Below are 228,267 nucleotides of genomic sequence, written 5' to 3'. Positions count from 1 at the left end.
TCCTTGACGTAAGCATCGAACTCGCCCATGCCCCGCTGACCAGTGATGAACTTGAGTGCGTTCTGCTTGACGTGGTCCTTGAGCGGGGTAAGTGCCAGCGTCGCTTGTTCGCGGTCCACATCATTGAACGGAACCGGCGGCGCAACGGGCCGGGGAGTCTTGGCCTTCATGGCGTCCTGGAAGGCGAGTTCTTCGTCATTGAACGTCGAATGCAGCAGTTCCGTAGGCCCGCCGTAGGCGAAGTTACCGCCGGAGAAGCCGTAGTCCACCCGCAGGTCCTTGGTCCCGGCGGGGTTGAGGCCCTGGAAGTTGATGTCGGCTGCCAGCTTCCGCTTGCCACCTTCCTTGGTGAAGGTGGTGCCCTCCACGCCCCACTTGCTGAACTCCTGCCCGGCATCGCTGTAGAACAACCAGTCGATGTACTGGATCAGCCCAACAAACGACTCCTTGTCCTTCACGGACGAATTCAGCATGATGCCGTTCTCCAGGCGTGTTCCGCCAATGATGTCCCCCTCCGGTCCCCCCGGAACCGTGATCTTCCCAATCTCGAAGTCGCCCTTGCCCAGAGACTGTTCCATGGACGTGCGGTAGGTGATGACGTTCTGCGAATTGGCGCTGATGACGAACGACTTTCCGGAGACGAACTTCTGAATGGCGGCGTCGTCGGTCTGCGTAAAGCTCTCCGGATCCATCAGACCTTCAGACACCAGCGAGTTGAAGTACGCGACCAGGTCTTTGAACTTCTCCGATCCGGCGGCGAAGCCGAATTCCTTCTTGTCCTGGTCGAACAGGAGCCCGTCAACCAGTCCCCATCCCGCGACCGTTCCAAAGGTCGGTGCTGCGAAATTCAGGACGCTGTCACCCTTGAAACGGTCGGAGAACGGGATGACGTCCGGGTAGGCCTTCTTGAGTGAACGGAGTACCTCGCGGAACTCATCCCAGGTCTTGGGCTCGGACAGGCCTTCCTTTTTCAGGATGTCCTTGCGGAAACACAGCGAGTAGTCAGGCCACAGCTCCTCGTGCAGGCCGGGAAGCACGTAGTACTTGCCATCCTCCTGGGTAAGGGCCTCGATTTCCGGTTCGAGCTTCCACTTCTTGACCTTGTCCTGGAAGTGCGGCATCAGGTCCACGTAATCACTGACGGGCAGCACGGCACCGGCGGACACGAAGGCCGATTCCTGCCCGGGGTAGGTCTTGGCGATGATTTCCGGCGCGCTGCCGGAGCTGATGAGGAGGCTGCGCTTCTGTTCGTAATCGCTGTTGGGAACGATGGTGGGTTCAAGAGTGACGTTGTTGTCCTTGGCCATCTTGGTGAAGAGCAGCCAGTCCTTCTTGTAGGGGTAGGTCGGCTGGTCCGAGAACAGGAACGTGAACGTCAAAGGCTGCGTCGCCTTGAACGTGTCTCCGACGCCGAAGCTGTCCATGGCGCCCGTCCGGTTCTTCGAGGTATCCACTTTTTCCGTGGTGTCCGCATCGCATGCGGTCATGACCAGGCCGATCGTGACCACGGACGCCAGGCCCAGGAAGTCCCTCCTGCGGAACTCTCGTTTGGTGATCATTGGGTGTCCTTTCATAAGGGTTATTCCTTGACGGAGCCGAGCATCACGCCCGAGAAGAAGTACTTCTGGACGAAGGGATAGACACAAAGGATGGGGATGACGGTCAGCACGATCGTGACCGACTGGATGTTGGCCGCGATCTGGCCAACGTTCTCTGCCGTGCCGCCTGCCGATCCGGCCGTGGTGACCCCGGCAATCATGTTGCGGAGGTAGATGGTGACCGGGAACAGGTCCGGGTTGTCCAGGTAAAGGAACGCCTGGAACCACGAGTTCCAGTTGGCCACCGCATAGAAGAGGACCATGGTGGCAACAATCGCCTTGCTCAGCGGAAGGACCACCCGGAACAGGATCCCGTACTGGGTCAAGCCATCAATGGAAGCCGCCTCTTCCAGTTCGCGCGGCATGTTCTCGAAGAAGGACTTCATGATGAGCAGGTTGAAGACGCTGATGGCATTCGGCAGCACGACGGCCCACAGGGTGTCCCTCATTCCCAAGGAACTGATGAGCACATAGTTGGGAATGAGGCCGCCGTTGAAGAACATGGTGAACACCGCCAGCCCGATGAACAGGCTTCGGCCCTTCAAGTCCTTCTTGGCGATCGCATAGGCAAATGAGGTGGTCAGGACCATGGAGATGGCGGTGGCCACCACGGTGTACAGGACGGTGTTGCCGTAGTTGGTCCAGAAGGCGGAGTCCGCCAGGATCAGCTTGTAGGTCTCGGTGTTGAAGCCCAGGGGGAACAGGTTGACCTGCCCGGCATTGATGAAGCCTTCACTCGAGAAGGACTGGGCAATGATGTTCAGGAAGGGATAGACGGTCAGAAAGACCACCAGCAGCAGGAACACCAGGTTGAAAGCCCGGAACACCCGCATGCCGGTGGACACTTTCATGTCCGAAAGGAGCACGCCGCGTTCGGCTCGTGAAGTTTTGCTCACCAGAGGCTCGTTCCTGCGACGCGCTTGGAGATCGCGTTCGCTGAGAGGATCAGCGTGAGGCCGATGACGGATTCGAACATCCCGATCGCAGCCGCGTAGCTGAAGTTGCTGGATTCCAGGCCCACCCGGTACAGGTAGGTGGAGATGACGTCGGAGGTCGCGTAGTTCAGGGGGTTGTAGATCAGGAGGATCTTTTCGAAACCCACCGCCATGAACGTGCCGATGTTGAGGATCAGCAGGGTAATGATCGTCGGGCGAATCGCCGGCAAGGTGACGTGCCAGGTCTGTTGCCACCGGTTGGCGCCATCGATTCTGGCGGCCTCGTACAAGGACTCATCCACCCGGGTCAGGGCGGCCAGGTACAGAATGGCGCCCCATCCCATGGTCTGCCACACCTCGGAACTGATGTACATGGGCCTGAACCAGGTGGGGTCCTGCGTGAAGTTCACGGTGTTGCCGAACAACGCCTCCGAAATCTGGTTGACGGTTCCCGTCAATGAGAAGTTCTGGAGGATCATGCCGGCGATGATCACCACGGACATGAAATGCGGCAGGTACGCCACGGTCTGGACGAACTTCTTGAACTTCTGCGAGCGCAGCTCGTTGAGCATCAGGGCAAAGATGATCGGCATCGGGAAGCAGAACACCAATGTAAGGACGCCCAGGATGATGGTGTTCTGGAACGCCTGCCAGAAGCTGGGATCGTTGATGAAGAGGGTGATGTATTTGAAGCCCACCCACTTCTCGCCGAAGATGTTGCCGCCGGGCTGGAACTGGCGGAATGCGATCACGTTCCCGGCCATTGGCAGGTACCGGAAAACCAGGAAGTAGGCCAGTGGTAGCGCTAACAGTGTGTACAAACGCCAATCGCGTTTGAACGCCAGCTTCCAGCTTCCGGGTTTGTCACGCCGCTTCTGCTGAGGCTTGTCCTCTACGGCCCCGGAAGGAGGAGCGTCCATTCTCAGTGCCATGCTCCCACTCCTTCCGCCAGCACCAGGACGCCGTTGGCTTCCAGCTCAACCGGGCCCTTAACCGCGCGTCCGCTGAGGAGGTCCGTACCGCCGTCGAGCACGTCCACCCGGGCCGGCGCGTCATTGTGGTTGAGCACCATAAGGAAGCTGCGGCGGGTGCCCTCAGCGTTGATAGCGTCACGACGGCGGGCCTGGACTCCGGCGGGGGCGTCCAGTACCGGTTCCACACCTGAGGCCTGGAGTTCCTCATCGAGCAACTGCCGGAGCAGGTCGTCGTCCACGCGTGCTGACAGATACAGGGCAGTCCCCCGGCCAAAGGAGTTGCGCGTGACGGCCGGAGACCCCGCGAGCCGGCCCGAGGCGTAGCTGGCCACGACGTCCGCCGTTACGGCATGCAAGTGCTCGGTCCAGTAGCCTGCGGATGAGGTGCTGCCGTCGGCCGTCACGAGCTTTACGCGTTCATCCTCGCCTGCAAGGGGATGCATCTCCTCGCTCCATGCACCCAGGACGTTCCGTAGCGCGCCGGGATAGCCACCCAGGCGGATCGTGTTGTTTTCGTCCACGATGCCGGACAGGTAGGAGACCACCAGCCGGCCACCGCCCGTGACGTAGTCCTCGAACCCAGCGGCCGCCTCATCGGTGAGGAGGTACGACGCCGGCATGATGACCAGGCTGTACTGGGACAGGTCGCTGGTGGCGTTGACGAAATCAACGGTCACGTTTGATTCGAAGAGCGGACGGTAGAAGCGAAGGACTTCGGTGGTGTAGTTCAAATCGGAGCGGGGTGAGTTCCCCAATTCAAGGGCCCACCAGCAGTCCCAATCGAAGACGATTGCCACCCTTGCCGCGGACCGGGTGCCCGTTAGGCCGGCCAGTGACTTCAGTTCCTGGCCCAGTTGGCACACCTCGCGGAAGATCCGGGTGTTGGGACCGGCGTGGTTGACCATGGCCGAGTGGTAACGTTCCGTGCCGCCCCGGGCCTGGCGCCACTGGAAGAAGAGGATCGAATCAGCGCCCTGGGCTATGGCCTGATAGGAGCCCAGCCGCATTTTTCCGGGAAGCTTGGATACGTTGATGGACCACTGGCTCACCGCGCCCGTAGCCTGTTCCATGACCAACCACGGCTGGCCGTGGCGCAGTGAACGCATGAGGTCGAAGTTGAGCGCGGCTGCGATATGTGCGTCGTCTTCGCGGGGATCGGGGTAGATGTCCAGCGCGGCGGCGTCTTCTTCCGCTGCCCATGCCCAGTAGTCATTGGTTTTGTAGAACCGCATGAAGTTGGTGACGATCGGCAGGTCCGGGCTGTGCTTGCGGAGGATGTCGCGTTCAGCCTTGAAGTGTTCCAGCATGCTGTCCGAGGTGAAGCGGTGGAAGTCCAGGCGCCGCGAGGGATTGGACCATGTTCGCGGCTGGGCGGGCACCCGGACCTGTTCCCAAGCGGTGTAGAGCTGCCCCCACACCGCGGTGCTCCAGGCCTGGTTGAGCTCGTCCAAGGACTCGTATTTGCGCTGCAGCCATTCACGGAACGCTTTCTCCGCCCAGGGGCCGTAGGACGCCGGACCGTATTCATTGCCGACATGCCACATCCGGAGCGCAGGGTGGCCGGAATAGCGCTCGCCCATCTTGTCCGCCAAGGCCAGGGACTTCTCGCGGTAAACGGGGTGGGAGACATCAAAGTGCTGGCGTGACCCGAAACCGAAGATACTGCCGTCCGCGCGTTCGGGCATGATGTCGGGGTGCTGTTCAACGAGCCAGGCGGGCGGGACGGCGTCCGGGGTGGCGAGGTCCACGCCGATTCCGTGCTCATGCATCAGGTCCATGACCTCGTCGAGCCATTCGAAATCGAACACGCCGTGGCTGGTCTCCAACCGGCTCCATGAAAAGACCGCCAGGGTCACGAGGTTTACGCCGGCTTCCTGCATGAGCCTGGCATCCTCCTGCCAGACGTCTCGGGGCCATTGTTCGGGGTTGTAGTCGCCGCCGTAGGCAATGCCGCCGAGGCGTTCGTGCAGGCGTTTCAAGCGCTCTTCCGCGCCCTGTAATTCCGCTGGGTGGATGGTCATCTTTGTCCTTCGCTCGGCCTTCGTCGCCCCAAAAGCTTCAGTGCGACGCGCATCACAGGGAGAAACTATCGTAAAGTTTTGGCAATAACAACAGTTCAGTATCCGAAACTTGCGAGTAACTTAGCGGCCCTTAATCGGCGCTGGCGTAGGACTTTCCGGCGATGGGTTGGCGTTGGGGCCGGGATGAATCGCAAAATTCCCACAGAATGTGGCTGTTTGTTTCTACGAAATTTCAGAAACTTTCCGGTTGCCGGGCCGTACTCGCGAGTTCGCGGGAAGCCTTCGAATGGGCCCGGAAAGGAACAGCGACCTCGGCGCATTCCCGCGATCGTGCGGAGAAGCTCAGGATAATCCATTGACACGTGACTAAATGGTCACCTATTCTGAACCCATGGACGCCGTGTTTAAAGCACTGGCAGACCCCACCCGGAGGGAACTGCTCGATGAGCTGTTCCGCGAGGACGGGCAGACCCTCAGTGCCCTCGGAGCCCGGTTCGAGATGACCCGTTTCGGCATCGCAAAGCACCTCAAACTGCTGGAAGATGCAGGCCTGGTGGTCACCCGCCGTCGGGGGCGTGAAAAGCTGCACTTCCTGAACCCGGTCCCCATCCGGCTCATCCACGATCGCTGGGTGAGCAAATATGCAGAACCATGGGCCGCTGCCCTCAGCGACCTGAAATCCAGATTGGAAAGTCCCATGGAAAAGATCTTCGAAATCTACATCAAGACCACGCCGGAGCGGCTCTGGGAAGCCATCACCACCAGTGAGATCCGGAGCAAGTACCAGTTCGGGAACACCTTCACCTCGGACTGGACGCAGGGTGGGCGCTTTGAGATGCGCAATCCCAAGGCCGACGCACCGCTCGGGGAAGGCGAAAACATCGAAGTCGATCCCCCGCGTCGGCTGGTCCAGACCATGCGCGCGTTGTGGGGCGAGGACGTCAAGGCCGAGGGAACCTCGCGGATCACGTGGGAGATTGAACCCGTGGGCGATTCGTGCCACCTCACCGTGACGCACGACCAGCTGCGCGAGGGCGCCAACGACCAACTCTACGGCGGCTGGCCCATGATCCTCTCCGGCCTGAAGACGTGGCTGGAGACCGGCGAAACGCTCACCACGCCGGGCTCGCTCATGTACGCCTAGGGGAACCCAACTAGTACGAAAGTAGTGGTGGGTTAGGCTGCGGTGACCGGGGTGATGGTGACGTTGTAGCCGAGGTTGTTGAGTTGTTTGATGGCGTTGTTCTTGGCTCTGGTTGGGTTGATCCTGTTGAAGTGGTCGGCGCCGGGGTCGGTGTAGCACTCGCCGTTGCGGAGCATGTGCCAGGCCGCTGTGAGGATGGAGTGTTCGATGGCGACGAGGGCTTTGTTGGTTCCGGAGCGGGCGGTGATGCGGCGGTATCTCGCGGCGAGGTAGGTGTTTTTGGATCGGGTCGCGGACATGGCCGCGGTGCCGAGTGCTGCTTTGAGGTATTTGTTGCCGGGCATGATGTGGCTGGATTTGATCCTGCCGGCGGATTCGTTGGCGCTGGGGCAGACCCCGGCCCAGGACGCGAGCCGGCCCGGGGTTTCGAACACGCTCATGTCCGCTCCGGTTTCGGCGATGATCACTTCGGCGACTCGTTGGGATACTCCGGGGATGGTGGCCAGGGCTTCCCTGGCCTCACGAAAGGGTTCCATCGCCTCCTCAATGCGTGCGGTGAGGGTATCGATGGTGCGGGTGTGGGCGTCGATCTGGTCCAGGTGCAGTCGTGCCATGAATGCGTGGTGGGGTTTGAACCTGCCGGTGAGGGCGTCGACCAGTGCCGGGATTTTCGAGCGCAGCATTCCACGGGCCATCCCGGCCAGCACCTCGGGGTTCCGTTCGCCGTTGATGAGGGCTTCGAGCATGTCCCGGGAAGAGACCCCGGTCAGGTCTGAAACCACGGAAGAGAGTTTGATCCCGGAGCTTTCCAGGAACTTCTCCAGCCTTTGGATTTCCCGGGCCCGGTCGCGGGTGGCGATGGCGCGGGCCCGGGTGAGGTCCCGCAGTTCGCGGATGGGTTCGGGCGGCACGAATGATGCCCGCAGCAGCCCGTGCGCGGCCAGTTGGGCCAGCCACGCGGCGTCGGAGACATCGGTTTTGCGTCCCGGGATGTTCCGGGCGGCTTTGGCGTTGACCAGCATCACCGGCAGGGTTTCTTCGAACAGGTAGAAGAACGGTTTCCAGTAATCGCTGGTCGCTTCCATCACCACAACAGTGACGTGTTCGCGTTCGAGGAACTCCCGAAGTTCCAGGATCGCGTGCGTGGTCGCGCCCCAGGTTGTGACCTTTGAGGTGTAGGTCCCTGCCCGTTCTCCGGGGACCCGCACGCAGACCTTCGCGTCGCGTTTGGAAATATCCATTCCCGCGGCCCGTTCATGAACAATGTCCATTCCAGCTTCCCTTCAATACATCCAGTTACCGGCGTCGTCTCGGGGAGGACAGGGAGAATATTCAGGAATCTAGTACCCGTGCTTGAAAGCAACAATCCACGGTTCCCGTGGAAGTCCTCCACGCCACGCTGGGTCACGGACTCAAGGCACCAAGTTGGGCCAGCGTTCACCGAGACGAACAATCCCATGATCAACCCGTATGGGCAGAGCCCACCAGAGCCCAGGCGAGCCAACCGCATACTTTCCCGGATCACGGCGCGCCGAAGGCACTCACACGCTGGGTCGCACTTGTGCGCGTTTTCAGCGCTCAAAACGCGCACAAGTGCGACCCAGTTGGGAGGGGACGCGCCTGGGTTAGGCGGCGGGGGCTGGCGTCTGGGCGTCACTAAGCCAGGCGGCCTTCATGGTTCCCAGGAGATGCGGGGCGAACTCCTCCCCGATCGAGAGCACTACCCGGCACCGTGCGCCGCGCTGATCGGGGAAGCCCACATATTGCCCGCGGAGATCGCACACAGTCTGGCCACGGCCCGGGCCATGGGTGGTGTCCACGGCCACCCGGACCTTGGGCGCCACGGCCAGCTCTACTCCCCTGACGGCGATGGCCGCGGCGAGGGGATCGTGCATTGCGGAACAGGCCCGGCCGAAGATGTCCACGTAGAAACCGAAGTAGTAGCCCAGCATCCCGCCAAGAGCCTGCGAAACAGGGTGATCGAAGGCCAGGAGTTCCTGGCGGTGGCTCTCCTCCAGGACGTTGGTCATGGTGACATCCAGGGGCACCAGGGTCACATCCCAGTCGGCAGCCAGAACCTCCGCCGCGGCTTCGGGATCGTTGGCGATGTTGGCTTCGGCCACGGGCGTGATGTTTCCGGGGGCCAACGCCGCCCCACCCATGATGGTCAGCTCGGCCACGAGTTCGGGCAGCTTGGGTTCGAGCCGGAGAGCCTCGGCGATGTTGGTCAGCGGGCCGATGGCCACGACGCGCAGCTCACCGGGATGCTCATGCGCCAGCTTCACCAGGAGTTCCGCGGCCGTACCCGGCACCGGCTCACGGTCCGACGGTTCCAACTCCACTCCTCCAATGCCGTTGTCTCCATGCACATGCGGGGCTCCACCGTGGAACGTGCCAACCTGCGGATCGTGGGCGCCCACGGCCACGGGAATATCCGGACGCCCGGCAAGCTTCAGCAAATCCAGCGTATTCCGGGCACCTCCGGCGGCGCTGACATTGCCGCTGACGGTCCCGATGCCCACCAGCTCCGCCAGCGGCGACGCCAGGAGATAGGCGAGGGCCAGGGCATCGTCGATACCTGTGTCGCAGTCGAGGAAGAAGGGTGCGGGCTGGTTCATGGTTTTCTCATTTCGGGTCTTTCGGAACAGGGTTGGTCAGTGGCCCCCGGCGGCGGGGTCCGGCGTCGTGCGTTAGATCTTTTCGCCCTTAGGCGCTGCTATGAACAGGCTCACGATGAACGCGAGAACGGTGATGCCCACGGAAATCCAGAGGGCCGTGGAGTACCCGGCTGCGGTGCCCAGGCCGGCGAACGGCGCAACGACCACGACGCCGAGACTCGCCCCGATGCCGAAGCTCGCTCCGTTGATGCCCGGCAGGGCGGCCGGTGCTTCCTTGGGCGACAGCAGGACGGAGAGGCCGTTGATCGCGGTCAGGAAGAAGCCGTTGTAGAAAATGCCCAACGCGGCGATCGCGATCAGGACAGCCACCTGGTTGTTGGCGAACATGGCCGCGACGATCGCACAGACAAGGCTGGCTGCAGAGCCGACGCGGACGGTTTTGATCCATCCACGGCGGTCGGCGATCCAGCCGGCAAGCGGAGCCGCGAAGACGCCGATCAGGGCAGCGGGCGTCAGGAACAAGAGTGCCGCCACCGATGCGGACAGGCCGAAACCACTGTTCTTGTCCTGGCTCAGCAGCACCACGGTGAAGTTGATGATAGCGAAGATGCCGGCCAGGGTCAGCACGGTGGTGGCGATCACCGGCCACACCTGGCGGGAACGGAGGTGGTGGACGGCAACCAGTGGAGTCTGGCGCTTCTTCTCGATCAGCCAGAAGGCGGTGAAGGACGCGATGCTGCCGGCGAGGAGGGCGAGTGCCGCCGGTGACGTCCAGCCTGCGGAGGAACCGGTGGACACGAAGTACGTGATGAAGACGAGGAACACCGAGAGCGAACCGGCGCCCCACCAGTCCATAGTGCCGGCGGCTGCAGCGAACCGTCCCTTGGGGACTACTTTGATGACGCAGACGACGGCGATCGCGGCCAGTACCAGCACGGCGACAAAGATCGACTGGAAGCCCATGGTTTCAGCCATGAGGCCACCGAAGTAGCCATCCACTCCGCCGACGCCGCCGTTGATGGCTGCGATGATGCCGATGGACGTGCCGAAAAGCCGTGCAGGCAGATGCTCGTTGAGGACGATGTAGGACAGCGCGAAGATGGCGCTCGAGACGCCCTGCAGGAAGCGTCCGGTGACCAGCAGGGGAAGGTTCGGGGCGAAGATGCACAGCACCGTACCTGCGCCCATGATGGCCAGGACCAGCAGGAGCGCGGTGCGGCGGCCGATGAAGTCGCTCCACCTCCCGATCACCGGGCCGGAGATGGCACCTGCCAGGAAGAACATGGACTGGACCTGGGCCACGGCCTCGGGAGATTCGCCAAAGAACGTACCGATGTGCGGCAGGGCCGGGGTGATCATGCTGGCGTTGAGCTGGAATGCCAGAACGGCCAGGACCAGGGTGGTGATCAGGAAGGCAGCGGCTCGGCCGTGGAAACGGCCTGCCTCGGCTGCCTCGAGCGCTGTCTCCTGCGGTTCCACCGCGGTGTTGGGGATGTTCACATCAAACTCCTTTGTCCGAGGGCGCCGGCAAGCGCCGCGAGATGTGAGTTGTTATACAAGCATGTATTACGAGCTTGTGCAACCTCTCCCATTTCTCCGGTACAGTGTCCCTAACCGATTCCTAGCGAGGCTCCCTTGACCGACAACGCCGTCCAGTTCCTGTCCCGCCCCATCGCAGCCCAGCAGGGCCAACCCCTGCGCGTGGCCGCCTACTCCCGCATCGCCGAGGCGATCAGGACCAAGCTCCTGCCGCCGGGTTCACTCCTGCCCACGGAAACCGAACTGGGCAACATGATGGACGTCAGCCGCACCGTCATTCGGGAAGCGCTGATGCTCCTGGAGGAAGACGGGCTCACGCGGGCACGACGCGGAGTTGGCAGGTTTGTGGCCGACTCGTTGCCCCGGATTGGAATCGAGCACATCCGTCCGTTTGACCAACTGCTGGGTGGCCAGGACTCGGATATCCAGGTCAAACGGGTGGCGGCCATCAAACAGCCGGCCTCGGAATTCGTGGCGCCCGGCCTCGGCGTCCAGCCCGATGACGACGTGTGGTTCTGGGAAAGCGTACTGATCCGCAACGGCGAGCCCGTGGCGCACCTGCAGGAGAACGTAGCGCAGGACATTCCTGAGGCCGGGGCCCTGACAGAGGCCGCCGAAGCTCCCGGGCTCCCCGCGCCGACACTGCTGGAGCTCCTGGCCGGCCTGACCGGGACCACCCTGGGCCCAGGCGAGTGCCAGATCAGCCTCAGCACCGCCGGTCCCAGCCGCGCCAAACTCCTGGACCTCCGGCCTTCCGATCCGGTCCTGGTCCTCACCCAGTACGTCCGACGGAACGGAGCCCCGTTCTACTTGGCCAAGTGCCTCGTGGCTGCCAGGGCCGGGCACCTCTCCGTCATCCAGTCCTCCTGAAGTTCATTTCCCAGATAGGCCTTCCCATGAGCTCTTCCCTGACTTCGCCTGCGCTGACCGTCGTTGGCAGCATCAACCTCGACATCACGGCGACCACCCACAGGCTCCCCTCCCCCGGCGAAACAGTGGGCGACGGCGTCCTTCGCCAACAGCCCGGCGGAAAGGGCGCCAACCAGGCCGTCGCCGCTGCCCGGCTCGCTGGTGCCTCGCGCATGGTCGGGGCCGTTGGCCAGGATGAAGCGGGCCGCACCCTGCTGCATGCCATGGCGCGTGCCGGCGTCGACGTTGCGGACGTAGCGCAGGTTGACGGCGCCACCGGCACCGCGCTGGTCTTGGTGGATTCCGACGGCGAAAACCAGATCGTCGTGTGCCCGGGCGCCAACGGGCAGGTTTCCGTGGACGACGTATCCTTCGCCGAGGACGAGGCAGTGCTGTGCCAACTCGAAGTCGACCAGGACGTGGTTCTGGAGACCGCCCGCCGCACCAGGGGCTTCTTCGCCCTGAATGCCGCACCGGCCGCACCTTTGCTGCCCGAACTCCTGGAACGCTGCGACCTGGTGATCGTCAACGAAACGGAATATGAGCTCATCCCCGAGCTGCGGAACGCCCCGCTGGTGGCTGTGACCTACGGCGGGGAAGGTTCGGCGATCTTCAAGAACGGCGAAAGGGTGGCGGAAGCTCCCGCCGTCACGGTAAGCGACATCGCCAACACCATCGGCGCCGGGGATGCCTTCTGCGCAGCTTTGGTTCTGGCGCTGCAATCCGGGCTGCCGCATGGCCATGCCCTGGCCGCCGCAAACGCGGTGGGTGCCGATGCCGTCCGCGATTCCTCTTCCCAGCCGGCACTGCAGCGGTTGGAGCACTACATCGAAGCGACCCGCCCGATGGCTGGCACCCTCATCCTTGAGCGTGTCAAGAATGGCGAAGTCATTGATGTGACCAACAACGGCGAGGTCGCCGCTACGCTCATTCCACCCTCTTCGTCGCCCTTTGAACGGCTTTTGCAAGCAGGAAGCGTTCGGCCAGCGGTAGATTCGCCAGTGGATTTCCGTCTCATACCGCGAGTCAAAATTGAGCTTGGGACAGCCGAGATACTCGCCGACCTGCGCGGTGATCGGTGATCGTTTATGCAGACACTTCGGCGATCTTGAAGTTGGTGGCTGACGAACGGGAGTCGCAAACCCTCGCCGATCACCTGACCCACATCAGCTCCTCCGGAGGGCATCTGGTCGCTTCGATGCTGCTCTATACGGAACTCCACTGTGCAGCCCGCCGCCGAAGCTTACCTTTCGACGTGGTCAACGACGTCCTATCAGCGATCAACTTGGTGGATGTAACCCGTGCTGACCTGATGTTCGCTTCAGCAATGCCCAGGCAGCTCCGCAGCGCTGACGGGATTCATCTGGCCACGGCCATCCGACTCCAAGTGGACAACTTGGTTGCTTACGATCAGGAACTGCTGCTTGCTGCCAAGGAGTCCGGACTTGCAGCGTCGTCCCCAGGGGCCTAGCCGATAATCCGGAAGTCGTCGAATTCCCCGGTCGCGTCCGAGATGTCGGCCGCAACGTCCTCCACTTGCCCGGGAGCGTTGGACGAATTGAGCCAGTCCAGCAGGCGGTCGACGTCCGCGTGCGGCCCTTCGGCCACCAACTCAACGGACCCGTCAAAACGGTTCCGAACCGTCCCGCTCAGAAGGAGTTCCTCGGCCTTCCGAGCCGTCCAGTAGCGGAAGCCCACGCCTTGGACGACTCCGGTGACGCGTGCGGTAAGCCTCACGTGCTCTGCACTCATGGACCCACCTTAACCAATCGTGCCCTTGTTCGCCGCTCCCCTCCTTCAGGGTAGGGATGGACGAACAAGGGCACGATTCGTGGGACGGGAAGCTAGGCCACCACGATGTCGCGCGTGGCGTGGTCGTACGTGAAGGTGACCGGACCGCCGTCGTGGTTCAACTCATGGTTGGCACCATCGCGTGTGCCGAACGCGCCATAGTTCTCATCCCAGGAACGGTTCAGCGCGATCTTGTAGGTGTAGAAGCCGGACGGTAGTTCCGCGGTCAGCGACCACAGCTGGACCAACGGGTTGAACTCCATCTGCGCCTCGTCATACTGCGGGGCCCAGTCCTCGGGGGCGCCGAGGATCTTGTTGAAGTCACCAGCGATGGCAACGGCCTCGGGCTGGGGAAGGGTCTCGACGGCGGTGGTCGCCGCTGCCTCGACCGGAGCCTTGCGGGTGGACTTCTTCGCGGCGGCGACCTTCGGAGCCGCAGCCTTCTTGGGAGCGGCAGCCTTTTTGGGTGCGGCGGCGCGCTTGGTCTTGGGCCTGGCCGGCGGCGCGGTCGGAACGGCGACATCGTCCGGAATGGGGGTCTCGGCGTCGAGCGCTTCCGCGAAGGCCGCAACGTCCGGGAAGGCGACCGTGGCACGCAGCCCATCCTCGGGAATGGTCCAGCCGGAACGGCCCTTGACCAGCCAACCGGCCTTGACCAGCTTGGCGGAGGCGGAGGTCAGGGTCTTGTGTCCCCGCGGGATGCCGCCACTGAGCAGTTCAGCCTCGTGGGCGTTGAACGGGACACGGGCAATCGCCTCGGCCAGTACCTCACCGGCGTTCAGCGTCGTTCCGGACCAGACACCTTCGGCGAGGATGTCCAATACGGCCTTCAAACGAAGGTTGGTGTTCTCGGCGGTGTTCGCGCCCATGCTTCTCCTTCAATGGGTGGATGCTCCCTAGAAGTTTGCCAATGATTTGTTAATTTGCGCGACTGTAATTGGTTAACAGCGTGTGTCGTGACCGAGTGTGACATCGGACGCGGCCGAAAGTGATGGGCGGGTCTCGCCTCCAGCGGCTCGACCCGCCCCAACGCTACTCAACCGGGACTGATGCCTTGACCCACTCCGTGACCTGGTCCAGCAGTTCAGCCTTCCGGGCATCGCTGGCGAACGATGACCGGATGGAGTTGGCGGCCAAAGTGGCCTGCTCCGGGACCGAGAACCCGTGCACCTTGACCAGTTGCTCAAAGTTGTCGTCAACATAACCGCCGAAGTACGCCGGATCGTCCGAGTTCACGCATACGTTGAGCCCAATTGCCAGCATGTCCGGCAAGGGGTGGTCGCTCAGCTTGTCCACGGCCCGCAGCCGGACATTGGAGAGCGGACACACGGTCAGGGGCACTTGTTCGGCTACCAGCCGCTGCACCACCTCGGTGTCTTCCATGCAGCGGATCCCGTGGTCGATCCGTTCCACATGCAGGACGTCCAGCGCCTCCGTGATGTACGTGGCAGGACCTTCCTCTCCGGCATGGGCAATTCTGTGGAGTCCGGCTTCGGTGGCGCGCTGGTACAGCCGCTCAAACTTCGACGGCGGGTTGCCCACCTCTGCGGAGTCCAGGCCGATACCCGCGATGGGGGCATGCATGGCAAGGAGTTGCTCCAGCACTTCCAGCGCCGACTCCTCGGATTCGTCCCGGAGGAACGCAGCGATCAGCAGCGTGGACACCCCGAAGTCCTCCTCGGAAGTAGCCAGGGCGTTGGCGATGCCGTTGACGCACGTCTCCAGCGGCACTCCCCGGTTCACGTGGGCCTGCGGGTCCATCATGATCTCCGCATGGCGCACTCCACCGGCCGCTGCGCGCTCCAGGTACGCCTTGGTCATGTCCGTGAAGTCCTGTTCCGTGCGCAGAACCGCCATGTTGGCGTAGTAGAGGTCCAGGAAGGACTGGAGGTCCGTGAATTCGTACTTTTCGCGCAGTTCGGGAAGATCTTCGTATGGCAGGTCGATGCCGTTGCGTTCAGCCAGGGAGAAGATCAGTTCCGGCTGAAGGGTCCCTTCAATGTGCAGGTGCAGTTCGGCAACCGGGGGCGCCGTCGTCGTCGTTTTCTCACCAATAGTTTCCACCCGACCACTGTAGGCCCGAACAACTGCATGTGTCCCGGGGCACCTAACTTGGTTATGCGCGGCCGCACCGCCAAACTGAAGGGATGCAGACTTTCCTCCCCTTCGCCGATTTCCGCGAGAGCGCCGCGGCGCTGGACACCGCGCGGCTCGGCAAACAGCGTGTTGAGGCCCTCCAGGTACTCCGCGCCCTGGTCATCCCCCACTACGGCTGGCAGCAACACCCCGCCGTCCGGATGTGGATGGGTCACGTCCCGGCACTGACCCTGTACGGCCTGGCGATGGCCGACGAGTGGATCCAGCGCGGACATCCGGACAACACCCGTTCAAATATCACCGAATTCGCTCCGCAGGCAGCCCACCCCGACTACGTTTCGCGGATCGCCATGCCGCCGTGGTTGGGCGACGAAGACCTGCACGCCAGCCACCGGTCCAAGCTGATCGGCAAGGATCCCCGGTTCTACGGCCCGCTGTTCCCCGGCACCGAAGAACGGCTGGACTACGTCTGGCCGGAACCGCGCCACACCTTCCACCCGGAGGATCCGGAAGACGAACGCCTCTGGATCCTGCGGGCTCCCGTCGAGGACCTCCGCCCGGAAGACCTGTCCACCGTCAGCCTGCCACCGCACGGCAAAGCCAAAGCCAAGGCAGATCCCGACGAGTATCAGTTCGTCTACGTGGAGGAAAAGTCACGCCGCAACCTCGGCGGACCGAAGAAGAGGGCCCCGCAGCCCCAGGCGAAGAAGCCAACCCGCAAGCGCCTCGCAGCAGAGGAAGCGTTCAGCACCCTGCCGGGCAAGACGGAGATCGCCGTTCCGTTCGAGGGCGGGAGAATCTTTGCACTGGGAAGGGTCGTGGGCCGTCCGATCACCGTTGACGGTCAGTTCGCGCGGAACTTCGAACTGACCGACGTAATTGACCGCGCAGCCTTCGACTACCCTGCCCTGCTGCAGGACCCCCGGGTCCTGTTCCCCGTCCCGGCACCATAACCCCGCCCGGCACCCGCCCGGCCTGCCCGGCACCCGCCCGGCCCGCCCGGCACCCGCCCTGCCCAGCCTCTGCCCGCCCTGCCCAACTAGGTCGCAGTTGTGCGCGTTTTGAGCACTCAAAACGCGCACAACTGCGACCTACTTGGGTGAGGGGTGGGAATCTGTGGGCCGGGGGCGGCGCTATTTGCCGAGGCCGGCGCGTCGGAGGGCTTCGGCCATGGCCGTGTCCGCCGGCGCGGGACTGCCTTGGCGGGGGCTACCGGTGCGCGGGTTGCCCTGGCCCTGCCGACGGTCGCCCTGCCTGTTATCACCCTGCTTGCGCTGGCCCTGCCCACGCTGGCCATTCCCGCGCTGGCCGCTGTCACGTTCGCCTGCGCTCCGTCCACCCGCACCACGCCCGGCGGTACCGGGTTCGTCGTCGAGCCTCAACGTCAACGAGATGCGCTTGCGCTCCGGATCGGCTTCGAGCACCTTGACCCTTACCACCTGGCCGGACTTCACGATCTCGCGTGGATCGGAGACGAACTTGTTGGACAGGGCAGAAACGTGGACGAGTCCGTCCTGGTGTACGCCGACATCCACAAAGGCACCGAACGCGGCAACGTTGGTCACCGTACCTTCCAGGATCATGCCGGGCACCAGGTCCGAGATCTTCTCGATCCCCTCGGAGAACGAGGCTGCCTTGAAAGCAGGACGGGGGTCACGGCCGGGCTTTTCGAGCTCGGACATGATGTCCTTGACCGTCGGCAAACCGAATGTTCCATCAACAAAAGCCTGCGGATCCAGGGACGTGGCTGGACCACCGCCGGCAGCAACCAGGATTTTCCGAGCGACCGAGTAGGCTTCCGGGTGAACGCTGGAGGCATCGAGCGGCTCTGCCCCGCCGGTGATCCGGAGGAATCCCGCGCACTGTTCAAACGCCTTGGCCCCCAGCCGGGGTACCTTCTTCAGGTCGCTGCGCTTGCCGAAGGGACCGTTCTCATTCCGGTAGGCCACGATGTTCTCGCTGAGCAGCGGACCAACACCTGCCACGCGGCTCAGGAGCGCCGGGGAGGCGGTGTTGACGTCCACGCCCACGGCATTCACGCAGTCTTCCACCACGGCATCCAGCGAACGGTCGAGCTTTGCCGCCGTGACATCGTGCTGGTACTGCCCCACGCCGATCGACTTGGGTTCGATCTTGACCAGTTCCGCCAAGGGATCCTGCAGGCGGCGCGCAATGGAAACCGCGCCGCGGAGCGAAACGTCCATGCCGGGAAGCTCGGAGGCAGCCAGTGCCGACGCGGAATACACGGATGCACCGGCCTCCGAGACCACCAGCTTCTGCACCCCTGGCATGCCTGCGGCATCGAGGGACTTGATGAGCTCCGTTGCCAGCTTGTCCGTTTCCCGCGAAGCTGTGCCGTTGCCGATAGCCACCAGTTCCACGCTGTGCTGCCTGGCCAAGCGTGCCAACGTGCCCAAAGCCTCGTCCCACTTCTTCGCGGGCGCGTGCGGATAGATGGTGTCCGTGGCAACCACCTTGCCCGTGCCGTCCACCACAGCCACCTTGACGCCGGTCCGGAGCCCGGGGTCGAGCCCCAGCGTGGCCCGGTTGCCGGCGGGCGCGGCCAACAGGACGTCCCGGAGGTTGGCAGCGAAGACGCGGACGGCCTCGTCCTCGGCGTCGGCGAAGAGACGACCGCGAAGGTCGGTGGTGAGCCGGTCCAGAATGCGTCCGCGCCACGCGAGCTGTGCCGTCTGTGTCAGCCACAGGTCAGCGGGGCGGCCCTGGTTGGCGACTCCAAGGCACCTGGCCACAGCGTTCTCGTACCTGGTGCGGGCGGCGGCCAGGGCGTCGTCGTCCGCGGGATCTGCCTCGGCGAGGTCCAACTCCAGGACACCGTCCTTTTCGCCGCGCAAGAGGGCAAGCACGCGGTGCGACGGCATTCCGGACGGGACCTGGGTGAAGTCGAAGTAGTCCTTGAACTTCTGGCCTTCGCTTTCCATCCCCTTCTTGACGCGGGACACCATGCGTCCCTGCTTCCACAGGCGTTCACGCAGGTCCTCAGCGAGGTCGGGATCCTGGGCCACGCGCTCCACCAGGATTGCCCGGGCGCCGGCGAGCGCTGCCGCAGAGTCCTCCACCGCGTGCTCTGCGTTGAGGTACTTGGCGGCTTCCGTCACGGGGTCCAACCGGGGGTTTGCCAGCAGCGCGTCGGCCAGCGGCTCCAGCCCGGCTTCGCGGGCTATCTGCGCTTTGGTGCGTCGCTTGGACTTGAAGGGCAGGTAAATGTCTTCCAGCCGCGCCTTGGTGTCTGCGCCCACGACGGCGGCACGCAGTTCCGGGGTCAGCTTGCCTTGGGCTTCGATCGCTTCGAGGACGCTCTTGCGGCGTTCTTCAAGCTCCCGCAGGTAGCGGAGCCGTTCTTCCAGGTCCCGCAGTTGGGTGTCATCCAGCGTCCCGGTGGCTTCCTTACGGTAGCGGGCGATGAACGGAACGGTGGATCCGGCGTCGAGCAGTTCCACGGCGGCCTTGACCTGCCAGGCTTTGACGCCAAGTTCCTTGGCGATCAGTTCGTAGATGGCAGCGTCTGTGTGGAGTAGTTCAGTCACCATGACAGTTTGCCTTACCCGGCTGACAGTTTTCAGGTCGGGGCAGCACAGGGCCTATCCGGAACGGGGTCTTGGTGCTGTAGTTGGAGCATGCAGGAACTGCTGATCATCCTCCAGGACGGGTTCGAGTCCGATGACGTGTCGGTGACCGTCAACGGCAAGGAAGCCGTGTCCCAGCGGAACGTTTCCACCAAGATGCTGCTGGGCATGGCCGATGAATTGACAGTGGAGCTGCCGGCCAAGGGCGCCACCGTGGGCGTGGAGGTCAGCAGCAGGAATCTCAGCGCCACCAGGAAGCTGGCGGGAAAACCCAAGAGCCTGATCGTCTCCATCGAGGAAGGCGGGCTGGTGTTGCGTGAAGGAACGGGCCGCGAGGCGTTCCTCTGACGGGGAGCGCTTCGCGGCGGCTGGATTCATGGGTTTGGGCCGGATGGTTGACTGCCCCAGGGCCTCAACGACGGCGGACGCCTCAGTGGTGCATGTGCTCCTTGGCGGAGATGTGCTCCACCATTTCGCCCACGCGCTGTTCCGAGTAGTTCCTGGCGATGTCGCCCTGGCTGATGATGCCTACCAGCTTGTGGTCGCTGATGACAGGAAGCCGGCGCACCTGGTGCTCCTCCATCATGGAGATGGCTTCGTCAACGTTGGCGTCCGCGTCGATCCAGTAGGGCTTGCCGGTAGCGAGTTCGCTGGCACGGACTTCGCGTGCATCCTTGCCCTCGGCCAGGCACTTGACCACGATGTCGCGGTCGGTGATGAAGCCGGTGAGCTTGCCGTCCATGCCGCAGATCGGGAGTGAACCGCAGTCCAGATCCCTCATCATGCGGGCGGCTTCCTGGAGAGTCCTGTCTTCCGGGATACATTGGGCATCCGTTGTCATGAATTCGCGTACGACACTCATGGGTCCTCCTTCATCGATTGGGATTCATCGACGCGGGGTCCTTCGGCTCCTGCGCCGATACATGCCAGCCTACGCTTGGCTGCTACCGCTGACCAGCGGCCGGAACATCCCGGAGGGGAGAAAATTCCGCAACCCCTCTGGATATATTCCATTCGCTGGAGTATCCTCATTTTCGGGTTACGCACGGCTTCTGGGCACTGGCCATCCTTGACTCGTAAGGGCTTCCACATTCGCACCCCCTGCCCGGAACCGGCATGCCGCCTGAGCGAACTCCCAGGCGAACGCACATGTGATTCCAGCGCGAGAAAGAACCCCCATGGACTCCCCCAACGTCCCCGGATCCCAATTCACACCTGTCCCCGACGGCCCCCTTCCCGTACCGCCGCTCCCGCCGGTCCCACCGGGCCCTGGCCCCTTTCCCCTTCCTGATCCTTCGCCCCTGCCGCCCGGTCCTGTTCCGTGGCCACCGGAAGACTGGTGGCGGTGCTGGCGGTCCACAGCAATCAGCGGCAGGTACGAAGGCCGCCAGGGAGGTGCTGCCCTGATCGGCAGTTCCCTGGATTTGCGCCTGGATATCGATCCACGAAGGAACCTGGAGGGCCCTGTCCTGAACAAAGTCAGCGGCGACTTCTACAGCACCCGGTTCGTCCGTGTGGGTGGACGGTTCCAGCTGGTGAAGACGTATGTGGAATCGTGGATCGTGGACAGGCCGACGGTCAGCATCACCAGGTGCAACGCCCACATCACCGGAACTGTCCGCTACTGGAAAGGAACCCATCCGGCCACCACTGTGAAGATCGTGGTGTCCTGGTCGCAAGGCGCGATCACCGGGGCTGTGGCAACCTTCACCAGCGGGGGCACAGCGGGCCAGCCATACGCCTGCGAATACCGCTCGGACTGCTTCCGCGATATCAATCTTGAGTTGGATTACTGCGCCTCGGTGGATTCCGAGCCCAAGGTCCCCGTGTACAACACGCACCTCCACAACAACAGGCCGGCCGACCTTTCCAACCGCACCATCACGATCGAGTCCGCCTACCGCGACGCCGGAGTGGCGGTCACGGTGGATCCCGTCCACACGGTGATTGATGACAGTGCTGCCGGCTTCTCGTCCTGGAGCGTCGGTGAACTGCACGACGCCATGGAAACCTCGTTCGGCAAGTTCACCTCCGGCTGGCCGGCGTGGAACATGTGGGGCATCCAGGCCGGCATCTTTGACAATGCCGGGGTGGGTGGCATCATGTTCGACGCCGCCGCCGGTTTCGGCGGTGCCGGCCGCGGACCGGACAGGCAGGGCTTCGCAGTGTTCCGCAACCATTCGTGGTTTACCAACCTGGTGACCACCCCCACCACCCAGGACCAGGCATGGGCAATGCGCCACTTCCTGTACACCTGGGTCCACGAGGCCGGCCACGCCTTCAACTACCTGCACGCCTGGGACAAGGCGCGGCCCGATTCCCTCTCCTGGATGAACTACGACTGGAAGTACGACCAGCGCAACGGCGCAGATACCTTCTGGGGCAACTTCAGGTTCCGCTTCGACGACGACGAGTTGCTCCACCTGCGCCACGGGGATCGGGCCGCCGTGATCATGGGCGGCGATCCCTGGGCGTCCGGCGGGCACCTGGAATCTCCGGCCGGGTCCATGACGGTCTCCGGTCCCGGCAGCGATGTGGAATTGATGCTGTCCTCCAAGCCCCATTTCGACTACATGGAGCCGGTGGCGATCGAATTCCGACTGAGGAACACCAGCGACGCTCCACTGCTGGTGGACGGGCGGCTTGATCCGCGTTTTGGAAATACCACCGTGTACGTGCAGAAGCCCAATGGCACCGTGGTGCTCCACGAATCCGTGGTGTGCTTCTACGGCCTTCCGGAACCGGTGACCCTGGCGCCGGCGGGTGGGGACAGCGACGGCAGCGACCGGTACAGCGAATTGGTCCAGCTGGCTTTTGGCGTTGAAGGATTCGCCTTCGACGAGCCGGGCCAGTACCTGGTCCGGGCCGTGTACTCCACTGACGGCATCGTCCAGGCGTCGAACACCTTGCCGCTGCGCGTTGGTTTCCCTGTCACCCGGGAAGAGGACCGCTTCGCTCCTGAGTTCTTCACCCGCGAGGTCGGTCTCACCCTCGCTTTCGAAGGGTCCATGTCCCCGTACCTCAGCAAGGGGCTGGACACCCTGACCGAGGCAGCCGAGCGTTTCGGCGGCGAGCCTTTGGGCGTCAAGGCCGCGACCGCCGTCGCGCAGTCCGTGGGAGACGACTTCTACCGCCGGAAGGAAGCAAAGCTGGTCAAGCACCACAGCGCCGACCCGGAACGGGCACTTGCCCTGACCGACCCGGGGCTTGCCAGCTACCGGGAAGGCGGAGGCGCGGCGAACAACCTCGCCTACCGGAACCTGGTGGAGCTGCGGACCGGATTGCATGTCATGGCGGACGATGCTGCTGCAGCGAAGTCCGAGGTGGAGAAACTGGCCAAGGACCTGGGCAGCCGGGGTGCCAACCCCGCCGTGGTGGCCCAGGTCAAAGAACTGATCCCTTCCACTCCGGCGGCCCGTTCCCGCCGGTCGGCTCCAGGGAAGCCTGCCAAATAGTCGTCGGATGACTCTTTGACATGTGGCTCCCAGCAGCCGGCGACGGCGGCACCCCGCCCTTGGTGCCGCCGTCGCACCCTTACTGCTGGTCTCCACGCGATGGCCGCTACTCGGCGATGTCCTCCGCCCACAGTTCGGGGCGTTCGCGCTGGAAGGTCCGCATCATGTCCACGCACCGGGGGTCGTTGAGGACCAGCACCTCAACGCCTCTGGAGCGCAGGAGGTCGAATTCGCCGGGGAAGGTCTCAGCCTCCCCCACCACGACGCGCGGGATCTTGAACTGGATAATGGTCCCGGTACACATGGCACAGGGAGCCAGCGTGGTGTAAAGGGTGGTGTCCCTGTAGCTCTTTTGACGCCCTGCTGCCCGCAGGGCTGACATCTCGCCGTGGGCGATCGGGTCGCCGTTCTGTACCCGCTCGTTGTGGCCGCTGGCGATAATTTCACCGCCGCGCGCCAAAGCGGCTCCGATCGGGATGCCGCCCTCCCTGAGGCTCTTCTGTGCTGCCTCAAAAGCTGCCTCGAAAGCTGCTTCGAAGGCGGGGTCCGTAGTGTGGGTTCCTTGCGTCATGGGGGCAGTCTAGAGGCACCGCACGCTAAAAACGTCGGTGGCCGCTGATAGCTTGGCTGCAAGGGTTTCAGCTTTGCTTGGATAAGGAGTAGGTCACCGTGTTCTTCCTCGATCCGGAAGCGGCGGACGCACCGCAGGACCTGGTCTATTCGGCCAGCGACCTCGTCATAGCTGCCACCTGCGAGTACCAGCTGCTGCGCACACTGGACGTGAAACTGGGACGCTCGCCAGCCCCGGATTTCGCCAAGGACGCCATGCTGGAACGCACCGCCAAGCTGGGCGATCTTCACGAACACCGTGTTTTGGACGACTTCATCGCCGAGTTCGGGCCTTGGGATGCGGCTACTGGAAAAGGCGTGTACGACGTCGAACCCGCCACCGCGATGGACCGCGCCAGCCTTTCGGCCAAGCACGCGGAATCCATCGACGCCCTGCGGTCCGGGGCGGACATCGTATTCCAGGCTGCGTTCTTCGACGGACAATTCCACGGACGCTCCGACTTCCTGGTCAGGAAACCGGGCGGCACATACGCTGTGTTCGACACCAAACTGGCCCGGCACGCCAAGGTCACTGCGTTGCTGCAGTTGGCAGCTTATGGCGATCAGCTCCTCAAGGCCAGGATCATGCCTGACCCGACCGTGACGTTGGTCCTGGGCAACCGGGTCCACTCGGACCACCCTTTGTTGGAGATCCTGCCTGTTTTCCGGGAACGCCGGGACCGGTTCCTCAGAATGACGGTAGAGCATGTTGCCGCATCCGGCCCGGTCCAGTGGGGAGATCCCCGCTATACCGCGTGCGGCCGCTGCGATTTCTGTGCCGAGCAGGTCCTGCTGCATCGAGACCTTCTGATGGTGGCGGGCATGCGCCTGAGCCGGAGGAAGAAGCTGATCGAGTCCGGCGTCACCACCATCGACCAACTGGCGGCCCTTCCCCAGGAGGGTGACCACACCCTCCTGCGGCTCCGCGAACAGGCCCAGCTCCAGACCGGCGCCGGGAACCCGGACGGAACGGTCAACTACACGGACAAAGCGGGTACGGCCAAGACCGTGAGCTACAAGATCCTGCCGGACAACACCCTGGGCAGGCTGCCCGATCCTGATCCGGGAGATATCTTCTTCGATTTTGAAGGCGACCCCCTCTGGCAGGACCCGGTGACCGGCAAATGGGGACTGGAGTACTTGTTCGGGGTCATCGAAAACCCCACCGAACCCGGGGCAATACCAGTGTTCCGGCCGTTCTGGGCGCACTCCCGGCCTGAAGAAGGGCAAGCCTTCGTCGACTTCCTGGACTACGTTGCCAAGCGCCGGGCGCAGTACCCTGGCATGCACATCTACCACTACGCCGCCTACGAGAAAACCGCCCTTCGGAACCTGTCACTGGCACATGTGGTGGGCGAGGCCGCCGTCGACGACCTCCTGCGCCAGGGCGTCCTGGTGGACCTGTATGACACCGTCCGGCACAGCCTCCGGGTGTCGGAGAACTCCTACAGCATCAAGAAACTCGAGCCCCTGTATATGGGCCGGCACTTGCGGTCCGGTGACGTGACCGACGCCGGCGCCTCCGTGGTTGCCTACGCCGACTACTGCACGGCACGGGACACCGGACAAGCGGAGCAGGCAGCAGCCATCCTGGAAAGCATCCGCGACTACAACGAGTACGACTGCCTGTCCACCCTGGAGCTAAGGAACTGGTTGCTGGCACGGGCTGCGGAGCGGGGCATTGTTCCCGGTGGGGCTGATGCCGCGTCGGAGGATTCCGGGCCCCCACCGGAGGAGGACAAGTACCAAGCCGCACCGGAGGAACAGGCGCTGTTCCACTACCTTGACGGGTTGCCGGAGGACCAGCGTGCTTCAACGGATGCGCGGGCCATTGCCATCGTGGCAGCAGGGGTTGGGTATCACCGCCGGGAGGACAAACAGTACTGGTGGGGCCATTTTGATCGCCTTGAGAAACCCACCTCGCAGTGGGAGGACGGGCGGGATTTGTTCATTGTGGACCACGCTGAGGTAGTGAAGGACTGGGCCAAGCCAAGCCCCCGCAAACAGCCGGCAAGGATCGTCAAGCTCGTTGGCCGTTCCGGGGACGGTGCCGGGCTGGAGCCGGGCAAGACCTACTTCCGCATGTACGGCCCTCCCCTGCCCGACTCCTTGGTAGCCAAGGAATCCGCAGCGCTCGGCAGGGCGGGGTGGAACAACACAGAGGTCCTCGACGTAGGCGACGCAGGGGACCTGGAGTCGGTCACCATCTGCGAGCCCCTCCGCAAAGACTCAGCAGAATTCAACCAGCTTCCCATGGCACTGACGCCGGACAGTCCCATACCCACCACCGGCCAAAAGGCCGCGTTGGCCGCTCTGGCCACCCGCCTGCGTAGCACCCTGCCGGAGTGGCCGGACCACCCTGCGCTGGATCTGGTCCGTAGGAAGCCACCCAGGCTGCGCACGCTAAGCGAGTTGCCGCCGGTACCATCCGGACCGGACGGCTACATCGAAGCGATCACGGCAGCCGTCAAGGATTTGGACAACTCCTACCTTGCCGTGCAGGGACCTCCGGGCAGCGGGAAGACCTACGTGGGGGCCCACGTTTTGGCCCGGCTGGTGGCTGACGGTTGGAAAGTGGGCGTCGTGGCGCAATCACACGCCGTGGTGGAACATATGCTCTGCGCTGCCGTGGAGAAAGCCGGCGTCGATCCGCAGAGGGTGGCCAAGGAAGTCAAACACCACGACCCCCTGCCGTGGACGCAATGCGCCAAGGCCGACGTTCAGGAAGCCCTCTCCAGGCCGGGCGGCGCACTGATCGGGGGAACTGCCTGGACCATGGTGGGAAATTCCGTTCCCGCAGGTTCGTTGGATCTGCTGGTCATCGACGAGGCTGGGCAATTCTCGCTCGCCAATACCATGGCCGTGAGCCGCGCCGCCAAGCGCCTCCTGCTGTTGGGCGATCCCCAGCAACTGCCTCAGGTTACCCAGGGAACACATCCCGAGCCGGTTGATGAATCCGCTTTGGGCTGGCTCTCGAACGGCTACAACACCCTGCCACCGGAGCTCGGCTACTTCCTGGCACTCTCGTGGCGGATGCATCCTGCGCTGTGCGATGCCGTGTCCGCCCTGTCCTACGATGGCCGGCTCGAGGCGGCACCGGCTGCGTCAAAGCGACACCTCGACGCTGCACAGCCCGGGGTTTCGTGCGTCTATGTACACCACACCGGCAACTCCACGTCATCCCCGGAAGAGGCCGCAGAGGTGGTGCGCCAGGTGCAAGCCCATGTGGGCCTCACGTGGCTGGATCCCTCCGAAGAGGAAGCCGCCCCACGCCCCCTCTCCGAGACTGACATTCTGGTGGTCGCGGCCTACAACGCCCAGGTACAACTCATCAAGCACCAGCTCCGTGCCGCCGGGCTCGGCGCAGTCCGGGTGGGAACGGTGGACAAATTCCAGGGCCAGGAGGCTCCGGTGGTCATCGCGTCCATGGCCGCTTCGGCGGCCGACGAAGTTCCGCGGGGCATGGAATTTCTTCTCTCCCGCAACCGGATCAACGTGGCGGTGTCGCGCGGGAAGTGGCGTGCCGTCGTCGTGCGTTCACCCGAACTGACCAACTACCTGCCCACACATCCCGAAGGCCTGGAGAACCTGGGCGGCTTCATCGCCCTCTGCCGGCGCGCCTAAGTACCCAAGTAGGTCGCACTTGTGCGCGTTATGAGCGCTGAAAACGCGCACAAGTGCGACCCAGTTGGGAGAACGGGGGGCTAGCTTGGGGAAACGCGAGGCCTAGCTGGGGAGGGCCAGGGCCTCGTCCAGCACGCGGCCGAAGTTCACGGGATCGTGCGCGAAGCGGCCCAGGAACAGCCCCGAAACCCCGTCCAGCTGAGGAAGGAGCCCAGGCTTGGCAGAGCCCCCATAGATGATGGGCAGCCCGGCCAGGTCCTGCGGGGCCAGCAGGCCACGCAGCCGCGACACCACGTCAGAGACGAACTGCGCCGAGGCAGGTTCCGCAGCACCGATGGCCCATACAGGTTCATAGGCAACAGCCAGTTTCCCGGCGAGGGACCAGTCGCCGGACACTGCCGATTCAATCTGCCCGAACACAAAGGCCGCGGCTTCAGCCGGAGGCACCCGTTCGGTCTCCCCGACGCACAGCAAGGGAGTGAGACCATGCTCGAGGGCGGCACGCACCTTGAGTGCGATCATCGCCTCGGACTCGCCGAACCAGCGCCGCCGCTCGGCATGCCCGATTTCAACAAGGCCCACCCCCAGCTCGGCCAGCATCGACGGGGAGACCTCGCCTGTCCAGGGCCCGTCCTCCCACCCGCAATTCTGCGCACCGAGCACCAGGGGCGTACCGGCCACCACGTCGGACGCGTCCGGCAGCACGGGGAAGGACGGGATGACAAACGGGACTACCCGTCCGGCCGCGAGGGCCGGACGGGCGTCCACTTCTTTCACCAGGTGTCGCAACCACGCCAGGGATTGCGCGTAGCCGAGGTACATCTTGGTGCTGACCCCTATGTACTGGGGCCCGCTTTTGAGGAATGTCACTTGCCCAGCAGCTCGTCGGCCTTGTTGCTGAACGCGCGCGTTCCAAACATCATCACTGCGGCGACGAACGGCAGGATACCCAGCGCGTAGACGCCCATGGTTCCTGTGTCTGAGGCCGTGACCTGGTTGACCGTGGTCCGGAGGATCGGAGCCACGAAACCGCCCAGGTTGCCCAGGGAGTTGATCAGGCCGATGCCCGCAGCGGCGGCAGTACCGGTGAGGAACGCCGTCGGGTAGGACCAGCAGATGGGGCCGGTGGACAGGAAGCTGCAGACGGCGAGGGTGATGAAGATGATGCCCACCGCCGGGAGGTGGTTGGCGCCGGCCCACGCGGAACCGAAGATGCAGATTCCGGTGGAGACGAAGAGTGCCGTGCCCCAGCGGCGGCGCCGCGCCACAGTGTTGGCGGCCTTGCCGATGAAGTAGCAGGCAAAGATCCCAAAGAACCACGGGATGGCGGCCAGGAGCCCGACGGCGAGCCCCACCTTTTGTCCCGTCAGCTGGGCGACCTGCTGCGGAAGGTAGAACGTGACACCGTACACCGCGACCTGCAGGCAGAAGTAGATCACGGTGAAGTACCAGACGCGGCCGTTCCGCATGGACGCCAAGACACCGCGCGGGCCTGATTCTTCCTTGACGGTGTCTTCCAGCGCCATGACGTCGGTCAGGGCTTTCTTCTCTTCCTTGCTGAGGAACTTGGCGTCCTGCGGGCTGTTGATGAGGAAGAAGTAGGCGGCGATACCGGCAACGACAGCCAGCATGCCTTCAACGAAGAACATGACCTGCCATCCGGCGACGCCGGGCACCTGGTCGCCGATGTTGATCAGCCATCCGGACAGCGGTGCCCCCATCATCTGGGAGAAAGGCTGTGCCAGGTAGAAGATGGCGAACATCTTGACGCGGACCTTGTTGGGGAACCAGGCAGCAAGGAACATGATGACGCCGGGGAACAGTCCGGCCTCGGTGACACCGAGCAGGAAACGCAGGATCACGAAGGACGTCTCACCCTGGACGAACGCGAAGCAGGCAGAAACAATGCCCCAGGTCACGGCGATGCGGGCAAGCCACACCTTGGCGCCGAACCTGGTGAGCAGCAGGTTGCTGGGAATCTCGAACAGGGCATACCCGATGAAGAAGATCCCGGCACCCAGGGCGTAGGCGCCCGCTGTGATGCCCCGGTCTACTTCCAGCGCGGCCTCCGCGAAGCCAACGTTGGTGCGGTCAAGGAAGGCCACGATGTACAGGATGACAAGCATGGGCATCAGCCGCAGCGATGCCTTGGAAATGGCCGATTTCAGGACCGGCGTTTCCAGCAACTCCTTGGTGGAATTGGTGGCAACAGACATTGAAACTCCTCTTTGAGTAACCACAGGGGTAGTCAGTTTGTGGTGAAGCTGCCGCGCCAGGGCAGCACAAAGCCAGGCAGGGCCTTTGGCAGGGGTGAATCAGCGCGGGAAGAAAATGAGCACGAGGCCCACGGCGCAGGCAAGGACGCCCACGGCAAGGTAGATCTTGCGTTCTCTTGTCCAGGTCCGCATGGTCTGCGCCTAGTGCATGTACAGGCCGCCATCCACATTCAGCGTCTGGCCGGAGATGTATCCGGCGTCCTCGCTGATGAGGAAGGCGATGGCTGCGGCGATGTCACGGGTGGAACCGACCCGGTTCACCACGAGGTCCTTGACGAGTTCGTCCTTGCGTTCCTCGCTCAAGGTTCCGCCCATGATGTCGGTATCGATCGGGCCGGGTGAGATCGCGTTGACGGTGATGTCGTACTCTCCCAGTTCCCGTGCCGTTGCGCGGGTCAGGCCGATGACGCCTGCCTTCGCCACTGAGTACGGGGTCTTGGAGAACGTGCCACCGCCGCGCTGCGCGGAGACGGAGGAGATGTTGACGATGCGGCCGATGCCGTTCTTGACCATGGATTCGGCTGCGCGCCGGGTAGCGAAGTGCACGCCGTTGAGGTTGATGCTGAGCACGCGGTCCCATTCGGCGGGTTCGAGTTCCAGGTAGCCGATGGGCGAGCTGACGCCGGCAACGTTGGCCAACGCCACGATCTGCGGCAGTTCGGCTTCCAGTTCGTCGATGGCGGCGCGGACCTCGGCTTCACTGGCCACGTTGGCCCCCACGCCGTGCGCCTGGACACCGTACTCGGCGGCGATTTCCTTGGCTGCAGCCTTGCACGTGGCGTCGTCAAGGTCGATGATGCCGATGTTCCAGCCCTGCGCGGCAAGGTAGTTGACGGTTGCGCGGCCGATGCCACGCTCCGAGACAGCTCCCGTAACGACAGCTGTCCGTGATGCGGGGAAAGTCATGCGTTTTCTCCTGTAAGTGTTAGTTGATCGGTGCCGGGCCAAGCTCTTCAATGAGCTTCTGCATGGCCACATACGCCTTGTTGCGGTAAGCGATAAGTTCCGGCGTGCGCTCGGCCGGAACGTTGAGGAATCCAGCGCCGGTCTTGGTGCCGAGCTTGCCGGCTTCCACCAGGTCGGACAGGATCTTCGGCGTCGCAAAGCGTTCCGGGAACCCGGTCTGCAGCGACTTGTAGCAGAAGTTGTAGACATCCAGGCCGGCCATGTCCGCGATGGCGAACGGACCAAAGAACGGCAGGCGGAAGCCGAACGTCGTACGGACCAGGGTGTCGACGTCGTCCGCTGTTGCGATCCCCTGCTCCACCAGCTGTGCCGCTTCGTGGAACAGCGCATACTGCAGGCGGTTGAGCACGAAACCGGTGACGTCCTTCACGACGGCGGTCTGCTTGCCGGCCGCGTGCACCAGGTCCCGCGATGCGGACACTGTTTCCACGGAGGTTCCGGCGTGCGGAATGATTTCGACGCCCGGGATGAACGGCGACGGATTGGAGAAGTGAACGCCCAGGAACCGTTCCGGACCCGTGACTGCCTCAGCCAGGGCGGCAATGGAGATCGTGGACGTATTGGAACCGATCAGCGCGTCCGGCTTGGCCGCAGCGCTGATCCTGGACAGGGTGGCGTGCTTGATCTCAAGCACCTCTGGAACGGCTTCCTCGATGAAGTCGGCGTCGGCAACGGCTTCTTCGATATCTTTGGCGGCCCACAGGTTCTGCTTCAGGATCTCGGTGGAGCCCGCCGGGAACAAACCGTCGGCAATGAACTGGTCGGACTCTTCCAACAAGCGGTCGTAGTTCTTCTGCGCTACTTCGGCGGACACGTCTGCCAGCGCCACGCGCGCGCCACCGAGCGCCAGCACCTGGGCGATGCCGCCGCCCATGTAGCCGGATCCTACGACGGCGATCTTCCGGGCTTGGTTTTCTGTTGACGTCATGGTCAGACTGCCTTCGTGTAGTCGGGTTCGTAGGAGCAGATCGCGTCTACCTTCGCGGCGGACGCAGAGTTCTGGTCGAAGCGGTGATCGAGCCATTCACCCACGAGCTTCTTGGCCAGTTCAAGGCCAATCACCCGCTGGCCGAGGGTAAGGACTTGGGCGTTGTTGCTCAGTACGGAGCGTTCCACAGAGTAGCTGTCGTGGGCTGTCACCGCACGGATGCCAGGGACCTTGTTGGCCGCGATGGCCACACCCAGGCCGGTACCGCAAATCAACAAGGCACGGTCGGCTTCTCCTTCGGCCACCTTGCGTGCGGCATCGACGGCGACGTGCGGGTAGGCGGTGGAGTCATTGGCGCCAACTCCCACGTCCGTCACGGAAGCTACGCGGGGATCGGCTTCAAGCAACGCTTTCAAGGCGTTCTTGTACTCGACGCCTGCCTCGTCATTGCCGACGACGATCCGCCAGCCTTCGGTTGTACTCATGCTTCTGCTCCGTTTCCGGCCGGTGCCGTGAAGGCGGCAGGGGCCAGTTGTGAATCGATGAATTGCGAGATACGTGCCGCGATCAGTCCAAAGGAAACCGCTCCGGGATCCGGGTGTCCGAGGCTCTTCTCCGCCAGTGGACGGGCGCGGCCCTTGAGGGGGCGCAGGTCCGCGGTTGCCGCGGCAGCGGACTCCGCCGCAGCGGCGGCCACTGCCAGGGCCCGGTCAACCGGGGCACCGCCGTCGAGCTCTGCCAGGAAGGTGTCGCGGAACGGCAGCAGGGCGTCCACCATGGTCTTGTCCCCGGTGTCAGCCTTGCCCAGTTCGGTGATGGCGTTGGCGAATGCGGATACGGCTGCCCGGGCGTCGGCTGCTGCGTAGGACTCCCGGTTGCCGAGCGCCTGCCCCGCAGCGATGACGGCCGAACCCCACAGCGCACCGGACGTTCCGCCGGCCCTTTCGCTCCAGGCTTCACCGGCTTCCAGAAGCACCCGCGCGACCGACGCACCGGATGCTGCCTGAGCGGCAGCGGCCGCAGCGTCCACGCCCCGGCGCATGCCGATGCCGTGGTCACCGTCGCCGGCGATCGCGTCCAGCTTGCCGAGTTCGTCCTCATGTTCGACGACGACGTCCCTCACCTGCGCGAGCACGGCCACCGCCTGCCGCCCGAGGTCAGCCGCGGCTTCGGTGGGCTGTTCGCTCTCGGAGGTTTCGGCGTCGTCCGCCACAGCAGCGGTGCGGGGCGCGCGAGGTGCCATGCTTCCCTTGCGGAAGGCGGGCGTGTCGGCGGGCGCGGACCAGTACTGCTCCAGTTCGTCATCCAGCCACAGCAGCGTCAGCGACAAACCGGACATGTCCAGGCTGGTGACCAGCTCGCCGCATTCAGGCTCAACCACCGTGAGGCCTGCTGCGGTGAGGAGCTTCTCGATTTTGCCGAACAGGAGGAAGAGTTCGTCGTACTTGACCGTACCCAGCCCGTTGACGATCGCAACCACACGGTCACCTGCGTCGTCCGGCTTGTCCGCGAGGAGCCTGGAGACCAGGAGATCAGCAAGCTCGGAAGCTGTGGGCATGGGGTGCTCTGAGATGCCGGGTTCGCCGTGGATCCCCAGGCCGAGCGACATCTGGCCCGTGGGAACGTGGAACAGCGGGTCCTTGGCGCCCGGCAACGTGCAGCCGTCAAAGGCCACACCGAGCGAGCGCGTGCGGTAGTTGGTCTTGATGGCCAAACGCTCGACGTCGTCGAGGTTCAGTCCCGCTTCTGCTGCGGCTCCGGCAATCTTGAACACGGTGAGGTCACCGGCGATCCCGCGGCGCTTCTCGATCTGGTCGAGGGGTGCGCTGGCGATGTCATCAGTAACAAGGACGGTACGGGTTTCGATTCCCTCGGCATTCAGCCGCAACTGCGCCTGGCCAAAGTGGAGGACGTCGCCGGCGTAGTTGCCGTAGCTCAGCAGCACTCCCCCGCCTGCATTGGAAGCCTTGGCCACGCGGTACACCTGGCCGGCTGCGGGAGAGGCGAACATGTTGCCACACGCCGAGCCTGCCGCGATACCAGGGCCCACCAAGCCGGCGAAGGCCGGATAGTGTCCCGAACCGCCGCCGATCACCAACGCGACCTGGCCTGCGGGGATTTCCGTCGAGCGGACCACGCCGCCGTCAACACGGGCAACGTAGCTGCGGTTGGCGGCCACGAAGCCGTCCAGTGCCTCATCGGCGAAGTCCGCCGGGTTGTCGAAGATCTGTGTCATGGCGGTCAGACTCCGGCGAACTCGGAGGTGGCGGGCTGCTGGCGTCCTTGGGCCACCTTGCTCTGGCCCAGCGCGTACCCGTCCTTCTTGGGGAGGATGTGGCGGCGCAGGTAGTCCTGGTTGCTGGCCGTGACGCTGAGACCGTCGCCGCCGTAGTGCTCTACGCAGAGGATGCCTTGGAAGCCCACGGAGAGAGCGAACTTGAACGCCTCGCGGTAGTTGATCAGGCCGCTCTCCATGGGGGACGGCATGGCGATGTAGCTGTCGCGGGCCACGTCTTCGTCGCGGATGTAGTTCTTCATGTGCCAGTAGTTGGAGTACGGCAGGGTCTTGTGGACCAGTTCACGCCAGTCCTCGATGGGCCGGTGCAAACGGATCAGGTTGCCGAGGTCCGGGTTGAGGCCCACATTGTCCAGGCCAATGTCCTGAACGAGCTGCACGGACGAGTCGCCGGTGCCCAGGAAGGTGTCCTCGTACATCTCCAGCGAAATCAGGATGCCGGCCTCGGCTGCGTGGCGGCCAAGTTCGCGGATGCGGGTGACGGCGTTGTTCCAGGCTTCCTTGTCTCCGACCGGATCCTTGTAGCCCTCAACGGTCCAGAACCACAGCTGCTTCTGCTGTTCCGGCGTGATGGCCTGGTGCAGGCCGAAAGAGACGACTTCGCAGCCAAGTTCCGCAGCGGCATCGATGGTGCGGTGGCTATAGGCAAGGTTGTCAGCCCAGTCCTGCTGGTGGATGACGCTGCGGCGGATCGCCGAGATGACGGGAACGCCGATGCCCACCTCTTTTGCCGTGTCCTTGAACTCTGCGAGGCGCTCCCTGCTGAGGTCGCCTGGGCGGACCCAGCTGTCGGTGAGGTCCGCGTTTGCGAAACCTGCGTCCTTGACTTCCTGGAGGACTGCGGCCCAAACGGAAGCATCGGCGTCGTTGACCTGCTGGCCCGAGGCATCCGTGCCCGGGAACTGCAGGAGGGCCGCGGTGATGGGCCAGTTTTCGGCGGTGTACGTCATGAGTAATCACTCCTTCGTGCAATCCTGTTTCCTATAGGATTTACGAATCAAGGCAAGCTGTCAACCCTTTGCTGGAAACTTCCTAGATCCTATATGTCTTACATATGCTTGTGAAGAGGGTCACGGCGTGGGGTCCTTTGCGGCGCATCTCCTACCGCCGATCGCACCTGTACCCACCTATGCGCCGGGCGCGAAAGGGTGCGCTACCGGTTCATACCCGGTGCGTATGGCGTAAAGGGCTGCGCAATCAATGCGCTCGAGCTTGTCAGTCCTGCGGCGCGTCCGCCATCGCGCGACCCCGGACTTGCTCCACGTGGTCAATCATCGCTTGGGCTGCTTTCTCGGGATCCCCGCCGATCATCGCATCAAGCACGGCCTGGTGTTCCGCGATGGCCTGCTCAGCGTCAGTGATCCCAACTCCCCCGAACAATCTGAAACGCTGGATCTGCCCGCCGAGCGTGTTGTACGCGGCAAGGAGGAACTGGTTGCTGGCCTGGGCAGCGATGAGTTGGTGGAACCGCTCGTCGGCTTCAAGGTAGCTGCGATACTCGGCAAAGGTCCCACCACGGGGAGCCGTCTTCAGGTCCTCGACCGCCTGCTTCAGCGCGTCCAGGCCCTCGGGCGTCATCCGTGAGCACGCCAGGCGCGCGTTGACCGGCTCGATCGAAAGCCGTGCTTCCATCAGCTCCGCGAAGTCTTCACGGGTGAACACCGGGGCTACGCGATATCCCTTGAGGGCCACCCGGCGGACCATGCCGGTGTGCTCAAGCCGGGCCAGTGCTTCCCGGACGGGCGTCGGTGAAACCTCGAGTTCCCGCGCCATGCCATCGATGCTGACGGCAGCTCCCGGCTCGAGCCTCCCGTCCATCAGCCACTCAAGAAGTGCCTCATAGACGTGGTCGGCAAGGACTTGGCGGCTCACGGGAAAGCCGGCACGGACGGAGCTCGGGGAAGCTTCAGGCATGCACAAATCCTATAGGAACGTGCACTTCCTGGGCCGGACCCCGCCCAAACTGCCCCCTCCCGGGCGTCACATTCCGCCCCTCCCCCAACTGGGTCGCAGCAGAGCGCGTTTTGGGCGCTCAAAACGCGCTCTGCTGCGACCTAGTTGGGTGCTCGGGGGTAACCTACGACGCCGGCACCTCAGGTGGGTGCCGGCGTCGTGCTTTCGCTGGGGTGCTTCGCGCCTAGTTGGCGTAGAAGGGGTAATCCGTATAGCCCTCGGCACCATCGGCGTAGAACGTCGCGGCGTTGGGCTCATTGAGCGGAAGCCCCTCGCGCCAGCGGCGGGCGAGATCAGGATTCGCGATAGCCGGCCGGCCCACAACTACGCCGTCGGCCAGGCCATCTGCCACCAGGGCGATGGCTTCCTCACGCGTGGTGATCTCGCTGAATCCCGTGTTCACCAGGAACGTGCCGTTGAAGCGCTCGCGGAGGTCCTGGACCAGGGAGCCCTTGGGTTCGTGGTGCAGGATGCTCAGGTAGGCCAGGTTGAGCGGCGCGATCGTGTCCACCAGGACTTCGTAGGTGGCGCGGACGTCTGCGGCGTCCACCTCGGCAATGCCCTGCACGTTGTGTTCGGGCGAGATACGGATACCCACGCGGTTGGAACCGAGCGCCTCAACCACGGCGTTCACGGTCTCGATGACAAAGCGGGCGCGGTTTTCCGGAGAACCGCCGTAGCTGTCAGTGCGGACATTCGAATTCGGCGCGAGGAACTCGTGCAGGAGGTAGCCGTTGGCGGAGTGCAGTTCCACGCCGTCGAAACCGGCCTCGATGGCGTTGCGGGAAGCGGTAACGATCTCCTGGATGACGGCCGGCAACTCATCGGTACGGAGTTCGCGAGGGACCGGGTAGGCCTGCTTGCCGTTCGGCGTGCGGACTTCACCTTCGATGGCGACGGCGCTAGGGCCAACAATCTCGTGACCACCTGTGATGTCTGCGTGGGAAACGCGGCCACCGTGCATGATTTGCGCGAAGATCCGGCCGCCTTCTGCGTGGACCGCGTCAGTGACCTTCTTCCAGCCGGCGATCTGCTCCTCCGTGACCAGGCCGGGCTGGCCCGGGTAGGACTGGCCAGCAGGAGTCGGGTACGTGCCTTCACTGACGATCAGTCCCAGCGATGCGCGCTGGCTGTAGTGCTCGGCGATGAGATCGTTAGGCACTCCATCCAGCCCTGCACGCAGGCGCGTCAACGGCGCCATGACCAGTCGGTTGGGGAGTTCGAGTTCACCGAGTGCCAGCGGAGAAAACAGCATGCGCAGTTCCTTTCAGAATGATCAGGTTCACCCTGAGCAACTGTGCAGCGTCTGCAACTATTCCGATTGAGGCGCAGATCACAACGGATCGGGGCTTTCGGGCCGCTCCGCCTCCCCAAGTATTTGCAGGCCTCTCTTGGCCCAGGCGATTTCCTGCTCGGCACGGGCGAGCTGCCCTTCATATGCGAAGACCTTGAAGCGGACCACCTGCTCCCGCTCCTCTTCGGCATATCGGCCAAGGCGACGGGCAAGAGTGGGATGGACGCGCCGCTCGAGGGCCTCGATCATGTGAAGCGTTTGGAGGCGCTGCTCCTCGTAATGGGCGATGTGGGCCCGCAACTGTTGGGCCGCTACGCCCGGGGGTGCCCACTCGAAGTAGGCAGCTTTGAGGCGTGCAGGATCCCGGTCACGGACGTAGGCCAGGGGCTGACTCTGCCACTCCCGCAGGGCGTCCTCGCCGTCCGGCGTGAGGGCATACTCGGTCTTGGTGGCTCCACGTGTCCCCCATGGCACGGACTGGCTGGAGAGGAGACCCTCGGCGAGCATCTTCCGCAACTCCGGATAGATCTGCGAATCGGGCGCATGCCAGACGTGGCCCACGGAGGAACTGAAGTGCTTGGCCACGTCATAGCCCGTCAGCGGGCCCGAGGACAGCAGCGCCAGCAAGGCCGAGCGAAGAGTCAAGGCGGGTCCTTTCAGGTCGGTATTGAACCCTCACCCAGCTTACTTCCAACAGACCTTTGCATATCACTATGAAGATAGCTAGTATGTGGTCTACCTCACCTACTAGCTATCTTCATAGTTAGTTTGGGTACTATCCGGCCCCCTCAACGATGAAGGACCGCTCCATGTCTGTCTCCGCTTCGAAGACCACAACCACAGCCAAGCTCCTGCCCTCCCCGCTCAACGCCTGGTACGTCGCCGGGTGGGACCACGAGATCACCGCCAAAGGGATCCTGGCCCGCACGGTTGCCGGTCGCCCCTTGGCCCTGTACCGCACCGGTGATGGCCGGGCCGTGGCACTGGCTGACTCCTGCTGGCACCGCCTCGCCCCGCTGTCCCAGGGAAAGCTGGTGGGCCGCGACGAGATCCAGTGCCCCTACCACGGCCTGCGCTACAACGCCGCCGGGCGCTGCACCTCCATGCCCGCGCAGGAAACCCTGAATCCATCGGCTACCGTTCCCTCCTTCCCCGTGGTTGAGCGCTACCGCTATGTGTGGGTGTGGCTCGGTGACCCTACAAAAGCGGACCCGGGCCTCGTACCCGACATGCACCAGCTGCAAAGCTCCGAATGGGCCGGAGACGGTGAGACCATCCATGCACCGTGCAACTACCAACTGGTTTTGGACAATCTCATGGACCTCACCCATGAGGAGTTCGTTCACAGCTCATCGATCGGGCAAGAGGAACTGTCCGAATCCGAGTTCGAGGTGACCCATGACGAGTCCTCAGTGACAGTCACCCGTTGGATGCGCAACATCGACGCGCCGCCGTTCTGGTTGAAGAACATGCGGGACAAGTTCCCGGACTTCGAGGGAAAGGTGGACCGGTGGCAGATCATCCACTACTACTTCCCCTCAACGATCTGCATCGATGTCGGTGTAGCGGAGGCGGGGAGCGGAGCGCCTGAGGGCGACCGCTCACGGGGAGTGAACGGCTACGTCATGAACACGATCACGCCGGAAACCGACCGTTCGTGCCACTACTTCTGGGCTTTCATGCGCAACTACCGGCTGGAGAGCCAGCTCATCACCACACAGCTGCGCAGCGGGGTGCACGGCGTCTTCGGAGAGGACGAGGCGATGCTCCTGGCCCAGCAGTCGGCGATCGATGCCAACCCGGACTACGAGTTCTACAACCTCAACATCGATATGGGCGGGATGTGGGTGCGCCGGCTCCTGGAGCGCGCGCTCGAAGCTGAGGGCCGACTCGCCGCACTGCCGGACGCCTGAGCAGGAGGAGTTCCACCGTGGCCGATTCCCACCAGATCATCTGGCAGCAGGCAACCATCGACTCAGTGTCCGACGTCGCCGAGAACATCCGTCGCATCGTCCTGCGCCCCGAACGCCCGTGCACTGTGCGCCCGGGCGAGCACGTGGATGTCCGCACAGACATTGCAGGCGAGCAGCATGTCCGTTCGTACTCCGTGGTGGATGCGGCCGAGGACGGCACGCATCTCGCCCTCAGCGTCTTCCAAACACCTGCTTCCCGGGGAGGCTCCGTGTTCATGCACTCGCTCCGGCCCGGGGACGTCCTGGAGGTTACCCAGCCGCTGCAGAACTTCCCGCTTCGGGTCGGGGCGCCCTCCTATGTCCTGCTCGCAGGCGGCATCGGCATCACCGCTATCGCCGGAATGGCCGCGCTGCTGCGCCGCCTGGGCGCTGACTATCGCCTCGTCTACGTGGCCCGCTCCCGGGAGTCGATGGCCTACCTCGACGACCTTGCCGCCCTCCACGGGGACCGCCTCGAGCCACATATCGACGCCGAGGGCACCTCCCTCGATGTCCGCGCCCTCGTGGGTTCAGTACCGGACGGCGCGGAACTCTACATGTGCGGTCCCATCCGGCTCATGGACGCCGTACGCCGCGGATGGACTGAACGCGAGCTCGACCCCACAAACCTGCGCTACGAGACCTTCGGCAACAGCGGCTGGTACGAGGCTGAACCATTCACTGTCCGCATCCCCCGGCTGGGGATAGCGACAATTGTCGGCCCGGACGAGTCCGTGCTGGATGCCCTCCAGCGCGAGGGCGTGGACATGATGTCCGACTGCCGCAAGGGCGAGTGTGGCCTGTGCCAGGTCAAGGTGCTTGAGCTCAGCGGGCGGATCGACCACCGGGACGTCTTCTACTCGGACCGGCAGAAGGAACCCAACACCAGGATGTGCTGCTGCGTCTCGCGTGCGGTCGCTGCAGAGGCTTCCGCCGCGCCGACGCCCCGCCCCGCCATCCTTACCATCGACGTCCCCTGAGAGGCATCAGCAGCATGGATATCCGACACCAAATCGACGCATCCAGGATGTCGTCGTACCAGTGGATCATCATCGCGGTGACCACCTTCCTCAACGCCCTCGACGGTTATGACGTCCTGGCCATGGCCTTCACAGCAACCTCCGTGACCAAGGAGTTCGGACTCTCCGGCGCCCAGCTCGGCTGGCTGCTCAGCACCGGTCTCATCGGCATGGCTGTAGGCTCCCTGGTCCTCGGACCGTTTGCGGACCGCTACGGACGGCGCAAGATCCTCATCGTGGCCTTGGCGATCAACGCCCTGGGCTTGTTCCTCTCCAGCACGGCGAATTCCGCTTTCGAGCTCGGCCTGTGGCGGGTCCTTACCGGCCTGGGCGTTGGGGGCATCCTCGCCTCGGCTACCGTAATCACGAGCGAGTACGCCAACACCCGCCGCCGCGGCATGGCCGTCAGCATCTTCACGGCCGGCTACGGTGTGGGCGCCACACTCGGCGGCATGGGCGCCACCAACCTGATCCCCGCCTTCGGGTGGCGCTCCGTGTTCCTCACCGGTGGCCTGCTGACCCTGCTGGCGATCGCCCTCACCGCGGCCCTCCTGCCCGAGTCGGTCGACTACCTCCGCACTCGGCGGCCGCAGAACGCCGTCGCGAAACTCCAGCACATTGCCCGCCGCCTGCGGCTCGAAGGCAGCGTCACCCTCGGTCCCGCTGCTGCGGGCAGTGGAAAACAGCAGGGCAGCGTGGCTACGCTGCTGAACTCCCGCTACCGCAAAGCCAGCATCCTGCTCTGGATCTCCTTCTTCGTGACCATGTTTGGCTTCTACTTCGCCAACTCCTGGACGCCCCGCCTGCTGGTGGAATCCGGGATGACCGAGCAACAGGGCATCATCGGCGGACTCATGCTCACCATGGGCGGTACCTTCGGCTCGCTGCTCTATGGCGCGCTCACTATCAAGTGGGACGAGCGGCGGACCCTGATGGCCTTTACGGTGCTCTGTGCGGTGACCCTGGTCCTCTTCATTACCACCACCGCTGTTCCCCTGCTGGCGTTCTCGTCAGGTGTGGTGGTGGGCATGCTCGTCAATGGCTGCATCGCCGGTCTCTACACGGTGGCTCCCATGGCCTACGAGCCCGGCGTCCGCACCACAGGGGTGGGGTGGGGCATCGGCGTCGGAAGGGCCGGTGCGATCCTCGCCCCTATTGCGGTCGGTGGCATGCTCGACAGCGGCTGGACCCCCACGCAGCTCTATATCGGCGTTGCGGTGGTAGTCCTCCTCGCGGCCGTCGCCCTGTTCCGGCTGCGCCCGTACGAAGAGGCCCAGGACCCCGTAACCGAGGACTCCGCTTCAGCAGCCAGCACCCGATAGAGGCAGGGCTGGGTGCTTTCCCGGGTCGAGAGGGCACCCAGCCTGAAGCCCTGTGCAGTCGGAGGGGAAGAGCCGCTGAGCTAGTTCTTCCCCAATTCCCGCATCGACTCATCGAAGCATTCGCACAGCGCCAGGACTGCAACGAGGTGCGCTTCCTCGGCGTGCGGCGGATCTGTGTTGATATTGATGGCTTCATTGACGGCCTGGGCCAGGTCGCGGGACTCCCTGCCGGTGAGAGCCCACACCTTGGCTCCCGCCGACTTCGCGGCCGAAGCGGCATCGCGGAGATCCTCCGTTATGCCTTTGGCAGCCAGGAGCACCACAATGTCACCGCGCCGGACCACGCCCGGGATCTGGCCACTGATGGTCTGCCCTTGGTCCTTGTTTGCGACGATGGCAACAAAGGAACCGTCAGATCCGCCTCCGTTGTGTGCGGCATCGTGGGCCGTGAGCTCGGAGGCAAAGCGCTGGGCTTCATGGGCTGAACCATCGCTGCCGGCGGCGAACACTTTGCCGCCGCGGAGCCTCGCCCTGGCCAACTCTTCACCCCACTCGGCAAGCCGTGACGATTCCCGCCGCAACGCCGCCACGGCCGGACCGATTTCGCCCAAGTGGCCGAGAACCACGTCCACAGCGTGCCGGTTACGCTTCGGATCCGCCGCACGCACCCCTTGGCCGGTCCGCCTCACCACGATGCTCATCTCCTGCCTCCGCTTCTTTCCACAAAAACTAAAGGTTTCTGCCGCCGTCCCGCCGCCCGTCACGGGCAGCACCGTCCCGAACGGAGTCATCACGCGTGGATCCCTCGCCCGCTGCGGTGCCGTTCGGGGAGGCGTCCCGCCCTGAGGCGTCCCGGTGCGTGCCGTCCCGGTGGGACCGGTCCCGCAGGAGGCGCTGACCGCCGTCGTGAACGCCGTCCCGGTCCTCCGACCGGCCACGGTCCCCGTTCGAGCGGTCGCGGTCAGAGCGGTCGTGGTCCGAGCGGTCGTGCTCAGAGCGGTCCCCCTCGGAGCGGCCGTCCCGCCCGGTGTTGACGTCGGGGTCGAGCTTGTCCGCGTGGCGCAGGTGCTCCTGGACGCGGCCGTGCGCTTCGTCGGCCTTTTCTGCGTGGCGGTCGGCCTCGCGGCGCAGCCGGTTGGCTTCGACCTCGGCCTGCACTGCGGCTGCCTCGGCCTGGGCCGACTGCGCCTTGGCCTGATGCGCGCCAACGGCTTCCTGCTCGGCCTTCTCACGCAGTTCTTCGGCGCGGTGTCGGTTGACTTCCGCCTTCTTGCGCCGGCCTACCAGCACGGCGATGATAATGGCGGCCACCACAACCACGGCCACAATGATGATGGTCACCAACAGTCCGGTATCCATGTGGATTACCTCCCTTGTGAACGGCTTTGTTGGGCGCCGTTGCCAGCCCAAGTCCGGTTCCCCGTCATGTACCCCATGTCCACTGCGCCCAAACGGTACGCCGGTTGCTCACGCCGGCAGTTCCATACGGAAGCCGCACCTGCATTCCAGGACCCGGGTCTTGAGATATACGTCCATCAGCGGATCATCGTTGTCCTCGGTGGTGATGGGTACGTAAACGCTCTTCGCGGACGACGCGGCAAACTGCATCGGCTCGCCGCAGTGGAAGTACTCCCCGCCAAATTGCAGGAGGCCGGAGATCGCACTCCGGCTGTTGAGGACTGCCGCCACTTCGTGGAACGTGGCGGTATGGGAGAAAGAAGCCTCGCACCGGGTGCACGTGTAGGAGACTGCAACCAGGAGTTCGCCCGTGTGGGGCTCGATGGATTCGATGGTTTCCAGGTCCAGGTTCTCACTTGAGCCACAGTTGGTGCACTTCAGTGGCTGCACGGCGGGACGTGATGTATTTTCCGGAACCGGTGGGTTCTGTATGGTCGACAACCTGCTCACTCCTCGGTCAACTTTGTCCGACAGATGCTCTGCTTGCCAACATCTTAACTAATAATCAGATTGCTTACTAGTTTTTGAACGGCACTCTCCAGAGCAGCGGCGCGGAAGCCGCCGTCGTCATTGGAGGGAGCCGGGCCTGACGCGTCAGCTGCCAGTGGCCTCAGGATGCTCCCGCGCCCGCTTCTCCTCCGGCGTCTCGCCGATGTCATCCGGGATGAACGCAGGGTCCACCTCCGTGGTGAAGTCACCTGTTCCTGGATCGCCTTCAGCCTGCCCGACGTCGGCAGGAACCTCTGTGGCGGACGTTCCGTCAGGTGTTTTGTCCGATCTGCGCGCTTGGTCACCCATAGCCCCAATCTAGGCCGGGAGACAGCGCGAGTCGAGGCTTCGCCGCCTTGTGCGCCGCCCCCGACTCTGCTTCGCTGGGAGGGTCTCCTGCAGCGCGGGACACCTCCAGCTATGGGCAGGGAGAACAATTGTGAAAGCAGTGACATGGCAAGGCCGGCGCTCGCTGAGCGTCACGGAAGTCCCGGATCCCACCATCCAGGAACCCACGGACGTGATCGTGCGGATCACGTCCACAGCTATCTGCGGTTCGGACCTGCACCTCTACGAAGTCCTCGGCCCTTACATGCACCAAGGCGACGTGATCGGACACGAGCCCATGGGCATTGTGGAAGAGGTGGGCCCGGAAGTCCACCGCCTCAAGAAGGGCGACCGCGTGGTGGTGCCCTTCAACATCTCCTGCGGCCACTGCTACATGTGCAACCAGGGACTGCAGTCGCAGTGCGAGACCACGCAGGTCAAGGAAAAAGGTTCGGGTGCTGCCCTCTTTGGCTACTCCGAGCTCTATGGTTCCGTTCCCGGCGGGCAGGCCCAGTACCTGCGCGTGCCCTTTGGCGACTATGGGCCGGTGAAGATCGATTCCGACCTTCCGGACGAACGGTACCTGTTCCTCTCCGACATCCTTCCCACCGCGTGGCAGGCCGTTGAGTACGCCAATGTGCCGGAGGGCGGCACCCTGGCCGTGCTGGGCCTGGGCCCAGTAGGCCAGTTCGCCGCAAGGATCGGCAAGCACAAGGGCTTCCGTGTCATCGGCGTGGATCCTGTCCCCGAACGCCGGGCCATGGCCGAACAGCACGGTGTCCAAACCATGGACTACAGTCCGGACGTGGCAGGCATGGTCAAGGAGGAGACACTGGGACGCGGCCCCGATGCCGTGGTCGATGCCGTGGGCATGGAAGCGCACGGCTCGCCCGTGGCTTCCTTCCTCCACCGGGCTGTTTCGCTGCTGCCGGACAAGCCGGCCCAAGTGGCCATGGAAACCATCAGCGTGGATCGGCTCGCGGCCCTCCATACAGCCGTGGACATGGTGCGGCGCGGAGGCACGGTCTCCCTCAGCGGCGTCTATGGTGGCCAAGCGGACCCCATGCCCATGCTCACGATGTTCGACAAGCAGATCCAGCTGCGCATGGGCCAATGCAATGTGCGCAGCTGGACTGACCAGTTGCTTCCGCTGGTGGAGGACGACGCCGATCCGCTGGGAGTCATGCACCTGGTCACCCACACCGGCGGTCTGGATGACGCTCCGGAGCTGTACGAGAAATTCCAGAAGAAGCAGGATGGTTGCATCAAGGTCGTCCTGAAACCCTGATCCTGCCGACAAACAGGTAAGCCCCCGGCCCCGGCCTGAACCGGACCGGCCGGGGGCTTCACTGTGCCTGGCTAGTTCTTTTGCGGAGGCAACACGAACGCGCCCGACTTGTCCGTGGATAAGGCGAGTGAGGAGATGAACCGCGGCTCGCCGTCGGGTCCGTCCTGACCCGAGCGGAGCATGTCCGGACGTTCGAACTCCAAACCAGTGACATGGCAGAGGAGCTTTTGGTCGCTGGGGTTGCCGTCGGAATCGAACATGGGCAGGTCAATACCGTCATCGGTGCGCCGCAGGTAGAAGCGGCCGCGGGTGGCGATCGCCAGGACCGGCGGGAGGATCAGGGCCAGAAGCACCGCGAAGATCGGAGAGTAGGGCTGGACGGACGCACCGAACGCTCCGAAGAAGACGGCGATGGAGACGCCAGCCGAGACCAGCATCGATACAAAGCCCACGGGGTTGACGGCGTGCAACATGCCGCGGCGGAATTCAGGCACCTTCGGCGAGATCTTCAAAAGGTACTTGTTGATGGCGATGTCGGAAGCCACGGTGACCACCCAGGCCATGGCGCAGTTGGCGTAGAAACCGAGGATCGTGTTCAGGAAGTGGAACATGTTCGCTTCCATAAGCACCAGGGCAATCACCAGGTTCACCACCACGAACACCATGCGGCCGGGGTAGGTCTTGGTGATGCGGGTGAACGAATTGGTCCATGCCAGGGAGCCGGAGTAGGCGTTGGTGACGTTGATCTTGATCTGCGAGATGACCACCAGCACCACGGCGAGGGTCATGGCCAGCCATGCTGGCATCATCTCCTGGTACACGCCCAGGAACTGGTGGACCGGCTCATTGGCGTGCACTGAAGCCGCCGGGTCAAGAGTGGCGATCAGGTAGATGGCAATGAACAGCCCGACGACCTGCTTGATCGCCCCGAACAGCACCCATCCCGGGCCGGCCAGGATCACTGCGCGCCACCACGCACCCTTGTTGGCTGCTGTCTTGGGAGGCATGAACCTGAGGTAGTCGATCTGTTCGGCAATTTGTGCCATGAGGGAAAGACAAACTCCTGCGGCCAGCATCACCGAGGCAAGGTTCGGCCCACCATTACCGGATGCACCGGTGTAGGCGAAGAAGGAGTCGATGCTTTCAGGGTGCGAGACCACCAGGTAGCCCACCGGGATGACCATGAGCAGCAGCCACAGCGGGGTCGTCCACACCTGCAGGGTGGCGAGGGTCTTCATCCCGTAGACAACCAACGGAATGATGATGACCGTGGACACCGCGTAACCCAGCCATTGCGGGACCCCAAGGCCGAGCTCCAGCCCCTGGGCCATGATGGAGCCTTCCAGCGCGAAAAAGATAAAGGTGAAGGTTGCAAAGATCACGTTGGTCACCACTGATCCGTAGTAACCGAAACCGGATCCACGCGTAATGAGATCGAGGTCGATGTTGTACCGCGCGGCGTAATAGGCGAGCGGGAAGCCGGTCACGAAGATGATGACCGCCGCCACAATGATGCCGAGGACGGCGTTGGCCGTGCCGTAAGCGATGCCGATGTTTGCGCCGATGGAAAAGTCGGCCAGGTAGGCGATGCCTCCCAGCGCACTTGTGGCCACCACCCCAGCGCTCCACTTGCGATAGGACCTGGGTGCAAACCGGAGGGTGTAGTCCTCCAGGCTCTCTTTGGCCGCGCTGATCGCATCGGCATTGGGTGTGGCTTGTCTTTGGCTTTGGGTCAGGACGTCGCTCATCCTTGCTCTCTTTCGCTCATGGGGGTTCTCAGGGGCACCGCTGGAACCCTGGTGCTGCCCACGACGCTAGTCACGCTGGTTGTCCGCACGGTCACGGCGGTGTTTCACAGGTGTAACTTCTGCATCAGCGGTCACGGGCTATGGCGGGTCACGGAAGCGCCCAAAAACGGCCGCGGCCCTTTGTGACTACTCTCCAAAATCAACTGTCACCGCCCCCGATAGCGTCATGTCCATGACCGCAGACACAGCTACTGACGCCCCTGCCCATGCCATTCTGGACCTCGCAAGGGAGCAGGTCCTGGGACGGGGCGAGGGCCTCACTGAACCCCAGCTTGTTGACATCCTCCGACTGCCCGACGAGGCCATCCCGGCAGCCCTGCAACTGGCCCATGACGTCCGGCTGAAGCACTGCGGCGAGGACGTCGAGGTGGAGGGGATCATCTCCATCAAGACCGGCGGGTGCTCCGAAGACTGCCATTTCTGCAGCCAGTCGGGGGTGTTCGATTCACCCGTCCGCGGCGTGTGGCTGGACATTCCGGAACTGGTCAAGGCAGCCAAGGAAACTGCCGCCACCGGAGCCACCGAGTTCTGCATTGTTGCAGCAGTCCGTGGCCCGGACATCAAGCTGATGAACCAGATCAAGTTCGCCATCGACCGCATCAGTGAGGAAGTGGACATCAACATCGCCTGCTCGCTGGGCATGCTGACCCAGCGCCAGGTGGACCAATTGGCCGCCTGGGGCGTCCATCGCTACAACCACAACCTGGAAACCGCCCGCAGCTACTTTCCGCAGGTAGTGACCACCCACAGCTACGAGGAACGGTTGGAGACGTGTGCCATGGTCAAGGCTGCCGGCATGGAGCTGTGCTGTGGTGCCTTGATCGGCATGGGCGAGACCTTGGAACAGCGCGCGGAACTCGCAGCGCAGCTGGCCGCCCTGGACCCCCACGAAGTCCCCCTCAACTTCCTCAATCCCCGTCCCGGAACACCTTTGGAGAACCAGGGCATCATGGACGGCAAGGACGCCCTTCGCGCGATCGCCGCTTTCCGCCTCGCCATGCCGCGCACCGTTCTTCGCTACGCGGGCGGCCGAGAACTGACGCTCGGCGACCTTGGGACCCGCGAAGGCCTGCTGGGCGGGATCAACGCCGTGATCGTGGGGAACTACCTCACCACGCTGGGCCGTCCGGCGACTGCCGACCTCAGTCTCCTGGTCGAGCTGAACATGCCCATCAAGGAGCTCCAGAAGTCACTGTGAGCAGCTACTGCAGCCACTGCGGCGGTGCGGTGGGAACCAAAGGCGAGGGCCCGACGTCGGACGCCCACCAGAGCTGCCAACAGCAGCTGTTGATGGAGCCGCCCAGGTTTTGCCCGCACTGTGGCCGGCGCATGAAAGTCCAGGTCACGCCCACGGGATGGACGGCGGAGTGTTCCCGCCACGGCGCCTCCGTCTCCCCTGGGTAGGCTTGTTGCATGGGCGAAAGCCGGGATCTCCTGACGCCGGAACAGCGCAGCCGGAACATGTCCCGGATCCGGGGCAAGAACACCAAACCCGAGTTGTTGGTGCGGAAGTTGCTGCACGCCAAAGGCTACAGGTACAGGCTCCACGGCCAGGCGGGCGGGTCCAAACTGCCGGGGCGGCCGGACCTGGTGTTTGCCGGGCGGCGCAAGGTCATCTTTGTTAACGGCTGCTTCTGGCATTTTCATGACTGCAGGGCAGGACTCCACGCGCCCGCCGCCAACGCGGAGTTCTGGGAGGCCAAACGCGCCCGAACCCGGGAACGCGATGCCCTGCAGCGCCGGCAACTCGACGCTGAGGGGTGGAGGGTGCTGACGGTCTGGGAATGCGAACTGAAAGACCGGGCGGGTTTGGAAAGGCGCCTGACAGGATTCCTGGACAGCGGCTTCGGTACAGCCCGCGACTACGGTGAGGACACTGAATCGGCGGACTGATGGGCCGGGCTGCCGTGGCCCTGCTCCCACAGTGCGAAGGCTGCTGTTCCTCCGATACCCAGCAAAACGGCCAGGCAAAAGACGATCACTGCCATCAGTGCGGCAGAGGGTCGGGCACCACCGTCCATGAGGTTTTCCGTTCCTTCAAACATGCCCGGACTCCCCCATTCCGCGATCATTCGGCTGACCAACCTAACTGTCAGGCCCTCCGATCAAGACTCCCGCGGGGTCCGCTCAAGATTGGATCAAGCTTTCGTTTTGGGGCAGTACGGCTATTCCGGGACACCTAATGTTGAATCGTGAATCCATTGTTCGGAGGCGGGAGGGGTTTGGTGTCTGACTATGACGAGTGCACAGACTCCCTGGTGGATCCCGCTGTCCTCCTTGGACTCCAGGCCGAACTTGGCGGGGACGCGTCCATCGTCACCACATTCGTCAAGAACTATGTGGAACTGCTTCCCTGGCGCGTAGCACGGCTTCATCAATCCTTGGTCAACCTGGACATGGAAGATGCCATGGACGCGGTCCTGAGCTTGAAGACTTCCAGCCATATGGTTGGGGCCGTCTGCATTGAACGGCTCGCCGCGGAGCTGGAAGTCAGCATGAAGCTGCTGCCGGGTGGTGACCATCTGATGCAGCTCAGCCCACAGCTGGAGGAGATCGACCGCTTCGTCTTCGGGACGATCTGCGAGCTCCGGCATCCCAACTAGGTCGCATTTGTGCGCGTTTTGACGGCTCAAAACGCGCACAAATGCGACCTAGTTGGGTGAGGTTAGTTGTTCTGGATCGCCGGGGCCAGGCGGTAACCGACGCCGCGGACGGTTTCCAGCCAGCGCGGGTTCTGGATGCTGTCGCCGAGCTTCTTGCGCAGGTTGCCCATGTGGACTTCAACGGCGCGTTCGTCGGCGTCGCTGACGTAACTTCCGACGTCGTAGGGCTCGTTGCGGAGGCGGCGCGCCAGGTCGGCCTTGGTGCGGACAATGCGACCGGTCTCCAACAGCGCCACCAGGAGGTCGAACTCCGTGCGGGTCAGCTTCACTTCGGTTCCGTTGAGGACCGCCGTGCGGGACCCTGCGGACACCGCCAGTCCGTTATGGACAAGTTCCGGGTCCGTGTCTGCCCCGGCGGGGCGGGATTCCGACGACGACGCGCGCGGCCTGCGCATCATGGCCTCCACCCGGGCACGCAGCTCGCGGGGACGGAAAGGCTTGGTGAGGTAATCGTCGCCACCGGCCTCGAGGCCCATGAGCGTATCCAGCTCCTCCGCACGCGCGGTCAGCATGATGATGTACGCGTCCGATGACTTCCGGATCTGCCGGGCGACTTCGAAACCGTCAATGTCGGGGAGTCCGAGGTCCAGGGTGATGACGTCAGGGTTCAGTTCACGGGCGGAGAGGACACCGGCGGATCCGGTGGAAGCGACATGGACGTCGAACCCGGCCTGGGAGAGGACCACGCGTACCAATTCGCGAATATCCTGGTCATCTTCGATGACCAGCCCCACACGTACTTCACTCATTGCTACCCCTCAGCCCCTTTGATAACCCTTCGAAGTATAACCATTATGGTTAGGCTGATCTCATGAACCGACTCGGTCCCCCGTCCCTGGTGGTTGTGCCATGACCCCTCCCGCCACCTGGGACCTTGGAGAGAAGAAGAAGCTGTTCTTCTTCCAACGCTCCTTCCACGAGCACACCTTGCGCATGCGCGTGGTCCTGAGCCAGCTTCCGCTGTCTGTTTGTGTCTGCATCTCCGCCATCCTGGTCTGGTTGTTCTTCCCGGCCACGCTGGAGAATCCGCTCTTCCTGGTGTTCCTGTTGAGCCAGGCTTTCCTGCTGGCACTGTGCATCGCGGTGCCGTGGCACCGGCTGCCGTTCCCCAGCTTCCTGGCCATCCCCATCCTGGACATGATCTCCATCGGTTTCGGACGGGAAGGCGGGCAGGAAGCCCTGACCGGCCTCAGCGTGCTGGTGGTCCTGCCCGTCATCTGGTTGTGCGCCTCGGGGCTCTTTCCCCGCACTGCCATGGCCCTGTCCTTTGTGGGACCACTGGGCATTGTGTGGGTTCCCTTGTTCATCAATGGCAGGCTCACGGAACAGGACCTGACCAAGCCCTTGCTGTTTCCCATCCTCATGCTGGGCATCGGCGTCTCCGTCAGTGTGCTGACCCTGAGCATGGTGCGGCAGCAGCGTGCCCTCGAACAGAAAGACGAGGCCTTGAAGGAGGCCCTCGAGGCCAGTACCAAGCAGGAGCGGCTGCTGAATACCGTCATGGAAGCGCTCCCGCTGGGCGTCGTCGCCGTGGACGGAGACGGCCATGACATCCTCATGAACCGCCGCCAGCGGCAGACCCACACCCTGGCCAGTCCTGAGGACAACGACGATCCCAACGAATCCCAACTCCTGGTCTTCGACACGGACAGGACCACCCCGCTGCCGCCGGACATCCGACCCGTACGGCGGGCGGTGCTGGGCGAACGTTTCACGGACCAGTTGGTGTGGCTCGGAACGGGACCGGAGCAACGGGCCTTCACCACCAGTGCCCGGCCCATGCTGGATGATGAAGGTAAGTTTGCCGGCTCCGTGGTGGTGTTCAGCGATGTCACGGACCTGGTCAATGCACTGGCCGCCAAGGACGATTTCGTGGCCAGTGTCTCCCACGAATTCCGGACTCCGCTGACCTCCATCCTGGGTTACGTGGAACTTATCCTGGACGACCCCACCGGACTCGATCCGAAATACCGCAAGCAGCTGGACATTGTGCGCAGGAATGCCGAACGCCTGCTCACGTTGGTATCCGATCTTCTGTCCGTCCGGTCCGGCCAGATCGTGGTGCAGCCGCACACCGTGGACGTGGCCGAACTGGTGCGCGGCAGTGTGAACTCTGCGGAGCCACGGGCTGCCAAGGCCGGAATCCGCCTGTCCGTGGATGCTCCCCCGGCCCTGCTCGCGCGGGTGGACTCCTCGCGGTTGTCGCAGGTCCTGGACAACCTGGTCTCCAACGCCATCAAGTACTCCCCCGACGGCGGCGACGTGGTGGTGGCGGCCTGGGAGGACGAGGACCACATCTACTGCCGCGTCTCGGACACCGGCATGGGCATGTCGGAGGACGAGCAGGCAGAAGCCTTCACCAAGTTCTTCCGTGCCGGAGCGGTGCGCAACAGCGCCATACCGGGAGTGGGCCTGGGCCTTCCCATCAGCAAGGCAATCGTGGAGGCGCACGGCGGTACCATCACCTTGGAAAGCGAGCCCGGGCAGGGCACCACGTTTACGGTGAAGGTCCCGGCCTGATCAGCGTTTGATGGTCGCCTTGCCGGCAGCTTCCCGACGGCGGCCGAACAGGAAGTAGCTCAGCGGACCAAAGAAGTTGATGAAGGATGCCAGGCGCCACAGCACCTTGTTACCCCTGATCTGCGAGTCCGGTGTCTTGGCGATGCTCCTTTGCGCGGCGCCCAGCAACGCCATGTTCAGCGCTCCGCTGCCCATGAGCATGACCCTTTGGCCTTTGCTCATATCGCGCCACGATTTCCTGCGGGCCATGATGCCTCCTTGGCGGTGGGTTACCTTTTCAGGCTAGTCCGACGCCGTTCGTCCCGCCACAGCTTGGCGCAGCACCTCTCCCCAGGACTGTTCCGCGAGGTCGGCCACTGCGGCCAGAATCCGGCCGGGCGGCAATGAGAGGTCCAGCGGATACTCCACGATGTCGATATCGGTATTGAGGATCCTCCGGAGCTTCACTTCCCCGGCACCGGCATAGACGAGCCAGGCCGTGGGGACGCGCAGGGCTGTGCAGTAGGCCAGCAGCTGGTAGTGGTCGGCGTTCAGCGAAGCGCCGATGTCTCCGGCTGCGGTGTATTTGGAGTCGTACACCACCACCGGGCGGCCGCCCAGGAAATGAACGGCATCCGGCCGAACGGTCAAACGGTCGGTGTCCCGCACGGCCTCATTCAGCAGGGCCCCGTACTGCAGCCGCATCTCTCCCGGGTACGCGCCCATGGCATGGCGCAGAGCCCTGCCCACGAATTCCTCGAAGACCTGGGCCATGTCCACCACGAACGAGGCCGTCTGCTGCGTACCCACCCCTGCTTCTGCGGAGCCGTTACGGAGGATCACCTCGGCCAGCCTCAGGGCGGCGTGGTAACGGAGGTTCATGCGCGTGGCCTGCCACGGCGGGAGCGGAGCGCCGGACGCCAGGCGGGTAACGGCGTCGAGCTTTCCCTTGAGCTGCCGCAAGCGGCTGAGGACGTCGGGACGGACGCCGGGCACCTTGCCCATGCGTTCGAGCGCGGCACGCAGAATGCGGTTTTCCGCAATGTCCTCGGTGAACTCGTCATAGGACACTTCCAGCGGGACCAGCATCCCCGGCCGGCGGGAGATCTGGTCGGAAATGCGGATACGCCCCTTGACCGTCCGGAGCGACTCATCCACTGTCAGGTAACCCTGAAGTACCCCACGGTTCAGTGCCCGCTCAGCCAATTGGGCCAGGGACTCCGCCAACGCGCTCCACAGATCGGGGTGCTCCACGGCTTCCACGGAGTGGTCGCCGAATCCTTGGTCTCCGGCGTAGCTCAGGAGGAACAGCAGCCGGCTCAGGCCCAAACGGTCCTTGGGCCGGACTTCCAACTGGACCGTCCCGGTGCGGACCGACCCCACCTTGCCCACCGGTTCAATTCTGTAGAGTCCCATTCCCAGCGGCGATGCCTTGGCCAGCCCGCTGGAGTTGATGAACGCAGCCGACTCCGGATCAAGCTTGTCCACTACCCCGCGAGAGAGCTCGTCCATCACCACGTGCCGCAGGCCAGTGGTCCGCCCCGGGCCGGATTTCGCGCTGGATGGCGCCCTGGTGGGCCTGGGCGGGATGGCCTTACCGGGCAGCAAGACGTCCCAACAACTGGTCGAGGCCGAACCGTTCCTCCAACTGGGCACGGTTCAACTGGCCGTGATAGTGCTCTTCGAGCAACGGCATGAGCTCGTACTTCCAGATCCTGCGGAGGCCCGTGGGGGTCTGGGCGGCGGTCTTCATGAAGTAGGACGGCCCGATCATGAGGTCGCGGTCCCAGTCGTCCATGGCGTCGTTCAGCGCATCCAGCAGGTCGGCATTGAGGGTGTCCAGTCCCCGCGCCTCCAGGAACCGGCGCAGTGAACCGCGCACGGGTTCTTCCTTGGGGTGCAGCTCGATGAAGGCAAACCGACGCCGGATGGCCGCGTCCATCATGGCGATGGACCGGTCGGCCGTGTTCATGGTGCCGATGATGTAGAGATTGTCCGGCAGGCTGAAGGGCTCGTTGGGGCTGTATTGCAGGTAGATCCGGTCGTCCCGGTATTCCAGCAGGAAGTACAGCTCACCGAAGACCTTGGCCAGGTTGGCGCGGTTCATCTCGTCGATGATGAGGAAGTACGGTTTGTGGGCGTTCTCAGGCTTGGCGGCTTCCTCCGCCAACCTGCGCAAAGGTCCGGCCACAAGTTTGAAGGAAACCTGGCCGTCGTCGGTCTTGTCCGGACGGTAGCCCTCAAAGAAGTCCTCGTAGGCGTACGACGGGTGGAACTGCACCAGCTTGACGCGTTCATCCGTACTGTCGCCGGCGAGCTCGGCGGCGAGGTGCTTGGCAAGGTAGGTTTTGCCCGTGCCGGGAGGGCCATAGAGGACCAGTTGGCGGTTGTCCTCCAGCAGCTCCGCGATCTCCTTCAACGGCTCCAGCTCCATGTGCAGGGATGCTGCGAACTCTTCCGTCAGCGGGCGGAAACCCTGCTGGACGACCTCGACGGCGACCGTGGGCGGGGCTTCGTCCTCGCCGTCGGTTTCGGCTTCTCCAGGGAGCAGTTCCTGGAGTGCCTGGATGACCCTGGTGACGTCCACGATGATGCCCGGCGTGGAAAGCTGGCGTTGCGCGTGGCGCGGCAGTTCGGTGATGGCGTAGCTGTCGTCGAACCAGCGGACCTTGCGGCGGATCCTGCGGCTGTCCTCGTCCGGTTCGCCCAGAACCACGCCCACGCGGACGCGGCCCGCGTGCTGGTACAGGGTGAGGTCACCGGGTTTCATGACGGTGAGGAAGGCAAACACCGCGGTTTTGGTGTCCTCGCGCTCAACGTAGCCCAGGTGCTTGTAGTCCTCGTCCACGGCGTGCTGGACCACTCCGGCGGTGACGCCGGCGGTGAGTGGGCGCAGGTGTTCGACATCCAGCGTCGCCTTCTCCTCCGCCACCCAGGAGGCCAGGAGGTCGGCGTTGTCATGATGGGTACGCAGCAACCAGGAGCGGCGGCCCGGGTCTCCCACCTTTCGCCACTGGCTGACCAACTGGCGTGAGTACCAATCGATCCGCTGGCCTGCCTGCTCATCCAGATGCAGCCTGATCCGGTGGATGTCCGCGGTGATGTCTTCTTCCGTGTCGCCCTTGGCGCCACCCACCAGAGAGGCGAAGGCGTCACGGATTTCGCGGCGTTCGACGTCGGCCACCACGGGTTCGAAATAGCTGGGCCAGACCAGGTACTCGATGCTGCGCCGGAGGGCGGGCTGGTCGTCCGGTGTGCCGGCAGCCAGTTCGTGGAACTTGTGCGGATCCGCGAGCGCCTGGTTGATGGCCTCAGTGCTCTGGCTGTCCAGGTGGGCGACGAACCGGCAGAGCCATTTCAGGTGGTCCCAGATAGTCCAGTTGAATTCGGCGGTGCGGTCCCGGATAACCCCGTGGTCCGTCATGCCCCCGTAGAGTTCCTCCGGCAGTTCGATGGCCGGTTCCACCCACGACGCTGCCTCGGCGACCCGGGCGCGTTTGACCCGCAGGGACTTGACCTCGTGGGCCAAGGGCAGCGACTGCAGATACAGGAGTTCAACGGCGAGCAGCTTGGCTTCCCGGGATGCGCCATCAAGGTTCTGCCGCAGGTTGGTCATCATGGGCGCCTTGGAGTCGGCAACGCCCCGCTCCAGCCGTTCCAGGAGTTCGCCGGCGGCATCTGCCGTCCAGGTGAGTGTCCTGCCGTCCAGCGCCGATGGCTTGCCGTGGAGTGCCGGATCGAGCACATACCAGGCAGCGTCCTCGATCTCCTTGGAGATTCCGGGAGCACGGTCAAGGGCTGTTTTCACGGAGGGGGTCACCATGCCAACTTACCTTGTTTGGTTTAACCAAGCATCTGGATATCCACACCCTAATGCATGCCGAATTGGTATTCCCTGGGGACGGGTTCACCGGGACAGACTTCCTGCCACAGGGCCGAGATCGCGTCCTCACCTTCGCGGAGGTCGGGAATTTCCACGCCTTGTCGAAGGATTGCTGCGGCGGCTGCCTGATCGCCGGTACGGGCCAGAGCGAGCGACTTAAGGAACGTCAAACGCCCGACGGCGGCGCCCTGCGTGGGTGCCGATTCTGCCAGTTCCAGCGTCATGGCCGGGTCGCCGTGACGGACGGCCAAGGTGGCCGCCTCGACCACCAGCGATGTGCTGGATGGGTCGTTCCGGACAGCCGTCCCGAGTTCAGCCAGGCCTTCCTGGTCCGCCCCCTCCGCCAGCAGCACCAAGCCGAGACCGCGATGGGCCAGGGCCCGGGTCTGCGGACGCACACCGTCGGCGGCCAGGACCAGCCGGTACCCTTCCTTGGCCCCCTCGAGGTCCTGCCGCGCGTGGCGCATGGTGGCCAGCTGGAAGCCTGCTTCCGGGCTTTCCTGAGCGCCAAGCAGTTCCTCCCAGTCCGCGCCGGCAACGAAGGAGGGTGCGCCGTCGAACGGTTGACCCTTCAGCAGCCCAAGCCAGGGCTCCTGTTCCGCAGTGACGCTTTCACTGACGAACGGCGTGCCGCTCTCGTCTATCCACCCCTTGCCGGCACGGCGCCGCCGGGCCCGTTCCACAACGCCCCACCCGCTGCCCGTCAAGATCATTTTGGACGGCGGGACATCGGCATTGTTGATTGCGGCGGGGAGAAGGGCCTCCAGTTGGTCGTGCGGCTGCAGTTCTTCGAGCCGCCGGCCGGTGTGCTCCACGGCTGCGTCCCAGTCCTGGCCGTGCGAAATGCCCGGGTCGAGGTGACCATTGCCGTAGGCCTCAACCCAGGACCAGACCGCGCCGGCAGGCATCACCAAGTGCTCGAACTGGGTCTGTGCCAGCCCGGCCTGGATCTCGGCATAGGGGCCGGCACCCGGGCTCAGCCACTCCTGCCACCGCTTGCCGCCCTGGCCTTGGCCCCACACAAAGAGCTTCTTCCCGCGCAACAGGCCGGTGGAGAGCATCGCCAGCCCGTCGCCGTCGTCATCCGCTGCCACCACCCAACGACGCTCGGCCGGATCGATATCGAAGAAGAAGTCCGCCGCGTGCGGGCTGTTCACCAGCCACGTGCCGTCGTAGCCTTCATGGGCGGTGGGCCGCACCCGGGTGATGTCCGTGGCGTAGTCGCTGCCGAACGCCTCGTCGGCGGGCGCGATCACGCGGGTCCTTGCCGTCTCCGGAATGGCGGCGTTGCTCCACCAGTACATGGGAATGTCCTGGTCATTGGGGTTCCGGATCCGGACCGCGGCGAACAACACCTCCGATTCCTCCGGCAGCCAGATGTCCACCTGGAACACCACTTCCCGGAGCCGTTCGAACTCCCACATGCGCAGGATGTGCTTGCCGTCCGGCGTATGGACGATCGCTGTGTGGAGCGGATCGCAGCTGGTTGGCGAGTGGCCACGCGTGCCAATGTTCCACTCCAGGCCGCCGGCGAACCATGCCTTGCGCAGGGCAATATTGGCAAGCTGCGGCGCCCCGTGAGTATGCAGCAGCTGCTTGCCGGTCGTCTTGTCGAACAGCTCCCAGATCCGGCCGCCCAGCGACGGCAGCACCGTGGCGCGCAGCTTGGCGTTTTCAAGCACGACGGCGGGCAGCTCCTTAGGTGCCGCCGCCCGGCTGTACCCGTCCTGCATGAGATACGGGTACACGTTGGGCACCAGTCCGTACCGGGCGGACGCCTGGAGTTCCTCGGGGACACCCTCGCCCACGGTGCAGGGCTGGTCCAGTTCGGAGGCCACCACGGGCAAGGGGTTCAGCGGGCCCACATCGGCCATGCTCAGCGTCAGGGTGGTCACTATGAGGTTGGATGGTGTTGCCACGTCAGTATCCAATCGTGAGGAGGAGCCCGCGGTTCGGCTCGATGGTCAGAGTTTGGCCGGGTTTGAAATGCGCGGCGGTTTGGAAGCCATGGATGGCCGGGGCTTCCAAACCGGCAGACGCAAGGTGGGCGAGACCGGCGTCGAACATCAACTGCACGTCCACAGTCTCCCCGGCCCAGGAGGCGAGCGCCACCACTGCCTTGTCCCCCTTGGCCCACGTGGTTGCGAGGATGTCCGGGTGGCTGGTTCTCACTGGAGCCCGGGGATCCCAGTGGCCGATCATGTCCAGGTGTTCCAGGCCGGTTCGTGCCCAAAATTCCCAGAGGGGGCGGTTATCCACCCGCGGAGCCCTGCCGGTCATGCCAAAGACCATGCCGCGCCAGGGGTTGCCGCCGCCCTCCAGCATCTCGCCCATGAGGCCGAACGGTATGCCGGAGAGCTCCACCAGCCAGTAGTCCGGGTCGCTGCGTTCGTAGTCGAAGTACTCCCCCAGCCAGAGCCGGTCCACATAGGGCAACTGCTCCATGTACAAGTTGGCCGACGATGCGTACCCGTCGCGGGCCGTGAACTGGTTCGCCGAATGCAAGTCGATCTCCGGACCTTCCACGCCGCGTTGACTGCAGGCCCTTTCCAGCACTTTCCGGACCCGCAGCATGGCGTGGCGGTCGTAGGCGATGTCGTCCAGGTAGATACCGTCGATTCCGTCTTCGCCTTCGGCGAGCTCAGCGAGGCTGCGCACATAGAAGTTCTCCAGCCGCGAGCCTCCCGTGGTGACCACGGCGATGTCCTCCACATTCGGCGCGAACCATGCCGAGACGTAGCGGCTTCCCGCATGTTCCTGCAGCCAGATGTGGCCCTTGCCCGGGCCGTCGCTGAAGACCTCGTGGTCCAGCTGGAGCATTGGCAACAGTTCGGGGCTGTGGAACGTGAGTTCACGGACGGTGTTGTAGATCTTGGCCTTGAGCCCGTGCTTGTGGCACGCGGCTATGTAGCTGCGCAGTCTGTCCTCATGCAGCAGAGGATCGTTGATGTAGGGAGCCGGTGCTGTGGCATGGTGGATGTTCACCACCGTGGCGCCCGCGGCCTTTATCAGCTCAGGGTCCGCCGGCTCATGGAAGTACCGCTTGGACAGGTGCTTGCCGGGTTCGATCGGCTTGAACGGAGTCAGGAGCAGGCGGAAGTCGAAGTCCAGGGGTTGCCCGGGGTACAGGGTGCGGGGACCGCTGGAGGCTTTCAATGTGACGGCCTCGTCTGCTGTTCGAAGCATCACTCCCCCGGTTCCCCAAGAGCGAGGTTCCAGCAACGGCTTCTCTCGGTAGAAATTCGTGTTCAGCGGGCGTTCGTAGTTCGAATCCCGCAGCGCCAATTGAACGCCCGCGTTGACGCCGCCCAACCACAGCGCATCCTGGTTCTTCGACGCCACGTCCCACGACCAGTCCAACTCCGTGGGTCGCCGGCCTCCGGGGACACCCAGACCCATGGCGAGCGGAACCGCAGCCTCATCGAACCCAAGGTGCAGCCCGACGTCGGGCACGTCCACCGTCTCCCACGGCGTGAGCCGAAGCGAGTACGAAACTGCCCCATCGGCGTCGAGCACGCCGGTCAAGTCCAGCGTCACCACCGCGTTTCCCTTGGCGTGGCCGGTCCACTGGCACCGCCACGCCACCCTCGCCGGGCCTTCCACCATGTACCTGATGGGGCCGTAGGTCCAGTCGGTGTTTTCCATCCGGAAACCCATGGGCTGGTTGAAAAGCCCGACGGCGGGACCGTCCGTTGCGGTCACAGCCGCGGCGAAGGTGGACGTCACCTGCTCCGGCAGGCCTGAGTCGGCCAACGTCACTGTCCGGCCGAGGATCCCGAGCGTCTTGCTTCCCTCATCGAGAGTGATGGCGGTGAACGGCGCCACAAGTTCAGCGTCCTGGGCGATGGTCGAGTCGAGCCACACGAGCCGCCGCAGCAAACGTGGATCGTTGCTTGCCTCAGATGGCTCTTTGACATCCAGCACCACGTTCACTCGTTGGATTGCGCCGCCGCCCGTTCGGACCGTGATATCCGCCGTGACCTTGGTCCCCGCTGCTTGGGCCGGAACCGGAAGCACCACGTAGAGAGCCTGCACCGTGCCCGCGCTGATGCTCAAGGACTTCCGCAGGGGCTTGCCCAAGCGATCCGTTCCTTCGGTGTTGATGCAATGGCCGTTGGTTACCTCAACCGTGATGTCGCTGAGGTCCTGCAGGGCGTACACACCGACTTGGACCACATAGTCCTCACCCGGCTCTGCTGTTCCGCGGAACCCGCCCGCAGGACCGTTGATGGCCCAATGCGCTGGCAACGTCTCCCGCAAGGAGGCGGGATTGAGCCGGTCCTCGGGAAACAGGAGGAATGTCTCGCCGGGGTGATCGGCATGAAGTCGGTCCAGTTCCGCCGACGTGGCAGTGAAGTTCATCGGCGCGAACGAGTCACGCTCGCTGGCCGCTTCATAGCGGAGAACCCGTGCTCCGGGCAGCTGTCCTTGCTTACTCGCCCACGGCGAGTCCACGACGGCGGCAGCCCACGCCGGTTCCGCAGCCGGCCGACGTGGGAGGTACTGCGCCTGCGGATAGTGGGCCTTGCCCACCATCGCGTAGGGCAAGTAGTAGACGAAGTAGTTTCCGGGCCCGTCGATGGCCTCGAAAATCAGGGCGCCGGACTCCTGTGTGGCCTCCTCAACGATGACGTTCGCGGTTCTCCCGCCGGATGCGACAGAGACGACGATGACTTCGACGCCGGCGGGGTCCAGGTCTTGCCGACGCCACGGAATGGTCACACGCCTGTTCCTGCCCAGGCCATCGTCCGGCACCTCCACAACGAAGCGATGGTTGCCGTAAAGGAGTTTGTCCCATGTTCCGATTCCACACTCGACGTCGGGGTGTCCTGTGGCGGCTTTTGTTTCCTGGGCCTGCACGCTTTCTGGCTCCTGTCCGGCGCGGCCGGATCGTGTGTTTTGGGTGGTTGTTCCGGAGTCGGCAGAACGGATAGTGGCCGGTGTGAGCGGCTCGGGCAGCGGCATCGCTGAGGCTCCTGAGGGTAGCTTTGGGGCGAATTCACCATGTTGGTGAATCCTTACATCATCCGGGGATTCTGCGGAGACTGTAAAGGGTATTGCGATGTGCGATGAGTGGGATTGGGGGGTTCCTAGATCCTCGACTCCAGGTTCACGGCATTCACCGCAGCCCTCGCTGCGCGAACGGTCTCACGGTCAGTCACCGTGTACGCCGTGGGGTCTTCGCCATCCTGGGTGCCGAGGGAAACCGTCTGATCGGCAAGTGTGGACACAGTCCTCTTGGCGGACAGATGAACAGCGGCGAGCCCGGCGGCGTGCATGTCCGGGATGTCAGAGAGCTTCAGTCCTCCCCCGGCCATGATCTCGATCTTCCCGGCTGAGCGCTCAACCAGCCGGGACAGCGTGGCCAGCCCTGCTCCGGCTGTTGCTTCGTGGCCGGAAGTCAGGACGCGAGTGAAACCGAGCTCCAGAAGTTGTTCGAGCGCCCGCATGGGGTCCTGAGACTGATCGATGGCACGATGGAACGTCACGTGCGCATCCGGACGGGTCTGCCTGGCACTGTCCACGAGCCGCCGAATGACCGGCACATCCACGTCTCCGGCACGGGTCAGAGCTCCCACCACTACACCGTCGGCTCCCAGCGCCAGCACATGGCGGATCTCGTGAACCATGGTGTCCACATCCGAGGCCGAATAGTGGAAGTCCCCGGGGCGGCACCGGACCAGGGCATGAATGCCCAAGCGGCCGTCAACGTGCTCCATGCTCGCTTCAAGGAGGCCTTGGCTGGGTGTGATGCCGCCGAGCTCCAAAGCACCGCAGAGTTCGATCCTGTTGGCGCCCTCCGCAGCAGAGGTTCCGGCGCCCGCAGCGCTCGTTACGGCGATCTCGAGGTCCATGGTCAAACTCTACGTGCGCCGGACTCTGTACACACGTGCGGCCCGGAGGATGAAACCCTCCGGGCCGCACATCCGGAAGCCTGGCTCACGCCTGGTAGGCAACCAGCTTTTCTTTTTGCTCCGGGGTAAGCCGCAAGACCCGTCCCGTGTCCTCGGCAACGAAAGCGAGGTGGGTGCTGGCCTTGACGCAGTCCTCCAGGGTCACAGGATCCTTGATGACGTAGTGGAGGTCGAAGCTGGCACCTTTGATGGCGCCCACCCAAATCTCCACGACGGCTGGGATGTTGCGGTAATCAAGGGTGCGCACGTACCGCACCTTGTGTTCGACAACCAGGGTCATGACCCCCTCGCCAACGTCGTTGAACAACGCGGCAGGTGGCTCTATGCCGGGTAAACCGGCGCCCGCGGGCGGCCCGAAGGCTGCGATACGTGCTTCCTCCAACATGCGCACGATCTGCACGTTGTTGATGTGTCCATAAGCGTCCATGTCACCCCAGCGCATGGGCACGTGGACCTCTATGCGCCGGGGTGCCTTGTCGTTCAGCTGTGCACCGCCGTTGAATCGTCGACCGCGGTTTCCCCGGCGTTCTCACCCGCGAACTGGGACATGTACAAACGGTTGTAGGCACCCTGCAGTGCAAGCAGCTGGTTGTGGTTGCCTTGTTCCACGATTCGCCCGTTCTCCATGACGAGGATGGTATCGGCATCACGGATGGTGGAGAGGCGGTGGGCAATCACGAAGCTCGTGCGGTCTGTGCGGAGGGCGGCCATGGCCTTCTGCAGCAACAGTTCCGTACGGGTGTCCACGGAGCTGGTGGCTTCGTCGAGGATCAGCAACGAGGGATCGGACACGAACGCCCGCGCGATGGTGATCAGCTGCTTCTCACCGGCACTGACGTTGTTGCCTTCTTCGTCGATGATTGTTTGGTACCCATCGGGCAGCGCCCGGACAAACCGGTCCACGTAGGTGGCCTTGGCGGCTTCCATGATCTGTTCCTCTGTGGCGTCGAGGTTGCCGTACCGGATGTTGTCGTAGATGGTTCCGCCGAAGAGCCAGGCGTCCTGCAGTACCATCCCCACCTTCGAGCGCAGTTCGGCACGGCTGAGGTCCTTGATGTCCACGCCGTCCAGGGTGATCCGCCCCGCGTTGAGCTCGTAGAAGCGCATGACCAGATTCACGAGGGTGGTTTTCCCGGCGCCTGTAGGACCCACGATTGCCACGGTGTGGCCGGGTTCGGCGCTGAACGAGAGATCCTCAATCAGCGGCTTGTCCTCGACGTAACTGAAGCTCACGTGTTCGAACTCCACATGGCCGTCCGTCTTGGCCGGCAAGTGCTTGGTGCCGGATTCCTGGACTTCCTCGTCGGCATCGAGGAACTCGAACACCCGCTCTGCCGAGGCCACACCGGACTGCAGCATGTTGGCCATGCCCGCGATTTGGCCGAGGGGCTGGGTGAATTCACGGGAGTACTGGATAAATGCCGTGGCATCGCCCAGGCTCATGGAGCCTGATGCCACGCGGAGTCCACCCACCACGGCAATTCCGACGTACGACAGGTAGGACACAAAGTTCATGGCCGGGAAAATGATGCCGGACACGAATTGCGCGCCAAATGACGCCTTGTACAGTTCCTCGTTCTTCTCGTCGAATCGCACCAGCATGTCAGCGTCCCGGCCGAACACCTTGACGAGGTCGTGACCGGAGAAGGACTCCTCGATCTGGCCATTCAGTGCGCCCGTGTTCTTCCACTGCGCGGCGAAGAGCTTCTGGCTCCTGGCACCGATGACACCCGCCATGACGCCGGAAAGCGGCAGGGCGATCAGCGCAATCAGCGCCAGCTCCCAGGACACGATGAACATCATGACGATGATGCCCAGCACAGTCAGGACAGAGCTGACGAGCTGCGCGAAGGCCTGCTGGAGGCCCTGCTGGACGTTGTCGACATCGTTGGTGACGCGTGAAAGGATGTCGCCGCGCTGGCGGGTATCGAAGTAGTTCAGCGGGAGGCGGTTCAGCTTGGCCTGGACATCGTCACGGAGCTTCTTGATGACGCGCATGACGATCCTGTTCAGAAGCCAGCCCTGGGCCCACAGGAAAATGTTGGCAACAAAATACATCAGCAACACGATCGAGATCAGGAACGTCAGCTTGGGGAAGTCGATCCCGTTGGTGAGTTCCATCTTGGAGACCATGTCCGCGAAGTTGTCCTGGCCTTGCTGGCGCATAAGCTCTGCGAACTGCTTCGGCGTAACACCGGGGGGAAGCTCCTTGCCGATGACACCACCGAAGATGACGTCCATGGCACTGCCCAGGACCTTGGGGGCGATGACGTTCAGGACCACCGAGACCACCACAAGGCCGATCACGATGTACACCCCAACGCTCTCGGGCTTGAGCAACCCCATCAGCCGTTTGGCTGACGGCCAGAACGCCTTGGCCTTCTTGGCCGGAACATCGCCGAACATGCCACCGTCGGCTTCAGTGGGAACGTACTCCTCCTCGACGAAATCCTCGTCCTCGACGACGTCGGTGGCCACCTCGGCCTCGGTGTTGGCACGAGCGGCTTTGGCTGCCTCAGCTTTGGCAGCCCAACCGCGCTTCTTTTGCTGGTCCTGCCCGCTCATGCCACTTCCTCCACGCTCAGCTGGGATTCAACGATTTCCTGGTAAGTGGGCGAAGTTTCCAGAAGTTCCTCATGGGTCCCACGGTCCACGATCCGTCCGTTGTCCAGGACCAGGATCTGGTCGGCCTCGGCAATCGTGGACACCCGCTGCGCCACGATGATCACCGTGGCGTCCTGTGTCTTGGCCTTCAGTGCCTTGCGCAGGCGGGCATCCGTGGCGACATCGAGGGCGGAGAACGAATCATCAAAGAGGTACACGTTGGGCTTGGTAACCAAAGCCCTCGCAATGGACAGCCGCTGCCGCTGACCGCCGGATACGTTGGTGCCGCCCTGCGCAATGCGCCGACCCAGCCCGGATGCCTTCTCCATGACGAAGTCCTTGGCCTGCGCGGTTTCCAGCGCGTCCCACAGTTCCTCGTCAGTAGCGTTTGGTTTGCCAAAACGGAGGTTGTGTTCGATGGTCCCGGAGAACAGGTATGGCTTTTGTGGAACTGCCGCGACACGGCTGGTGATTTCGGAGGCATCCAGCTTGGTGACCGGAACGCCGTCGAGCAGTACATCGCCGGACGCGACGTCATAGAGCCGCGGCAGCAGGGAGATCAGCGTGGTCTTGCCGGCCCCGGTGGATCCGATGATGGCCAGCGTCTGGCCTGGCTCGGCAGTGAACGAGACGTTGCTCAGCACGGGCGCCTCAGCGCCCGGGTACTTGAAGGTGACGTTGCGGAATTCGACATGGCCCTTCTTCTGGGCGGGCACCACCGGCGAGCTGGGGTTGTGGATGGAAGGTTCGACGTCGAGAACCTCGCCGATGCGGTCCGCACACACCGAGGCGCGCGGAATCATCATGGCCATGAAGGTGCCCATCATGACGGCGATCAGGATCTGCAGGAGGTATTGCAGGAACGCGGTCAGGGCACCGACCTGCATTTCGCCGGAGTCCACCCGCTGGCCGCCAAACCACAGCACCGCCGCAGTGGACAGGTGCAGGATCATGCCGATGGCCGGGAACATGAGGACAAAAAGGTTGCCGATCTTGACGGATACTGCAGTGAGATCCTGGTTGGCCTCACCAAAACGCTTGGCCTCGTAGGGCTCGCGGACGAAGGCCCGGACCACGCGGATGCCAATGATCTGCTCACGCAGCACACCATTAATGGAATCGATCTTGGCCTGCATGGAACGGAACAGGGGCATCAGGCGCACCACCAAGTAGCCAACCACGGCCACCAGCACTGGAACCGAGACCCACACCAGCCATGAAAGGCTTAAGTCCTCGCGCAGGGCCATGATGATGCCGCCAACGCACATGATCGGCGTGGAAACCATGAAGTTCAGGCCCATCAGGACCAGCATCTGCACCTGCTGGACATCGTTGGTGCCGCGCGTGATGAGGGTGGGCGCGCCGAACTTGTTAACGTCCTGGGCGGAGAAACTGCTGACTTGTCGGAACACACTGCGCCGGAGGTCGCGCCCGATGGCCATGGCCGTCCGCGAGCCGAAATAGACGGCCGCTATGGCTGTCACCACCTGGCCCAATGCCACCGCGAGCATAAGTGCGCCGGTCCGCCAGATGAAGTCGGTGTCTCCGCGGGAGACTCCCTCATCAATGATCCGGGCATTAAGGCTGGGGAGATAGAGCGTGGCGATGGTGGACGCCAGCTGGAAGATGAGGACGGCCACAATCTGCGGCACATACGGTCTTGAATAGCGCCGTATCAGGGTGACAAGCATGCCCACGAATCCTTAAGGAGAGAGTGAGTGAATGAGGTAAGAAAAGTTCTAGCAGCAGGCGCTGACAGTATTAGCCTCCCCACTCTACGAAATCCGTTGCCCCAGCGAAACAACCTCGGGGAAAGATCATCCCAGCGGAGTATCTCGTCGGCGGATAAGGCATGCGACGGATAGGTAAGTCGCCGCCTCAACCGCGTCAGCGGAGCTGATCCCGTGCTTGTGTGCCGAGCGGCGGACGTTCACGCCGCGTGTGACCAAGCGGCCAATGCGGCGCGGATCGCTTCAGACCGGTTGAGGTGCTCCCGCTCGGCTCGTGCCATCACCGCTGCAAGCTCGTCGACTGTCAGTCGTACGGGAATGACCTGAGACGCCTCCGCTCCCCGGGCCGGGCGCCCCATCCGCGCCTTCAACTCCTCGGGGTCGTAACCGGCGTCGGCCTCCTCGACCCATTCATCGATCTCGGTCTCCGAGACCTCTCTGCCGTGCATCTTGCGTTCCATGCACACAATCGTATTACGAATATCGGTGAGTGACCATGGCAGACTCATCGAGGCTGGCGGGCCCAATCACGGCAAAGCGCCGGCTGGAATCCCAACCGGCGCTTTCATCATGCCCTGTCCGCTTCATTCCGCACAGTTCGGAGGAGCAAATCTGCACAGGAACTGCTGGCAGTTCTAGCCTGCGTGCTTGCCGTGGTCGGCCCGGGACTCAACTCCCTGCAGAAGCAGCAACGCCATGCGTTCCTGCTCGCGGCGCTCACGCCTGAGTTCCTTCCGGAGTGCCTTCAACTCGTCGGCAGTGCGGGCCTGCTGTTCCGCAACAGTCTGCTGGTCACGCAGACGCGCCTGGAGCTCAACATTGGCCCGGCTGAGCTGGAGCTGCTGTTCAGCCAGGACATACTGCGTCCTGGAGAGTTGCTCCTGGAGTTCCTTGACGTCGGACGCGGTGTGGGGCCGTTCCTGCGTCAGGATCCTGGCGAACTCGAGGTCAAGGTCATCGGCTGACCGTCCCCCCGCCGCCGGACGGCCGGGAACCTCACCGGAACCCGCACGCTCCCGGGAACCTGCACCCGGGCGGTTCCCCGCATTCCGGGGAGCTCCGGCACCCAGCCGCGTTCCGGCGTCGTGCGCCTGGTCCGCACCGTACGGGACCGGCACCGCGTCCATGGACGTCGTATCCAGTGCCATCGCGGCCTCGCCGGAAGCGGTGGCGATGAGTTCCTTTTCTGGTGCCGCATCAACGGTCCGGCGAAGCGGGCGTTCCTTGATGAACAGGACAGCCAGGAGGGCAACGACGCTGATGAAGGCAGAGATCAGGAAGATCTGCGCGGTGGCATCGCCGTAAGCGGCACGCATGATGTCGCGGATCGGAGCGGGCATGTCCGCCAGGTCCATACTGGCCCCGGAGGCACCGCCCTGGACGGGAATGCCTGCCGCTGCCAGGCCTTCGGTGGCCAGGTCCTTCACATGGTTGGACATGATGGCCCCGAGGACCGAAACGCCGATCGCGCCACCTACGGAGCGGAAGAAAGCAACCGAAGCACTGGCAGTACCAATGTCCTTGGCCTGCACGGTGTTCTGTACCGCGAGCACCAGGTTCTGCATGAGCATGCCCAGGCCGAGGCCGAACACGCCGGTGTAGATGGCTACGATCCACAGCTCGGTGGTGTGGTCCATGGTGCCCGCAAAGGCGAGCCCGCCGATCAAAAGGACAGAACCTGCGATCAGGAACCGCTTCCATTTGCCGAAGCGGCTGATCAGCACACCTGAAGCCACCGAACCCACCAGGTTTCCTGCGATCATCGGCAGCGTCAGGAGGCCTGCCTCAGTGGGTGTGGCGCCGCGGGAGACCTGGAAGTACTGGCCCAGAAAGGTGGAGGAACCGAACATCGCAATACCAACGGCAACGGATGCCAGGATGGCCAGGGCGGTGGTGCGCTCCGAGATGATCTTGAGGGGAATGATCGGCTGGGAAACCTTGGTCTCCACGAACACCAGGAGGGCCAGGAGCGCCACGCCGCCGCCCACCATGAGGGCCGACTGCCAGGACACCCAGTCGTAGTATTCGGGGTTGCCCGCGAAGGAAACCCAGATCAGGAGGAGGCTCACGCCGGAAGTCAGCAGGATCGCACCGAGCCAGTCGATCCTGGCCGGCCGCTTGATGTGTTCGATCTTCAGGGTGATCTGGAGCAGGATCAGCGCAATGACGGCCAGCGGCACGCAGACGAAGAACGTCCAGCGCCAGCCGAGCGGACTGTCCACGATGAAGCCACCCAGCAACGGGCCACCGGCTGTACCTACAGCCATGACTGCACCCATGTAGCCGGAGTACTTGCCGCGGTCCCGGGGCGGGATCATGGAGCCGATGATGGCCTGGGCAAGGGCGGTGAGACCGCCCATCGCCACACCTTGGATGACGCGTGCGGTCAGCAGCAGCGGAATGGTCTCGGACAAACCGGCCATGACCGAGCCGGCTACGAAGATGATGATGCTGAGCTGGACCAGGAGTTTCTTGTCGAAAAGGTCGGCCAGCTTGCCCCAGATGGGCGTTGTGGCGGCGTTCGCCAGGAGTGCCGCGGTAATGACCCAGGCGAAGTCCGTCTGGGTGCCCTTGAGCTCGGACATGATGGTGGGCAGGGCATTTGCAACGATGGTGCTGCTCAGGATGGCGGTAAAGAATGCTGCCAGGAGACCGGTGAGGGCCTCCATGATCTGGCGGTGCGTCATAGGTGCCGGGGCTGCATTCCGCCCTGCGGCCGGTGTTTGGACTACTGGTGTGGCCATAGTTGTGGCTCCTGAACTGTGGGATTCGTTGTTGTGGAACCGGCCGCCGTTGCCCGGATTGAGTCTTTAAGGGACCCGGTGAGTTTCTGCAGCACCAGGGATGCCTCGAGCGCATCTTCTTCACTCCAGTCCGCGAGATAGTCGCGTAGCCTGGCGCTGCGTTGTTCTTCGACCTCGCGGAGCTTTGCCGTCCCGCTTTCGGTCAATGCAAGGAGTTGCGCCCTTCCGTCTGCGGGGTCGGGCCGGCGCACCACGTAGCCAAGCTCTTCCAGCTCGGACACGTGCCGGCTGAGGACCGGTGCGCTCACTCCCAGCCGTGCGGCCAGGTGCGTCGCGCGGGTCTCCCCCTCGCCAATGAACCGCATCACGCCCTGGACTGCCATTCCGACGTCGGGAACGCGGGCCAGGTGGGCGGTCACCACACAGCGCAGAGTCCGCTGGAGGTCGAAGATGTGATGAACAAGATCGGTTGCCGTGGCTGAACCGACGGACATGGAAAACACCCCTTTTTGTTTGCCTAAAGCAACTATACTCCTAAATGATTGCTTTGGGAAACTAAAGAAGGTCACCCCCAACTGACTGGCAGTAGTGGTTGTATTGACGTCTCAAAACAACCACTACTGCCAGTCAGTTGGGTTCTGGCTACTCCGGTTGCCGCGTCAGCGCCCTGGCCGCGAGAATCACTTCCTCCACGCGCCGGGGGCGGCTGACACCCGGCGGAACCACTGCTACGAGCTCGTTGGCCGGCAACTTGTCTTCGATGGGAACCAGCGCCACCCGGGCACCTGTGTAGAGGGACTCGATGCCAGGCCAGACGTTGGTCACAGAGTAAGCCTGCCCGCTGGCCACGATGCCACGGATGGTCTGCGCCACCACGCTCCTCCACCGCACCTTGGGTTCGATGCCGGCCGAGTGGAACATCGCAATGACACGCTCGGCACTGGGTGGAACATCGAACAGAACCACGTCTTCCCCGGCCAGGTCGGCGAACCTGAGGGACTTCCGGCTGGCCAGAGGATGGTCTGCGGCCAGCATGAACTGCGGCCGTGACGCGGCTACCGTCAGGATTTCGACGCCGGGCACCGCCTGGAGTGAATAGATGAAGGCAACGTCCAACTCACCTTCCCCCACCGCCCTTTGCAGCTCCTCCGCGTTGCCTTCCACGAAGTCCAGTTCCACCTCCGGCCACTTGGCGGCGAAGGCCCGGATGAGTTCGGGGATCAGCCGGGGCGAGATCGCAATCATGCACCCGATGGACACGCGCCCCCGCATGTCTTCGTGGGAACCGCGCAAGGCCCCTTGCAAGTCGGCCGTTTCGCGGAGGATCCGCCGTGCCCGCACACCCAACTCCACCCCCGCAGCTGTGGGCTCCACGCGCTTGGCGCGGGTCCGGATCAGGAGGTCCAGCCCGAGGCTCTTTTCCAATTGGGCAATTGCCATGGAGGCAGCGGCCTGGGAGATATTGCTCTCGCTGGCGGCCTTGGTCAGCGATCCGTGATCCAGCACGGCCACAAAATACTCGAGCTGCCGCAGCGTGAACTCACCCATCAGTTCTCCTTATGAACTCCTTAGAATTGATTGATTATACAAGTGACGTGGTGCGGACCACACTGGAAGAAAGCCATTCCGAACAAGGAGAACCATGACGCCGACGTCATCCCTCAAGCCGCACATCGTCACGCTGGGAACAGCAGGCGGACCACGTTGGTGGGCCGCAGCCGACACCGGTGAGCGCACGGGAATCGCCACGGCCGTTGTGGTTGGGGATGCCTTTTACCTGGTGGACTTCGGACAGGGCGCGGGACGTCGGCTCAGCCAGTCAGGGTTGCAGCTGAAGGACCTGCGTGCCCTCTTCATCACGCACCTCCACTCGGACCACGTCTACGACCTCGCCGGTCTCGGCATCTTCGGGCTCTACGCCTTGACCGACCGCACGGAGAATCCAGTGCGCATCATTGGACCCGGCAACCGGGGCGAGCTTCCCGCTGTGTCGCCGCGCGCCGTCGTCGAACCCCAACCGCTGGCGCCGGAGAATCCGACGCCGGGCACCCGCCAGATGTTCGAACAGCTCATGAAGGCACATGCGACGGACCTCAACGACCGCATCCTGGACAGCCTTCGGCCAAGCCCGCTGGACATCTTCCACGCTGAAGACATCGTCATTCCGGCGGATTCGGGATACCACCCCAACAACAATCCGACTCCGGACATGGAACCGTTCGAGGTGTACCGCGACGAACTGGTGACCGTGACGGCCATCCTGGTGGAACATCCTCCTGTGGCCCCGGCTTTCGCCTTCCGGTTCGATACCGCCGAAGGCTCGGTCACGATCTCCGGAGACACCGCGTACACGCAGAACATGATCACCCTGGCGCAGGATACGGACCTCCTCCTGCACGAGGCGATCGACTTCGCGTGGGTGGAGTCGCTCTATGCCGACAAGACCGACGAATCCAGCCGCGCCTCCCGTGACCACCACTACAAATCCCACACCAGCGTCCGCGAAGCGGCCAAGCTGGCCGAAGTTGCCGGCGTCGGGCATTTGGCCCTGCACCACCTGGTTCCCGGGTCCGCTTCCGCAGCCGTCTGGCAGGAGGCCGGCGAGCACTTCAGCGGCACCTTCACCATTCCCAACGACCTCGACGCCATTCCGTTCGACCGTCAGCGCTGACGGACGAAGAACCCAACCTGAGGAAGCACATGAGCACAGCACCAACAGCCCCTGACACAGGCGCTGCCACTCCCACAGCCACGTCCATGAACTCCAAGGACATGCGCCGCATTCTCGCCTCCAGCTTCGTCGGCAGTGCCATTGAGTACTACGACTTTGTCCTTTACGCGACGGCGGCGAGCCTGGTCTTCAACAAGGTCTTCTTCGCCAACCTTGGCCCCGGATTCGACCTCTTCGCTTCCTTCGTGACGCTCGCGGTAGGGTACATCGCCCGGCCCTTGGGCGGCCTGATTTTCGGCCACTTCGGAGACCGCCTGGGCCGCAAAAAGATGCTGGTCCTGTCCATGCTGATCATGGGACTCGGCACGACGGCGATCGGCCTGCTTCCGCCCACCGCCCAGATTGGCATGGCTGCACCGATCGCCCTGGTGATTCTCCGCCTGGTCCAGGGCGTCGCCGTAGGTGGCGAATGGGGCGGCGCGGCACTCATGGCCATTGAGCACGCACCCAAGGAGCACCGGGGGTTCGCTGCGGCCTTCGCCAACGCCGGCGGGCCGGCGGGCGCGATCCTTGGCACGCTGGCACTGTCCCTTTTCGCGGCGGTTTCCGGCAACGATTTCCTTGTCTGGGGCTGGCGCATACCGTTCCTGCTGAGCGCACTGCTCATTGTGGTTGGCATGGTGATCCGCTTGAAGGTTGCCGAGACACCTGCGTTCCAACGCCTTGAAGCAGCCGGCGAAAAGCGCCGCGTGCCGCTGCTCGATGTCCTGAAGAACAACCCCCGGGCCGTGGTACTTGGCCTGCTCGCGACCACGTCGTTCTATGTCTGCCAGTCGATGACCACCGTATGGGGCGTTTCCGTGGCAGTTGAAAGCGGCGCCGACAAGAACGGCGTCCTGAACATCAAGGCCCTGGCTGCGCTCCTGACCTTGGTGATCTGTTTCTACTCCGCACGCCTCAGCGACCGGATCGGCCGCCGTCGGGTGCTGATCGGGGCCTCCCTTTTGGGTGTGGTGCTGGTCTACCCGATCCTGCTGCTCATGAGCAACGGTGAACTGTGGGGCTTCGCCCTCGCGATCATCCTGGGCAACGGGCTGGTTCAGGGTTTCCTCTACGGTCCGATTGCCGCCTACGTGGCCGAGCAGTTCCCCACCCGCAACCGTTACACCGGCGCCTCCCTCGCCTACCAAGGCGCTTCGATGGTGGGCGCAGGCTTCACGCCGATGATCGTGGCTGGCCTGAGCCTCGTTGCCGGTGGTGGATTGTGGCTGATTGCCGCGTTCTGGATCGTCGCCCTGCTGGCCTCGGCCATCGCCGTCAAGGCCACGCCGGAAGGCACCCACCGCGAACTCGACTGACGTGCGTGGCCCGCAACGCAGGAAGCCCCCGCATGGTGTTCCATGCGGGGGCTTCCTGCTGTTCGTTAATCGTCCAGGTGGGTGGGACCGAACATCTTGAGGAGCGTTTCAACCACGACGACGTTGGGTCCGTCCGCGGCGAAGGACGCCTTGAGCGCGTCCCCCACCTGGTCCGGGTCGACTCGAACGGCCGGCACACCGAAGGACTCGGCCAGCTTGACGAAGTCGGGGCGGGCGAGCTCGGTGGCCGTGGCCTTGCCGAAGGCGCCCACCATGTATTCGCGCAAGATGCCGTAGCCGCCGTCGTCCACGATCAGCCAGGTGACCGGGATGTTGTGCTGTTTGGCGGTGGCGAGTTCGGAGATGGAGTACATGGACGAACCGTCACCGGAAACAGCCAGTACCCGGCTCGGCTTTCCAGTGGTTTCCAGGCCCACGGCCCCGCCGATCGCAGCCGGGAAGCCGTAGCCGAGCCCACCGGCTCCCTGGGCGGAGTGGAACTGTCCGTCGCGGGAATCCCAGCAGGACCATCCCCAGTACGCGGAGATGGTCATGTCCCAGAAGGTCTGCATGTCCGCCGGTACTGCTTCGCGGATATCGGCCATGAACTTCAGTTCCTTGGCCAGGTCCTGCGATTCCAGGCGGGCCTTGACCTTGGCCAGGGACTCCTTGACCAGTTCTTCCGGGCTGGTGCCGTGCCAGGACCGGACCGCCGACGTCGCTGCCCCCGCCTCGGAGAGGGCCGCATCCAGCGCGGCGAGGGCCTGCCCGGCATCGGCGCGGATGCCCAAGCCGGGACGGTTGGATTCCAGGACCCGGGGTTCGGCGTCGATCTGGATGATCCGTCCGCGGGGTTCGAACGTGAAGTAGTTCGAGGTCACCTCGCCCAGGGACGAACCGATCACGATCAGCACATCCGCGTCCTCCAGGACATCGGTCATGTACCGGTCCTCGATCCAGGACTGCAGGGACAATTCGTGGTTCCACGGGAACGCACCATTGCCGCCCGGGGTGCAGATGACCGGCGCCCGGAGCTGTTCGGCGATGGAGAGCAGCGACTTCTCCGCCCGGCCACGGCGCGTACCGCCGCCTGCGATGATTGCCGGACGTTCCGCCGTCGAGAGCCACTTCACGGCTTCGCGGACCAATTCCACGCGCGGCGGGTTATCGAAGGCTTCGGCCAGCGCGTCCTCCACCGGCGGCACCACGATCGGGTCCAGCAGCACGTTCTGCGGGATCTCGATCCACACCGGGCCCTGCGGGGAGGAAATGGCCTCGGTCCACGCGTCCTGGATGGCCGACGGGATACCAGAAGCATGCTGGATCAGCCGCTGGCTCTTGGTGACGTTGGCGGCGGAGGCCTTTTGGTCATCGAGCTGGTGGAGCATGCCCTTGCGGCGCGCGCCCAGGCCTTCCAACGGGATCTGGCTCGCAACCACAACCATCGGCACACCCGTGGCGTACGCCTCCTGCAACCCGGCCAGGGACGTCAGCGCACCCGGCCCGGTGGACAGGAACAACACGCCCACCTCACCCGTGGCACGGGAATAACCATCAGCGGCGAACGCCGAGTTGTTCTCCACCCGCGAGGAAACGAAGTGCAGGTTCCCGCGGCCCATGGCGTCGAACAAGCCAAGGGCGTGTTGGCCCGGAATACCGAAAACCGTCTTCGCGCCAAGCGCTTCAAGGGTCTCGACGACGAGGTCCCCGCCGTTACGCTCCCCGGTCTCCCTGGTAGGGGCTGCCGTGCCCGGGTCGAAATCGATCATCGCTGCGTGGCCTTCGCGAGTTCCTCAATGCGCGCACTGAGGGCCTGCTGGGCGTAGCCGTTCGGCGCACCGTGTCGGTCCCCTTCCACGGCGTTGTCGGCCATGAGGGTCACCAGTTCATAGGCCACGTGGCTGCCCGCAACACCGGTGATTTCGGCGTGGTCGTAAGCCGGAGCAACTTCCACTACATCAGCGCCAACGAGGTTCATGCCGCGGAAGCCACGGATGATCTCCAGGAGCTCACGGCTGGTGATGCCGCCGGCTTCCGGTGTTCCCGTGCCGGGTGCGTGGGCCGGATCCAGGACATCAATGTCAACGGAAATGTACAGCGGGCGGTTGCCGATGCGGTCCCGGATCTTGGCCACCGTCTCGGCTACGCCCTGGTAGTAGACATCCGCGGAGGTGACGATGCCGAAGCCAAAGCGGTGGTCGTCGTCGAGGTCCTTCTTGCCGTAGAGCGGACCGCGGGTACCAACGTGGCTGATGGCTTCAGTGTCCAGGATCCCCTCTTCCACTGCGCGGCGGAACGGGGTGCCGTGCGTGTACTCGGCACCGAAGTAGGTGTCCCAGGTATCCAGGTGGGCGTCGAAGTGCAGCATGGCGATGGGTTCACCGGCACGTTCGGCCGCGGCCCGCAGAAGCGGCAGTGCGATGGTGTGGTCGCCACCGAGGGTGACCAGCTTGCTGCCGTTCGCGGTCAGGTCCAGCGCGTTCTGCTGGATGGTCTCAATGGCCTCGTTGATGTTGAACGGGTTCACGGCCATGTCACCGGCATCGGCGACCTGGATGTTCTCGAACGGGCTAACGTCCCAGGCCGGGTTGTACGGGCGCAGCAGACGGCTGGCCTCGCGAACATGGTTGGCGCCGAAACGGGCGCCTGGACGATAGGAAACGCCGGAGTCGAAAGGCACGCCGACAACGGTGACGTCGGCCTTGGTGACCTGGTCCAGACGGGGAAGCCGGGCATAGGTCGCAGCGCCGGCGTAGCGCGGGATACGGGATGAATCGATAGGGCCGAGGTTCCCGTTGGCTTCAATGCGGAGCTCTTCCAAAGTTGCGCCACTCCTTAGATAGATGGATCTGGGTTGTGACACCCATCATACACTCAAAGTTGTCCAATATGCATCATCTGTTTACAACAGAGCCAGCGTATCCGGATGCAGTGAGATGCCGGTCACAGGAGGCGTTAAGATTCCATAAAAACCGGGGTCTGCGGCGGAAACGGCGTCCTACGCTCCTTGCTGAAGCAGCAGGGTGCTGCGCGAGAGGACACCGTGACAACGCTGACGAGGCCCCCGGCCGATCCGTCCAACCGGCCCAAGGGCGGCTTTCACTTGAAGGCCTGGCTGCTGGAAGGCATGCCGGACACGTCGGGAAAACGGCAGGGGCCCCACGGGAGGCCGTCGGACTCCCACAAGCCGCAGTCATGGTGGAAGGTCATGTGCCTGACGGGCCTGGACTACTTCTCCACCCTCGGCTACCAGCCCGCCATCGCCGCGCTTGCTGCCGGCCTTCTGTCACCGCTGGCCACCCTTCTGCTGGTAATCGCTACGCTGGCCGGCGCATTGCCCGTCTACCGGCGGGTTGCCAAGGAAAGCCCCCGCGGCGAAGGATCCATCGCCATGCTTGAACGGCTCCTTCCGCGCTGGGGTGGCAAGCTCTTTGTCTTGGCACTCCTGGGCTTTGCCGCTACCGACTTCATGATCACCATTACCCTCTCCGCCGCCGACGCGACAGCCCACCTGATCGAGAATCCGTTTGCTCCGCATTTCCTCGAGGGACAGCAAGTGGTCATCACCCTTGCCCTGATCGCAGGGCTGGGCATTGTCTTCCTTCGCGGATTCAAGGAAGCCATCAACGTGGCGGTCGTCCTGGTGGGTGTCTTCCTGGCCCTGAACCTTGTTGTGGTCGTTGTGGCGCTCAGCCACCTCTTTACCGAATCCCACGTCATCACCGACTGGTGGGCGGCACTGACCACGTCCCATGGCGATCCCCTCCTGATGATCGGCCTGGCCCTCCTGGTCTTTCCCCGCCTGGCACTTGGCCTGTCCGGGTTTGAGACCGGCGTGGCCGTCATGCCGCAGATCAAGGGCCACGCCACCGATACGGACAAGAACCCCGCAGGCAGGATCAAGGGCGCGCACAAGCTCCTGACCACGGCGGCCATCATCATGAGTTCGTTCCTGATCACCTCCAGCTTCACCACCGTGATGCTGATTCCCGCAGCGGAATTCGAAACAGGTGGGAAGGCCGAGGGGCGCGCCCTTGCCTACCTGGCCCATCAGTTCCTGGGTGACGGATTCGGCACGGTTTACGACATCAGCACCATCGCCATCCTGTGGTTCGCCGGGGCGTCGGCCATGGCAGGACTCCTCAACCTGGTCCCGCGGTACCTTCCCCGCTACGGCATGGCCCCCGCCTGGGCCCGCGCACTGCGCCCGCTGGTCCTCGTTTTCACCGTGATCGCCTTCGCCGTGACCATCATCTTCCAAGCGGACGTGAACGCGCAGGGCGGTGCGTACGCCACCGGCGTGCTGGTCCTCATCACCTCCGCTTCCATCGCCGTGACCCTCTCAGCGCGACGCAAGAAGCAGCGCGGCCAGTTCATTGGCTTCGGCATTGTCTCCCTGGCGTTCATCTACACCACGGTGGTCAACTCGATCGAGCGTCCCGACGGCCTGAAAATTGCAGCCTTGTTCATCCTGGGCATCGTGACGGTCAGCTTCGTTTCACGGATACGACGGGCCTTCGAGCTCAGGGCCACCCACATCAAAATGGACGAGGCGGCCTTGGAATTCACCGCTAACAACGCTGACGGTCCGGTGCGGATCATCGCCCACGAGCCCAAGCACCTGAGCGCCAGCCGGTACCGGGAAAAGCTGCGGCACGCCCAGCAAGCCAACCACTTGCCCGTGGACAGCGACGCCGTATTCATCGAGATCATCGTGGACGACAGTTCCGACTTCGAGCAGGAACTCCAAGTGGTGGGCAGGAAGCGCCACGGCTTCAAGATCCTGGAAGTCCACAGCAACAACGTGCCCAACACGCTGGCAGCCGTTCTCCTCCACATCCGGGACGTCACCGGCTACATGCCGCACATCTACTTCCGGTGGACAGAGGGCAACCCCATCTCCAACCTGAGCAAATTCCTGTTCTTCGGCGAAGGCGAGATCGCTCCCGTGACCCGCGAAGTGCTTCGGGAAGCAGAACCGGACGTGACCCGCAGGCCTTGGGTCCACGTGGGCTAGCAATCCCCGCCCAGATGGCACTTAATGACAATGTTTCCCCCAAACATTGTCATTACGTGCCATCTCGCGGAGACGAAAAATTACCGACTGGCTGCCGGAACCAGGACCCAGAGCACTTCCACGGTTTCATCGGTGGGATTGATCCACGTGTGTGGTTCCCGGCCGGGGAAGGAAAGGGTGTCCCCTTCCTCAAGGTCATATTCCTCATTGGTGAGGATGAGCTTGATACGTCCCTTGACCACATGGAGGACGTCAACATCGCAGTCCACGGCGTAGAGCTCATTCTCACCACGGCCATGCGGTTCGATGGTTGCCTGCAGGATCTGCAGCCGGCGCTCCGATCGCGCGGTGAGAAGCCGTTCAACGATGCCCTGGCCACCCAGGGAAATGCGGGGACCATCATCCCGCCGCGTCAGGTGGGTTTCCGGCGCCGCGAACAAATCGCCAACCGACACTGAAAGCACCTGGCACAGGGTAACCAGTGAGGCGACCGACGGCGAGGTGAGGTCCCGCTCCACGCGGCTCAGGAAGCCTTTGGTCAGGCCGGTGGCATCCGCCACTTGCTCAATGGTCAGCCGCTGGGCCTGCCGCGCGGCGCGGATGCGGGAACCGATGGCAACGGGGACGTTGCTCGGTTCAACGGGGAGAGCCTTCATTCACGAACCTTTCAGGCCTGCCATGCGGCCCTGTCATTGGAGCAATAGTAGCCGGATCATCTTCCGCGCAGCGCGGTTCCGGCGTAACCATAACCAAAGGACCTTGACTGTTACTCCAGTCACAACATATCCTCATAGGCAACAAGTGTTGTCTGTGAGGCACACAACACGAGCCAATCTCCCGTCATCACGCACAGAGCTTCCGGCCAGCCCAACACAGCGCCGGAAATCCCAACCTCTGTGCATCAGCTCCAAGGAGCCACTCATGGACTCTTCGTTCATAAACATCGCCATCGTGGTGGTGTACTTGCTGGCCATGCTGGCCTTCGGTTGGTGGGGCAAGTCCCGCACCAAGAACAACAGCGATTTCCTGGTGGCCGGCCGCCGCCTGGGTCCCTTCCTGTACACAGGCACCATGGCCGCCGTGGTCCTTGGCGGCGCATCCACCGTGGGCGGCGTTGGCCTGGGCTACAAGTTCGGTATCTCCGGCATGTGGCTGGTGGTGGCCATCGGTTCAGGCGTGCTGCTGCTCAGCCTCCTGTTCGCCGGCACCATCCAGAAGCTCAAGATCTACACCGTCTCCCAGATGCTGACCCTTCGCTACGGCAGCAGGGCGACGCAGACCTCCGGCATTGTCATGCTGGCCTACACCCTGATGCTGTGCGCCACGTCCACCGGCGCCTACGCCACCATCTTCGTGGTGCTGTTCGGATGGGAGCGCTGGCTGGCCATCGCCATCGGCGGTGCGATCGTGCTGGTGTACTCCACCATCGGCGGCATGTGGTCCATCACCCTGGCCGACCAGGTCCAGTTCGTCATCAAGACGGTGGGCATCTTCTTCCTGATGCTTCCGTTCGCCATGAACGCTGCCGGCGGCCTGGACGGCATCCGTGCACGCGTTGATGAAAGCTTCTTCGACATCGGCGGAATCGGCCTCCAGACGATCATCACGTACTTTGTGGTCTACACGCTCGGGCTCCTGATCGGCCAGGACATCTGGCAGCGCGTCTTCACGGCCAAGACGCCCAAGGTAGCCCGCTGGGGCGGCGCAACCGCAGGCGTGTACTGCATCCTCTACGGCCTGGCCGGCGCCCTGATCGGCATGGCTGCAAGCGTTGCGTTGTCCGGTATCGAGATCGAAGCCAAGGACGACGTCTACGCCGAAGTCGCCACCAACCTGCTCCCGATCGGCATCGGCGGCCTGGTCCTCGCCGCAGCCGTCGCAGCCATGATGTCCACCGCCTCCGGCGCACTCATCGCAGCGGCAACCGTGGCCCGCGCCGACGTTCTCCCGTTCGTGGCCGGCTGGTTCGGCAAGACCGTCAACACCGACGACTCCGACAACCCTGAGCACGACGTCAAGGCCAACCGCTACTGGGTCCTGGGACTCGGCATCCTGGCCATCATCATCGCCATCTCCACCAAGGACGTCGTGGCGGCACTGACCATTGCGTACGACATCCTGGTGGGCGGCCTCCTGGTCGCGATCATCGGTGGCCTGGTGTGGAAGCGTGGCACGGGAATTGCCGCCGCTGCGTCCATGGCCGTGGGCTCCGTGGTCACCCTGGGCACCATGATCATCCTTGAGATCAACGCCAAGGCTCCCCTGGACGGCATTTACGCGAACGAGCCCATCTACTACGGCCTGCTCGCCTCTGCGATCGTCTACGTGGCTGTTTCACTGTTCAGCAAGCCCACCGACCCTGCGGTCATGAGGGCCTGGACGGACCGTGTTGCCGGTACCCGCGTGGCCGAGGATGAGCTGAGCTCACCGGCCAAGTAGCTGCAGCTTCTGCCAGCAACGTCCGACGGCGGCGCTTCCCTTTGCGGGGAGCGCCGCCTTGTTGTTTTCCCGGGCCAGGGGACCGAATCCGGCAAACCTCTCGTTGCCCGGGTGCTGTGGGTGGGCAGTGTCAGGCAGCCAGCACCTTGGCGAGGTTCTTGAGGTTGCGGCGGAGGGACAGACCCAGGAACCATTCCACCAGCGGCCCAGGCAGTTTGCCCATCAGGCCCTCCATGGGTGTATTGAGCCGCAGTTGCTCGGTAACGCGGGTCCCGCCGCCAACGGATTCCAGGGTGAACGTCGCCGTCAAATCCCGCTCACCTTCGATCGAGCGGGACACCATGCGGCGGGGTGGATCGAATTCCGTATATTCAACCATCCAGTCAAACTGCCGCCCCATGATCCTGGTGGTTCCCCGGCCCCGGGTTCCCAGCCCTGGCGGAGCATCGCCGAGCGGCCCGGACGAAATGACAAAAGCATCATAGGTGGAGAGTTTTCGAACCGTGCCAGGAAGTCGAAGACCTCCTGCTGGGGCCGGGGAATATCCACGCTTTTCTCTATCGAGGGCATTGGGCCTCCTGGTGCTGGCTGATGCTTCCTTGAACAGTGTGTTCCTGCGGACGGGACCGGAACAAGAAGGCCCATGCGGTAGGGTGGTGCCAGCTTCAAGAGAGGTGGCGCCAAGCTCCGACTGGCCACACACCAACCCCATGTTCACGGGTGGTTCGGATGAGGAAGCGGCCCGTTCCGGACCAGAGACAACCGAGCGGGCAAGAGCACTCCCCAGGAGATCCATCCTTGCCGTTCCAAGCCCACCCCCTGAGCGAAACAAACACCCCTGCCCTCCCCCAACGTCCCGGCGTGCCGGTGGTTCCCGGCGTGGACGTTGTCAGGGGAACCGTGACGCTGTTCCTGGACGGCCGCTTGCAGCGGTTCCTCTGCGCGGACGCTCACAGGATGGAACGCGCCCTGGGCCAAGCGGTCCGTCCCACGCGATGGTGCAGCGCGATGCGGACGCTGACGGTGACCGTTGCCGCCGTCGGACAACCTCGGGGGCGCGAGCGGCACTTCCTGCTGAGCGACATGCAGGACTAGAGTTCGTCGTCGTCCTCGCGGAAGTCGTCCGCGTCGTCGATCGGGACCACCCGCTCGTCGTCGTCGGGAGCGTCCACTTCCTCAACCCACGGTTCGTCCACTTCCTGGTCCTCGCCGTAATCGTAGGCAGGATCCGACTCGATGGTTGCCCGTTCGGGGTGGCTTGCGTGCGGTTCGGTGCTGTTCATGCTCCAACCTCCGTGTGGTGGGCCGGCAAGCAGCCCTTCGGCCGAATGCGGGGAGTCCCCCGCCCCTGTCCTTCCATCTGAGCACCGGCCCCGGCGAACGGTCAAGACACCCGACCGGCACGTCGGAACGCAGGTGGAGCGGGGCTCCGAATTAAGGTCCGCCGAACATTCCGGTTGAGGAATACCGGCCAAAAAACCGCGGAAATAAGCGGTACAGTGGGCGGTGCAATGGGGCCGAAACCACCCCACCCAGCACAGGAGATAACGTGCAGAAGCACCATGAATCCCATGATCCGTTGAGCCCCGCTCCGGGTCCCGCCCCTGAAACGGCCCCGGCAGCGGAATCAGCTCCGGCAGCGGAAACGCCGCCACCGCCGTCCGCCTCCGACATCAAGCGCTGGCGCCAGTACCTGGCCGACGAACGGGCCGAAGCCGCGGTGTACCGGGAACTCGCGCAGCGGCGTGAGGGCGAAGAACGCCAGATCCTGCTGGCCCTGGCCGAAGCCGAGGGCCGCCACGAGGCCCACTGGCTCAAACTCCTCGGCGAACACGCCGGAATGCCCAAGGCAGCATCCGGCCGGAGCCGCTTCCTGGGCTTCCTCGCCCGCAACTTCGGATCGGTCTTTGTCCTTGCGCTCGCGCAGCGGGCCGAAGGCAGGTCGCCGTACGGTGCCGAGCCGGCCGCCACGCCCGCCATGGTGGCCGACGAGCAGATCCACGAGGAAGTTGTCCGCGGCCTGGCAACCCGGGGGCGGAACAGGTTGTCGGGCACCTTCCGGGCAGCCGTGTTCGGTGCCAACGACGGCCTGGTGAGCAACCTTTCGCTGGTCATGGGCATGGCGGCCACCGGCGTTCCCAGTTCCGTGGTGCTGATGAGCGGCGTGGCCGGCCTTCTCGCCGGAGCGCTGTCCATGGGTGCCGGCGAGTACGTATCCGTCCGGTCCCAGCGGGAGCTGCTCAGCGCCACCCTCCCCACCCAGGCGACGCTGACCGCGGCACCGTCACTGGACATCGAGCACAACGAACTCGTGCTGGTCTACCTGGCCCGCGGCATGACGCGTGAGGCAGCCGAACACCGCGCCGCCGAACGCCTGGGCCTGTTCAGCTGCGACTGCGACCCCAGCCTGTCCCTGCAGCCGGAAAAGCCGCCCACCGACGACCACGAAACCGTAGGGTCTGCTTGGGGAGCGGCACTGTCCAGCTTCTGTTTCTTCGCCTCCGGAGCCATCGTCCCCATCATCCCCTTCATCTTCGGCATGACGGGCGTGGCCGCGCTGGCAGTAGCCGGTGCGCTGGTGGGCATCGCACTGTTGGCGACGGGCGCCGTCGTGGGCTTGCTGTCCGGAACATCGCCGCTCAGCCGGGGTCTGCGGCAGCTGGCCATCGGCCTGGGGGCAGCGGCCGCCACCTACGGGTTGGGGCTGGCTTTCGGCGCCGCGATCGTTTAGGACGGGCCTTTCCTGGGCACATGTGAATGGACGCCATAGAGCAGGTGCCCGTAATGTTGGTTCGTCCTCCGCGCGGCCCGCGTGACCGGGGCGCAAGGAATGGAGAGCCGTGGAGCCGGAAAGTGAGACGCCGCGCGCGCCGAAACACCGGCGTGCGCTGACCACGTTGAAGGTTGTCCGCGGCCTGCTGATGGCCGCCGTGGCCGCTGTCGTGGCAGTCCTGGTGAGCGGATTTCTCCACGGCGACCCGCGCATCACGGGCCTCTTCCCGGGCGTTGCGCTGCCTGACACCCCGCAGATCGGGCAGGTGGTTCCATCGCCGGCACGGGCATTGGATGCGCCACCGCCGGGACTCGAAGAGGCAGATGCGCCACTGGCCTCGCCACTTCCTCCGGGCGCGCCCAGTGACTCGTACAAGTTCCTGGCCACTAACGACGACGGCACACCGGTGGGGTACTCACCGTGCCGTCCCCTGCACTACGTGGTGAATGACGCCGGCGCCCCCGCCGGAACCGGGCAACTGCTGGCGACCGCGATCGCCAACGTGTCCGAAGCCTCCGGCATCCAGTTCGTCAACGACGGAACCACCGACGAACCACCCGCTGACAAGCGTGAGCCCTACCAGCCGGACAGGTACGGCGACAGGTGGGCTCCACTGCTGATCTCGTGGACCACCCCGGCTGAAGCTCCGGCACTGGCCGGGAACGTGATCGGCACCGGCGGAAGCACCATGTACTCCCTGAACAATGGCGCCAAAAGCTACATCACCGGCAGCCTGGAACTGGACACCCCGCAAGTGGCCGAGCTGCTGGCAGAAGAAGGCGGCTCGGACTACGTGCTCGCCGTCATGCAGCATGAACTGGGGCATGTGATGGGCCTTGACCACGTGGAGGACCCCATCCAGCTCATGTACCCGGAGATCGGCGCCCCCGACGGGCTGGCCGACGGGGACCTCAACGGGCTGCACCTTTTGGCTTCCGCACCGTGCCGCAAGGACATTTAGCCGCGACGGCCCATGGACGCGTCGCCGGAGCGGCTCTATGCTTGCGGGAAGCGGCCGACGGCGGCGCCCCCACCGTCCGCCCGGACCGCAGCGTCAGGGGGTTCAATGGAACCTTATGGGTCGCCGCAGTGGCCGGACCCCTATCCCCCTCCGCCCGGCCGGCCACCTGACCCGCCGGGCAGGCCGCCGATCAGGCACACCAGCATCGCAGCCATTGTGTTCCTGCTGGCCGTGCTGGCGTTGGTCTGCGCCGGCGCATACTTCAGCGGCGGACTGCAGCAGTTCTGGAATGGCTCCTCTTCCCAGAGCCAAGGAGTTCGTCCGGGACTCCTGCCGTTCGGCCAACGCCAGGAGCCACCACCAGGCCTGGAGGAAGCCGATGCACCCCTGGGGACACCGGGACCCGTGCAACGCGCCAGCACCTCCTACAAATTCCTGGCCGTCAAGGAGGACGGCACTCCCCTGGCCTACTCCCCCTGCCGGCCCATCCATTACGTGGTGAACTCCGGAGCGGCACCGGCGAGCTGGCAACCATTGGTGGAAGAAGCCGTGCGGCAGGCCAGCCTGGCGTCGGGCCTCCAATTCATTTACGACGGCCCGACCTCCGAGACACCCACCACCAACAGGGACGGCTATCAGCCTGAAGTGTACGGGGACCGCTGGGCACCGGTCCTGATTGCATGGACCACCCCCGAACAGGTGCCCCGCCTCACCGGCCAAACCGTGGGGCTGGGCGGGAGCTCCTCGATTGGCCTGAGCAACGGCTACCAGGCGTACGTGACGGGCACGGTTTCCCTGGATGCGCCGCAATTCTCGGAGATCATGGACTCGCCACACGGAAAGGACATCGGGGTGGCGGTGATCATGCACGAGCTGGGGCACCTGCTGGGACTGGACCACATCGACGACCCCCGCCAGCTCATGTACGACGAAGCGTCTTGGGTGCGTGACTACGCCTCCGGCGACCGGACGGGACTGGCGAAGCTCGGGTCCGGGCCCTGCAGCAAGGACTTCTGAGCCGCCTCAGCGCTGGACCACGGCGAGCGCTTCCTCCACGGTGTCCACCAGGAAGATCCTGTCCGCCATGGGTCTACCGGCCGCGAGGCTCTGCAGCATGGGCCACGCCGGGTATGTGTGTTCCCAGTGCCGGCGGCCAACCAGGACCATGGGAGTGATGGTTTCCGGGGCGGCATAGTAGTTCTCGCAGGCATCCTGGAAGATCTCCTGGACTGTGCCTGCAGCGCCGGGCAGGAAGACAATGCCGCCATTGCACAGTTCCAGCAGGATGGCTTCGCGGATGGCATTGGCGAAGTACTTGGCGATGTGGGTGGCAAACAGGTTGGGCGGCTCATGGCCGTAGAACCATGTGGGGATGCCCAGCGTCGGGGTTCCGCCCGGATAGCGTTCGACGACGGCCGCTGCTTGCCGCGCCCAAGCCGTCACCGAGGGCCTGAACCCGGGAACAGCGGCGAGCGCTTGCAGCGCAACGTCAGTGCCGTCGTCGGGCAGTCCGCTCAGGTACGCCCCCATGTTGGCCGCTTCCATGGCGCCCGGACCTCCTCCGGTGGCGACGGTGAAGCCGGCACGTGCCAACAGCCGGCCCAGGCGTGCGGCTTGGGCGTACTCCTGGCTGCCGCGTTGGGCTGCGTGGCCGCCCATGACTCCCACCAGTGGTTTACCGGCGAGCTCACCGTCGGCGCGGAGTTCGTCCAGGGCGTCGCCGATCGCATGGTCGTGGAGTGCCGCGGCGAGGGTCGCTTCGAGGCTGGTGCGCTGGCCGGGCAGGATGCTCCACTGGTACACCCGGGCGTCGGGGGTGGATTCGTACTCCGTGGCGGCGATGTCCTGGTACAGCTCGGCGGCGGTGTAGAGACTGCCGCGGTAGGGATTGAAGGGGACCCCGTGCAGCTTTGGGAAAATGAGCGCACCACGGCTCCGCAGGCTGGCTTCCACGCCGTCGTCGAAGGTACAGCCCAGGAAGATGGCTCCTTGGGCGTCGAGTCGGCGCAGTTCCTGGGAGCGGCCGCGCAGGTCCAGCGACTGGGCGTGCCAGCCCCGCATGGTCACGGCTCCGGTGTGCAGGAGCCGGTCGAAGTGGGCCACGCTCTCGATGTCCAGGGTGCGGGGACTTGGGTTCAAAGCGCCGGAGGGGTTCATGCCCAACAGCGTAACGGCGCCCTTTGATGACGGACGTGTTTGCCTGGGCGCGGCCGGTCGGGTACTCATGGAGCATGACCCCTGCAGATGGGACCGGCGCACGGCCCAGGATCGGTGTCCCGGTCCGTTTGAGCGATCCGCACACTGCTGATGCCCGGGTAGGCGAAGCGAATGGGCTGTTCACGTACATCATCGATCTCCTCCGTGAGGCCGGCGGGGAGCCGGTGCTGTTGGAGGACGCTGCCGACGTCCGTGCTGACCTCGCGACGCTCGACGGCGTGCTGTTGCCCGGTGGCGGCGACCTTGACCCGCGCCTCTACGGCCAGGAACCGGTGGAGGCGGTGTACGACGTCAATCCCGACCAGGACCGCCTGGATCTGGAGGCCGCCCGTGCAGCCATCGACGCCGGCCTGCCGCTGTTCGGCATCTGCCGTGGCCACCAATTGCTGAACGTCCTCTATGGGGGCACCTTGGTCCAGGACATGGACCCTTCCGGGGTGTTTCACAACGGACTGGCCGGGCAGGGAGGGCTGGCCGGGCAGGACGCCGCACCCGCCGGGGAGTACGCCGGACTGGCCGGGCAGGACGCCGAAGGCAGCCTGTGGGCGTGGCATGAGGTAGTCCTTGCGGCCGGTTCGCGGGCGGCAGCCCTGTACGGCTCGGAGGGCGAAACCACCATCAGGATCGCCTCCGGCCATCACCAGGCTGTAGCCACCGTGGGCGAGGGACTCACAGTTACGGCAATCGCCGACGACGGCACGGTGGAAGCGCTGGAAGACCCCTCGCGGTGGGTAGCCTCGGTGCAGTGGCACCCGGAAGCCTCGCAGCTTCCGGAAGGCGAGCGCCTTGCGCCGTTCAGGGCCTTCGTCAATGTCTGCCGGAGCCCTATCAATCAGCTTCCCGGAGGAGTATAGTAGCGCTCACTGGTCCGGTGCCCGCAAGGCAGCGGACGGTAAAACTTCATTCGCATGGCGTCCTGGGGGCGTCGTAAAGTTTGCCGGCTGGGGGGCCCAACATCTGCTCAAAGGAGCATGGTTGTGGACCGTCCAAAACACTTTCGCCGTCCGAGTCATCCGAAATCCCCGTTCAAAAAGTTCCGTTCCGCCACCCGCCGGCTGCTGGGCTTGCTGCTTGCACCAGCCGTAGCCACGGGTGGCTTTGTTCTTTCCACCGCCGCCCCGGCCACTGCTGCGGTTCCGCCGTGCGCAGGGACGGGCGGGGCCATGCAGATCGTCGCGCACACGGACGACGACCTGTTGTTCCTTAGTCCCGACTTCATGCGGGACATCCAGGCAAAGCGGTGTGTCCAGACCGTATTCACCACCGCCGGCGAGGCCGGCGAAGGCGCAGCGTACTGGCGAAGCCTGGAAGCGGGCATCCGGGCAAGCTACTCCAAAATGGCCGGAGTGGCGGACTCTTGGACCACGTCCGATGCCGGGGTCCCCAACCGTCCCCTGACCATGCAGACCCTGAACGGGGCACCCAACATCTCCGTGGTGTTCATGCGCCTCCCGGACGGCTTTCCCAATGGTGACGGCAGTGCGGCGTACAACGACCAAAGCATCCTCAAGCTCTGGGACGGCCGGTTGTCCTCCATCCGGCCCGTGGACAACGCCGCCACGTTCACCAAGTCGCAGTTCCAAACAGCACTGAACCGCCTGGTGGCCAACTTCCAACCCACCACATTCCGCACCCAGGACTGGACCGGGAACTTCACCAGCCCCTACGACCACAGTGACCACTGGGCCACCGCCAAGTTCGCCCAACTGGCCACCCGCAGCTACACGGGACCGCACACGTCCATGGCCTACGATGCCTACGTCATTGACGAGTACCCGCAGAACGTCACCGGAGCCGAGCTGACCAACAAGGTGGACACATTTGTCCGGTTCGCCGACTTCGATATGTACCTGTGCAGCAGCCCCGGGGAAGGTTGCCCCGATTCGCCCTACAACGAGTGGTTGAAGCGGCAGTACATCACGGCCATCGAATGGGTGGGCAACGCAGCCAAGTCGGCCGGCACCACTGTCACCGCGTCCACTCAGAAAGCAACAGGCCAAAGCCCTGAAAAGGCCAGGGACGGCTACTTCTGGGGTGCGCCCATGGACGCCAACCGGGAATGGGTCACCGCCGCAGAAAAAACCGGCAGCTGGATCCAGTACAACTTCTCACCCACCCGGACCATCAACGCCGTCACGCTTTCCGACCGTCCGCTCCTGAGCGACCAGGTCACAGCCGGCAACCTGCAGTTCTCCGACGGAAGTACCGTCCCGGTGCCTGCGCTGCCCAACAACGGTTCCGGCCTGACCATCAACTTCCCCGCCAAGACCGTGAGTTCGGTTCGGTTCAACATCACCGGTGTCAGCTCCACCACCACCAACGCCGGCCTGGCGGAGTTTGAGGCATACCTGGGAGCGGACACGGTTGCTCCCGTGGTTACTGCCGATCCCCCGGGTGGAACGTACGCCGCCGGCCAGACCATCGCCCTCAAAGCCAATGAAACGGCCACGATCTACTACACCACCAACGGCACCACTCCCACGACGGCCAGCACCAGGTACACCGCTCCGTTGACCCTCAGCGGGCCACTGACGCTCAAGTACTTTGCCGTGGACGGTGCCAACAACTCCTCCGCGGTGGTGACACAGACCTACTCCACCGGGCCCGATGTCACCAAACCTGTTGTCACGGCAAACCCGGCCAGCGGAGCCTACGCGGCCGGTACCACCATCGCACTGAGCGCCAATGAACCGGCCGAGATACGGTACACCACCGACGGCACCGATCCTTTGACAGCAGGCCTGCTGTACTCGGCTCCCATCACCTTCAACGGACCCGGTCCGATGACGCTCAAATACTTCGCCAAGGACACCGCAGGAAACAGCTCGGACGTCGCGACACAGACGTACACGATTCCTCCGGACACCACCGCACCGGTGGTAACGGCCAACCCCACAGGAAGGGCACTGGCCAGCGGAGCAACCATCACCTTGACCGCCAACGAGGCAGCAGCCATCTACTACACCACCGATGGCAGCACACCCACCGCCACGGAATCGGCCACCAACATCAAGTACGCCACTCCAATCGTGATGGGCAGCTCCACGCTGACCCTCAAGTACATCGGCGTGGACACCGCGGGCAATGCCTCGGCAGTGGGAACCCAGACCTACACCGTTCCCGCAGCCGGACCGCCGTCGGCCCATGACTTCACCGGTGACGGCCGTGCGGACGTCCTCGCAGCCGATACGGCAGGAAACCTGTACATCTACCCGGGCAACGGCACCGGCGGCCTGTCCGCCAGGACCCTCGCCCTCCCCGCCCCCGCGTGGTCCTCCATCACGGACACCATCACGCCGGGCGACTTCAACAGGGACGGCAAGAACGACCTTTTGGCAAGGGCGGGAGACATTCTGTACTTCTACCCCGGCAACGGTGCTGGCAGTTTCGGCGCCCGCACACAGGTCAGCATCGGCTGGAGCACCATGACGCAGCTGTTCTCCCCCGGCGATTTCAGCGGCGACGGCATCCCCGATTTCATCGGCCGCCGCAGCAACGGTGAACTGCGCCTTTACGAGGGCAACGGCACCGGAGGGCAGCGTACTCCCTACACCGTCGGTTGGGGCTGGGGCGTCATGAACTCCATCTTCAGTACCGGCGATTTCAACGGCGACGGGAAGGGCGACGTACTGGCGCGGCGTGCCGATACAGGAGCATTATGGCTATATCCGGGTAACGGTTCCGCCGGCTGGTTGCAATGGACACAGATCGGGACAGGCTGGGGAACCCGGACTGCACTGGCAGGACCACGCGACCTTGACGGCGACGGCAGGAACGACGTCCTGGGGCGGATCGGAGACACCTTGTACCTGTATCCCGGGTCAGGCAGCGGAACGCTCAGCAACGTCCCGCCCATCAGCCTCGGCACCGGCTGGCAAAACATGAAAGTGATTGCCTGACCAGGTGCCCCCGAGACCTGGCGCGGGTCGGAGTTTTCCCCCAGACTCATCCGGCCCGCGTCAGCCATGCCCGATCCTCTCTCACTTGCCTGAAGAAGGCCGGCGGTACGTGGGAGAGCGTCAGGGGGCTACTCTCACGGGAACGCCGGTTTCCAGTGATTCCTGGGCGGCGTCAGCCACCTTGGACGCGGCGACAGCGTCCTCGGGAGTGCACGGATTCTTCCGCTCTCCGAGGATCACTTCCACAAAGGCGGCCATTTCCGAACGGTACGCCTGGTCGAAGCGCTCGGCGAACGTCTTGTGCGGGGTCCCGGCAGGGAAGGCAATTCCGGGCTCCGCCGACCTAAGGGCCAACTGCTGATCCATCCCCACCAGGACGGAACCCTCCGATCCCTGCAGTTCCAACCGGACATCATGGCCGGCCCCGTTGTAGCGGCTGGCCGAGACCGTACCTACCGTGCCGTCGTCGAGCGTCACCACCGCCAGGGCGGTATCGACGTCGCCCACCTCGCCGATGGCCGGATCGCCGTTGTTGGACCCCTTGGCGTAGACCTCCACGATTTCCTTCCCCGTGAGCCAGCGCAGGATGTCGAAGTCGTGAACCGAACAGTCCCGGAAAAGTCCGCCGGAGGTGGCGAGGAACTCCACAGGCGGCGGTGTCATGTCGCAGGTGACAGCCCTGAGTGAATGGATCCAGCCGAGTTCGCCGGCATCGTAGGCGCGCTTGGCTTCAAGGTAGCCCGCGTCGAAGCGGCGCTGGTGGCCGATCTGGACAGTACCGCCCTTCTCCCGGATGTACTCAACCACCGGCAGGGACTCGGCCACGTTGACAGCAACGGGCTTCTCGCAGAACACCGGAATGCCCGCGTCCACGCCCGCCCTGATCAGGTCCGGGTGGGTTGCCGTCCCGGTTGCAATGACCAATCCATCGATGCCGGAGGCGATCAACTCCGGCACGGACGGAAGGAAATCCGCGCCGAATTCCCCGGCCACCGATCGGGCATGCTCCTCGGCAACATCCGTGAGCTTGAGCCGAAGATGGACTCCGTCCGGGTTGAGGATCCCGTTCAATGCGGTGATGTTCCTGGCGTGCATCACGCCGATCCTTCCCACCCCCACCAGCCCGAGCGTCACTTGCCTGGTCATATGTCATGGTCCTTTTCGTTGTATGGCCTGTTTATAAGAAATGGGCGGTTTCGCAACGCCACCCCGTGCCGGATGTCACCTTCGTCAGGCAGGGACGTTCAGTGACGCTTCCAATGCTGCATCGGCATCCCGCAGAACCTTCGCGGCTACTTCAAGGCCCTCGATCCGGCCGAGGGAAACGTCCTCGTGCTCGATGTTGACCAGCATGTCCGGGTCAACCTCGTACAGCGCGCGGAGGAATTCGGTCCAGTAGGCGGTGTCGTGTCCACGGCCCAGGGCAACAAAGTCCCACGCAGAATTCTTTGGCCATTCGTTCGCCCACTCGTCTCCGCCCAGGTTGGTGCGGTTCTCCTCTGGTGACAGCCGGCGGAAGCTGTTGTCCAGCACACCGTAGAGCGCGGCATTCTCTGTGTTGATGCGGACGTCCTTCGCGGCAGCCTGGAAGACCAGGGAACCCAGTTCGCGGACCACCGCTACAGGGTCCATTTGCTGCCAGAACAGGTGTGAAGCATCCAGTTCCACGCCAACGTGCGTGGCGCCCGTGAGCTCAATCAGTTTGTACACGTCCGCGGTGTTGAACACGATGTTCTGCGGGTGGAGCTCCAAAGCGACCTTCACGTCGTGGTCGGCGGCGAGCCGGTCTGTTTCCTTCCAGAACTCCGCCGCGACGCCCCATTGGTACTCCAGGACATCAAGGGCTGCCGAGTTCCACGCGTTCACCACCCAGTTGACGGTGGTTGCTCCGGGCTCGCCGCCGGGCAGGCCGGACATGGTGACCACGCGGTTCTGGCCCAGGCGGTGGGCCAGTCGAATGGAGCGGCGGATGTCCTCGGCGTGCTGTTCGCCGATTTCGCGCCGTGGGTGCAGCGGGTTGCCGTTGCAGTTCAGGCCGGCAATCGAGACGCCGGTGCCCTCGAAAAGGCCCAAGTAATCATCCCGGGCGGCATCCGAGACCAGGATGTCGTCCATGGTGGGCACATGCACGGCCGGGAGGAACCCGCCGGTGTTGATCTCAATCCCTGTCAGGCCCAAATCCGCAATAACCTTCAAAGCCTCGGGCAGGGACCGGTCATGCAGGATCGCGTTGTAGACGCCGAGTTTCATAGCGTGATCTTCTTTCCGTTGTTCAAAGCTGATTCAGTGACGGCACCGAGGAGTTCCATGTTGCGGACGCCCTCGTCGAACGTGGCGCAGCGGGGCAACGACTCTGCTTCGGACAGTCCGGCGACCTCTTCCAGGAACGCCCGGGCCTGGTAGCCGAAAGCATCGTTCTGGCCGAAACCGACCTCTGGGGCATCCATGGCGAGGCCGCCTGCAATGTAGGGGTGCCCCGGGCCTAGGATGACTTGCCGGTAGCCGTTCTGCAGGCCGGAGTCGTCGTTGAGGAAGAGCTGGATTTCATTGGGGCGGCGCTGGTCGAACTTGGCGCCACCGTTTTCGCAGAACACCTCGAACTGGAGGCTGTTGGCGTGGCCGGCAGCAACACGGGACACTTCGAAACTTCCGGCGCCATTGGCGAACTCTGCATTGAAGGCCGCATAGTCGTCGTTCTCCACCGCTTCGAAAGTGTCACTGACGGCAACGTGGTCGTGACCCATGACGGCACTCAGGGGCAGCGGGCGCTTGTCGATCGAGGTGGCCAACCGGCCACCGCTGATGGACTTGATGTCGCCGCACAGGAACTCGGAAACGTACGTCAGGTGGCTCCCGACGTCGGCCAGCGCACCGGAGCCGGGTCCGCCCTTGTAGCGCCAACTCATGGGAGCGGAAGGGCTGAAACCGTAGTCGGTCCAGTACCGGCCACTGAAGTGCAGCACGTTTCCGAGGACGCCGTTGTGAATGAGTTCACGGATGTAGGCGATGCCGGGAGTGCGGCGGAACGTGAAGCCGATCCGGGCCAGGTTTCCGCGGGACTCGGCGGCACGGGCAGCACCGGCCATGGCACGGGCGTCCTCCAGGGTGTCGCTGAGGGGCTTCTCGCAGAGCACGTGCTTTCCGGCAGCGAGCAGGCCTTCCACCACTTCGCGGTGCAGCGAGTTGGCGATTACCACGCTGACAACGTCAATGTCGTCGGCCTCGGCAATGGCCTGCCACGAGGTGTCGTTGCGCTCGTACCCAAACCGGCGGGCAGCGAGGGAACCGAACTCCGCATTCACATCGCCAATGGAAACCAGCCGGATCTGTGGCAGCACAGGGCTGTAAAGGGCAGATGCTGTGCGATAAGCGGCAGCATGGGCCTTGCCGGCCATGCCTGCACCGATGACGGCGACGCCGAGGCTTTCAGCCATTGATTTCTCCTTCGAAATTTCACCGACACATGGGGCTCTGTGCGGATTTTGTAGCGCTACAATTTTGACGCTGAACTCGATCGTAACCATGTCCATATGTCCTGTCAATCCTTCGCCGACTATCCTCGAAGCAGACATGAAAGGCACCGAACATTCCGTGAACAGTCCCCAGACCCGACGCCCCACCCTCTACGACGTCGCCACCCAGGCCGGCGTCTCGCCGTCGTTGGTTTCGCTCTTCCTTAAGAACCCCGAAAGGGTCAGCGCGAAACGCCGGGACGCTGTCCAAAACGCCATCAGCGAACTCGGCTACCGGCCCAGCCGCGCCGCGACTACCTTGGCCAGCACCCGCACCAAGAGCATCGGATTGGTGATCGACGACTACCGGAACCTGTGGTTCGTTGACCTCCTCCGCGGCATGGAATCCGTCCTCTCCGAGCGCGGCTACCAAGTCACGCTCGCCGATTCCCGGCCTGGCGAGAACCGCATCAAGGAGGCCACCGACGGCCTGCTCGCCATGCACGTGGACGCACTGGTCATCGCAGCAGAATCAAGCGAAGCGATGCTGGAGCGCACCTGGGTGCCCACGGTCGTGGTCGGCTGGCGTAACGGCCTCCCCGAGGGCGCCGACTTGATCACCAACGACGACGACGCCGGTGGAAGCATGGCAACCAACCACTTGCTGCAGTTGGGACATCGGCGGATCGGGCACCTGTCAGGGCACGACGGCGCGTCCCGGCACCGGCGGTCGGGTTACCAGCGGGCCATGGAGACTTCCGGCCTCGAAGTACTGACAGGCCAGGCCGAGGGAACTTCCGAGGAGGACGGATACCAATCGGCAAGCTGGCTCCTGGACCACTATCCGGACATCACAGCGATCTTCGCCGCCAACGACACCATGGCACTGGGGGCCTTCGCCGCCCTCAAAGCCCGGGGACTGTCCGTTCCAACAGATGTCTCCGTGATCGGCTACGACAACTCCCCCTTGGCCAAGTTCCGCTACCTCGACCTGACATCCATCGACAACCGAAGCGACCTGGTGGGCGCCGATGCAGCGAACAGGCTCCTTGCCCGGCTCGAAGAACCTTCTCTTCAACTGGAACAGAAGTTGATCGAACCACTGCTGGTCCTGCGGAGCACAACAGCAAACCCACGTTAAAAGACGACTCTGCCCGGAGCCACGCAAGGCACCGGGCAGAGTTGACCGAGGAAGGCCTAGTGGCGCTTCGTGGTGTTCTCCGGTGCGGCGTCAGCCACCCCGGCCACTTCTGCCTTCACTTCCTCAAGGGCCTCGTTGTGGCCGCCGAGTTGCTCGAGCTCATGGGCCAGTTCAGCCAGTTCCGCGCCGCCGGCCATCTGGGCGGTGAGCTCTTCCAGGGTGATGTCCTTCTTCTCGTAGTAGCCGATCGACTTACCGCGCTTTAGCAGCAGGAACCGGTCACCGACAGGGAAAGCATGGTGCGGGTTGTGGGTGATGAAGATGACGCCGAGGCCGCGGTCGCGGGCCTGCAGGATGTAGCGGAGGACGACGCCGGACTGCTTGACTCCCAGCGCGGCCGTCGGTTCGTCGAGGATCAGGACCTTGGCGCCGAAGTACACGGCGCGGGCGATTGCCACACACTGGCGTTCCCCGCCGGAGAGCTGCCCGATGGGCTGTTCAACGTCGCGCAGGTCAATGCCCATGTCTGCCAGTTCCTTCTTGGTGATGTCCTTCATCTTCTGGACATCCATGCGCCTGAACCGTCCCACGCCGGTGGTCAGCTCGGAGCCGAGGAAGAAGTTCCGCCAAATCGGCATGAGCGAGACGACGGCGAGGTCCTGGTACACAGCCGCGATGCCGGCGTCGAGGGCCTCACGCGGTGAGCCGAGCTTGCGGTCCTCGCCCATGATCTTGAATGAACCTTCATCGTGCTGGTGCAGGCCGGCGATGATCTTGATCAGGGTGGACTTGCCGGCGCCGTTGTCGCCCAGGACACACGTGACGCGGCCGTTGTCCACAGCCATGGTCACGTCCCGCAGTGCGATGATGTTGCCGTAATGCTTGCCCACGGATTCGAGGGAAAGCAGGTGCACGGGCGTGTGGGTCAAGGGGTCCTTCTCGTCTTTCAGCAGTGTTCGCTGGTCGATCTGTTGTGCATTCATTGGTCCGGCCCCTTACTTCAGCTCTGCCCGGCGTTTGACGATGAGGTTGACGATGGTGGCCAGCAGCAGCATCAAGCCCAGGAAGAACTTGAACCAGTCCGGATTCCATTGTGCGTAGACGATGCCCTTGTTGGCCATGCCGAAGATGAAGGCACCGATCGCGCCGCCAACGGCGGAGCCGTAGCCACCGGTCAACAGGCAGCCACCGATCACCGCCGCAATGATGTAAAGGAACTCGTTGCCCACGCCTTCACCGGACTGGACGGCGTCGAAGGCGAACAGGTTGTGCATGCCCAGGACCCATCCGCAGAAGCCCACGGCCATGAACAGTCCGATCTTGGTCTTGGTCACCGGGACGCCAACGGCGCGGGCTGCGTTGGCGTCGCCACCAACGGCGAAGATCCAGTTGCCGATACGGGTTCGCAGCAGGACCCAGGAAGCGATCAGGACCAGGACGATCCAGAAGAACACCGTGATCTTCACTTCCACGCCGCCGATGCTGATCGAGGAGGCAAACACGGCACGGGCGGAGTCGAAACCGTCCAGCTTGGAAATCGACGGCGAGGAAACGGACCCGCCTATGAGTCGGGTCAGTGCCAGGTTCAGGCCGGTCAGCATGAGGAACGTGGCCAGGGTGACGATGAAGCTGGGCAGCTTGGTCTTGACAAGGATCCAGCCGTTGATGAACCCGATGCCCAAGGAGACCACCAGGGCCAGGAGGACGCCAACCCACGCATTCATGGAGAAGTACCAGCTGAACAACGAGGCCGTGAGTGCGGAGGAAATCACCGCGACACCGGTGGAGAGGTCGAACTCGCCACCGATCATCAGCAGCGACACGCCCACTGCCATGATTCCGATGGTGGAAGAACCGTAAAGCACCGTAGCCAGTGCGTTTGGCTGGGTGAACGTCTGGGAGACCGAGGCGAAAAAGATGAAGAGGACAACGGCTCCAACGAGCGCACCGACCTCGGGGCGGGCGAGGAACTTCTGGAACGGGTTGCGGCGCCCTACCCGTTCATCACCGGACGCGGAGGCCGGCGCCGGGGGCAGGGTTGCTGTGTTTGCCATGGGGATGACTCCTTGTTGATCTGGCTGCGCTGATGGTCAGGCTGCGCGGCGTGCTCCGCCGCGCAGCCTGAAGCCTGATCTAGCGCACGCCCTGCTGGGCGAACTTGAGGACATCGGAAGCGTTGGACTTGTCAACAATGGTGGGACCGGTCAGCACAGGCTGGCCCCCACCGATCTTGAAGCCCCCTCGCTTGGCCTGCCACAAGGCGTCGACCGACATGTAACCCTGGAGCCACGGTTGCTGGTCCACCGTAAAGATCACGGCACCGTCCACGATCTTCTGGGCCAGTTCTGCGTTGAGGTCGAAGCTGGCCACCTTGGCCGCGCTGCCGGCGTCGGACACCGATTTCAGGAGGGTCAGGGTGATGGGCGCCCCGAGGCCGATAATGACGTCAGCGTCCTTGGACGCCTGGAGCTTGGCGGTGGCGGTGGACTGGACAGCGGTCATGTCCTTGCCATCCACATAGAGAATCTCGGTGGCGGGAACCTTGGCCTTAACGCCCGCGCAACGTGCTTCCAAGCCGACGTGGCCCTGCTGCTGGATAACGCAGACCGGGTGCTTGTATCCCTCGGCGGCAAGGCGGGTGCCTACGGCTTCACCGGCCAACTGTTCGTTGGAGCCGAAGTGGGTGAAGGCACCGAGCTTGGCGGACTCGGACTCACCAGCGTTGAGGCTGACAACCGGGATGCCGGCGTCGGTTGCCTTCTTGAGGACGTCCTTCAGGGCGTCGGGGGTAGCAACCGTAACCGCGATGCCGTCAACCTTCTGGTCGATGGCCTGCTGCACCAGCTGCGCCTGGCGCCCTGCTTCGGGATCGCTCGTGTAAAGCAGTTCGACATTGTCCTTGGCGGATGCTTCCTCAGCACCCTTGCGCACGATGTCCCAGAAGGTGTCGCCGGCTGCGGCGTGCGTAATCAGGGCCACCTTGATGCGATCCGTGGATGCCACCTGGCCTCCGGCAGCACCACCGCCGGAATCGGACGGCCTGCCGCCCTGGCTCGAACAAGCGCTCAGTGCTACCAGGGGAACCACTGCTGCGGCGAGGGCCGCTTTGCGCCACGAGAATTTTGCCACCGTTATCTCCTTTGATGTCAGCTTGAGGGCGTCCATAAGACTCGTATCCGGATCACCCACTACTCAGATCATGGTGACTCGCCTCACACTTTGTCAATACTTTGTCCTGACATTAGGATGTTTTTACTTATCACCTCGAGTAGATGGGTTTACGACGGCGGCCGAAGGTCACCAAGCGCGGGGCGGCCGCAACTTCCTTGACGCTCCAAACCCGGCTGCTATGATCAGAAAAAGGCAGTATGTCCTATCAAGAGAACATGAGCGGACAAATCTGTCCTTCCGGCAGAGGAGCCGAAACCCTGCTCCCGCCGGTCTTGCGCAGCCGTCCAGGAGGAAACCGTGGCGAACCAACTCAGCCTCAGCATCGATCGTTCGTCCCCGGTGCCGCTTTACCATCAGGTTGTCCAAGGCATCGAAAATGCCATCCACAGCGGCGTGCTCGAACCGGGCAGCAGGCTGGACAACGAGATCGAACTGGCAGCCCAACTGAACCTTTCCCGGCCCACCATGCGCAAGGCCATGGATGAACTGGTCCGGGCAGGATTGCTTGTACGCAAGCGGGGCGTGGGCACTCAGGTAGTAGCCAGCCAGGTCCGTCGGCCGCTGGAACTCTCCAGCCTCTACGACGACCTCAGCAACAACGGCAAAAAGCCCACCACCGAGGTGCTCAGCTTCTCCCACGTCGAGGCCGACGCCGCAACGCTCACCGCCCTCCAGCTGCCTGCCGGGTCCAAGGTCTACCACTTCACCCGGCTCCGCAAAGTGGGCGGGAAGCCCTTGGCCCTCATGGAAAACTGGGTCCGGGACGACATCACCAGCATGGACGAAGCCCAGCTCGCCAGCGAAGGCCTCTACGCCATCCTGCGGCGCGGCGGCGTCAATTTCCGCCTCGCCTCGCAACGCATCGGCGCCATGATCGCCAATGACTACCAGGCTCCCCTGCTCGAAACCGAAGTGGGCTCGGCCTTGGTCACCATGGAACGCACCGCGGTGGACGACACCGGACGCATGGTCGAAACCGGACACCACGTCTACCGCGCCGATTCCTACAGCTTTGAAATGACCCTCGTACAGCGCTAACGCAAGGACTTAACTTATGGCCAACTGGGTATACCCGCTGGGAACCGCCACTGACGGCAAGTGGGACATCTCCCTCGGCACCTCCGATTCGTCCCTCGCCGTCGACGGCTGGGCCCACACGGGACTGAAGGCCGCCACACTCGCCCCGGGTGCCGCCGTCGAACTTTCCGCCGCCGCTGAAGAGCGCATCGTGGTGCCGCTGAGCGGCGCCTTCACGGTAACGGTCGACGGCGAGGCGTACAGTCTCGCTGGCCGGCAGTCCGTTTTCCACGGCCCCACCGATGTCCTCTACACCGGCATCGACAAAGCGCTCACCATCAGCTCGAACGACGGCGGCAGGGTCGCGGTCGCGTCAGCACCCGCCAAAGCGTCGTACCCCACCAGGCTGGTCACCGCCGCAGAAACGCCCGTGGAACTGCGCGGCGCAGGCAACTGCTCCCGCCAAGTCCACAACTTCGGCACCCCCGCCGCGCTGGAAGCGGACCGCTTCATCGTCTGCGAAGTCATCACCCCCGCCGGCAACTGGTCCTCCTACCCTCCGCACAAGCACGACGAGGAAAAAGAAGGCGAAACCAGCCTCGAGGAAATCTACTACTTCGAAACCCGCGTAGCTCCAGGCTCCCCGGCCCCGCAGGAAAACGACGCCATCGGCTACGCCCGCGTCTACGCCTCCGACGAACGACCCATCGACGTCTCCGCCGAAGTCCGCACCGGAGACGTGGTCCTGGTCCCCTACGGCTGGCACGGCCCCGCCATGGCAGCCCCCGGCTACGACCTCTACTACCTCAACGTCATGGCCGGCCCCGGACGCGTCCGCGACTGGCTCATTAGCGACGATCCCCACCACGGCTGGATCCGCCAGACCTGGGAAGGGCAGGACGTGGATTCCAGGCTCCCGTTCACTGCCTGATTCCGAATGGGTGATGCCCCTACGACACTGTCCTAGGGGCATCACCCGTTTTCAATTTTCCTTAACCCGCGTCATTTTGACCGCGCGTGGCGCCACTGGAAAAGCAGGCAGTCGTGGCATCAAAGCGGTTATCGCGGCCACCCGCCTCAATGAGGAATGAGAAACCGCCGCGGTCGCCACGTTCCTTTGCAAGCACTTCGCACAAGATCCAGCGATTGCCATAGAGGACCTCCGAGATGGGTCACACGCTGGTTACCGCGCTGTGCACGTTCTGCTGAACCTGAAAGACCTTCGGGGCAGGGTCGAGATTCAGATCCGAACTGAGTTGCAGGGCGAATGGGCGAATCTATATGAGGAGCTGGGCGACGTACTAGGACGCGAGATTCGCTATGAGCAACTACCTGATTCGGACGAACGCCGTGCCGTCATCGACCGAATGCAGGGCCTGTCCTTGGGACAGATCACTGACTCGACGAGTCAAAGGGGCTTTCGTGGTTTGGGCTTACTTCGCCTGGGCGATGAAGTCCGTCATCGTCTTGAGCTGGTAGCGGGAGACTTCCTCGGCGTTCTCGTCCTCGGCGAAGACGGAAGAGACCATCACCGTGTTTTCCTTGTCCAGGAACCCGATCTCCTTGAGACCGCCGAAGAACTCGTTCCAGTTCACATCGCCGTCACCGATCTTCAGGTGCTGATGGACACGCACGGCGTTCCCGGGCGGGTTGGTGATGTACCGCAGGCCGTGGGAGGCGTGGTGGTTCATGGTGTCCGAGACGTGCACCAGGCGTAGCTTGTCCCCGGCGGCACGCATGATGTCAAGCGGCTTGTTGCCCATGTGGAACGTATGCGAGGCAACGTAGACCATGCCGATGTTCGGCGAATTGACGCCACGGATGACGCGCAGTGCGGCCAGGCCATCCTCCACGAAGTCGTCCGGGTGGGGGTCGATCAGTACGTCCAGGCCTTCGCGCTCGATGATCGGCAGGAGTTCCTCCATGGAGCGGTAGAAGGCCCGCTCGGATTCCTCGGCCTTCTCGGGGCGGCCGCTGAACTCGGTGTTCATGGTCTGCACGCCCAGGTCAACGGCGATCTGGATGGCACGCTTCCAGTAGCGGACCGCGGCTTCGCGGGCGTCCTCGTCCGGTCCGGACCAGCGAAGCACGGGCAGGACAGAGGCGATTTCCACGCCGGCGTCCTTGCACGCTGCCTTGAGCTTGCCCACCAGTTCGTCGTCGGCCTTGGGGTGGTTGAAGAAGGGAATAAGGTCCGCGTGCGGCGTCATCTGCAGGTACTTGTACCCGAGGTCGGCAGCAACGCGGGGAAACTCCAACAGGCTGTGGCTGTGGTGGAAAGGGGTGGGGTCAAGTGCTATCTTCATGCCCGGGTCCTTACTTGTACAGGTCCGGCTTGGTGTTCAGCTGGACTTTGACCTTCTCGCCGGACTTCTGCGCTTCGACGCCGGCCTCGCAGCACGCCGCCGTGGCATAACCATCCCAAGCCGTGGGTCCGCCGATTTCACCGCGAAGTGCCGCATCCACCCAAGCCTGCACCTCGACGTCATACGCGGCACCAAAACGTTCCTCGAAACCGGGGGTGACGTTGCCGCCCCACTTACCGGCGGTCTGGACGTACGGGCCGCTGTCACCACCGATGCTCACGATGCCGTCTTCGAAGGACGCCTGCGTGGCCACCTGGTAGCCGAACTTGGCATTGACGTAAATTTCGACGTCGGCCAGCACACCGGATTCTGTTTCGATCAGGACCTGCTGGGGATCGTGCTGACCGCTGGGCGCGTTGCGCGTCGGCTTGCCAAGCCGGACCTGCACGGACGTGATTTCCTCACCGGTAAAGTAGCGGATCGCGTCGAACTCGTGGACCACGGAGTCGTTGATCAGCATCTCGTTGGTGAAGCCCTCGGGAGTGCTCGGGTTCCGGTGCTGGTGGTGCAGCATCAACAGCTCCCCCAATCCGCTGTTGCGGATGATGGAACCCAAGGCCGCGTACTCGGCGTCGAACCGGCGCATGAAGCCGACCTGGATGCGCTTGTGGCCCAAGGCCAGCTCCGCCTGGACAACCTTCCAGGAGCTCTCGGCATCCGGGGTCAGTGGCTTCTCGCACAGGATCGGGAAGTCCCTCTCCAGCGACTTGTACAGGATTTCCTCGTGCAGGAATCCCGGCGTGGCGATCAGGACGGCGTTGACGTCACCGTTGTTGAGTGCCTCGTCAGCACTGGCCAGGGCCACTGCGCCCTCGATGCCTTCGATGGCGGCTTGCGCACGGGCCAGGTCAACGTCGACGACGGCGGCAACTTCAGCGCCGTGGATGCGCGTGCTGAGGCGCTTGATGTGGTCCGCACCCATGCGGCCTGCGCCGATGACGGCTACGCGGAGAGTCTTAGTCACTGTTTCTATCCTTCGTGAGGTGGGTTGGCGGTGCTACTGGACCCGGGTACGGGATCCACAGGAGAGCAGGTAGTTGCGGGTGCGCTTGGCGATCGGCATCGGTACATCGAAGGCTACCGGGTACATGTCCTGCTCGACGATGCCGAAGATGGGACGGTTCAAGCCCTCAACGGCTTCGATGACGGCTCGAAGGTCCGGCAGGCCGTTCGGCGGCTCCGTCATGACGCCGGCCAGGTTGGCCGCTGCCCAGGTCATGTTCTCTTCGTTGACCTTCTTCAGGATCTCGGGGTTGATCTGCTTCAGGTGCAGGTAGCCGATCCGGTCCGGGTAGTTCTTGATAAGTTCCAGGCTGGAAGCACCGCAGTACTCGGCGTGGCCGGTGTCCAGGCACAGGTTCAGGTACTCCGGCTCCGTGGCCGCGAGGAGGGTCTCGATGTCCTTCTGGGCACCGACGTGCGAATCGGCGTGGGAGTGGAACTGCTGGTGCAGGCCGAAGTCCTCCAGGAGGACCTTGCCCATGCGGTTGTGGCCGGCGAAGAGATCCGCCCACTGCTCATCGCTGAGCTCCCCATTTTCCACGGCCTCGCCAGTGACGTCGTCACGCCACATGGCCGGAATGACCACGATGTGCTCGCCGCCCATGGCTGCCGTGAGTTCCGCTACCTTGCGGGCGGGCTCCCAGGCTTCGTCGTACTGCTTGGCACCGCGGTGGAACGCAGTGAAGACGGTACCGGCGGTGACCTTCAGGTCACGCTGCTTGAGTTCTTCCGCGAGTCGGGTGGGGTCGTTCGGCAGGTAGCCGTACGGGCCCAGTTCGATCCACTTGTACCCAGACTCTGCAACCTCGTCCAGGAATCGCTCCCACGGTGTCTGCTGGGGGTCGTCCGCAAACCAAACGCCCCAGGAATCGGGTGCGGTGCCGATGATGAGCTTGTTCTCGACGTCTGTCATGACAACGGTGTCTTTCTTCGTGGCCGTGGTGCCCTGGCGTTGTTGCCAGGGCACCACAGTGGGGCTAGTTGGAGGGGAAGTTGTAGGAGGCGCCGGAGGCGTGGTGGGTTTCTGGCCAGCGGGAGGTGATGACTTTGCCGCGGGTGTAGAAGGAGACGCCTTCGGGGCCGTAGATGTGTTTGTCGCCGAAGAGGGAGGCTTTCCAGCCACCGAAGGAGTGGTAGGCCACCGGGACGGGCAGGGGCACGTTGATACCGATCATGCCCACGGTGACTGAGCGCTGGAACTTCCGTGCCGCGGCGCCGGAGGAGGTGAAGATCGCGGTGCCGTTGCCGTAGGGGTTGGAGTTGATCAGCTTGATGCCCTCTTCGAGCGTGTCCACGCGGACCACCACCAGGACGGGGCCGAAGATCTCCTCGGTGTAGGCGGTCATTTCGGTTTTGACGTGGTCGATCACGGTGGGGCCGACCCAGAAGCCTTCTTCGTGGCCCGGGACCACCAGGTCGCGGCCGTCCACCACCATGGCAGCACCGGCTTGCTCGGCTTCGGTAACGATCTTCACGATGCGTTCCTTGGAGGCCGGCGTGATGACCGGGCCCATTTCGGCGCCGGGTTCGGTACCGTTGTTGACCTTCACGGCCAGGGCACGTTCTTCGACCTTCTTCACCAACAGGTCAGCAGCATCCCCGACCGCGACGGCAACAGAGATCGCCATGCACCGCTCACCGGCCGAACCAAACGCGGCAGCGGCGAGGTGGTCCGCGGCGTTGTCCAGGTCAGCGTCCGGGAGCACGATCGCGTGGTTCTTCGCCCCACCCAGGGCCTGGACCCTTTTGCCGTACTTGGTCGCGGTTTCGTGGACGTACTGGGCAATAGGAGTGGAGCCAACAAACGAGATGCCGTCCACGTCCGGGTGGGTCAGCAGGCCGTCGACGGTTTCCTTGCCGCCGTGCAGGACCTGGAAGACACCGTCGGGCAGGCCGGCTTCTTGCCAGAGCTTGGCCAGCAGCAGCGACGGGGACGGGTCCCGCTCGGAGGGCTTGAGGATGAACGCGTTACCGGTGGCGATCGCCATCGGCGCCATCCACAACGGCACCATCACGGGGAAGTTGAACGGGGTAATACCGGCCACCACACCGAGCGGTTCGCGGAAGGAGAACACATCGATGCCGGTGGAAACCTGGTCCGAGTAATCACCCTTCAACAAAGAAGGAATACCGCAGGCGAATTCGACCACTTCCAGGCCGCGGCCGATCTCGCCCTTGGCATCGGAGAGGACCTTGCCGTGCTCGGCGGTGATCAGCTCAGCGAGTTCATCGACGTGCGCTGCGACCAGTTCACGGAACTTGAACAACACCGCGGTGCGCTTGGCCAGGGAAATATCACCCCAGGAATCAGCGGCTTTGCGGGCAGCGGCGACCGTGGTGTTCAGGTCGGCCTCGTTCGCCAGGCGCAGCTGCGCGGTGACCTGCCCGGTCGCAGGGTTGTACACCGGCTGGGTACGGTCACCCTCACCGGAGGACTCAGCACCGTTGATGAAATGGTTGATAGTGGTCAAAGTGGTCGTCGTCGACATGTGTGGACTTCCTTGTCGGTGGTTCAGGGGTTGGTCAGCCGAGCAGTTTGCGCTGGCGGTTCTTGTGGTCGGTGTAGGTCTGGTAGGCCTGCTGGGTGGATTCGAGCTCCGAGACCGCGGAAACGGGCACGTCCCACCAGGACTCCGAGGACGGGGCGTCCAGGAGAGGATCGGACTCAACGTGGATCACGATCGGCCCGGTTTCCTCGGGAGCTGCCTTGGCGTCCCGGATGGCCTGCTCGAGCTCGGCGATGACCTTCTCACCCGGTTCGATCCGGATCACCTTCGCGCCGAGGGATTCGGCGTTGGTGGCCAGATCGATAGGCAGGTGCTCGCCGGCGTCGAAGGAGTGCTGTTCCTTGTCCAGGACCCGGTACTGGGTGCCGAAACGCTGCGAACCCAGCATCTCTGAGAGGGAGCCGATGGAGGCATAGCCGTGGTTCTGGATCAGGACCACGATCAGTTTGATGCGCTCGGCGACGGCGGTGACCAGTTCGGTGTGCATCATCAGATAGGAGCCGTCCCCCACCATGACCACCACGTCCCTGTCCACGCCACCGGCGGCGGCTTCGGCCAGCGCGGCGCGCTTCACGCCCAGGCCGCCGGGGATCTCGTAGCCCATGCAGGAGTACGCGTACTCGACGTGGTAACCGAACGCATCACGCACGCGCCACATCTTGTGCAGGTCACCCGGCAACGAACCAGCAGCGCAGATCACTACGTCCTGGGCGTCCATGGCCTTGTTCGTGGCCCCGATGATCGCATTCTGGCTGACCAACGGTGCGTAGTCCTGCCCGTACGCGGCATCCACTGTCGCGTCCCAGCGCTGCTTTTCGGCTGCGACCTTCTCTTCCAGGTCCGCGCCGACGCGGTAGCCGCCCAGTGCCTGGTTCAACTTCACCAACGCCTTGCGGGCATCGGCAACGATCGGCAAGTGGGTGCCATGCTTGTACGCATCGATTGCCGCGACGTTGATGTTCACGAACTTCACGTCCGGGTTCTGGAACGCGGTCCGGGACGCGGTGGTGAAGTCTTCGTAGCGGGTGCCGATGCCGATGATCAGGTCCGCCTCGGCAGCGATGGCGTTCGCCGCCGTCGTACCGGTTGAACCAATGGCACCGAGCGACTGCGGAGCATCCCACGGCAGCACCCCAACACCGGCCTGCGTGTTTCCTACCGGGATGCCGGTCAGCTCGGCGAACTTCGCCAGTTCGTCGTTGGCGTAGGCGTAGAGCACGCCGCCGCCGGCGATGATCAGCGGGCGCTTTGCTGCACGGATGGCTTCGACGGCGCGGCGGATGTCATCGTCCTCGGCCTCCGGGCGTCGGATGCGCCACTCCCGCTCGGCCAGGAACTCCTCGGGCACCTCGAACGCCTCAGCCTGGACATCCTGCGGCAGCGAAATGGTCACCGCACCGGTCTCGGCCGGGTCCGTCAACACCCGCAGGCCGTGGTGGAAGGCGGAGAACAACTGCTCCGGCCGGGACACCCGGTCAAAGAATTTGGACAGCGGACGGAAGGCATCGTTGACCGTGATGTCATATGCGTACGGCAACTCCAGCTGCTGCAACACCGGGTCGGCGGCCCGTGTGGCGAACGTATCACTGGGCAGCAAAAGCACCGGGAGGCGGTTGGTCGTCGCCAACGCCGCACCCGTGAGCAGGTTCGAGGAACCCGGGCCGATCGAGGTGCTGATCGCGAACGTCTGCCGGCGGCGCGTGTGGCGTGCGTACCCCACTGCCTGATGCACCTGGGCCTGCTCGTTCCGGCCCTGGTAGTACGGCATGATGGTCGGGTCCGCGGCCTGGTACTGCTTCAACGCCTGGCCCACACCGGCCACGTTGCCGTGCCCGAAAATACCGAACGTGCCCGGAATCAGGCGCTCACGGAACTCCACACCGGCAACAGAGTCCACGGTGTACTGCTTGGACAAGAACTCGACCACGGCCTGCGCCACGGTCATCCGACGGGTTGCTCCCACTGGTCTCTACTCCGATACTTTCACGGGAATACGGTCTGACGAGGTGTGCCCTGCAGCCTCGGCGACAGCGGGCGAACTGTTGTTCAGCAGCGAAGCGGCCGTTGCCACGGCCCCTGCGACGTCGCCGTCGTGCGGGTACAGCAGGGTGCGTCCGACGGTGAGGCCCTGCACGCCCGGAAGGGCGAGGGCTGCCTGCCACGAAGCGAATACTTCATCGGGGCTACCGTCAGGGTCACCGCCCAGCAGCACCGTGGGCAGCGTGGTGGAGGCCATGACGCGCTCCATCCCGGCGACCACCGGCAACTTCATCCAGGTGTAGGCGCTGGTGGAACCGAGGCCTTCGGCAATACCGACGGACTTGATCACGGCGTCGGCGCGGAGGTCGTTGCGCACCTTCCCGTGGGCGTCGCGAACAGACAGGAAAGGCTCCACCATGGCGATGAGCTTCCGCTCAGCCAAGGAGTCAATCGCCTTCGCGGTGGCTTCAAGGGTGGCCACCGTGTCCGGGTCGCCCAAACAAATCCGGGTGAGCATCTTGCCGCCATCGGCACCGAGCGCCTGCAAAGCCGCCGCAGTATGACCGGTGAAGCGGTCATCGAACTCGTTCACCAGGCCAGCAAGGCCGCCACGGTTCATCGAACCGAAGACCAGTTTTCCCTCGAGGGCACCGAGGAGCAGGAGGTCGTCCATGATGTCCGGCGAGGCCAGGATGCCGTCAACGGCGGGGTTGGCCAAGGCGATCTGCAGACGGTCCAGCAGGTCGCGCCGGTCTGCCATGGCCATCGGATCGGTACCAACTGCGAGGGCTCCCCGGGCTGGATGGTCGGCGGCGACGATGAAGTTCTGCACGCCGTGCTTCAGGCCGGGATGACGACGGCGGGTGGCAGCTGCGCGTGCCACGGCCTCCGGGTCCTCCAGCCGTAAGCGGCTCAAGTGTTCGTAACGGCGGGGGTCATCATTGATGCTCAACGCACGGCTCCTTCTGCGAGTGCGGCGGATGCGCCGGGGATGGGGCGGCCGCGTTCGGCCAGCAGCGAGGTGACCTCATCCGGCGTCGGCATGGCATCCGCGCAGGAAAGGCGGGAGGCGACAATCGCACCCGAGGCATTCGCGTAATCGAGGACCTCCGAGAGCGGCCACCCGGACAGCAGGCCATGGCAGAACGCCCCACCGAAGGAGTCGCCGGCGCCGAGGCCGTTGACGGTCTCAACGGGGACCGGCGCAGACACCACGCGTTCGGTGCGGGTCTTCGCCATGACGCCTTCAGCGCCCAGCTTCACGACCGCGATCTCGACGCCGGCGGCCAGGAGGCGGTCCGCCTGCTCATCAGGAGTGCCCTCCCCTACCGCCACGGAGCACTCCTTGTCGTTACCGATGGCGACGCTCACGTGCGGGAGGATCCTGGCCACTTCGGCGCGGGCTTCCTCTTCGGAGGCCCAGAACATGGGCCGGTAGTCCAGGTCCAGGATGGTGAATTGTCCAGGCTGCAGACCCGTGCGGGGGCGGGCCTCGTGTGCTGCAAGGTGGGCACTGCGCGAGGGCTCCTGGCATAGGCCCGTCACCGTGGACCAGAAGACACCTGCCTCACGGATAGCGTCGAGGTCCAGCTCTTCGGCCTTGATCTGCAGGTCCGGAGCCGTGGGGAAGCGGCCGTAGAAGTAGAGCGGGAACTCGTCCGTGGCCGGCTTGATTGCACAGAACGTAGCCGGTGTTTGACCCGGCGCGGGCGAGACGAAGGAGTCGTCCACGTTGAACTTGCGCAGTTCGCGGTGCAGGAAGCTGCCGAAAGGGTCATCGCCGGTCCGGGTAATCACACCCGTACGGCGGCCGTGGCGCGCCGCCGCGACGGCCACATTCGAGGGTGAGCCTCCGAGGTACTTGCCGAAGGACGTCACGTCCTCCAGGTCGACACCGATGTCGTTCGGGTAGATATCAACGCTGATGCGCCCGATCGTGAGCAGTTCGTGGGTCACGGTACTCGTGGACCTTTCTCTTGTGAACTCTGAACCTTTGAGCGCTGGGCCCCAATGCCTTGCTACCCCTCAGTGAGCGGGGCCACATGACTACTGTGCACCAGAATCAATGTCCTGTCAAAGGTTTGTACTGACATATTTACAACATGACACAGCACTTGCTATTTGGCAGGAACAGCCAGCTCTCCGGTGACATACTGGCTGCGACCAAAGCCGAAGGACCAATCCCCCGCCGTATTTTCGACGTATCCAACAAACACGTCCTCGCCGGCCACGCCGACCTCTGCCAGATTGGCCGCAAGAGCTTCGAACAGCGAACTCTTGGCCACCTGGCTGCGACCCCCCTGGGTGAAGATCTGGATCATCACCACCCCGGAACTGCGCTCGAATCCAAGCCCTGCATCCTGGGCAATGATGTGCCCCTGCGGATGCTCGGTCAGGATGTGGAAGTAGTCCCGCTCGGGAATTCCATACTCCTGCAGGATGGCGTCATGGATGGCGCGGCTGAGACGGGCGAGCTCCTCGGGCGAGCGGCCCTGGTTGACGTCGATGCGAACGAGAGGCATTGCGGATCCCTTCAAAATAGTTTGTCCTAACATACTAACAAACGCGGACGATTCCGGGTACAGCAAAGTCCCGCCGGAAGCACCGCCGGGACTTTGCTCCCCACAACGGGGCTTAAAGTACGACGGCGGCCCGTCACCTTCCATTCGAAAGGTGACGGGCCGCCGTCGGGGGTCAGCCGTGGAGACTAGAGCGCTGCGTAAACCTCGCGCAGGAGCTTGGCGGTCTCGGACGGCGTCTTGCCGACCTTCACGCCTGCTGCCTCGAGGGCTTCCTTCTTGGCCTGCGCGGTTCCGGCGGAACCGGAGACGATGGCGCCTGCGTGGCCCATGGTCTTGCCTTCAGGAGCCGTGAAGCCTGCCACGTAGCCCACAACGGGCTTGGTGACGTTGGCCTTGATGAAGTCGGCTGCGCGCTCTTCAGCGTCGCCACCGATTTCGCCGATCATGACGATGGCCTTGGTCTCCGGGTCGGCTTCGAACGCGGCCAGGGCGTCGATGTGGGTGGTGCCGATGATCGGGTCACCGCCGATGCCGATCGCGGTGGAGAAGCCGAGGTCGCGGAGTTCGTACATCATCTGGTAGGTCAAGGTACCGGACTTGGAAACCAAGCCGATGGGGCCCTTGCCCGTGATGTTCGCCGGGGTGATGCCAACCAGGGCTTCACCCGGGGTGATGATGCCGGGGCAGTTCGGTCCGATGATGCGGGTGATCTGCTTGCCGTCAGCGTCCACCTTGGACTGGGCGAGTGCCCAGAACTCGGCGGAGTCCTGAACCGGAACGCCTTCGGTGATGACCACGACGAGGCCGATTTCGGCTTCGATGGCTTCAACCACGGCGTCCTTGGTGAATGCCGGCGGAACGAAGACGATGGAGACGTCCGCGCCGGTTTCGGCGATAGCTTCCTTGACGGTGCCGAAGACGTTGATTTCCTTGTCACCGTGCAGGACCGTGGTGCCGGCCTTGCGTGCGTTGACGCCACCGACAATGTTGGTGCCGGCCTTGAGCATCAGCGCGGTGTGCTTGGTGCCCTCGCCGCCGGTGATGCCCTGGACGATGACCTTGGAGTCCTTGTTGAGGTAGATAGACATTGTCGCGTCCCTTTACTTAGCTGCGTTGGCGAGCTCGGCGGCCTTGTCGGCGCCCTCGTCCATGGTGGCGGCCAGGGTAACCAGCGGGTGGTTGGCCTCGGTCAGGATGCGGCGGCCCTCTTCGACGTTGTTGCCGTCGAGGCGAACAACCAGCGGCTTGTTCGCCGAGGAACCGAGCTCAGCCAGTGCACCAACGATGCCCTTGGCCACGGCGTCACAGGCGGTGATGCCACCGAAGACGTTGACAAAGACGCTCTTGACCTGGGAGTCGCCCAGGATAACGTCCAGGCCGTTGGCCATGACCTCGGCAGAAGCTCCACCACCAATGTCCAGGAAGTTGGCGGGCTTCACGTTGCCGTGGTTCTCGCCGGCGTAGGCAACGACGTCGAGGGTGGACATCACGAGACCGGCACCATTGCCGATGATGCCTACTTCGCCATCCAGCTTCACGTAGTTGAGGTCCTGCGCCTTTGCCTTGGCCTCAAGCGGATCTGCTGCGTCCTTGTCCTCCAGTGCTGCGTGGTGCACGTGGCGGAAATCTGCGTTCTCGTCCAGGGTAACCTTGCCGTCCAAGGCAACGATGTCGCCGGCACCGGTACGGACCAGCGGGTTCACCTCGACCAGGGTTGCGTCTTCCTTCTTGAAAACGTCCCAGAGCTTCAGGATGACGTCCGCAACCTTGCCGCGCAGTTCTTCGGCGAAGCCTGCAGCCTCAACGATTTCGTCAGCCTTGGCCTGGTCGATGCCGACAGCCGGGTCGATGGCGATCTTGGCGAGGGCCTCGGGGCGCTCGACAGCCAGCTGCTCGATTTCCATGCCACCCTCGACCGAGCACATGGCCAGGTAGTTGCGGTTTGCACGGTCAAGAAGGATGGAGAAGTAGAATTCCTCGGCAATGTCCGCACCCTGGGCGATCATCACCTTGTTGACGGTGTGGCCCTTGATGTCCATGCCCAGGATGTTGGTGGAGTGCTCAAGCGCCTCGTCAGCGGACTTGGCAACCTTGACGCCGCCGGCCTTGCCGCGGCCACCGACCTTAACCTGTGCCTTGACGACAGTAACGCCGCCGATCTTCTCAGCAGCTGCCTTCGCTTCTTCAGGAGTGTGCGCCACGATGCCGGCGAGCACGGGTACACCGTGCGCCTCGAACATATCGCGCGCCTGATATTCAAACAGGTCCACGGTTTAGTGTCCTTCTACGTCGAAGTAGTTTTCTGTTCAGCCGGGAACCGCGATGACCGCGATAGCCAGCTGCGGAAAGTACGCGGTCACAACCAGGATTTAAGCCGGTCACATTGCGTAAGGTCCTCTCGGAACTTTAGCCCTTTGAGGAGTCCCGCCAGCTCCACACTACCGGTTAAGTGAGTAAGCTTACACTTCTATCGGACGTAGAAAATCCGCGCGATATCGCGGGTTTTCGCCCCCGGCCAGGTGTCCAGAAGCTCTAGGCCAGGGTTCCGCGGACTGTCTTGCCGCCGTCGGAAATCAACTGGTAGCCCTCACGGCTGACGAAGAACGCCACCCCGCCGGAAACATTCCCGCAGGCGACGCCGCCGTTGTAGGCCGAACAGCGCAGTCCATTGCGTTCAATGTTCTGCCCCTCCCCCAGTTCACGCAGCTTGGAGATCGGACCGTCCTTGGTGCCCTTGGGCCCAAATTCCGATTCCATCTGTGTTACGCCGGACCGACACGATCCATAGACTGCCTTGTCCGGCGTCAGGAGGACGGTCCCGCCCAGATAGCCGAGGCCGGTCCCTGCGCAGTCGTCACTGAAGTCCTCCGGCGCGGGCTTGCCGTACTTGGCGAGTTCGCAATGGACCACGGGCACCACAGGGAACTTATTGTTGGCCGCGTCCGAGTACGTGTTGGGCAGGTACGGGACGTTCAGGTGCCCACCCCTGGATGAGGTCATGGCGCACACCACGTTCCGGTCGGCCGTAATGAAAGCGGTGACATCTTCCCCCGCGGACAACGTGGTCTGTTCCGTGACCGGTACCTGGGTCAGCTGCTCGAGCGGCGGCAGCGGGTCCGGCGGCACGTAGTGGGGGTCCTTGGCCGAGAACGAACAGGCTGTGCTGACCACCAGGAGCAAGGCGGCAAGAATCCCCAATACAGTCTGTCGCATGGGTTCAATTATGCCGTGGGTCTTCAGGCGTCCAGTTTGGTGAGCGGCGCGTAGCGCAACAGCAGGCGCTTCTCGCCGACGTCGAACTTCACCTTGGCGACCGTCTTGTCTCCCGCGCCTTCAACACCGAGTACCACCCCGTTGCCAAAGCTGGTGTGGTTGACTTTGTCCCCCACCGCTACCGCAATGACTTCCTTCTGCGGCTGGACACGGTTGCGCGCGACGGCGGCAGGCACGTCGGCGTCGAACCCTGCGGTGGGGCTGGCAGCCGCCCCGCGGGAGGTGCCGGCACCCCAGAAGGACCCGCCGTAGCGGTTGGAACCGATGGGCGCACTGCCCCATCCCCCGGCCTGGCGGCTCATGCCCTCGCGCTTCCAGTCCACGAGTTCCGAAGGGATCTCTTCCAGGAACTGGCTGGCCGGGTTGTACTGGCTCTGACCCCACATGTTGCGGACCTCGGACCGCGTCACGTAGAGGCGCTTCCTGGCCCGGGTCAGGCCGACGTAGGCAAGGCGGCGCTCCTCGGCAAGTTCCTTGGGATCGGTGGCAGAGCGCTGGTGCGGGAAGATCCCGTGTTCCATGCCTGTCAGGAACACCACCGGGAACTCCAGGCCCTTGGCCGTGTGCAGCGTCATCAGGGTAACAACGCCCAGGCGCTTGGCTTCCGCGACGGCGGCATCGATGTCCGCTCCCGGAGCGTCCGGGATCTGGTCGGCGTCTGCCACCAGGGACACCTGCTCCAGGAATTCACCGAGCGATCCCTCCGGGTTGTCGCGTTCGTATTCACGGACAACGGCCACGAGTTCAGCAAGGTTCTCCACGCGGGACTCGTCCTGGGGGTCGTTGCTGGCACGCAGCCCGGCCAGGTAGCCCGTCTGCTCAAGGACGGCCTCCAACGCAGCGGCAGGGCCCGAGCCCGCGGCTACCTCGGCGAGGTCGTCCAGCAGTTTCACGAACCCTTGTACGGCGTTGACCGAACGGGTGGCCATGCCCGGCGCTTGGTCTGCGCGGCGGGCGGCCGCCATGAACGACGTCCGGTCCCGTTCCGCGAGGGCGGCCAGGGCGCCTTCGGCACGGTCGCCGATACCGCGCTTGGGTTCGTTGAGCACCCTCCGGAGATTGACGTCGTCATCCGGGTTGACCAGTACCCGAAGGTAGGCCAGGGCGTCCTTGATTTCCTTGCGTTCGTAGAAGCGTGTTCCACCGACCACCTTGTACGGCAGGCCCACACGCACCAGAACATCTTCGATGGACCGGGACTGCGCGTTGGTGCGGTAGAAGATGGCGACGTCTCCTGGACGCAGGCCTTCCTCATCCTGGAGGCGGTCGATTTCCTTGGCGATGAACTGGGCTTCGTCGTGTTCGTTCTCGCCCACGTAGCCAACGATTTTCTCGCCGTCCCCTTCAGCCGTCCAGAGCCGCTTCTCCTGGCGGTTGGGATTGCGGGAGATGACGGAGTTGGCTGCGCTGAGGATGTTCTGCGTGGAACGGTAATTCTGTTCCAGTTTGATGGTGCGGGCGCTCGGGTAGTCGTGCTCGAACTCCACAATGTTGCGGATGTCTGCGCCGCGGAAGGCGTAGATGGATTGGTCGGAGTCGCCTACCACCGTCAGCTCGCTCGGCTCCACGCCACCCTCCGCGCTCAGGCCCACGATCTCCCTGACCAGCGCGTACTGGGCATGGTTGGTGTCCTGGTATTCGTCCACCAGGACGTGACGGAACCGGCGGCGGTAGGACTCTGCGAGCGCGGGGAAGGCTCGGAACATGAAGACGGTCTGCGCAATGAGGTCGTCAAAGTCCATGGCGTTGGCCTGGCGCAGCCGTTGCGTGTAGCCCTTGTAGACCTCGGCCACGGCGGTCTCGAAAGGATCGTTGTAGTTGGCTCCGGACGCGAAGGAGTCGTCATCCACGAGCTCGTTCTTCAGCGCCGAGATCTTGTGCTGGATGGACTTGGGCGGGAACTTCTTGGGATCCAGGTCCAGGTTCTTGGCCACCAGCGTGATGAGCCGCAGTGAATCGGCGGAGTCGTAGATGGAGAAGTTGGAATTCAGCCCGACATTGGCCGCTTCCCGGCGAAGGATACGGACGCAGGAGGAGTGGAACGTGGAGATCCACATGGCTTTGGCACGGCCGCCCACCAGGGCCTCGATGCGCTCCCGCATCTCAGCGGCGGCTTTGTTGGTGAAGGTGATGGCGAGGATCTCGCCGTGGTGGGCTCGCTTGGTGGCAATCAGGTAGGCGATCCGGTTACTGAGCACACGGGTCTTGCCGGAGCCTGCACCGGCCACAATCAGCAAGGGGCTGCCCGCGTGCTTGACGGCCTCTTCCTGCTGCGGGTTCAGGCCCTGCAGCAGGGCATCCGCACCGGGTAGTCCGGAATGGCCCTCCCCGGACCAACTGTTGGGTGCCGTGCCGTCCCCGGTCCCGGCGTTTGCGCCCCCAACGGAGGTGCGGGAGCCGCCGCTTCCGGCGTGCGAAAGCTCCGGGGCAGCTTTGGCTGCGGCTCTGGAGCCAGCGTTGAAGGGGCCGTCGGCATAGGGATCGAACAACATATCCATGGTGCCTACCAGTCTAGGCGGTGGGTGCGACACTCATTGATCGGGGTCGTTGAGCAGCCATCCTCCGGCCACCAGCCGCTCCCGCAGTGCCAGGCGGGTCAGTGGTTCCTGGTCCTCCTGGAACTTCCGGCGCACGGACGCCAGGTGTTTCTTCACCCCGTCCACCGAGATGCCCAGCATCCGTGCCGTGTCAGCCATGGTGGCCGCCACGCCGCCGAGGTAGACGGACACCACCTGGTGTTCCCGTGCGGAGAGCTGGGGCCCGGCCTGTCCGTCCGCGATGGCGGCGGCCACCTCGTCCGTGATGCACGGCAGCCCCTTGGCTGCGTTCCGCACCGCCATCTCCACCACGTCGGCGGGTGCGGTCTTGGGGATGTAGGCCAGGGCACCGGCGGACATCGCCTGCCTCATGACCGCCGGTTCAAGGATGGAGCTGCAGACCACCACCTGGGGGCCGGCCGAGATGATGGCCTGGATCTTGGCGCGCAGGGGCACCTGGTCTCCCAGCAGGACATCGAGGATGACGACGTCGGACAGCGCGCCGATGTTTGCCGCAGCCTCGGCCCAGGAAGCAAACCGCCCCACCACCCGGATCCCGGAAGAATTCGTTTGGAGCCACTCGGCCAGGCCCTCGCGCAGCACGGCGTGGTCTTCCACAATGTCCACCTCGATGGTGGGCCGGGACAGCGGGTATCGCGTCAAACCTTGCCTCCCCCTTTTATGATGTGGCTAGGTCGTCATCAGTTTAAGCGACACGTTTCGGGGGGAACATTCATGGGGGCATGGTTGGGCGGGGCCGCCATACGGCGGTTGGACATGGATCATTCGGGCCTGTTGGCCCGCGCTGGTGCTGTCATCAGCTTCTCGTTCGTCGCGGGTGCGTGGCTGTACTTGCGGCCGGCCGTGGGCGGGCCCGTGTGGCACCGTGTGGCGGTGACAGTGCTGGTGGCTGTGGTGTTCGTGTGCCTGGCAGCCATGTTGAAGACGGATGCCTGGCCGTTGCGCCTGATCATCGTGTTCAGCCTTATCCCGCTCTCGGAACTCGCTGCCGGCGTGGACTTCCGCCTGGACTCCGAGTCCTTGTTGGTTGCGCACTCCATGCTGATGGCCGCGAGCGCTTCCGTGGTGCTGTCTTTACGCGGTTCGTGGCAGTCCGCGGCCTTCACTGCCTTGCTGGGTGCCATGGTGTTCGGCCATACGGTGGCTACGTCCTTGGTCCACGGGCTGGGCCCTACTACTGTCCTGACGCTCCTGGCGGCCTGGTCCATCATGTTGGCGATCCGCTGGGCGGTTCCCCCGGCCTTGGCGCAGTACCGGCGGGACCAGGATGTCCGCCGGAAGTCGCTGGAGGCCCAGGCTGCGGCCCATCAACGCATGAGTGCGCGGCAGCAGGACGCCCGAACTCTGCATGACACCGTCCTGCGGACGCTGGCCGTTATTGGACGGGGCGGCGAGGGTGCCACCCCGGACGAACTGCGGGAGCTGGTTTCCGCATCAGCGTACGACGGCGGCAGCCCGGGCTCCGCTGCCAACGGCAGCGCACCGCCGCGCGAGGCGGGTGACGCCCAGGGCGACGGAAAAACGGTGGCGCCGTCCGCCGTCGTGATTGGCTCCAACGGTGCAGACGCAGCGGGGATGCTGGAGCGCATGGCGGAACGCCGGAGCGGAAACGGTTGTACCGTGGAGGTCTTCGGCGAGGCCGGGACGTTGCCGGAGGGCTTGGCCGCAGCGATTTTCGATGCCGCCGACGAATGCGTGGTGAACGCGGTCCGGCACTCGGGCACTGAACGCGTGGATGTTTTGCTGTCCCGTACCGGGTCAAGGGTCTGCGTGGTCATCAGCGATTCCGGGACGGGGTTTGATCCGGGCGCGATTCCGGCGGACCGGCTGGGCGTCCGGCATTCGGTGGTGGAGCGCATGCGCGACGCCGGAGGGGCGGCCAGGGTGATGTCCAGCCCGGGACGGGGAACCACTGTGGTCCTTGATGCGGAGGTTCCTTGAGGTCCCCGCTCCTGGTCTCCGCCGCGGCAGGGCCCTTGTTCATTTCCCGGTCCATCCTGGTGGTCACTGCCTTGGCCACCTGGATACTGTCCTTCGTTGCCACCGCCGGTTCCGTGGACGGGAGCCCGGCCGACCACGCCCGCCTGGGCGCGCTGACGTTCGATTTGCTGGGTTTGGCCATGGCCCTTTTGGCCTCCGACCCCCGGACACGGCGTCGTACCCTTCCGTACCTGCGTCTGCTGTGGCTGGGATCCTCCGTGGTCTCTGGTGTCATGACCGCTTCACTCGTGACGCCTACGTCCGGGTATTCGGCCCTGACCTTCAACGTGTTGCTGGGGACGTCAATGGTGTTCCTGGTGGCCATGCGCTGGGACCTGCCGGGGTTTTTGCTCCTGGTGGTTCTCAACGCAGTGCTCAGTGGTTTCTACTACTCCCTGACACCGCGGTTCGGGTCAGGCGAGGGAGCCCTGATCTTCTTCCTGTCCCTGATGCCGGGCCTGCTGGGGGCCGCCGCCGTGGTGGTCCTGCGCAGGTACCTGACAGACGCGGACACGACGGAATGCGCCCACCTTGAGGGGGCGGAAGCCGGTGACGGCCAAGGCGGTCCGGGCACCGGGGACGATCTTGCCCTGCTCCACCGCCAGATCCAGGACCTTTACGCGCAGGTGGCGGCGGCCCCCTCCGTTCCCTTGGCTCCGGAGCTGTCGCAGCACGCCCAGCGGTTGGCCGGACAGTTGAGGGCCCGGCTGCTGGTGGCCGGTAGCAAGGACTGGTTGACCGAGTCCCTGGCTTTGGCGGACATGGACGCCGTGGTGGCCGTGGTGGCACAACCTGACGTGGTGGCACGGATTCCGCACGCGTCAAGGCCACGGATCCTGGCAATTACCATGTTGCTTGCGGCTCCGGTGGACCGTGACGCCGCCGGCGAAGAACTCTCCCGGCAGCTCCACATCTTCGTCGAACCGCATCTGGAACGGACCGTGCAGGTCACCTGGAACGTGGCCGGACTCCGGCCCAGCCGCTGCACGCCCGCTTTGTGGAGCGAGATCGAAGTCCTGGGCGTGCCCCGGGTCCTGTCCACCCCTGGCGGTGCCAGCATCACCATCAGGATTGAGGCAGAAGCATGACATCGGCCCGTGTGCTGGTGGTCGACCAGCATCAACTGATCATCGACACCCTGGATGCCTGGCTGCAGGCCAACGCCCCCGACCTCGTGGTGGAGGACGGATGGCGGGCAGTCCCTTTCGCCCAGGACCCGGCTGCCGTGCGGCCCTCCGCATGGTTGCCTGCCGGAAAGGGGGCGGCCGTTGCCATCCTTGGCACTCTTGACCACCACTCGGAGTTGATTCCTGCCGTGCAATGGCTGATAGCCGCAGGCTTCCGCGTGGTGGTCCTCGCGGCAACCGCAGACGGTTGGGAAGCGGGGGCCGCCATGGCGGCCGGAGCCCACGCCTACGTCCCCAAATCCGCAGGCCCGGTAACCATCGAAGGAGCCATCAGGGCGGCAGTGGATGGACAGCAGTATCTCCACCCGGAGGCCGCCGGAGTCATCCTGGACACCCCTCCGCAGCGGGTCAAGCTGTCACCTCGTGAACAGCGTCTTGCCCAGCTGTACCTTGGCGCCGACGCCCTGTCCGTCCGCGGGGTTGCGGACGCCCTGGACATCAGCGAACAGACCGTCAAAGCCCACCTGCACCGCATCCGCCAGCGCTACTCTGCGGCGGGAATCAAGGTCGGCAACGTGATCAGCATGCGCAAACAGCTACATCTTGACGGCTGGATCACTTGACCCGCGATCGGAGGCAAGGATGCTGATGAGCGCAACCAGCAGGGGCACGCAGAGTGCCGCCAGGAAAGCCGTCACGATCAACTGGCGGTAGATCTCCGGCTGCCCGGAACCCAGCACCACCACCCAGAACTGGAGCCATCCCCCGGCTACCATGACTACCGCCAGGCGCCCGATCGCAGCGCCTCGACGGAAAGCAACGGCCAGGCCCAGGAGCATGGTCAGCAGTTGCATGGCCACGAGGACCACCGGCGCCGCCTTCATTGCCGTCAGGAGCCCCAGCATCACCGGGAAGCGCCGGTCCTTGGCAAACGGTTCCTCCCCGGAGTCCTCCATGAAGGAGCCTGCGTAGCGCAGTTCGGGTGAGAGCATCGCGGAGATTCCCCGCTCCCCCATGCCAATCAAGCGTTCAGGGTGGGTCGCGTAAAAGCCGGCCAGCTTCAGCGGTGTCACCTGTTCCCTGAACTGGTGGAAGTCCGGGTTGGTGACTGCTGAACCCGCGGACGCTGCCGTGGTTCCGCCGGCAGTGGCGAAGCTTTCGTCCAGGCCCAGCCAGGCAAGGTCTTCCTCCGGCGTGACAGAGTGGGGCAGCAACTCGGCGAAAACGGCATTGTAGAGGTTCAGGTCCGCCGTCCGCCCTGGTTGGGCAGCGACCACGGCCGCGGAGACGCCAACCAAAGCCACCACCGCCACGAGCGGCAGGGTCCTGCGGCGCCACCACCCCTGTTGTCCCGGGTTCCTGGTACGCGTTGCACCCCTACTCCGCCCGGAAGGCACCCACAGCAGCGCCAGAACCAGCACAGGAAGCCAGGACACCATGGAGGGTTTCGCGGAGACCAGGAAGGCCCCGGCCACCACCACCCCTGTCACGGCCAACCAGCGGACTCTCCGGCCATTCCAGTAGTGCAGCAAAGCCACGGCCAAACCCAGGATCCCCAGGAAAGCGGCAGGTTCCGGATACGGCGAAATGAAGAATGCAGCAAACACCCCGTCCGCCATCACGGCGACAACCAGGCCGGCCACCAGGAGCCGGAAGTTGGTGCGGCCCGGCAGTACCAGGACCAGGGCGGCGATCAGCGCGCCGAACACCACACAGCCCACCAGGCCCACGGCCCGCATATCCAGGCCCGGACCCCAGCCAAGGACCGGAGTGAGCAGTTTGCCGAGCCACAGGAGCACAAGCTGCGAGGACATCACCGGTTCGCCGCTTCCGCCGGCGCCGCATGCTTCCCCAAAGAATTCGTGCGGGACCCAGCGGGGGTAGATGTACCGGGTGAAATCGGAATAGTCCCACGGGCGGACATTGGTGACGCCCAGGGAGCACGCCAGGCCGTGGCCGTCGCCTTGATCGGCCATGCCCGAGGGCGAAGGCACGAACAGCCGCACCACCATGGCCACGGCTGCCACCAGACCTGCAAGGATCGCCGGGAGCAGCGCCGGCCGGCTGCCCAGGTCACCGGGGCCCAGCAAGCGGGCAAGGAAGCGGGCAATCCGCCGCACGGGGCCCGGTGATGTTCCCCTGGCGGGACGTACCCTCAAGGGCGCGAATTCTCCCGTTCCGCTGCTTTGTTCTTCAGTCCTTGCCTCAACCATTGGTGACACCTCCGACCGGGGCCAACGTTCCCGTCCACGGCGCGGGTACTTCCTGGCGGGGTGCCACGCCGCAGCGGACCGCGCGTGCACCGCCGTCGATCCTGACGATGGGCCGCACTTCCACGTTCTCCGGCAGAGTATCCACCTTGAGGAACTCCAGGACGAACGGCAGGCACCGTTGCACTTGGGCTTCCCTGCCCACCAGGGACGCGTCCTGACCGAACCAGGCGCTGACATCCTCCGTGGTGTGGGGCTCGGAACAGGTGGTGTCCGTGCCTTCCGTAGCAAGCACCCCGTCCTTGATGTCCTGCGCATAGCACAACCGGATGGTGGCAGAACCGGGCGCGGCGAGCGCACCCTCCAAGTCCATGGTGTTTTCCCGCGGACTCCCGTCAGGGGCGGTCAGCAGGACGTCGCACCTGACCGTCCGTTCTCCGGCAGCCCATCCGGCACGGCTCGGGTAGTACGCCGTGATGGTCATGCCAGCGGTGGCATCCCGGTCCACACCGCCCAGGTACTTCCGGAGTTCAGAGGCAGGGCACAGATTGCCGGTGGCGTCCTGCAGTTGCTCTGGAAACGGGCGTTCCGGGTAGGTGGCCAGTGCCGCCGGGACCTGGGCCGTCAGGAACGTCTGTGATGTATGCGGCTCGGTGCAGGGCACCGCCGGCGAACCGTCACTGGGCGAGGCGAACTCCTCCGGCGTGGTCAGGCTGTGGCACAGTCCCACCACCGCGGTTTGGTCCGTCGAGGCAGTAACCACCGCGGCTCCGGATGCCCCGCCGCTCCGGGCATCGCCGCAGCCGGACCCGGCGAGCAGCACTCCCAGCCCCAGGGCCGCGGCCCGAAACAGGTTACGCGGCACGTTTGCCCTTCCCGCCGGCCTGCTTGTCGTGGCGGACGACGGCGGCACGCACCAGCACGATGATGGCGGCCACGAAGCCAAGAATCACCACGAAGGAACCGAGGAAGTGGTGCATCAGGTCGAATCCCTGCTGCCCCCAGCTCTGCTGCGCGGCGGCGATCATGAAATACCTGGTGGCATTGCTGATGCACACGATGACCAGCGCCAGGAAGGCTGCGGGCAGCAAGCGTGACACCGGGATGCGGCCCATCAGGAACAGGATTCCTGCCAAAGCGGCGATGGGTGTCAGGAGCACGGCGCTGGAACACAGTCCCGTGACCATCAGCGCGTAGGGCTGGCCGCCCCCGACGTTGTGGAAGATGATGTCGTCCACGCTGTAGGAGGCGCCCCCCAGGATGCCGTCGAAGACCGCGGCCATGAGCCAGGCCTCTGCCGCCCTCACGGTTTCCTGCTGCAGCATGGCCACGGCAGCGGCAGCCAGGAACAATAATCCGGGTATCCCCCCGCCGCGTCCGCCACGCACGGGGAGGGCACGTGGTCCAAGGGGAAGTGCGGGGCCGCTGGTTTCTGCGCTCGTGGCCATCAGGCTTCCTTCGCTAGGAGGTTGGCGTCGTTCTCATGGTTGCGCCGGGTCTTGGCCCAGCCTTGGCGCCCGGTGATCAGGCGGTAGGTGGCCCGGAGCACGGTGACATAGTTCTGGTACATGTAGATCCAATAGCCAAGGCCCCACCCGACACCGAGCAGGAAGTTCTTCTCCGGCGTGACCTGCCTGCGGTAGACAACTCCCCAGAGGGCAAATGGCAGCACGCCAGTGGCAAAGATCAAGGGGATGATGTACCAGGCCTCCGTGATCCACGCCTGGAAGCTGCCCATGGTCAGTGACCCTTGCGCCACCATGGTGACAAACAGGGTGGGCCAGAGGACCAGCCCGATGATCTGGATGAAGGGCTGGATGAGGAAGTAGCTCGATTCGATGGCGCCGACATTACTGAAGTACGGCGATTCGAAGATCCGCTTCAGGTAGGTGCTGCACTGCATCCCCCCGTGGCACCAGCGGGTCCGCTGCGTGAGGAGTCGCCGGACATCCGGCAGCGCTTCCTGGGCCACATGGGTGTCGTGCATGTAGACCGTTTTGTAGCCGCCCAGCATGATGTGGATCGCCAGCTCGTAGTCCTCCAGGAGGGCGCCGTGCCACGGTTGCCCGGACGTTCTGGCAATCACGTCCAAGGCGGAAAGCCGGGTGAACTGTCCATTTCCTCCCAGGCCCACCGTCAGGGTGTGCCTGCGCAGGGACTGCATGGCGGCGATGGTGGTGCGGAACTCCATGTCCTGCATCAGGACGAGGTAGCGGCCGAAGGCCCGCTTGATGCGGTCCCGGCCCCTGCCTCCCACCAGGTCGGGGTCGTCCAGGTTGGACATCCAGACGGCGGTCTGCGCGGCGCCGACTTCCGGGTCGCCGAAGGCGAGGGGACCGGCCGCCTGACGGAAGGCGTTATCCGCAAGGTGACCGTCGGCGTCGACCACCAGGACGATCACCGAGGAACGGTCGACGCCGGGCGGCAGCCACCGGTCCAGGGTCCGGTAGGCGGCGTTGAGCGCATCGCCCTTGCCGGTGCGGGCCAGGGGCCTGCGCCGCCGGACGAGGTGGACCATGCTGTCCCGGTCCGCAGCGGCCTCCACCAAGGCGGCGGTGTCGTCGTCGCTGTCGTCATCGACCACCCAGACATGCGCCCCGGGAAACTTTCCGCGGAGCAGTTCCAGTGTTTTTCCAATCACCACTTCCTCGTCCCGGCACGGAACGAACACATGCCACGAGAAGGCGGAGGGGTCACCCTCGGGGTCCGGCTTGCGCCGCAGGAACGGCACCAGGATCACCAGGATGTAGGAAAGAAATACCACCAACAGCACAAAAGCCAGTGCCTGTGCGGACTCGAGTACCGACATTTACTTCCGATGCTTGGGCATGGCCTGGGGTCAGGCCAGGGAAATGGGTGGCGGGACGGCCCTTGCAGGGGCCGCCCCGCCGATGGTGCTACGGGTTGGGGCCCGTACCGCGCTTCGTAGCCTTGAGCCTGCTGTTGCGCAGGACCACGAAGCCGGTTACCAGCAGGGCGATGCCAACCAGGATGACCCAGCCCAGTGCGGGCGCACCCGTCACGGCAAGGGCGGTGCCTCCTGCGGCCGTACCGCCTGCAGTCCAGTTATGGCCGTACATAGCGTGTTCTCCTTTCGCTGCTGCTGATGCGCCGGAGCGATCAGGCAGCTGCTGCCGCGACCTGGCGGCGCGAGCGGACGAACAGCCAGGTGAACAGCGCCAGGAGTCCCACGCCACCGCTGATGGCCAGGGTGTCCGCGTTCACCAGCGGAATCGCTGCCGCGTCGAGGTTCGGACCAACGGTGGCGCTGGCCAGATCCACGGTGGCGATGGAGCCGCCGGCCACGCCAACCTGCAGCGCGGTCTGGGTGAAGGCACCCGACGGTGCCGTCTCCTGCACGTTGACGCGGGCTGACACCAAGGCGGTCAAAGCGTCGCCCAGCGGGGTGACGAGGCTGGCAGTCAGGCCGCCCACCAGGGTGTTGATGGCGGTTTCCAAGGTGCCCACGGCGAGGAGGGCCGTGGTCTTGGCGATGTTTGGCAGTCCAAGCGGCGGAATGGTGTCAGGCAGTGCCTCCACGGCGCTCCGGGTGGTGGCCAGCGTGGTGGCCAGGATGCTTTGGATCTTGGCGGACACCGCTGCCGGGAGGAAGGAGACCAGGTCCGTGCCGGCAGGCAGCGAGTTCAGGTCGGAGACGCCTGCCGCAGCCAGCAGATCCGCTTCCGTGATCTCGATGACGCCGCTTGACAGCGGGTTGGTGATCGGCAGTCCTACGGCGCCCAAGGCAACGTTGGCGGTGGTCAGCAGCGGGTCCACGGCGCTGGCCACACCCTGGACAATCGTGCCGCCGACTTCGGCCGAAACCCCGGCGACCGAGTAGGCACCCTGCGGCGCGGCACCCTGGTCCTTCTTGGCGGCTGCGGCGAGCGTGTCGATGTCGAGGGTAACGTTCACCAGGTCCGCGCCGCCCAGGATAGCGGCCGTGCCTGCGGTGATGCGCGCCGCCGGGATGGCCGGGTCACCGGAGGTCGGCAGGCCGGCCGGCAAGGTCACCAGGCCGGGTGCGCCACTGACGGTCCCGGAGAAAGCTTCCGAGGAGCCGTCGTTGACGGCCTTGCCGTACTGGCTGACGGCACCGACCTGGATGATGCCGTTGTTCTGCAGCAGCGGGATGTTCCCCGCGCCCACATTCACTACGCCGAACACGGCGCTGAGGTCCAGGGGCGTGCTGTTTTCGATGACTGCAGGACCGCTTGGCGGCGTACCGATCTGCTCGGCCGTTGCCGCACCGTTGGCGGCAAGCCCGGCGAAGTCCGGGATGGCTACGACGGTGCCGTCAATGATCTGGCCGCTGCCCACCGAAATGACATCGGTGGGGGCGGCATTGGCGGCAGGAACCGCTACGAGACCCATGGCCAGCACCGATGCGGCAGTAGCGCCGACGGCAGCAGGCCAGAGCTTGCTCTTGTTATTCAAGTATTTCCCCCTTGCGAACGCTGCAGGACAGGGACCGGCAGCTGAGATTGCGGGGCACAATCACCCCCGGTGCAAACTAACAAGGGCGGACGGCCCTGCCCGGGGAGGTACCCGAAGGGGTTAACGCGTTCCGGCGCCTAAGCGAACTGCGGAACAGAGGTGAGGGCGGCACGCAACTCGCGGACCGCCGTCGTACCTCCTGCCATGAACCAGTTCATTCCGTTGACCTGCACGACGGCGGTGTCCCCGCCTGCCGCGCGGACGATCGCCTTGCCGGGGAGCCAGTCCCACTCCGGGCAGCTGTGCTGGAACCAGCAGCCCAGCTCGCCGTCGGCGACGCGGCCAAGGTCGCAGGACCCGGAACCGAACATTCGAAGGGACGCTGCCGTAATTGCTGCGGCATGCCACGGCATGGCGGTCCTGGGGTCGGCGAGCCACGTGGGGTGGATGTACGTGGCCGCGCACAGTTCAGCCACGGAAGTCTCCCCCGCGCCCGAAATGGGTTCGTCGTTCAACGTGGCAGGCCTGTCTTCGCCGCCCAGCCACAACTTGTCCGGTTCAGGCTGGTAAATGGCGCCCAGGATCACTGAGGGGTCCGCCACCGGGTTGCCGCCGCGATCGGAATCGTCGCGTTTGAGCGCAATGGCAGAGCACCAGTAGCTGGAACCGTGCAGGAAGTTGTAGGTGCCGTCCACGGGGTCGATCACCCAGGTCCGGCCGCTGGTGCCGGCCACGGAAGCGCCTTCCTCGCCGAGGATGCCATCATCCGGGCGGCAGCGGCGCAACTGTTCCAGCACATACGCCTCGGCCGCGCGGTCGGCCGCCGTGACGACGTCGGAAATCGATGTCTTGCGTTCGCCCTGCAATCCACCCATCCGCATCAGCAGCGCCAGTTGGCCTGCCTCACGGACCAGGGCGCTGGCCAGTTGGTAATCGTCAAGCGAAGGGTCGAGTTCAGTAGCGGTGTGCCTGCCAGTGGTCATGGCTCCAGCTTATGTGGCGGGATAATGAATGGCATGGCCAAGACACCAGCACAGCGCATCAAGAAGCACGGGGCCAAAGCAGCGGTTCCCCAACACTCGCTGCCGCCCGTCATCAACCCCACTACACAGCGGACGCCGCAAAAAGCGCAGGGCAATTCGAGGCTGATCGTGATCGCGGGAGTGGTGGCCAGCCTGTTCCTGTTCTGGTACCTCCACCTGCTGACACTCAACCAGATGACCCAGCTTTCCGACGGCATGGCCATGCCCGACTCCCTGATTGGCGGTTTCTCCCAGGACTACGTGGCCCAGCTCCGAGGTGCCATGGACGACAACGACCGGGGCCAGCTCAATTACATCCATAAGACGGCGGGCACCCTGTTCCCGCTGATCTTCGGCTTTACCTGGCTGTTGCTGATCGGCAGCAACGTGGCCCGCAAGGCATTGCGCTGGGCCATGTGGGCTGCTCCCCTGCTGTTCGCCGTGGCGCACTTGTGGTCCAACGCCGCGATCGACTCCATGCTCACCCCGGAAACGCCCGACGCCGGTTCGGTCGCCTTGGCCTCGGGCCTCACCGTGGCGTCGTGGGTGCTGTTCTTCGTCAGCCTGGCCTGCGGGGTGGCGGCGGTCTTCCTGGGCCGCAAGCGCGCCAATAAATAATTCGCAGCGCCAGACTCGGCAGCCGCCGTCATGTCCGGCTGCGCGCGGCCTTCCGTTCCGCAGACACCCGCTGGGCGATCACCAGGCCTGCGGCTGACAGGCCGATCGTTACCGGGTAGCCCATGAGCCGCTCCAGTGTTCCCGGTTGCGGCACCTCCATCCGGGTCAGCCCGCCTACCACCAGCGCCCCGATGCACAGCACCCCGCAAGCTGCGATGAACCAACTCATGGGCGTCTGCCGGAACCACAGTATTCCCAGCAACAACAGGGCAAAACCACCACCGATGAAAAACATCAGCGCACCGGCGAAATGCCACGGCGAGGCGTAGTCCTCCGGCACGAGGCCCACTATGACGGTTCCCGCCCCTGCCACGGCAGTCAGGATCCGCACGGCGACGGCGAGGACCCAGGACTTGGACAACACGCGGGCGGATCCATTGCCGGCAACTTCCTGGAAACGGCGGGCACGGGCACCTGGCCTCGCGGCTACGCACAAGATCCCGGCCCCCAGCAATGCCGCGCCCAGGAGCAAGGCCAGCCCCTGGACCACAAAAGAGGCGTTCATCAGCAGATGCAACGGCGAGCAGACGTCCCGGTCCTCGTAGACCCCGCAGGAAACCGCGCCGAGGTCGCTGATGAAACCCGTTGCCCGGCTGTACGGTTGGGGACCCGCCCATGCCTCGATGACGGCGGCCTCCGCCACGAAATACTGGACGACGCTCAAATGCGCCCAGCCGCCGATGTTTGCCCGGATGCTGCGGACATCGGGAAGGAACGTTCCCGCTGCTGAAGGTGCTGTGCCGTGCCCATTCATGGTGGCCAGCCTAGCGGTGTTCGGGGAGCGGCCCCGCAGCTTGTATGCTTGTAGTCGTGTCCGGGCCAAGGAGCTCCAGCAGTGGGATTCATGCGCCAAGGACGCACAGGCCCTCGTAGCTCAGTGGATAGAGCACGGCTCTCCTAAAGCCGGTGTCGTTGGTTCGATTCCAATCGAGGGCACTTGAACCACCAGCAGCTTCCCCGGGACCTGCAGGCCTACCTGGCCGGCAGCTGGAGTGTGGAGCGGACACTCCTTGACCGCGCCACCGGCACCCGCGGTACCTTCACCGGCGTCGTACGTTACACCAGGAACCCCGACGGCGGGCTGGATTACCGCGAAGACGGCACCATGCACTGGCCTGCCCATTCAGGGCCGGCGTTCCGTGAATACCTCCTCAAACCCGGAGCCGACGGCCAGACCATGGACGTCTTCTTTCCGGACGGACGGCCGTTCCACGCGATGAGCTTCGCCGCCCACGCCAACCAGGACAAGCACTGGTGCGACCCGGATGACTACTACGTCAACTACACCTGGCAAGGTCCGGACGCCTTCAGCTTCACCTGGGATGTCCGCGGCCCGGCGAAGGACCTGCTGCTGGAATCACAGTTGAGGAGGACTGTATGAACGTAATCGTGGTCAGCGCAGTGTGCGTCTACAACCAGGTCGGTCAACTGCTCACCGTCCGCAAGCGCGGCACGGACAAGTTCATGCACCCCGGCGGGAAGCCGGAACCGGGCGAAACAGCCGCCCAGGCGGCATCACGGGAGCTGGCCGAGGAAGTCGGCATCGACGTACCGCCGGCGGAGCTTGAGCCCATGGGTGTGTGGCATGCCGTTGCCGCCAATGAAGCAGAAACCACGATCGAGGCAACGGTCTTCACCGCACCCGGCACTTGGGAGGCGCATCCCTCGGCGGAAATCGCCGAGATCCGCTGGCTGGACCTGCACGCGGAACTTCCGGGCGATCTCGCCCCGCTCCTGACGGACCACGTCCTTCCAGCCCTCGCCTCCCCCAACTAGGTCGCAGTTGTGCGCGTTTTGAGCTCTCAAAACGCGCTTAACTGCGACCTACTTGGGTGCTAGTGGTCGGGGACTGCCTCCTGGGCGACTGCGGCTGCTTCCGCGAACTGGGTGCGGTACAGCTCTGCGTACCGGCCGTCGGCCGCCAGCAGCTCGCTGTGCGTACCCCGCTCCACGATCCTTCCGTCCTCCACTACCAGGATCGCGTCTGCCGCGCGGATAGTGGACAGGCGGTGGGCAATCACGACGGCGGTACGCCCCTCGAGTGCCTCCCCCAGAGCCGCTTGGACAGCGGCCTCGTTGGTGGAGTCCAGCGCTGCCGTGGCTTCGTCCAGGATGACCACCCGCGGTTGCTTGATGAGCAGGCGGGCGATGGTCAGCCGCTGACGCTCCCCGCCCGAAAGCCGGTAGCCCCGTTCTCCCACCACGGTGTCAAGGCCGTCGGGCAGGGACCGGATCATGGGTTCCAGGCGGGCCCTCCGCAGCACGTCCCACATGTCGTCCTCGGTGGCGTCCGGCCTGGCAAGGCGCAGGTTGGAGGCGATGGTCTCGTGGAACAGGTGCCCGTCCTGGGTCACCATGCCCAGGGTGTCCCGCAGGGAGTCGAACCGAGCATCCCGGACATCAACGCCCGTGCCCGGCCCGTCGCCACCCAACCGGACAGCGCCGGAATCCACGTCATAGAGGCGCGAGAGCAACTGGGCCACCGTGGATTTGCCCGCGCCGGAAGAACCAACCAAGGCAACGGTCTGGCCCGGCTCAACCCGGAAGGCCACACCGTGCAGGACTTCCTCGCCGCCACGGGTGTCAAGGGTGGAGACCTCTTCCAGCGACGCCAGCGAGACCTTGTCGGCGGCGGGGTAGGAGAAGCGCACGTCGTCGAACTCCACGGCCACCGGGCCTGCGGGGATAGCGACGGCGTCCGGCTTCTCGCTGATGAGCGGCTTGAGGTCGAGGATTTCGAACACCCGCTCAAAACTGACCAACGCGCTCATGATTTCCACCCGCGCGTTGGACAGCGCGGTCAGCGGCGCATACAGGCGGGTGAGCAGCAGTGCCAGGACCACGACGTCGCCGGGAGCCAGCTGGCCGCCGATGGCAAGCCAGCCACCCAGGCCGTACACCAAAGCCAGCGCCAAGGCCGATACCAGGGTCAATGCCGTGACAAACGTGAACTGCAGCATCGCCGTGCGGATGCCGATGTCCCGGACCCTTCCGGCCCTGGCGGCGAACTCACGTGACTCCTCGTCGGGCCGGCCGAAGAGCTTCACCAGCGTGGCACCGGGCGCGGAGAACCGCTCCGTCATCTGCGTACCCATGGCAGCGTTGTGGGCGGCGGCTTCGCGGCGCAGGTCTGCCAGCCTGGACCCCATGCGCCGGGCCGGAATGAGGAACACCGGCAGGAGGATCATGGCCAGCACAGTGACCAGCCACGAGGTACTCAGCATGACAGCCAGGGTAAGGACCAGCGCCACGACGTTGCTGACCACGCCGGACAGCGTTCCGGCGAACGCGGACTGGGCTCCGATGACGTCGTTGTTCAACCGGCTCACCAGGGCGCCGGTGCGTGTCCGCGTGAAGAAAGCCACCGGCATTCGCTGCACGTGGTCGAACACCCGCGTGCGCAGGTCCACGATCACGCCCTCACCGATCGTCGAGGACAACCACCGGGTGAGCAGGCCCACCCCCGCCTCGCCGACGGCCACCACAGCAATGAGGACGGCCAGCCAGATGATCGTTCCTGCTCCGGCCTTCCCGATGATCGCGTCAACAACCTGGCCGGCGAGCACGGGGGTGGCCACAGCAAGGATTGCTCCGGCAACCGAGGCCACCACGAAGGCTATGAGCTTGCCCTTGTGCGGTGCCGCAAAGCCGAGGACCCGCTTGAGGGTCGCCTTGGAGAAGGGCTGCGAGCCGCTCTGGGCCCGCGTCAGTTTGTACAGCGAGCTCCAGGCCACGCCATCCATGCTCATCGTTGCTTCTCCTGACCGGGAACGTGGTGCAGCTCCTGGACGCGCCCCTGGTCCACGTGCCACCGCGAATCCAGCCGCACGTTCTCCAGCAGCCGACGGTCATGGGTCACCAGCAGCAACGCACCCTCGTAGCTTTCCAAAGCCTCTTCCAATTGTTCGATCGCCGGCAGGTCCAGGTGGTTGGTAGGTTCATCCAGCACCAGCAGGTTCACGCCACGGGCCTGCAGGAGCGCCAGGGCCGCTCGCGTCCGCTCCCCCGGCGACAGCGAGTCCACGGTCCTGGACGTGTGGTCCGCCTTGAGGCCGAACTTCGCCAGGAGGGTGCGTACGTCGGCGCTGGCCCAATCCACCAGCACGGCTTCCACCGCATCGCCAAGCCGCCGCCCGCCGTCGAGCAGTCCGCGCGCCTGGTCGATTTCGCCGATGGAGACGGAGGCACCCAGGGAAGCATCGCCGTCGTCAGGTGCCTGGGTCCCCAGCAGCAGGCGCAGCAGAGTGGATTTCCCGGCCCCGTTGGGGCCCGTAATGCCGATCCGCTCACCGCCGTTGAGCTGCAGGCTGACAGGACCCAGCGTGAAGCTGCCTTGACGTGCGACGGCGTCCCGCAAGGTGGCGACCACGGCGCTGGAGCGGGGCGCCTGGCCGATGCTGAACTGGAGCTGCCACTCCTTACGGGGCTCCTCCACCTCAGTGAGCCGGGCGATCCGCGACTCCATCTGCCGCACCTTCTGTGCCTGCTTCTCGGAAGATTCAGTGTTGGCCGCGCGCCTGATTTTGTCATTGTCCGGACTCTTCCGCATGGCGTTGCGGACACCCTGGGAGCTCCACTCCCGTTGCGTCCTGGCCCGCGAAACGAGGTCCGCCTTGGTGGCCGCGTATTCCTCAAAGCGTTCCCGGGCATGGCGTTTTGCGATGGCCCGCTCTTCGAGGAAAGCTTCGTAACCGCCGTCGTAGACCGCCACGGAGTTCTGCGCCAGGTCCAGCTCCACGATCCTGGTGACGCAGCGGGCCAGGAACTCACGGTCATGGGACACCAACACCATGCCACCCCGCTGGCCCTGGACGAAGGCTTCCAGCCGGGCCAGGCCGTCGAGGTCGAGGTCGTTGGTGGGTTCGTCGAGGAGGACGACGTCGAAGCGGCTCAGCAGGAGGGCGGCGAGCGCCACCCGTGCCGCCTGGCCTCCCGAGAGCCCGGTCATGAGGGCGTCGGCGCCCGGTTCAAAGCCCAGATCCGCCAGCACTGCGGGAATGCGGTCTTCGAGGTCGGCCGCGCCGGACGCCATCCAACGGTCGAACGCTGCCGAGTAGGCGTCATCTGCACCGGGCGCGCCGGAGCCGAGCGCCTCGGCACTGGCTTCCATCTCTGCCGTGGCCCGGGCGCATCCGGTGCGCCGGGCGATGGACCCGGCCACAGTCTCGCCGTCGATCCGCTCGTGCTCCTGGGGCAGCCAGCCGACGAATGCGTCCGACGGCGCCAGGCTGACCGTGCCTTCCTGCGGACGGTCGACGCCGGCCAGGATGCGCAGCAGCGTGGACTTCCCCGCGCCGTTGGCACCCACCACGCCCACCACGTCCCCGGGCGCCACCGTCAGCGACAGTTTGGAGAAGAGGGTACGGTGGCCGTGTCCGCCGGCCAGGTCCTTGGCCACCAAGGTTGCAGTCATGTGTCTGTCCTCTCGCGGCCCGCGCTCAGGCGGGCATGGAAAAACCCGCTGGTCCGGACTTGGGGGGTGTACGGACCAACGGGTTCAAGCATCAAGCATAATTCAATGTGGCCTCCGCGTAAAATCAAGATGTACCCCACCCGCCATCCTCCTTGCAGCCCTGCGGGGAACCGCCAGTTTGAAAGATCCAGAAAGCTCTACATGCCCCTTCAGTCCAAGGCATTCCAAAGATGGCTCCAAGGCGTTGCGCCCGACGCCAGCACGGCCGACGTCTGCAGGATCTCCGGGATCAAACGAACAACCTTGGCCCAGCAGCTGGTCCGCGGAAAGGTGGCGGAATCCACGCTGGTCAGCATCAGCCGCGCCTACAACATCAACCCGGTGCAGGCCCTGGCCACGTTCGACCTTTATGCGGACCTTCGCGGAGAACCGGTTCCGCCGACGTCATGCGAACTGGTAAGCCAGGTGGCCACCACGGACCTGTTGCGTGCGGTGGTTGAACGGAGCGAACCGGGATCGATTCCGCCGGGCCGCCTGTCTGATCCACCGCACCCCACCGCTGTGCGGAACTGGGTGGACGCGATCGACGACGGCGAGTTGCGGCACCGCGTCAGCGAAGCCACCGGCATCGCCCCCCAGAACTTCTCGGCACATCTGACGGCCAACAGGCTTCCCCCCGAGCTGGCGATCGCTACGTCCCGGGCGGCCGGCGTCGGACCTGCCGGCGGGCTCGTGGCCAGCGGGCTGATCACCGAAGCGGAGGCCGGATGGCCGTTGCGCGGCCGTCAGGAAGCGTTGGACAGCATGACCTTGGGCGCCTTGGTAACGCTGGCCGGTGAACGGCTCCAGGCCCTCGGCAAGACCCTTCGAAGACAAGAACAAGACCAGGAACACACGGAACGGATTTGGGAGAACCTCGGATGACAGCTGTCCTGCCCTGGGCAACGCTGATTGTTTGCCTGGCCATCACGGTGGCGCGTATCCCCAGCCTGCTGCGCGGGGAGAACCGTGTGGTCTTCTACATCTTCGCGCTCATCACGCTCGACATCTTCCTCAGCATTGAAGGCCCGTACATGGCCATCGACGCCGTGCTGGGCGGCATGAACGTGACAAACCTGATCCTGCGTTTCCTGCTCTACGGGACGTTCCTGCTGATGGGCTACAAGATTGCCACCGGCTTCGACTCCAAGTCGGCGGTCCAGGCCATCAGGGGGCCATGGGGGCTGGCCGTCCTTGCCCTTACGGCGGCACTGACCACTTACTTCTTTGTCATCACGGACACCCGCGGTTCCACTGTGGGCATGAACGGCCTGACGTGGGGCCCTTCCATGGAGGCCTACGCGGCCCTTGGGCGCTTCTATCCGGGCTACGTTTCAGCGTGCCTGCTTCCGGCCATCTGGCGCACCATCACGGGCCGCGCTCCGGGCCTGCTGAGGGCTGCGTCAGTGTCCCTGTTCGTGGGTTTGACCCTGCTCCTGGTGTCACAGCTTTTCCCCCTGATCCCCGCGGTGCACCTGTGGCTGCGTTCGCTGATCAACTACTCGGCGGTCCTGGCAACAGCGATCGGGCTGGCGGGGATCTGGTTCTCAAAAACCGTGGCAAAGCGAAAAGCACGACTTACGGCGTAAGACTTTCACAAAACCATAATTTCGTGGCACAATCATGAATGTGTGAAAGAGGCCGCAGCCTGACACCGGAATCAGAGAACGGGTTTCCGGTGGATGTGGCGCCCACGGGATCACAATTGGGGGGATGAGTGGTGGCGGGCTGTTGGGGACCGCCCCCACTCAGCCTTTTTAACGGCCGTTTCTGAGCGTGATAATACAGCCGGGCGGTGTTACCCGCTGGTACTTTCCCGCCCGTGACTAAGATGGCTCCATGAACAGCCTTCGCAACCGCCGGTCCGTCCTCGCAGCCACCCTGGCCTCAGTTGCCCTTGCACTGTCGGCATGCGGCGGTGGTTCAACTCCCGCACAGTCCGGTGGAGGGGATACCTCGCTGTCGGACGTGAAATCCAAGGGCGAACTGGTCATTGCCACGGAGGGCACCTACCGGCCCTTCAGTTTCCATGCCGACGGCGCAGGCGAACTGACCGGATACGACGTAGAGATTGCCAAGGCAGTCGCAGAGAAGCTCGGCGTCAAGGCCACCTTCCAGGAAACCCAGTTCGACGGCATCTTCGCAGGCCTGGACGCCAAGCGGTTCGACACCATTGCCAACCAGATCTCCATTAATGACGAGCGCAAGGCCAAGTACGACTTCTCGACTCCGTACACTGTGTCCACCGGCGTGGTGGTCACCAAGTCCGATACCTCGGACATCAACAGCTTCGCCGACCTCAAGGGCAAGACCACCGCGCAGTCCTTGACCTCGAACTTCTACAAGATGGCCGTTGACGCCGGCGCCAACGTCCAGGCGGTGGAAGGCTGGGCGCAGGCAGCCACGCTGGTGCAGCAGGACCGCGTGGATGCCACCGTTAATGACAAGCTGACCTACCTCGACTACGCCAAGACCACGCCGGACTCCGGCCTGAAGGTCGCCGCAGAGGCACCGGACAAGACCGAGAGCGCGTTCGTCTTCCGCAAGGGTTCCACGGAACTGGCCAATGAAGTCAACAAGGCACTGGCCGACCTCCAGTCCGATGGAACCCTGGCAAAGATTTCGGACAAGTACTTCGGCGCGGATGTCACCAAATAGATGAACTGGGATCTCGTCTGGAGTTCCTTCGGCCCGCTCGTCACGGGCGCCGTCACCAGCACCATCCCCCTGACCCTGCTGTCCTTCGCGTTCGGCCTCGTGCTGGCGCTCGTGGTCGCGCTCATGCGGCTCAGCCCCAACGTCGTGCTCTCCGGCATCGGACGTTTCTACGTCTCGGTGATCCGCGGCACTCCCCTGCTGGTGCAGCTCTTCGTGATTTTCTACGGCCTGCCGAACCTTGGCGTGAAGCTTGATCCGTGGCCCAGTGCCGTCATCGCGTTCTCGTTGAACGTAGGCGGGTACGCGGCCGAGATCATCCGCGCGGCCATTCTGTCGGTCCCCAAGGGACAGTGGGAAGCCGGACACACCATCGGCATGTCCGGCGGTCAGACCCTGGTCCGCATCATCCTTCCCCAGGCTGCACGCGTGTCCGTACCGCCCCTGTCCAACACCTTCATTTCGTTGGTCAAGGACACGTCACTGGCCTCGCTGATCCTGGTCACGGAACTCTTCCGCAACGCCCAGCAGATCGCGGCCTTCAGCCAGGAATTCATGATCCTCTACCTGCAGGCAGCCTTGGTTTACTGGGTCATCTGCCTCGTCCTCTCCACAGCGCAAGCTGCCGTGGAGCGGAGATTGGACCGCTATGTCGCCCACTGACGCACCCCCGCCTTCACAGCCTGCCGCGCTGGTCCTGGAAGCCCGTAACCTGGCCAAGGCCTTTGGCAGCAACGTGGTCCTCCGGGACATCGACCTGCAGATCCGCCGTGGTCAGGTGGTGGCCTTGATCGGACCTTCAGGCTCCGGTAAAACCACGGTTCTGCGGTCGCTGAACGGCCTGGAAATTCCCGACGCCGGCACTGTCACCTTTGGCGGCAACGGCGCCGAAGCCGGACTCGCCATCGACTTCGGCTCCAAAGTGGGCAAGAAGGACATCGCCGCCCTCCGTGACCGCAGTGCGATGGTGTTCCAGCACTACAACCTGTTCCCGCACATGACTGTGTTGAAGAACGTCATCGAGGGCCCGGTGCAGGTACAAAAGCGCCCCAAAGCCCAGGCTATCGAGGAAGCCGTGCGGCTGCTGGAAAGGGTTGGCCTGGGTGACAAGCGCGACGCCTACCCCTTTGAGCTCTCCGGGGGCCAGCAGCAGCGTGTAGGGATCGTCCGCGCCCTGGCGCTGAAGCCTCAGCTGCTCCTCTTCGACGAACCTACCTCCGCCTTGGACCCGGAACTGGTTGGCGATGTCCTGGGTGTCATCAAGGAACTCGCCGAAGAAGGATGGACCATGGTGATCGTCACCCACGAGCTGGCGTTCGCCCGGCACGTGGCGGACGAAGTCATTTTCATGGACGGCGGCGTGGTGGTTGAACGCGGACCGGCGGCCGAGGTTTTGCGGGCACCCCGCCAGGAACGGACCAAGCTCTTCGTCAAACGACTCCAACACGACGTCTAGGCGCTGGACTGGCGTATCCTCGAAGGGGCTGCACAGCAGGGGAGCCGCGGTTCTTCGGTGCCCAGGTGGCCGCAACAGTCAGCAATGTGGGGGATGTGAAAACTGTGGATGCGACACAGCAGCCGGTAGGAAAGACCAGACGGCGTACGCCGATCATCATCGTGGTGGTGGCCCTGGTCCTCGCCGCAGGAGGCCTTGGCACCTGGTGGGCACTCTCCCGCCCGGAAGGGGCGCAGCGCGCCGATGTAGCCCGCCTGGACAAGCAACGGGTGATCGTGGACACCTCCATGAACCTCTACGACCCGTTGGTGCAGGACTTCACGGCCCGGTACACCAACGTGGTCTCCGAGAGCGCGGATGACCAGGAGAAGGAAACAGTTCTCCAGCAGGAGACGGAGCGGCTGCAGCGCGAGTCCCGCACCAACAGGGCACGGCTGGACCAGATGGCGGAGTCGCCGGCGCTTGGCGACGGCAGCCTTGCCGATGCCTTCAACCGCTTTAAGGAGCATTACGGAGCGGTGGTGGATTACAACGACCAGCGCATTACCAATACGGCCAACATCACCCGCTCGGTGGGAGGCCCCTGCGCACCCCTCCACGCTGACTTGAACGTCACAAGCCCGACATACGCCGAGGACTACGTGAAAACTGCAGATGCCTGCCTTGGGGCGCTGGCGGACGCGAAGGACACCTCGGATCCGGCCACGGTGGAGCTCCTGACGGGGATCGAAGGCGTTATCAAGGGCCAGCGCGATAAGCAGCAGGAGGTCCTGGACGCCACCAGCGAGCTCGAGCGCCTCGCCAAGCGGACCACCGCAGGTGTGGCCCTGCTGGACATCAACGATGCCCTGGGCAAGGTCAGGACCACGTATGAGACAGCCGTCAAGGAAAGCTCCAAGAAGCTTGTTGACGAGGCCAACAGCTCCAACGAGGAACTGGGGCGGGTCCTGAAGGAGCGGCTGGAACCGTTCGATGCCGCCGGCCAGGAGGGGAAATAGGCCATGACCATGGAACAGCCGGACACCACCACGGCACCCGCCCGCCGCAAGCGCAATCCTGCCCTTCTGATCATCGGCATTGCCGTAGCACTGCTGGTCATCGCCGCCGGCACCATAGTCGGCGTCACCCACTTCGCCGGAGAGCAGCGGAAAGAGAGCCTGTCCCTGCTCAAGGATGACCGGCTCAACGCACTCAGTGACGCGCGGGCAAAAGTCTCCCCTGCAGTCAACGCGTATTTGGCCGCTTACAAGGAAGCACGGAACGCGCCGGCGTCCCGTGCCGATGCGGAGAAGGCCAGCCAGAAGCAACGGGATGAATTCAGGCAGGCCTCCGATGCCGCGCGCGCCGCACTGCAGGACGTGAAGTCCAGCCATGGTTCCGGTGAAGATCCGGTGGGTGTGGCCCTGCAGCAGCTGGTGGATTCACACGAGGGCTACTTTGACTACATGGAAGGACTCGTCGACTCCTATCCCCTGTTCGAAGGTCTCTTCCGGGAAGGTGACGCGGCCGGATGCAACGGCCTGTTCGTGGGGTCCAAAGCGGCCAGCCTCCGTGAGCGCCAAACGCTGCTCGCGCAGGCAGCCGGCCCCTGCCGGAAAGCAGCAGCCGATCTGAAACAGTCAAAGAACGCAGCGTATGTAGAGTTTGCCCGCACGTTCGATAACCGGGTGGCTGAGCTGGAGGCCCACGCCGAAGTAACGGCGAAGTCCGAGGAAAGCTACACAGAATTCGTCCGGATCAAGGACGAATTCGAGACCAAGCTCGACGACGCCGAAGCACGCAATGCATCCGATGAGGAATACCGGAAAATCGCTGATGAGGCCAAGGCCGTGAACGCCCAAATACGCGCCAACAGGTCGGAGTTCGACTTTGCCGCCGACCGCTACCTGGACAGGGTACGGGAGATGCCTGACCTGGTGGGGGATGTGTTCTCCAAGAACGTGGCAGCCGACATCAAGCATTTTGACGCGGTCATCCCCTTGCGGGTGCAGGTCCTCAAGGATGTGGTGGACACCGAGCTGGTGGAGTAGCCCGCCGGTGGTTCCGGCGGGCCGTTCCTGCACTGCGAAGCGCCGTTCCTAGACTGCGAAGCGCCGTTTCTGGACTGCGAAGCGGAGCGTCGCCAGCTGGAAGGGCCGGAGCTCCAGTTCGGCCGCGCCTTGGACCTCCTTGACCCCCGGGGTTTCCGTTGGCCTCTCCAGCAGGTCGGTGGCCGTCACGCCGGTTGAACCGAAGTTTGCCCGGACAATACCCTTGGAGCGCTGGCCCAGCGACTCGTACAGCCGCACGATCACATCCCCGCTACCGTCCTCCGCGAGCTTGACAGCCTCCACCACCAGCGCCGGGTTGGACACGGACAGCAGCGGCTCAACGGGCCGGGAGCCCCGGATGAAGCGCGGCTTGAGGTTGGTCCGGTAGCCCTCTTCCACGGCGTCGGCAATTCCCGCGCCCGGCCTGATGGACACGTCCAGGGTGTGCTGGCCCCTGTCCGCTTCGGGATCGGGGAACCGGGCCGAGCGCAGCAGCGAGACGCGTACCGTCGTCGTGGTTCCCGCGTCGTCCCGGACGGCGCGGGTGACATCATGGCCGTAACTCGAGCCGTTGCTGAGCGCCACACCGTAACCGGGCTCGGCCACGTGGATCCAGCGGTGGGCGCAGATCTCGAACTTGGCTGCATCCCATGACGTGTTGGTGTGGGTTGGCCTGAACACGTGGCCGAACTGTGTCTCGGACGCCGACCTGTCCGCGCGCACGTCCAGGGCGAAGGCGAGTTTGAGCATTTTCTCGCGCTCCTGCCAGTCCACGTCCGTGGAGATGGCCAGCGATTCAGCCCCGGCGTCGAGCGTGAGGCGCTGCGTGATAGTGGAGGAACCCACCCGCCGTTTGACGACCACGACGGCGCCCGTCGCCGTGCGTTCGAGCCCTACGGCGTCCGCCGTGGCCAGCGGAGTGACGTTGTGACGGTAGAACTCCTCAATATCCCAGGCATCCCACTCATTGGGGGTATCGCGGTACAGTTCCAGCAGGTTTCCGGCCTGGCCGGGTGCAATCGCGTCGCGTCCGCTCGCGTGGTCCACCAGGGACGTGAGCAGGCCGTTCCCGTCCAGGACCGCCCGGATCACGCCGTTGTCCAGCACAAAACCGCCATCGGTTTCAGTGACGGAAACGGGAGCCCCGGCCCGGCCGGCCTGCCCCACTGCCAAGGGCGGAACCCCGAGGCGTTTGTGGGGAGCGGCATTGAGCAGGAACTCCGTGTCGCCCTGCCCCACCAAGGCCTGGGCGGCGTCGTTGATGATGGCTTCAAGGTCCCGTGAGATTGCCTCGTAGTTCCGCTCTGCGTCCTGGTGTACCCACGCGATGGAGCTGCCCGGAAGGATGTCATGGAACTGCTGCAGGAGGACAAGCTGCCACAGCCTCTTCAGCTCCTGCGTTGGATAGGTGTACTGCTCCCCCACGCGGATTGCGGCGGTGGTGCACCAAAGCTCGGCTTCGCGCAGCAGGTGCTCGCTGCGACGGTTGCCCAGCTTGGTCTTTGCCTGGCTGGTGTAGGTACCCCGGTGCATCTCCAGGTACATCTCCCCCACCCACACTGGCAGGTTGGAGTATTCAGCCTCCGCGGCCGTGAAGAAGTCCCTGGGGGTACCGATCGTGACCTTCGGTGAGCCTTCCAGGTCTTTGGTGCGGTGCGCAGCGGCCACCATTTCACGCGTAGGTCCGCCACCGCCGTCGCCATAGCCGAAGGGAACCAGGGACATGGTTCCCCGGCCATGCTCCCGATAGTTGCGCTCAGCGTGGGCGAGTTCCCGCCCATGAAGTTCGGCGTTGTAGCTGTCCACCGGCGGGAAGTGCGTGAACAGGCGTGTACCGTCGATGCCTTCCCACGAAAAAGTGTGGTGCGGCATGCGGTTGACCTTGTTCCAGGAAATCTTCTGCGTCAGGAACCACCGGGAGCCGGCCGCTTTCACGATCTGTGGCAGCGCGCCGGAGTAGCCGAACGAATCGGGCAGCCATGCTTCCTGGCATTCGACGCCAAACTCCCGCTGGAAGAAGCTCTTCCCTTCCACGAACTGGCGGGCCATGGCCTCGCCGCCGGGCATGTTGGTGTCCGACTCCACCCACATGCCGCCTACGGGAACGAACTGCCCGGCTTTGACTTTCTCGCGGATCCGGACGAATAGTTCCGGGAAGTACTCCTTGATCCACGCCAATTGCTGGGCGGAGGAACACGAGAAGACAAACCCGGGGTCCTCGTCCATCAGGGCCACCACATTGGAGAAGGTCCGGGCACACTTGCGGATCGTTTCACGGACCGGCCACAGCCAGGCAGAGTCGATGTGCGCATGGCCGGTGGCCACCAGCTGGTGAGCAGAGGCGTATGCGGGCTGGCTGAGGACACCGGCCAGGGCCTCACGGCCGGCGGCGGCAGTCCCGGCGACATCGTCCGGGTCCATGATGTCCATCATCCGTTCCAGGGCGCGAAGGATGTCGTGGCGCCGGGGAAGCTCCATGGGGAGTTCGTGCATGAGGCCGCTCAAGGTCCAGATGTCCTGGTTCAGTTCCCAGACGGTCTCATTGAGTTCGGCGATGGCGATCCGCCCAAGGCGGTACCGCGGCTCATCACCCGAGGTTGCCTTGTCCCCCAGGGGTGTGGGCACGAAGGACCAGCCTTGCGCGACATCCGGGTTGGCCGCAGCCTCCACATAGAAGTCCACGGAGAGTCCGCCGCCGAGGAGTTTGAGGGGCACATGGTAGTTGCGGGGAGAGATGGCCTTGATGATGTTGCCGTCAGCCCGCCACGCGGTTCCTTCGCACTGGAACCCCGGGACATCGCTGTTGAAGCCGAGATCGACCACGATCTCCACCGCAGTGCCTTCCCGCGAACCCCAGCCTTCCGGGACCTCGCCCTGCAGGCGGAGCCACTTGGTGCTCCAGGCCTTGCCCCACGCAGCGCCGTGTTCCTGCGGGGTGAAGAGCTGGCGCATGGCTTCCGAAGCCGGAACGGGCTCCCCCGGGGCTTCCCAACTGCTCAATTCAAGGGGGACTGACCTGCCGTAGACAGCAGGAAGGATGCGGTCCCGCACAAACCGGTCAAGACGCTGTTCAGTGATCCGGCGGTTGTCGTGCAATTAGTTCCCCTTAGGCTTTGCGGGCGTGGCTGGGCAGGGTTTCGCGTTTCCATTCGATGGATAAAATCTACGTCGTTCCAGCCCGATAGCCAAGTGACAGTGAGCTCTTCCAGCCCCCATCAGGCCGGATCACCGAGGATCCGGTCCCTTCCGGCGTAGACGTTGAGGCTCTGCCCGCGGCTGAAGCCCACCAGGGTTACCCCGGACTCTTCAGCCAGTTCGGCGGCAAGGCTGGAAGGTGCGCTGACGGCGGCCAGGACAGGAATCCCCGCCATGGCTGCTTTCTGCACCAGCTCAAAGGAAGCACGCCCGGACACCTGGAGGACGGTACCCTTCAGCGGAAGCAGGCCGGCACGCAGGGCCCAGCCCACCACCTTGTCCACCGCATTGTGCCTTCCCACGTCTTCCCGAAGGCAGAGCAGCTCGGACGTGCCGTCGTCGTGGATCCTGAAGAGGCCGGCAGCATGCACGCCGCCGGTTTTGTCGAAAACGGCCTGGGCCTCCCGCAGCCTGTCCGGAAGGGCTGCGAGTGCACGGACCGGAACGGTGACGTCGTCCTCCATCGGCGAGTGCCTGGACGATTTACGCACTGCCTCGATTGAATCCGTGCCGCAGATACCGCACGAGCTCGAGGTATAGACATTCCGGCCCGTTTCGGGGCGTACCACATCGGGCCTCAGCTGGGCATCGACCACGTTGAAGGTCTGCACCCCGTTTTCGTCCTCACCGGAACAAAAGCGTTCGGAAACCAGCTGGCCCGGCTCCCACACCACCCCTTCCGACACCAGGAACCCTGCCACGAGGTCGAAGTCGTCACCCGGTGTCCTCATGGTCACCGAAAATGACATATCCCCCAGCCGGATCTCCAAGGGCTCCTCCACCGCCAGGACGTCTTCCTTGAAGCGGACAGGATGCTCCAGCGCCTGCGGCGAGCCGTCCAGGACGAACTTGTGCACCTTGCGGCGCTGGGTCACGCGTCCCACGTCAGGCTCCCGCCTCCTCATGCGGAATGAACCGGACCGTCATGGCCTTGTAACCGGGCGTGTTCGATTCGCGGGCCACCAGCTCGCGGTGCACCAGTGCATTCGCCTCCGGGAAGTATGCAGCAGCGCACCCCCTGGCCGTGGGATAGGCCACCAGGCGGAACCTGTTGGCCCGGCGTTCCGTACCCGCGAACGTGGAAATGACGTCCACCAGGTCCCTGTCCTTGAAACCCAGCTCCGCCAGGTCGTCCTCATGGACCAGGACCACGCGGCGGGCATCGGAAACGCCGCGGTACCGGTCATCCAGGCCGTAGAACGTGGTGTTGTATTGGTCGTGGCTGCGGACCGTCTGCAGGATCAAGTGACCTTTGGGGGCCTCAAGGTACTCGAGTGGGCTGACCGAGAACCTCGCCTTGCCGATGTCCGTGGCAAACGTGCGGGTGTCGCGCGGCGGGTTGGGCAGCACGAACCCGTTCCTGCCGCGGACCCGGGTGTTGAAGTCCTCGAAGCCGGGGATGACACGGGAGATGTGGTCGCGGATGACGTCGTAGTCCTCGGCCATGGCCCGCCAGTCGACAGGGTGGTCATCGCCAAGGGTCGCCTGGGCCATGCGGGCAACGATCACAGGCTCGCTCAGCAGGTGTTCGGACACCGGATCGAGGCGGCCCTGCGTCTTGTGGATGACGGACATCGAGTCCTCCACGGAGAGGAACTGGCGGCCGGTGGGGTGTTTGTCGTCAGTGTCCGTGCGGCCCAGGGTTGGCAGGATCAGGGACGTCCTGCCGTGGACCACGTGGGCCCGGTTCGGCTTGGTGGAAATGTGGACCGTGAGGCCTGCCCTCTTGAGTCCGGCCTCAAGGGCATGGGTGTCCGAACCCGCCGCGGCAAAGTTTCCACCCATGGATACGAACACATCAACCTCGCCCTTTTCCAAGGCGTGCTGGGTTTCCACGGAGTCGTAGCCATGGTCCCGGGGCATCCGGAACCCGAACTCGGCATCCAGTGCGGCGAGGAACGATTCCTTTGGCTTCTCCCAGATCCCCATGGTGCGGTCGCCCTGGACGTTGGAGTGCCCCCGGACAGGACACGCACCGGCGCCGCGCTTGCCGAAGTTGCCCTGCAGCAGCAGGAGGTTGATGATCTCCTTCAACGTATCCACTGAATGCGGCTGCTGGGTCAGTCCCAGCGCCCAGCAGATGATGGTCGCCTTGGACCGTGCCAGCATGCCCGCAATCCTGGTGATTTCATCGCGGGAAAGCCCGGTGGCCCGTTCAGTTTCGTCCCAGTCGAGCACCGAACGTGCCCGCGCGTACGCTTCGAAGCCCTCCGTCTGCTTGCCGATGAAGGATTTGTCGACGACGGTTCCCGGGTTGCGCTTCTCTTCCTCCAGGAGCAGGTGGCCCAGCGCCTGGAACAGGGCGAGGTCGCCGCCTACCTTGATCTGGAGGAATTCGTCGGCGATGGTGGTACCCCCGCCGATCACGCCGTTGAGGGATTGCGGATCCTTGAAGTTCAGCAGGCCTGCCTCCGGAAGCGGATTCACCGCCACCACCTTGCCGCCGTTGTTCTTGCAGTCCCGCAGTGCCGACAACATGCGCGGGTGGTTGGTGCCCGGGTTCTGGCCCACCACGAACACGAGCTCGGCGTGGTGGATGTCTTCGAGCGAAACGGTCCCCTTGCCGATGCCGATGGTGGGGTTCAGCGCGCTGCCCGACGATTCGTGGCACATGTTGGAACAGTCCGGGAGGTTGTTGGTGCCCAGGCTGCGCGCGAACAACTGGTACATGAACGCTGTCTCATTGGCTGTCCGGCCCGAGGTGTAGAAGACGCAACGATCAGGAGTGGTGGCATTGATGTGCTCCCCGATCAGGGCGAACGCCTCAGTCCAGGTGATGGGTGAGTAATGCGTTTCCCCGGGTCTGATGACCACCGGCTCCGAGATCCTGCCCTGGCTGCCCAGCCAGTATTCGGTTTTGTCTTCCAGCTCCGCGAGGGAGTGTGCTGCCCAGAAGTCCGCTCCCACCGTTCGCGTGGTGCTTTCCTCCGCGATCGCCTTGGCACCGTTTTCACAGAACTCGGCGGGGCTGCGGCGCCCTGTGATGGATTCGGGCCAGGCGCAACCGGGGCAATCGAAACCGTCGCGCTGGTTCACCCTGAGCATGGAACGGACAGTCCGGGCAACCCCGGCCTGGGAGTAACCCCGTTCGAGTGCCACGGAAACGGCTTTGAGACCAGCCGCGGCGCGCTTGGGTGGATGGATCTGCAGGTCATCCTCGTTGATGTCCTGTTCTGGGGCATGCCTGTTCATACGTCCATCATGTCAAGGCTTCGGGCCCTGTGACCACCCGCGTCCGCCGGACGACTCAATCGTCCAGGGCACTCCAGTCGACGGGGCCGGAGGCAGGCTTCCTCTGCTGCCGGACGGGGGCCTTGCGGGGCTTGTCACCGGGCGGTTTGGGCACAGGCAGCGGCTTTCCCCACGGCAGCGGGAATGCCGGAACCAGCTCACCCATCTGCACTCCGTGCGGCGGCACCACCATCACGCCATCGGCAGCAGCGAGGCCGCGCATCATTCCAGGGCCTGCGTGCTGCGCTGGCGATGCAAGGCCGTACACCAGCTTGAAGGGCATCAGCCGCGTCCGGCCGGGGTCGGCGTCGATCATGGCTCCGCACGGAACCTCACCGATGTCAGCAAGCTGCCCGTGGCCCAGGGCCGCAAGCAAGGGCCCGCCGATGGTGAACAACGCCATCATGGCCGCCAAGGGGTTGCCCGGAAGGCCCAGAATGAACCGTCCGTCCGGCAGTTCGGCAAGGACGGCAGGGTGTCCCGGGCGCATGGCGATGCCATCGATGAGCAGGCGTCCACCCAGCTCCGCCACCGCGCGCCGGAAATGGTCCGTTCCGGAGCGTCCGGTCCCACCCGTGGTAATTACGACGTCGGCAGGCGGCTCCGGCGCTCCGCCCACCTCTGCTGTGACTTCGGCGGCGGTACCTGGCTCAACTTCCCGCAGCGCGGCCAGCCACTCTTCATAGCTGTCGCCCACCCGGACCTGCTCCCCCGGAATTCCGCCCAGCAGGCCCACCACGGCGCCCAGTTGGGGTCCGAAGGTGTCCCGGACCTCGCCTGGTCCGGGAACTCCGGCCGATACGACTTCCGAGCCCGTGAGCAGGAACCGCACCAGGGGTTTGCCGAGGACCACCAGCTCATCCAGGCCCGCGAGGGCCGCGAGGGCAAGATGCGCAGGGTTCAGGATGGTGCCTGCCTTAATCAGCACATCACCTTCCGCGGCCTCTTCCGCCGCTTTCCGGATGTGCTGCCCGTTGCGCGGCTCCCCGGGCTTGGCCCCTCCCCCGACGGTGAGGATCGGAAGGCCGTCCTCATCGGCGGTGATGACGCCGTTTTCACTGCGGAGCACCGCCTTGGCTCCGGGAGGAATAAGGCCTCCGGTGACAATGGGACTTGCCTGGTGCGGGGCCAGCCGCTGGCCGGGCTCATTCAGGATCCATGGACCGCTTCCGTTGACGGCCCAACCGTCCATGGCTGAGGACGCGTAGTGCGGCATATCCTGTACGGCCACGGCGTCCTCGGCCAGGGTCCGCCCCAGGGCCGCGGAAAGAAGCACGGGGCCGGCAGGTATGGGAACAGCGCCATCGAAGGCCCGCTCGCGGGCCTCGTGCCAGGTGTGTGCTGCGTGGTGGCCCTGGTCCGGGGCCTCGGTCACTCCGCCTCGGTCCCCGTGCCGCCGCTGGTTTCCTTGGCGGCTTCAGGGTCCGCATACTGCTTGGCCACCTGGCGCGCGAGGTTCAGGGCAGCGGCCATCGCGGCGTCATCATCGGCCTGCCCGATACCCCGGGCCATGCCGGCAGCGTATCCGGCAATGAAGGTAGCCAGCGGGGCGGCCGGCCGGACCACGGAATGGGCCGCGACGCCTGCCACCGCAAGGACCTCGTTGACGTCCACCTCTACACCCTCAAGTTCAAAAGCCTGCAACAGCGCACGGCACCATTCCTCAAGCGTCTCGTCCTGGCTCTTCATGTCCGCCTCCAGTTTCTTGTCACGGTCCGGGCCTGTGTCCACGCCCAGGGCAGCCGCGTCCTCCCAGGTGTCCACGTCGTCGGTGGAACCAACAGGGACGGGCACTGCCAGCAGGTTCAGCCTAGCAAGCAGCCGGAATACCGAGGCGTTCGTTAACGTGCCGCTATCCGCGGCGGAGGCAATCTCCACCGCCAAGGCGTCCGTCCTGTAAATGCCCAGGAGGGGTTGTTGCCGCCCGTCCGCCGACACTGCCATTGCACCCTGCTTTCCGGAAGCCCGGGCGACCTGGTCGAGCAGTGTTCCCACGCCCCTGGCGGCATGCGGCATGTCGCATGCCAGCACCAACGTCCACGGAGCGGACCCACCCCCCGACTCCAACGCCGCCAAACCCGCAGCTATCGCAGCGGCCGGTCCTGCATACGCGGGTTCCTCGCGCGCCCTCAGCACCCCTGGAGGAAGGTCGGGGCCCGGCGGCCCAACCACTACTACCGAGCCCGCACCAGCGGCAGCCCGCAGTGCCAGCGAAAGGAGGGTGGCGCCGTCGTACGTCAATCCCTGCTTGGGCACGCCACCGAGGCGGGTGGCCCTGCCACCCGCCAGGATCACGGCATTGAACTCCATCCGGCCAGACTACCGCCACTGGCGGGAGCCCGGCGGAAATCGATCAGGCAGCCGACTCCGGCAACAAGAACGGATCCCAGTCCGGTGCAGGTTTCTCGAGTTCCTTGATCTGCCACGTAGTTCCTGTGGGAACGCCGGGCGTGAAACGGAGTTTCCATCCCATCTCGGCGAGTGTGTGGTCGCTCTTGGCGTTGTTGCATTTCAAGCACGCCGCAACCAGGTTTTCCCAGGAATCCGCGCCGCCCCTGGACTTGGGGTGGACGTGGTCTATGGTGTGTGCTGTTTTGCCGCAGTAAGCGCAACGGTGTCCGTCACGGCGGAGTACTCCGCGGCGGCTCACAGCTGTGATCCTGTTGTAGCGGGGACGGATGTAGCGGTTAAGGAGAATCACGGTGGGGCGACCCAGGATTTCCTGCGGCCCGACGACAGGCTCGTCGCCTTCGGCCACTACGCTTGCTTTTCCGGCCAGCACAAGGACCAGCGCCCGGCGGAAAGTCACTACCGCCAGCGGTTCATATCCAGCATTCAGAACGAGTGTGCGCATGCACGTACCTCTTCACGGCCGCACCCGTCAGGGGCACGAGGGCCGGCTGCCCTCTGCATGTACGGGCTGTGGATCGACAAGACAAGGGTAAGCACTTATATGCCATATCAACGAATTATTCTGTTGATTCCCCTGTGGTGTCGGTCAATGTTCACGTGCGGGACACCTGTTCCCGGGCAAACGTGGCGGCGTTAAAACGAGGAAACCCCGCAGGCGCTGTGCCTGCGGGGTTCCCTTGGGATGATCGATCAGCCGTTGACCCGGATGAAAACGGGGCCTGAGCCGACATTTGCACTGAACAGTGCGGTGGTGGATCCGTTCCATCCGCCGTGCACTGCCATGCCGTTGCCGACGTAAACGGCAATGTGTGCCATTCCGCCGTAGCCGCCGTTGGCGTAGTAGATCAGGTCTCCCGGCTGCGCTTCAGCTGCGCTCACCGTGCGTCCCAACGAAAGGTAGCCGGCCGGCCAGTCGTGGAAGTTGATTCCCACCGCCGCAAGGGAGTTGGTCACCAGCATGGTGCAGTCCTGCGTGACACCCAACTGTGCGTAGGCTGCCGCGGCGATCGCGGCACCCAGGCCGCTGGAGGCGGCGGGAGCCTTGGTGGCAGGGGCCGCAGTGCTGACCGAAACATTGGCCGCACCGGACTGCGTGGTGGCACCGGAAGCGGCTTTGGTTTCAGCCTTTGCGGGAGCCTTCTCCACCACGGGAGCCGGAGCTTCAACCGTCGTGACGACGGGGCGCTCGTAGGAGATGGCCACGGTGGAATCGGCTGCAATGGTTGCCTGGGCAACGGCCTGCACGTCGAGTGCCGTGGTGGCGGTGGACTCGCGCTGGATGTTGGTGTCGGCCGCGTTGGCAGCAACACCACTGGTCAGGACCAGGCCTGATGCAGCGGCGATAACGGCTGCCTGGCGGCCAACGCCGCCTGCATTGCCGCTGACGGCCTTGGCGATGACGGCGATGGAGCTGGTCTTGGGGGCCTCAGCGCGGTGCCGTGCATTCTTGTTTGCACTCGTCATGGTTACTCTCTTTTGTCGTATCCGGACGCGGTTGGGGACGCGTCCGGTTCGGCAGGCCAGCACTTGGGGGGCATGCTGGCTTGCCCCGAACGGGATGTGCTAGCCGAGGGTGTAGAACGAGGAGCTGCCGGTGGAAGCCACCGAGTGGAGCAGCGTGCCCTGGCTGGGGTTGAGGGCGCTGATCATCATGCCGTTGCCAACGTAGATGCCCACGTGGGCTCCACCGTTCTGCATCACCAGGTCACCGGGAGCCGGCGTGCTGGTGGGCTTCATGGCGGTCCATGCGTTGACGCGGGGGATGCTGATGCCGGCCTGGGCGTAAACCCACTGGGTGAAACCTGAGCAGTCCCAACCGTTGGGGCTGGTGCCGCCCCAGACGTAGGGGTGGCCAATGCCGGTGTAGGCAATGGCGGCGAGGCCCGAAGCGGCTGCGCTGGAAGCGGAGTCCTTGGCCTTGGAAGACTGGGCCGTCACTGCAGCACCGCTGGTGGAACCACCGTTGCCGGCCTGCGTGCGGGTGGTCTGGGAAGCGCGCTGGACCTTGGGGGCTTCCTTGGTGGCCACGACGGGGCTTTCGAAGGAAACCGTGGCGGTGGGCTCGGCGGTAACCACTGCGGTGGTCACGAGCTGCTGGGTGCTTGACGATTCCGACTTGGAGACGTCGGTGTCAGCTGCCTGGGCGGGCATTCCAACGCTGAGGACAAGTCCTGAAGCTGCGGCCAGAACGGCGGCCTGGCGTCCTACGGTGCCTGCATTGGTGGAAACAGCCTTGGAAAGGTTGTTCAAAGGGTTCGTGCGAACCGTTTCGGCGCGGTGGCGCGCAGGGGTAGTGCGTGAAGACACGAAGGTAGCCTCTCCCAATGCCTGCGAGGTGAGCTGTCGGATTCGGATGGGAGTCATCCGGCCGCTCCGCTTCAAGGAAGCTTTGCGACTTAACCCCTAGGCCTTCAAAAAAGGCCGGAAGTGGTTCCCCCGCCCCTGCCAGACGAATTTTGCGAACGGACCCTGGATGGTGGCAGAGCTAGGCAATCCACCCAAGTGCATCGGCTCCCTGGAAGCCGATGCGATTTAGACGGTACAACAGAAGTGCTTCAATGTCACATTCAGATCACGGGGCGTGTCACAAATGCGAGAGACGACCATCAGCTCTGGCTCAGAGCCAACCCATGGGGTCAACGACTTCGCCGTTGACCTGGACCTCGAAGTGGAGGTGGCAGCCGGTGGAGGCGCCGGTGGTGCCGCTCAGGGCAACAGTGTCTCCGCGGCTGACGGTCTGGCCGACCTTCACGCTGAACGACGACAAGTGGTTGTACGTGGTCTCGAGGCCGTTGCCGTGGTCTACCACCACGCGGTTGCCTCCACCGTACTCGTGCCATCCGGCGAACGTGACCTTGCCGGCTGCTGCCGCATGGACAGCGGTGCCGCACTGGGCCACAAAGTCCTGCCCGCGGTGGAAGTCGCCGGCGCCGCCCGTGAGCGGGCTGATGCGGTAGCCGAACGGAGAAGCCGTGCTGAGCGTGTCCAGCGGGCTGCCCAGGCTGCCGACGGATGAGGCACGCTGGATGCTCTCGGCCGACTGTGCACTCAGGAGCTGCTTGAGCTTTCCGTCAGGATCCGCCGCAGTAGCAACGGCTGCGCGGCTGAAATCGATCTTGGCCGACGCTTCCGCGGAAACCTCGGGCTGGCTGCCGCCCGCGACTGTCAGCGCGGCCTCGGTCTGGCCCGACTCGGAGGTGGCCATCACCGGGCTGGTGGCCGGCAGACCGACAGTCAGGGCAAGGCCGGTGGCGGCAAGCGCTACACCGGCTTTCTGCCCGACGCCACTGGCTGCGGCGAAGTCGGCAACCTGGCGCAACGGGCTCTTACGGCGGCGCACCTGACGCTGGGTGTCGCGGGGCCGGATCTCCGTTACGACGCGGGCTGGCCGCAGCTCAGTAGCGGGGCCGGTCGCGCGTCGGCGGCCCCTGGCGTTCTGCGATGTCAAACTCTGTTCCTCTCTGAAAAGCCTGCGAAGTTAGCTGTCGGATTCGGATCAGAGAGTTCAGACCCGGCCCGCACAAAGCGCACACGGCACACAGGTATCCCAGGAGGGACTTGCGTCAGTAGGCACTTCTGCTGCGGGCTTCACCCCAAGGCTGCTTCTTTAGACAGCCGCTTGTGGTTCCCCCGCCTCTGCCAGTGGTGGATGGCACACCTGATCTGCTGGCAGAGTTCGGCTCCAGATCAGGTAACGCTTTGGTATCAGCGCTAGTAGATAACTATAGGGGATTAAAGCCCGCAGTAATAAATTCGTTATCTACAGAAACGGGGCGTGGCGGAGCGAGCCCATACCACTTCCTGCGGAAAAGTGCAGGTCACACGCTGGCGCTGATCCCAAAGGTGAGATCCGCCACCCCGCCGGACGCACCGGACGGCGCCCCGGGCATGAGTTCAGTTGACGGCGACGAAGACGTGCGCTGCGACTTCCGGCGGCAGCTCCAAGGCGCCTTCGATACCGGGTACGCGGACCGAGATGTATTCACCCACGCGTTCGAGCGAGACGGCAGCGCCAGGGCGGATGCCGCCCTCGTCAAGCTGGGTCAGGAGCTCGGGCTCCACCTGGATGGGCTCGGCCAGGCGACTCACCACGACACGGGAGTCCGAAGCGTATCCGTCCATGGCCTGCAGGAGGTTGACATCACCGCGTTCCAGCGGCTGGCCACCCAACCCGCCCAGTGCTTCCAGGCCGGGAATCGGGTTGCCGTACGGAGATTCAGTGGGGTGTTCCAGGAGTTCGTAGAGCCTGCGCTCCACCCGCTCGCTCATGACGTGCTCCCACCGGCATGCTTCATCGTGGACGTAGGCCCAGTCCAGGCCGATCACGTCGGCAAGGAGGCGTTCAGCCAGGCGGTGCTTGCGCATGACCTCGGTGGCGCGCTTGCGGCCGACCTCCGTCAGTTCCAGGTGGCGGTCATTGGAAACAACCACCAGGCCGTCGCGCTCCATGCGGCCAATGGTCTGGGAAACCGTGGGGCCTGAGTGGCGGAGGCGTTCGGCGATGCGTGCGCGAAGAGCAACAATGTTCTCCTCTTCAAGCTCCAAAATGGTCCGAAGATACATCTCAGTGGTATCGATCAGATCCGTCATCCAGCTCAGCTCTCCTCGAACGCAGTTCTTGCGTAATCTCCACCGTACCGCGTCCCGGGCAAGTCCGTCGGTGCACAACCTCCGGCTCAGGAACGCCAAACCTTAGCCTAGCTTATTTGGAATTACTCTTGATAATTTCACTCTGCGACCGGGGCCTTCGGAGCCGGCGCCGTTCCACGTGGCGGACTATGACAACCGGAGGTTAGTGCCCGCCCTCCCCGTCAGGCAGAATTGGGGAGTCGAAGGGGCAGCTGATGCCACCTGCCACCTCCCCATCTTTGACCGAAACACATTGGAGCCACCGTGAGCGACAACAGCATCACCATTCCCGCCGACCTGCTGCCCAAGGACGGCCGCTTCGGTGCAGGACCGTCCAAGGTCCGCCCGGAACAAATAGAAGCCTTGTCCGCTGCAGCGAAGAACATCCTCGGCACCTCCCACCGCCAGGCTCCGGTCAAGAACCTTGTGGGCTCGGTCCGCGAGGGCCTCAGCCAGTTCTTCCGCGCGCCCGAGGGCTACGAGGTTGTCCTGGGTGTGGGCGGATCCACTGCGTTCTGGGATGTTGCTGCGTTCGGCCTGGTGGAGAAGAAGGCCCAGCACCTCTCCTTCGGCGAATTCGGTTCCAAGTTCGCTTCGGCCACCAACAAGGCCCCGTTCCTGGACGAGTCCTCCATCATCAAGTCCGAGCCCGGAACGCGTCCCGCGCCCAGGGCAGAGGCCGGCGTGGACGTCTATGCCTGGCCACAGAACGAGACCTCCACGGGCGTTGCCGCGACGGTCAAGCGCGTGGACGGCGCCGATGAGGGCTCACTGGTGCTGGTGGATGCCACCTCCGCTGCCGGCGGCCTCGACGTTGATGTTGCGGAGTCGGATGTCTACTACTTCGCACCCCAGAAGAACTTTGCCTCGGATGGCGGCCTGTGGCTGGGCCTCTTCTCCCCCGCTGCCCTGGAGCGGGCAGCCCGCATCAAGGCCGGCGGCCGTTGGATTCCCGACTTCCTGGATCTCCAGACGGCCATCGACAACTCCAAGCTGAACCAGACGTACAACACTCCGTCCCTGACCACCTTGGTCACCTTGGACGCGCAGGTCCAGTGGCTCAACAGCAACGGCGGCCTGGACTTTGCCAGCAAGCGCACGGCCGATTCCGCCAGCCGCGTGTACTCCTGGGCCGAAGCCTCCGAATACGCCACGCCGTTCGTCGCCAACGCCGAGGAACGCTCAAATGTCATTGCAACCATCGACTTCGACGATTCGATCGATGCCGCTGCCATCGCCAAGGTGCTGCGCGCCAACGGAATCGTCGACACCGAGCCTTACCGCAAGCTTGGCCGCAACCAACTCCGGATTGCCACCTTTGTTGCGATCGAGCCGGACGACGTTTCCGCCCTGCTGGCGAGCATCGACTACGTGGTCGGGGAACTGAAGAAGTAAGAGCACACAAAAGCGGCGCTGGCCAGGATCTCCCGGCCAGCGCCGCTTTTGTGTTTATGGGCGTCAGGTTTGCTGAGCGTCAGTTTTGCTGGCCTTGCGGCGCGGCTTCAACGTCCTCAAATGCCGTGTCCGGCTCGTCGGACTCGTCGTCGTCGTCTTCGTCCGACTCAGCCTGGACCGCCTCGTCCTCGGCTGCCTGGACCGACTCCTCGGAGATTTCGTCGGTGGACTCCTCCACCAGCGGCGTTTCATCTTCGGGCCGGACCCGTTTGGCCCAGGGCACCCACTCCGGCGCCAGGATGGAGTCGTCGGAGGGCAGGAGACCGAGTTCGCTGACGGTCACAACCTTGGAACGCGAATTGCGGGTCACCACTGCGAACCACTGCCAACCCCCATAACCGGGAAGCCTTGATTCGAAGAGGTGGGTCACCACGCGTTCACCTTCGGACTTTGCTCCCAGATGCTCACCGATCTCAGCCGGCTTTGCGATGGTCTGCACTGCCTCCCGGGCAACCCCGACGGCGGCAGCCAGGAAGGCGTCCGGCTTGCCTGTGCGCCACACCGGTACGCCTGCGCGCGGCTTGGCCGCGGCCGGCCTCCGCCCGGCGGCTGCCCCGTTTCCGGGAGCCGTCACGGTCCCAGGAGCCTGGCCGTCGGCAGCGGCGTCCACGGCGGTGGCCTGGACGTCCTCTCCGGACGTCGTGTCCTGCGCGGATTCCGATGTCATGGCGTTCCTAGGCTTCCAGCTCGTCGGCAACCTTGCGCAATGCCATGCCGATGGCCTTTGCCTTGTTGCCTTCGGGGTACTTGCCGGAGGACAACGTACCGGACAGGTTGTCCAGGACCGTCACAAGATCCTGCACCAGGGGTGCCAGATCCTTGGCGTTCATGCGCTTTGCCTTGGCAATGGAAGGAGTCTTGTCCAGGACACGCAGGCCCAGGGCCTGCGCGCCGCGGCGTCCGTCAGCCACGCCGAACTCCACACGCGTACCGGCTTTCAGCTCGGTGACGCCTGCGGGCAGGGACGTCTTGGGCAGGAAAACTTCCTGGCCGTCTTCGGCCGCGAGGAATCCGAAGCCTTTTTCCTTGTCATACCACTTGACCTTGCCGGTGGGCACCTAATCAACCTTCTTCGTTCTTGCAATGCGGAGACACGCCCAGCCACCACCGCATCCACAGGGTTCTGCGGGATCAGGAGTGACGGCTCGGTCCGTGTTGGTCTGTTCCTTCAAGGTTATCCTGCCTGGCCCCCTATTCCCGCTTCCCCGTGCCCGAACGCCGCCTGTCCCGGCCGGGCCACCGTCATGCCGGCGTCACAGTAGGCGCGGGATGCTGCGCTGACGGGGCGTGTGAAGTGGCCGCTGCTGCTAGCGTTGGGGTATGACTTCCCCGGGTTACCGCCGCCCTTTGACGATCATTGCCGCCGTGGTGGCAGTGCTTTCCATGGCCGCTGTCGGAGCCGTGATGGCCATTGCGTCCAGCGGCGGGCAGGCTCCCGCCTGGATCATGTCAACGGCCCTGTACGGCCTTCCGGTTGCGTTCATGCTGGCAGCAGTGATCCTGGTGGACGCCGTCCGCCAACGCCGCCGCCACTAAGTTCCGCTGTCTGCCGGACACGGGCCGGACAGTTCGTAACCAGTCCCGTGCCGGGCGGCTGCGACCAGTAGCCACAGGACAGGCAGGACCGGCCCCATGGCGGTAACGTTGGATTGATGTCCCTCATTCGCGCGCTCAGCAAGGAACTGGAAGCGCGCAGCGACAATTCGCTGCGGGCTCTGTTTGCCGCGCGGCCGGACCTCATCACCCCCATGGCACCTGATTTCGCCGCCCTGGCTGCCCGGGCCAGCGCCCGGGTCAGCGTCCAGCGCGCCCTGGAGCGGCTCACCAAACCCGAGATGCAGGTCCTCGAGGCGCTGCACCTGTGCACCAACACCGACACGGGGCACAGCGTCCCGGCAGCCGGGCTGAAGAAAGTCATCGCCGGGTCCACGCTCTCGGCGCTCGAACCCATCCTGCTGAAGCTGCAGGAACTAGCCCTGGTTCACCGGGCCGACCCGCCCGCCGGATCGAACGGCAACCCGCGCCAGCGTTTCTACCTTCCTGTCGGCAGCCTGAAGGACGTGATCGGTATCTACCCGGCCGGTTTGGGCCGCAGTTATACCGAACTGGTCCGGCTCCAACCGGCCTTTGCACAGCGGGCGGTCCAGTTGGTGGGCGAACTCCACCAGCACGGCCTGGGGATCCAGCCGGCCAGCACGCCTATGGATGCGGCCCTTTCCCTGCAGCGGTGGACATCGACGCCTGAAAGCGTGCACGCCATCCTGTCCACAGCTCCGGAGCGGACGGCCGGCCTCCTGGAAAAGTTCGGCAGCTGGGCCATGGGCGCGGTTCCCCAAGCGCAACGGCGGGCCTCCGTGACCCACGAAAGTGCCGACGTCGGACCCGTTGACTGGCTGCTGGCCCGCGGTCTGCTGGTCCCGTTGGATGCCGGCCACGTTGAGTTGCCCCACAGCGTGGGGCTTGCCCTCCGGGGCGGCGCGATCGTGAACGACTTCACCTTGACTCCACCGGTCCCCGAGCTCGGGCACACCAGTGCGGCCCTGCGGCGGAACGCTGCGCTCGGCGCGATTGCCGAGACCTTGCGGTTGACCGGCGAGATCCTGTTTGCCGTCCGGGAGCAGCCCTTGGCCACGCTGCGCAGCGGCGGCGTGGGGGTGCGGGAACTGCGCAGGCTCGCCGAATCCATCCGCTGCGGGGTTCACGAGAGCGCCATCCTGCTGGAATTCTGTGCCCTGGCCGGCCTGTTACGGCTGGATGTGGACAGCTCCACGTGGGTGCAGCCGCCATCGCTCGAATGGCTGGCGCTGTCCCGCCAGGAGCAGTGGCTGTGGCTGGTGAACGCCTGGCTGGCCAGCGAGCGCGCCCCGTCCATGGTCGGCCAGCCAATCGGGGGCTCGGGAGGACACCAGGGGTCGGCCGCCACCACCATCAATGCCCTGTCCGCTGAGGCCCAACGGCCGGATGCACCGGTGGTCCGCCGCAGGGTACTGGAGATCCTCAACGAACTCACGGTGGAAGCGGCGGCCCCCGACGGGAAGGCACCCGTTCTGGACGCCCGGGCAGTTCTTCAACGGGCCGAGTGGGCGCAGCCGAGGATGTCACGGCGTTTCAGTTCGCTGGTGCGCGGCATTCTCGAGGAAGCGGCGCTGCTGGGCCTGATGGGGTCAGGGGCCTTCACCCAGCCCGGGTCGGCAATCGCCAACGGCCAGCCCGAGGAAGCCCTTGCGATCCTCGGCGAGCACCTCCCCGCTGCCGTGAACCACATCCTGCTGCAAGCGGACCTCACCGCAGTGGCGCCGGGCTACCTCGCGCCCGAGCTCAGTGAAACCCTGCTGCTGATGGCTGACGCTGAAGGGCAGGGTCCGGCATCCATCTACCGTTTCTCTGCCGGATCCATCCGCAGGGCGCTCGACGCCGGCCAGGACGCCGAATCGCTGTTAACGTTCCTTCGCGAGCACTCGGCCACCGAGGTGCCCCAGCCGCTGGCGTACCTCGTGCAGGACACTGCCTCACGCCACGGCCGGCTGCGGATCGGCAGCAGCGCCAGTTTCATCCAGAGCGATGACGAGTCCGCGATCGCCGAACTGCTGCTTGAGGCCCGGACGTCAGTCCTCAGCCTGGTGCGCATTGCCCCGACCGTGCTGACGTCCTCGGCCAGCCCCCGCGAAACCGCCCGCGTCCTCCGCGAGCTGGGACTGTCACCTGCCGTGCAGGAGGCCGAACCCGCCGTCGTGCGCTTCAAGCGGACCACCGCGGTGCCAGGCAGCGGCCGCCCGGTCTACACTGCTCCGCGGACGGCTCCGCCGGATGACGACGTCGAAGCGCAGTTGTCGGTCCTGCGGCAACATCGCGGGGTCCCGGCTGACGGAACGGGCGAAGCGTCCACCCAACTGGGCCTGGAGACCCTGCGGAAGGCGATCCGACTCAAACAGGCCGTCACCATGAACGTGGTGGACAGCTTGGGGAATGCCAACACGGAGACAGTTGTTCCTGTTTCCGTCTCCGGTGGGCGCGTCAGGGTCTTCGACCCGGGCAAGGACACCGAGCGGGTACTGTCCATCCACCGGATCATTGATGTTGAACCCGCAGGAGACCTGCACACCTAACAGCGCTCCCGGGATGCCGGGATAGTGAGGAACCAAGAGTGACCGACGGTCCGCTGATCGTACAGAGCGACAAAACCATCCTGCTGGAAGTCGACCATGAGCTTGCCACCGAAGCGCGGCACGCCATTGCGGCCTTCGCGGAGCTCGAACGCGCGCCCGAACACATGCACAGCTACCGGCTCACGCCCCTGGGCCTATGGAACGCGCGGGCGGCAGGCATCGATGCCGAGCAGGTCCTGGACACGCTGCTGAAGTATTCACGGTTCCCGGTTCCGCATGCTTTGCTCATCGACATCGAAGAGACCATGTCCCGCTATGGCCGGCTGCGCCTGGAAAAGGACCCCCAGCATGGGTTGGTGATGCGCACGGATGACTACCCGGTGCTGGAGGAAGTGATCCGGGCCAAAAAGATCGCGCCGCTGCTGGGACCCCGTATCGACGGCGAAACCGTGGTGGTGCACTCCTCCCAGCGCGGCCAGTTGAAGCAGCTGCTGTTAAAGCTCGGTTGGCCCGCCGAGGACCTGGCCGGCTACGTGGACGGGCAGCCGCACCTGATCATGCTGGACGAGTCCGGTTGGCAGCTGCGGCCCTACCAGAAGGTGGCCACGGAAAACTTCTGGGCCGGCGGCAGCGGCGTCGTCGTCCTTCCCTGCGGGGCGGGCAAGACACTGGTGGGCGCCGCAGCCATGGCGACGTCCTCCACTACCACGCTCATCCTGGTAACCAACACCGTGTCGGCGCGCCAATGGAAGGATGAACTCCTCAAGCGCACGTCCCTCACGGAGGACGAGATCGGCGAATACTCAGGGGCTGTCAAGGAAGTCCGGCCCGTTACCATCGCCACGTACCAGGTACTCACTACCAAGCGTGGCGGCCTTTACCCCCACCTGGAACTGGTGGACGGCCACGACTGGGGCCTGATCATCTATGACGAAGTCCATTTGCTCCCCGCCCCCATCTTCCGCATGACAGCGGATCTGCAGGCCCGGCGCAGGCTGGGCCTCACCGCGACGCTTGTCCGCGAGGACGGGCGGGAAGGCGAGGTATTCAGCCTGATCGGCCCCAAACGCTACGACGCACCGTGGAAGGACATCGAATCCCAGGGTTACATCGCCCCTGCCGACTGCGTGGAAGTGCGGGTGGACCTCCCCCGGGATGAACGCGTTGCCTACGCGATGGCCGATGATGCGGACAAATACCGGCTCTGCGCCACGTCCGAAACCAAGACCGGCCTGGTGGAACGGATCGTGGAAGCCCACCGTGGGGAACAGCTGCTGGTGATCGGGCAGTACATCGACCAGTTGGACGAGATCGCCGAACGGCTGGACGCACCGCTGATCAAGGGCGAGACCAGCGTCAAGGCGCGGCAGAAACTCTTCGATGCTTTCCGTGCCGGAGAGATCCAGACCCTGGTGGTTTCCAAGGTGGCCAACTTCTCGATCGACCTTCCCGAGGCCTCGGTCGCCATCCAGGTATCCGGTTCGTTCGGATCCCGCCAGGAAGAAGCCCAGAGACTTGGCCGGCTCCTGCGTCCCAAGAAGGACGGCCGTGCCGCGCGGTTCTACTCCTTGGTGGCCCGTGACACCCTGGACCAGGAATTTGCCGCGAAACGCCAGCGCTTCCTGGCCGAACAGGGCTACGCCTACCGGATCATGGATGCCAAGGACATCGGCAACGACGTAGGGACCGGGCGCGATACAGGAACGGATGAATAACGCGCTTCCCCTTGCCAACAATCTCCAGCAACTTTACGATTCGGAATGTAGCTCTCCGCCCGAATGGGCTGCCCCTGGTCCAGGCAGCCCGGCGGCCAGTCGTCGGCAGTGGGGGTAGCCCGCAGCCAGGGTGCCGGCGATTCAAGGCCTTGAAGAATCTGTGAAGTCATTGCCAGAGGATTCCCCATGCGTAAGACCCTCCTGGTCCTTGCGGCCATCATCTTGTTGTCATCACTTGCCCAACTGTTGTTTGCCGGATACTTCCACTTCCAAAACACCATCGAAGCCCAGCGTGAAGCCGGGGTCTACCACGTGGTGAACGGCCAGTATGTGCTGCGCTATACGGCCCTGCTGGCGGTCATCGTTGCCGCGATCGCCCGGCTGGGTTCCAGGACCATCTGGCTTGCTGCCGGGATCTTCCTGCTGACCTGGTTCCAGTTGTTCATCTTCATCATCGGCGGAATGCTCACCGGTTCCTCCGAAGATTTCATTACGCCGTCAGGCTCCTGGGTGGCAGCAATCCACCCAGTCTCCGGATTGCTGATCATCTTCATGTCCTACTGGCTGTTCAACCGGGCACGAGCCGCTGCGCTCAACCCGCAACCACTGCCGCCGAGGACCACGTCACCTGATGCTTCGGCATCGTCCGCTGCTTCCTGACCTGCGCGGCAGTGAACACCGCGCAGTTGCTGGCAGCTGACCTGGTGCTGGCGGTCGCGGCTGCCGCCACCTGGACAGCCGCTGCTTGGCAGACGGTCTCTGCCACCTCACCACGACGCCCCCGCCTGCCCCTTGCGGCGGACGATGGGCCGACGGTGGGGAACCGGCCGGTGACGGCCGGGCCGGCAGTGGGGGCCGCGCCGACGGCGGCGAACCGGCCGGTGGACATTGCCCTGCTGCTGACTGCCGCCGCCGTGATTGCCACGACGGCCCGGTATGCCCTGCTTCCCGCCTTGGCGGCGGGCGGCTGGTGGTTTGCGAACGAGCGCATCACCGTCAGCCTGCCCCTGACCGCCCTTCCCGCGGCTTGGGCCGCGATGGCCGGTGTTCCGTACTTGCTGAGGAGACGGAACACCGGCTCGGACTCTCACGAAGGCGCCGCCCCACCTGCCATCGACGGCACCCCGGGAAAGGAAGCAGCAGTCCTCTCGCTGACAGCGGCGGCCGCTTCTGCCCTGGCTTCCCTGGCTGTGATCCTGGTGCTGGGCCCGTTCCCGGCTCCATGGACGGTGGTCGTACTGCTGCTGCTGACCGCAGGGGTGGTTCTGCTGGTGCGGCTTGCCCTCTTCAGTGGCACATCCCGGAAGAAGAACACGGGCCTTGCGGCCAACCCATCCGCTGGGCGACCTGTTGGGGCGCGGCGTGGACTGGGGTGGGGTGGATTTGGGCGGCGTGGCCGCCCCAAGCCCGCTGCAGCCCTGGCAGGACTGATGGCCTGCACCCTCCTGGGGTCCGGTGTCTTCGCGTGGCTTGGCAGCCGCTCGGCCGATGGCGCCGTGATCGCGGCAGCCGTGGGACATCACGACGGCGGGACGGCACCGACCGTCGTTGGTCCCACGCCGGTGACCGCCCTCCTGGGCAACGCGCCCACTGACGCCGTGGTCCGCCGTTACGAGGTCACCGCCCGGACGGAAACAGTCACCTTGCCATCCGGGCAATCCACCGAAGCGTGGACGTTCGGAAGCCTGCCGGGCCCTGCCCTGGAAGCAGACCTCGGCGACGTCATGGAAGTCGAACTCAAGAACCGCGACGTCGCTGCCGGAGTGACGCTTCACTGGCACGGCTACGACGTTCCCAATGCCATGGACGGCGTAGCCGGGGCAACGCAGGACGCTGTGGCTCCGGGAAAATCGATGACATACCGTTTCGTGGCCGCACAACCGGGTACGTACTGGTATCACACGCACCAGGATTCAGCCGAGGGAGTCCGCAAAGGGCTCTATGGCACGTTCGTCGTGCACGACCCGACCTTGCCGCGCGCAGACAAGGACATAGTGGTGGCCGGACACGACCTCGACGGTCTGGGGATGCTGGGCTCCTCAGACCGTACCAGCGAACATGGGGCGGTGCCGGGCTCCACCGTCCGGGTCCGCCTCATCAACACCGACTCCCTGCCGCAGCGATACCTGTTGGAGGGCACTGCGTTCAAGGTTTCGGCGGTCGATGGTACTGCCGTGAACCAGCCACCAGACGTCTCAGGCAAGCTCCTGCGTATCGGCGCCGGTGGCAGGATCGACATCGACTTCACGATGCCCGCTGCCGCGGTGACCATCCGTTCGGACTCTGCGGCCAGCGCCGCCGTCGTCGTTTCACCAGGGCCTCCCGCCGGCAGTCCTCCCGGGGAGCCGGCCGGCAGTCCTCCCGGTCAGCCGGCCGCGGGGCAGCCGGCTGAGGCGATTCCGGCCTCGGTGTTTTCCACGACTCCCGTGCTGGACCTACTCCATTACGGAGTCCCTGCGGCGGACGCCAAGACCATTCCGGATATCACCCGGGAGGAAGTCGTGGTGCTGGACCGTCAGTTCCGGTTCGTGGACGGCGTGCCGCGGTACGCCTTCACTGTCAACGGTGCTGCCTATCCCCTGGTGCCTGCCATGGAAGTGGCCATGGGCGACACCGTCAAGGTCACGGTGGTCAACAGGACCGCCGAACCCCATCCCATGCACCCCCATGGCCACCACGTGCGCGTCCTCAGCAGGAATGGCCAAGCTCCCACCGGTTCGGCGCTTCATCTGGACACTGTGGATGTCCAGCCCGGCGAGGTTTGGGAACTACTCCTGGAGGCCAACAATCCCGGCATCTGGATGGACCACTGCCACAACCTGGAGCACGCCGCAGAAGGCATGATGATGCTGCTCAAGTACGAGGGAGTGTCGTCGCCGTTCGTGCACGGTGGGCACGCGAACAACCGCCCCGAGTAGGCAGCCGATCGCTGCGGCAACCGCATCTTGGGCTGGTCACCGATCAGCGCGCAGGCGGCCGTCAGGCGACGGCCGTCAGGCGACCAGGCGAAGGTGCCCCTGGACGGCTACTTCCTCAACCACTGCCCAGCACTCATCGTCATGGAGCTGGAGGTTGGCGAAGCGTTCGGCGGAGGCCTTGTCTGCGAACTCCTCCACCCGCGTGAGGCGGGAGTGGCAGTCGAAATAGCACACGTGGTACTCGTAGGCTTCCGAACCAGCCGGTGTGGTCGGTGCGTTCTTTGATGCTTTGTTGTTGGGAACTGTTTGCTGTGCCATGTCTTCAGTGTGGATGGGAGCACTGACATTTTTTGAAGCATCCGTGGGCGTGTTCAAAATTTGGCGGGATTTACCCGCCTGGCCCCTTCAGGCCTTGCGAAGATACCGGCCGGACACCTTCCGGACAGTCTGGCTCAGCACATCAAGCACCACTGATTTCGTCTTCCATCGCTGCCAGTAAAGCGGTACGTCAAACGGACGTTCAGGGGCAAGCTCGATCAACCGGCCATGGTCGATGTCCTGCCGGCATTGGACCTCCGGAATGAGTCCCCAGCCCAGGCCCAGCCGGATGGCATCACCGAAGTCCTGCGAAGCCGGCACGTAGTGGCGCGGGCCCCGGCGCTCCATCCGTCCTGCACCGGGTGCCGTGGGCCACGAAGATACGAAGGCCCACTGGTAGGTGTCCTTGCGGTCAAAATCCACCGCCGGGACTGTGTTGAGGACGGCACCGTCCAGGCCGCCGGGAAAGCCAGGAAGCCAGCGCTGGATGTAGCGGGGAGCCGCCACAGCCCGGTAACGCATCACACCGAGGCTTTCCACACGGCAGCCCTGCACGGGGTCCGCCGTCGCAGTGACAGCTGCCATGACGGTTCCCGAGCGCAACAACGCCGTGGAGTGCTGTTCGTCGTCCCGGTGGAGGTCGAAGGTCACCCCAAGGTCTTCGGGTACCTCGGCCAGGGCCTGGAGGAACCATACGGCGAGGGAATCTGCGTTGACCACGATCGGCAGGGCGGGTTGGGGACCGTCGGAGGCCAGTCCCAGTTCTGCTCCGGCATCGGCTTCCAACTGCGCCACGTGGTGGGCAAGCCGCAGCACAACCTCGCCCGCTTCCGTGGGCCGGGCAGGGTTGCTGCGCTGGAGCAGGACCCGCCCCGCCGACTGTTCCAAGGCCTTGAGCCGCTGGGAGACTGCCGAGGGCGTGACGTGGAGCTGCCGGGCAGCGGCATCCAAAGTGCCTTCCGCAATCACGGTGGCGAACGTCAGGAGCTGTTCCGATGGAAAGTGTTGCACAAGAATATCTTATGTTGCTGAAGTTTCTTTAGCTGGCCTAATGGGCAGGTGCTGCCTAGCGTTGACAACGTGATAGCTCCGGAACTCCTTCATGCAGCAGGCCTCGGCCTTGCCACAGGCCTTGCCCTCATCGTCGCCATTGGCGCACAAAACGCCTTCGTCCTTCGCCAGGGGATCCTTGGTCAACACGTCGGAGCCATCGTGGCCGCCTGCGCACTGTCCGATGCCGTCCTTATCGCCGCCGGAGTCTTCGGCACAGGTGCGCTGATAACGGCAGCGCCTGCCGCCGTCGTGGTTTTGCGTTATGTAGGCGCGGCGTTCCTGGTGACCTACGGCCTCATGGCGGCCCGGAGGGCATTGCGGCCGCAGGCCCTCACCGCTGAAGGCGGCCCCGCACAGGACGGGAAACCCGCCACGGGGTCAGCGCGTCGCGGACTTGCTGCGGCCCTCGGGACGGTCCTCGCGCTGACGTGGCTCAACCCGCACGTGTACCTGGACATTGCACTGCTCGGTTCGCTCGCGAACGCGCAGGGCAGCCCGCTGCAATGGTGGTTCGGCGCAGGGGCCATGGTCGGAAGCATCCTATGGTTCTGTTCGCTGGGCTTCGGTGCCAGGTTCCTGCGGGGATTCTTTGCCAAACCGCGGTCGTGGCGGTTCCTTGACGGCGGCATCGCCGTGACCATGGTTGCGCTTGGCGCCGGATTGGCCTTGGGCGGTTAGGGCGTCCGGCAGGCGATTACGCAGTCGCCTCACATACAGCATCCAGATAACTCACAGAAACTGGGAGCATCATGGATGTCATGAAAAAGAACGGCCCCGAAGCCAAGCTCCTTGTCGTGGATGACGAACCCAACATCCGCGAGCTTCTCTCCACCTCCCTGCGGTTCGCAGGCTTCGAGGTCGTGGCTGCGTCCAACGGCCGCGAAGCCCTGACCGCAGCAGACACCCACTCCCCCGACCTCGCTGTCCTGGACGTGATGCTTCCCGACATGGACGGCTTCACGGTCACGCGCCGGCTCCGGGCAGCGGGGAAGCACTTCCCCGTCCTCTTCCTGACGGCCAAGGACGACACCGAAGACAAAGTCACCGGCCTCACCGTCGGCGGCGACGACTACGTCACCAAGCCGTTCAGCCTGGATGAAGTAGTGGCCCGCATCCGCGCGGTGCTCCGCCGTACCCAGCCACTGGAAGACGACGACGCCGTCATCCGCGTCGACGACCTTGAACTGGACGACGACGCCCACGAGGTCCGCAGGGGCGGAACGGTGATCGAGCTTTCGCCCACCGAGTTCAAACTCCTGCGGTACCTCATGCTGAACCCCAACCGGGTGCTGTCCAAGGCACAGATCCTGGATCACGTATGGGAATACGACTTCAACGGCGACGCCTCGATCGTTGAGTCCTACATCTCCTACCTGCGCCGCAAAGTGGACATTGACCCAGACGCCGCAGCCCTCATCCAGACCAAGCGTGGCGTTGGTTACGTGCTGCGGACGGCAGAGAAGCGCTGACCTTGCTGCAACGCTGGAAATCGGCGTCGCTGAGGTCCCAACTCGTCGCCATCATCATGGGATTGCTCCTGCTCGCCCTGGCGGCAACGGGAGCCGGTACCCTGACGCTCGTCAAGAGCTATCTGCAGGGCCAGGTTGACGACAAACTGAAGGCCGCAGTGGCGCTGGCACAGGACCAGCAGTCGTTCGACAAACTCTCCGAGCCCAATCCCGCCGTTCCCACCGATTACTCGCTCACGCTCTACGTGCCCGGGCTGGATCCCTACCCGTTCGGTGGAAGGTCCAACGACCGCCCCGCGATCGCCACTATCACTCCCGCCGAAGCGAAGGCCCGCGGCAACACCCCGTTCCAGGTCGCCGGTACTACCGGAAGCAACTGGCGCGTGGTGGCAGTGGGCGTCGTTGCCAACGGCCAGAACGGCGTTGTCATCATCGGCCTGCCGCTGACGCCCGTGGACAAAGTCATGGAACACGCCGTCCTCGTGGTGGTCGGCGTGGGGCTCCTTACTTTGGTGGCAGCCTTCTTCATTGCCACCTGGACTGTGGCCAGATCGTTCCGGCCCTTGGCGCGGGTGGAAAAGACCGCTGCCGCCATTGCTGCCGGCGATCTGTCCCGGCGTGTGGAAATCGATAATCCAAACACTGAAGTCGGACGCCTGGGCGGCTCCCTGAATGCCATGCTGGCCCACATTGAGGCGTCCTTCGCAGCACGCGCAGCTTCCGAGGCGCGCATGCGGCGCTTTGCCGCCGATGCATCCCACGAACTCCGGACTCCACTGGTGACCATCCGGGGATTCTCCGAGCTGTACAGGCATGGCGCCCTGGCCACCCCCGAGGACATCTCAACCGCGATGGGACGCATCGAGAGTGAAGCCAAGCGCATGGGTTCCATGGTGGAGGACCTGCTGTTGCTGGCCCGGCTGGACGAACAGAGGCCCTTGCAGCTCAAACCGGTGGACCTGCAGCTATTAGCCCACGATGCCGTAGTGGACACCCGGGCAACCTCGGGCGCCCGGACCATCACGCTGGTGGGCCTTGACGGCTCATCCCCGGCACCGGCACCGGTCCATGGCGACGAAGCCAAGCTCCGCCAAGTCATCGGAAACCTGGTGGGCAACGCCCTGCGCTACACGCCGGAGGACAGCCCCATCGAACTTGCCGTCGGGGTGCGGACCACCCAGGACGGCGCCGCATCCGTGATCGAGATCCGCGATCACGGTGCCGGCATCCCTGATTCGGAAACCAGCAAGATCTTTGAGCGCTTCTACCGCGCCGATACCTCCCGCACACGGGATACCGGCGGAAGCGGGCTTGGCCTGGCGATCGTGGCTGCCATCGTGGGCAGCCACGGCGGAACCGTACGGGTCACAGAGACCGACGGCGGCGGTGCCACCCTGGTGGTCAGCCTCCCCTTCCGGGAAGAGCCGGCAGAGCTGTTATCCACATAGCGGCGAAAGCTGGTTCTGCCGTTATGGAGTGGTGCCTAGGCTCGTTGATGTGGCCCACGCATTCCTTCCGCATCAGCGGACCATCTTCGTCGAAAGGCACTGCCCATGAGCGTTATCTCCGTAGACACCGAGCTGCTCCAGCTCAAGTCGTCCAACGTCAAGGCCACCGTGGATCGTATCAGCGCGGACGTACAATCCATGAGGCACGGGTTGGAGGAACTCCAGGCAACGTGGAAGGGTTCGGCAGCTGCGAACTTCCAGGCGCTCGTCCTGGAGTGGTCCCTCACGCAAAGCAAAGTGGAGGCCTCGCTCGCGTCCATCAATATGGCCCTGGCCTCAGCGGCCGCGAGCTACCTCGAGGTTGAACAGGGCAATACCCAGCGGTTTGCGTATTAGCACCACCTGCAACCCATGAACTCCTGCGGGGCCGGCCGTCTTCCCCCTGTGCGGCCGGTCCCGCAGGTCTGCCCTCAGGACAACCTGACAGGACTCAGCTTTCCAGGGTTCCCTGATGGAACCGCAGCCGCCACTGGCCACGGTCCAGGAGCCAGAGGGAACTGCGCAACGAGGAGCCGGTCGGGGTAGCACCGGAATGGCCGGAACTTCTGTAGTTGAGCAGGATGCTGTCCTCGCTGAGCCTGTCTGCACTGATCAGCTCCAAATCCACAGGTTCGCCCGGGTCTTCCTCGAGGGCAACCATCATCGCGTCCCGGGTCCAGAAGCGTCCTGAGCTGCCGATCTCCGCAAAATCAGGATGCAGCAGGACCCCTATGCGTCCAATGTCGGCGCGGACATCCGGCCTAAGCAACTCGCGTTCCAGTGCCACCACCAGTTCCTCCGCGGGAAGCTCCCGGGCGGCCGCTTCATCCTCCAGCTCACTGAACAGGTCCGGCTGGCCAAAGAATCCTGACTCGCCGAACAGTGCAGGCTCAGGGTGCGGCTGGGCGGCGGACGCGGGGCGGGATTCCGTGACGGTACCCGTGGCGGCACTTGCTGCCAGGGGCACCTGTGCGCCGCTGGACACCGCCTCTGCCGCGCCGGGGGCGATCTTGGATGCCTTCCCGGCGGCCTCAGTAAGAGCTGGATTGCCGGTCTTCGGGAATGAACCGCTGAAACCCGGGCCGCTGGGGGCAGCGGTGCCCTGCTGGTAGGCCGTAGCAACAGCCCGGGCACGCTCATCCGCGGCTTCGTTGAGTTCATGGCCTGCGTGGCCCTTCACCCATTCGAAGGTGTACTTGCGCCCTGCGATGGCTTGGTCGATGTCCTTAAGCAGGTCCACGTTAAGTACAGGCTTGCCATCGGCCTTTCGCCAGCCTTTGCGCTTCCATCCAGGCATCCATTTGGTGATGCAGTTGATGACGTACTGACTGTCACACAGGATCCGCAGGTCCTCCTGTGGAATATGGGCCGTCGACCGGAACAGGTCGAGGACTGCCATGAGCTCACCCATGTTGTTGGTGCCGTGCGGCCAACCCCCTGCGCGCCAACAGGAATCGTCAACATACCAGGCCCATCCGGCCGGCCCAGGGTTGCCGAGGGCGGAACCGTCGGCGGCAGCAATAATCGTCATGCGTTTAATCCTGCCAGACCCCACGGACACTGAAACCGCGCCAGCACCCAAGTAAGTAGCAGTAGATGCCGTTTTGGGCCCTCAAAACGGCATCTACTGCTACTTGGATGGGACGCAGAACGGCGGCCCCCACCCGAAGGTGAGGACCGCCGTCGTACGTGCTAAGCGTGACGCTGCAGTACAGGAGGCTTAGAAGCCGCCCATGCCTGCCATCTCGTCGCCGCCCGGAGCCGGAGCGTTCTTCTCAGGCTTGTCAGCAACAACAGCCTCGGTGGTCAGGAAGAGACCAGCGATGGAAGCAGCGTTCTGGAGTGCAGAGCGGGTCACCTTGACGGGGTCGTTGACGCCTGCGGCCAGCAGGTCCTCGTAGGCACCCGTTGCAGCGTTCAGGCCGTGGCCGGAAGGCAGTCCACGAACCTTGTCAGCAACAACGCCCGGCTCGAGGCCAGCGTTGAAAGCGATCTGCTTGAGCGGAGCGTCGATGGCAACCTTGACGATGTTGGCACCGGTAGCTTCGTCGTTTTCGAGGCTCAGGTTGGCGAATGCCTTGGCACCGGCTTGGATGAGGGCAACGCCACCACCGGCAACAATGCCTTCCTCGACTGCAGCCTTCGCGTTGCGGACTGCGTCCTCAATGCGGTGCTTGCGTTCCTTGAGCTCAACTTCGGTTGCGGCACCGGCCTTGATGACTGCAACGCCACCGGCCAGCTTGGCCAGGCGCTCCTGCAGCTTCTCGCGGTCGTAGTCGGAATCGGAGTTCTCGATCTCGGCGCGGATCTGGGCAACACGGCCCGCGATCTGGTCGGCGTCGCCTGCACCCTCAACAATGGTGGTCTCATCCTTGGTGACAACAACCTTGCGGGCGGTACCGAGGAGTTCCAGACCGGCATTCTCCAGCTTGAGGCCAACTTCTTCGGAGATGACCTGGCCGCCGGTGAGGATGGCGATGTCGGCGAGCTGGGCCTTGCGGCGGTCACCGAAGCCCGGAGCCTTGACGGCCACGGACTTGAAGGTGCCACGGATCTTGTTGACGATCAGGGTGGCAAGAGCCTCGCCCTCGATGTCTTCGGCGATGATCAGCAGCGGCTTGTTGGACTGCATGACCTTCTCCAGAACTGCAACGAGTTCCTTCACGTTGGAGATCTTGGAGTTGACGATCAGGATGTACGGGTCTTCGAGGACCGTTTCCTGGCGCTCTGCATCGGTGACGAAGTAAGCGGAGATGTAACCCTTGTCGAAGCGCATGCCTTCGGTGAGCTCGAGTTCCAGCCCGAAGGTGTTGGATTCCTCGACCGTGATGACGCCTTCCTTGCCCACCTTGTCCAGGGCTTCGGCGATCAGGCTGCCGATTTCCGGGTCGCCGGCGGAGATGGAAGCCGTGGCTGCGATCTCTTCCTTGGTCTCGATTTCCTTGGCGGAGGCCAGGAGTTCGCTGATGACGGCGTCAACAGCCTTCTCGATGCCGCGCTTGAGGGACAGCGGGTCGGCGCCGGCTGCAACGTTGCGCAGGCCTTCCTTGACCAGTGCCTGGGCGAGGACGGTTGCGGTGGTGGTACCGTCGCCAGCGACGTCGTCCGTCTTCTTGGCAACTTCCTTGACCAGTTCCGCACCGATCTTCTCGTAAGGATCGTCCAGCTCGATCTCCTTGGCGATGGAAACGCCATCGTTGGTGATCGTGGGGGCGCCCCACTTCTTTTCGAGGACGACGTTGCGTCCACGCGGGCCGAGGGTAACCTTGACGGCGTCAGCAAGGGTGTTCAGACCCCGCTCGAGGCCGCGGCGTGCCTCTTCATCAAATGCAATGATCTTGGCCATAACGGCGGTAGTCCTTTCGGGACAGTCGTTAAGAAGGTACCTGTCGGATGGGATGCCCGCGACGGACGGTCCTTTGCTTACGGCCTCTGTATGCCCCGCGCGCCGGACCTCATCCCACCAAGGTGTTTCTTGGTCCTCCCCCGCACCAACTGCAGGGAGCGCCGGCCGAAGCCGGTACACCGTTAGCAGTCAGCACCAAGGAGTGCTAAATCAATAATTAGCACTCGACCGTGGAGAGTGCAAGCAGGGGCGCCATCCAGAGCCGCAAAATTCCGTGTATTCAGCCAAGAGCGGAGGCGCGGTACTGTCAGGCGACGCGGACACTTTCCGCTTGGGGGCCCTTTTGTCCTTCTCCGAGCTCGAACTCCACCCGCTGGCCTTCCTCGAGGGCCCGGTAGCCTTCCATCTGGATAGCGGACCAATGTACAAAGACGTCGTCCCCGGAATCATCAACAGTGATGAAGCCGTACCCTTTTTCGGCGTTGAACCATTTCACGGTTCCCAAAGCCATGATGCCCACACTTTCACAGTAGCCAAGACCGGTGGCCGGGATCTCCGGACCGGAATCAATCCACTGTAACCACAGTCACTGTCGTGGCGCTGCGCTGCGGGCCGGGGGCTGCTGTTTTGTTATTGAGGCTTAACCGGAACGATGGGCAGCAAGTGCTACTGGTAGCCCGGGCCTACAACAACCACCAGGGGCTGCTGGACATCCGGGGACTCCACCACGTTGGTGATTCCCAGGAGCGTGGCCAACGCGTCAGCATTGGCCTTTTGCCCGGGAGCGTTGTAGAAGATCACTGATGCCTGCTGCGGAATGCCGCCCCAGTTGCCCACCGTGCCAAGTGCCCAACCGTCACCTTGCACCAAACCGGCCACGCGGCCGGCAAGGCCGGCCGTGGAGGTGCCGTTGTACACAGCAACGGCCGTGGTCTTGTCCAGGGGCGCACCGGAGGGGGTCGCGGAGGGAGTGTCGGACGGTGTTTCGTTGGGCGTGGGTTCTCCGGAAGCCACGGGAGCACTGCCAGACTCAGTCGGCGAAGCGGAAGGTGCGGCAGAAGTTTCCTGGGGTGCCGGCGTCGAAACGCTGGACGAAGCGCCGGGTGCCACCAGTCCCAGGCGCGGAAGGATGAGGAACGCAACCAGGCCGAGCACCAAGGCCACGGCGCCGACGGTCAGGATCGGCCAGAGCGAAGGGCGGGACGTTTCCTGGGCATCGCGGTGCACGCCTTGCCGGGTGCTGTTTTGCGGAACCCGGTCGAATTCATCCTTGGCAAATTTGGTCATGGTGAAGCGTTGTCCTTGCTGGTTGCTGCTGACGGTCAGCCTGGCGGTTTACGCGTCGGACCCCAAGCGGCGCGCTGTCCGCGCGCGTTGGCGGGACGTACGTAGTCTACGCAGTCTCTTGACCAGCATGGGATCGTGGGCCAGCGCTTCCTCGGTATCGATCAGCGCATTAAGGATCTGGTAGTAATGGGTGGCGGACAGGTCGAACAGCTCCCTGACCGCTTGTTCCTTGGCCCCGGCGTACTTCCACCACTGGCGCTCCAAGGCCAGCATCTGCTGGTCCCGCTCACTGAGGGGCGAATCGCTGCGGACGCCCACCGATAGGTCATCAAGAGCAAAACCGGTGGTCTGCTGCGCCATTGGTTCCTGTGCTGGTTCTGCCATGGCACACTCCTTGGACGCTGGTTGGCGAAAATGTCTCACCCCCATGTTACGGGTGAATAACAACGGTGTCATTCACAGCCCCCGGGCACAGCGATGGACAATGGCTGGATGACTGGCGAGCATGCACTCTTCGACCTTGAACCTGCAGGCACCTCCGGGCCGGGTTTCGATGCCCTGCGGGATCTGCCGCTGGAAAGCCTGGTGGCTGCCGATTGGGCCTACGCCCTGCGCCCCGTGGAGCAGGAGCTCCGCAGCGCGCTGGCGTTCGTTGCAGGGCAGGCAGCCGGCGGGGTCCAGGTCCTTCCGGCCGCCAGCAACCTCCTTCGGGCCTTCCGCACCCCTTTGGCGGACGTCAAGGTTTTGATTCTGGGCCAGGACCCGTACCCGACGCCAGGTCACGCCGTCGGGCTTTCCTTCTCGGTGTCGCGCCAGACGAGGCCCATCCCCCGCAGCCTCGCCAACATCTACCGCGAACTCCACGACGACCTCGGCCTGCCGCCCCGGATCCACGGCGACCTCACCGCCTGGAGCGAGCAAGGCGTGCTGCTGCTGAACCGTGTCCTCAGCGTCGCCGCCGGCAGCGCAGGCTCGCATCGCGGCAAGGGCTGGGAGGCCATTACGACGGCGGCAGTCACCGCAGTCGCCAACCGCACCGACACGGCGGGCCGCCGGAGCCCCCTGGTGGCCGTCCTCTGGGGGAAGGACGCCGAGGGTGTCGGGCCGTTGTTGAACGGTGCGCCCATTGTGGCGTCCGCGCACCCCAGTCCGTTGTCTGCTTCGCGGGGATTCTTCGGCTCCAAGCCCTTCAGCAGGGTCAATCAACTGCTGAAGGAACAAGGCGCCGAACCAGTCGATTGGGAGCTCCCGGTCCTTTAAGCCCCTGGCGGCTCCTCTCTCACATCCCATCAGTGTCCGTCTAACGGTGGATTCGGGTGGTGGCGAATGGGTGAGACAGCGGGTGAAAGCCAACCAAAGGTAAAGGTTCGACGACGCCACCGACGCAATTCTCGGACCGCGCCCTTCTCCGCCGCGTGCACCCGTAACGACTTCGGACCGCGCCCTTTTCCGCCGCGTGCACCCCAGACGACTTCGGGCCGCGCCCTTTTCCGCCGCGTGCACCCCAGACGACTTCGGGCCGCGCCCTTTTCCGCCGCGTGCACCCCTAACACCGGACGCGTGAGGCGGAAATGGGTGCGGCGGCGCGGGACGGGGAGGTGAGGTGAGAGAGCATCCCCGGAAACCGGTGTTTAGGTGAGAGAGCATCCGCAGAAATCGGTGTTTAGGTGAGAGAGGGTCGGGTGGGGATGTAACGTTCGACTCATACCCAGCCCGCCTCCAGCTGATTAGCTTAGGCTTACCTATATGACTGCCCTTCCCGTCACATCGTCAGCCAACCGAAACACGCGTCCGCAGGTCAATCTGACCGTCCTGCGAACAGAACGGCTTTCACCCCACATGGTGCGGATCGTAGCGGGAGGCCCGGGCTTCAGCGATTACACGAACAACGCGTTCGTGGACCGTTACGTCAAGATCGTCTTTCCCCAGCCGGGCGTGGACTACCAACTTCCCCTGGACCTCTGGGAAATCCGCGACTCCATGCCGCGTGAACAGTGGCCGCACACCCGCACCTACACGATCCGCTGGGTTGATCCCGAGGCGCAGGAGTTGGCGATCGACTTCGTGGTTCACGGCGATGAAGGCCTTGCCGGACCCTGGGCTGCGGCTGCGAAGCCGGGCGACTCACTGATTTTCACCGGCCCGGGTGGTGCCTACAATCCGGCACCCGAGGCAGACTGGTACCTGTTCGCCGGCGACGACGCCGCCATCCCCGCCATCGCAGCGTCCATTGAGGCCCTGGCTCCGACGGCACGTGGCTACGCTTTCCTGGAAGTGGACAGCACGGATGACGTTCTCCCCATCCAGGCACCGGCAGGTGTGGAGGTGCACTGGCTGCAACGCAACGGGGTACAGGCCGGATCCAGCGACCTCCTCCTCAATGCCCTGCGGACGCTTGAGTGGCTGCCCGGACGGGTGGATGTGTTCGCACACGGCGAGCGTGGCTACATGAAGGGCCTGCGCGAGGTCCTCTTTGTGCAGCACGGCCTGGAACGCTCCCAGGTTTCCCTGTCCGGTTATTGGGCGCAGGGTCGCGTGGAGGAAGTGTTCCAGGCCGAGAAGAAGCTCGCCATCGGCAAGATCTAGCAGGATCTAGCGGCGCCGTACCCGTCGCCGCTCGTTGCTGGACAGGCCCTTGGTCAGGGGCCGGGCGAGGTTGTCGCCCAGGACAATGCCGGCGGCAACGCCCAGGACAATGGCCGTGGCATTCAGCATGCCGCCGGCACCCAGGAGGATATCCGACTCCTCGGTGGTCAGAAGGTACATCGAGCGGAAAATGGTCAGCCCGGGCAGCAGGATCAGCGCCGCCGGAACGGCGACCACCAATTGCGGGGCACCCAGCTTCAGGGCGACCACCCTGCCCAGCAGTCCAATGACGACAGCCGAGATGGCAGGCGCCAAACGGTCGCCGAGGCCGAGCTCGCCAGCCCCCCACAAGACGAAGAAGCCCACCAAGCCGACTGCCGCCGTCGGGAGTAAAAGCCGCATCTGCGTTTGTTCGGTGATACCGATCGCGGCAACCGCCACGGCGATCAGGATCGCCTGTCCCCACAATGGATATGCGGGCGGGAACGTGTTGGTGACATCCAGAACTTCGCTGCCCATCAGCGTTCCGGTCACGACAGCAACGGCGATGCCCGCCACGATCGCACCGAAGGTCAGCAACGTGGAGAGGAATCGTCCGGCCGCGGTGACCGGGAAGCCGTTGATGGCGTCCTGGACCGACGAGACGAGTCGTCCGGTTGGAAGCAACAGCAGGATGCCGCCGGCTACGACGATTGATGGGGCAATGTCAGCACCTGCCCACCTCAGCATCAAGGCAATGAACGTGACCAGGAACGAGCACGACATGGTGACGAAGAAGTCCGGGGTGCGCCAGCGTCCCAACTGCCGGGCCACCAGACTGATCAGAAGATTGGAGGCGAAAGCGAGGGCAGAGGCTCCCGGGCCGCCACCCAACACACCGACGAAGACGGCGGCGAAGACGCCGAAAGCCACCGTGACCATCCAGCGCGGGAACGGCTTGGCACTGCGGGTGATCTCGTTGAGGCGACGCACGGCTTCATCGCGCCCCACTCCCCCGGCCACGATGTCCGTGACCAGTTGGTGGACCTGCGCCAGGCCGGCGTAGTTGTTGGTCCAGGACCGCACCACCCGGATCAGGGTGATGGGCGTTTGGTCCTTTGGCGCATAGTTGATGGCCACCGACTGGTTGGTGATGTCCACCTCAACGTTCTTCAGCCCCAAGGCGGCCGTCACGGCGATCATGCTGGTTTCGACTTCGAGCGCTCCTGCGCCGTAGCGGAACATCGCCTCCGCCAGGTGCAGGGCGAAGTCGATCGTCTTGCGGGCAGAGGCATCGACTCCGGCAACCTGGATGGTGGGGTTGGCGTAGGGGCTGCCTGCCAGCCGGTCCACGATGTTCATGGGCGCGGTAGGCGGGCTGTCCCCCTGGACCAGCCGCATCAGCATGCGCTTGGCGTTGGCGTTCTGCCGAACCTGCGATGGGCGCAGCGGTTGGGTCTTGGGCAAGCCGTCCGTGTGAGGCCTGCCGCCGTTGCCCTCCGGGCGTTCAGTCACGCAGCATTCCTCCTTTGCATCAGTTCTTCCTGAGGAACTTTCCGATCACCGGCAATTGCTCCGGCTTCCGCAAGTTTCCCAGAACGGTCTGGGCAGCTCCTGCGAGCTTCCTGACCGTGCGGTACGCGGTGTATTTGACCGGGCTCACCGGCATAACAAAGTCGCCGATCAACTGGACGACTTCGCCGCCGAAGCCCTTCTTGAATTCGTATCCGCCGTGCCCGGTCTCGTCCTGCCCCTGGATACCGAACGTTCCGTAGAAGTTGTAGCGCGAATAGCCGTTGTTCAGGGCGTGCAACATCATGCCCCAGTAGAGGGACGTTGCACCGTTGAAGTAGATGTAGTCCTGCACGGTTCCACCGATGACGCACGTGAGTTCATCACCGGAGCACGCAAAGTGGATGGCGGCGACTGTTGCCACGCCAACGGAATCCGGGAAGCGCTCAATGTCCTTGAGGCTGCGTTCATAGCTGTCCACAAGGTCCTGGACAACCTTGACGCGATTGGCTTTCTTCTTGCTGCCGGTCTCTTCGACCTCGCGCTTCAGCTCGGTGAGGGTCTTGGACTCCGCTTCCAGACGCTCCGTGATGGAACGGCGGTACTCCGGAATGTTGATCTTGGCCATCATGAGCTTGGTGAACTCATCGGAGGTGTTGCGGAGCAGTTGCTCGTAGTACTCCCGTTCCCGGTACGTGAAGCCCTTCTCATCACCCGCGGTCTTCAGGGCATTGTAGAAATCGTCCAGCGTTTCCAGCGTGGCCTGCTCCAGGTAGACGCCGTTCTTCTCCGCTTTTCGGATGGCCTTCCGGGTGCGGTAGTTCATGCCCATGATGAGCTCTTCGGAGTCCGCGACACCGTCCAGGGTCTTGATGAACATCCAGTTGATGTTGGCGAAGTTCATGTCGAAGCCCTGGTGCTTGAACCCGAGACCTTCAAGTTCCTTAAGAAGCGGCCGGTTGTCTTCGACCTCCGGGTGCTCCGCGCCGTCCTCGTCGCGTGCGAGGTACTTGACGTTGGGCGAGATGCGCAGCTCCGCCGCTTTCCGGGAGGCTGCGTGCTTCTTCAGAAGCTCGACGACGGGCCTCACCGCTGCGGCGTCGCTGTAGTCCATCAGTGGTCCCTTGGCGCACTCAGCAACCTTGTAGCCGAGACGGTTAGCGGTGTAGACGAGCTTTCCGGCGGCAATGAGGCTGCCGCCGCGGGTGACGCCGAAGAGCTCCACTTCCTGACCGCGCGCTCTCTGGAAACGGGTGAGGTCCATGGATTGGATGAAGCTCGCTTGTGGGTGTCCCTTGGCGAAGGTCTCGAAATCAGCGTCACTGAGAATTACGAATTCCATGTCGGTTCCAGCCTCGATCGGAGTCAAAGAAAATACCTCATCTTGTTGGATGTGCACCCGTTGGTGGCCGGGGCGGGCCGTGCGTCGGGTTGCGGTCTAGTAGAACTGTCCACCGGTGCGCATGGTTTCGAGTCGGCGGAAGACTTTCTCCGCACCTTTGAGCCACAGTTTGTACCGGACAGGTCCCAGAACGAGGTCGTAGCAGCCCACGAAGTCCGTGACGGTCTTGGTGAAGCTGGTTTTAAAGGATCCCAGTCCGTACAACGGATGGGACTTGTCCTTGATGCTTGCAGAAGGGGGTGTGCCGCAGAAGTCGTACTCCACACAACCCAGTTCCTGCATGCGCTGGATGGCTGCCCACTGCGTCAGGTGGGAGTCACCGTACTGCTTGCGGTTCTGGGTTGAGCCGCCGTCCTTGTAGGTGGCTTTGGAACCGTAGTTGATCACGAAGGCACCCACGCTCGGCTGGCCGTCCTCGTAGACGAAGAAGAAGTGCCCTTGGCCGCGGCTGCTGAACTCTCCCCAGAATTTGGCGTAATAGTCGTAGCTGCGCAAGGGCATGGCGCCCTTGGCGTTCACGGTGTTCTGCATCAGGGCATAGAGCTTCTTGTAACTGGCTGTGCCGGCTTCCTCCTGTATTACCTCGCAGCCCTCGCGCTCTGCGCGGCGGACGGCGTTGCGGGCCCTCGACGAGATGCTCCGCAGCACCTCGTTGGCGGGCGCAGAGATGTCCAGAACAGCTGTGAAGTCGTTCGACTGGATGTTGGGGGCCTTAACCAGGCCGGACGCCTTCAGTTGCGCAGTCACTTCAGGTGACTCCACGACGTCGGGCTCTATCTTGAGGGCGAAGACGTTCAGCTTCTGTTCCCTGGCCAAGGTGGCGACGGCGTCCAGCATCGGCTTGATGTCCTCGACTGACTCGGCATCGGGGCCCTTGATCAGGTACCAGAGGCGTCCCAGGACAGGAAACTTCTTCTCCAGCAGCAGGTTGTAGCTGGAGTATCCGGCGGTCTCGATGACGAGCCGGCGGACCAGCCAGCCGTTCCCGTCCTTCACTGCAGCATAGGCGTCCGACTGCAGCATGTTGCCGCCGTTCGGGTTGGCAGTGACGTGCTTGTCCCAGTTATCGATTTCCTCGGCGGTGGCAAAGCGGGCAGTAAATTCTCGCAAGGTGGCCGTGTCCAATCTCAGGGTTCAGTGCAGGGTTCAAGCGGTGTTCAGGCATAGTGCGCATGCGGACATGCAGAATCAAGTCTATCGGGCATGGGTATATGACCCGATTCCCGGATAGCGGCGCTCCGGCGCACATCAGTGATGCTTCTTGGGAGAGCCCAGAGCCAGGCGATCATCCGGGTCAGAGCCGGATCTGTTCCATGCTCTCCAATTGGATGGCCTTGGGGGCTTTCCCCAATTCCCGCATCCCGCTGGCGAGCCGATCGGCGTTGGTCAGCCGGCTCAGGCTCAGCCCGGTCAGGTCTGCGATCTCACCGACAGGAACCTGGAAAGTCCTGAACGGACCAAGGGGTGGCGGTTCTCCCTCCAGGAGGCGCTGCGTCAGAGCCTTTTTCAACTCAACCTTGCCCAACAGTGGCGACTGGTCCAGCACGAAGCCGGCAGCGCCGAGCGTTCCATCGTTGGTCCAAGCTGCGATTTTCCAGAATCTTTTGGGGATCTTCACGCCCCTGTATTCGGAATCGTCGTCGGCAAAGACCGGCCCGGTGAACACGCTGAGCTTGGCGTCGTGCGCGTCGGCGTGGCCCAGCACATGGTCTTCCAGCCCTACCCAAAGTTCCTTGCCTTGGTTGAAGTCATCCACTTGGGGTGCTGCATTGGTGAATGCGAAAGTGTCCTGATTCGCTTTCTTGGCCGTAGCAGCATCGCCCCACACCGGATCGAGCCGCCGCACCAGATGTCCCCGATCGAAGGCGTTGTTCTTGTAGACGTCCGGGCCTGCCTGCTGCTCCCGGGGTATGCGCTCGTCAAAATGCCACGTGCCCTCCCGGGCCAAAGGATTCAGTTCCCTGCCGCTGATGTTGACTCCAACAATCGCCGCGAGCTTCCGGGCAGGCCGGAAGCGCACGGAGAAGTGCGTGTAGTCCAACAAAGTAGTCGTTGCCGACGGACTGGGCAGCTCCAGGCGTGCCCGCAAGAAATCCCGGTCATATCCCCCGCTCATGCATACAGCATGGCACTAGGCACCGACAGCGAACAGACTCAGCATTCGACGACGTTGACGGCGAGGCCGCCCATCGCGGTTTCCTTGTACTTGTGGGACATGTCCTTGCCGGTCTCGCGCATCGTGACGATGACCTCGTCCAGGGAGACCCGGTGCGTGCCATCACCCCACAACGCCATCTTGGCGGCGTTGATCGCCTTCGCCGCAGCAATCGCGTTCCGCTCAATACACGGAATCTGCACCAACCCGCCGATCGGATCACACGTCAAGCCCAGGTTATGTTCCATCGCGATCTCCGCCGCGTTCTCCACCTGAGCCGGGGAACCACCCATCACCTCAGCCAACCCCGCAGCAGCCATCGACGACGCCGACCCCACCTCACCCTGGCACCCCACCTCAGCACCGGAAATCGAAGCCTGCTCCTTGTACAACACCCCCACCGCACCGGCAGCAAGCAGGAACCGCACCACCACATCATCCCGGTCCGACTGGCTGGCCTGATCCATCCCCGGGGCGTAGTGCAACGCGTAATACAGCACCGCCGGGATAATCCCCGCCGCACCATTGGTCGGAGCCGTCACCACCCGCCCACCGGACGCGTTCTCCTCATTCACTGCCAGGGCGATCAGGTTCACCCACTCCTGCCAATACTTCGGATCGTTGCGGTCCTTGTCCTCCTTCAACAACCGCTCCAACCAATCAGGCGCACGACGCTTCACCCGCAAACCGCCCGGCAGCACACCCTCACGCTTCAGACTGGTCTCAACGCAGGCCTCCATCACAGACCAGATATGCAAGAGCCCTTCCCGGATCTCCTCCTCGGACCGGGACGCCCGCTCATTGATCAACATGATGTCGCTGATCCGCAAACCCTTCGAAGAACACCGGCCCAACAACTCCGCCGCCGTCCGGAACGGCAACGGCAACTCCTGCTTCGACTCCTCGAGTTCCTGCTGCGCCGCGTCTTCCTCGCCCTCACGGACAATGAACCCACCACCCACCGAGAAAAACGTCGCCTCCCTCAGCACGTTCCCCTCAGCATCAGAAACAGCAAACTTCATCCCGTTCGTATGCCGCGGCAACACCGTCAACGGATGCAACACCATATCCTCCACCGCATACGGCAACTGGACACCGTCACCGGAAGCACCGGCCAGATTCAAAACACCCGTCTCAGCGATCGCGGCAAGCCGCTCCTCCACTTCCTCGGGGAGGATCAGCTCAGGGTGGTAGCCCTCCAAACCCAGCAACGTTGCTGTCATGGTTCCGTGGCCACGCCCCGTCGCCGCCAACGAACCATACAAATCAACCCGCAACGAAGCCACCGAGCCCAGAACCCCCTCGTCCTTCAACTCGCCGGCGAACACCGCCCCGGCACGCATCGGCCCCACAGTATGCGAGCTCGACGGGCCAATGCCCACGGAGAACAGATCGAAAACACCAACAGCCATAGCCGGGATCCCTTTTATACAGCTTGAAAACGGTCCGGCAGATGGTCCTGCCGGATGGCCGCTACCGCTTGTGGCGGAAGACGACCGAAGTACGACGCCGGATGGCCCCCAAAGGCGGCAATCCGGCGTCGCAATTTTATTGAGTTACTACAAGTCCACGCTACGCCTGCCAGCGACGGTGGTGCCCTTCGGAACGGGCGGCTTAACCCAGGTCTCCGCCGTTCTTGGAGGCGTATTCCTCTGCCGACAGCAGCGGGCCGTCAGACTCGGCAGCGACCTTGAACAGCCATCCCTGGCCGTAGGGATCGTTGTTGATGAGTGCGGGGTCGGACACAACGGCGTCGTTGATCTCCGTGACCTCACCGGTGACGGGCGAGTACAGGTCTGAGACGGACTTGGTGGACTCAACCTCGCCACACGTCTCGCCTGCAGTCACGGTGGAACCGACCTCGGGCAGGTCGACGTACACGATGTCACCCAGCGCGTCGGTGGCAACCTCGGAGATGCCAACAGACACCGAGTTTCCCTCCCCACGCAGGACCCACTCGTGCTCGTCGGAGTACTGAAGTTCAGGCGCTACTTTGGGCATTCTGTTTCCTAACTGTGGTTGATCAAAAACTATGACAGGCTCGGGCCTGCCTAACTACTTTTGGCGCTTGTAGAACGGCAATGCGACGACTTCGAACGGCTCGGGCTTCCCGCGAAGGTCTACATCCACAGCAGTCCCGGGCTCGGCCAAAGCAACGTCCACATAAGCGAGGACCACAGGGTACCCGAGCGTCGGGCTCGGCTGTCCGGAGGTCACTTCGCCCACCACGGCGCCGTCCTTCACTACCGGGTAGTGCGAACGGCCGGCACGGCGGCCCAGGCCCTTGAGGCCAACAAGCTTGCGGCCGGAAGACACGCCCGCACCGTCAGCCTTCAAAGCAGCGAGTGCTTCCTTGCCAACAAAGTCGCCTTCCTTGGACAGCGCCACAACGGGCCCAAGTCCGGCAGCGAACGGATTACCTTCGCGGGAGAGCTCGTTGCCGTACAGGGGCATGCCGGCCTCGAGGCGCAGGGAGTCGCGCGATGCAAGGCCTGCCGGAACCAGTTCACCATCCTCCGCAACAGCCGAAATCGCCTGCCACAGCGCGGCGGCGGATTCGTTGGGGACGAAGATCTCGAAGCCGTCTTCGCCGGTGTAGCCGGTGCGTGCCAGCAGCAGGTCCTGTCCGGAGCCGGCCACCAGGAAAGTCACCTCGACTGCGGCGTAGTACTTCAGGTCCGTGACCAGCGAGTGCTGCTCGGCCGGAACCAGGCGCAGCAGGATCGCTTCCGCAAGCGGCCCCTGAACGGCGATCAACGACGTCGACGATGAAGCATCCTCGACCACGACATCAAAGCCCGCGGCGCGCTGCAGCAGTTCAGATGCGACCACAAAGGCATTGCCGGCGTTCGGCACCACCAGGAATTTATCGGCACCACGACGGTACACAATCAGGTCGTCGATGATCCCGCCGTCTTCCTGGCAGATCAGGGAGTACTTGGCTTTTCCGTCGGCCATGGCGGAGATCTTGCCCACCAAGGCGTAATCCAAAAACTCTGCTGCCTGCGGTCCGGTGACCCAAACTTCGCCCATGTGGGAGAGGTCGAACAGGCCGGCGGACTTCCGGACGGCGTGGTGTTCAGCGAGCTCGGAGGTGTACTTAAGCGGCATCTGCCACCCACCGAAGTCCGTGAAAGACGCGCCGAGCTTCTTGTGCTCTTCGTAGAGGGCTGTGTGCTTCTCAGTCATTGCCGTTCCCCTTAGTTCTCGAACGCTTCGATTGGCGGGCAGGAGCACACCAGGTTGCGGTCGCCCGCTGCACCGTCGATGCGTCCCACCGGCGGGAAATACTTGTCCTGCTTCAGGTGGTGGACCGGGAAAGCAGCCTGCTCACGCGGGTAGGCGCGGTCCCAATCGGAACTTACGACGGCGGCTGCCGTGTGGGGTGCGCGGCGAAGCGGGGAATCCTGCACGGAGAAGTCGCCGTGGGCCACCTGGTCGATTTCCTTGCGGATGGTGATCATGGCTTCGATGAAGCGGTCGATCTCCACGAGGTCCTCAGACTCCGTGGGCTCCACCATGAGGGTGCCGGCAACCGGGAAGGCCAGCGTGGGCGCGTGGAAGCCGAAATCGATGAGGCGCTTGGCCACGTCTTCCGCGGTGACGCCCGTCTTGGCCGTCAGTTCGCGCAGGTCCAGGATGCACTCGTGGGCCACCAGGCCGGCTTCGCCGGTGTAGAGGACCGGGAAGTAATCGTTGAGGCGTGCTGCGATGTAGTTCGCCGCCAGCAGTGCCGACTTCGTGGCTTCAGTGAGGCCCTGGCCCCCCATGAGCTTCACGTACGCCCAGGAAATCGGGAGCACACCGGCCGAGCCGAAGCGGGATGCCGAGATCGGGACATCGTTACCTTCGGTCCAGGAGGCAGCATCCCCCGGCATGAACGGCGCGAGGTGTGCCTTGGCAGCAACCGGGCCAACGCCGGGTCCGCCGCCGCCGTGCGGGATGCAGAAGGTCTTGTGCAGGTTCAGGTGGGACACGTCGCCGCCGAACTTGCCCGGCTGCGCCAAGCCAACCAACGCGTTCAGGTTGGCGCCGTCGATATACACCTGTCCGCCGGCTTCGTGGACTGCGTCGCACACTTCCCGGACGTCGGCGTCATACACACCGTGCGTGGACGGGTAGGTGATCATGATGGCCGAGAGAACGTCACGGTTGGCTTCGATCTTCGCAGCCAGGTCAGCGTGGTCGATGGTTCCATCGGGAGCCGTGGCCACGACCACGACCTTCATGCCGGCCAGCACAGCGGAGGCGGCGTTGGTGCCGTGGGCCGATGCGGGGATCAGGCAGACGTTGCGCTGCTGGTCTCCGCGGGAGTGGTGGTAGCCGCGGATCGCGAGCAAGCCTGCAAGCTCACCCTGGGAACCGGCGTTCGGCTGGATGGAGACCTGGTCGTAGCCCGTGATTTCGGTGAGCTGGGCTTCAAGGTCAGCGATCAGCTCACGCCAGCCGGCGGTCTGGGAGTCCGGGGCGAACGGGTGGATCGAGGCGAACTCGGGCCAGGAGATGGCTTCCATCTCAGCGGTGGCGTTCAGCTTCATGGTGCATGAACCCAACGGGATCATGGTCCGGTCCAGCGCGAGGTCGCGGTCGGAGAGCTTGCGGATGTAGCGCAGGAGCTGGGTCTCGGAGCGGTGCGTGTTGAACACCGGGTGCTGCAGGTAATCGCTGGAGCGCTCAACGGAAGCTTCGAGCGCGAAACCCTCCACGGACTCAAGTACCGGGGCGCCGAACACTTCAAGGACACCGCCGACGATGTCGGCTGTAGTGGTTTCGTCAACCGAGATACCCACAGTGTCCGCGTCGACGCCGCGCAGGTTGATGCCGCGGGCCTCTGCGGCAGCGACGAGCTCGGCGCTGCGGCCCGGTACGCGGACCGTGATGGTGTCGAAGAACGAACCGTGCAGGACCTCGACGCCGGCGGCCTTCAGGGAGGCTGCCAGGGTCCGGGCGTGGTTGTGCGCGGTCTCGGCGATTGCCTTCAAGCCCTCGGGACCGTGGTAGACCGCGTACATCGAAGCGACGATCGCGAGCAATGCCTGCGCGGTACAGATGTTGGACGTGGCCTTCTCGCGGCGGATGTGCTGCTCACGGGTCTGCAGCGCCAGGCGGTAGGCGGGGACACCGGCGTCGTCCTTGGAAACGCCCACCAGACGGCCCGGCATGGAACGCTCCAAGCCCTTCTGGACGGCCATGTAGGCGGCGTGCGGGCCGCCGAAGAACAGCGGCACGCCCAGTCGCTGGGCGGAACCCACGGCGATATCGGCGCCCTGCTCGCCGGGAGGAGTGATGAGGGTGAGCGAGAGAAGATCGGCTGCGACGGTGATCAACGCGCCCCGCTCTTTCGCCGCGGCGATCACGGCGGAGTGGTCGAAGACTCGGCCGGAAACGCCCGGCTGCTGGAGGACGACGCCGTTGATGGCACCTTCCGGGAGGCCGAGGGAAAGATCAGCGACCTCAACCTCGAAACCGAGGGCCTCGGCACGGCCCTTCACGATCGCGATGGTCTGCGGCAGGCAGTCGGCGTCCAGGACGGTCTTGCCATCCTGGGCAGCCTTGTTCTTGTTGGCCCTGCGCATCATGAGGACGGCTTCGGCCACGGCGGTGGCTTCATCCAACAAGGACGCGTTGGCGATCGGCAGGCCAACAAGGTCCTGGACCATGGTCTGGAAGTTCAGAAGTGCCTCAAGACGGCCCTGGGAGATCTCGGGCTGGTACGGGGTGTAAGCGGTGTACCAGGCAGGGGACTCGAGGATATTGCGGCGGATCACCGGCGGGGTAATGGTGTCGTAGTAGCCCTGGCCGATCATCTGTACGGCCGTCTTGTTCTTGGCGGCCAGCTTGCGGAGTTCAGCCAGGACCTCAACCTCGGAAAGGGCGTTCTGGAGGGTCAGCGCCACGTCCTGACGGATGTCGTTGGGAACCGCGGTGTCAACGAGCGAATCGACGGAGTCGTATCCGACAGACTTCAGCATGGTTTCAACGTCGGCTTGGCGGCGGGCACCGATATGCCGGTCAACGAAGGTGGTGGAGGCAGAACTAACCGTCACGAAGGAACTCCAATACTTGGGCGGCGCGTGGGTACGCCGCAGCTACTCGGGTTCCTCCCCGCTCTGTATTGGACCTGAGAGTTTCCGCGCGTTGTCTGCACAACGATCGCTTGCACCGTCGGTGAGCACGGTAAGCCGCGCCGGTGGTGACGCGTTCCTGCCTGCTGCTTTCCAGAGTTGCCTCGCCGCGGCGGTGCATGGGCCTGAGAGATTCCTGGGGAGGGTTTGCTCCTACGGCGCCTGCATCACGTACTGCAGGACTCTCCCGCCGCAGATCAAAGGCTTGTTCAGTTGTCTGTGGGCGCTGGGAAGGCGCGCCACAAGGCTTAATTCTCCTACGCGGCGGGCGCCGCCGCAAATGGTGCAGGCGGCCTATGCCCGCAGGCGCTCCAGCACCTTCAGGAGAATCCCGACGTCGGCCTCCCGCCTGCCGTCGCCCGTCTCCTGGCCGCCCTCGAACATCGCGTTAAAGTACAACCCATCCCCCATGTAGCTGACAGCCTTGGCCACGTCGGGCCCCACATCCTCAGCCAGGACATCCAGCCACTGTTGCTGGATACCGGCGAACCGCCGTCGTGTTTCCTCATGGGCGACCTCCGCCAACCGGGTCGCCGCCACGAAGGCCCGGTCCATGGGCGTCCCCGCCCACAACGAAGAGCGGATGAAGTAGGCAGCCGCTCCATCGGGAGCAGCTTTCATCTGTTCTATGTCTTCCTGCGCGAGATTGTCGAGGCGTTCCAACAGCGCCGCGATCAGCGCCTCCTTGTTGGGAAAGTGGTAGAGCAGCCCGCCCTTGGAGACACCGGCGCGCTTGGCTACGGCGTCGAGCGTGGCGGCCCGTTCGCCGACCTCGATCAGGAGGGCTTCGAAGGCATCCAGGACCGAGTCCTTGGCTACTGGTTTTCGTGGCATGGGTTCCATCATCCCCTATTGCTGTGGGCATTCCGAAGTTGAAACTATACCGTCCAGACGGTACAGTTATTACCATGTTCACCCAGTCTTCGACCCCAGCAACCCCTGTCCGCCAGCAGTCCGCGCAGGACCGGGCACCGTGGCGCGACTGGGCAGCACTGGCCCTGCTGATGGTCCCGGTGCTGCTGGTCGCCGTCGACAACACCGCCCTCACCTTTGCTCTTCCGGAAATCGCCCGGTCCCTGGAAGTTGGCGGTGTCCAGTTGCTCTGGATCGTGGACTCCTACCCGCTGGTCCTGGCCGCCCTGCTGGTCTCCATGGGCAACCTCGGCGACAGGATCGGACGACGGCGGCTGCTCATGATCGGCAGCACGGGCTTCGCGGCGGTGTCGGCTGCTACAGCCTTCGCGCCGTCCGCCGAGTGGCTGATTGCCGGCCGCGCCGCCCTGGGCGTCTTCGGCGCCATGCTGATGCCCTCCACCCTCTCCTTGATCCGGAACATCTTCACGGATCCCAACCGCCGCAGGCTCGCCATCGCGGTGTGGGCCGCCGGCTTCTCCGGAGGCGCTGCGCTGGGCCCCATCTTTGGTGGCTGGCTGGTGGAGCACTTCTGGTGGGGTGCCGTGTTCCTCGTGGCGACCTTCCTGCTGCTTCCCTTGCTCGCTCTCGGCACCACGCTCATCCCCGAGTCCAAGGACGCCAATCCCGGCCGGGTGGACGTGCCCAGCATTGCGCTGTCCATCCTGACCATGGCGCCGTTCGTCTATGGCATCAAGGAATCCGCCGTCCATGGCTTCGGGGCGACCGCCCTGGCATTCATGGTCTTTGGCCTGGTCATGGGCACAGTGTTCGTCCGGAGGCAGCGCCTGTTGGAGAACCCCATGCTGGATGTCCGCCTCTTCGGCAACAAGGTGTTCAGCACGGCGATCGTGGCCAACGTCCTGTCACTGTTCTCCATGACCGGGTTCATCTACTTCTTCGCCCAGCACCTGCAGTTGGTGGAGGGGCAGTCCCCCATGGAAGCGGGCATCGCCATGATTCCGGCCCTGCTCGCCACGATTGTTGCCGGACTGTTGGTGGTGCCGCTGGTCAAACGGATCAGGCCTGGATTCGTGGTCGCCGCCGGCCTGAGTTTCAGTGCCGTGGGCTACCTGGTGGTTGTGGTGAGAGACCACGGACACGGGCCGGTGTTCCTGCTGTCCGCCCTGACCATCCTTGCCGTTGGCGTGGGAGCAGCGGAAACAATCTCCAATGACCTGATCCTGTCCTCCGTCCCGGCCGACAAATCCGGAGCCGCATCCGCCATCTCCGAAACGGGCTATGAACTTGGATCCCTGCTGGGCACCGCAGTGCTCGGTTCCATCCTGACGGCGTCTTACCAGCACAACCTCGTCCTGCCCGAAGGCCTGTCCAGCCAAGCCGCCGGAAACTCCGGGGAGACACTGGCCGGAGCCGTGGATGCAGCCGCGGCTCTCCCGGCACCCTTGTCTGATGCCCTCACCTTGGCCGCCCGGGTCGCCTTCGAATCCGGCGTCCACATCACGGCGGCGATCGGGCTGGTACTGATGGCTGGAGCGGCAGTGCTTGCCGCCGTCGTACTCCGCAGGGTGCCCAAGGCGCGCTAAAGGCGCCTCCAGGCAGTCGCAGCAGGAAGCCCGGGCCATCCCACGGCCCGGGCTTCCTGCTGCCTGCTGCTAGACGGCTTGATTGAGCGAGGACCCAAGGCCCAGGCCCCGGGTGATCCCTCCGGTGGTCGCCGTGGCCAGCGCAGCCAGGTAGTCATTGCGTCGCCGGGCGGTGATTCGGGATTCAGGTTCAAAGGGCTGGTCGGGGTTGTCCGCGTAATGGGCTGCCAGGCCGTCGCGCATGAGGCGGATGCCCTCGGCCCGCTGCTGCGACACTGCGGCGTGGGTCGAACCGAGTTCCTCGGCAAGGTCCTTCACGGAACGGCCGGCAAGGTAGATCTCCTGGATCACGAAGCGCATCTTCTCCGGAAGGGAGTCGACGGCGGCCCGCAGATACTTGATGCGCTCGTCCGCGAGGACAGAGTGTTCAGGGGACGGAGCGCCGGAGGCCACGGTATCTGCCACCACCTCGTCCAGCGAACTGAGCGTCCGGGCGGCATCGGCCAGGGCAGCTTCCACATGGCTGCGTTCCACGCCCAAGGCAGAGGCCAACTCCGGCACCGTAGGAGTACGCCCCAGCACGCCGGTGAGGGTTTCCTGGACGGCCATGGTTTCCTTGATGCGCTTCCGGGCCGAACGGGTGGCCCAGTCGCTGGCCCGCATCTCGTCAGCAAAGGCACCGATGATCCGACGGCGCGCAAAGGCACCAAAAGGAACACCGAGATCCGGATCAAAAGAATCAGCGGACGCAATAAGGGCCAACGACCCCACGGAAGCAAAATCGTCGCGCGATAAATGTGACGCACGCGCGCAAAGGTCAGAGACCAGGTAACCAACGAGCGGAAGGTGCTGCAACACCAGCTCGTTGCGCTGTTCGCGATTCAAATGTAAGTCCCCCCATGAGACCGGATTATTGAGTTGCAACGGACCCTGAACAGCTGTTCCACCGGCGCCGGGAGACCAATCACGGCGACGTTTCAGGACTTCGTCCAGGTACGTGTTCAGTGAACATATCACCTGAAAACGACTCTGCGTGTACGCTCGACACAAGAAACCAAAAAGCCTGCTAAATCGTCATTCAGGCTTTGCAATAAATGATTGGGGAACCGTGGGGGCGGACGAACTGTCGGCAACGCTGTGGCGTGAGCGAAGGCAACTGGATTTCCTGCTTTTTCTCCTGGAAACACAGCTCCTGCATCTCCGGGCAGGCAACTGGCACCGGTTGAATTTCACTGCCACCGAACTTGAAAAGGTTCTGGAAAACCTCCGTTTCGAGTCCCTTGCCCGCGGCGTGGAGGCCGCCTCTTTGTCGGCCGAATGGAAGGCTCCCCACCACACCACTTTGCCCGGCCTGGTATCTGCAGCGCCGCCTGGACCGTGGCCGGGACTTTTGGGCGAGCATCTGCAGGGCATGGCGGAATTACAGGCAAAGATCGACAACGCGGCCTCGGACAATGCGGCAGCCCTTCAGGCCGGGCCGCCGCCCGGGGCTCCCGGCCCGGACGAACTCGCGGACCTTGCCGTGCAGGCCAATGTTGGCCGGGCGCTTGCTGCGGTTAGCGCGGCATCTCTTCCGTCACTGCGCGATTTCCTCGGGCCTGCCTGACGGGACGTCCTTGCGGGCGGCTGGGGGTTGGAGGCCGGCCAGGAGCTGTTCGGCGTCGGGTCCCGCCTGGGCTGCGGCGAGGTTGGCGGCCGCGATCGCCTCCACCACCTCGCTGCGCTGGATGGAAACACCCCGGGGCGCCTCGATGCCGATGCGCACGCCATCACCCCGGCCCTCCATGACGGTGATGACAATGTCGTCGCCGATCATGATTTTCTCGCCCGGCTTGCGCGTCAGTACCAACATGCTCTCAATGTACCTTTCCCAGCGTGGCTGCTGCTGCGGGCCTGCCATCGACCCATCCCACCGGAAGGCCGAGTTCGTTGACGGTCTCGGGCGTGCCGGTCTGTGCGGCTCCAATGACAGCGAGCGCGTGGACGGCGATTGACTCACCCGCCAGGCCGGCGCGCAACGCGCCTGACCACCCTGCGGTGTCCTCTGCCTTCATCCGGGCGTCGGCCACGACCCACACCTGATCGGGCGCCAGCAGTGCAATGCGTGACGCCTGGCCGGGCGCATCCCCGGCAACCCCCAGCCCGTAAGCAACCACAACGGTATGGCCGGTCAGAACGGCCTGGGCGCGTGCCGCCGTCGCGCTGTGCCGTCCGTCCACGTGGAGGTGGCCGAACGCGGTGAGCTCCCCTGCCGTCCTCACGTCGGCGCCGCCTGCGGCCTGTGACATCTGCAGCGCAACGTCCAGGGCGTCGTCACCCAGGCCCAGGAGCAGGACCAGGTCGCCGTCGCCGGCCAGGAGTTCGGGCACCTCGGCAAACGCAGCGCTCGACGGCGGCAGCGTCACCACCGGGGCCGGCGGCACCGCCGGGGGCAGGGCCGGCGGGGGCGGGGCCGTCGGCGCGGATGTCCGTTCCAGTTCCTTGCCCAGTTGTTCCAGCAGCCCGGCGAAATCCGGCGAGGCCGTCGACACGGGGGCAGCCGCAGCGCCGGCGGAGGGCCTGGCCCGGTGCAGGTGAAGCTCCTCGGCGTCGGCCCGTTCCAGCAGCGCTGCAATGGCGGTGCCGTCCAGGTCATGGGCAGAACCGGGGTCGCGTGGGTGCTGCGCAGCCTTGACCGTCATGGCAGGCGCCCCGGGGACCTCCGCCGCAGCCTGCCCTGCAGGCTTGTCGCTGACTTCCACCGTGGCCTCGAAGCGGTTGGCCGCGAACAGTCCCACGATTCCCGGATTGGTGACTTTTTCGGCAGCCACAATCCGGGCACCGGGCCCGTAGTGCTGCAGCGCCTTGGCCCGGATCGCTTCCAGGGAGGACCCCTTAAGCATGTAGCGCTTCGGCATAGCGCACCACCCCCACGGTCTCGATGCGCAAATGGGCAGAGGTGACTTCCCGGTACGACAGGACGGGGACACCGCCGTCGGGGGCCGCCACCAGGCGACGCACGGCGGGGCGCAAGGCAGGCGCGCACACCAGCACCGCTTGGCGGCCCGCCGCCGCGGCTTCCTCCACTGCGGTTTTGAGGGACGCCAGGACGCCGTCCAGTTTGGCTTGCCCCATGACGATCTGGGCTCCACCTTCCGCGGGCCGCATGTCCTCCAACATGGACTGCTCCAGGAGGGGGTCGATCATCACCACGTTGAGCACCCCTCCGTCCAGGTACTTGGCCGCCAGTGCAGGCCCCAAGGCGTTCCGCGCCGACTCGATCAGGGCCTCCGGGTCGGTTGATACCTTGGCGCGCAGGGCCAGGGCTTCATAAATCCGGGGAAGGTCGTTGATGGGCACTTGTTCTTCCAGGAGGCCTTCGAGGACACGCTGGATTTCGGCCAGGGAGAGCAGCCCGGGCGTGAGTTCCTCCACTGCGGAGGGACTCTGCTTGCGGACGCCTTCGGTGAGGACGCGGACGTCTTCGCGGGTCAGGAGCCGGGCGGCGTTGGCCGTGATGATTGACGACAGGTGGGTGACCAGCACGGAGACACGGTCAATGACGGTGGCACCGGTCATCTCGGCACTGTGCCGCATCTCCGTGGGCACCCACTTGCCGCTCAGGCCGAACACCGGTTCCACGGTTGCGGTCCCGGGAAGGGCGTCCAGGAATTCGCCGAGGGCCAGGAGCTTGCCCGACGGCGCCACTCCCCTTCCAGCCTCGACGCCGGCGATGCGGATGGCATAGGTGGAAGGTGGCAGGTCCAGGGCGTCCCGCGTCCGGACGGGCGGGACCACGAGGCCCAGTTCCATGGCGATCTTGTGGCGGAGGGAGCGCACCCGGGCCAGGAGGTCGTCGGAAGCGCCGGAGACGATATCCACCAGATCCGGGGCGAGCAGGATCTCCACGGGGTGGATCCGCATCTCTTCCATGAGCCTCTCGTTCGGGTCTTCCGCAGCTTCCACAGCGGCGTCCTCGGCCTCCTGCGCACTGGCACGTGACTTCTGCAGGGCGGTCGCCCGGCGTGAGGCAAACACCAGCAACGCACCCACCAGGAGGAACGGCAGGATGGGCATGCCGGGGATGAAGGCCATGCTGGCTGCGGCCAGGCCTGCGATCAGCAGCGCGTTGGGCGACTGCATCAGCTGGGAGGACGCCGTCCGCCCCATGTCTTCCTCGGCGTTGGACCGGGTAACGATCATGCCGGTGGAGACGGCCATGAGGAGGGCGGGGATCTGGGTGACCAGGCCGTCCCCCATGGTGAGCAAGCCGTACGTGTTCAGGGCATCGCCGGCTTCCATGCCACGCTGGAGCACACCAATGGCGATACCGCCCACGAAGTTGATGATGATAATGATGATGCCCGCGATCGCATCACCTTTGACGAACTTGGAGGCACCGTCCATGGCACCGTAGAAGTCGGCCTCGGCGGAGACCTCGGCGCGGCGTTTCCGGGCTTCGGCGTCCGTGATGAGCCCCGCGTTGAGGTCGGCGTCGATGGCCATCTGCTTGCCCGGCATGGCGTCCAGGGTGAAGCGCGCCCCGACTTCGGCCACACGCTCGGCACCCTTGGTGACCACCACGAACTGGATGACCACCAGGATGAGGAACACCACGGCACCGATGATGAGGGAACCGCCCACGGTGACCTTGCCAAAGGCCTCGATGACCTGGCCGGCGAATCCCTGCCCCAGCACCAGTCGGGTCGAGGCGACGTTGATCCCCAGGCGGAAGAGGGTGGCCACCAGCAGCAGCGAGGGAAACACCGAGAAGTCCAGGGGCTTCTTCACGAACATGCTGGTTAACAGGATCAGCAACGCCAGCAGGATATTGCACACGATCAGGAAGTCGAGCAACGGCGCCGGCAGCGGCACCACCAGGAGCAGCACGATCCCTACGATCCCCACGGGGACGGACAGCCGGGCGAACCTGTTGTTGTTCATGGCTGGAAACTCTCCTTCATGCGATGGATTCCCCGTGCTGCTCCCCGGGTCTTGAGCGACATCACGAACGCAAGGACAGCAGCCACGGCGCGGTAGAGTTCCACGGGAATCTCCTGCCCCAGCTCGCATGCCGCATGGACAGCCCGTGCCAAGGGAATGTCCTGGACCATGGGCACCCCTTTGCTTTCGGCTTCTTCCCTGATGCGGGCCGCGATGATTCCCGCACCTTTCGCCACGACGCGCGGTGCCGAGGTGCCGGCGTCGTATTTCAAAGCAACTGCCACGTGCGTCGGGTTCACCAAGACCACATCAGCCTCCCCGATCGCAGCGATCATGCGGTTCCGGCTCATGCTGAGCTGCCGTGAGCGGCGCTGGGACTTCACCAGCGGATCGCCGTCGGTGTTTTTGTTCTCGTCCTGGACTTCCTTCCTGGACATCCGGGTCTTCTTCCGGTTGCGCCGCATCACCACGAAGATGTCTGCCGCGGCCAGGATGAGCCCGGCAGCCACGGCGAACTGGATGAGGGCCCCGATCCCGCCTGCCGCGGCCGCGAGCACGCCCGCCACCGGCAAGCCGCCGGCCGTCAGGAGCACGGGCATCAAGCCCTGGATCACGGTGTACAGGACAAGACCCACGACGGCGGTCTTCAGCAACGCCTTTACCCCGCCCCACAGCGCCTCGGCACCGAACATCCGCTTGAAGCCGGCCAGCAGGTTGAAGTGCTCGAACTCCGCACGGAACTTCTTGAAGCGGATACCGCCCTGCAGTGCCGAACCGGCCAGGACCACCACAGTGACCGCCAGCAGCAAGGGGCCAAGGATCCCGGCGAGGGAGCCCAGTCCCGTTTCCAGGGCAGCCACGGCCTTGCCGGGCTCGGGATCGTTCATGACGCTCTTGACCGTGAAGAGCTGGTCCACTGCGGCGTTGGACGCGTGGTCGATGGTGGCCGGCAGCATTGCCGCGGCGCCTCCCACGGCGAGCCAGGCCAGCAGGTCCTGCGACCTGGAGAGCTGGCCCTTCTCCCGGACCTCGCGCATGCGTTTGTCCGTGGCTTGCTCGGTTTTCTCCTGCGAATCCGCCACTACCCCACCCCCAGGACCGTTCGGGCGGCCAATTCGGCCAGCGATGCGACCAGGCGCGGCAGTGCCAGGAAGAGGAACCCTGCCAGGGCCAGCGTGATGAGGATTTTCAACGGGAAGCCGAGCGCGAAGGCATTCAGCGCAGGAGCCACGCGCGTGAGCAGACCAAGCCCGACGTCGGCCAGCACCAGGACCACCAGCAAGGGACCCGCAATCTGGACTGCGGAGATGAACATGCCGGTGACGGCCCCAACCATGGCGTCCACGGGTTTGCTGAGGTCGATGCCGCCGGCGAGTGGCAAAGCGTTGAAGCTGCCGGTGAGGCCGCCTATGACCAGCTGGTAACCGTCGGAGGCGAAGAGCAGCGCAAGGGCAGCCATCTGCAGCAGACGGGTGAACTGGGCTCCGTTGACCATCATTTGCGGATCGAAGGCCTGGGCCATCTGGAATCCGCTGAAAAGGTCGATCAAGCTTCCAGCGGACTGGATGGCGGCGAACACGGCCATCACCAGGAAACCAAGAACCAGGCCAGTGACCAGTTCCAGGACGACTGCTGTGATGAAGCCCGCGGTGTCCTTGGGGATGGCATCGGCGGAAAGACGCTGCGAGACGGCCAGGCCGAGACCGATGCCGAGCATGGCTTTGATGCGCGCAGGGATGGCGTGATGGGCGAAAGGGGGCGCTACCACCAGGAAGGCCGTCATGCGGACCGAGGCCAGCAGCAGGACCTGGATCCACGACTGGTTGATGGGAATGTCCACCTCACGCGCCACCGATCAGCCCGGGGATGCGCGTGAAGAGCTCGTTGGTAAAGGTGACCATTTCCGAGATCATCCAATGCCCGCAGACCACCAAGGCGATGGCCACGGCGACAGCCTTGGGCACAAAGGACAGCGTTGCCTCCTGCAACTGCGTGATGGACTGCAGGAGGGAAATCGCCAAACCCACCACCAATGCGGTGACCAGTGTGGGAGCGGCCAGCTTGGCGGCGACGATCATGGCCTGGAGGCAGATATCCAGGACTGCGTTGGTATCCATCAGCTGCTCGAATAGCTCTGGATCAGGGACGTGATCACCAGGCCCCAACCGTCCACCAGGACGAACAACAGGATCTTGAACGGCAAGGAAATCATGACCGGCGGAAGCATCATCATGCCCATGGACATCAGGGCTGCCGAGACCACGAGGTCAATGACCAGGAAGGGAATGAAGATCACGAAGCCGATAATGAATGCGGCCCGGAGCTCGGAGATCATGAAGGCCGGAACCAACGTCTGCAGCGGGACTGCCTCAGGGTTGTCCGGATTTTCCATGTTCGCCGCGCGGGTCATGAGGGCGATGTCCTCTTCCCGGGTATGGGCCAGCATGAAGTGCTGCAGCGGCGTCCAGCCCGCGGACATGGCTCCGTTGAAGTCCAGGCCGCCATTCAAGTAAGGCTGCACCGCCACCGTGTTGATGTCGGCGACAACCGGCCACATGACAAACAAGGACAGGAACAGAGCCAGGCCGGCCAGGACCTGGTTGGGCGGGATCGCAGGAAGGGACAGAGCGTTCCGGGTCATGGCCAGGACCACGAAGATCTTGGTGAAGGACGTCATCATCAAAAGCAGCGCCGGCGCCACGGACAACAGGGTGATGCCAATAAGAGTGACGACCGCCGACGACGGCGTTCCGTCCAGGCCATTGATGTCGATGCTGACGTTGCCACCGGTTCCCGGATCCGCTGGCGGGGTGGGCGGCGTGGGCTGCGTGGGGTCGATCGGTGCTGCGTGCGCTGCGGTTCCGAGCCACAACAACACAGCCGTGAGCAGGAGGGCCGACAGCGCCGGAAGCCACGCCCGGTTCCTGGAGCGTGGCCGTGCTGTTGCTTCCGGCGGTGCTGTTGCCGGGGCGGCGACCAAGGCACCGGAGCAAGCGGAAATGCTCAATTGCGGCGTCCCCTGAAAGCATCTGAGGCCTGGCGCCACGTGGAGGCGGAAAGGATGGAGCCGTGCAGCGGGTGGCTCTGTGCAGGCGCCCCGCGATGCAGTTCGGCCCGCCGGCGGACCACGGGAATCTGTCCGGTCACCAGTTCAGTCCGGGGCACCTGGTCCCCGGACGCCTGCCGGAAAAGCTGGGCGAAGCTTTGTTCCCCGATGACCTTCGGCTGGACGGGTTCGATGTGGTCCGCGGGCACTGCCGGAGCATCGCTGCTGTGCAGCACCGTGACATTGTGCTCGGTCACGCCCAACAGGAATCGTTTGTCCCCGGCATCGACCACCACCACGGAAGCCTTCTGGCCCACAGCCTGGCGGCTCACCACGGACAGCGTGGAATCGGCACGACGCCGTCCCTTGCCTTTACCGAGCCTGCGCTGCAGGAGCCAGATCACTGCCAGCACGGCACCGAGGGCCACCACCACCCGCAGCCCGAGGATGAATGAATCCATCTACAGCGTTCCCTCTGCCCCGTCCAGGATGCGGGTGATCCGGACAGCGTAGTCCTGGTCCACCACAACTACTTCCCCATGGGCAATCAGGCGTCCGTTGAGCAAGACATCGGCAGGTGCCCCCGCGGATCGGTCAAGTTCGATCACCTTGCCCGGTTCCAGCGCAAGGGCGTCCCGCACCGACATCCGGGTCCGGCCGATCTCCACGGTCAGCGCCATTTCCACGTTGCTGATGAGGCCCAGGCGGGCACCCAGGTCATCCTGCCCGCCCCGGGAGGAACCGCCGTCGTTATCCCGCACGCGGACAGCGAACCAGCCGAATGCCGTTCCCCCATCACTGAGCTCGAACACCACCGTGGCCGGGTCCTGCAGCAGCCCGGCGGCATCTTCCTCCCGCAACTCCCCCAGCACGCCGGCGTCGAACGCTGATGCGGCCTGTTCCAGAGCGGGACGCAGGACGTCGCCGGCAGAAATCTGCGCGCCCGCAACGGCGCCCCCGGCAGCGGCGAGGAACGAGTTGTCCACGAGCAGGAGCGCAAAATCGGCCGTGGAAGCTCCCACGAATGTTGCAGTCACCGCCGGTGACGCATACGGAGCGGCAACGTCGGCAGGAACGATGCCCGCCACGGTCAGCAGCGAGGAAGCCGGCAAGTGCTGCGCCAGTCGTTCCGCTGCCGCTTCCTGCAGGGTCAAGGTAATGCTCATCGCTGGTGCTCCTCGGTAGTGACAATGACAGCGGCGGCCCGCGACCCGTGGCGGGCAGCGGCCGCGGTGGCCAGGCGGGTGCCGTTGATGGCGACGTCGAACGGCCGGTTCTCCAGGTGCGGCAGCGGCAGGACATCGCCGACGGCGAGGGCCAGGATCTGCGCGGGAGTCACCTGCGCGGGGGTCAACTGGATGGCGACGTCCACCGGCACCTGGGCGAGTTGTGCCCGGACGAGGGCCTCGTTGTCGAGGCTGTGGACCGTGGGATTGACATCGCCCAGCCTGGAGAGGAGGACATCTGCCGGAACAGCCAGCGTGGACGTGCACTGGGTCCCGCCCACGTTCACGCTGAATCCGGCAACGATCATCAGCTCGGACGGCGCGGCAGCCTGGGCGAACTGGGAGTTGTACTGGATGCCATCCATGGTCACGGACTGCGTCAAGAGGTTGCCGAGGGAGTACTTCAGGTCCTCAAGGACTTCCTCCACTATGCGGCTGAGAAGGGCGTACTCGATCTGCGTGAACTTGCGTTCCGGGACGGCCGAGTCCGTGGAACCACCCAGCATCCGGCTGAGCCAGGTCAACGCCGCGGTTGCCGGGAACTGGATGACGAGCCGGGAATCGGTGTCCTCGATCCGGCACAACACCATGGACGTGACCGAGGGCAACGAAGCAGAGTACTCGTCGTAGCTCTGCATGCTGAGGTGTTCCAGGGTCGCCGTGGACTTGAGCCGGACCTTGGCCGTGAGCTGGGTTCCCCACTGGCGGGCGAACGTCTCGAACGCGACTTCCAGGACACGGCTGTGCTGGCGTGGCAAGGTGGTGGGCCTGCGGAAGTCATAGACGTCCACAGTGCGCTGCCGGTCCGCCGCGCGATCTTCCTGTTCTCCCACGGACGGCACTATCGGCCCTTAAGTTGCGGACGTAAGGCGATTTTTCTGCCGGTTTTAGACGGGCGGCTACTTGGCCTTTGCCGCCGCGGCTGAATCCTTGGTCTGTTCTTCCAGTGCGTTGGGAATCAATGCACGGATGTCCTCCGGACGGTCGGAGACGAGCACAATGTCAACGCGACGATTGAGCTCCATGAGCTCTTCCGTGGAGTCGTCCGTGACCTGCCTGGCTGCACCGAAAGCCACCGCCCCTATCCTGCCCGGTGGCATGCCGGACTGGTCCACGAAATATCGCAGAACATTCACCGACCTCGCCGCTGAAAGTTCCCAGGTGGAGGCATAGGCGGTATAGCCCTTGGCTGCGTGGCCCTCAATCATCACTTCCAAGCCGGAACCCACCACGGTAGGTGCAATGGCCTTCAGGATCTGGAGGGCTTTGGGTGTCAGGTCCGGCATGTCCGGTTGGAAGAACGTCTGCGAGCCAACGAGCTTGACCGTGAGTCCGCGCTCCCCCACTACGAACTCCACGTTCTTATCCAGCCCCTGCGACTGAAGCTGGGCCTGCATGGTCCCTTGGAGGGCGGTGAGCTTGGTGACTTCCTGGGTCGCAAGGTCCAGCGGCGAGAAACCCTCTCCGTTGGCGGTAGTCAGTTCGCCGGGAACCACCACGCCACTGGCGGTATCCACTTTCTGGCTGATCTCCGTACCGAAACCCGTGGCCAGGGAATTGCGGAGCTTCTCGAACTTGATCTGGTCCACCGACGACATGGCAAAGAGCACGATGAACATGCACATGAGCACCGTGACCATGTCCATGTAGGAGGCCATCCAGCGTTCGTCGACGTGGTGCTCTTCGGGTTGCGCCCCACGTTTCCTGCGCGACCTCATGCGGCCCTGGACGCTGTCAGCTTGCCGGTCTTGCCGCCGTCGTTGGTTTTGTTGTTCGCGTCATTGGCCTTGCCCTTGGGGTCGGCCGGAACCATGGCGCGCAGGCGCTCGGCGAGCAGCAGCGGCTGGGTGCCGTTTTGTACCGCGAGGAGGCCTTCCATGAGGAGGTTCATCCGCTCCACCTCAAGCTCGGACAGGCGCTTGAGCTTGGAACTGATCGGGAGCCAGATGAAGTTGGCAGACAGGAGGCCCCACAGGGTGGCAACGAAGGCTGCCGCGATCATCGGTCCAAGATGGTCCGGCGAGGAGAGGTTTTCGAGCACATGCGTCAGCGAGACCACGGTTCCGATAATGCCGATGGTTGGTGCATACCCGCCCAAGGCCGCGAAGAACTTGGAGGCCACATGGTCCGCGCGCATGCGGGTGTCGATCTCGTCCTCCATGAGGAGCCGGAGTTCCTCGGCGTCGGTTCCGTCCGCAATGTTCTGGAGCGAGCGCGCCAGGAACGGATCCTTGGCACTGTTGGCTTCCTCCTCCAGGGACAGGAGTCCATCGCTGCGGGCCTTTTCCGCGAGGCGGACCAGCTCATCGATGCTCGCACCGGCCTTGGCGGGCTTGCCCACGAAGACCTTGGGGACCTGCTTGAACGACTGGATGACATCGGGGAGGGTGTTCCCGGCCAGCCCCACGGCAATGGTTGCGCCGAACACCAACACCATGGGCGCAGGGAGGAGCAGGGACATCAGGTTGGCATGTTCCAGGGTGACCATGACCACCACAGAGGCAAAGGCGAGCAGCAGGCCGATGATTGTCACAGGGCTACCTTCCGTTTCGGGGAGTGGTCGGGTTTTCCGGTTCCGTGGACGCCGGTGGCACCAGGCTGAGCGGGTAGCCGGTGGTCCGCGGCAGGTCCTGCGCCCGCCGCAGCACACCCGCACGGTATTCCGCGATCAGTTCCACCACCTCAACCAGCGATTCGCGCACCACGTAAGCCGCGCCGTCGAGCGTCACCAAATGGGTGTCCGGGCTTTCATGGATGCGCTCCAGAATGTCCGGATTGACGGCGAAACGTGTGCCGTTGAGGCGGGTGACAACGATCATGTGCTGTTCTGCTTTGGCTTGGGGTGGGTGTACTTCCTACCATCGGCCGGTCGCGGCGCAGCGTTAGGGCCTGTTAACGAAACCTGCCCCTGCCCTCCCTGACGGAGAGGACAAGGGCAGGAATCCAAGGATCTAGCGCTTGAGGTTGCTCAGTTCCTGGAGAACTTCATCCGAGGTGGTGATGATGCGGGCGTTGGCCTGGAAGCCACGCTGGGCCACGATCAGGTTGGTGAACTCCTGGGACAGGTCCACGTTGGACATCTCCAGGGAACCCGAGCTGAGGGAACCCAGGCCTGCGTCGCCGGGAACACCAAGCTGGGCTGCACCCGAATTGGCCGTGGCAACGTAGGACGACCCGCCGGCCTTCTCCAGGCCCTCGGCGTTGGTGAAGCGGGCCAAGGCAACGCGGGCCAGGACCTGCGTGCTGCCGTTGCTGAAGGCACCCACCAAGGATCCGTCGGCAGCAAGGGTGAACGACTCAAGTTTGCCGGCCTCCGCCCCGTTGTGGCCTGTGACCGTGAGGGTGCTCATCTGCGCGAAGCCGGTGACAGCGCCGAGATCCACGGTGATCCCGCCAACGGTCAAGGATCCACCGGAGGTCAGTGCACCGTTGGCGAAAGTGAGGTTGCCCGAACCCGTCGCACCGTTGGCGTCGGCGCCCGCCACGCTCCATCCGGTGTTCGTGCGGCTGAAGGTGAGGGTGAGGGCACGTTCTGCACCGTTGCCGTCAAATACCTTGACCTGCCGCTCCAACGACGTGCCCACGGCTACGTCGGACGGCAGGTTCCCGCCCAGGGCTGCCGTTGTAGTTGCCACCGCCGGAGCCGTCGTGTTCGGGGACAACGTGATCGGCCCCGTGAGTCCTCCAACGTTCAACGCGCCGTTGGCGGCGGACCAGCCCTGGAGGATGCCGCCGTCGGGCGCGGTCAGACGGCCCGCGGCATCCAGCTGGAAGTTGCCCGCACGCGTGTAGAACTGCTGGGTTCCCTTCGCGGTGACGAAGAAGCCCTCACCGGAAATCATCAGGTCGGTCCCACGGCCCGTGCTCTGCGATGAGCCCTGGCCAAAATTTGTGCTGATACCGGCCACCCTGACTCCCAGGCCCACCTGGGCGGGGTTGGAGCCACCGGCGTCCGGCTGCGGCGCGGCAGCACCCTGGGTCAGCTGGGACAGCGTGTCCTGGAACTGCGCGGACGAGGACTTGAAGCCGGTGGTGTTGACGTTGGCGATGTTGTTGCCAGTGACGTCGAGCATGGTCTGGTGGGCGCGGAGGCCGGAAATTCCGGAGTACAGCGAACGAAGCATGGTGTTGCCTTTCTTCGGGGGGTCTGGGTGTTGTCTGTGCTTAGGCGGCGGTGATGCCGGTAATGCTGTCCAAGGGCACCTTCTTGTCGCCGACGCTGACCAACGGAACCCCGTCGGCGAAGGACACGGAGGTTGCTTTTCCCGATCCTTTGGTTCCGTCGGCGAGCGCGTATTCCACGGTGGTGCCGATAATCTGCGCGGCGGCCGTGCGCATCTGCAGCGAGAAGCTCTCCTTCGAGCCTGCGGTGAGTTCGGTCATTTTCTCCATCATGGACAGCTGTACCGACTGGCTCATCATCTGGTTGGTGTCCATGGGGGCGCTGGGATCCTGGTACCTCAGCTGCGTCACGAGGAGCTTCATGAAGACCTCGGAGTCCATCGTCTGGACGGGCTTGCGCACGCTTTGGCCGCTGTTGGCCTGGACGGCACTCGGGATGGCTTCGATGGTCACGCTGTTCTCTCCTTCACATCAGACGAGGATGTCCAGTTGGTTGGGGCTCTGTGCTTGTTGCGGGTCAGGTGCTGTTTCCACTGCCTCTGTTGGACCGGAACGCAAGGTGCCGTGGTACCCGGCGTGCCCATGCTGCCTGCTGCCCGCTCCCGTGTCCTTGGGGGCGTCCTGTGGGCTGTTCTGCGACGACAGGCTCAGGCTCGCCCCGGAATCCTCCAGGCCGCGGCGCAATTCCGGCAGCACGTGGCGAACGGCTTCCCGGCCCGCGTCCCCGGCGGCGAACAACTCGATCCGCACACCCGTGCTGTCGATGTGTGCCCTCACCGTCAGCGGACCCAGCTCCTCGGGTGAGACCTGCAGCGTCATCACGTGCTCCCCCGGATTGCCCGATGCCAGCGTAAACAGGGGTTGGGCGAGCTGGTGGGTCAGGGGCTGGTGCGGGGTCGGTGGTTGCGGCTGCATGCCTGGGTGCGGTTGGGCATGAAGTACGACGGCGGGAGCTGCCTGCGTGGGTGCGGGGACTCCCGGTGTGGCTGGCTGGGGGACGCCGGGGGCTGGCTGGATTGAAGCAGCATCGGCCGGCTCAATGCCGGGCTGCCGGGTGTGGTGCGCGCCGAACATCGGGACCAAGTTGTGGGCTTTGCTTTCCGGTTTGGTTGCTTCGGCGGCTATTGCGTCCGTGGTTGCGGGTGCGTAGCCGGCGAGCGGCGATCCGGCTCCCCTGCCGGCAGGCGTGCTTTCCTGCGGGAAGGCACTCCCTTGGGCCCCGTCAGGCATGGCACTGGCTGTTCCGAGTCCCGGCATTCCGGTGGCACCGGTCTTGCCCCCTTCGACGGACACTTGCGCACCGGCGGGCAGGAGTCGTCGTGCGGGCAGGGAGTCGTCCACGTCGGGCGTTGCTGCGGGGCCGAGATCTCCTGCCGCAATACCCTGGCCCGACTCGATGCCCGGCTGCAGGTCATGCCGCGCGAGCGGCACAGCCGGCAGTGGCCCCACGAATTGGTCCTGCGTGGCTTCGGCTGAGCCTGTGCGAGCGGGCGTTCCGCCGGTCGTTCCCCCGGGCGTTGCCCCGGGCGTTGCCCCGACTGAAGCCAAGGGTACGTCTGCGGAGACTCGCGCCGGTTCGATGCCTTGCTGCGGGCTGGACGGCAGGAGTCGCCTCATGGGCAGGGACTCATCGAAACGGCCAGGAATTCCGACGCCGGGATCTCCTGCCAAGGACTCCCCTGCAGCAACACCCTGACCCGATTCGCTGCCCGGCTGCAGGTCATGCGGTATGCCCGGGCCCAGGGCGGTCGGTTGCGTTGGGTCGAAGACAGGTACCGCCGGAGTCGCCGGGGCGGACACAGGTGCGGCCCCGGCCTGTAGTGGACCCGCCGCATATGCCGCTGTGGCAGCACCGGTGTCGATGACTTCCCGTGGATCGCAGGGCAGGAGTCCCTTGACGGGCAAGGATTCGTCCAAACGGCCAGGCACTTCACCGGCGGGCACTCCAACCGACGAATCGCCCTCCACAGATGCCGGTCTGAGCAAGGCCCCGAGGATCGCATCGAACGCCGCAGCATCCAAAGGTCCGGAAGCTCCAGCCGCTCCGGGACCCGCGGGAGCGCCGGAACCGGCTTGAACGCCACCGGCAAAGAAGGAAGCCACCTGCATCAAGCACCCCCGGCCGGGACGATCCTGCGAATGGACGTGAGGTTGGAGTACTTCTCCCAGGCATCCCGGATCTGGATGGTCTGCCCGGGCACGGGAGCATCGATGGCCTTGCCGTTGCCCAGGTAGATGGAGATGTGCTCGCCCCCGTAGCTGACCAGGAGATCCCCTGGCTTGGCCTCGGCAAGGGACGCAACCGGTGTGCCTTTCTGCATCTGGTCGCTCACCACGCGGGGCAGCTCCACGCCGAGGTCCTTGAACACGCGCTGTACAAAGCCGGAGCAATCCATGCCCACGGACGGGTTGGTTCCACCCCACACGTAGGGCACCCCGATGTACTTCCTGGCCGCAGCAACCACGGCGTCGCCCGTGGCTCCCCCGCCTCCGGTGGCGGTGGCAGCGGAGCCCTGGATCGGCGTCGTACTTCCCACGGCGGACAGGACGGAGGCGGCGCCGGAAGTCCCCATCGCCGAACTGAGCGCCGCAGCGAACGGGGCAGCGCCTGCCGATGCCGCCAGGGACGACGAGGACGCTGAAGACGCCGAAGCCGCCGCAGCTGATGAGGCAGCAGCCGAAGACCGCTCCGCCAACTGCTGCAGCGAGGCCTCGATGCTCTGGATCCGGCCCAGTGCTTCAACCATGCTCATGAGCCGGCCTTCCTGTGCCACGCTGTGGAGGCGATCTCGTCCAGGGCACCCTGTTCTGCCCGGAGCTCTGAAGCAACCAGGGCCGTGTCGTGCCGGGTTTCCAGTTTCTCGAGTCCAACAGCCCGGCGGCGCGCCTCAGTGTAGTCAGCCTGCGCAGCGGCAGCCTCGAGATCCGCGGCAGCAGCCAGGGCGTCAAGCTCCGCGAGCATGCTCTGCGCGGAGGCACGTGCTGCAGCAACCCCTATAAGGGAGGTGGAATCAACCACGGTCCCGGCCGAATCTGCAATCGCTGACCGCGCCTCCGCCCGGCGCTCGCGCAGTGAGGAAGACCGCGAGTTCGCCGCAGCCAACCCTGATTCCGCGGCCTTCTGCTCGGCCTGCCGAAGCCTCAACAACCCTGCCAAGGAGAACTGTCGGTTCACGCTGCTCCTTCCAAAGCAAAGTGGGTGGAGAGTCGGGAAAGCCAGGCCCACGACTCGCCAAGCAGGGAGGACGTGTCCATGCCCTGGCGCAGGAACTGGTTGATGGCAGCCTCGCTGTCCAGGGCCGCGTCCACCAGCGGGTTGCTGCCGTGCCGGTACGCTCCGACGTCGATAAGGTCCTGGGCGGAACGCCGTGCGGCGAGGACCCGGCGCAACGCGACGGCGAGCGCGGTGTGCGCGGGATCGTTGACTTTGGACGCCACGCGGGACACCGATCCCAGGACGTCGATGGACGGGAAGTGCCCTGTGACCGCGAGTTTCCGGTCCAGGACCACATGTCCGTCCAGGATCGAGCGGGCGGCGTCGGCAATGGGCTCGTTGTGGTCGTCGCCGTCCACCAGCACCGTGTAGATCCCGGTGATGGAGCCGGTTTCCGCGGTTCCGGCCCGTTCCAGGAGCCTCGCCAGGACGGAAAAGGTCGACGGCGGGTAGCCGCGTGTCGCGGGCGGCTCACCTGCTGAGAGTCCGATCTCCCGCTGGGCCATGGCCACGCGGGTCAGGGAATCCATCATGAGCACCACGTCCTGCCAGGCTTCACGGAACGACTCCGCGATCCGGGTTGCGGTGACCGCGGCGCGAAGGCGCATGAGGGCAGGCTCGTCGGAGGTCGCAACCACCACCACGGACCGGGCGAGCCCTTCCGCACCCAGATCGTCTTCCAGGAACTCGCGCACTTCGCGTCCGCGCTCGCCCACCAGCGCAATCACGGACACTTGGGCATCGGTTCCACGGGCCACCATGGACAGCAACGAGGACTTGCCGACGCCCGAGCCGGCGAACAGGCCCATGCGCTGCCCGCGCCCCAGGGTACAGAGCGTGTCCAGCACACGGACCCCGGTCTGCAGGGGCGTATCGATGCGGGCACGGAGCATGGCATTGGGTGCCTCCTGGTCCGACGGCACCCGGTTGGCAACGGACAGCGGCCCTTTCCCGTCGATCGGCCGGCCCAGCGCATCAAGGACCCGCCCCAACAACCCTTCGCCGGTGGGAACCAGCACAGGGCTCCCGGCAGCCCGTGCAGGAGCCCCCGCGGCGACGCCTCTCAGCCGGCCCAGGGGCATGCACCGCACTCCCCCGCGCACGGAGGCGACCACCTCGGCGTCGAGCGTTCCGGCTCCCGAGCCAACCGTGACCAGCTCGCCCACGGCGCAGTCCAGCCCGGCAACCTCCAGGCCCAGGCCCAGCACAGAAGTCACGGTGCCAACCCTCTGCGGCGCGGCAGCAGCCAATGCCGCAGGCAGGCCCCTCATGCCCGGTCTCCCAACAGCGCCTGGCGTGCACGGTCCAGCGCCGCGCCGAGCCGTGCGTCGATCCACCCCTGTTGATAGTCGCCGATCGCGTCGCCCGGGTTCAGCGCGGCGTCGGCTTTGAGTTCGACGCCGGGAGGAAGCACGACGCCGGCAGCCTCCAACGCGGCCACGTCGCCCGGGTGCAGGCGAACCACGGTCACGGTTGCGTCAGGCTGCCCGAGGGCACGGTTGAGTGCGGCGCGGGCTGTCCGGTGGCCGTCGGCAAGCTCGTAGCCGAGGATTGCTTCCGCGAGATCCAGCGCACCGGCGGCCAGCACGTCCTCTGCCGCGGCCACGGAAACCTCCTGCCGACGCTGCGCCGCCTCAGCTGCGGCCCCCAAAACGGCGACGGCATGCGCCACAGCCGAGCGGCCGGCGTCGAGCATGTCCCGATGCTCAGCCAGCAGCTGTTCCCGCATCCGGCGCTGTTCTGCCGCGGCGGCCTGCATTCCGGCGGCGTATCCGGCCGCGTGGCCCTGGGTGAAGCCGCGGTCCGCGGCGGGTTGCCCGGCGCTCAGGACCGGAAACGTGACGCGTGTGTAGGGCTCAGTAGACAAAGTCGTCCTCATCCCCGCGCCGGACTACGATTGCGCCCTCGGCCTCGAGTTCGCGGATGGACCGCACGATGTCAGCCCGGGCTTCCTCAACCTGCGAGGCACGGACGGGACCGGAAGCGTTCATCTCCGATTCCAGGATTTCCAGGTTCCGGCCGGACATGTTGGCGCGAATCGTGTCCAGGACAACCGGCGGGGCGCCCTTCATGGCGACGGCAAGAATGTTGGCACTGACGCCACGGAGGATCTGCTGGATATCGCGCGGCTCCAGTTTCACGATGTCCACGAACGTGAGCATCCGTGCCCGGACTTCGCTGGCAAGGTCCGGATCGAGCGTGCCCAGGCCATCGAGCACGGACCGCTCGGTGTTGACGTCGGAGCGGTTGATGATGTCCACCAGGGGCTGGATTCCGCCGACAACCTCGTTGGTCTTCCGCTGGGACATCACTGCGCCGGCACGGAGCTTGAGTGTTTCGGCCACGATTCCCACGGCTTCCGGCGAGGCCGAACCCATGGTCGCGATGCTCCGGGCAACCTCGATGCGTTGGGCGTCCCCCAGCCCCGACATGACCGCGGAGGCCTTGCCCGGACGCAGGTGGGCGAGGATCAGCGCAATGGTCTGCGGCAGCTCGCCGTCGATCAAGGCCAGGATTTGCCCGGGGTCCATCATTTCCAGGAACTCGAAGGATTTCCCGGCCATGGTGGAGGCGAGGCGGTCCATGAAACCTGCGGCTTTGTCGGCGCCGAAGGACGCTTCCAGGAGTCCGACGGCGAATTCCTGGCCACCGCGGGCCGTGCGGCGGCCGCTGACGGCCAGTCCGTGGAACTCGTTGATCACATGGTCCGCAACCACGGAGGAAACGCGGCGAAGACGGACGATCTCGGCGGCAATGTCCTCCGCCTCGGATTCGGAGAACTGGGCCATGACCGCAGCGGCACTGGCCGGACTCATCTGCATCAACACCACGGCCACCTTCTGCACGCCGCTCAGTGCTGAGGCTTCCGGGAGGCTCACACCGACTGCCTTTCATCCATAAGTCCTCGGAGGTACTCAGCCGTCCGGGCCGGGTTGTCCGCCACCATGGCCTCGATTTGGGCACGCTTGAGGTCGCCGTCCAGGGCCTCGGCCGCCGGGGGCGGGAGGGCCGGGGTGGGTTCCAGTGGAGCCACGGGTTGGATGGAGGTGAGTTCGATCGCCGTCGTGGGCGGACCTGCGATCGCCGGAGCGGGGATGGCCTCGGGCAGGGCGTCGAAGTCGGGGCGTTCACCAAGGTCCACGGGTTCCCGGCGTTGGCGGCGCTTGAGCATGATCAACACGGTCACGATCAGGGCAATGGCTGCGAGCATGATGCTTCCGGCCGTGATGAGCGTGTTCATGAGCGCTGCGTCCTTGGCCGCTTCGGCGTCCGCCTGGGCAGCTCCGAGCGCTTCGGCAGCTTTGTCAGCCGCCGCGGTGCTGAACGGAAGGACTTCCACGGTCACCACGTCCCCGCGTGCGGCGTCGATTCCGGCGGCCGATGTCACCAGGGCGCGCACCGAGTCTACGTTGACTCCCCCGGCGGCGGACTGGTTGATGGCCACGGAAATGGTCTGGCGCTTGACTGCGCCCTGCGGGATGGTCCGGTCTTCGGTGACCTTGTTGACCGCGTTGTTCCTGGTGGTGTCGCTGGATTCGTAGGAACCATTGGCAGCCGTTCCTCCCGGGACCGCGATGTTGTCCGGCCCCAGGACACCGGCAGCACCGCCGCCTGTGCCCGTGTAGTTCTCGGTCTTGGTGGACTCACTCAGTGCCGGCGTATTGGCAGCAGGAGTGAAAGTTTCACTGCGCTGCTGGGCCGACTCGGCGGTGACATCGGCAGCCACCGCCACGGTCGAGTTGCCCGGGCCAACCACGCTGTCGAGCACCGTGCGGACCGCCTCCGACGTGCGCTGCTGATAGTCCGTTGCCTGCTTGGACGAGGACCCCGTGGCTCCCCCGCCAACCGTGGAGAGGACATTGCCCTGTGAATCCACCACCGACACATTGGTGGGCTTCAGGTTTTCAATGGCGGCGGAGGTCAGGTGCACAATCGCCTGGACCTTGTCCGAGGACAGCGTGGTACCCGGCTGGGTCTCGACGAACACCGAGGCCGTGGCCTCCGGAGTGGTGGAAACAAACACCGACTTTTCCGGAACAGCGAGCTGCACGGCTGCGGACTTCACGCCGTCCATGGCCTGGATCGTGGTGCTGAGCTCCCCTTCAAGGGCCCGTTTGTACGTCACTGACTGCTGGAACTCCGACGACGTCACGCCCAGTTTGTCCAGCAACGAATAACCCGTGGCCGCGGCGGTCGGCAGGCCGGCAGCTGCGGCCTTCAAGCGCTCGTCGTACACCTTGTCCTCGGGGACGAGGATGGTGGAACCGCCGTTGCTCAACTCGTAGGGGACGTTGTCCTTGCGGAGCTGCTCCACGATGCTGTTGGCGTCCGTGTCCTTCAAACCGGAGAACAGCGGAGAATAGGCGGGCTTCCCCAGCCACGCAGCCAATGCCACCCCGCCGAGGGCCAGCACGGCAACACCCAGGATGGCCAGCGTTCGTTGGGCAGGGCTGAACGCCTGCACACCGCTGCCGAGTTTACGGAAAAACCGTGAAATCGCCGGTGGCATCAGGCCTGCATCCTCATGATCTCGTTGAATGCGTCAACACCCTTGTTCCGCACGGCCGCCACCAGTTCGAACGTCACCTGGGCTCGCGTGGCAGCGAGGGTTGCTTTGTGAATATCGTCAAGGTTGCCTGTCACAGCAGACACGGCCAGTTCCTTCGAGGCCGACTGCAGGGACTGCAAATCGTCGACGGCGCCAGTCAGGGCGGTGCCGAAGTCACCCCCGGCGCTGGTCGGCTTGGCGGTCCCGGCGTACCCTGTGCCGCTGACACCCTGGACGCTCTCAATGGGCCCTAAGGACATCAGGATTTTCCGATCTCGAGCGCTGCCAGGTACGTTTCGCGGGCGCGATCAACCACCTGGGCGTTGGCTTGGTAGCCGCGCTGGGCGATGATCAGGGTTCCCATTTGTTCGGAGAGGTCGATCTCCGGGTACTTCACGTTCCCGTTCGCATCTGCCAGGGGGTGGTCCGGCTGGTAGACGATCCTTCCCGTGGCGTCACCCAGGGGCGTGCTCTTCACATAAACGCCCTGGCCGTCGTTGCCCTCGGCGGCCTCGATGTAGCGGGCGCGGAAGACCTCGCCGTCCGTACTGGCAGCGTTGTTCATGTTGGCCAGGTTGTCGGACACAGCATCGAGCCACTTTCGGTGGACGGTCAGCGCCGAGCCCGCAATGCCAATTGCATCAAAAGTCATCAGTTTGTCCTCAACGCCGTGCGAAGGGACGTGAACTCACCGGCAACTGCCCGCGCAGCGAACTGGTAGCGCAGCACGGTATCGATGTTGGACATGGTCTCGGTGTCCAGGTTGACGTTGTTGCCATCAGTGCGGGTCGGCTCATCCGACGGGGAAATCGTGGCGTTGACGCTGCCGTCCCCGGACTGCACGGAGGCCGCGAGCTGGTCCTCGAAAGAGACCCTCTTGGCCGTGTAGTTGGGGGTGTTGATGTTCGCGATGTTGTTCGCGATGGTCCGCTGGCGCAACGACAGCGCATCCATGGCGCTGGCCAAGGCGACGGAAGTCACGGATTCAAGCACAAAGTCCTCACCTGGTGGTGTTCGTAAGGCCAATCCGTGGCCAAGCATCGAGCGATCCCTGCTCAGCAACAGTTATCGACACCGCACTATCGGACGTTAGGAGAATCCCCAATAAATTTTGTAAACCCGGCGCAGGCTTCACAACGCGTCGGTCGGGGCTGCTCTGGTGTCCACGTGGGCGGTCAATTCGTCGATCTGTTCCATCGCCCCACTCAACCGGCCCACCGTCTCCCACAGCCCAGGGTGCTCCGCACGTACTTCCTCCAGCGAGGTCCCACCCTTCGCCAGGGCAGCAAGGTCGAAGCTGACATTGGTCCGGGCTCCGGCAATCGCGGCCCTCAGGGCACCAAAGGCTACGACGACATCGGCAATCAACGCGGGATTCCCGTGCTCTGCCAGCCAGCCCAGGTCCCCAATAGCTGCGATGGCGTGGTCACCCAGCACTGCAGAAGCCTTGGCCGCTTCCACGGACGCCTGGCGGATGGCCTCCTCACGCTCCGGTCCTGGATCCAGGCGGAACGCCGCCCCGAAAGCCTTGGACGCCACCGCGTCCTCGTCCGCCAAACGAAGGGCAGTCTCCCGCAAGGTGCGTGCCCGTTCCAGCAGGTCTTCCCCGGCATTATCGGAGTACCCCGCAACCATGGACGTCAAGGAGGCTGCGATGCCGAGCATCACGCCGGTCCCGGCTCCACCGCCGGGTGAGCCGCTGGACTCTGCCAGGGCCCTGGTCCAATCCTCCACAGAGGAGCGTTGCGTGGTGATCTCTTCGGAAACAGCCATGCAACCCAGTCTGCCATCAGGCTTCCTCGCCACCCCCGCCTAGCACCCAACTAGGTCGCATTTGTGCGCGTTTTGAGCGCTCAAAACGCGCACAAATGCGACCCAGCGTGTGAGTGCCTTCGGCGCGCCGTGATCCGGGAAAGTATGCGGTTGGCTCGCCTGGGCTCTGGTGGGCTCTGCCCATACGGGTTGATCATGGGATTGTTCGTCTCGGTGAACGCCGGCCCAACTTGGTGCCTTGAGTCCGTGACCCAGCGTGGCGTGGAGGGCTTCCACGGGAACCGTGGATTGTTGCTTTCAAGCACGGGTACTAGATTCCTGAATATTCTCCCTGTCCTCCCCGAGACGACGCCGGTAACTGGATGTATTGAAGGGAAGCTGGAATGGACATTGTTCATGAACGGGCCGCGGGAATGGATATTTCCAAACGCGACGCGAAGGTCTGCGTACGGGTCCCCGGAGAACGGGCAGGGACCTACACCTCAAAGGTCACAACCTGGGGCGCGACCACGCAAGCGATCCTGGAACTTCGGGAGTTCCTCGAACGCGAACACGTCACTGTTGTGGTGATGGAAGCGACCAGCGATTACTGGAAACCGTTCTTCTACCTGTTCGAAGAAACCCTGCCGGTGATGCTGGTCAACGCCAAAGCCGCCCGGAACATCCCGGGACGCAAAACCGATGTCTCCGACGCCGCGTGGCTGGCCCAACTGGCCGCGCACGGGCTGCTGCGGGCATCATTCGTGCCGCCCGAACCCATCCGCGAACTGCGGGACCTCACCCGGGCCCGCGCCATCGCCACCCGCGACCGGGCCCGGGAAATCCAAAGGCTGGAGAAGTTCCTGGAAAGCTCCGGGATCAAACTCTCTTCCGTGGTTTCAGACCTGACCGGGGTCTCTTCCCGGGACATGCTCGAAGCCCTCATCAACGGCGAACGGAACCCCGAGGTGCTGGCCGGGATGGCCCGTGGAATGCTGCGCTCGAAAATCCCGGCACTGGTCGACGCCCTCACCGGCAGGTTCAAACCCCACCACGCATTCATGGCACGACTGCACCTGGACCAGATCGACGCCCACACCCGCACCATCGATACCCTCACGGCACGGATTGAGGAGGCGATGGAACCCTTTCGTGAGGCCAGGGAAGCCCTGGCCACCATCCCCGGAGTATCCCAACGAGTCGCCGAAGTGATCATCGCCGAAACCGGAGCTGACATGAGCGTGTTCGAAACCCCGGGCCGGCTCGCGTCCTGGGCCGGGGTCTGCCCCAGCGCGAACGAATCCGCCGGCAGGATCAAATCCAGCCACATCATGCCCGGCAACAAATACCTCAAAGCAGCACTCGGCACCGCGGCCATGTCCGCGACCCGATCTAAAAACACCTACCTCGCCGCGAGATACCGCCGCATCACCGCCCGCTCCGGAACCAACAAAGCCCTCGTCGCCATCGAACACTCCATCCTCACAGCGGCCTGGCACATGCTCCGCAACGGCGAGTGCTACACCGACCCCGGCGCCGACCACTTCAACAGGATCAACCCAACCAGAGCCAAGAACAACGCCATCAAACAACTCAACAACCTCGGCTACAACGTCACCATCACCCCGGTCACCGCAGCCTAACCCACCACTACTTTCGTACTAGTTGGGTGGGCGCGGGGGGAGGTTAGCCGCGGACGTCGAGCAACAGCGGCCGGGAGGAACCCGGGGCGGGCGATACTGCAGCGAGGGCCGCGAGGTGCGTCCCGGCGTCGTGCTTCATCGCCGCCACCATGTCAAGGGCGTCGGCCTGCGCCTCCAGGACCTGCCGGGCGCGCGGCAGCAACCCGGCAGGCAGCGGTCCGGCATCAACGGGCGGCTCCCATGGAGGAGGGAAACCGCCGGAAACTGCCAAGGCGATGTCCGCTTCCAGCCTGTCCAGGATGCCAGGCCAGGAATCAGGCGACACCGAGCGCCGATCCGGAAGCAACCGGTCCCGCCGTCAACTGCGCCGACGCCTCATGCCAGCCCTGCCGCAGCGGCTCCAGGAGCTCGATGCATTCCTTGGTCCGTTCCACGTCACGGTAGATGTTGGCACCGATGAGGGCCTGCATGGCGTACTCGTAGATGCCGGCAAGCGAAGCCGCCCCGTCCCACAGCTCCACCCGCAGGCTGGACTGCAGCTCGGCCACAATCGCCTGGGCGTGCAGCAGGGTCTCGCGGGCAACGTCCCAGTTGGTGTTTTCCTGCGCCAACCTGGCACGCTTCAAGTCCAGCAGCAACCGGTCGTAGAGCATGGTGAGCAGGCGGGCGGGCGGCGCGGAGAGGACGGCGTCGTCGTTGTAGCGCGAGAGCTGCTGCGCTCGGAGTGCACTGTAGGTCATGGCTATTCTCCTGTGGACTGCTTCGGGAGGCTGGAAATCTGCCCGGACAACCAGCTGGACTGCGACTGGAGGCCGCCGAGCAGGACCTCCATGTTGGTATAGACGGCCTGGAGCGTGGCGCGGCGGGTTGCCAGGCGCTGGTCCCAGTCGGCGATCCGGGTGCCGAGGTCCCGGGCTTCGGATTCCCGGCCTTTGATGAGGCTGGAGATGGAACCGCTGTAGGGGTCGGCAGCGGCCGTCGCGGCTTCAGCCACGCGCCCGGCCAAAGCCTGCACCGCGGCTTGCGTGGCGGCCGGGTCCGCGGCCAGCGCCGCGGAGAACTTGGCGGAATCGAACGTGAAGTTTCCGTCCTTGGTGATGTTGATGCCGTATTCGGCCGGTGACTTCCCGTCAACCGGCCGCGACAGTGCCGCGAGGACCTGGTCGTTGACGGCGCGCACGCTGCTGTTGCCGGTCAGGATCCCTGCCTTGGGGACGGTCGCGCCGCTGGAGTTGGTGGTTTTGGACACCGCGCTGTACATGGCAACGAAGCTGAGGACATCGTTGACGGAGGTCACCAGGTCTCCCGCCTTCTTGGTGATGCCGGGAACGTCACTGGAGACGGTCACGGTCACCGGACCGGTGCTCACTGCCGACGCCGTCACGGAAACACCGGGCAGGATATCGGCAAAGGTGTTCGTTCCGGAGGTCAGCACCTGTTCGGCGGCCGTGCCCGCGTACAGCGTCGCTTTGGCATCCTGCGCGGACTTCACGACGGCGGCAGCCGGGTCAGCCATGAGGTCCACCGCAGTGCCGCCCGCCACTTGGGCGGCCGTGCCCTGGTAGGCGGTAAAGGCTCCGGCGGCACCGGACGTGGTAGCCGTCAGCTGCAGGCGGTATGTGCCGTTGCCCGCCGGAACCTTCACCGCGTGGGCGCCACCGGACGCCGCGTTGATGGCCGAAACCACGTCATCCAAAGAAGTACCCGTGGGAGCTATCTCGGTCGTCTTGCCCGTGGAATCAACGATCGTCAGTCGTGCCGGGGCGCCGCCATCGGTGGGCCAGGAGGCCATGGCCGCAGTGACGTTTACCTGCGTCCGGGCCAGCTGCGTTACGGTCAGGTCGATCGATCCCGCAGTGGCCGCCGTCGTGGTTTTTGCCGTGACGGAGGGTTGACTGCTGGTGGCAGTGAACAGGTTCAGCGCGCCGGTGGTGGACCCTGCGACGGCAAGGTCCTTGAGCGCGGTGAGCTTGGTGTTGAGGGACTGCAGGGTGGAAATGACGGTCTGGTTGGAGGCCAGCTTGGTCTTGAGCTGGGTCTGCGGCAGTGCCTCGACCGACATCAGCGAGTTGATGATCGCGGTGGTGTTCAGGCCACTGGCGAGCCCGTCGATAGCGGTTGTCACAGGTTCTCCTTCCCGGTCCGGTCAATCCCTTGCCAGCGACGGCCGGCCAGGATGGGGCCTGGCCGGCCGTCTGTCCATGACGAGCCTTAGCGCAGGAGCGAAAGGACGCCCTGGCCGGACTGGTTGGCCTGTGCCAGCATGGCGGTACCTGCCTGGGACAGGATGTTCGCCTTGGTGTACTTGACCATTTCCGCAGCCATGTCCGTGTCGGCGATGCGGGACTGGGCAGCCTGCAGGTTTTCGCCGGCGACGTTCAGCGACTTGATGGCGTGGTCCAGGCGGTTCTGGCTTGCACCGAGGTCCGAACGCTGGGTGGACACTGCCTTGATGGCTGTGTCGATCGCCGTGATCGTGGTCTGGGCGGTGGCGTTGTCCGTCACCACGAAGTCCGTTGAGCCGGTTGCCGAAGCCAGTGCGCCAACGGCGGTGGCGACATCGCCGAGGTTGACGGAGATGACGTCGTTGGCCGAACCTGCGGTACCCACCTGGATGTTCTTGGCGCCGCCCTTGAGGAGGTCGATGCCGTTGAAGTTGGTGGATTCGGTGATGCGGTTCAGTTCCTTGCCGAGGGAGTCTGCTTCCTTCTTGATGGCCGCACGTGCGTCGGCGTTGTTCGTGTCGGAAGCACCCTGGACTGCGAGGTCGCGCATGCGCTGCAGAACGGAGTGGACTTCGGTGAGGGCACCTTCCGTGGTCTGGATGATGCTGATGCCGTCCTGGGCGTTGCGGGCTGCAACTGCCGAACCGCTCACCTGGGACTTGAGGCCCTCCGAGATGGCAAGGCCGGCCGCGTCGTCAGCCGCACGGTTGATGCGCAGGCCGCTGGAGAGCTTCTCCATCGACTTGGACAGGGTGTCCTGCGTGGCGTTCAAGCTGCGGTAAGCATTGTTTGCCATCAGGTTGTTGTTGATCTGCATGCCCATGATTTTTCCTCCGTGATCTGGACTTACTGTGTGGCGGCCCATCCGTGGGCCGTCACAGACCACAGTCGGCGGGCAGCAGAACGCCGTTAGCAAAAATCCGCAAGAGCTTTTGGCCCACGGGGCCGCCTAACGCCTGGCCATCCGCGGCCGATAGCTAAGGGGGAGCTACCGGGGACGCACCCCGTCCCCCAAACCATCCCCACTCAGAACTGGAGTCGACCGCAGTGGCCATCCATGAACTGTCAGCCCTCCTGTGGCGCGAACGTGAGCTCCTGGATCTCCTGACATTCAAGCTCGAAGAAGAGCAACTGCTGCTGACGGCCGGCAAATCCCGTTGGTTGCCGCATGGCACCCGGGAAGTGGAGCAGGTCCTGGACCGGGTTTCAAAGGCCGGTCTTGCCCGGGCCGTGGAGATAGCAGCCGTGGCGGAACAATGGGGCCTGTCCCCGGACTGCTCATTGGCTGAACTGGCCGCTGCTGCCCCCGACCCTGCCTGGGCCGAGGTGCTGATGTCCCACCTGGGCGCCATGCGGCAGCAAACTGCCTCCATCAAGGAGCTCCGGGACGCCAACGAGCAGTTCCTGCGTGCAGCCGTCCGTTCCACCCAGGAAACGCTCGCCGATCTGAAACCCGCAGCCGGCACCTATGACTCCCACGGCCGCACGGGCGATTCCGCGTCGGCCCACCTCGTCGACCGGAAACTCTGAGAGGCTACGCACAGTGAGCACATTCGGCGGACTCAACACTGCCTACCGGGGCCTCACCGCGGCCCAACAGGCCATCAACCTGGCCGGCCAGAACATCGCCAATTCCTCCACTCCCGGCTACACCCGCCAGCGGATCGAACAGTCAGCGATCGGAACTCCGCTGCCCGTGGGCCTGCATTCCAGCGTGGGCCAGGCGGGCCAGGGCGTCCGGGTGGACGGCATCGCGCGCCTGGGCAACAGCTTCCTCGACGCCGGCGTTCGCAACAGTGCTGCGGCCTCGGGATACGCCGGCCTGCGGTCAACGGAACTCCAGCGGCTTGAGGACTCGCTGCAGGAGCCTGGTGCGCATGGATTGTCGACGGCGATGCAGACCTTTTGGGCCTCGTGGCAGGGGGTAGCGAACCACCCGGGCGAGTCCGCACCGGCGTCGGTCCTGCTCGAAGCCGCCGCCACCGTAACTGAAACCCTCGCCGCAGGCTACAAGTCACTGGACGCGCAGTGGAGTCGCATCCGCGGAGAAGCCGCTGCCACGGTGGTCGAACTCAACGCAGCAGCAGGACGGGTGGCGAGCCTCAACTCGCAGATCCGCTCGACCGTGGCTGCCGGAGGTTCGGCGAACGAACTCATCGATGCCCGGAACCAACTGACGGAATCCATTGCCTCCTTGGCCGGTGGCACGGTCCGCGAGAACCCCGACGGCACCGCGGACGTTTTCATCGGCGGCAACGCCTTGGTGTCCGGGACCTCGGTACGCCAGCTCCGCTTGGCCGGCCCCACGGGCATGGACGCGGCCACCACGCCGGTCCAGTTGGAGTGGGCAGACCGCCCGGGCGCCGCAGTAAACCTCGACGGCGGCAAGCTCGCCGGAGCTCTCTCGCTGCTGGCACCGGCCGCAGGCGATGGCACCGGAGGCGCGATCGCCCAGGCAGCGGCGTCGTACAACGCCTTCGCAACCCAGCTCCTGAACGAGGTCAATGCCATCCACAGGACCGGCCAGTCCAGTACCGGCGCGGGCAACCTCGACTTCTTCGCCAGCACGCCCGGCGTTCCCGTGGCCCTGTCACTCAGGGTGGTCCCAAGCAGCCCGGCCGGGATTGCCACGGGCGCGGCAGGTGCGGGCGCACTCGATGGAAGCCTGGCCGACAGACTGTCCCAAATCGGCTCCTCGGCCGCGTCGCCGGACGTTTTCTGGAGCGGAGTAGTGTCCGGAATCGGCATGGCCTCGCGTTCAGCACAACAGCATGCGCACCTTGCGGACGCTGCGGGAGTTGCCGCCGTCGGGCAGCGCAACTCCGGTGCCGGGGTCAGCCTGGACGAGGAAAACATCAGCCTCCTCGCCGGCCAGCACGCGTACCAGGCCGCTGCCAGGGTGATGACGGCCATCGATGAGGCCCTGGATGTCCTGATCAACCGCACCGGACTGGTAGGAAGGTAAGCCGTGCTCAACCGCGTCACCACCCACATGATGGCCGCTTCATCGCAGCGGAGCCTGCAGTCGGCGCAAACCCGGCTGGCCGAACTGCAGGACCGTGCGCTCACGCTCAAGAACATCAACCGCCCTTCCGACGATCCGGCAGGCGCCGCGCAGGCCATCGCCCTGCGGGGCCAGCTGAATGCGGCCAACCAATACGGCAGCAACATCAGTGACGGAAACGGCTGGCTTGCGGCTGCCGACACGGCCTTGGGACAGTCCACCAACATCCTCAACCGGGTGCGGGACTTGGTGGTCCAGGTGGCCAACGGCACCCTGAACGATTCCGCGAAGGAGGCGATCGCCGTCGAAATCGAAGGCCTGGGCAAGGACCTCCTGACCCAAGCCAACACCAGGTACCTGGGCCGGAACGTCTTCGCCGGCAGCGCGGACACGGACGGCGCCTTCACCAACGGCTCTCCCCCGGTATTCAACGGCACCACCAACAGTTCGGTGGAACGCCGCGTTGACGCCTCGCGGACCGTGCGGGTGGATTCCGACGGCGGCGCGATCTTCGGCAGCGGCGCGAGCTCGGTCTTCGCTGTGGTGAGCGACGTCGTCGCGGACATCCGGGCCGGCATCAACCCCAACGGGCGGTTGGCCGCGATCGGTGAGCGCATCCAGTCGGTCATCGACGGGCGGGCCGGCGTCGGGATGCGGCAGACACGCCTGGGGCAGGCACAGGATTCCCTGGAAGGGATGAAGGCTACGCTGGAAACCCAGAGGTCGCGGGTGGAAGACCTGGATTTGGGAAAGGCAGTCATGGATTTGAAGGTGCAGGAGACCAACTACCAAGTGGCCCTCGCAGTGACCGCCAAGGTCCTGCAGCCGACGCTCATGGACTTCCTGCGATGAGCACGGCACTGGCCTTCGAGTCGTTGACGTTTGCCGCGCCCATGCCCGGACTGGAGGGTGCCGGCGGGTTCTCCTTGCGCGGTATCCCGGGGGCCGTGGGCCTGTTTGCCCTGGAAGCGGAGGAGCCGCAGGTGCGCATGTTCCTTGCCGATGCCTCCGTGTATGTTCCGGATTACGCTCCCACCATCCCGGCATTCGCTCTGGAGTCCGTGGGACTCCCTGCAGCCGGGGAAGGAACCCTTTTGGTGGTGGTGAATCCCGCTTCGGACAAGACCACCGTGAACCTGATGGCACCGATCGTGCTTAACCCCGCTACCGGTGTGTGCATCCAGGTGATTCTCGACGGCGGCATGTACCCCTTGCGCGCGGAACTCGCCAGCTGATTTTCGCAACTGACTGGCACCAGCGGTTGTTCTGAGGCTTCAGAACAACCGCTAATGCCAGTCAGATGGATACCGATCAGACCTTCTCGCGGATGCGTTCGGTTGTCGGTTCGGTGACGTCAAATTCCCGACGCCGGCGGGCCAGGAACGTCCACAGCGTGCCTTCCGTGGGTGGACGCTTCCCGGCGGGCTGAACCGGAGTTTCCTCTGTGGTGTGCGTTTCGGGTTTGCGCGCGGAGTCCTTCTTCGTGCGCCTCTCGAAGTCCTCATAGTACGAGTAGCACATACCCAACCTCCTTAACTGGCTGCCCTTTAATCGTCCTCGCCCCGGCGTCACAAGTCGACCGTTATTTGCTGGGAACCGCCATCCTGGCCTGCTCCACGGCACGCCGGGTTTCTGCCATCATGAGGTCCGCGTTGATCACCGCACCGGCCATGTTTCCTGCGGCGGCCGCGGCCACCACCTGACCGGTCAGATCCGTGACGTTGCCGGCCACCCACACCCCGGGAACGGAAGTTGCACCGCCAAGGGCCGTGCTTTCCACATGATGGCCAACGCCCATCGGATGTTCCGCAGGTTCGATGCCAAGCGACTCAAGCACCTGCGAACGGGCCTCCATGCGTGGCCCGACTACCGCAGCTTGCACGGGAATGACCGTCCCGGATTCCAGGGCTACACCGGTCAAGGCGTCACCTGTTACCTCCAGGGACTTCACCTTTCCTTCCACCACGGCGATGGAACGGGCCGCGAGTTGTTCCCATTCCTCTTCCGTCGGCTCCACCAGGTCATTCAGGAACAGTGTGATGCTGGGGCTCCACTGCCGGAAGAGCAATGCCTGGTGCATGGAAAGGGGTCCTGTTCCAAGGATCCCGATGGAGGCGTTCCTTACCTCCCAGCCGTGGCAGTACGGGCAATGAATCACGTCCTTGCCCCAGCGTTCCTGGATTCCTTCGATGCCGGGGAGGACGTCGCTCAGCCCGGTAGCCACCAGCAATCGCCGCGCTCCAACCACCTGCCCATCGTCGAGATCCACCTCGAAGGCGGGGTCCGTGCCCAGGCCAGGCTCCGTCGTCGAACGTGCCGCCACGGCCGTGCCGGCCAGCACTTCGCCGCCATACTTGCGGACCTCGTCCCGTCCCGCAGCCAGCAGTTCCCGGGGGCTCATACCGTCCCTCGAGAGGAATCCGTGCACCCCTTCCGCCGGCGCATTCCGCGGCTCGCCGGCATCAACAACGAGCACCGAGCGCAAGGCCCTGGCCAGCGTGACGGCTGCACTTAACCCAGCTGCGCCACCACCCACAACTACGACGTCGTACTGCTTTTCCATGTTTCCCTTCCTTCCCTTCGTGTCCAATGCTTCCGCGGCAGCATTCATACCGGCAAGATAGTTTGCTGCTATGGCAAAATATGAGCATGGATTCCGTTGTCAACAAGCTCCTCGATTCCGTCGGCCCACGCCTGCGAACCCTCCGCACCCAAAAGAACCTGACCCTCGCCGAAGCCTCGGAAGCCACCGGCATCTCCGTCAGTACGCTCTCCAGGCTTGAGTCCGGCCAGCGGAAGCCCACCCTTGAACTGCTGCTGCCCATTGCCCGGCTCCACCAGGTGCCGCTCGAAGAACTCATCGACGCGCCGGAAACAGGAGATCCGCGGATCCATTTGAAGCCGCACGTCCACGAATGGGGAACGGCACTGCCCCTGACCAAGCGGCCGGGCGGCATTCAGGCCTTCAAGATGGTCCTTCCAGGCTCCACCGGCAAAGAAATCCCCAACCCCCAATCCCACGAGGGGTACGACTGGATGTACATCCTCAACGGCAAGCTGCGGCTGATCCTCGGGGACAACGACTTCATCCTCAAAGCAGGCGAAGCCGCCGAGTTCGACACCCGCACCCCGCACTGGTTCGCCAGCGCCGGCAAGGACCCAGTGGAACTCCTGACCCTGTTCGGCCAGCAGGGCGAGCGCATGCACGTGAGGGCCAGACCCAAACGCTGATCCCACACCCCCGCACCCCCGCACCCCCACCCCGCACCCCCGCCCCCCGCGAGATGGCATTTGATGACAGTCCCGCCGCCCCACATTGTCATCAAATGCCACTTCGCGACGGGTCATAAACGAACGGCATTCATTTCACCTCTTGCGCTCCGGCGTGACTGCCGCCATACTAAATGAACGCTATTCATTTAGTGACAGTCGTCTCACCGGAGTACATGCCATCATGATTGAAATTACCCGCCTCGAAGCCCCCACTTCTCTGGCACGCACCGAACCGTCCACCCGCACGCCCTTGCGGGTCGGCGTCGTCCAGCACCAGTGGCACGCTGATGAAGCCGTCCTGCGCGCGGAACTGAACGAGGGCATCGAGCGTGCGGCCAGGCTCGGCGCAACGGTTGTCTTCCTGCCGGAATTGACGCTCTCCCGCTACCCCGCAGACACGCGGCCCGAGAACAAGCCCGACGCCGGTGTCCGCCCCTCGGACATCGCCGAGGACCTGCTCACAGGTCCCACGTTCACCTTCGCCTCCGAGGCCGCCCGCAAGTTCGGCGTCTCAGTCCACGCTTCCCTGTACCAGCGTGCAGAGAATCCGGACGGCACCGATGACGGTCTGGGCCTCAACACCGCGATCCTGGTCTCCCCTGCCGGCGAACTCGTCGCCCGCACGCACAAGCTCCATATCCCCGTCACTGCCGGCTACTACGAGGACAAGTTCTTCCGCCAGGGCCCGGACGCCGACGACGCCTACGCCGTCCACGCGCCGGCCGAACTCGGAGGCGCACGCCTGGGCATGCCCACTTGCTGGGATGAATGGTTCCCCGAGCTCGCCCGCATGTACTCCCTGGGCGGCGCCGAAATCCTGGTCTACCCCACGGCCATCGGTTCCGAACCGGACCACCCGGACTTCGACACGCAGCCGTTGTGGCAGCAGGTCATCGTGGGCAACGGCATCGCCAACGGTCTCTTCATGATCGCCCCCAACCGCCACGGCAGTGAGGGAACACTAAACTTCTACGGCTCCTCGTTCATCTCCGACCCCTACGGCCGTGTCCTGGTCCAGGCTCCGCGCGACGAGTCCGCCGTGCTGGTGGCAGACCTGGATCTCGACCAGCGCAAGGACTGGCTGACCCTGTTCCCGTTCCTCGCCACCCGCCGCCCGGAAACCTACGCCCGCCTCACCGAGCCCGTGAACCCGGACGCTCCATTGGGCGCCAGCCCCGCATCAAGCCAGCAGCCACAGGCGGTTTCGGCGTGAGCGCCTGGCGCATGCCGTCCGAGACGGCGCCCCAGGACCGCGTCTGGATGGCCTTCCCCACGGGCGGCTACACCTTGGGCGACACGGAGGAAGAAGCGCACGCTGCCCGCACCACGTGGGCGGCCGTCGCGAACGCCATCCTCGAGTTCGAGCCGGTCACCATGGTGGTATCCCCCGACGACGTCGATACAGCCGCGCGCTACCTTGACCCCCGCGTCGAGGTACTGACGGCGGAGCTCAACGACGCCTGGATGCGCGACATCGGCCCGTCGTTCGTGCTTGACGCCACCAACCAGCTCGGCGCCGTGGACTGGATCTTCAACGGCTGGGGAGGACAGGACTGGGCCGCTTGGGACAAGGACTCCCTCATCGCGGAGTTCGTGAGCGGCAAGGCCAAGGCACAGCACGTCCCCTCGGGGATCGTCAACGAGGGCGGCGGCATACAGGTGGACGGCGAAGGCACCGTCCTGGTCACGGAGACAGTGCAGCTGGACCAGGGCCGCAACCCGGGCCTGACCAAGGCCGACATTGAGCAGGAGCTGGCCCGCACCATCGGAGCAACCCACGTTGTGTGGCTCCCCCGCGGTTTGACCCGTGACTCGGAAAAGTACGGCACGCGCGGCCACGTGGACATCGTCGCCGCCATCTCCAGCCCCGGAACGCTGCTGGTGCATTCCCAGCAGAACCCGGAACACCCGGATTACAAGGTCTCCCGCGAAATCATCGACTTCCTGCGCACCACCCACGACGCAGCAGGCCGGGAATGGAACATCATCGAAGTTCCGGCCCCGGAAACACTGACCGACGACGAGGGGTATGTGGATTACAGCTACATCAACCACCTCGTGGTCAACGGCGGGGTCATCGCCTGCAGCTTCAATGACCCCATGGACGAGAAAGCACTCCGCATTCTCGCCGATGCCTACCCCGGCCGACGCGTGGTCAGTGTTGACGCGCGCGAACTCTTCGCGCGGGGCGGCGGCATCCACTGCATCACGCAGCAGCAGCCTACGGCCATCTAGAAAGGGCCCTCATGAGCCAGACAATCCACCGCGGCGGCAGTGAAGCCGCATCGTCGCATGACATCAGCGGCAAGGGACTGAAGACGGGGCAGTTGGGGCTCCTCGCCGTCGTCGTTCTTGGCATCTCCACCATTGCACCCGCCTACACGCTGACCGGGGCCCTGGGCCCCACCATCAGCACTGTCGGTCTACAGCTTCCGGCAATCTTCCTCATCGGGTTCATTCCGATGATCCTGGTGTCCTTGGCTTACCGGGAACTCAACTCCGATTCCCCGGACAGCGGCACCACGTTCACCTGGGTCACCAAAGCGTTCGGTCCCTGGGTGGGCTGGATGGGTGGCTGGGGCCTGCTCGCTGCCAACATCATCGTCCTGTCCAACCTGGCAGGCGTGGCAGTGGACTTCTTCTACCTGTTCCTGTCCCAGCTCGCGGGCAATCCGGAGATCGCCGACCTCGCCTCCAACAAACTCCTCAACGTGGTGACGTGCCTGGTGTTCGTTGCCTTGGCCGTGTGGGTCAGCTACCGGGGCCTGCACACCACCAAGATCGTCCAGTACGGACTGGTTGGCTTCCAGCTGGTGGCCCTTGGCCTGTTCGTGCTCATGGCCTTCGCCAACTGGTCTTCCTCCCCCACCGCCATTCCCTTCAGCTGGGACTGGTTCGATGTCACCAAGGTGGAAACATTCGGCCAGATCGCGGCGGGAATCTCCTTGTCGATCTTCGTCTACTGGGGCTGGGACGTGTGCCTCACCGTTAATGAGGAAACTGCCAACGGCAAGAAAACCGCAGGCCTCGCCGGCACGCTGACTGCCGTGGCCGTCCTGGGCATCTACCTGCTGGTCACCATCGCCACGATGATGTTTGCCGGCGTCGGCGATTCCGGGGTGGGCCTGAACAACGAGGAAAACCATGCCAACATCTTCACTGCGCTCGCTTCGCCGGTGATGGGCCCGTTCGCCATCCTGATGTCGCTTGCCGTGCTGTCCAGCTCGGCTGCTTCGCTGCAGTCCACTTTCACGTCACCGTCGCGGAGCCTCCTGGCGATGTCGCACTACGGCGCCCTGCCGGAGCGCTACAGCCGGATGAGCAGGAAATTCTCGACGCCGGGCTACGCCACCATCGCGGCAGGCGTCCTGTCCGCGGGCTTCTACGCGGTGATGCACATGATCAGCGAAAACGTCCTGAACGACACCATCCTGGCCCTGGGCCTGATGATCTGCTTCTACTACGGACTCACCGCGATTGCCTGCGTATGGTATTTCCGCAACAGCCTGTTCTCCAGCGTACGCAACGTGGTCCTGCGGTTCCTGTGCCCGTTGCTGGGCGGTGTCGGCCTCTTCGTGGTGTTCATCCAGACCGCCGTGGACAGTTGGGCGCCGGAGTTCGGCAGCGGTTCGGAGATCTTCGGCGTGGGTCTGGTGTTCGTACTCGGCGTGGGCATCCTTGCACTGGGTGTGGTGGTCATGCTGGTCATGTCACGCCTCAGGCCCGGATTCTTCCGGGGCGAAACCATCCGCAAGGACACCCCCGCGCTGGTGGTCCCGGAGTAGCCCCTGGAACCACGGTTTCGCTGGAAAGCTGCCGGTTCGTGCGGAAGATTCCGTACGAACCGGCAGCTTTCCCGTTGTTTGGCGGTGTCACCGATAAGGGAGGCCTACCAGCGGTGTGCCACGTCCACCACCAGGCGCGAACCGCCGCCGGGTCCGTCCAGGATGAAGACCCGGAACGGAAGGCGGGCACGGACCCCCAGCCCGATGCTGGTCTGTCCCTCGAAGCTTCCCGCGTAGACCACTTGCCGGAACGTTTGGTATCCGGAAACGTTGGACAGCTCAGCCTTCGCCGCAGGTGCATAGCTAAGGTTTCCGTACTGGTCGTAGGACGGAGCCGTCACCACCACCTGCAGGTCCGCGTCCCCCGCCACGGGAATTTGGAACCCGGAGCCGTCCTGGGTCACTACGGGAACGTAGTGCACTGAATAACCGGCCACTTTGCCGGCAAGATCGACCACCATGCGGTCGTAGCAGGGCTGCTGGCCCGTACGGACATTGGTGACGTGCGCGGAACTCATGTCGGGATCGGCCTTGGCCAGCGAACCCCACGTAATTCCGCAATAGGGTGACGCAGCCGCCGGCCCCGCTCCCATCAGTCCGGGTACGGCAGCCACTGCCAGTGCCGCCAGACCCGCACCTAACTTCCTCATTTTTTGCCCCCTTCAAGGCGGGATGGATACCTCCAGATTAGGAGCGGATCCGCCGCTTTGTTCCGTCCGTGTCCTCTTCGGCGCATAACCGTTAGAGGGGCTTGTTGCCGGTCACGGGCAGGTTATGCAAGGCGCCATTTTCTGGCTTTCAGGACACTTTCAGCGGGGCTGCGTGCATACTGCCGTAACCGAAGATAACGACACCGCGGCGTTATAAAACCGGCGCAGATATGCGAAAACCCCGCCAAGCTGTTTCTTCGCTTGTCGGGGTCCACGAGGTTTGTGCTGCAGGCGGTTCAGCCTTCGCAGTCCTTGCAGTACTTCAGGCCATTCTTTTCCAGTGCAACCTGTGAGCGGTGGCGGACCAGGAAACAGGAAGAACACGTAAATTCGTCGGACTGCTCCGGGACCACTACAACGGTCAGTTCTTCATTGGAAAGATCGGCTCCCGGAAGGTCAATGCCTTCGGCAGTGTCGTTGTCGTCGACGTCGATGACCGCGGTCTGGGCAGCGGCACCACGCGACGCCTGAAGGGCCTCAAGCGATTCAGCGGGAGACTCTTCTTCTGTCTTGCGCGGAGCGTCGTAATCAGTAGCCATTGAGGGTTCGCTTTCGTTGCTGCACAGTGCCGATCCGGCACCTCAGTGCAGCAGTTTAGGGCATAGTTCCCGCTATCAACTAATAGTGTGCCCAACGCGACACCCGGCCACCTTTTACATTGTGCCTACAAGGAAGGACGCGTGTTTTCCGCGTGCGACTGAATGGAATGAGCGGCAGCTACGGTCACCCCGCTCAGTGCCGGCAACCACGCCAAATCACTGCACCGCGTTCCCGCCCCGTGCCCATCCTGCCCAGCGCATTCCAGTACGTAGGCGGCCTCAATCCATCGGGCGATGGCCGAGCCGATTCTTCTGCACCCGGCAGCTAACGAAGTAGTCATGCCGGAAAACTACCGGGCCGTGATTCGCCGGGGATTTCCAGTGCGTCACCGTCGTGTAAATTACTCCTGCAATGCCTGCTGGACGATGTACTCCGCGATCGCCATCGACGAAGTAGCCCCCGGAGACGGCGCATTCCGAACCAGAACCATGTTCCGGCGTCGGGCAATGACAAAATCATCCACCAGCGTGCCGTCAGCATTCATTGCCTGGGCGCGGACGCCCCGGGTTCCGGGCCGCACTGTAGCCCCTTCCAGGGCCGGCACAAAGCGCACGGCCTCCCTGACGAATTTCCTGCGGCTCACCACCGTGCTGAACTCGCGGACCGCAGAGGGAATGTTCTGCCGGACGAAATTCCAGAAACCAGGGAAGGCGGCGTAATTCATGACATCGCGCGGGTTAATGTCCCGCCACGAATAGGATTCACGGCCCAAGGAGATGAATGCGTTGGGACCAAGCATCATTTCGCCATCGATCCTTTTGGTCAGGTGCACGCCCAGGAAAGGGTGCCTGGGGTCCGGCACAGGGTAGATCAGCCCTTTGACCGATTCGCGTGCTTCCTGGCCCAGCAGGAAGTATTGCCCGAAGAACGGAACGATGCGTGGTGCAGCAGGTTCCCCTGTGGCCGCGGCGAGGCGGTCGGACTGCAGGCCCGCGCACGCCACCACCAGGTCGTAGTGGTCACGTCCGTCGCGGGTGCCCACCACTACACCCTGCGCGTGCTGCACCAGCGAGGTCACTTCCTGCCCCAAGCGGATATCCCCGCCGGCGGCGCGGACGTCATCGGCGAGCGCGGCGGTGATGGCCGCGTAGTCCACAATGGCGGTTTCCGGTGAGTGCAGTGCGGACAGCCCGACGGCGTTCGGCTCCACCTCGCGTATCTGCCCGCCGGTCAGCATCCGTGCACCGGGGACCCCGTTGGCCCGCGCCCGGATGAAGATCTTGTCCAGCCGGGCTGATTCTTCCGGGGTCTGGGCGATGACGAGCTTGCCGCACGCCTCATAGGGCAGGCCCCGGTCGGCGCAGAACTCCTGGAGCAAGTGGACACCCCTGCGGCACAGTGTTGCCTTCAGCCCGCCGGGCTCGTAGTAGAGGCCTGCGTGCACCACTCCCGAGTTGTGGCCGGTCTGGTGGGCCGCAAGGCGGTCTTCCTTTTCATACACCGTCACCTGGACTTCAGGGAGCTTCCTGGTCAGTTCCCGCGCTACGGCCACCCCGATGATGCCCCCGCCAATAACTGCGCAGCGCTTGATGGTGCTGATCATGTCACTCCTGGTCGGGAAAGGTGTCCGAAGCTTTCAGCATGCCATGGCTCCGTCCGTGCAGGACGCAACCCGGGCCTGGCAGGTACGCGAAAGGGGCGGCACACCAGGTGCCGCCCCTTGATGGCGTCAGGAACCGGATTCCCTAGGCGGTGGGAACGTCAAAGCGCTGGCCGGCCGGGTTGGACGGCAGGAGCGCGAAGACGAGGATGGCAAGACCGCCGACGAACGGGATAAGGCCCAGCAGCGCAAGCCAGCCGCTGAAGTTGCCGTCGTGGAGGCGGCGGACCAACAGGGCGATGGAGGGAACCAGCACCGCCAAGTAGAACACCAGCAGGAGGATGAGGCCAACGGTTGCACCGGGGCCGGGAGTCGCGGTGCCGTTGGCGGAAACAGTAGCGCCGGCGCTGCCAAGCAGGCCGGTCAGGAGCTGGAGAACGAAGCCGATGACGCCCAGGGCAAGGGCAACCCACCAGTATTCGCTGCGGCTCGCACGGCCGGTAAAGGTGGCGTACTTCTTGAAGAAACGCTGGATGGCTGCACCGATCGGCGCGCCGTAGTAAGGAGCCCAAAGCGGCGGCTCGCCGCCCTGTGCTGCGTAAGGCTGGGTCTGCTGCGGTTGCTGCGGATAGCTCATTGGTAGATCCCCCGAACTTAAAGTGTGAATGATGCGTACTCGGTGACGAGTCGTTGATCATCGTAGTGCCCCGGCGGCAATTTAGGCAGTTCGATGGACAAAATTAACCGCGATTTAGCCGATTGACGGAATGTTTCCTGCCGTGAAAAAGGTCACGAACCTGCGTTTTTGGGATAGGCGGCCATCATCAGTCCGGAGACGATCCAGATGCTTCCCATGGCGATGACCAGCCCGGCACCGCCCAGTCCGGCCGCGGAGGCAGCCAGGGCTGCACCGGCTGCCGAAGCACTCGCCCGGAACCCGGCGCTGACCGTGAAGATCTGCGACTTCAACGGCGCCGGGCTGTGCTGGTTGCGCAGGAACAGCATGGCCGCGGCGGTCGGCGCCGTGAAGACGCCTGACAGTCCGATCAGGATGACCGCCCACACCATGCCCAGGTCAATGGCAGCCATGACCGTCAGTCCACCAGTGGCCAGGAATCCTGCCAGCATGACCCAGTGGGGCTGCCGGCGGGTCGGGCGCGCCGTCTCGTAGAGAGCGCCGGCAAGGCTGCCGACAGCAAATGACGTCACGACGGCCGCGCCCTCGGCCGGGGAGCCGATCCGTTCGATCGACAAGGCGATCGCGGCCACCGCCAGTCCGCCCTGCCCCAACTGGGTGAACGTCGACGATGCCGTCACCACCGCCAAAGGGCGATGCCCGAAGATCCTGCGCAATCCCGAGGTGATGGCCTGCCAGGGTGAGCCGGCACTGCGACCGTGCGGACGCAGCTTCAAGATCCCCACGGCCAGGGCTCCAGCCACAGCGGCCAGCGCCAACACCGCCAGCGCCGCCCGGGCGGGAAGGAAAGCAGCGATCGCCGCAACCAGGGCCGGCCCCGCTACGGCCGAAACGTTGTAGGACAGGGCGTCGTAGGCGAAAGCCCGCCTCGAATCGGGGATGGCACCTGCCACGAAACTGGACAAGCCACCCAGGTAGAACGGCGACACAGCGCCTGCCACTACCAGCATCACAAAGACCAGCGGCAAGGGCACCTGGCCCAGGAACGCCGCGGCAACGAACGAGCCAGCCGTCAGCAGCCCGGCGCCAGCGATCAGCGCCCCCGGCCGGGCCGCGCGGTCCAGCGCCGTACCCGCCAAAGGGGCCGCCAGAACGCTCGGTCCCAGCGATGCTGCTACCAGGAGACCCCCGACGGCGACATCCCCCACCTGCTCGACCGCCGCGAGGGGCAGGGCCACTGCGGCTCCCGCGCTTGCCATTCGTGGCGGAACGGAAGCTGCGAGGTATCCGGGCGCGCCCATATGCAGATGATGCCCCTTGTCAGGTTTGTGGGAATGAGTCTTCCCTGCACCATAGCCCACGGTCTTCCCGTGGCTGGGCGATGACGTTCAGCGGCGTCATGGGAACCTTATCGTGGCCGGTTCGGCGGGATATCTCTGAAAGAATGCAAAGGTTGGTCGTTACTTACTATCTGGGGTTGTCATGGGTCCGCT

209 protein-coding genes, 1 tRNA gene, 1 pseudogene and 4 riboswitches (2 of these 215 only partly in view) are annotated in these 228,267 nt (G+C 64.4%); of the genes and pseudogenes, 67 read left to right on the top strand and 144 right to left on the bottom strand.

Going from position 1 to position 228,267, the window contains the following annotated elements:
- The 4 genes in view from ACPFL9_RS05675 to ACPFL9_RS05660 are tightly spaced (at most 41 nt apart) and all read right to left on the bottom strand, a layout consistent with a single transcriptional unit that may run on beyond the window.
- Nucleotides 1-1,574 carry the 5' portion of an extracellular solute-binding protein gene (locus ACPFL9_RS05675; RefSeq protein ID WP_426006312.1) on the bottom strand. The gene continues 76 nt to the left of window position 1, outside the view, so only the first 1,574 of its 1,650 coding nucleotides appear in the window; the start codon lies at nucleotides 1,572-1,574; its stop codon lies off the left edge, out of view.
- 5 nt (nucleotides 1,575-1,579) lie between these two features.
- Nucleotides 1,580-2,449, bottom strand: coding sequence for a carbohydrate ABC transporter permease (locus ACPFL9_RS05670; protein ID WP_426007496.1), 870 nt, complete (start codon nucleotides 2,447-2,449; stop codon nucleotides 1,580-1,582).
- Between the two features lie 41 nt (nucleotides 2,450-2,490).
- Nucleotides 2,491-3,465: an ABC transporter permease gene (locus ACPFL9_RS05665; protein WP_426006311.1), complete on the bottom strand. Its 975-nt coding sequence runs from the start codon at nucleotides 3,463-3,465 to the stop codon at nucleotides 2,491-2,493.
- Nucleotides 3,456-5,528: a beta-galactosidase gene (locus ACPFL9_RS05660; protein WP_426006310.1), complete on the bottom strand. Its 2,073-nt coding sequence runs from the start codon at nucleotides 5,526-5,528 to the stop codon at nucleotides 3,456-3,458. The genes ACPFL9_RS05665 and ACPFL9_RS05660 overlap by 10 nt, the downstream gene beginning before the upstream one ends.
- A gap of 391 nt (nucleotides 5,529-5,919) precedes the next feature.
- Between ACPFL9_RS05660 and ACPFL9_RS05655 the strand changes: the two genes are divergently transcribed.
- Entirely contained in the window at nucleotides 5,920-6,672 is a 753-nt protein-coding gene (locus tag ACPFL9_RS05655) for an ArsR/SmtB family transcription factor (protein WP_426006309.1), read from the top strand.
- Between the two features lie 32 nt (nucleotides 6,673-6,704).
- Here the strand turns inward: ACPFL9_RS05655 and ACPFL9_RS05650 are convergent, their stop codons facing one another.
- The 3 genes from ACPFL9_RS05650 to ACPFL9_RS05640 all read right to left on the bottom strand — a co-directional run bounded on the left by ACPFL9_RS05650 (nucleotide 6,705) and on the right by ACPFL9_RS05640 (nucleotide 10,790).
- Nucleotides 6,705-7,943 carry an IS110 family transposase gene (locus tag ACPFL9_RS05650; protein ID WP_426004607.1) on the bottom strand — a complete coding sequence of 413 codons (1,239 nt, stop codon included), beginning with the start codon at nucleotides 7,941-7,943 and terminating at the stop codon, nucleotides 6,705-6,707.
- Nucleotides 7,944-8,297: 354 nt separating this feature from the next.
- Nucleotides 8,298-9,290, bottom strand: a complete 993-nt coding sequence (locus ACPFL9_RS05645) for a nucleoside hydrolase (protein ID WP_426006308.1) — start codon at nucleotides 9,288-9,290, stop codon at nucleotides 8,298-8,300.
- Nucleotides 9,291-9,362: 72 nt separating this feature from the next.
- Nucleotides 9,363-10,790, bottom strand: coding sequence for an MFS transporter (locus ACPFL9_RS05640; protein WP_426006307.1), 1,428 nt, complete (start codon nucleotides 10,788-10,790; stop codon nucleotides 9,363-9,365).
- Between the two features lie 135 nt (nucleotides 10,791-10,925).
- Between ACPFL9_RS05640 and ACPFL9_RS05635 the strand changes: the two genes are divergently transcribed.
- From ACPFL9_RS05635 to ACPFL9_RS05625, 3 genes and pseudogenes are all read left to right on the top strand, one after another.
- A complete protein-coding gene (locus tag ACPFL9_RS05635) occupies nucleotides 10,926-11,699 on the top strand; it encodes a GntR family transcriptional regulator (RefSeq protein WP_426006306.1) in 774 nt (257 codons plus the stop codon).
- A 26-nt stretch (nucleotides 11,700-11,725) separates the two neighbouring features.
- Nucleotides 11,726-12,580: pseudogene (locus ACPFL9_RS05630) on the top strand (PfkB family carbohydrate kinase); the annotation flags it as partial.
- Nucleotides 12,581-12,855: 275 nt separating this feature from the next.
- Nucleotides 12,856-13,209 carry a PIN domain-containing protein gene (locus ACPFL9_RS05625; protein WP_426006304.1) on the top strand — a complete coding sequence of 118 codons (354 nt, stop codon included), beginning with the start codon at nucleotides 12,856-12,858 and terminating at the stop codon, nucleotides 13,207-13,209.
- On the opposite strand, the gene ACPFL9_RS05620 is transcribed toward ACPFL9_RS05625, so the two are convergent.
- The 3 genes from ACPFL9_RS05620 to ACPFL9_RS05610 all read right to left on the bottom strand — a co-directional run bounded on the left by ACPFL9_RS05620 (nucleotide 13,206) and on the right by ACPFL9_RS05610 (nucleotide 15,593).
- The gene (locus ACPFL9_RS05620; protein WP_426006303.1) at nucleotides 13,206-13,490 is read right to left on the bottom strand and encodes an acylphosphatase; all 285 of its coding nucleotides are present in this window, start codon (nucleotides 13,488-13,490) and stop codon (nucleotides 13,206-13,208) included. The genes ACPFL9_RS05625 and ACPFL9_RS05620 overlap by 4 nt on opposite strands.
- Before the next feature lie 92 nt (nucleotides 13,491-13,582).
- Nucleotides 13,583-14,398, bottom strand: a complete 816-nt coding sequence (locus tag ACPFL9_RS05615; protein ID WP_426006302.1) for a glycosidase — start codon at nucleotides 14,396-14,398, stop codon at nucleotides 13,583-13,585.
- Between the two features lie 163 nt (nucleotides 14,399-14,561).
- A complete protein-coding gene (locus ACPFL9_RS05610) occupies nucleotides 14,562-15,593 on the bottom strand; it encodes an adenosine deaminase (RefSeq protein WP_426006301.1) in 1,032 nt (343 codons plus the stop codon).
- Between the two features lie 83 nt (nucleotides 15,594-15,676).
- Here ACPFL9_RS05610 and ACPFL9_RS05605 point away from each other — a divergent pair, with 83 nt between their 5' ends.
- Nucleotides 15,677-16,579, top strand: coding sequence for an MSMEG_6728 family protein (locus ACPFL9_RS05605; protein ID WP_426006300.1), 903 nt, complete (start codon nucleotides 15,677-15,679; stop codon nucleotides 16,577-16,579).
- Nucleotides 16,580-16,759: 180 nt separating this feature from the next.
- On the opposite strand, the gene ACPFL9_RS05600 is transcribed toward ACPFL9_RS05605, so the two are convergent.
- Complete coding sequence (locus ACPFL9_RS05600) at nucleotides 16,760-19,177, bottom strand: Tex family protein (RefSeq protein ID WP_426006299.1); 2,418 nt, start codon at nucleotides 19,175-19,177, stop codon at nucleotides 16,760-16,762.
- Between the two features lie 87 nt (nucleotides 19,178-19,264).
- Here ACPFL9_RS05600 and ACPFL9_RS05595 point away from each other — a divergent pair, with 87 nt between their 5' ends.
- Nucleotides 19,265-19,561 carry a hypothetical protein gene (locus ACPFL9_RS05595; protein ID WP_426006298.1) on the top strand — a complete coding sequence of 99 codons (297 nt, stop codon included), beginning with the start codon at nucleotides 19,265-19,267 and terminating at the stop codon, nucleotides 19,559-19,561.
- Between the two features lie 82 nt (nucleotides 19,562-19,643).
- Here the strand turns inward: ACPFL9_RS05595 and ACPFL9_RS05590 are convergent, their stop codons facing one another.
- Nucleotides 19,644-20,075, bottom strand: coding sequence for a CBS domain-containing protein (locus tag ACPFL9_RS05590; protein WP_426006297.1), 432 nt, complete (start codon nucleotides 20,073-20,075; stop codon nucleotides 19,644-19,646).
- 316 nt (nucleotides 20,076-20,391) lie between these two features.
- Between ACPFL9_RS05590 and ACPFL9_RS05585 the strand changes: the two genes are divergently transcribed.
- Nucleotides 20,392-22,668, top strand: a complete 2,277-nt coding sequence (locus tag ACPFL9_RS05585; RefSeq protein WP_426006296.1) for a hypothetical protein — start codon at nucleotides 20,392-20,394, stop codon at nucleotides 22,666-22,668.
- Nucleotides 22,669-22,774: 106 nt separating this feature from the next.
- Here the strand turns inward: ACPFL9_RS05585 and ACPFL9_RS05580 are convergent, their stop codons facing one another.
- Nucleotides 22,775-23,239, bottom strand: coding sequence for a nucleoside deaminase (locus ACPFL9_RS05580; protein ID WP_426006295.1), 465 nt, complete (start codon nucleotides 23,237-23,239; stop codon nucleotides 22,775-22,777).
- A 98-nt stretch (nucleotides 23,240-23,337) separates the two neighbouring features.
- Between ACPFL9_RS05580 and ACPFL9_RS05575 the strand changes: the two genes are divergently transcribed.
- The gene (locus ACPFL9_RS05575) at nucleotides 23,338-26,901 is read left to right on the top strand and encodes a TM0106 family RecB-like putative nuclease (protein WP_426006294.1); all 3,564 of its coding nucleotides are present in this window, start codon (nucleotides 23,338-23,340) and stop codon (nucleotides 26,899-26,901) included.
- A gap of 102 nt (nucleotides 26,902-27,003) precedes the next feature.
- On the opposite strand, the gene ACPFL9_RS05570 is transcribed toward ACPFL9_RS05575, so the two are convergent.
- The 10 genes from ACPFL9_RS05570 to ACPFL9_RS05525 form a co-directional block, all read right to left on the bottom strand.
- Nucleotides 27,004-27,723 (bottom strand): triose-phosphate isomerase family protein, encoded by a 720-nt coding sequence (locus ACPFL9_RS05570; protein WP_426007494.1) that lies wholly within the window; start codon nucleotides 27,721-27,723, stop codon nucleotides 27,004-27,006.
- 44 nt (nucleotides 27,724-27,767) lie between these two features.
- Nucleotides 27,768-29,117 carry an MFS transporter gene (locus ACPFL9_RS05565; RefSeq protein WP_426006293.1) on the bottom strand — a complete coding sequence of 450 codons (1,350 nt, stop codon included), beginning with the start codon at nucleotides 29,115-29,117 and terminating at the stop codon, nucleotides 27,768-27,770.
- A 201-nt stretch (nucleotides 29,118-29,318) separates the two neighbouring features.
- Nucleotides 29,319-30,083 (bottom strand): SDR family NAD(P)-dependent oxidoreductase, encoded by a 765-nt coding sequence (locus ACPFL9_RS05560; RefSeq protein WP_426006291.1) that lies wholly within the window; start codon nucleotides 30,081-30,083, stop codon nucleotides 29,319-29,321.
- Nucleotides 30,084-30,102: 19 nt separating this feature from the next.
- On the bottom strand, nucleotides 30,103-31,071 hold the full coding sequence (locus ACPFL9_RS05555; protein WP_426006290.1) for a 3-hydroxyacyl-CoA dehydrogenase family protein: 969 nt from the start codon (nucleotides 31,069-31,071) through the stop codon (nucleotides 30,103-30,105).
- Nucleotides 31,072-31,073: 2 nt separating this feature from the next.
- Entirely contained in the window at nucleotides 31,074-31,556 is a 483-nt protein-coding gene (locus ACPFL9_RS05550) for a ribose-5-phosphate isomerase (protein ID WP_426006288.1), read from the bottom strand.
- Nucleotides 31,553-33,307 (bottom strand): dihydroxyacetone kinase subunit DhaL, encoded by a 1,755-nt coding sequence (gene dhaL / locus ACPFL9_RS05545; protein ID WP_426006287.1) that lies wholly within the window; start codon nucleotides 33,305-33,307, stop codon nucleotides 31,553-31,555. Before dhaL ends, ACPFL9_RS05550 begins: the two co-directional genes overlap by 4 nt.
- Nucleotides 33,308-33,312: 5 nt before the next feature.
- A complete protein-coding gene (locus ACPFL9_RS05540) occupies nucleotides 33,313-34,317 on the bottom strand; it encodes a sugar phosphate isomerase/epimerase family protein (RefSeq protein ID WP_426006285.1) in 1,005 nt (334 codons plus the stop codon).
- A 265-nt stretch (nucleotides 34,318-34,582) separates the two neighbouring features.
- The gene (locus tag ACPFL9_RS05535) at nucleotides 34,583-35,281 is read right to left on the bottom strand and encodes a GntR family transcriptional regulator (RefSeq protein WP_426006283.1); all 699 of its coding nucleotides are present in this window, start codon (nucleotides 35,279-35,281) and stop codon (nucleotides 34,583-34,585) included.
- 223 nt (nucleotides 35,282-35,504) lie between these two features.
- Entirely contained in the window at nucleotides 35,505-36,575 is a 1,071-nt protein-coding gene (locus tag ACPFL9_RS05530; protein ID WP_426006281.1) for an alkene reductase, read from the bottom strand.
- 78 nt (nucleotides 36,576-36,653) lie between these two features.
- Nucleotides 36,654-37,259: a PadR family transcriptional regulator gene (locus tag ACPFL9_RS05525; protein WP_426006280.1), complete on the bottom strand. Its 606-nt coding sequence runs from the start codon at nucleotides 37,257-37,259 to the stop codon at nucleotides 36,654-36,656.
- A gap of 164 nt (nucleotides 37,260-37,423) precedes the next feature.
- Between ACPFL9_RS05525 and ACPFL9_RS05520 the strand changes: the two genes are divergently transcribed.
- From ACPFL9_RS05520 to ACPFL9_RS05510, 3 genes are read left to right on the top strand one after another with little or no spacing between them, the layout of a single operon-like run.
- On the top strand, nucleotides 37,424-38,527 hold the full coding sequence (locus ACPFL9_RS05520) for an aromatic ring-hydroxylating dioxygenase subunit alpha (protein ID WP_426006279.1): 1,104 nt from the start codon (nucleotides 37,424-37,426) through the stop codon (nucleotides 38,525-38,527).
- 17 nt (nucleotides 38,528-38,544) lie between these two features.
- A complete protein-coding gene (locus tag ACPFL9_RS05515; protein WP_426006277.1) occupies nucleotides 38,545-39,546 on the top strand; it encodes a PDR/VanB family oxidoreductase in 1,002 nt (333 codons plus the stop codon).
- Nucleotides 39,547-39,560: 14 nt separating this feature from the next.
- Complete coding sequence (locus tag ACPFL9_RS05510; RefSeq protein ID WP_426006276.1) at nucleotides 39,561-40,907, top strand: MFS transporter; 1,347 nt, start codon at nucleotides 39,561-39,563, stop codon at nucleotides 40,905-40,907.
- Between the two features lie 80 nt (nucleotides 40,908-40,987).
- On the opposite strand, the gene ACPFL9_RS05505 is transcribed toward ACPFL9_RS05510, so the two are convergent.
- The 4 genes from ACPFL9_RS05505 to ACPFL9_RS05490 form a co-directional block, all read right to left on the bottom strand.
- Nucleotides 40,988-41,608, bottom strand: a complete 621-nt coding sequence (locus tag ACPFL9_RS05505) for an SIS domain-containing protein (RefSeq protein ID WP_426006274.1) — start codon at nucleotides 41,606-41,608, stop codon at nucleotides 40,988-40,990.
- 28 nt (nucleotides 41,609-41,636) lie between these two features.
- Nucleotides 41,637-42,266, bottom strand: coding sequence for a hypothetical protein (locus ACPFL9_RS05500; protein WP_426006273.1), 630 nt, complete (start codon nucleotides 42,264-42,266; stop codon nucleotides 41,637-41,639).
- Between the two features lie 108 nt (nucleotides 42,267-42,374).
- Nucleotides 42,375-42,815: a hypothetical protein gene (locus tag ACPFL9_RS05495; protein WP_426006272.1), complete on the bottom strand. Its 441-nt coding sequence runs from the start codon at nucleotides 42,813-42,815 to the stop codon at nucleotides 42,375-42,377.
- A gap of 144 nt (nucleotides 42,816-42,959) precedes the next feature.
- Nucleotides 42,960-43,163: a hypothetical protein gene (locus ACPFL9_RS05490; RefSeq protein ID WP_426006271.1), complete on the bottom strand. Its 204-nt coding sequence runs from the start codon at nucleotides 43,161-43,163 to the stop codon at nucleotides 42,960-42,962.
- A 130-nt stretch (nucleotides 43,164-43,293) separates the two neighbouring features.
- On the opposite strand from ACPFL9_RS05490, the gene ACPFL9_RS05485 reads away from it, so the two are divergent.
- On the top strand, nucleotides 43,294-44,469 hold the full coding sequence (locus ACPFL9_RS05485) for a zinc-dependent alcohol dehydrogenase (RefSeq protein ID WP_426006270.1): 1,176 nt from the start codon (nucleotides 43,294-43,296) through the stop codon (nucleotides 44,467-44,469).
- A gap of 71 nt (nucleotides 44,470-44,540) precedes the next feature.
- Here ACPFL9_RS05485 and ACPFL9_RS05480 read toward each other — a convergent pair whose 3' ends face one another.
- Nucleotides 44,541-46,217 (bottom strand): purine-cytosine permease family protein, encoded by a 1,677-nt coding sequence (locus tag ACPFL9_RS05480; protein ID WP_426006268.1) that lies wholly within the window; start codon nucleotides 46,215-46,217, stop codon nucleotides 44,541-44,543.
- A 232-nt stretch (nucleotides 46,218-46,449) separates the two neighbouring features.
- On the opposite strand from ACPFL9_RS05480, the gene bioB reads away from it, so the two are divergent.
- The gene (gene bioB, locus ACPFL9_RS05475; RefSeq protein WP_426006267.1) at nucleotides 46,450-47,475 is read left to right on the top strand and encodes a biotin synthase BioB; all 1,026 of its coding nucleotides are present in this window, start codon (nucleotides 46,450-46,452) and stop codon (nucleotides 47,473-47,475) included.
- Nucleotides 47,476-47,690: 215 nt separating this feature from the next.
- On the top strand, nucleotides 47,691-48,170 hold the full coding sequence (locus tag ACPFL9_RS05470; RefSeq protein WP_426006265.1) for a very short patch repair endonuclease: 480 nt from the start codon (nucleotides 47,691-47,693) through the stop codon (nucleotides 48,168-48,170).
- Here ACPFL9_RS05470 and ACPFL9_RS05465 read toward each other — a convergent pair.
- A complete protein-coding gene (locus ACPFL9_RS05465) occupies nucleotides 48,140-48,322 on the bottom strand; it encodes a hypothetical protein (RefSeq protein WP_426006263.1) in 183 nt (60 codons plus the stop codon). The genes ACPFL9_RS05470 and ACPFL9_RS05465 overlap by 31 nt on opposite strands.
- 180 nt (nucleotides 48,323-48,502) lie before the next feature.
- Between ACPFL9_RS05465 and ACPFL9_RS05460 the strand changes: the two genes are divergently transcribed.
- Nucleotides 48,503-48,880 (top strand): Hpt domain-containing protein, encoded by a 378-nt coding sequence (locus ACPFL9_RS05460; protein WP_426006261.1) that lies wholly within the window; start codon nucleotides 48,503-48,505, stop codon nucleotides 48,878-48,880.
- 62 nt (nucleotides 48,881-48,942) lie between these two features.
- On the opposite strand, the gene ACPFL9_RS05455 is transcribed toward ACPFL9_RS05460, so the two are convergent.
- Entirely contained in the window at nucleotides 48,943-49,689 is a 747-nt protein-coding gene (locus tag ACPFL9_RS05455) for a response regulator transcription factor (RefSeq protein WP_426006259.1), read from the bottom strand.
- A 100-nt stretch (nucleotides 49,690-49,789) separates the two neighbouring features.
- Between ACPFL9_RS05455 and ACPFL9_RS05450 the strand changes: the two genes are divergently transcribed.
- Nucleotides 49,790-51,460 (top strand): sensor histidine kinase, encoded by a 1,671-nt coding sequence (locus ACPFL9_RS05450; RefSeq protein WP_426006258.1) that lies wholly within the window; start codon nucleotides 49,790-49,792, stop codon nucleotides 51,458-51,460.
- On the opposite strand, the gene ACPFL9_RS05445 is transcribed toward ACPFL9_RS05450, so the two are convergent.
- The 13 genes from ACPFL9_RS05445 to ACPFL9_RS05385 form a co-directional block, all read right to left on the bottom strand.
- Nucleotides 51,461-51,709, bottom strand: a complete 249-nt coding sequence (locus ACPFL9_RS05445; protein WP_426006257.1) for a PLD nuclease N-terminal domain-containing protein — start codon at nucleotides 51,707-51,709, stop codon at nucleotides 51,461-51,463.
- A gap of 33 nt (nucleotides 51,710-51,742) precedes the next feature.
- Nucleotides 51,743-52,951 carry a 5-methylcytosine restriction system specificity protein McrC gene (locus tag ACPFL9_RS05440; protein ID WP_426006256.1) on the bottom strand — a complete coding sequence of 403 codons (1,209 nt, stop codon included), beginning with the start codon at nucleotides 52,949-52,951 and terminating at the stop codon, nucleotides 51,743-51,745.
- 82 nt (nucleotides 52,952-53,033) lie between these two features.
- Nucleotides 53,034-55,262, bottom strand: a complete 2,229-nt coding sequence (locus tag ACPFL9_RS05435) for an McrB family protein (RefSeq protein ID WP_426006255.1) — start codon at nucleotides 55,260-55,262, stop codon at nucleotides 53,034-53,036.
- 47 nt (nucleotides 55,263-55,309) lie between these two features.
- On the bottom strand, nucleotides 55,310-57,241 hold the full coding sequence (locus ACPFL9_RS05430) for a DUF5107 domain-containing protein (protein WP_426006253.1): 1,932 nt from the start codon (nucleotides 57,239-57,241) through the stop codon (nucleotides 55,310-55,312).
- Nucleotide 57,242: 1 nt separating this feature from the next.
- Complete coding sequence (locus ACPFL9_RS05425) at nucleotides 57,243-60,182, bottom strand: glycoside hydrolase domain-containing protein (RefSeq protein ID WP_426006252.1); 2,940 nt, start codon at nucleotides 60,180-60,182, stop codon at nucleotides 57,243-57,245.
- A 230-nt stretch (nucleotides 60,183-60,412) separates the two neighbouring features.
- Entirely contained in the window at nucleotides 60,413-61,177 is a 765-nt protein-coding gene (locus ACPFL9_RS05420; RefSeq protein ID WP_426006250.1) for a copper homeostasis protein CutC, read from the bottom strand.
- Nucleotides 61,178-61,262: 85 nt separating this feature from the next.
- Entirely contained in the window at nucleotides 61,263-61,679 is a 417-nt protein-coding gene (locus ACPFL9_RS05415) for an acyl-CoA thioesterase (RefSeq protein WP_426007493.1), read from the bottom strand.
- Nucleotides 61,680-61,717: 38 nt separating this feature from the next.
- A complete protein-coding gene (locus tag ACPFL9_RS05410) occupies nucleotides 61,718-63,802 on the bottom strand; it encodes an ABC transporter ATP-binding protein (protein ID WP_426006249.1) in 2,085 nt (694 codons plus the stop codon).
- The gene (locus ACPFL9_RS05405) at nucleotides 63,799-65,532 is read right to left on the bottom strand and encodes an ABC transporter ATP-binding protein (protein ID WP_426006248.1); all 1,734 of its coding nucleotides are present in this window, start codon (nucleotides 65,530-65,532) and stop codon (nucleotides 63,799-63,801) included. Before ACPFL9_RS05405 ends, ACPFL9_RS05410 begins: the two co-directional genes overlap by 4 nt.
- Nucleotides 65,533-65,771: 239 nt before the next feature.
- Nucleotides 65,772-66,020, bottom strand: a complete 249-nt coding sequence (locus ACPFL9_RS05400) for a ribbon-helix-helix protein, CopG family (RefSeq protein WP_426006247.1) — start codon at nucleotides 66,018-66,020, stop codon at nucleotides 65,772-65,774.
- A gap of 186 nt (nucleotides 66,021-66,206) precedes the next feature.
- Complete coding sequence (locus tag ACPFL9_RS05395; protein WP_426006246.1) at nucleotides 66,207-68,315, bottom strand: MFS transporter; 2,109 nt, start codon at nucleotides 68,313-68,315, stop codon at nucleotides 66,207-66,209.
- On the bottom strand, nucleotides 68,300-68,809 hold the full coding sequence (locus ACPFL9_RS05390) for a MarR family winged helix-turn-helix transcriptional regulator (RefSeq protein WP_426006245.1): 510 nt from the start codon (nucleotides 68,807-68,809) through the stop codon (nucleotides 68,300-68,302). Before ACPFL9_RS05390 ends, ACPFL9_RS05395 begins: the two co-directional genes overlap by 16 nt.
- 148 nt (nucleotides 68,810-68,957) lie before the next feature.
- Nucleotides 68,958-69,863, bottom strand: a complete 906-nt coding sequence (locus tag ACPFL9_RS05385) for a LysR family transcriptional regulator (protein ID WP_426006244.1) — start codon at nucleotides 69,861-69,863, stop codon at nucleotides 68,958-68,960.
- A gap of 94 nt (nucleotides 69,864-69,957) precedes the next feature.
- Between ACPFL9_RS05385 and ACPFL9_RS05380 the strand changes: the two genes are divergently transcribed.
- Nucleotides 69,958-70,986 (top strand): MBL fold metallo-hydrolase, encoded by a 1,029-nt coding sequence (locus tag ACPFL9_RS05380; RefSeq protein ID WP_426006243.1) that lies wholly within the window; start codon nucleotides 69,958-69,960, stop codon nucleotides 70,984-70,986.
- 29 nt (nucleotides 70,987-71,015) lie between these two features.
- Nucleotides 71,016-72,344 (top strand): MFS transporter, encoded by a 1,329-nt coding sequence (locus tag ACPFL9_RS05375; protein ID WP_426006242.1) that lies wholly within the window; start codon nucleotides 71,016-71,018, stop codon nucleotides 72,342-72,344.
- Nucleotides 72,345-72,409: 65 nt separating this feature from the next.
- Here ACPFL9_RS05375 and ACPFL9_RS05370 read toward each other — a convergent pair whose 3' ends face one another.
- Nucleotides 72,410-74,113 carry a thiamine pyrophosphate-binding protein gene (locus ACPFL9_RS05370; protein ID WP_426006241.1) on the bottom strand — a complete coding sequence of 568 codons (1,704 nt, stop codon included), beginning with the start codon at nucleotides 74,111-74,113 and terminating at the stop codon, nucleotides 72,410-72,412.
- Nucleotides 74,110-75,165: an agmatinase gene (speB, locus tag ACPFL9_RS05365; RefSeq protein WP_426006240.1), complete on the bottom strand. Its 1,056-nt coding sequence runs from the start codon at nucleotides 75,163-75,165 to the stop codon at nucleotides 74,110-74,112. The genes ACPFL9_RS05370 and speB overlap by 4 nt, the downstream gene beginning before the upstream one ends.
- A 222-nt stretch (nucleotides 75,166-75,387) precedes the next feature.
- Between speB and ACPFL9_RS05360 the strand changes: the two genes are divergently transcribed.
- Nucleotides 75,388-77,361 carry an amino acid transporter gene (locus ACPFL9_RS05360; protein WP_426006239.1) on the top strand — a complete coding sequence of 658 codons (1,974 nt, stop codon included), beginning with the start codon at nucleotides 75,388-75,390 and terminating at the stop codon, nucleotides 77,359-77,361.
- 80 nt (nucleotides 77,362-77,441) lie between these two features.
- Here ACPFL9_RS05360 and ACPFL9_RS05355 read toward each other — a convergent pair whose 3' ends face one another.
- Nucleotides 77,442-78,017 carry a helix-turn-helix domain-containing protein gene (locus ACPFL9_RS05355; RefSeq protein ID WP_426006238.1) on the bottom strand — a complete coding sequence of 192 codons (576 nt, stop codon included), beginning with the start codon at nucleotides 78,015-78,017 and terminating at the stop codon, nucleotides 77,442-77,444.
- Between the two features lie 265 nt (nucleotides 78,018-78,282).
- Here ACPFL9_RS05355 and ACPFL9_RS05350 point away from each other — a divergent pair, with 265 nt between their 5' ends.
- A complete protein-coding gene (locus ACPFL9_RS05350; RefSeq protein WP_426006237.1) occupies nucleotides 78,283-79,800 on the top strand; it encodes a sodium:solute symporter in 1,518 nt (505 codons plus the stop codon).
- Nucleotides 79,801-79,930: 130 nt separating this feature from the next.
- On the opposite strand, the gene ACPFL9_RS05345 is transcribed toward ACPFL9_RS05350, so the two are convergent.
- The gene (locus ACPFL9_RS05345) at nucleotides 79,931-80,503 is read right to left on the bottom strand and encodes an SRPBCC family protein (protein WP_426006236.1); all 573 of its coding nucleotides are present in this window, start codon (nucleotides 80,501-80,503) and stop codon (nucleotides 79,931-79,933) included.
- Nucleotides 80,464-80,583, top strand: a riboswitch (SAM riboswitch). Its footprint overlaps the gene before it by 40 nt.
- A 15-nt stretch (nucleotides 80,584-80,598) precedes the next feature.
- Between ACPFL9_RS05345 and ACPFL9_RS05340 the strand changes: the two genes are divergently transcribed.
- Nucleotides 80,599-80,895, top strand: coding sequence for a hypothetical protein (locus ACPFL9_RS05340; RefSeq protein WP_426006235.1), 297 nt, complete (start codon nucleotides 80,599-80,601; stop codon nucleotides 80,893-80,895).
- Here the strand turns inward: ACPFL9_RS05340 and ACPFL9_RS05335 are convergent.
- Nucleotides 80,892-81,083, bottom strand: a complete 192-nt coding sequence (locus ACPFL9_RS05335; RefSeq protein WP_426006234.1) for a hypothetical protein — start codon at nucleotides 81,081-81,083, stop codon at nucleotides 80,892-80,894. The genes ACPFL9_RS05340 and ACPFL9_RS05335 overlap by 4 nt on opposite strands.
- Before the next feature lie 266 nt (nucleotides 81,084-81,349).
- Between ACPFL9_RS05335 and ACPFL9_RS05330 the strand changes: the two genes are divergently transcribed.
- The 3 genes from ACPFL9_RS05330 (at nucleotide 81,350) to ACPFL9_RS05320 (ending at nucleotide 84,551) form a co-directional block, all read left to right on the top strand.
- Nucleotides 81,350-82,531, top strand: a complete 1,182-nt coding sequence (locus ACPFL9_RS05330; RefSeq protein ID WP_426006233.1) for a VIT1/CCC1 transporter family protein — start codon at nucleotides 81,350-81,352, stop codon at nucleotides 82,529-82,531.
- Between the two features lie 109 nt (nucleotides 82,532-82,640).
- Nucleotides 82,641-83,534 carry a matrixin family metalloprotease gene (locus tag ACPFL9_RS05325; protein WP_426006232.1) on the top strand — a complete coding sequence of 298 codons (894 nt, stop codon included), beginning with the start codon at nucleotides 82,641-82,643 and terminating at the stop codon, nucleotides 83,532-83,534.
- Between the two features lie 105 nt (nucleotides 83,535-83,639).
- Nucleotides 83,640-84,551: a matrixin family metalloprotease gene (locus tag ACPFL9_RS05320; protein ID WP_426006231.1), complete on the top strand. Its 912-nt coding sequence runs from the start codon at nucleotides 83,640-83,642 to the stop codon at nucleotides 84,549-84,551.
- 6 nt (nucleotides 84,552-84,557) lie between these two features.
- On the opposite strand, the gene ACPFL9_RS05315 is transcribed toward ACPFL9_RS05320, so the two are convergent.
- Nucleotides 84,558-85,691 carry an LOG family protein gene (locus ACPFL9_RS05315; protein ID WP_426006230.1) on the bottom strand — a complete coding sequence of 378 codons (1,134 nt, stop codon included), beginning with the start codon at nucleotides 85,689-85,691 and terminating at the stop codon, nucleotides 84,558-84,560.
- 74 nt (nucleotides 85,692-85,765) lie between these two features.
- Between ACPFL9_RS05315 and ACPFL9_RS05310 the strand changes: the two genes are divergently transcribed.
- Both ACPFL9_RS05310 and ACPFL9_RS05305 read left to right on the top strand, forming a co-directional pair.
- Nucleotides 85,766-86,605, top strand: a complete 840-nt coding sequence (locus tag ACPFL9_RS05310) for a gamma-glutamyl-gamma-aminobutyrate hydrolase family protein (RefSeq protein WP_426006229.1) — start codon at nucleotides 85,766-85,768, stop codon at nucleotides 86,603-86,605.
- A gap of 210 nt (nucleotides 86,606-86,815) precedes the next feature.
- Nucleotides 86,816-89,650, top strand: coding sequence for a chitobiase/beta-hexosaminidase C-terminal domain-containing protein (locus ACPFL9_RS05305; RefSeq protein WP_426006228.1), 2,835 nt, complete (start codon nucleotides 86,816-86,818; stop codon nucleotides 89,648-89,650).
- A 120-nt stretch (nucleotides 89,651-89,770) separates the two neighbouring features.
- On the opposite strand, the gene ACPFL9_RS05300 is transcribed toward ACPFL9_RS05305, so the two are convergent.
- From ACPFL9_RS05300 to ACPFL9_RS05290, 3 genes are all read right to left on the bottom strand, one after another.
- Complete coding sequence (locus ACPFL9_RS05300) at nucleotides 89,771-90,796, bottom strand: Gfo/Idh/MocA family oxidoreductase (RefSeq protein WP_426006227.1); 1,026 nt, start codon at nucleotides 90,794-90,796, stop codon at nucleotides 89,771-89,773.
- An 84-nt stretch (nucleotides 90,797-90,880) separates the two neighbouring features.
- The gene (locus ACPFL9_RS05295; protein WP_426006226.1) at nucleotides 90,881-91,900 is read right to left on the bottom strand and encodes a sugar phosphate isomerase/epimerase family protein; all 1,020 of its coding nucleotides are present in this window, start codon (nucleotides 91,898-91,900) and stop codon (nucleotides 90,881-90,883) included.
- Entirely contained in the window at nucleotides 91,897-93,084 is a 1,188-nt protein-coding gene (locus tag ACPFL9_RS05290; RefSeq protein ID WP_426006225.1) for a Gfo/Idh/MocA family protein, read from the bottom strand. Before ACPFL9_RS05290 ends, ACPFL9_RS05295 begins: the two co-directional genes overlap by 4 nt.
- 136 nt (nucleotides 93,085-93,220) lie before the next feature.
- On the opposite strand from ACPFL9_RS05290, the gene ACPFL9_RS05285 reads away from it, so the two are divergent.
- Complete coding sequence (locus tag ACPFL9_RS05285; RefSeq protein ID WP_426006224.1) at nucleotides 93,221-94,243, top strand: LacI family DNA-binding transcriptional regulator; 1,023 nt, start codon at nucleotides 93,221-93,223, stop codon at nucleotides 94,241-94,243.
- Between the two features lie 56 nt (nucleotides 94,244-94,299).
- Here ACPFL9_RS05285 and ACPFL9_RS05280 read toward each other — a convergent pair whose 3' ends face one another.
- The 3 genes from ACPFL9_RS05280 to ACPFL9_RS05270 all read right to left on the bottom strand — a co-directional run bounded on the left by ACPFL9_RS05280 (nucleotide 94,300) and on the right by ACPFL9_RS05270 (nucleotide 97,372).
- Nucleotides 94,300-95,226, bottom strand: coding sequence for an ATP-binding cassette domain-containing protein (locus ACPFL9_RS05280; protein WP_426006223.1), 927 nt, complete (start codon nucleotides 95,224-95,226; stop codon nucleotides 94,300-94,302).
- A 12-nt stretch (nucleotides 95,227-95,238) separates the two neighbouring features.
- Nucleotides 95,239-96,297 (bottom strand): ABC transporter permease, encoded by a 1,059-nt coding sequence (locus ACPFL9_RS05275; protein ID WP_426006222.1) that lies wholly within the window; start codon nucleotides 96,295-96,297, stop codon nucleotides 95,239-95,241.
- 79 nt (nucleotides 96,298-96,376) lie between these two features.
- Nucleotides 96,377-97,372, bottom strand: a complete 996-nt coding sequence (locus tag ACPFL9_RS05270) for a substrate-binding domain-containing protein (RefSeq protein ID WP_426006221.1) — start codon at nucleotides 97,370-97,372, stop codon at nucleotides 96,377-96,379.
- A 339-nt stretch (nucleotides 97,373-97,711) separates the two neighbouring features.
- Between ACPFL9_RS05270 and ACPFL9_RS05265 the strand changes: the two genes are divergently transcribed.
- A complete protein-coding gene (locus tag ACPFL9_RS05265) occupies nucleotides 97,712-98,452 on the top strand; it encodes a GntR family transcriptional regulator (protein ID WP_426006220.1) in 741 nt (246 codons plus the stop codon).
- Nucleotides 98,453-98,468: 16 nt separating this feature from the next.
- Entirely contained in the window at nucleotides 98,469-99,362 is an 894-nt protein-coding gene (gene iolB, locus ACPFL9_RS05260; protein ID WP_426006219.1) for a 5-deoxy-glucuronate isomerase, read from the top strand.
- A 502-nt stretch (nucleotides 99,363-99,864) separates the two neighbouring features.
- On the opposite strand, the gene ACPFL9_RS05255 is transcribed toward iolB, so the two are convergent.
- From ACPFL9_RS05255 to ACPFL9_RS05195, 13 genes are all read right to left on the bottom strand, one after another.
- Entirely contained in the window at nucleotides 99,865-100,737 is an 873-nt protein-coding gene (locus tag ACPFL9_RS05255) for a sugar phosphate isomerase/epimerase family protein (RefSeq protein ID WP_426006218.1), read from the bottom strand.
- Nucleotides 100,738-100,747: 10 nt separating this feature from the next.
- Nucleotides 100,748-101,761, bottom strand: coding sequence for a Gfo/Idh/MocA family protein (locus tag ACPFL9_RS05250; protein ID WP_426006217.1), 1,014 nt, complete (start codon nucleotides 101,759-101,761; stop codon nucleotides 100,748-100,750).
- 33 nt (nucleotides 101,762-101,794) lie between these two features.
- Nucleotides 101,795-102,712: a sugar phosphate isomerase/epimerase family protein gene (locus ACPFL9_RS05245; protein ID WP_426006216.1), complete on the bottom strand. Its 918-nt coding sequence runs from the start codon at nucleotides 102,710-102,712 to the stop codon at nucleotides 101,795-101,797.
- Nucleotides 102,713-102,776: 64 nt separating this feature from the next.
- Complete coding sequence (locus ACPFL9_RS05240) at nucleotides 102,777-104,288, bottom strand: CoA-acylating methylmalonate-semialdehyde dehydrogenase (protein WP_426006215.1); 1,512 nt, start codon at nucleotides 104,286-104,288, stop codon at nucleotides 102,777-102,779.
- 34 nt (nucleotides 104,289-104,322) lie between these two features.
- A complete protein-coding gene (gene iolD / locus ACPFL9_RS05235) occupies nucleotides 104,323-106,251 on the bottom strand; it encodes a 3D-(3,5/4)-trihydroxycyclohexane-1,2-dione acylhydrolase (decyclizing) (protein ID WP_426007492.1) in 1,929 nt (642 codons plus the stop codon).
- Between the two features lie 24 nt (nucleotides 106,252-106,275).
- Nucleotides 106,276-107,238: a Cgl0159 family (beta/alpha)8-fold protein gene (locus tag ACPFL9_RS05230; RefSeq protein ID WP_426006214.1), complete on the bottom strand. Its 963-nt coding sequence runs from the start codon at nucleotides 107,236-107,238 to the stop codon at nucleotides 106,276-106,278.
- Nucleotides 107,235-108,242, bottom strand: a complete 1,008-nt coding sequence (gene iolC / locus ACPFL9_RS05225; RefSeq protein ID WP_426006213.1) for a 5-dehydro-2-deoxygluconokinase — start codon at nucleotides 108,240-108,242, stop codon at nucleotides 107,235-107,237. Before iolC ends, ACPFL9_RS05230 begins: the two co-directional genes overlap by 4 nt.
- Before the next feature lie 161 nt (nucleotides 108,243-108,403).
- Nucleotides 108,404-108,808, bottom strand: coding sequence for a tautomerase family protein (locus ACPFL9_RS05220; protein ID WP_426006212.1), 405 nt, complete (start codon nucleotides 108,806-108,808; stop codon nucleotides 108,404-108,406).
- A gap of 185 nt (nucleotides 108,809-108,993) precedes the next feature.
- Nucleotides 108,994-109,896, bottom strand: coding sequence for a succinate--CoA ligase subunit alpha (sucD, locus tag ACPFL9_RS05215; RefSeq protein WP_426006211.1), 903 nt, complete (start codon nucleotides 109,894-109,896; stop codon nucleotides 108,994-108,996).
- Nucleotides 109,897-109,908: 12 nt separating this feature from the next.
- Nucleotides 109,909-111,078, bottom strand: coding sequence for an ADP-forming succinate--CoA ligase subunit beta (gene sucC, locus ACPFL9_RS05210; RefSeq protein ID WP_426006210.1), 1,170 nt, complete (start codon nucleotides 111,076-111,078; stop codon nucleotides 109,909-109,911).
- Between the two features lie 262 nt (nucleotides 111,079-111,340).
- Nucleotides 111,341-112,021: a hypothetical protein gene (locus ACPFL9_RS05205; protein ID WP_426006209.1), complete on the bottom strand. Its 681-nt coding sequence runs from the start codon at nucleotides 112,019-112,021 to the stop codon at nucleotides 111,341-111,343.
- A gap of 23 nt (nucleotides 112,022-112,044) precedes the next feature.
- Nucleotides 112,045-114,579, bottom strand: coding sequence for a DNA helicase PcrA (gene pcrA, locus ACPFL9_RS05200; protein WP_426006208.1), 2,535 nt, complete (start codon nucleotides 114,577-114,579; stop codon nucleotides 112,045-112,047).
- A 33-nt stretch (nucleotides 114,580-114,612) separates the two neighbouring features.
- Entirely contained in the window at nucleotides 114,613-115,281 is a 669-nt protein-coding gene (locus ACPFL9_RS05195; protein ID WP_426006207.1) for a response regulator, read from the bottom strand.
- A gap of 114 nt (nucleotides 115,282-115,395) precedes the next feature.
- On the opposite strand from ACPFL9_RS05195, the gene ACPFL9_RS05190 reads away from it, so the two are divergent.
- The 3 genes from ACPFL9_RS05190 to ACPFL9_RS05180 are packed head-to-tail and all read left to right on the top strand — an operon-like array spanning nucleotide 115,396 to nucleotide 118,369.
- Nucleotides 115,396-116,580: a sensor histidine kinase gene (locus ACPFL9_RS05190; protein WP_426006206.1), complete on the top strand. Its 1,185-nt coding sequence runs from the start codon at nucleotides 115,396-115,398 to the stop codon at nucleotides 116,578-116,580.
- Nucleotides 116,577-117,707 carry a hypothetical protein gene (locus ACPFL9_RS05185; RefSeq protein WP_426006205.1) on the top strand — a complete coding sequence of 377 codons (1,131 nt, stop codon included), beginning with the start codon at nucleotides 116,577-116,579 and terminating at the stop codon, nucleotides 117,705-117,707. The genes ACPFL9_RS05190 and ACPFL9_RS05185 overlap by 4 nt, the downstream gene beginning before the upstream one ends.
- Nucleotides 117,704-118,369 (top strand): LuxR C-terminal-related transcriptional regulator, encoded by a 666-nt coding sequence (locus tag ACPFL9_RS05180; protein WP_426006204.1) that lies wholly within the window; start codon nucleotides 117,704-117,706, stop codon nucleotides 118,367-118,369. The genes ACPFL9_RS05185 and ACPFL9_RS05180 overlap by 4 nt, the downstream gene beginning before the upstream one ends.
- On the opposite strand, the gene ACPFL9_RS05175 is transcribed toward ACPFL9_RS05180, so the two are convergent.
- The 7 genes from ACPFL9_RS05175 to ACPFL9_RS05145 form a co-directional block, all read right to left on the bottom strand.
- Nucleotides 118,343-119,959 (bottom strand): hypothetical protein, encoded by a 1,617-nt coding sequence (locus ACPFL9_RS05175; protein WP_426006203.1) that lies wholly within the window; start codon nucleotides 119,957-119,959, stop codon nucleotides 118,343-118,345. The two genes, ACPFL9_RS05180 and ACPFL9_RS05175, sit on opposite strands and share 27 nt — an antisense overlap.
- Nucleotides 119,952-120,821 (bottom strand): septum formation family protein, encoded by an 870-nt coding sequence (locus ACPFL9_RS05170; RefSeq protein WP_426006202.1) that lies wholly within the window; start codon nucleotides 120,819-120,821, stop codon nucleotides 119,952-119,954. Before ACPFL9_RS05170 ends, ACPFL9_RS05175 begins: the two co-directional genes overlap by 8 nt.
- On the bottom strand, nucleotides 120,811-121,404 hold the full coding sequence (gene xrtS / locus ACPFL9_RS05165; RefSeq protein ID WP_426006201.1) for an exosortase S: 594 nt from the start codon (nucleotides 121,402-121,404) through the stop codon (nucleotides 120,811-120,813). The genes ACPFL9_RS05170 and xrtS overlap by 11 nt, the downstream gene beginning before the upstream one ends.
- The gene (locus ACPFL9_RS05160; RefSeq protein ID WP_426006200.1) at nucleotides 121,404-122,765 is read right to left on the bottom strand and encodes a glycosyltransferase family 2 protein; all 1,362 of its coding nucleotides are present in this window, start codon (nucleotides 122,763-122,765) and stop codon (nucleotides 121,404-121,406) included. Before ACPFL9_RS05160 ends, xrtS begins: the two co-directional genes overlap by 1 nt.
- A gap of 88 nt (nucleotides 122,766-122,853) precedes the next feature.
- Nucleotides 122,854-123,036 (bottom strand): hypothetical protein, encoded by a 183-nt coding sequence (locus ACPFL9_RS05155; RefSeq protein WP_426006199.1) that lies wholly within the window; start codon nucleotides 123,034-123,036, stop codon nucleotides 122,854-122,856.
- Nucleotides 123,037-123,076: 40 nt separating this feature from the next.
- On the bottom strand, nucleotides 123,077-124,393 hold the full coding sequence (locus tag ACPFL9_RS05150) for a choice-of-anchor G family protein (protein WP_426006198.1): 1,317 nt from the start codon (nucleotides 124,391-124,393) through the stop codon (nucleotides 123,077-123,079).
- A gap of 137 nt (nucleotides 124,394-124,530) precedes the next feature.
- On the bottom strand, nucleotides 124,531-125,376 hold the full coding sequence (locus tag ACPFL9_RS05145; protein WP_426006197.1) for an inositol monophosphatase family protein: 846 nt from the start codon (nucleotides 125,374-125,376) through the stop codon (nucleotides 124,531-124,533).
- Nucleotides 125,377-125,409: 33 nt separating this feature from the next.
- Here ACPFL9_RS05145 and ACPFL9_RS05140 point away from each other — a divergent pair, with 33 nt between their 5' ends.
- On the top strand, nucleotides 125,410-126,033 hold the full coding sequence (locus ACPFL9_RS05140; RefSeq protein WP_426006196.1) for a hypothetical protein: 624 nt from the start codon (nucleotides 125,410-125,412) through the stop codon (nucleotides 126,031-126,033).
- 28 nt (nucleotides 126,034-126,061) lie between these two features.
- Here ACPFL9_RS05140 and ACPFL9_RS05135 read toward each other — a convergent pair whose 3' ends face one another.
- The gene (locus tag ACPFL9_RS05135; protein WP_426006195.1) at nucleotides 126,062-126,847 is read right to left on the bottom strand and encodes a hypothetical protein; all 786 of its coding nucleotides are present in this window, start codon (nucleotides 126,845-126,847) and stop codon (nucleotides 126,062-126,064) included.
- Nucleotides 126,848-126,956: 109 nt separating this feature from the next.
- On the opposite strand from ACPFL9_RS05135, the gene ACPFL9_RS05130 reads away from it, so the two are divergent.
- From ACPFL9_RS05130 to ACPFL9_RS05120, 3 genes are all read left to right on the top strand, one after another.
- A tRNA-Arg gene (locus ACPFL9_RS05130) sits at nucleotides 126,957-127,029 on the top strand.
- A gap of 1 nt (nucleotide 127,030) precedes the next feature.
- Nucleotides 127,031-127,474 (top strand): DUF6314 family protein, encoded by a 444-nt coding sequence (locus tag ACPFL9_RS05125; protein WP_426006194.1) that lies wholly within the window; start codon nucleotides 127,031-127,033, stop codon nucleotides 127,472-127,474.
- A complete protein-coding gene (locus ACPFL9_RS05120) occupies nucleotides 127,471-127,869 on the top strand; it encodes an NUDIX hydrolase (protein ID WP_426006193.1) in 399 nt (132 codons plus the stop codon). The genes ACPFL9_RS05125 and ACPFL9_RS05120 overlap by 4 nt, the downstream gene beginning before the upstream one ends.
- 59 nt (nucleotides 127,870-127,928) lie before the next feature.
- Here the strand turns inward: ACPFL9_RS05120 and ACPFL9_RS05115 are convergent, their stop codons facing one another.
- Both ACPFL9_RS05115 and ACPFL9_RS05110 read right to left on the bottom strand, forming a co-directional pair.
- Nucleotides 127,929-129,842 carry an ABC transporter ATP-binding protein gene (locus ACPFL9_RS05115; protein WP_426006192.1) on the bottom strand — a complete coding sequence of 638 codons (1,914 nt, stop codon included), beginning with the start codon at nucleotides 129,840-129,842 and terminating at the stop codon, nucleotides 127,929-127,931.
- Nucleotides 129,839-131,506 carry an ABC-F family ATP-binding cassette domain-containing protein gene (locus ACPFL9_RS05110; protein ID WP_426006191.1) on the bottom strand — a complete coding sequence of 556 codons (1,668 nt, stop codon included), beginning with the start codon at nucleotides 131,504-131,506 and terminating at the stop codon, nucleotides 129,839-129,841. Before ACPFL9_RS05110 ends, ACPFL9_RS05115 begins: the two co-directional genes overlap by 4 nt.
- Nucleotides 131,507-131,707: 201 nt before the next feature.
- Between ACPFL9_RS05110 and ACPFL9_RS05105 the strand changes: the two genes are divergently transcribed.
- From ACPFL9_RS05105 to ACPFL9_RS05075, 7 genes are all read left to right on the top strand, one after another.
- Nucleotides 131,708-132,430, top strand: coding sequence for a hypothetical protein (locus tag ACPFL9_RS05105; RefSeq protein ID WP_426006190.1), 723 nt, complete (start codon nucleotides 131,708-131,710; stop codon nucleotides 132,428-132,430).
- Entirely contained in the window at nucleotides 132,427-133,134 is a 708-nt protein-coding gene (locus ACPFL9_RS05100) for a hypothetical protein (RefSeq protein WP_426006189.1), read from the top strand. Before ACPFL9_RS05105 ends, ACPFL9_RS05100 begins: the two co-directional genes overlap by 4 nt.
- Before the next feature lie 250 nt (nucleotides 133,135-133,384).
- A complete protein-coding gene (locus tag ACPFL9_RS05095) occupies nucleotides 133,385-134,203 on the top strand; it encodes an amino acid ABC transporter substrate-binding protein (RefSeq protein ID WP_426006188.1) in 819 nt (272 codons plus the stop codon).
- Complete coding sequence (locus ACPFL9_RS05090; RefSeq protein WP_426006187.1) at nucleotides 134,204-134,863, top strand: amino acid ABC transporter permease; 660 nt, start codon at nucleotides 134,204-134,206, stop codon at nucleotides 134,861-134,863. It abuts the gene before it with no gap.
- On the top strand, nucleotides 134,850-135,656 hold the full coding sequence (locus ACPFL9_RS05085) for an amino acid ABC transporter ATP-binding protein (protein ID WP_426006186.1): 807 nt from the start codon (nucleotides 134,850-134,852) through the stop codon (nucleotides 135,654-135,656). Before ACPFL9_RS05090 ends, ACPFL9_RS05085 begins: the two co-directional genes overlap by 14 nt.
- A 95-nt stretch (nucleotides 135,657-135,751) precedes the next feature.
- Nucleotides 135,752-136,654, top strand: a complete 903-nt coding sequence (locus ACPFL9_RS05080; RefSeq protein WP_426006185.1) for a hypothetical protein — start codon at nucleotides 135,752-135,754, stop codon at nucleotides 136,652-136,654.
- 3 nt (nucleotides 136,655-136,657) lie between these two features.
- Entirely contained in the window at nucleotides 136,658-137,686 is a 1,029-nt protein-coding gene (locus ACPFL9_RS05075) for a hypothetical protein (RefSeq protein WP_426006184.1), read from the top strand.
- A gap of 48 nt (nucleotides 137,687-137,734) precedes the next feature.
- Here the strand turns inward: ACPFL9_RS05075 and ACPFL9_RS05070 are convergent, their stop codons facing one another.
- The 10 genes from ACPFL9_RS05070 to ACPFL9_RS05025 all read right to left on the bottom strand — a co-directional run bounded on the left by ACPFL9_RS05070 (nucleotide 137,735) and on the right by ACPFL9_RS05025 (nucleotide 151,114).
- Nucleotides 137,735-140,782, bottom strand: a complete 3,048-nt coding sequence (locus tag ACPFL9_RS05070; RefSeq protein WP_426006183.1) for an alpha-mannosidase — start codon at nucleotides 140,780-140,782, stop codon at nucleotides 137,735-137,737.
- Nucleotides 140,783-140,901: 119 nt separating this feature from the next.
- On the bottom strand, nucleotides 140,902-141,765 hold the full coding sequence (fdhD, locus tag ACPFL9_RS05065; RefSeq protein ID WP_426006182.1) for a formate dehydrogenase accessory sulfurtransferase FdhD: 864 nt from the start codon (nucleotides 141,763-141,765) through the stop codon (nucleotides 140,902-140,904).
- A 1-nt stretch (nucleotide 141,766) separates the two neighbouring features.
- The gene (locus ACPFL9_RS05060) at nucleotides 141,767-144,073 is read right to left on the bottom strand and encodes an FdhF/YdeP family oxidoreductase (RefSeq protein ID WP_426006181.1); all 2,307 of its coding nucleotides are present in this window, start codon (nucleotides 144,071-144,073) and stop codon (nucleotides 141,767-141,769) included.
- 55 nt (nucleotides 144,074-144,128) lie between these two features.
- Complete coding sequence (locus ACPFL9_RS05055; protein ID WP_426006180.1) at nucleotides 144,129-145,487, bottom strand: molybdopterin molybdotransferase MoeA; 1,359 nt, start codon at nucleotides 145,485-145,487, stop codon at nucleotides 144,129-144,131.
- The gene (locus ACPFL9_RS05050; protein ID WP_426006179.1) at nucleotides 145,484-146,422 is read right to left on the bottom strand and encodes an NTP transferase domain-containing protein; all 939 of its coding nucleotides are present in this window, start codon (nucleotides 146,420-146,422) and stop codon (nucleotides 145,484-145,486) included. Before ACPFL9_RS05050 ends, ACPFL9_RS05055 begins: the two co-directional genes overlap by 4 nt.
- 43 nt (nucleotides 146,423-146,465) lie before the next feature.
- Nucleotides 146,466-146,966: an HNH endonuclease gene (locus ACPFL9_RS05045; protein WP_426006178.1), complete on the bottom strand. Its 501-nt coding sequence runs from the start codon at nucleotides 146,964-146,966 to the stop codon at nucleotides 146,466-146,468.
- Between the two features lie 248 nt (nucleotides 146,967-147,214).
- Nucleotides 147,215-147,988 (bottom strand): NlpC/P60 family protein, encoded by a 774-nt coding sequence (locus ACPFL9_RS05040; RefSeq protein WP_426006177.1) that lies wholly within the window; start codon nucleotides 147,986-147,988, stop codon nucleotides 147,215-147,217.
- A gap of 99 nt (nucleotides 147,989-148,087) precedes the next feature.
- Nucleotides 148,088-148,831 (bottom strand): C40 family peptidase, encoded by a 744-nt coding sequence (locus ACPFL9_RS05035; protein WP_426006176.1) that lies wholly within the window; start codon nucleotides 148,829-148,831, stop codon nucleotides 148,088-148,090.
- A gap of 4 nt (nucleotides 148,832-148,835) precedes the next feature.
- Nucleotides 148,836-148,995: riboswitch (cyclic di-AMP (ydaO/yuaA leader) on the bottom strand.
- A gap of 146 nt (nucleotides 148,996-149,141) precedes the next feature.
- Nucleotides 149,142-149,972, bottom strand: coding sequence for a M23 family metallopeptidase (locus tag ACPFL9_RS05030; protein WP_426006175.1), 831 nt, complete (start codon nucleotides 149,970-149,972; stop codon nucleotides 149,142-149,144).
- Between the two features lie 4 nt (nucleotides 149,973-149,976).
- A riboswitch (cyclic di-AMP (ydaO/yuaA leader) is annotated at nucleotides 149,977-150,216 on the bottom strand.
- A 202-nt stretch (nucleotides 150,217-150,418) separates the two neighbouring features.
- Nucleotides 150,419-151,114 carry a metal-dependent transcriptional regulator gene (locus tag ACPFL9_RS05025; protein WP_426006174.1) on the bottom strand — a complete coding sequence of 232 codons (696 nt, stop codon included), beginning with the start codon at nucleotides 151,112-151,114 and terminating at the stop codon, nucleotides 150,419-150,421.
- 303 nt (nucleotides 151,115-151,417) lie between these two features.
- On the opposite strand from ACPFL9_RS05025, the gene serC reads away from it, so the two are divergent.
- Nucleotides 151,418-152,548: a phosphoserine transaminase gene (gene serC / locus ACPFL9_RS05020; protein WP_426006173.1), complete on the top strand. Its 1,131-nt coding sequence runs from the start codon at nucleotides 151,418-151,420 to the stop codon at nucleotides 152,546-152,548.
- Between the two features lie 79 nt (nucleotides 152,549-152,627).
- Here the strand turns inward: serC and ACPFL9_RS05015 are convergent, their stop codons facing one another.
- Both ACPFL9_RS05015 and ACPFL9_RS05010 read right to left on the bottom strand, forming a co-directional pair.
- Nucleotides 152,628-153,275 (bottom strand): DUF3027 domain-containing protein, encoded by a 648-nt coding sequence (locus ACPFL9_RS05015; RefSeq protein WP_426006172.1) that lies wholly within the window; start codon nucleotides 153,273-153,275, stop codon nucleotides 152,628-152,630.
- A gap of 7 nt (nucleotides 153,276-153,282) precedes the next feature.
- Entirely contained in the window at nucleotides 153,283-153,666 is a 384-nt protein-coding gene (locus ACPFL9_RS05010; protein ID WP_216926040.1) for a cold-shock protein, read from the bottom strand.
- Nucleotides 153,667-153,928: 262 nt separating this feature from the next.
- On the opposite strand from ACPFL9_RS05010, the gene ACPFL9_RS05005 reads away from it, so the two are divergent.
- From ACPFL9_RS05005 to ACPFL9_RS04985, 5 genes are all read left to right on the top strand, one after another.
- Nucleotides 153,929-154,144: a hypothetical protein gene (locus tag ACPFL9_RS05005; protein WP_426006171.1), complete on the top strand. Its 216-nt coding sequence runs from the start codon at nucleotides 153,929-153,931 to the stop codon at nucleotides 154,142-154,144.
- A 116-nt stretch (nucleotides 154,145-154,260) separates the two neighbouring features.
- Nucleotides 154,261-156,714: a helicase-associated domain-containing protein gene (locus ACPFL9_RS05000; protein WP_426006170.1), complete on the top strand. Its 2,454-nt coding sequence runs from the start codon at nucleotides 154,261-154,263 to the stop codon at nucleotides 156,712-156,714.
- A gap of 38 nt (nucleotides 156,715-156,752) precedes the next feature.
- Nucleotides 156,753-158,429, top strand: a complete 1,677-nt coding sequence (locus tag ACPFL9_RS04995; protein WP_426006169.1) for a DNA repair helicase XPB — start codon at nucleotides 156,753-156,755, stop codon at nucleotides 158,427-158,429.
- A gap of 186 nt (nucleotides 158,430-158,615) precedes the next feature.
- Nucleotides 158,616-159,089, top strand: a complete 474-nt coding sequence (locus ACPFL9_RS04990) for a hypothetical protein (RefSeq protein WP_426006168.1) — start codon at nucleotides 158,616-158,618, stop codon at nucleotides 159,087-159,089.
- 11 nt (nucleotides 159,090-159,100) lie between these two features.
- Entirely contained in the window at nucleotides 159,101-161,347 is a 2,247-nt protein-coding gene (locus ACPFL9_RS04985; RefSeq protein ID WP_426006167.1) for a multicopper oxidase family protein, read from the top strand.
- A 75-nt stretch (nucleotides 161,348-161,422) separates the two neighbouring features.
- Here the strand turns inward: ACPFL9_RS04985 and ACPFL9_RS04980 are convergent, their stop codons facing one another.
- Nucleotides 161,423-161,665: a hypothetical protein gene (locus ACPFL9_RS04980; protein WP_426006166.1), complete on the bottom strand. Its 243-nt coding sequence runs from the start codon at nucleotides 161,663-161,665 to the stop codon at nucleotides 161,423-161,425.
- An 87-nt stretch (nucleotides 161,666-161,752) separates the two neighbouring features.
- Nucleotides 161,753-162,676: a LysR family transcriptional regulator ArgP gene (locus ACPFL9_RS04975; RefSeq protein WP_426006165.1), complete on the bottom strand. Its 924-nt coding sequence runs from the start codon at nucleotides 162,674-162,676 to the stop codon at nucleotides 161,753-161,755.
- A 69-nt stretch (nucleotides 162,677-162,745) separates the two neighbouring features.
- Between ACPFL9_RS04975 and ACPFL9_RS04970 the strand changes: the two genes are divergently transcribed.
- The 4 genes from ACPFL9_RS04970 (at nucleotide 162,746) to ACPFL9_RS04955 (ending at nucleotide 166,031) form a co-directional block, all read left to right on the top strand.
- The gene (locus ACPFL9_RS04970) at nucleotides 162,746-163,396 is read left to right on the top strand and encodes a LysE/ArgO family amino acid transporter (protein WP_426006164.1); all 651 of its coding nucleotides are present in this window, start codon (nucleotides 162,746-162,748) and stop codon (nucleotides 163,394-163,396) included.
- 80 nt (nucleotides 163,397-163,476) lie between these two features.
- Nucleotides 163,477-164,187 (top strand): response regulator transcription factor, encoded by a 711-nt coding sequence (locus tag ACPFL9_RS04965; protein ID WP_426006163.1) that lies wholly within the window; start codon nucleotides 163,477-163,479, stop codon nucleotides 164,185-164,187.
- Between the two features lie 2 nt (nucleotides 164,188-164,189).
- Nucleotides 164,190-165,635, top strand: coding sequence for a sensor histidine kinase (locus ACPFL9_RS04960; protein WP_426006162.1), 1,446 nt, complete (start codon nucleotides 164,190-164,192; stop codon nucleotides 165,633-165,635).
- A gap of 105 nt (nucleotides 165,636-165,740) precedes the next feature.
- Nucleotides 165,741-166,031: a WXG100 family type VII secretion target gene (locus tag ACPFL9_RS04955; protein ID WP_426006161.1), complete on the top strand. Its 291-nt coding sequence runs from the start codon at nucleotides 165,741-165,743 to the stop codon at nucleotides 166,029-166,031.
- Between the two features lie 94 nt (nucleotides 166,032-166,125).
- On the opposite strand, the gene ACPFL9_RS04950 is transcribed toward ACPFL9_RS04955, so the two are convergent.
- The 5 genes from ACPFL9_RS04950 to ACPFL9_RS04930 all read right to left on the bottom strand — a co-directional run bounded on the left by ACPFL9_RS04950 (nucleotide 166,126) and on the right by ACPFL9_RS04930 (nucleotide 170,691).
- Nucleotides 166,126-167,205, bottom strand: coding sequence for an RNase H family protein (locus tag ACPFL9_RS04950; protein ID WP_426006160.1), 1,080 nt, complete (start codon nucleotides 167,203-167,205; stop codon nucleotides 166,126-166,128).
- A gap of 189 nt (nucleotides 167,206-167,394) precedes the next feature.
- Nucleotides 167,395-169,020 (bottom strand): chaperonin GroEL, encoded by a 1,626-nt coding sequence (gene groL / locus ACPFL9_RS04945; RefSeq protein ID WP_426006159.1) that lies wholly within the window; start codon nucleotides 169,018-169,020, stop codon nucleotides 167,395-167,397.
- A 307-nt stretch (nucleotides 169,021-169,327) separates the two neighbouring features.
- Nucleotides 169,328-169,531 (bottom strand): cold-shock protein, encoded by a 204-nt coding sequence (locus ACPFL9_RS04940; protein WP_426006158.1) that lies wholly within the window; start codon nucleotides 169,529-169,531, stop codon nucleotides 169,328-169,330.
- Between the two features lie 155 nt (nucleotides 169,532-169,686).
- Complete coding sequence (locus ACPFL9_RS04935) at nucleotides 169,687-170,307, bottom strand: LytR C-terminal domain-containing protein (protein WP_426006157.1); 621 nt, start codon at nucleotides 170,305-170,307, stop codon at nucleotides 169,687-169,689.
- A gap of 48 nt (nucleotides 170,308-170,355) precedes the next feature.
- Nucleotides 170,356-170,691: a DUF3263 domain-containing protein gene (locus ACPFL9_RS04930; RefSeq protein WP_426006156.1), complete on the bottom strand. Its 336-nt coding sequence runs from the start codon at nucleotides 170,689-170,691 to the stop codon at nucleotides 170,356-170,358.
- A gap of 108 nt (nucleotides 170,692-170,799) precedes the next feature.
- Between ACPFL9_RS04930 and ACPFL9_RS04925 the strand changes: the two genes are divergently transcribed.
- Nucleotides 170,800-171,567, top strand: coding sequence for a uracil-DNA glycosylase (locus ACPFL9_RS04925; RefSeq protein WP_426006155.1), 768 nt, complete (start codon nucleotides 170,800-170,802; stop codon nucleotides 171,565-171,567).
- Between the two features lie 486 nt (nucleotides 171,568-172,053).
- Nucleotides 172,054-172,893 (top strand): siderophore-interacting protein, encoded by an 840-nt coding sequence (locus tag ACPFL9_RS04920; RefSeq protein ID WP_426006154.1) that lies wholly within the window; start codon nucleotides 172,054-172,056, stop codon nucleotides 172,891-172,893.
- Between the two features lie 6 nt (nucleotides 172,894-172,899).
- On the opposite strand, the gene ACPFL9_RS04915 is transcribed toward ACPFL9_RS04920, so the two are convergent.
- The 9 genes from ACPFL9_RS04915 to ACPFL9_RS04875 all read right to left on the bottom strand — a co-directional run bounded on the left by ACPFL9_RS04915 (nucleotide 172,900) and on the right by ACPFL9_RS04875 (nucleotide 184,900).
- On the bottom strand, nucleotides 172,900-174,387 hold the full coding sequence (locus tag ACPFL9_RS04915) for a threonine/serine ThrE exporter family protein (protein WP_426006153.1): 1,488 nt from the start codon (nucleotides 174,385-174,387) through the stop codon (nucleotides 172,900-172,902).
- A gap of 19 nt (nucleotides 174,388-174,406) precedes the next feature.
- A complete protein-coding gene (locus ACPFL9_RS04910; protein ID WP_426006152.1) occupies nucleotides 174,407-175,726 on the bottom strand; it encodes a peptidoglycan bridge formation glycyltransferase FemA/FemB family protein in 1,320 nt (439 codons plus the stop codon).
- A gap of 96 nt (nucleotides 175,727-175,822) precedes the next feature.
- A complete protein-coding gene (locus ACPFL9_RS04905; RefSeq protein ID WP_426006151.1) occupies nucleotides 175,823-176,911 on the bottom strand; it encodes a lipid II:glycine glycyltransferase FemX in 1,089 nt (362 codons plus the stop codon).
- Nucleotides 176,912-177,080: 169 nt separating this feature from the next.
- On the bottom strand, nucleotides 177,081-177,902 hold the full coding sequence (locus ACPFL9_RS04900) for a DNA/RNA non-specific endonuclease (RefSeq protein WP_426006150.1): 822 nt from the start codon (nucleotides 177,900-177,902) through the stop codon (nucleotides 177,081-177,083).
- Nucleotides 177,903-177,940: 38 nt separating this feature from the next.
- Nucleotides 177,941-179,353, bottom strand: coding sequence for an L-serine ammonia-lyase (locus ACPFL9_RS04895; RefSeq protein ID WP_426006149.1), 1,413 nt, complete (start codon nucleotides 179,351-179,353; stop codon nucleotides 177,941-177,943).
- Nucleotides 179,354-179,555: 202 nt separating this feature from the next.
- On the bottom strand, nucleotides 179,556-179,942 hold the full coding sequence (gene gcvH / locus ACPFL9_RS04890; RefSeq protein WP_426006148.1) for a glycine cleavage system protein GcvH: 387 nt from the start codon (nucleotides 179,940-179,942) through the stop codon (nucleotides 179,556-179,558).
- A 54-nt stretch (nucleotides 179,943-179,996) separates the two neighbouring features.
- Nucleotides 179,997-181,130 carry a glycine cleavage system aminomethyltransferase GcvT gene (gene gcvT / locus ACPFL9_RS04885; protein ID WP_426006147.1) on the bottom strand — a complete coding sequence of 378 codons (1,134 nt, stop codon included), beginning with the start codon at nucleotides 181,128-181,130 and terminating at the stop codon, nucleotides 179,997-179,999.
- Nucleotides 181,131-181,141: 11 nt separating this feature from the next.
- Nucleotides 181,142-183,988 carry an aminomethyl-transferring glycine dehydrogenase gene (gene gcvP, locus ACPFL9_RS04880; RefSeq protein ID WP_426006146.1) on the bottom strand — a complete coding sequence of 949 codons (2,847 nt, stop codon included), beginning with the start codon at nucleotides 183,986-183,988 and terminating at the stop codon, nucleotides 181,142-181,144.
- 181 nt (nucleotides 183,989-184,169) lie between these two features.
- A riboswitch (glycine riboswitch) is annotated at nucleotides 184,170-184,266 on the bottom strand.
- Nucleotides 184,267-184,360: 94 nt separating this feature from the next.
- Nucleotides 184,361-184,900 (bottom strand): TetR/AcrR family transcriptional regulator, encoded by a 540-nt coding sequence (locus ACPFL9_RS04875; RefSeq protein ID WP_426006145.1) that lies wholly within the window; start codon nucleotides 184,898-184,900, stop codon nucleotides 184,361-184,363.
- Nucleotides 184,901-184,974: 74 nt separating this feature from the next.
- Here ACPFL9_RS04875 and ACPFL9_RS04870 point away from each other — a divergent pair, with 74 nt between their 5' ends.
- Nucleotides 184,975-186,525: an MFS transporter gene (locus ACPFL9_RS04870; RefSeq protein ID WP_426006144.1), complete on the top strand. Its 1,551-nt coding sequence runs from the start codon at nucleotides 184,975-184,977 to the stop codon at nucleotides 186,523-186,525.
- A 69-nt stretch (nucleotides 186,526-186,594) separates the two neighbouring features.
- Here ACPFL9_RS04870 and ACPFL9_RS04865 read toward each other — a convergent pair whose 3' ends face one another.
- Nucleotides 186,595-187,410 carry a sigma-70 family RNA polymerase sigma factor gene (locus tag ACPFL9_RS04865; RefSeq protein WP_426006143.1) on the bottom strand — a complete coding sequence of 272 codons (816 nt, stop codon included), beginning with the start codon at nucleotides 187,408-187,410 and terminating at the stop codon, nucleotides 186,595-186,597.
- Between the two features lie 223 nt (nucleotides 187,411-187,633).
- On the opposite strand from ACPFL9_RS04865, the gene ACPFL9_RS04860 reads away from it, so the two are divergent.
- Nucleotides 187,634-188,131 (top strand): flagellar protein FlgN, encoded by a 498-nt coding sequence (locus tag ACPFL9_RS04860; protein WP_426006142.1) that lies wholly within the window; start codon nucleotides 187,634-187,636, stop codon nucleotides 188,129-188,131.
- Here the strand turns inward: ACPFL9_RS04860 and csrA are convergent.
- The 26 genes from csrA to ACPFL9_RS04730 all read right to left on the bottom strand — a co-directional run bounded on the left by csrA (nucleotide 188,102) and on the right by ACPFL9_RS04730 (nucleotide 209,378).
- Nucleotides 188,102-188,377 (bottom strand): carbon storage regulator CsrA, encoded by a 276-nt coding sequence (gene csrA, locus ACPFL9_RS04855; protein ID WP_426006141.1) that lies wholly within the window; start codon nucleotides 188,375-188,377, stop codon nucleotides 188,102-188,104. The genes ACPFL9_RS04860 and csrA overlap by 30 nt on opposite strands.
- A gap of 4 nt (nucleotides 188,378-188,381) precedes the next feature.
- A complete protein-coding gene (locus tag ACPFL9_RS04850; protein ID WP_426006140.1) occupies nucleotides 188,382-189,422 on the bottom strand; it encodes a hypothetical protein in 1,041 nt (346 codons plus the stop codon).
- Entirely contained in the window at nucleotides 189,400-191,448 is a 2,049-nt protein-coding gene (locus ACPFL9_RS04845) for a flagellar biosynthesis protein FlhA (protein ID WP_426006139.1), read from the bottom strand. Before ACPFL9_RS04845 ends, ACPFL9_RS04850 begins: the two co-directional genes overlap by 23 nt.
- Complete coding sequence (locus ACPFL9_RS04840; RefSeq protein WP_426006138.1) at nucleotides 191,445-192,530, bottom strand: EscU/YscU/HrcU family type III secretion system export apparatus switch protein; 1,086 nt, start codon at nucleotides 192,528-192,530, stop codon at nucleotides 191,445-191,447. Before ACPFL9_RS04840 ends, ACPFL9_RS04845 begins: the two co-directional genes overlap by 4 nt.
- Complete coding sequence (locus tag ACPFL9_RS04835; protein ID WP_426006137.1) at nucleotides 192,530-193,288, bottom strand: flagellar biosynthetic protein FliR; 759 nt, start codon at nucleotides 193,286-193,288, stop codon at nucleotides 192,530-192,532. Before ACPFL9_RS04835 ends, ACPFL9_RS04840 begins: the two co-directional genes overlap by 1 nt.
- 1 nt (nucleotide 193,289) lies before the next feature.
- On the bottom strand, nucleotides 193,290-193,565 hold the full coding sequence (gene fliQ / locus ACPFL9_RS04830; RefSeq protein WP_387438055.1) for a flagellar biosynthesis protein FliQ: 276 nt from the start codon (nucleotides 193,563-193,565) through the stop codon (nucleotides 193,290-193,292).
- Nucleotides 193,565-194,350: a flagellar type III secretion system pore protein FliP gene (gene fliP, locus ACPFL9_RS04825; RefSeq protein WP_426007491.1), complete on the bottom strand. Its 786-nt coding sequence runs from the start codon at nucleotides 194,348-194,350 to the stop codon at nucleotides 193,565-193,567. Before fliP ends, fliQ begins: the two co-directional genes overlap by 1 nt.
- Before the next feature lie 101 nt (nucleotides 194,351-194,451).
- Complete coding sequence (gene fliO / locus ACPFL9_RS04820; protein ID WP_426006136.1) at nucleotides 194,452-194,955, bottom strand: flagellar biosynthetic protein FliO; 504 nt, start codon at nucleotides 194,953-194,955, stop codon at nucleotides 194,452-194,454.
- Entirely contained in the window at nucleotides 194,956-195,660 is a 705-nt protein-coding gene (fliN, locus tag ACPFL9_RS04815) for a flagellar motor switch protein FliN (protein WP_426006135.1), read from the bottom strand.
- On the bottom strand, nucleotides 195,657-196,553 hold the full coding sequence (locus tag ACPFL9_RS04810; protein ID WP_426006134.1) for a flagellar motor switch protein FliM: 897 nt from the start codon (nucleotides 196,551-196,553) through the stop codon (nucleotides 195,657-195,659). The genes fliN and ACPFL9_RS04810 overlap by 4 nt, the downstream gene beginning before the upstream one ends.
- Before the next feature lie 66 nt (nucleotides 196,554-196,619).
- Nucleotides 196,620-197,438 carry an OmpA/MotB family protein gene (locus ACPFL9_RS04805; RefSeq protein WP_426006133.1) on the bottom strand — a complete coding sequence of 273 codons (819 nt, stop codon included), beginning with the start codon at nucleotides 197,436-197,438 and terminating at the stop codon, nucleotides 196,620-196,622.
- Nucleotides 197,435-198,208 carry a motility protein A gene (locus ACPFL9_RS04800; protein ID WP_426007489.1) on the bottom strand — a complete coding sequence of 258 codons (774 nt, stop codon included), beginning with the start codon at nucleotides 198,206-198,208 and terminating at the stop codon, nucleotides 197,435-197,437. The genes ACPFL9_RS04805 and ACPFL9_RS04800 overlap by 4 nt, the downstream gene beginning before the upstream one ends.
- Before the next feature lie 49 nt (nucleotides 198,209-198,257).
- Nucleotides 198,258-198,539 carry a flagellar FlbD family protein gene (locus tag ACPFL9_RS04795; protein WP_426006132.1) on the bottom strand — a complete coding sequence of 94 codons (282 nt, stop codon included), beginning with the start codon at nucleotides 198,537-198,539 and terminating at the stop codon, nucleotides 198,258-198,260.
- A gap of 132 nt (nucleotides 198,540-198,671) precedes the next feature.
- Nucleotides 198,672-199,844, bottom strand: a complete 1,173-nt coding sequence (locus tag ACPFL9_RS04790; protein ID WP_426006131.1) for a flagellar hook protein FlgE — start codon at nucleotides 199,842-199,844, stop codon at nucleotides 198,672-198,674.
- Nucleotides 199,845-199,884: 40 nt separating this feature from the next.
- Nucleotides 199,885-200,295 (bottom strand): flagellar hook assembly protein FlgD, encoded by a 411-nt coding sequence (locus ACPFL9_RS04785; protein WP_426006130.1) that lies wholly within the window; start codon nucleotides 200,293-200,295, stop codon nucleotides 199,885-199,887.
- 18 nt (nucleotides 200,296-200,313) lie between these two features.
- Nucleotides 200,314-201,951 carry a flagellar hook-length control protein FliK gene (locus tag ACPFL9_RS04780; RefSeq protein ID WP_426006129.1) on the bottom strand — a complete coding sequence of 546 codons (1,638 nt, stop codon included), beginning with the start codon at nucleotides 201,949-201,951 and terminating at the stop codon, nucleotides 200,314-200,316.
- A complete protein-coding gene (locus ACPFL9_RS04775) occupies nucleotides 201,951-202,595 on the bottom strand; it encodes a C40 family peptidase (protein ID WP_426006128.1) in 645 nt (214 codons plus the stop codon). Before ACPFL9_RS04775 ends, ACPFL9_RS04780 begins: the two co-directional genes overlap by 1 nt.
- On the bottom strand, nucleotides 202,592-203,017 hold the full coding sequence (locus ACPFL9_RS04770) for a flagellar FliJ family protein (RefSeq protein ID WP_426006127.1): 426 nt from the start codon (nucleotides 203,015-203,017) through the stop codon (nucleotides 202,592-202,594). The genes ACPFL9_RS04775 and ACPFL9_RS04770 overlap by 4 nt, the downstream gene beginning before the upstream one ends.
- On the bottom strand, nucleotides 203,014-204,327 hold the full coding sequence (locus tag ACPFL9_RS04765) for a FliI/YscN family ATPase (protein WP_426006126.1): 1,314 nt from the start codon (nucleotides 204,325-204,327) through the stop codon (nucleotides 203,014-203,016). The genes ACPFL9_RS04770 and ACPFL9_RS04765 overlap by 4 nt, the downstream gene beginning before the upstream one ends.
- Nucleotides 204,324-204,923, bottom strand: coding sequence for a FliH/SctL family protein (locus ACPFL9_RS04760; RefSeq protein WP_426006125.1), 600 nt, complete (start codon nucleotides 204,921-204,923; stop codon nucleotides 204,324-204,326). The genes ACPFL9_RS04765 and ACPFL9_RS04760 overlap by 4 nt, the downstream gene beginning before the upstream one ends.
- Entirely contained in the window at nucleotides 204,913-205,878 is a 966-nt protein-coding gene (gene fliG / locus ACPFL9_RS04755) for a flagellar motor switch protein FliG (RefSeq protein ID WP_426007488.1), read from the bottom strand. The genes ACPFL9_RS04760 and fliG overlap by 11 nt, the downstream gene beginning before the upstream one ends.
- 53 nt (nucleotides 205,879-205,931) lie before the next feature.
- Complete coding sequence (gene fliF, locus ACPFL9_RS04750; RefSeq protein ID WP_426006124.1) at nucleotides 205,932-207,566, bottom strand: flagellar basal-body MS-ring/collar protein FliF; 1,635 nt, start codon at nucleotides 207,564-207,566, stop codon at nucleotides 205,932-205,934.
- Nucleotides 207,566-207,865 (bottom strand): flagellar hook-basal body complex protein FliE, encoded by a 300-nt coding sequence (gene fliE, locus ACPFL9_RS04745; RefSeq protein WP_426006123.1) that lies wholly within the window; start codon nucleotides 207,863-207,865, stop codon nucleotides 207,566-207,568. Before fliE ends, fliF begins: the two co-directional genes overlap by 1 nt.
- Nucleotides 207,865-208,257 carry a flagellar basal body rod protein FlgC gene (locus tag ACPFL9_RS04740; RefSeq protein ID WP_426006122.1) on the bottom strand — a complete coding sequence of 131 codons (393 nt, stop codon included), beginning with the start codon at nucleotides 208,255-208,257 and terminating at the stop codon, nucleotides 207,865-207,867. The genes fliE and ACPFL9_RS04740 overlap by 1 nt, the downstream gene beginning before the upstream one ends.
- Nucleotides 208,257-208,598: a flagellar basal body rod protein FlgB gene (locus ACPFL9_RS04735; RefSeq protein WP_426006121.1), complete on the bottom strand. Its 342-nt coding sequence runs from the start codon at nucleotides 208,596-208,598 to the stop codon at nucleotides 208,257-208,259. Before ACPFL9_RS04735 ends, ACPFL9_RS04740 begins: the two co-directional genes overlap by 1 nt.
- A 138-nt stretch (nucleotides 208,599-208,736) precedes the next feature.
- Nucleotides 208,737-209,378, bottom strand: a complete 642-nt coding sequence (locus tag ACPFL9_RS04730) for a cyclodeaminase/cyclohydrolase family protein (RefSeq protein ID WP_426006120.1) — start codon at nucleotides 209,376-209,378, stop codon at nucleotides 208,737-208,739.
- Nucleotides 209,379-209,761: 383 nt separating this feature from the next.
- Here ACPFL9_RS04730 and ACPFL9_RS04725 point away from each other — a divergent pair, with 383 nt between their 5' ends.
- Complete coding sequence (locus tag ACPFL9_RS04725) at nucleotides 209,762-211,000, top strand: IS110 family transposase (RefSeq protein ID WP_426006119.1); 1,239 nt, start codon at nucleotides 209,762-209,764, stop codon at nucleotides 210,998-211,000.
- A 43-nt stretch (nucleotides 211,001-211,043) separates the two neighbouring features.
- Here ACPFL9_RS04725 and ACPFL9_RS04720 read toward each other — a convergent pair whose 3' ends face one another.
- From ACPFL9_RS04720 to ACPFL9_RS04705, 4 genes are all read right to left on the bottom strand, one after another.
- The gene (locus ACPFL9_RS04720; RefSeq protein ID WP_426006118.1) at nucleotides 211,044-211,325 is read right to left on the bottom strand and encodes a hypothetical protein; all 282 of its coding nucleotides are present in this window, start codon (nucleotides 211,323-211,325) and stop codon (nucleotides 211,044-211,046) included.
- Nucleotides 211,315-211,740, bottom strand: coding sequence for a flagellar export chaperone FliS (gene fliS, locus ACPFL9_RS04715; RefSeq protein WP_426006117.1), 426 nt, complete (start codon nucleotides 211,738-211,740; stop codon nucleotides 211,315-211,317). The genes ACPFL9_RS04720 and fliS overlap by 11 nt, the downstream gene beginning before the upstream one ends.
- A 2-nt stretch (nucleotides 211,741-211,742) precedes the next feature.
- A complete protein-coding gene (fliD, locus tag ACPFL9_RS04710) occupies nucleotides 211,743-213,125 on the bottom strand; it encodes a flagellar filament capping protein FliD (protein ID WP_426006116.1) in 1,383 nt (460 codons plus the stop codon).
- Nucleotides 213,126-213,211: 86 nt separating this feature from the next.
- Nucleotides 213,212-214,048 carry a flagellin gene (locus tag ACPFL9_RS04705; RefSeq protein ID WP_426006115.1) on the bottom strand — a complete coding sequence of 279 codons (837 nt, stop codon included), beginning with the start codon at nucleotides 214,046-214,048 and terminating at the stop codon, nucleotides 213,212-213,214.
- Between the two features lie 224 nt (nucleotides 214,049-214,272).
- Here ACPFL9_RS04705 and ACPFL9_RS04700 point away from each other — a divergent pair, with 224 nt between their 5' ends.
- From ACPFL9_RS04700 to ACPFL9_RS04685, 4 genes are read left to right on the top strand one after another with little or no spacing between them, the layout of a single operon-like run.
- On the top strand, nucleotides 214,273-214,755 hold the full coding sequence (locus tag ACPFL9_RS04700) for a flagellar protein FlgN (RefSeq protein ID WP_426006114.1): 483 nt from the start codon (nucleotides 214,273-214,275) through the stop codon (nucleotides 214,753-214,755).
- A 13-nt stretch (nucleotides 214,756-214,768) separates the two neighbouring features.
- Nucleotides 214,769-216,190, top strand: coding sequence for a flagellar hook-associated protein FlgK (gene flgK, locus ACPFL9_RS04695; RefSeq protein WP_426006113.1), 1,422 nt, complete (start codon nucleotides 214,769-214,771; stop codon nucleotides 216,188-216,190).
- Nucleotides 216,191-216,193: 3 nt separating this feature from the next.
- A complete protein-coding gene (flgL, locus tag ACPFL9_RS04690) occupies nucleotides 216,194-217,081 on the top strand; it encodes a flagellar hook-associated protein FlgL (RefSeq protein WP_426006112.1) in 888 nt (295 codons plus the stop codon).
- The gene (locus ACPFL9_RS04685; RefSeq protein ID WP_426006111.1) at nucleotides 217,078-217,464 is read left to right on the top strand and encodes a flagellar assembly protein FliW; all 387 of its coding nucleotides are present in this window, start codon (nucleotides 217,078-217,080) and stop codon (nucleotides 217,462-217,464) included. The genes flgL and ACPFL9_RS04685 overlap by 4 nt, the downstream gene beginning before the upstream one ends.
- A 76-nt stretch (nucleotides 217,465-217,540) precedes the next feature.
- On the opposite strand, the gene ACPFL9_RS04680 is transcribed toward ACPFL9_RS04685, so the two are convergent.
- Nucleotides 217,541-217,750 carry a hypothetical protein gene (locus ACPFL9_RS04680; protein ID WP_426006110.1) on the bottom strand — a complete coding sequence of 70 codons (210 nt, stop codon included), beginning with the start codon at nucleotides 217,748-217,750 and terminating at the stop codon, nucleotides 217,541-217,543.
- 61 nt (nucleotides 217,751-217,811) lie between these two features.
- Nucleotides 217,812-218,792: an NAD(P)/FAD-dependent oxidoreductase gene (locus ACPFL9_RS04675; RefSeq protein WP_426006109.1), complete on the bottom strand. Its 981-nt coding sequence runs from the start codon at nucleotides 218,790-218,792 to the stop codon at nucleotides 217,812-217,814.
- Between the two features lie 86 nt (nucleotides 218,793-218,878).
- Between ACPFL9_RS04675 and ACPFL9_RS04670 the strand changes: the two genes are divergently transcribed.
- The 4 genes from ACPFL9_RS04670 (at nucleotide 218,879) to ACPFL9_RS04655 (ending at nucleotide 223,287) form a co-directional block, all read left to right on the top strand.
- On the top strand, nucleotides 218,879-219,460 hold the full coding sequence (locus ACPFL9_RS04670) for a helix-turn-helix domain-containing protein (RefSeq protein WP_426006108.1): 582 nt from the start codon (nucleotides 218,879-218,881) through the stop codon (nucleotides 219,458-219,460).
- A gap of 223 nt (nucleotides 219,461-219,683) precedes the next feature.
- Nucleotides 219,684-220,715 (top strand): nitrilase-related carbon-nitrogen hydrolase, encoded by a 1,032-nt coding sequence (locus ACPFL9_RS04665; protein ID WP_426006107.1) that lies wholly within the window; start codon nucleotides 219,684-219,686, stop codon nucleotides 220,713-220,715.
- Nucleotides 220,712-221,737 (top strand): agmatine deiminase family protein, encoded by a 1,026-nt coding sequence (locus ACPFL9_RS04660; protein WP_426006106.1) that lies wholly within the window; start codon nucleotides 220,712-220,714, stop codon nucleotides 221,735-221,737. The genes ACPFL9_RS04665 and ACPFL9_RS04660 overlap by 4 nt, the downstream gene beginning before the upstream one ends.
- A gap of 11 nt (nucleotides 221,738-221,748) precedes the next feature.
- The gene (locus ACPFL9_RS04655; protein ID WP_426006105.1) at nucleotides 221,749-223,287 is read left to right on the top strand and encodes an APC family permease; all 1,539 of its coding nucleotides are present in this window, start codon (nucleotides 221,749-221,751) and stop codon (nucleotides 223,285-223,287) included.
- Between the two features lie 104 nt (nucleotides 223,288-223,391).
- Here the strand turns inward: ACPFL9_RS04655 and ACPFL9_RS04650 are convergent, their stop codons facing one another.
- The 5 genes from ACPFL9_RS04650 to ACPFL9_RS04630 form a co-directional block, all read right to left on the bottom strand.
- Complete coding sequence (locus tag ACPFL9_RS04650; RefSeq protein WP_426006104.1) at nucleotides 223,392-223,937, bottom strand: AMIN-like domain-containing (lipo)protein; 546 nt, start codon at nucleotides 223,935-223,937, stop codon at nucleotides 223,392-223,394.
- A 296-nt stretch (nucleotides 223,938-224,233) separates the two neighbouring features.
- Nucleotides 224,234-224,536, bottom strand: coding sequence for a DUF4193 domain-containing protein (locus ACPFL9_RS04645; protein WP_426006103.1), 303 nt, complete (start codon nucleotides 224,534-224,536; stop codon nucleotides 224,234-224,236).
- Between the two features lie 401 nt (nucleotides 224,537-224,937).
- On the bottom strand, nucleotides 224,938-226,140 hold the full coding sequence (gene lhgO, locus ACPFL9_RS04640; protein ID WP_426006102.1) for an L-2-hydroxyglutarate oxidase: 1,203 nt from the start codon (nucleotides 226,138-226,140) through the stop codon (nucleotides 224,938-224,940).
- A 142-nt stretch (nucleotides 226,141-226,282) separates the two neighbouring features.
- A complete protein-coding gene (locus ACPFL9_RS04635) occupies nucleotides 226,283-226,774 on the bottom strand; it encodes a DUF805 domain-containing protein (protein WP_426006101.1) in 492 nt (163 codons plus the stop codon).
- Nucleotides 226,775-226,926: 152 nt separating this feature from the next.
- Entirely contained in the window at nucleotides 226,927-228,075 is a 1,149-nt protein-coding gene (locus ACPFL9_RS04630) for an MFS transporter (protein WP_426006100.1), read from the bottom strand.
- A 181-nt stretch (nucleotides 228,076-228,256) separates the two neighbouring features.
- Here ACPFL9_RS04630 and ACPFL9_RS04625 point away from each other — a divergent pair, with 181 nt between their 5' ends.
- Nucleotides 228,257-228,267, top strand: partial view of a MarR family winged helix-turn-helix transcriptional regulator gene (locus ACPFL9_RS04625; RefSeq protein WP_426006099.1) — the start only. Its footprint extends 448 nt past the window's final position; the window shows 11 of its 459 coding nt (coding positions 1-11); its start codon is at nucleotides 228,257-228,259; its stop codon lies beyond the right edge, outside the window.

Source organism: Paenarthrobacter sp. NyZ202, assembly GCF_049860755.1.
Classification (GTDB): domain Bacteria; phylum Actinomycetota; class Actinomycetes; order Actinomycetales; family Micrococcaceae; genus Arthrobacter.
The sequence above is the reverse complement of the archived record's forward strand: the minus strand, read 5'-3'. Positions and strand labels throughout refer to the sequence as shown.

Coding starts and splice junctions, on each gene's coding strand:
- ACPFL9_RS05670 (WP_426007496.1), bottom strand. CDS start 2,449: ATGAAAGTGTCCACCGGCATGCGGGTGTTCCGGGCTTTCAACCTGGTG.
- ACPFL9_RS05665 (WP_426006311.1), bottom strand. CDS start 3,465: ATGGCACTGAGAATGGACGCTCCTCCTTCCGGGGCCGTAGAGGACAAG.
- ACPFL9_RS05660 (WP_426006310.1), bottom strand. CDS start 5,528: ATGACCATCCACCCAGCGGAATTACAGGGCGCGGAAGAGCGCTTGAAA.
- ACPFL9_RS05655 (WP_426006309.1), top strand. CDS start 5,920: ATGGACGCCGTGTTTAAAGCACTGGCAGACCCCACCCGGAGGGAACTG.
- ACPFL9_RS05650 (WP_426004607.1), bottom strand. CDS start 7,943: ATGGACATTGTTCATGAACGGGCCGCGGGAATGGATATTTCCAAACGC.
- ACPFL9_RS05645 (WP_426006308.1), bottom strand. CDS start 9,290: ATGAACCAGCCCGCACCCTTCTTCCTCGACTGCGACACAGGTATCGAC.
- ACPFL9_RS05620 (WP_426006303.1), bottom strand. CDS start 13,490: ATGAGTGCAGAGCACGTGAGGCTTACCGCACGCGTCACCGGAGTCGTC.
- ACPFL9_RS05615 (WP_426006302.1), bottom strand. CDS start 14,398: ATGGGCGCGAACACCGCCGAGAACACCAACCTTCGTTTGAAGGCCGTA.
- ACPFL9_RS05605 (WP_426006300.1), top strand. CDS start 15,677: ATGCAGACTTTCCTCCCCTTCGCCGATTTCCGCGAGAGCGCCGCGGCG.
- ACPFL9_RS05600 (WP_426006299.1), bottom strand. CDS start 19,177: ATGGTGACTGAACTACTCCACACAGACGCTGCCATCTACGAACTGATC.
- ACPFL9_RS05595 (WP_426006298.1), top strand. CDS start 19,265: ATGCAGGAACTGCTGATCATCCTCCAGGACGGGTTCGAGTCCGATGAC.
- ACPFL9_RS05590 (WP_426006297.1), bottom strand. CDS start 20,075: ATGAGTGTCGTACGCGAATTCATGACAACGGATGCCCAATGTATCCCG.
- ACPFL9_RS05585 (WP_426006296.1), top strand. CDS start 20,392: ATGGACTCCCCCAACGTCCCCGGATCCCAATTCACACCTGTCCCCGAC.
- ACPFL9_RS05580 (WP_426006295.1), bottom strand. CDS start 23,239: ATGACGCAAGGAACCCACACTACGGACCCCGCCTTCGAAGCAGCTTTC.
- ACPFL9_RS05570 (WP_426007494.1), bottom strand. CDS start 27,723: ATGTACCTCGGCTACGCGCAATCCCTGGCGTGGTTGCGACACCTGGTG.
- ACPFL9_RS05565 (WP_426006293.1), bottom strand. CDS start 29,117: ATGTCTGTTGCCACCAATTCCACCAAGGAGTTGCTGGAAACGCCGGTC.
- ACPFL9_RS05560 (WP_426006291.1), bottom strand. CDS start 30,083: ATGACTTTCCCCGCATCACGGACAGCTGTCGTTACGGGAGCTGTCTCG.
- ACPFL9_RS05555 (WP_426006290.1), bottom strand. CDS start 31,071: ATGACGTCAACAGAAAACCAAGCCCGGAAGATCGCCGTCGTAGGATCC.
- ACPFL9_RS05550 (WP_426006288.1), bottom strand. CDS start 31,556: ATGAGTACAACCGAAGGCTGGCGGATCGTCGTCGGCAATGACGAGGCA.
- dhaL (WP_426006287.1), bottom strand. CDS start 33,307: ATGACACAGATCTTCGACAACCCGGCGGACTTCGCCGATGAGGCACTG.
- ACPFL9_RS05540 (WP_426006285.1), bottom strand. CDS start 34,317: ATGACGTACACCGCCGAAAACTGGCCCATCACCGCGGCCCTCCTGCAG.
- ACPFL9_RS05535 (WP_426006283.1), bottom strand. CDS start 35,281: ATGCCTGAAGCTTCCCCGAGCTCCGTCCGTGCCGGCTTTCCCGTGAGC.
- ACPFL9_RS05530 (WP_426006281.1), bottom strand. CDS start 36,575: ATGCTGTTTTCTCCGCTGGCACTCGGTGAACTCGAACTCCCCAACCGA.
- ACPFL9_RS05520 (WP_426006279.1), top strand. CDS start 37,424: ATGTCTGTCTCCGCTTCGAAGACCACAACCACAGCCAAGCTCCTGCCC.
- ACPFL9_RS05510 (WP_426006276.1), top strand. CDS start 39,561: ATGGATATCCGACACCAAATCGACGCATCCAGGATGTCGTCGTACCAG.
- ACPFL9_RS05505 (WP_426006274.1), bottom strand. CDS start 41,608: ATGAGCATCGTGGTGAGGCGGACCGGCCAAGGGGTGCGTGCGGCGGAT.
- ACPFL9_RS05500 (WP_426006273.1), bottom strand. CDS start 42,266: ATGGATACCGGACTGTTGGTGACCATCATCATTGTGGCCGTGGTTGTG.
- ACPFL9_RS05490 (WP_426006271.1), bottom strand. CDS start 43,163: ATGGGTGACCAAGCGCGCAGATCGGACAAAACACCTGACGGAACGTCC.
- ACPFL9_RS05480 (WP_426006268.1), bottom strand. CDS start 46,217: ATGAGCGACGTCCTGACCCAAAGCCAAAGACAAGCCACACCCAATGCC.
- bioB (WP_426006267.1), top strand. CDS start 46,450: ATGACCGCAGACACAGCTACTGACGCCCCTGCCCATGCCATTCTGGAC.
- ACPFL9_RS05470 (WP_426006265.1), top strand. CDS start 47,691: ATGGGCGAAAGCCGGGATCTCCTGACGCCGGAACAGCGCAGCCGGAAC.
- ACPFL9_RS05465 (WP_426006263.1), bottom strand. CDS start 48,322: ATGTTTGAAGGAACGGAAAACCTCATGGACGGTGGTGCCCGACCCTCT.
- ACPFL9_RS05455 (WP_426006259.1), bottom strand. CDS start 49,689: ATGAGTGAAGTACGTGTGGGGCTGGTCATCGAAGATGACCAGGATATT.
- ACPFL9_RS05450 (WP_426006258.1), top strand. CDS start 49,790: ATGACCCCTCCCGCCACCTGGGACCTTGGAGAGAAGAAGAAGCTGTTC.
- ACPFL9_RS05445 (WP_426006257.1), bottom strand. CDS start 51,709: ATGGCCCGCAGGAAATCGTGGCGCGATATGAGCAAAGGCCAAAGGGTC.
- ACPFL9_RS05440 (WP_426006256.1), bottom strand. CDS start 52,951: ATGGACGAGCTCTCTCGCGGGGTAGTGGACAAGCTTGATCCGGAGTCG.
- ACPFL9_RS05435 (WP_426006255.1), bottom strand. CDS start 55,262: ATGGTGACCCCCTCCGTGAAAACAGCCCTTGACCGTGCTCCCGGAATC.
- ACPFL9_RS05420 (WP_426006250.1), bottom strand. CDS start 61,177: ATGGACCTCGAGATCGCCGTAACGAGCGCTGCGGGCGCCGGAACCTCT.
- ACPFL9_RS05415 (WP_426007493.1), bottom strand. CDS start 61,679: ATGCGCTGGGGTGACATGGACGCTTATGGACACATCAACAACGTGCAG.
- ACPFL9_RS05410 (WP_426006249.1), bottom strand. CDS start 63,802: ATGAGCGGGCAGGACCAGCAAAAGAAGCGCGGTTGGGCTGCCAAAGCT.
- ACPFL9_RS05405 (WP_426006248.1), bottom strand. CDS start 65,532: ATGCTTGTCACCCTGATACGGCGCTATTCAAGACCGTATGTGCCGCAG.
- ACPFL9_RS05400 (WP_426006247.1), bottom strand. CDS start 66,020: ATGCACGGCAGAGAGGTCTCGGAGACCGAGATCGATGAATGGGTCGAG.
- ACPFL9_RS05395 (WP_426006246.1), bottom strand. CDS start 68,315: ATGGCCACACCAGTAGTCCAAACACCGGCCGCAGGGCGGAATGCAGCC.
- ACPFL9_RS05390 (WP_426006245.1), bottom strand. CDS start 68,809: ATGTCCGTCGGTTCAGCCACGGCAACCGATCTTGTTCATCACATCTTC.
- ACPFL9_RS05385 (WP_426006244.1), bottom strand. CDS start 69,863: ATGGGTGAGTTCACGCTGCGGCAGCTCGAGTATTTTGTGGCCGTGCTG.
- ACPFL9_RS05380 (WP_426006243.1), top strand. CDS start 69,958: ATGACGCCGACGTCATCCCTCAAGCCGCACATCGTCACGCTGGGAACA.
- ACPFL9_RS05375 (WP_426006242.1), top strand. CDS start 71,016: ATGAGCACAGCACCAACAGCCCCTGACACAGGCGCTGCCACTCCCACA.
- ACPFL9_RS05370 (WP_426006241.1), bottom strand. CDS start 74,113: ATGATCGATTTCGACCCGGGCACGGCAGCCCCTACCAGGGAGACCGGG.
- ACPFL9_RS05355 (WP_426006238.1), bottom strand. CDS start 78,017: ATGAAGGCTCTCCCCGTTGAACCGAGCAACGTCCCCGTTGCCATCGGT.
- ACPFL9_RS05350 (WP_426006237.1), top strand. CDS start 78,283: ATGGACTCTTCGTTCATAAACATCGCCATCGTGGTGGTGTACTTGCTG.
- ACPFL9_RS05335 (WP_426006234.1), bottom strand. CDS start 81,083: ATGAACAGCACCGAACCGCACGCAAGCCACCCCGAACGGGCAACCATC.
- ACPFL9_RS05320 (WP_426006231.1), top strand. CDS start 83,640: ATGGAACCTTATGGGTCGCCGCAGTGGCCGGACCCCTATCCCCCTCCG.
- ACPFL9_RS05315 (WP_426006230.1), bottom strand. CDS start 85,691: ATGAACCCCTCCGGCGCTTTGAACCCAAGTCCCCGCACCCTGGACATC.
- ACPFL9_RS05310 (WP_426006229.1), top strand. CDS start 85,766: ATGACCCCTGCAGATGGGACCGGCGCACGGCCCAGGATCGGTGTCCCG.
- ACPFL9_RS05300 (WP_426006227.1), bottom strand. CDS start 90,796: ATGACCAGGCAAGTGACGCTCGGGCTGGTGGGGGTGGGAAGGATCGGC.
- ACPFL9_RS05295 (WP_426006226.1), bottom strand. CDS start 91,900: ATGAAACTCGGCGTCTACAACGCGATCCTGCATGACCGGTCCCTGCCC.
- ACPFL9_RS05290 (WP_426006225.1), bottom strand. CDS start 93,084: ATGGCTGAAAGCCTCGGCGTCGCCGTCATCGGTGCAGGCATGGCCGGC.
- ACPFL9_RS05285 (WP_426006224.1), top strand. CDS start 93,221: ATGAAAGGCACCGAACATTCCGTGAACAGTCCCCAGACCCGACGCCCC.
- ACPFL9_RS05280 (WP_426006223.1), bottom strand. CDS start 95,226: ATGAATGCACAACAGATCGACCAGCGAACACTGCTGAAAGACGAGAAG.
- ACPFL9_RS05275 (WP_426006222.1), bottom strand. CDS start 96,297: ATGGCAAACACAGCAACCCTGCCCCCGGCGCCGGCCTCCGCGTCCGGT.
- iolB (WP_426006219.1), top strand. CDS start 98,469: ATGGCCAACTGGGTATACCCGCTGGGAACCGCCACTGACGGCAAGTGG.
- ACPFL9_RS05255 (WP_426006218.1), bottom strand. CDS start 100,737: ATGAAGATAGCACTTGACCCCACCCCTTTCCACCACAGCCACAGCCTG.
- ACPFL9_RS05245 (WP_426006216.1), bottom strand. CDS start 102,712: ATGACAGACGTCGAGAACAAGCTCATCATCGGCACCGCACCCGATTCC.
- ACPFL9_RS05240 (WP_426006215.1), bottom strand. CDS start 104,288: ATGTCGACGACGACCACTTTGACCACTATCAACCATTTCATCAACGGT.
- iolD (WP_426007492.1), bottom strand. CDS start 106,251: ATGACCGTGGCGCAGGCCGTGGTCGAGTTCTTGTCCAAGCAGTACACC.
- ACPFL9_RS05220 (WP_426006212.1), bottom strand. CDS start 108,808: ATGCCTCTCGTTCGCATCGACGTCAACCAGGGCCGCTCGCCCGAGGAG.
- sucD (WP_426006211.1), bottom strand. CDS start 109,896: ATGTCTATCTACCTCAACAAGGACTCCAAGGTCATCGTCCAGGGCATC.
- ACPFL9_RS05205 (WP_426006209.1), bottom strand. CDS start 112,021: ATGCGACAGACTGTATTGGGGATTCTTGCCGCCTTGCTCCTGGTGGTC.
- pcrA (WP_426006208.1), bottom strand. CDS start 114,579: ATGGATATGTTGTTCGATCCCTATGCCGACGGCCCCTTCAACGCTGGC.
- ACPFL9_RS05190 (WP_426006206.1), top strand. CDS start 115,396: ATGGATCATTCGGGCCTGTTGGCCCGCGCTGGTGCTGTCATCAGCTTC.
- ACPFL9_RS05180 (WP_426006204.1), top strand. CDS start 117,704: ATGACATCGGCCCGTGTGCTGGTGGTCGACCAGCATCAACTGATCATC.
- ACPFL9_RS05175 (WP_426006203.1), bottom strand. CDS start 119,959: ATGGTTGAGGCAAGGACTGAAGAACAAAGCAGCGGAACGGGAGAATTC.
- xrtS (WP_426006201.1), bottom strand. CDS start 121,404: ATGGCCACGAGCGCAGAAACCAGCGGCCCCGCACTTCCCCTTGGACCA.
- ACPFL9_RS05160 (WP_426006200.1), bottom strand. CDS start 122,765: ATGTCGGTACTCGAGTCCGCACAGGCACTGGCTTTTGTGCTGTTGGTG.
- ACPFL9_RS05155 (WP_426006199.1), bottom strand. CDS start 123,036: ATGTACGGCCATAACTGGACTGCAGGCGGTACGGCCGCAGGAGGCACC.
- ACPFL9_RS05145 (WP_426006197.1), bottom strand. CDS start 125,376: ATGACCACTGGCAGGCACACCGCTACTGAACTCGACCCTTCGCTTGAC.
- ACPFL9_RS05140 (WP_426006196.1), top strand. CDS start 125,410: ATGGCCAAGACACCAGCACAGCGCATCAAGAAGCACGGGGCCAAAGCA.
- ACPFL9_RS05135 (WP_426006195.1), bottom strand. CDS start 126,847: ATGAATGGGCACGGCACAGCACCTTCAGCAGCGGGAACGTTCCTTCCC.
- ACPFL9_RS05120 (WP_426006193.1), top strand. CDS start 127,471: ATGAACGTAATCGTGGTCAGCGCAGTGTGCGTCTACAACCAGGTCGGT.
- ACPFL9_RS05115 (WP_426006192.1), bottom strand. CDS start 129,842: ATGAGCATGGATGGCGTGGCCTGGAGCTCGCTGTACAAACTGACGCGG.
- ACPFL9_RS05110 (WP_426006191.1), bottom strand. CDS start 131,506: ATGACTGCAACCTTGGTGGCCAAGGACCTGGCCGGCGGACACGGCCAC.
- ACPFL9_RS05105 (WP_426006190.1), top strand. CDS start 131,708: ATGCCCCTTCAGTCCAAGGCATTCCAAAGATGGCTCCAAGGCGTTGCG.
- ACPFL9_RS05100 (WP_426006189.1), top strand. CDS start 132,427: ATGACAGCTGTCCTGCCCTGGGCAACGCTGATTGTTTGCCTGGCCATC.
- ACPFL9_RS05095 (WP_426006188.1), top strand. CDS start 133,385: ATGAACAGCCTTCGCAACCGCCGGTCCGTCCTCGCAGCCACCCTGGCC.
- ACPFL9_RS05090 (WP_426006187.1), top strand. CDS start 134,204: ATGAACTGGGATCTCGTCTGGAGTTCCTTCGGCCCGCTCGTCACGGGC.
- ACPFL9_RS05085 (WP_426006186.1), top strand. CDS start 134,850: ATGTCGCCCACTGACGCACCCCCGCCTTCACAGCCTGCCGCGCTGGTC.
- ACPFL9_RS05075 (WP_426006184.1), top strand. CDS start 136,658: ATGACCATGGAACAGCCGGACACCACCACGGCACCCGCCCGCCGCAAG.
- ACPFL9_RS05060 (WP_426006181.1), bottom strand. CDS start 144,073: ATGAACAGGCATGCCCCAGAACAGGACATCAACGAGGATGACCTGCAG.
- ACPFL9_RS05050 (WP_426006179.1), bottom strand. CDS start 146,422: ATGGAGTTCAATGCCGTGATCCTGGCGGGTGGCAGGGCCACCCGCCTC.
- ACPFL9_RS05045 (WP_426006178.1), bottom strand. CDS start 146,966: ATGCGCACACTCGTTCTGAATGCTGGATATGAACCGCTGGCGGTAGTG.
- ACPFL9_RS05040 (WP_426006177.1), bottom strand. CDS start 147,988: ATGACGAGTGCAAACAAGAATGCACGGCACCGCGCTGAGGCCCCCAAG.
- ACPFL9_RS05025 (WP_426006174.1), bottom strand. CDS start 151,114: ATGACGGATCTGATCGATACCACTGAGATGTATCTTCGGACCATTTTG.
- ACPFL9_RS05015 (WP_426006172.1), bottom strand. CDS start 153,275: ATGACATCGGAATCCGCGCAGGACACGACGTCCGGAGAGGACGTCCAG.
- ACPFL9_RS05005 (WP_426006171.1), top strand. CDS start 153,929: ATGACTTCCCCGGGTTACCGCCGCCCTTTGACGATCATTGCCGCCGTG.
- ACPFL9_RS05000 (WP_426006170.1), top strand. CDS start 154,261: ATGTCCCTCATTCGCGCGCTCAGCAAGGAACTGGAAGCGCGCAGCGAC.
- ACPFL9_RS04990 (WP_426006168.1), top strand. CDS start 158,616: ATGCGTAAGACCCTCCTGGTCCTTGCGGCCATCATCTTGTTGTCATCA.
- ACPFL9_RS04980 (WP_426006166.1), bottom strand. CDS start 161,665: ATGGCACAGCAAACAGTTCCCAACAACAAAGCATCAAAGAACGCACCG.
- ACPFL9_RS04965 (WP_426006163.1), top strand. CDS start 163,477: ATGAAAAAGAACGGCCCCGAAGCCAAGCTCCTTGTCGTGGATGACGAA.
- ACPFL9_RS04955 (WP_426006161.1), top strand. CDS start 165,741: ATGAGCGTTATCTCCGTAGACACCGAGCTGCTCCAGCTCAAGTCGTCC.
- ACPFL9_RS04950 (WP_426006160.1), bottom strand. CDS start 167,205: ATGACGATTATTGCTGCCGCCGACGGTTCCGCCCTCGGCAACCCTGGG.
- groL (WP_426006159.1), bottom strand. CDS start 169,020: ATGGCCAAGATCATTGCATTTGATGAAGAGGCACGCCGCGGCCTCGAG.
- ACPFL9_RS04940 (WP_426006158.1), bottom strand. CDS start 169,531: ATGGCTTTGGGAACCGTGAAATGGTTCAACGCCGAAAAAGGGTACGGC.
- ACPFL9_RS04935 (WP_426006157.1), bottom strand. CDS start 170,307: ATGACCAAATTTGCCAAGGATGAATTCGACCGGGTTCCGCAAAACAGC.
- ACPFL9_RS04930 (WP_426006156.1), bottom strand. CDS start 170,691: ATGGCAGAACCAGCACAGGAACCAATGGCGCAGCAGACCACCGGTTTT.
- ACPFL9_RS04925 (WP_426006155.1), top strand. CDS start 170,800: ATGACTGGCGAGCATGCACTCTTCGACCTTGAACCTGCAGGCACCTCC.
- ACPFL9_RS04920 (WP_426006154.1), top strand. CDS start 172,054: ATGACTGCCCTTCCCGTCACATCGTCAGCCAACCGAAACACGCGTCCG.
- ACPFL9_RS04910 (WP_426006152.1), bottom strand. CDS start 175,726: ATGGAATTCGTAATTCTCAGTGACGCTGATTTCGAGACCTTCGCCAAG.
- ACPFL9_RS04900 (WP_426006150.1), bottom strand. CDS start 177,902: ATGAGCGGGGGATATGACCGGGATTTCTTGCGGGCACGCCTGGAGCTG.
- ACPFL9_RS04895 (WP_426006149.1), bottom strand. CDS start 179,353: ATGGCTGTTGGTGTTTTCGATCTGTTCTCCGTGGGCATTGGCCCGTCG.
- gcvH (WP_426006148.1), bottom strand. CDS start 179,942: ATGCCCAAAGTAGCGCCTGAACTTCAGTACTCCGACGAGCACGAGTGG.
- gcvT (WP_426006147.1), bottom strand. CDS start 181,130: ATGACTGAGAAGCACACAGCCCTCTACGAAGAGCACAAGAAGCTCGGC.
- ACPFL9_RS04875 (WP_426006145.1), bottom strand. CDS start 184,900: ATGCCACGAAAACCAGTAGCCAAGGACTCGGTCCTGGATGCCTTCGAA.
- ACPFL9_RS04870 (WP_426006144.1), top strand. CDS start 184,975: ATGTTCACCCAGTCTTCGACCCCAGCAACCCCTGTCCGCCAGCAGTCC.
- csrA (WP_426006141.1), bottom strand. CDS start 188,377: ATGTTGGTACTGACGCGCAAGCCGGGCGAGAAAATCATGATCGGCGAC.
- ACPFL9_RS04850 (WP_426006140.1), bottom strand. CDS start 189,422: ATGCCGAAGCGCTACATGCTTAAGGGGTCCTCCCTGGAAGCGATCCGG.
- ACPFL9_RS04845 (WP_426006139.1), bottom strand. CDS start 191,448: ATGAACAACAACAGGTTCGCCCGGCTGTCCGTCCCCGTGGGGATCGTA.
- fliQ (WP_387438055.1), bottom strand. CDS start 193,565: ATGGATACCAACGCAGTCCTGGATATCTGCCTCCAGGCCATGATCGTC.
- fliO (WP_426006136.1), bottom strand. CDS start 194,955: ATGGATTCATTCATCCTCGGGCTGCGGGTGGTGGTGGCCCTCGGTGCC.
- fliN (WP_426006135.1), bottom strand. CDS start 195,660: ATGAGCATTACCTTGACCCTGCAGGAAGCGGCAGCGGAACGACTGGCG.
- ACPFL9_RS04805 (WP_426006133.1), bottom strand. CDS start 197,438: ATGAGGTCGCGCAGGAAACGTGGGGCGCAACCCGAAGAGCACCACGTC.
- ACPFL9_RS04800 (WP_426007489.1), bottom strand. CDS start 198,208: ATGGTCACCCTGGAACATGCCAACCTGATGTCCCTGCTCCTCCCTGCG.
- ACPFL9_RS04795 (WP_426006132.1), bottom strand. CDS start 198,539: ATGATCGTTGTCACCCGCCTCAACGGCACACGTTTCGCCGTCAATCCG.
- ACPFL9_RS04790 (WP_426006131.1), bottom strand. CDS start 199,844: ATGCTTCGTTCGCTGTACTCCGGAATTTCCGGCCTCCGCGCCCACCAG.
- ACPFL9_RS04780 (WP_426006129.1), bottom strand. CDS start 201,951: ATGCAGGTGGCTTCCTTCTTTGCCGGTGGCGTTCAAGCCGGTTCCGGC.
- ACPFL9_RS04775 (WP_426006128.1), bottom strand. CDS start 202,595: ATGAGCATGGTTGAAGCACTGGGCCGGATCCAGAGCATCGAGGCCTCG.
- ACPFL9_RS04765 (WP_426006126.1), bottom strand. CDS start 204,327: ATGAGGGGCCTGCCTGCGGCATTGGCTGCTGCCGCGCCGCAGAGGGTT.
- fliG (WP_426007488.1), bottom strand. CDS start 205,878: ATGCAGATGAGTCCGGCCAGTGCCGCTGCGGTCATGGCCCAGTTCTCC.
- fliF (WP_426006124.1), bottom strand. CDS start 207,566: ATGCCACCGGCGATTTCACGGTTTTTCCGTAAACTCGGCAGCGGTGTG.
- fliE (WP_426006123.1), bottom strand. CDS start 207,865: ATGTCCTTAGGGCCCATTGAGAGCGTCCAGGGTGTCAGCGGCACAGGG.
- ACPFL9_RS04740 (WP_426006122.1), bottom strand. CDS start 208,257: ATGACTTTTGATGCAATTGGCATTGCGGGCTCGGCGCTGACCGTCCAC.
- ACPFL9_RS04730 (WP_426006120.1), bottom strand. CDS start 209,378: ATGGCTGTTTCCGAAGAGATCACCACGCAACGCTCCTCTGTGGAGGAT.
- ACPFL9_RS04725 (WP_426006119.1), top strand. CDS start 209,762: ATGGACATTGTTCATGAACGGGCCGCGGGAATGGATATTTCCAAACGC.
- fliS (WP_426006117.1), bottom strand. CDS start 211,740: ATGACCTACAGTGCACTCCGAGCGCAGCAGCTCTCGCGCTACAACGAC.
- ACPFL9_RS04705 (WP_426006115.1), bottom strand. CDS start 214,048: ATGGGCATGCAGATCAACAACAACCTGATGGCAAACAATGCTTACCGC.
- ACPFL9_RS04685 (WP_426006111.1), top strand. CDS start 217,078: ATGAGCACGGCACTGGCCTTCGAGTCGTTGACGTTTGCCGCGCCCATG.
- ACPFL9_RS04680 (WP_426006110.1), bottom strand. CDS start 217,750: ATGTGCTACTCGTACTATGAGGACTTCGAGAGGCGCACGAAGAAGGAC.
- ACPFL9_RS04675 (WP_426006109.1), bottom strand. CDS start 218,792: ATGGAAAAGCAGTACGACGTCGTAGTTGTGGGTGGTGGCGCAGCTGGG.
- ACPFL9_RS04670 (WP_426006108.1), top strand. CDS start 218,879: ATGGATTCCGTTGTCAACAAGCTCCTCGATTCCGTCGGCCCACGCCTG.
- ACPFL9_RS04665 (WP_426006107.1), top strand. CDS start 219,684: ATGATTGAAATTACCCGCCTCGAAGCCCCCACTTCTCTGGCACGCACC.
- ACPFL9_RS04655 (WP_426006105.1), top strand. CDS start 221,749: ATGAGCCAGACAATCCACCGCGGCGGCAGTGAAGCCGCATCGTCGCAT.
- ACPFL9_RS04650 (WP_426006104.1), bottom strand. CDS start 223,937: ATGAGGAAGTTAGGTGCGGGTCTGGCGGCACTGGCAGTGGCTGCCGTA.
- ACPFL9_RS04645 (WP_426006103.1), bottom strand. CDS start 224,536: ATGGCTACTGATTACGACGCTCCGCGCAAGACAGAAGAAGAGTCTCCC.
- lhgO (WP_426006102.1), bottom strand. CDS start 226,140: ATGATCAGCACCATCAAGCGCTGCGCAGTTATTGGCGGGGGCATCATC.
- ACPFL9_RS04635 (WP_426006101.1), bottom strand. CDS start 226,774: ATGAGCTATCCGCAGCAACCGCAGCAGACCCAGCCTTACGCAGCACAG.
- ACPFL9_RS04630 (WP_426006100.1), bottom strand. CDS start 228,075: ATGGGCGCGCCCGGATACCTCGCAGCTTCCGTTCCGCCACGAATGGCA.